Source organism: Escherichia sp. MAL-1 (assembly GCF_052948035.1).
On record NZ_CM129609.1, the window covers coordinates 3,955,040 to 4,185,725 of the forward strand.

Consider the following 230,686-nt stretch of genomic DNA (forward strand, 5'->3'; position numbering starts at 1 on the left):
AAATTCATGCACGGTGATAAGTACACCCAGTGCAACGATGAACGAAGCCAAATCCCAGAGAAAACTCAGCATATTACCTTCCGTTAAAGCGTCCTGAATACCAGTAACAACAAGCAAGCAAAGACCGGTACCGCAGCCGTCAGGCTATCAATACGATCTAAAATACCACCGTGTCCTGGAATTAAATGACCGCTGTCCTTAATTCCTGCTTCACGCTTAAACATACTCTCGGTCAGATCGCCGAGCACTGAGGCTAACGCTGCGACAATAGAGCAAATGAGTAAGGTGACGGGAGCGACGTCGAGATTCGCCCACATGCCATAACCCCATGAGATTACCGCTGCAGTAGCGAGTCCACCGATAAAGCCTTGCCAGGTTTTACCCGGAGAAACCTTCGGTGCCAGCTTATGTTTACCAAACAATTTGCCAAACATATATGCGCCGGAGTCAGCGCCCCATACCAGGATCATGACATAGAGCAGCCATATTGCGCCACTGTAATGATTCTCGTCATAGTGCCAGGCCCGTAACGCCAGCATGCCCCAGAAGAAGGGAACAATGGTTAGCACGCCAAAAATAAGGCGCAATGTTTTAGAGTTACGCCAGATTGCTGCGGAACCTGGGTAAAACAGCACCAGCAATAGCGCGACAATCCACCAACCCAGCGAAGCCCAAAGTGAGATTTCAACCAGCGGTTGATGAATATTTCGGTGATATTCCGGCAACAGAAAAAGCATCAGCGCCAACAATAACCCGCATAACACCGCCAACCATACTCGCTGCGAACGAGTGGTAAAACCGCTAAGCTGTCCCCATTCCCACGCTGCCAGCATGCAGACCACCAGCGTTACAATGGCGAACCCCACCGGCGGCAACAGAAACAACGCCGCGATGACGACGGGTATTAACACAAAAGCAGATATCAGGCGATACTTCAGCAAAAGCGACCCCCATCAGGCTGTTTCATCACCGGGCTCGGTGCCGCCGAAACGACGCTCTCGATTAGCAAAGGCATTTAACGCCCCTTCAAAGTCTTGTTCATCGAAATCGGGCCAGAGAACATCTGTAAAGTAAAGTTCGGCATAGGCAATTTGCCAAAGCAAAAAGTTACTAATGCGATGCTCCCCCCCAGTCCTAATTACTAAATCTACAGGGGCCAGTTCATGCATACAGACATGCTGGTTTAGCATCTCTTCATCTATCTGATCTGGTTGCAGGTTTCCTTGCTGCACCTTTTCAGCCAGTTGCCTGACTCCCTGGACTATATCCCAACGTCCACCGTAGTTCGCCGCAATATTCAGCGTCAGACCGGTATTCCCGGCTGTTAGCGCTTCAGATTTACGAATACGTTCTTGCAAACGCGAGTTAAAGCGACTGGTATCGCCAATAATACGCAGACGCACGTTATGTCGGTGCAGACTTTTTACTTCGCTATCGAGCGCCCACACAAACAGTTCCATTAACGCACTGACTTCCTGCGCTGGTCGGTTCCAGTTTTCACTACTAAAGGCATACAGCGTTAACGCCTCAATACCGTTGTTGGCCGCAAAAGAGACAGCCCGGCGGACGGATTTTGCCCCGGCTTTATGCCCAAAGGCACGAATCTTCCCTTGCTTTTTTGCCCAGCGACCATTGCCGTCCATAATGATCGCAACATGACGGCAGCCATGCGCTGGCAATTTTTCGCTAAGTGGTTGAGTAGCAGACAACATCACGCGTTTTTTATTCCCTGACAGGGTTTACGGTACTCAGGAATACTGAAGCCTATACAAAAAAAAGCCGTGTAAAACCACGGCATACCTGACCTTATAAAGCCAACTACTTACGATCAGATGGCGCAGACTATATCACTGAAGCCCTACGCTAACAAATAGCGCGACTCTCTGTAGCCGGATTATCCTCAGCTTGCGAGACGCATCACCTCTTTTCTGGCGACTTCACGCGCGTTCGCATCAACAGATAACACATCGTCCACACATTGTGGTTCGCGCATATCCATTTTTTCCAGTACGGATAAATTCAACGCAGCGATATCCGTAAAGCGGATTTGTTGCGCAAGAAAAGCAGCAACGGTGATTTCGTTTGCGGCATTCAATGCTGTCGTCGCTGCCTGGCCTTGTTCGAACGCCTCCATCGCCAGTTTCAGGCATGGATAACGATCATAATCCGGTGCGGCAAATGTCAACGCACTTAGTTTGCAAAAATCGAGCGGCTTCACGCCAGAGTTCACGCGATTCGGCCATGCCATGGTGTGGGCAATTGGCGTACGCATATCCGGTTCCCCCAGCTGCGCCAGAACACTGCCGTCCTGATAGCGCACCATTGAGTGAATCACTGACTGCGGGTGAATCAGCACTTCCATCTGGCTGGCGCTGGCGTTAAACAGCCAACGCGCTTCAATGTATTCCAGACCTTTGTTCATCATGGTAGCCGAATCGACAGAAATTTTACGCCCCATCGACCAGTTCGGATGACGGCAGGCTTGATCCGGCGTCATTGTTGCCAAATCGCGCAATGGCGTCTCACGGAAAGGGCCACCAGACCCGGTAAGTAAAATGGACACCACGCCATTTTGCTCAAGGTCAGCGTATCCCAGATTATGCTGGATAGGTTGCGGTAAACTCTGAAAAATGGCGTTATGTTCGCTATCGACCGGTAACAATTGCGCTTTGCTCTGCTTTACGGCGTCCATAAACAGACGTCCGCAGGTAACCAGTGATTCTTTATTGGCCAGCAAAATGGTTTTACCCGCGCGGATCGCAGCAAGCGTAGGTAACAGCCCAGCAGCGCCAACAATGGCTGCCATCACCTGATCAACATCCTCAAGCGCTGCCATATCGCAAGCGGCTTGTTGCCCACTTAAGACTTCGGTGCGGCTACCCTGTTGCTGTAGCATCGTTTTAAGAAGTTTCGCACTCGCTTCATCGTCCATTACGGCATAGCGGGGAGAGAATTCCAGGCACTGTTCTACCATGCGAGTGACATTTTTGCCTGCCACCAGCGCAACTACGCGGAAGTGTTCGGGATTATGGCGCACCACGTCCAGCGTGCTGCAACCAATCGAGCCGGTCGAGCCCAGAATGGTGAGTTGCTTCATGAAACATCCAGAGTTGAGACAGAATAAAAAGCAAAACGCCGCCAGCCGATCCGCAAGGATCTACTGAGCGGCGTTTTTGTCGTTCAAGAAATCAGAACTGCATCAGTTCTGCTTCTTTGTCTGCCAGCGCCGCTTCAATTTTCTTGATTGCAGCATCAGTCAGTTTCTGTACATCGTCCTGAGAACGGCGATCGTCGTCTTCGCTGATCTCTTTATCTTTCAACAGTGCTTTCACTTTGTCGTTCGCGTCACGACGCACGTTACGTACTGCAACACGCGCTTGTTCTGCTTCACCACGAACGATTTTGGTCAGATCTTTACGACGTTCTTCCGTCAGCGGCGGCAGCGGAACACGGATGTCGCTACCCGCAGAGTTCGGGTTCAGGCCGAGATCGGACGCCATAATCGCTTTTTCAACGGCCGGAGACATTGAACGATCAAACACGTTGATTTTCAGAGTACGGGAATCTTCTACCGTTACGCTTGCCAGCTGACGCAGCGGCGTCGGCGTGCCGTAATATTCCACGACAATGCCATCCAGCAGGCTGGGAGAAGCACGACCCGTGCGTATTTTGCTGATTTGGGTTTTGAACGCTTCTACGCATTTGTCCATGCGTACTTCAGCATCTTTTCTGATATCGCTAATCACGTTACGAATCCTTGAAAACTTGTCTCAGTCAGACCAGACAGTCACACACAGTGGAAGTGTGCTAAGTATAGCCCTGATTAAACATATTACGGGTAATCGTCTGGATTATTAGGCTATTTTATTTGCCATTTTGGCCCCGAGCAGTGCTCGCCATCCTCACGTACTTTTGTACGCTCCGGTTGCTGCGCGCTGGCCGTGACCAAACTGCCTGCAACAATAACGCCTTATAACCAGACTTACGCCCCCGCGATACTTACGCGGAATCTTACCCTTATTTATCCATCACGGGAATTATTCCGTGATTAAAGTCCCTTCTTTTTCACCCATTACCACACGGCGCAGCGCACCCGGTTTGTTCATGTTGAAAACACGAATCGGTAATTTATGGTCACGAGCCAGCGTGAAGGCCGCCAGGTCCATGACTTTCAGCTCTTTTTCCAGCACTTCGCTGTAAGTCAGTTGCTCGTACATGGTTGCGGTTGGATCTTTCGCCGGATCAGCGGTAAACACGCCGTCAACTTTGGTTGCTTTCAGCACCACATCGGCTTCAATTTCGATACCACGCAGGCAAGCTGCTGAGTCGGTGGTAAAGAACGGGTTACCTGTACCGGAGGAGAGGATCACCACACGGTTGTTGCGCAACAGGCTGATAGCTTCTGCCCAGCTGTAACTGTCGCACACGCCATTCAATGGAATAGCGGACATCAGACGAGCGTTCACATAGGCGCGGTGCAGTGCATCACGCATTGCCAGGCCGTTCATTACGGTCGCCAGCATCCCCATGTGGTCGCCCACAACGCGGTTCATACCCGCTTTCGCCAGACCAGCGCCACGGAACAGGTTACCCCCACCAATCACCACACCAACCTGAATACCCAGTTCAACCAGTTCTTTGATTTCCTGAGCCATACGATCCAGTATGCTTGCATCAATACCGAAGCCTTCAGTGCCCTGCAGAGCTTCGCCACTCAACTTAAGCAGAATGCGTTTATAGACGGGTTTTGCATTGGTAGCCATGTTTCTTTCCTGAGACTGTCAACGATTGAAATGAATTAATACTAGCGACATTGTACGTCGCTTTTCAGCGCAGCCCCACAAGGGTTAGCTGAATTTACAAGATGGGCACAAAAAGAAGCCGCCCTCAGGCGGCTCCTTTTTGATAATTAAGACTGCTTGGACATCGCAGCAACTTCTGCTGCAAAGTCAGTCTCAACTTTCTCGATGCCTTCACCCACTTCGAAGCGGATGAAGCCAGTCACTTCAGCGTTATGCTCTTTCAGCAGCTGACCAACAGTTTTGCTTGGTTCCATAACGAACGGCTGACCGGTCAGAGAAACTTCGCCGGTGAATTTCTTCATGCGGCCTTCAACCATTTTCTCTGCGATTTCTTTCGGCTTACCAGACTGCATCGCGATATCCAGCTGTACCTGGTATTCTTTTTCTACCACTTCAGCGGATACGTCTTCTGGTTTGATGAATTCTGGCTTGCTTGCAGCAACGTGCATAGCGATGTGTTTAACCAGCTCTTCGTCAGCGCCTTTAGCAGCAACCAGAACGCCGATACGCGCACCGTGCTGATAAGAACCCAGAACGTCGCCTTCCAGCGCAGCAACGCGGCGAATGTTGATGTTTTCACCAATTTTCGCTACCAGCGCAACACGTTCTTCTTCGAACTGTGCTTTCAGAACTTCAACGTCAGTGATTTTGCCAGCAACAGCTGCGTCCAGAACTTTGTCTGCGAACGCCTGGAAACCAGCGTCTTTTGCAACGAAGTCAGTCTGGCAGTTAACTTCCAGAATGATGCCGTAGTTGCCGTCGATTTTGGTTTTGATCACGCCGTCAGCAGCAACGTTGCCTGCTTTTTTCGCTGCTTTAATAGCACCGGACTTACGCATGTTTTCGATTGCCAGCTCGATGTCGCCGTTAGCTTCAGTCAGTGCTTTTTTGCAATCCATCATGCCTGCGCCAGTACGCTCACGCAGCTCTTTTACCAGGGATGCGGTAATTTCAGCCATTCTAAAATCCTCGGAGATGTGATCTGCCCGGCATTAAACCGCACAGATATAAAAGTGAAAAAGGGGGCCATATGCAGGCCCCCTAACCAAACGTGTACTACCTGGTCTATAAGGGCTCTCCCCCTTCATATTTCGCGCCGCAGATGCGTCATCTTCGCTCGCTCATCCCGGTCACTTACTGATGTAAGCTCCCGGGAATTCTCGAGCTTGCCGCCTTTCTGCAACTCGAACTATTTTGGGAGAGTTATCAAGCCTTATTACTCAGCTTCTACGAAGCTTTCTTCCGCCTGGGAAGCCAGATCCTGAGAACGGCCTTCACGTACGGTTGCAGCAACAGCGCCCAGGTACAGGGTCACAGCACGGATTGCGTCGTCGTTACCCGGGATAACGAAGTCAACACCGTCCGGATCAGAGTTGGTATCAACGATAGCAAATACTGGAATACCCAGGTTGTTTGCTTCTTTGATAGCAATGTGTTCGTGGTCAGCATCGATTACAAACAGAGCGTCCGGCAGACCGCCCATGTCTTTGATACCGCCCAGGCTGTTTTCCAGTTTCTCCAGCTCACGAGTGCGCATCAGCGCTTCTTTCTTGGTCAGCTTGTCGAAAGTACCGTCCTGAGACTGAGTTTCCAGGTCTTTCAGACGTTTGATGGACTGACGAACGGTTTTCCAGTTAGTCAGCATACCGCCCAGCCAGCGATGGTTCACGAAGAACTGGTCGCAGCTCAGAGCAGCGTCTTTCACCGCTTCGCTTGCAGCGCGTTTAGTACCAACGAAAAGGATTTTACCTTTGCGAGAAGCAATCTTGTTCAGTTCAGCCAGAGCTTCGTTGAACATCGGTACAGTTTTCTCAAGGTTGATGATGTGAACTTTGTTACGCGCACCGAAGATGAACGGCTTCATTTTCGGGTTCCAGTAACGGGTCTGGTGACCGAAGTGAACACCAGCCTTGAGCATGTCGCGCATGGAAACAGTTGCCATGATTAAAACCTCTATATAAAAGTTGGGGTTATGCCTCCACGTATCCCATATTACCGACCCCAAAGGGCACCCCGGAATATGTGCCGATACGTGTGTGTTGTTACACAAAGTGAGATTGTCGCTTCCGTCCAGTCTGTGTATACGAAATGGATCGGAAGTCCGGCGCGCTTTATACCACAAATACGTCGTGGACACCAATAATTGTTGGCGCTGTGTACAGCATCAGACGTCGAATTTTCTATTATAGAAAACCTTCAGTGGCACGTTTGGCGAAATTCAGAATGATTCTCAATTTGCCCGGGTGTGATACCATTGACGGCACTTACATATATATTGTCGGTATCACCGACGCTGATGGACAGAATTAATGGCTATCTCAATCAAGACCCCAGAAGATATCGAAAAAATGCGCGTCGCTGGCCGACTGGCTGCCGAAGTGCTGGAGATGATCGAACCGTATGTTAAACCGGGCGTCAGCACCGGCGAGCTGGATCGCATCTGTAATGATTACATTGTTAATGAACAACACGCGGTTTCTGCCTGCCTCGGCTATCACGGCTATCCGAAATCCGTTTGCATCTCTATTAATGAAGTGGTGTGCCACGGTATCCCGGACGATGCTAAGCTGCTGAAAGATGGCGATATCGTTAACATTGATGTCACCGTAATCAAAGATGGTTTCCACGGCGATACCTCGAAAATGTTTATCGTCGGTAAGCCGACCATCATGGGCGAACGTCTGTGCCGCATCACGCAAGAAAGCCTGTACCTGGCGCTACGCATGGTAAAACCAGGCATTAATCTGCGCGAAATCGGTGCGGCGATTCAGAAATTTGTCGAAGCAGAAGGCTTCTCCGTCGTTCGTGAATATTGCGGACACGGTATTGGTCGCGGCTTCCATGAAGAACCGCAGGTGCTGCACTATGACTCCCGTGAAACCAACGTCGTACTGAAACCTGGGATGACGTTCACCATCGAGCCAATGGTCAACGCGGGTAAAAAAGAGATCCGCACCATGAAAGATGGCTGGACGGTAAAAACCAAAGATCGCAGCTTGTCTGCACAATATGAGCATACTATTGTGGTGACTGATAACGGCTGCGAAATTCTGACGCTACGCAAGGATGACACCATCCCGGCGATAATCTCGCACGACGAATAAGATGAAGCCGGCGAATGCCGGCTTTTTTAATGCGATAATTTAATCTTATGGGTGGCGCACAATGAATACCCTTCCAGAACAGTACGCAAACACCGCTCTCCCCACCCTGCCCGGTCAACCGCAAAATCCATGCGTCTGGCCCCGTGATGAATTAACCGTCGGTGGGATAAAAGCCCATATCGATACTTTCCAGCGTTGGCTGGGTGATGCCTTTGACAATGGGATCTCTGCAGAACAGTTGATTGAGGCGCGCACCGAGTTTATCGACCAGCTCCTGCAACGATTATGGATTGAAGCGGGATTCAGCCAGATTGCCGACCTGGCATTGGTCGCCGTCGGTGGCTACGGTCGTGGCGAGCTGCATCCACTTTCAGACGTCGATTTACTGATTTTAAGCCGTAAAAAGCTCCCGGACGATCAGGCGCAAAAAGTGGGCGAGCTGTTAACGCTGCTCTGGGATGTAAAGCTGGAAGTCGGTCATAGCGTGCGCACGCTTGAAGAGTGCATGCTGGAAGGGTTATCGGATTTAACCGTCGCCACCAATTTAATCGAATCCCGCTTATTAATTGGCGATGTTGCGCTGTTCCTCGAACTGCAAAAACATATTTTCAGCGAAGGATTCTGGCCTTCCGACAAGTTCTACGCGGCGAAAGTTGAAGAACAGAACCAGCGCCATCAGCGTTACCATGGCACCAGCTACAACCTTGAACCAGACATCAAAAGCAGCCCTGGCGGCTTGCGCGATATCCACACTCTGCAATGGGTGGCCCGCCGTCATTTTGGCGCAACATCGCTGGATGAAATGGTCGGGTTTGGCTTCTTAACCTCAGCGGAGCGGGCGGAATTAAACGAATGTCTGCATATATTGTGGCGTATTCGCTTTGCCCTGCATCTGGTCGTCAGCCGTTACGATAATCGCCTGTTATTCGATCGCCAGCTTAGCGTCGCCCAGCGTCTGAATTACAGTGGTGAAGGTAACGAACCGGTCGAGCGGATGATGAAGGATTACTTCCGCGTTACACGCCGCGTCAGTGAACTCAACCAGATGCTGCTGCAACTGTTCGATGAAGCCATCCTCGCCCTTCCCGCCGACGAAAAACCACGTCCAATCGACGATGAGTTTCAGCTACGCGGTACGCTAATCGACCTGCGTGATGAAACACTATTTATGCGCCAGCCGGAAGCCATCTTGCGTATGTTCTACACCATGGTGCACAACAGTGCGATCACCGGCATTTACTCCACCACGCTGCGCCAGTTACGCCATGCCCGTCGCCATCTGCAACAACCGCTGTGTAATATTCCGGAAGCACGAAAACTGTTTTTGAGCATTCTGCGTCACCCCGGAGCGGTGCGGCGCGGGCTATTGCCAATGCATCGCCATAGCGTGCTCGGCGCGTATATGCCGCAATGGTCGCATATCGTCGGGCAGATGCAGTTTGATCTGTTCCACGCCTACACGGTGGATGAACATACTATCCGCGTGATGCTGAAACTGGAGAGTTTTGCCAGTGAAGAAACGCGCCAGCGCCATCCGTTGTGTGTGGACGTCTGGCCGCGCCTGCCGTCAACTGAGCTGATTTTCATCGCCGCGCTGTTTCACGATATCGCCAAAGGACGCGGCGGCGACCACTCCATTCTCGGTGCTCAGGATGTAGTGCATTTTGCCGAACTCCACGGGCTGAACTCACGCGAAACACAGCTGGTCGCCTGGCTGGTTCGCCAGCACTTGCTGATGTCGGTGACAGCTCAGCGTCGCGATATTCAGGACCCGGAAGTCATCAAGCAGTTTGCCGAAGAAGTGCAAACAGAAAACCGACTTCGTTATCTGGTATGCCTGACGGTGGCTGACATTTGCGCCACCAACGAAACGCTGTGGAATAGCTGGAAGCAAAGTCTGTTGCGCGAACTCTATTTTGCCACCGAAAAACAGCTACGACGCGGAATGCAAAACACGCCAGATATGCGCGAACGGGTTCGCCATCACCAACTCCAGGCACTGGCACTACTGCGCATGGATAACATCGACGAAGAGGCGCTGTACCAAATTTGGTCACGCTGTCGTGCTAACTATTTTGTCCGCCATAGCCCAAATCAACTGGCCTGGCATGCCCGCCATTTATTACAGCATGATTTAAGCAAACCGCTGGTATTGCTTAGCCCGCAGGCTACGCGTGGAGGCACCGAGATTTTTATCTGGAGCCCGGACCGCCCCTATCTGTTTGCCGCCGTCTGTGCCGAATTAGACCGCCGCAATTTAAGTGTTCACGACGCACAAATTTTCACCACTCGCGACGGTATGGCGATGGATACCTTTATCGTGCTGGAACCCGATGGCAGCCCACTTTCCGCAGATCGCCATGAAGTTATTCGATTTGGTCTGGAGCAGGTACTGACACAAAGTAGCTGGCAGCCACCGCAGCCACGTCGCCAACCTGCCAAATTGCGCCATTTTACTGTTGAAACCGAAGTGACGTTTTTGCCAACCCATACCGACCGCAAATCATTCCTTGAGCTTATCGCGCTCGACCAGCCAGGACTGCTGGCGAGAGTCGGGAAAATTTTTGCCGATCTGGGAATTTCGCTTCATGGCGCCCGAATTACAACCATTGGCGAACGAGTAGAAGATTTATTCATAATTGCCACCGCTGACCGGCGTGCGCTTAATAACGAGTTGCAGCAGGAAGTACATCAGCGGTTGACAGAGGCCCTCAATCCAAACGATAAAGGGTAATGTGTTTATTTATATGGAAAGAGTTTAACAATGCAGCAGTTACAGAACATTATTGAGACCGCTTTTGAACGCCGTGCCGAGATCACGCCAGCCAATGCAGACACCGTTACCCGCGAAGCGGTAAATCAGGTGATCGCCCTGCTGGATTCCGGCGCACTGCGTGTGGCGGAAAAAATTGACGGTCAGTGGGTGACGCATCAGTGGTTGAAAAAAGCGGTGCTGCTCTCTTTCCGTATTAATGATAATCAGGTGATCGAAGGGGCAGAAAGCCGCTACTTCGACAAAGTGCCGATGAAATTCGCCGACTACGACGAAGCACGTTTCCAGAAAGAAGGCTTCCGCGTTGTACCACCAGCGGCGGTACGTCAGGGTGCGTTTATTGCCCGTAACACCGTGCTGATGCCGTCTTACGTCAACATCGGCGCATATGTTGATGAAGGCACGATGGTTGATACCTGGGCCACTGTCGGTTCCTGTGCACAAATTGGTAAAAACGTCCATCTGTCTGGCGGTGTAGGCATCGGCGGCGTGCTGGAGCCGCTGCAGGCTAACCCGACCATTATTGAAGATAACTGCTTCATCGGCGCGCGTTCAGAAGTTGTTGAGGGCGTGATTGTCGAAGAAGGTTCCGTTATTTCCATGGGCGTATACATCGGTCAGAGCACCCGTATTTACGACCGTGAAACCGGCGAAATCCACTATGGTCGCGTACCGGCTGGTTCTGTAGTGGTATCCGGCAACCTGCCGTCAAAAGATGGCAAATACAGCCTCTACTGTGCGGTTATCGTTAAGAAAGTTGACGCGAAAACTCGCGGCAAAGTCGGCATTAACGAACTGCTACGTACCATCGACTAAAAGTATGCACACGGGCAGCACGACGCTGCCCGATTTTTTTTGCAGGGATGAGCGATGATTTCACGCCGCCGATTGTTGCAGGCTACTGCCGCGACGATAGCCACGAGCTCAGGTTTCGGTTATATGCATTACTGGGAGCCAGGCTGGTTTGAATTAATCCGTCACCGCCTCGCCTTTTTTAAAGACAACGCAGCACCATTCAAAATTCTTTTTCTGGCCGATCTCCATTACTCTCGTTTTGTTCCTTTAAGCCTGATTTCTGACGCGATTGCTCTTGGCATAGAACAAAAGCCCGATTTGATATTGCTGGGCGGCGATTACGTATTATTTGATATGCCGCTGAATTTTTCGGCGTTTAGTGATGTCCTCTCCCCCCTTGCCGAATGTGCGCCGACGTTTGCCTGCTTCGGCAACCACGATCGCCCTGTTGGTACAGAAAAAAATCACTTAATTGGCGAGACGTTGAAATCAGTGGGCATCACGGTGTTGTTTAACCAGGCTACGGTGATCGCCACGCCGAACAGGCAATTCGAACTGGTAGGCACCGGTGACTTATGGGCCGGACAATGCAAACCACCTCCCGCCAGCGAAGCAAATCTGCCAAGACTGATGCTGGCACATAATCCCGACAGCAAAGAAGTCATGCGTGATGAACCCTGGGATCTGATGCTGTGCGGCCATACTCACGGCGGGCAACTGCGCGTACCGTTGGTTGGTGAACCTTTTGCCCCTGTCGAAGATAAACGTTACGTCGCCGGATTAAATGCCTTTGGCGAACGACACATCTACACAACCCGTGGCGTGGGCAGTTTGTATGGTTTGCGTCTGAACTGCCGCCCGGAAGTAACGATGCTGGAACTGGTGTAGAACGTGAATTTTATCACCACAATAAAGCAGGTAATTTTTTGATTTTTACGCCATGATAGAAGTCTGGAAGAAAAAGGCTTTCTGCGATCACAGTCGAGCCGGGCGGGCCAGGCCAAATGCTAAAATAAGCACAATTTACTGACTCATTTTGAGGTAACGCTATGTACGACAATCTGAAAAGTCTGGGTATTACCAATCCTGAAGAAATTGATCGTTACAGCCTCCGGCAGGAAGCCAACAACGATATTCTGAAAATCTATTTCCAGAAAGACAAAGGCGAGTTTTTCGCCAAGAGCGTTAAGTTTAAATATCCGCGTCAGCGTAAAACGGTCGTCGCTGATGGTGTGGGTCAGGGTTATAAAGAAGTCCAGGAAATCAGCCCGAATCTACGGTATATCATTGATGAGCTTGATCAAATCTGCCAGCGTGACCGCAGCGAAGTTGATCTTAAGCGTAAGATCCTCGACGACTTACGTCACCTGGAGTCAGTCGTAACCAATAAGATCAGCGAGATTGAAGCCGATCTGGAAAAACTAACGCGTAAATAATCCCGAATTGACGGTTAACTCGGGCATTCCCCTCTCCCCTTCGGGCTGAGGGGAATGAGCCAGCGCCGCCTCAACCTTAACGCATAACCTACCGCTCTTCATCCAGTTGTAACGCCACATACAGCAGCAACCTGTCATCAAAATTGCCCAAATCAAGCCCGGTCAGTTCCGATATACGATTAAGCCGATACTCCAGGGTATTACGATGAATAAACAACGCCTTTGACGTTGCCAGCGGTTGCACATTGTGACGAAACCACGCCGCCAGCGTTCGTCGCAGCAAGCCGTTATTGTCCATCGCTTTCAGCCGCGCCAGCGGTCGCGCCAGTTCGTTGGCCTGCCAGTCGCCACGCAAACTGTCGAGTAACACAGGTAACATCAGATCCTGATAAAAATAGCAGCGACTTTCTGGCATCCGCTGTTTACCCACCACCATCGTCGTTTTCGCCGTACGATAGGATCGGGCAATACTGCCAGGACCGGTAAAATAGTTGCCCAGTGAAACGCGAAAACGCAGCTGGCCGTACTCTTTCATGCGGGTAATCAGTTGTTCAACTCGCTTACGATGATCTTCTGCATCCCAGCGCCCAAAAGAGTTCAACGCCGGTTTCAACACCACCATTTCGGTCAGCGAGACAATTGCCACCAGATTATTACGCTCGGGCGTAGTCAGCGCGTTTTGCAGTTGTTGTAACTCCGCCATTGCGCTGTCCACACCAAGCTGACCGCTGTCGACCTCAACAATAGCCACTACTCGCGGTTGATTGAGATCGATCCCCAGCCGTTGCGCCCATTCAGTAAGTGCGGGAGTATTCTCCTCTGCCTGAATCAGGTTCATCACCAGTTCTTCCCGCAAACGGCTATCCTGCGCCAACAAGTGCATCAACCGCGACTGTTCCAGCATCATTTCAGCCGTCATGCAGACCAGTTCGCCATATTTACGCAGATTCTCAGGTTCACCTGTCAGGCCAATTACGCCGACAATTTCACCTTCCAGCCGTAACGGTAGATTAATCCCCTGCCGCACACCGTGCAGATGACGTGCTACCGCGTCATCGATATCGACGACTCGTCCCTGTGAAAGTACCAGCAATGCACCTTCGTGCAATTCACCAATACGCTCACGATCGCCGCTGCCGATAATTCGCCCACGGGCATCCATTACGTTGATATTGGTATCGATGATGCGCATGGTACGTGCCACGATATCCTGCGCCATTTTGGTATCAAGATGCCAGCCAGCCATAAGTCCTCCGTTATGCACGGCTTAGCATAAGGAAGTACGTAACGTACGGCATTGTGCAAATGCCTAAAGGATGATGAAGATGTATGGAGTTGTGGTGAAGTTCACAGATTGTAAGGAGAACCCCTTCCCGTTTTCAGGAAGGGGTTGAGGGAGATTACTGCATTAACAGGTAGATGGTGCTGTCGCCGCGCTGAATGTTCAGTGCCAGCACAGACGGTTTGCTGTCGAGAACTTTACGCAGTTCAGCGATGTTTTTCACTGCCTGCTGGTTCGCGCCAATAATCACATCACCTTTCTTCAGGCCGATCTGCGCAGCCGGAGTGCCCGTTTTCACGTTGTTCACTACCACGCCCTGATCTTTGCCTTTGTTGCTCATCTCAGCACCTTCAATGCCGTTGAAGATGGAGCTGGAATCAACCTGATTCTGGCTGCTCTGCTGCAGTTCCAGATTCACGTTGACCTGCTTACCGTCGCGCAGCAAGCCCAGGGTCAGTTTGCTGCCCACCGGCATAGTCCCCACCTGAGCACGCAGTGCGGCAAAGCTGCTGATTGGCTTACCGTTCAGTGAGGTGATCACATCACCCGCTTTAATGCCCGCTTTTGCAGCGGAGGAATTAGGCAGAACCTGGCTTACGAAAGCACCGCGCTGGGCGTCAACTTTCATCGCTTTCGCCAGTTCGGAATTCAGCTCAGTCCCCATAATACCCAGCTCACCGCGTTTCACCTGGCCGTATTCCACCATCTGCGAGGTCAGGTTTTTCACCATGTTACTCGGGATAGCAAAACCGATACCGATGTTGCCGCCGTCCGGTGCGAGGATCGCGGTGTTGATACCGATCAGTTCGCCGTTCAGGTTAACCAGCGCACCACCGGAGTTACCACGGTTGATCGCTGCATCGGTCTGGATGAAGTTTTCGTAGTTTTCAGCATTCAGGCCGCTACGCCCCAGCGCAGAGACAATCCCGGAAGTTACCGTCTCGCCCAGACCAAACGGGTTACCAATCGCTACGGTGTAATCACCCACGCGCAGTGCATCAGAATCCGCCATCTTAATTGCGGTCAGGTTTTTCGGATTCTGGATTTGGATCAGCGCGATATCAGAGCGCGGATCTTTGCCAACCATCTTCGCGTCGAACTTACGACCATCGCTCAGCTGGACTTTAATCACCGTCGCGTTATCAACAACGTGGTTGTTGGTGACGACATAGCCTTTATCGGCATCAATGATGACGCCGGAACCCAGCGCCATGAATTTTTGTTGCTGGCCGCCGCCATTACCGCCCTGGCCCCCCTGGCAGAACGGAGAGCTCTGGAACGGAGAACCTTCCTGGCAGAACGGAGAATCATCACCGAAGAACTGCTGGAAATTACGCGGCATACGCGGCGTATTAACGGTTGTGCTACCTTCTACGTTAATGCTGACCACTGAAGGCATCACCTTTTCGAGCATCGGTGCAAGGCTTGGCATCTGCTGGGCTGTCGTTGCTGAAGAAGTCTCAGCCGCCGTTGCAGAGAGCGGAGATAACGCCAAACCTAAACTCAGAGCCAGTGCACTCAGTGCTAATGTGGTTTTTTTCATGTATTTCAGTCTCGATTAACAGATAACGCAAAATTGCTGTGTTCTTCAGATTCGTTTTATAGCGCGAAGTTCCGAACTAAAGTTTCTGCAAAAGGTAAAAATTTATTGTTCGTCTTTACAAAAGCCTGGTTATTGTTCTACGGCCATCAGACGTCGGTATTCATCCCACGCATAGAGGTCGGTCATACCGCTGATATAATCCTGCAGCAGGCGGCAACGGTAATAATATTCCCATAGCGGAAACTCAGGAGAATCTGACGGTAATTTACTGACAGCCTCAACATAGGCCAGCCGATGGCGCGTCGAGAGTTTGTGGAATAAGCGCGATTCAATAGGGAAACGTTTCACCCGTTCTTTTTCTACCAGTTCAGTAAAGTCGGATAACGACAGGCTTAATAAAGGACGATAAATCTCTAATAATCCGCTAATGACCCGATAGCCCTGCAATTCAAGCTGCTCGACATCTGGATGGCTAAACACATGTTTTACAGCGACATTTTTATATAGTTTAAGAAGATCGCTGCATTCGCTGGCATCTTCCAATAATGCATGATTAAACGTTCCGGCGAAAATCGCAGGCAGATTATCAATAAATCGTTGTGCCGCGTAGGGTACCAGTTTATTTAGGGTGTTTACCCGTAAATACATAAAAAACTGATCTTCCGTACTGCGGCTTAAACTATTTGAGCGTGATTTTTCCCAGGCATTTTCAACCACCAGCGAAAAGAGCGAACCTTTCTCATGCTGGCCCCACGCTTCGTGCAAATGATGATAAAGCTGCTCAACGGTAAATATTCTTTTCTCTACCGCATCTTCAAGGTCTGCCACACAATAGGAGATGTCGTCGGCAGCTTCCATAATCCACGTTAATGGAAAACGACTGTAAAGCGCCAAATTAAGTTCTTTACGCAACCGGGCAATATAGGCTTCTTCAGAAAGATAATAACCCGGCTTTTTCATTAAATAGTGATGTGTCTCAGGCGTTTCGCCACGCCACCACGCCGGACGGGTATATTTTAAAATACCGCCAACCTGTGCCCAGGTGAGATTCATCCGCATCAATGTATGCACCAGGCGAATGCCTTGTGCATTCCCCTCAAAATGACATAAGTCCTGACGAATCTTGCGCCGCAGCTCGTTAAGCGGTTCTTCCCCGTCCCGTAAACGTAGTGCCGCCACGCTGCAGCGATCGTCAGTCAGAGGCTGGCTTTCGGCATCTTCCGGGTGCAAACGTTGGCGAAACCAGTCATTTATCGCCGCTTCGCCAAAATGACCAAACGGCGGATTGCCGATATCGTGCATCAGGCATGACATCTCAACAATGCTTTCAAAGGGGCCGGTCAGTTCATCCAGGCCGTATGCTTCCAGTAATTTAAGCTCTTTCAGACGGCTTAAAATTTCTTTGGCGATGTAGCGCCCCACCTGCTGGACTTCCATCGAGTGGGTAAGACGCGTGCGCACGGCGGCATTGCGCTCCAGTGGAAAAACCTGGGTCTTTTGTTGCAGACGACGAATTGCCGGAGAGTTGATGATACGCCCGCGATCGCTCTCGAAGATCCGCAGGATCTCATGTTCGGTTTTAACGCCCTGCGGTGAACGGTAACGACGATGCCAGTTTATTTTTTTTCGGAAATCAATCTGTGCCATGTCCTCTCCCGCGTGAGAAATACGCTTCCCCGTAAGCGCATGGTAAACTATGCCTTCAAATCGGGCTTATCGCGAGTAAATCTATGAAAATCGGCATCATTGGTGCAATGGAAGAAGAAGTTACGCTGCTGCGTGACAAAATCGAAAACCGTCAAACTATCAGTCTCGGCGGTTGCGAAATCTATACCGGCCAACTGAATGGAACCGAGGTTGCGCTTCTGAAATCGGGCATCGGTAAAGTCGCTGCGGCGCTGGGTGCCACTTTGCTGTTGGAACACTGCAAGCCAGATGTGATTATTAACACCGGTTCTGCCGGTGGCCTGGCACCAACGTTGAAAGTGGGCGATATCGTTGTCTCGGACGAAGCACGTTATCACGACGCGGATGTCACGGCATTTGGTTATGAATACGGTCAGTTACCAGGCTGTCCGGCAGGCTTTAAAGCTGACGATAAACTGATCGCTGCCGCTGAGGCCTGCATTGCCGAACTGAATCTTAACGCTGTACGTGGCCTGATTGTTAGCGGCGACGCTTTCATCAACGGTTCTGTTGGTCTGGCGAAAATCCGCCACAACTTCCCACAGGCCATTGCTGTAGAGATGGAAGCGACGGCAATCGCCCATGTCTGCCACAATTTCAACGTCCCGTTTGTTGTCGTACGCGCCATCTCCGACGTGGCCGATCAACAGTCTCATCTTAGCTTCGATGAGTTCCTGGCTGTTGCCGCTAAACAGTCCAGCCTGATGGTTGAGTCACTGGTGCAGAAACTTGCACATGGCTAAGTCACTGTTCAGGGCGCTGGTCGCCCTGTCTTTTCTTGCGCCACTGTGGCTCAACGCCGCGCCGCGCGTCATCACGCTTTCTCCCGCCAACACTGAACTTGCCTTTGCTGCCGGGATCACGCCGGTTGGGGTCAGCAGCTATTCCGACTATCCTCCACAAGCGCAAAAGATTGAGCAGGTTTCCACCTGGCAGGGGATGAATCTGGAACGCATTGTCGCGCTGAAGCCCGATCTGGTGATTGCCTGGCGTGGAGGTAATGCCGAGCGGCAGGTTGACCAGCTGGCTTCGCTGGGAATAAAAGTGATGTGGGTCGATGCGACAAGCATTGAACAAATTGCCAATGCGTTACGTCAACTGGCCCCCTGGAGTCCGCAACCAGACAAGGCCGAACAAGCCGCGCAATCCCTGCTGGATCAGTACGCGCAATTGAAAGCGCAATATGCTGATAAACCTAAAAAACGTGTTTTTCTGCAATTCGGCATTAATCCGCCATTTACCAGTGGAAAAGAGTCGATTCAGAACCAGGTACTCGAAGTTTGTGGCGGAGAAAACATCTTTAAAGACAGCCGGGTTCCCTGGCCGCAAGTTAGCCGCGAACAGGTGTTAGCACGCTCGCCACAGGCGATTGTCATTACAGGCGGACCGGACCAAATTCCTAAAATCAAACAATACTGGGGTGAACAGCTCAAAATTCCCGTTATTCCTCTCACGAGTGACTGGTTTGAACGTGCAAGCCCACGTATTATCCTCGCAGCACAACAGCTCTGTAATGCGCTTTCACAGGTAGATTAGTGCCTAACCTTTTCAGGTGCTCAGTGGGGATTGAACAATGCTCGTCTATTGGCTGGATATAGTCGGCACAGCGGTATTTGCCATCTCCGGCGTTTTGTTAGCCGGAAAATTGCGTATGGACCCTTTTGGTGTTCTGGTACTGGGCGTGGTAACCGCAGTAGGCGGCGGGACAATTCGCGACATGGCGCTGGATCACGGCCCGGTATTTTGGGTGAAAGATCCCACCGATCTGGTCGTTGCAATGGTCACCAGCATGCTGACCATCGTGCTGGTGCGCCAGCCAAGACGCTTACCAAAATGGATGTTGCCGGTGCTGGACGCCGTTGGTCTGGCGGTGTTTGTCGGCATTGGCGTGAATAAAGCCTTTAATGCGGAAGCCGGTCCGTTAATCGCGGTTTGTATGGGCGTCATTACTGGCGTTGGCGGCGGGATCATTCGTGATGTTCTGGCCCGCGAAATCCCCATGATTTTACGTACAGAAATCTACGCAACCGCCTGTATTATCGGCGGTATTGTCCACGCTACGGCTTATTACACATTTTCCGTACCACTGGAAACAGCCAGTATGATGGGCATGGTCGTGACGCTATTGATTCGGCTGGCGGCTATTCGTTGGCATCTTAAGCTACCGACGTTTGCGCTGGATGAGAATGGGCGTTGAAGAGAGAAGATGTGCCGGATAGTTTATCCGGCACATGAACAACAGATTAGATACTAAAGGAAGAACCGCAACCGCAGGTGCTTTTCGCGTTCGGGTTGGTCACGATGAAACGAGAACCTTCCAGACCTTCGGTATAATCAACGGAACCGCCGACCAGATATTGCAGGCTCATCGGATCAACCACCAGGCCAACGCCCTGTTTTTCGATGGTCATATCGCCTTCGTTCACCTGATCATCAAAGGTGAAACCATACTGGAAGCCGCTGCAACCGCCACCGGTGATATACACGCGTAATTTCAGATTCGGGTTATCTTCGTCAGCGATCAGGCTTTTAACTTTGTTGGCTGCTGCGTCGGTAAACTCCAGCGGCAGTGCTACGTCATCACTCATATTTTGCTCCAAACGACATCGGCAATTGGGCAAATTCTAACCCAATAATAATCGCCATTATCTAATACCCTGGTATTTCGTTCAAGTATTCTCGCTGGCTGATGCGGCCTTGCTTCGCGCCAGTTGCTCAGCTTCCTGTTTTGCCAGCGTGCGCGCAAGAATCGCCGAGTATAGCGGTTTCCCGCCGGTAAATTGCGCTAATAGTGTTGCGCCAAGACCGGTAATAATCATTGGCAAAATGAGCTGGTAGTTATCGGTCATCTCCAGAACCAGAATGATCCCCGTTAACGGCGCGCGAATAGATGCCGCCAGTAATGCCCCCATTCCGGCAATAGCAAACGTCCCCGCCTCAAGGTGATATTGCGGAAACAGCTCAACGGCAACCATTCCGAAAGCGGTTCCCAGCACAGTACCCAGCGCCAGCATCGGGGCAAAAATACCGCCCGGCGCGCCGGAAGAGAAGCAGAGTAAGGTGGTAATGACCCGCGCGACGAAGATAAACACCAGCATTCCCATGCTGAAATTCCCCGCGGTAGCGATAGGAATCAGGTTAAAACCGCCGCCCGACGTTGCTGGTGCCACAAACCCCAGCAATCCACACAGACCGCCAATCGCACCGCCCATTAGCACCCATTTGGTAATATTGCCGCCGTGCACACGGTGCAGCAAATCCTGCATCCCCAGCACCCATTTATTAAAAATAGGGCCGAAAATGCCAAAAATAATACCGAGGATCAGATAAAGCCACAGCGTATTAAGCGGCGCATCAGAAAGTTTACCGACGTCAATCAACGCAACTTCATGATTAAAAATCCGGTACATAATGGTCGACATAATGACACCAATAAATACCGCTTTAATCGAAATTAACGTATAGCGAAACTGCGGACGCATCTCTTCGATAATAAACAAAATACCCGCCAGCGGCGCGTTAAAGGCCGCAGCCAGCCCCGCAGCAGCACCGGTTGCCAGCAGCGTATGGCGAGCTTCGTCACCTTTCAGGCGGAAAATATCAAGCACCATACGGCCAATGTTACCGCCGATCTGCACGGTTGGCCCTTCGCGCCCCAACACCATGCCTCCGCCGAGTGTCCCCAGCCCGCCAAAGAACTTCACCGGCAATACACGCCACCAGCGAACGGGACGTTGATCTTCCAGCGCCCCTTCAATTTCCGGGATCCCCGAACCACCTGCTTCCGGCGCGTATTTGCGCACCAAAAAGTAGCCAAACATCGCCAGCACCGCCGAACAGAGAAAAGCGACGGTTAACAGAAGCGGATAATTATCAGCAGTATGTACCAGCGCCCCCATACGTTGGTTCTGCAACCAGGCGACACCTTTGTCAAAAGCAACCGCTGCCAGCCCAACAAGCGTGCCGACGACTGCCGCCATAAACAAAATGGCTAACGGGGTTTTATCGCGCTCAAGAAGTTGGCGAATCAGTTGTCTGCGTCGCAGGCGCGCGGCCTGCGGTGTTTCTAAAGAGGGAGTATCAGTTTTCATCCAATGATCACTTATTGGTCATACAAATAAGATGACGGCATTTTACTCGCACGTTCCATGAAAATCCTTTGCAAAGCGTAATGTTTCAAATGCACAAAACTTTTATACTCTAAGAAATCAGGATTGCACCAGTACAAGCAGCCTGATGTTTGACGAGTATTTAACTTGTTATGAATAACATAGAATAGCAGCCATTCACTTTTTCTACGAATCAGGAACCCTCCATGAGTAAGTCTGAAAATCTTTACAGCGCAGCGCGCGAGCTGATCCCTGGCGGTGTGAACTCCCCTGTTCGCGCCTTTACTGGCGTGGGCGGCACTCCACTGTTTATCGAAAAAGCGGACGGCGCTTATCTGTACGATGTTGATGGCAAAGCCTATATCGATTATGTCGGTTCCTGGGGGCCGATGGTGCTGGGCCATAACCATCCGGCAATCCGCAATGCCGTGATTGAAGCCGCCGAGCGTGGTTTAAGCTTTGGTGCACCAACCGAAATGGAAGTGAAAATGGCGCAACTGGTGACCGAACTGGTCCCGACCATGGATATGGTGCGCATGGTGAACTCCGGCACTGAAGCGACCATGAGCGCCATCCGCCTGGCCCGTGGTTTTACCGGTCGCGACAAAATTATTAAATTTGAAGGGTGTTACCATGGTCACGCTGACTGCCTGCTGGTGAAAGCCGGTTCTGGCGCACTCACGTTAGGCCAGCCAAACTCGCCGGGCGTTCCGGCAGATTTCGCCAAACATACCTTAACCTGTACTTATAATGATCTGGCTTCTGTACGCGCCGCATTTGAGCAATACCCGCAAGAGATTGCCTGTATTATCGTCGAGCCGGTGGCAGGCAATATGAACTGTGTTCCGCCGCTGCCAGAGTTCCTGCCAGGTCTGCGCGCGCTGTGCGACGAATTTGGCGCGTTGCTGATCATCGATGAAGTGATGACCGGTTTCCGCGTAGCGCTAGCTGGCGCACAGGATTATTACGGCGTAGTGCCAGATTTAACCTGCCTCGGCAAAATCATCGGCGGTGGAATGCCGGTAGGCGCATTCGGTGGTCGTCGTGATGTAATGGATGCGCTGGCCCCGACGGGTCCGGTCTATCAGGCGGGTACGCTTTCCGGTAACCCGATTGCGATGGCAGCGGGTTTCGCCTGTCTGAATGAAGTCGCGCAGCCGGGCGTTCACGAAACGCTGGATGAGCTGACAACACGTCTGGCAGAAGGTCTGCTGGAAGCGGCAGAAGAAGCCGGAATTCCGCTGGTCGTTAACCACGTTGGCGGCATGTTCGGTATTTTCTTTACCGACGCCGAGTCCGTGACGTGCTATCAGGATGTGATGGCCTGTGACGTGGAACGCTTTAAGCGTTTCTTCCATATGATGCTGGACGAAGGTGTTTACCTGGCACCGTCAGCGTTTGAAGCGGGCTTTATGTCCGTGGCGCACAGCATGGAAGATATCAATAACACCATCGATGCTGCACGTCGGGTGTTTGCGAAGTTGTGATCCAGCATGGTTTGTCGGATGCGGCGTGAACGCCTTATCCGACCTACGATTCGGGGCCGTTTGTAGGCCCGATAAGACGCGCCAGCGTCGCATCGGGCATCCGTTGTCGCGTAAACGCTTTATCCGTCCAGGCGTACAGGGCCGTTATATGGAAAAATTAACGGCTCTGCTTTCTCAGCAAATAGATAAAATATGGCGCGCCGATAAAGGTCGACAGCAGCCCCGCCGGGATCTGGAACGGAAACAGCACCATCCGCCCACACCAGTCAGCGAACACCAGCAGTAAACCACCCACCAGCGCCGAAATTACGATGTGTGGCATCGTCCGTCGAAAACCCATCATCCGCGCAATATGCGGTGCCATTAAACCAACAAAACTCAACGGTCCAATAGTCATCGTCGCGGTCGCCGTCAGGCAAGCCGCTAACAGCAGCAGCGCAATTCGCGTCGGCGTCAGCGCCATTCCTACGGCTCGGGCGGTATCACCACCCAGCGGTAAAATGGTCAGCCAGCGGCGGCACAGCGGGGTAATCGCCAGCAAAATCACCATCACAATTCCGGTGCGCCAGACCTGCGCATCGGTCGCGTTGTAGGTCGAACCGGAAATCCAGGTCAGCACTTGCGCCATTCGCGGGTCACCACTTGCCTGCAACATCATCAAAAGCATGGTGAACGCGGTGCTTAACGCCATCCCCGCCAGTAACATACGGTGTGGGGAAAATCCACCGCGGCCGGCGGCGATCATAATGATCAACAGCGTCACCGCCGCGCCGAGACTGCCTGCAGGTAACAGCCAGCCAAAGGCATTACCCGGCACCAGAAACAGCATCAACACCACGCCAAACGCCGCGCCGGAGCTAATCCCCAGCACTTCCGGGCTTGCCATCGGGTTTCCGGTCAGTCGCTGAATAATACAGCCCGCCACCGCCAGCATGACGCCCGCAAACAGCGCCGCCATAATTCGCGGCCAGCGCCAGGGCATTAAATCCTCGAGCAACGCCCCGCTCGCCCACGTCCAGCCGTGCGCATCACGACCAAACGACAGCGCCACCACCACAGCCATCAACAGCAGCACGCCGCCCGCGAGGGCAAACGCCAGCACATGTTGGCGTTCAGCCGCGACACGATCGTTGACCTTCATATCCGGCGCGCTAATGCTGCGTAAACGCGGCAACAGCCACAGTAGCAGCGGCGCACCGATCAACGCAGTGACCGAACCGGTGGAAACTTCCATCCACACGCGAGTCAGCCAGAGGATGATTTGATCAGAAAGCCACAGAATTAACGCACCAATCAGCGACGCCAGCATCAACCGTGGCAACAAACGCCGCGCCCCCAGCATTTTTGCCAGCAGTGGCGCGAACAACCCGATAAAGCCGATAATCCCCACTGCGTTCACCAGCAGCGCACTGATGACTATCGCCAGCGACAGCGCCGCCAGACGCGCGAGCGACAAGGCCAGCCCGAGATTGCGCGCCACGCCATCATCAAGCCCCATCAGGGTTAACGGACGAAGTAGCAGTAACGTCAGCATCACGCCGCCCAGCAACTGCGGCCATAAACGCTCAACACCGCCCCAGTCGGTTTGCGTCAGCGTTCCAGTGCTCCACAGAAACATGCTTTGCAACTGGTCATGATGGAAGATAACCAGTAACTGATTGATTGCCCCACAATAAAGGCTCACTACCAGCCCCGCGAGAATCAGCGTAACCGGCGAAAGCCGTTTCCCCCACGCGACGCCAAAGACAATTAAGCCAACAACGCAAGCCCCTGCCAGCGCAGCAAACTGGCTCGCCATAGCACCGGGGATCACCCAGAGCGTGGTGACGGTAATCCCCAGTTGCGCGCCTGTAGCAACGCCCAACGTCGTCGGTTCCGCCAGCGGGTTACGCAGCACTTGCTGAAACAGCACGCCCACCAGCCCCAGGCCCGCGCCCACCAGTAGAGAAATCGCCAGACGTGGTAACAAGCTGTAGTGAAAAATCATCTGCTCGATGACGTTAATATCCGGCGACCAGGCGGCCTGCGCCCACTGGCTACGCGGCAGCGCCTGCGAGAAGTTCATCCAGGTCAGCGCCGTAGCGGCAATCACCAGCAACGCCAGCAATAACGCCGGAAAAAGCGCAATTCGTTTACTCACGCTTTACCTCCGATGGCGTTATCCAGAACGCGCACAAAGTGCATTGCCGAGAGCGTCGCACCATAAAACCAGACTGCGGGTACGCGCTGAAAGCGTCCGGCGCGGACAAACGGCATGGCCTGCCACAGCGGGGTTGCCATTAGCGCGTCCATGTCTTTGCTGTTGTCGTGATCAAAACAGAGCACATCAACATCTTTATACGCCGCCAGACGATCGATGCTGACGGCGGTACTGCCCCAGAAGTTGGTTTCCCCTTGCCAGGCATTTGGGATGCCGTACTCATCAAGAATTTCCTGAAACAAGCTGTTTGGACCGAAAACCAGCATATGGCGCGGATCGATAAGCGTCGTCAGCAATAACGGGCGTTCACCACGCTTCACAAAGCGGGGTTTCATGCTGCGGATAAAGTCTTCATAGTGCGCTAAATGCGTTTCTGCTGCGCTTTGCAGGTTAAGTAAATCTGCCATTTCCGTCAGTGACTTACGCGCCATCGCCAGCGGCTGTTTGCCATCGCTGAAGTTAAATCCACGCCCCGGCGCAATACGAGCCAGCATTTCTGGTGAAGGGCCATATCCTGCCGACCAGACCATAAACGATGGTTTCATTTCGGTCAGCAGTTCAAGGTTAGGTTCTGTGCGCAAACCGACGTCGATCACTGAGTCCGGCAATGGTGGTTCGCTGACCCACAGGCGATAGTTGATGGTATCCGCCACGCCGTAAGGCACGATGCCGAGCGCCAGCAGTAATTCCACCGGCAACCACTCCAGCGCCACAATACGATTGGGATCAATAGCCGCCGCGTGGGCGGTATTCATCTGCCATAACAACGGAGAAAGCGCCATCGCCGTTAACAGTCGACGGCGCGAAATAAGAGGTAAGCCGCTCATCAATAAACAAAACTCACAGGTGCAGCACCCGCCGGATGCGGCAAAATACCCATCGGGATGCCATAAATCATTTCGAGGGTTTCGCCGCGCATAATTTCCGCAGGCGTTCCCTGAGCAATCATTTCACCGCCGCGCAGGGCGACCAGATAATCACAGTAGCGTGCCGCCATATTGATATCGTGCAACACGGCAATGACCGTCAGGCCACGCTCCTGACTTAAACGGTGCACCAGCGACAGCACATCAACCTGGTGGGCGATATCCAGCGCCGAGGTCGGTTCGTCGAGCAACAGACAACGGCTATCCTGCGCCACCAGCATGGCGATCCACGCCCGCTGACGTTCGCCGCCAGAGAGACTATCGACCAGCCGATGCGCCAGCGGTTTTAAGCCAACCAGCGAGATAGCTTCCTCGACTTTTTCGCGATCTGCCGCCCCAAAGCGCCCCAGCGCGCCATGCCACGGGTAACGACCAATCGCCACCAGTTCACGCACGGTCATCCCTTCTGCCGGAGGAAGCTGCTGCGGCAAATAAGCCACTTTGCGGGCAAACGCTTTGCTGCTCCAGCTTTCCAGCGGTTGGGCATCAAGAAGAATCTCCCCTTCCGACGGCGGCTGATGACGGCCAAGCATTTTGAGCAGAGTGGATTTACCAGAACCGTTGTGACCAATCAGACCGGTCACTTTCCCGGCAGGAAAGGTTAACGACAGCGGATGCAAAAGCGTGCGCCCGGGCACACGAAAGGAGATATTACGCAGTGCAAAAGTGGTATCGGAATGATTCGTGTATTCCTGCATAACAGCCAACTTGTGAAATGGGCACGGAAATCCGTGCCCCAAAAGAGAAATTAGAAACGGAAGGTTGCGGTTGCAACGACCTGACGTTCTGCGCCCCAGAAGCAGCCATAAGTGTTAAAGCAGCTGGCGACGTATTCACGATCGAACAGGTTGTTAACATGCAGCGCCACGTTGGAGCCAGCCATGCCGACTCGCGCCAAATCATAACGTACTAACGCATCCACGACCGTATAACTTCCCACTTTAAAGGAGTTAGCCGGATCACCATAACTGGAGCCAGTATAACGACCACCGGTGCCCAGCGTCAGACCTGAAAGCGGACCGTCAAAGAAGGTGTAGTCAGCCCACAACGAAGCCATGTGTTTTGGCACCTGTGCAGGCGTATTGCCTTTATAGGTAGTATCGGTGGTGTATTCCGCATCGGTGTAAGTATAAGAACCGACTACGTTAACACTCGCCGACAGCGCCGCTTTCGCTTCGATTTCTACGCCACGAGCGCGGATCTCGCCACCTTCAACCGAGAAGAAGGAACCCTCAGGGTCCGCCATCAGGTTGTTTGTTTTAGTGAGATTATACACGGCACCAGTAACTACAATCGGACGATCTTCCGGTACATATTTCACGCCGACTTCATACTGCTTACCTTTAGACGGTGCGAAAATATTACCATCCTTCCCAACTTGCGAAGAAGGTTCAAACGATTCGCTATAGCTGAAGTAAGGTGTTACACCATTATCAAACAGGTAGTTAACACCACCACGCCAGGTAAACTGTTTGTCATCACGTTTATCGGTCGTCCCGGCAACGCGGTTAAGAGATTCTTGATCTGCCCAGTCATAACGACCGCCCAGGGTGACCAGCACTTTATCCCACTGCGCCTGATCCTGAACATAAACGCCCGTTTGTTTCTGCTTATTCAGAATGCGGTAAGGGCCGGAGTTTGCCGGATCTTTGGCATTGAAGTCGAAATCGGTATTCACCGGATTGTACAGATTGAGCAGTGGCACAGAGTCGTCGTAACCAAACCAGGCGTTGATGTCATTACGCATACGCATAAAGTCGACACCGGTCAGCAGGGTGTGGTCGATATCGCCAGTGGCAAACTTGCTCTGCAACTGGGTATCAACGGAGAAGTTTTGCAGCTTCTCATCATCAACGACGTATTTACGTGCCAGATAATGGCCTTTATCCGCTGGCGCTAATGCCGCACACTGTTTGCTGTAAGCATTCGCCGGATCGGAGCAGACGCCGTAACCATAAACGCTGTTTTGCGAGGTTTTGTTTTCAGCAAAGCGCAGGTTCTGACGCACAGTAAAGGTGTCGTTAAATTCGTGATCGAAGCTGTAGCCGACCATCTTCTCATTACGAGAATAGGTGTTGTTCTTCGCCCCTTCATTAAAGTCTGTCGGCAGACGCTTACCGTTCGGCAGCGGCTCAACGGTTCCCTCTTTCGGCAACCAGCCGTAATAACCGGTTTCCGGCTCGTTCTGGAAGTAAGAAAGGAAGGTGAAATTGGTTTTATCATCCGGACGCCAGGTGAACGCCGGTGCAATAGCATAACGCTGCTCTTCTGACCCTTTCTGCTGGGCATTGGCAGAACGCGCAAGACCGGTCAGGCGATAAGAGTAAACGCCGTCATCATCCAGCGCATCGCTAAAGTCAAAACCAGTCTGGAACAGGCTGTCAGTACCGGCTTTAAACTGAACTTCTTTGAGCGGTTCGGTGGTCGGACGCTTGCTGACCATATTCAACAGACCGCCAGGACTGCTTTTACCGTAAAGCACGGAAACCGGGCCACGCATAATTTCAGCGCGTTCCAGCATATACGGATCAATGACCGCATCGTTATAGAAGTTGCCCTGCAACTTCAGGCCATTCAGATAGTTATTCTGGCTTTGGCCTTCTGCCGCAAAACCGCGAATGATCAGGTGGTCATAGGTGTTGGATGCGCCACGCGTACCAACAGAGACACCCGGCGTGTAGCTAAGCGCTTCTTTTACCGACTTCGGCTGATGCAGCGCCATCTCTTCGGCGGTCACAACAGAAATAGACTGTGGCACTTTTTGAATCGGCGTATCGGTTTTAGTGCCGGTAGCTGACTGTCGCGCCGCAATAGTTGCAGCAGGCCCCCATGCGCTTTCTTGCGGCGCAGGTGCAGCGGTAACGGTGATAGTGTCTTCTTTCGGTTCAACCGCTGCCTGTGCATAAACAGACATGCCGCTAACCGCTGTGGCTACTACAACTGCGATTTTACGCAGTGAGTGTTTTGGCTGAGCAGTTTTGGAACGCGCCATTGGTATATCTCTGATGTAAAGTGAATGATAACGTAAACGAGAATGATTATTATAAAGATAAGATAATATTCGAAACGCTGGCGGGTTCGCAAGCGGTACGCAATCTGAGCGTTCCTGAAGGGTTAATAAACAACCAGATGAAAAGAAAGGGTTAATACTTTGGGTGGGATGTTATTTTACCGGATGGCAACTCGCCATCCGGTATTTCACGCTTAGACGTTAATTACTACCAAACATATCTTTAATCCAACCGGCTACACCGTCGCTGTCTTTCTGCTCTTGCTGAGCAGGTTGCTGTTGCGGCTGTTGCTGCGGCTGAGAAGACTGATCAAACGGATTGCTTGACGGCTGCTGCTGCATCTCACTCTGCTGGCACAGCGATTGCGGATCGCTGGTCCAGACCGGCAAGACACGCATGCCACCGCTGCAAACAAAGTTGCCGTCGTAGTCCACGCCCATATCTGCAATATCTTCTGGCGGAACAAGATTCAGCGGTGTTGGCGTCTGGTTAGCCAGATAACGCTGATAAATCGACATTGCCCCGCTGGCTCCATACAGTTTGGTCGGCTGGTTGTTATCACGGCCTACCCAGGTGATGGTCACCGTGCTGCCGTCAATGCCCGCAAACCAGGTATCTACGTTATTGTTAGTAGTCCCTGTTTTCCCTGCCAGATGCAGGTTCGGGTATTTCGCCCCAAGCTGACGACCCGTACCGCGTTGTACAACCTGCTGCATGGTCCATAGTGTCAGATACGCCGCCTGCGCCGGAACAGCGCGTTCCGCCTGCGGGAAGCTCTGATACAGCACTTTGCCATCTTCCGCGATTACCGAACGCAGCGCAGAAAGCGGTGCACGGTTACCACCGCTGGCGATGGTCTGGAATGCCTGCGCCACTTCGATTGGCGTTAAGTTCAACGCCCCCAGCAGCATCGCCGGAACCGGATGCAGCTGATCTTTCGGCACGCCCAGTTTGATCCAGGTCTCCGTAACCGCAGGCAGCCCCAGTGCCATCCCCAGATTTACCGTCGGCACGTTCATCGAACGGGTCAACGCATCCACCAGCATCACTCTGCCACTTTCGCTATAACGACGATCATCGTTCTGCGGTGACCAGACCTGGCCATTCGGCTGACGCAGCGCGATTGGCGCATCCGCAATCCACGTGTTCAGGCGATAGATTTTCGGCTGGCTTAAGGCAGTCAGATAAGTCGCTGGTTTTGCAAGGGAACCAATCGAACGACGCGCCTGCATCGCACGGTTGTAGCCCGCAAACTGCGGCTCAGAACCTCCGACCATCGCACGAACTTCACCACTAAAGCGGTCGACGACCACAATCGCGGTTTCCAGATCGCTCAGCTTACGCTGTTTCTTCAGTGCCGGAATGCCTTCCACGGCGGCTTTTTCTGCCGCGTCCTGGGCCACCGAGTCAAAGGTAGTGAAGATCTTCACGCCGGACAGATCTTTTACCTTATCGCCTAATTTCGCCTGCAACTCCTGACGCACCAGTTGCATAAAGGCTGGCTGTGGAGAGATTACCCCACCGCGCGGCTGTACGCCCAGAGGACGCGCGCTGAGCATTTCATACAGTTCACCATCGATAATCTGCTGTTGTTGTAGCAAACGCAGCACCAGATTACGTCGCTCCAGCGCCAGTTTCGGGTTACGCCACGGGTTGTAGATGGACGCCCCTTTCACCATGCCAACTAACAGCGCCTGCTGGTCAAGGCTCAACTCTTCTACCGGGCGACCAAAGTAGTACAGGCTCGCCAGCGGGAAGCCACGAATTTCGTTGTCGCCGCTCTGACCGAGATACACCTCATTCATATACAGCTCAAGAATGCGATCTTTGCTGTAACGCGCATCCATGATCAACGCCATATAGGCTTCGTTCGCTTTACGCCAGTAAGAGCGCTCGCTGGAGAGGAACAGGTTTTTCACCAGCTGTTGCGTCAGCGTACTCGCACCCTGCACCGTGCGACCTGCGGTCAGGTTTGCCAGCACCGCACGTCCGATGGAGTAGAGGCTGATGCCGTCATGCTCGTAAAAATGACGGTCTTCTGTCGCCAGCAAAGTATCCACCAGCAAATCAGGGAAACCACTGCGCGGCACAAACAGACGTTGTTCACCGTTTGGCGAGGAGATCATGGTGATCAGGCGCGGATCAAGACGGAAGAAGCCGAACTGACGGTTGTTCTCCATATTGACGATGGTCGCCAGATGATCGCCATCAAAGGTCAAACGCGCACGCACCTGCCCTTCTTTGCTGTCCGGGAAATCAAACGGACGGCGGATCATCTCAATGCTGTTAGCCTGCACGGTAAATTCGCCAGGACGGGTCATTTTCGACACCTGACGATACTGGGTCGCCTCCAGCAGCTTCACCATCTCGTTCTTGCTGATGGTCATGTCTGGCTCAAGATTGACCATTCGGCCATAAACTGCCGCAGGCAGTTGCCAGACCTTGCCATCAATACGGCTACGAATTTTTTGATCGAGATAAACGCCGTAAATGGCGATCAGCACGGCAAAAACGATAGCCAGTTTTAGCAGTAGCCATAGCCAGCCGCGTTTGCCACGAGGCTTACGCCCTTTGCCTTTGCCCTTACCTTTGCGCGGCATCGGTTCTTCATCCTCATAGTCATCATAATCGTCGTAATCATCGTCATCTTCGTAACGACGACGGCTTACCTTTTGTTTGACCGGACGCGTCGGTTTCCCTTTGCGTCCAATTGGCTCGCGGTCATTCCCGGCCATGCTTTTTCTCCGCAATATTCAGGCGCAAAAGCCCGATTTTCTGTTCTTCTGTTACAAGACAGAAGAAGATATCTCTCAAAATTTGTGCTCGATCGGTCCCCTCTCCCTTGAGGGAGAGGGTTAGGGTGAGGGTGAACGTGCGCGCTGATGCCCTCACCCCGGCCCTCTCCCACAGGGAGAGGGAGAAAACCAACCTTACGAATACTTTTTCGTCCGTCGCGTCGGTGCAGTGTTTGCCGGGTCGTCCGGCCAGACATGTTTGGGATAACGCCCTTTCATCTCTTTTTGCACCTCACGGTACGCTCCTTTCCAGAAGGCGCTCAAATCTCGTGTGATTTGTAATGGCCTTTGGGCAGGGGAAAGCAACTCCAGCACCAGCGGCACGCGCCCCTGGGCGATCGTCGGATTGGTGGCCTCACCAAACATCTCCTGCATTCTCACCGCCAGCGCGGGCGGGTTATCTTCATGATAACGAATGGCGATCCGGCTTCCCGTCGGCACAGTGTAATGCGCAGGCAATTCACTATCCAGACGTTGCTGCATTCCCCAATCAAGTAATCCGCGTAGTGCCTGATAAATGTCGAGTGATTTCAGGCCGCGTAGTGAATGCACGCCGGTCATATGTGGCAGCAGCCACGTTTCCAGCGTCGCCAACAAACTTTCATTATCAACCGCAGGCCAGTCATATTCCGGCAACCACTTTGCGGCGCATAACAAACGCAAGCGTAGCTGTTCCGCTTCCGCCGTCCAGTTGAGCACGCTTAAACCTTTATCACGGATGCCATTAAGCATCGCCTGATGCAACTCGTCTTCTGACGGTTTCGCCAACGGCTGCACTTTCACCGTCAACTGACCGATTTGCAGCCGACGCCAGGCTTTCAGCGTACCTTGCGCGTCATCCCATTCCACGGTGTCAGATTGCTGCACCAGCTGCGGACAGCGTCGCACTAATTCATCAATATCGACCGGTAGCGCCAGTAAAATCCGCGCATCCGGCGAGGCGCTGCCCTGCAATAATAACGGTGCGATCAACCATTCGTGGCGGCTTAGCGCGTCGTCGGCATCGAGCATCGCTCCCATGCCGTTTGCCAGTTGATAGCGTCCATCTTGCCCACGGCGGCGAGCAATGCGATCGGCAAACGCCCCGGCAAGTAGCGGCGCGATAAGCGAACTGTCTGCCTCACCGCCGCGTACGTTTAAGCGTTTTAACAGTTGCTGACTACGTTGCTGCCAGGCTGGTTGATTGCGCGAAAACGCCACGCCCAGGTCACTATTGCCCATCCGTGGCGGCTCTTCGAGAATGGCGGCAATTTTTGCCGCGGTAGCAGCTTCGTCGTCGTTCTTCGCGCTAACCAGCATTGCCGCTAAACGCGGATCGTTACCCAGCGCTGCCATTTTTTGCCCTTGCGCACTAAGCCGTTCACCGTCCAGCGCCCCCAGCATCCGTAACAGGCGTTTCGCGGCCAGTAGATTCACCGTTGGCGGTTGATCCAGCCAGCTCATCTGCGTCGGATCGCTGCATCCCCATTGCAGTAATTCCATCAGCAAACCGGAAAGATCGCTTTGTAATATTTCCGGTTCACTTTGCGCCGCGGCGCGTTCTGCTTGTTCCTTGGCGATTAAATGCAGGCAGATACCCGGCTCCAGACGCCCGGCGCGCCCGGCACGCTGCGTCATGGATGCCTGGCTAACGCGTTGAGTAATCAGCCGCGTAAGCCCCGTGCGCGGATCAAAGCGCGCCACACGCTCCTGGGCACAATCCACCACCAGACGAATACCTTCGATGGTTAAACTGGTTTCAGCAATATTGGTCGCCAGCACCACTTTGCGCATCCCTTGCGGTGCCGGGAGGATCGCTTTTCGCTGATCGTTCAGCGACAACGCGCCATACAGCGGGCAGAGCAACACATCACTGCCGATGCGCGAAGCCAGTTGTTCCTGCACACGCTGAATTTCTCCGACGCCAGTTAAAAATAACAGTAATGATCCACTTTCCTGACGCAGCATTTCGGCGGTGGCAACCGCGACGGCTTCGTCAAAACGCTGATGCGCGGGCAGCGGTAAATAACGGCGTTCAACCGGAAACGAGCGCCCTTCTGAGATGACGACGGGCGCTTCTGGCAGCATTTGCTGCAAGCGGTCGTTGTCCAGCGTAGCCGACATAATCAGCAGTTTAAGGTCATCACGCAGACCTTGTTGCACATCGAGTAACAGCGCCAACGCCAAATCCGCCTGCAAGCTGCGCTCATGAAATTCATCAAGGATCACCAGTCCAACACCGCTCAGTTCCGGGTCACGCTGGATCATCCGCGTCAGCACGCCTTCGGTAACTACTTCCAGGCGGGTATTCGGCCCGACGCAGTTTTGCGCACGCATCCGGTAGCCAACGGTATCGCCTGGCTTTTCGTTAAGCAGCTCCGCCAGCCGTTGCGCGACGTTACGCGCCGCCAGACGACGCGGCTCCAGCAGGATAATTTTTCCGTTAATGCCGGGATGCGCCAGCAATTGCAGCGGCAGCCAGGTTGATTTCCCGGCCCCGGTCGGCGCACTTAATAATACCTGCGGCGCACAATCGAGAGCGGTAAGTAATTCAGGTAAGACGGCAGCAACGGGCAACGACGACACAAAACGCTCCAGAGGGTTAACATTCTTCGCGCCACATTGTAGCATCGCGGTAATTCATAACCGAGTGCCTCACATGTCTGAACCGCAACGTCTGTTCTTTGCTATCGACTTACCTGCAGAAATCCGCGAACAGATTATCCACTGGCGCGCCACACACTTCCCACCTGAGGCGGGACGTCCGGTCGCCGCCGATAATTTGCATCTGACTCTGGCATTTTTAGGCGACGTGAGCGCCGAGAAAGAGAAGGCGCTTTCTCTTTTAGCCGGACGGATTCGTCAATCTGGTTTCACACTCACGCTTGATGACGCCGGACAATGGCTGCGTTCGCGTGTGGTGTGGTTAGGGATGCGTCAGCCTCCACGCGGCTTAATCCAGCTGGCGAATATGCTCCGTTCACAGGCTGCCCGCAGCGGTTGTTTTCAAAGCAATCGTCCGTTTCATCCACATATTACCTTATTGCGCGACGCCAGCGAGGCGGTGACAATCCCGCCGCCAGGTTTTAACTGGTCATATGCGGTGACGGAGTTCACCCTTTACGCCTCCTCGTTTGCCCGTGGACGCACACGCTACACGCCGCTAAAACGCTGGGCGCTAACGCAATAACAAGGATTGTCGCAATGGAATTTTCTCCCCCTCTACAGCGCGCGACGCTAATTCAGCGTTACAAACGTTTTTTAGCCGATGTGATCACACCCGATGGTCGCGAATTAACGCTACACTGCCCGAATACGGGTGCGATGACCGGTTGTGCAACGCCTGGCGATACCGTCTGGTATTCGACTTCAGACAACACCAAACGGAAATACCCACACACCTGGGAATTAACTCAAAGCCAGAGCGGCGCATTTATTTGCGTCAACACGCTTTGGGCTAACAGGTTGACGAAAGAGGCTATCCTTAATGAATCAATTTCAGAACTGTCAGGCTATAGCTCGCTGAAAAGCGAAGTAAAATACGGCGCAGAACGCAGCCGTATTGACTTTATGTTGCAGGCGGATTCGCGTCCAGACTGCTATATTGAAGTGAAATCGGTTACGTTAGCGGAGAACGAACAGGGATATTTTCCCGATGCGGTCACTGAACGAGGTCAGAAACACCTTCGGGAGTTGATGAGCGTAGCGGCTGAAGGCCAGCGTGCGGTTATCTTTTTCGCCGTGCTGCATTCAGCCATTACACGGTTTTCACCCGCGCGCCACATCGATGAGAAATACGCGCAACTATTGTCAGAAGCTCAACAGAGGGGGGTAGAAATTCTGGCTTACAAAGCGGAAATTTCTGCTGAAGGCATGGCTCTTAAAAAATCACTGCCGGTTACATTGTAGTAAAGTAAGTAACTGGTTAATTTACATTCTGGTCGCGTGCGCAAATACGCTTTTCCTCACACAGTTGTCAAGTGTTACGTTTAGATAATTGCTATCCGGAAAAGCATCTGCTATTTATAGCGGCCTCATTTTTCCCCCGAACATGGGGATCGATAGTGCGTGTTAAGGAGAAGCAACATGCAAGAAGGGCAAAACCGTAAAACATCGTCCCTGAGTATTCTCGCCATCGCTGGGGTGGAACCATATCAGGAGAAGCCGGGCGAAGAGTATATGAATGAAGCCCAGCTGGCGCACTTCCGTCGTATTCTGGAAGCATGGCGTAATCAACTCAGGGATGAAGTCGATCGCACCGTTACACATATGCAGGATGAAGCAGCCAACTTCCCGGACCCGGTAGACCGTGCAGCCCAGGAAGAAGAGTTCAGCCTCGAACTGCGTAACCGCGATCGCGAGCGTAAGCTGATCAAAAAGATCGAGAAGACGCTGAAAAAAGTGGAAGACGAAGATTTCGGCTACTGCGAATCCTGCGGTGTTGAAATTGGTATTCGCCGTCTGGAAGCGCGCCCGACAGCCGATCTGTGCATCGACTGCAAAACGCTGGCTGAAATTCGCGAAAAACAGATGGCTGGCTAATTACAGCCGTTCCATCACGTTTACCACAGGCGGGAAATGCTCCCGCCTTATTTTTTGTTCAAAGAGATGACAGACACACACTATATTGGCCGCTTCGCCCCCTCTCCTTCCGGCGAGCTTCATTTTGGTTCTCTGATTGCTGCGCTTGGCAGCTATTTGCAGGCTCGCGCCCGGCAAGGTCGCTGGCTGGTACGTATAGAAGATATCGACCCGCCTCGTGAAGTTCCCGGTGCCGCAGAAACTATCCTGCGCCAGCTGGAACATTACGGTCTGCACTGGGACGGCGATGTTCTCTGGCAATCGCAACGTCACGACGCCTATCGTGAAGCACTCGCCTGGTTACATGAGCAAGGGCTAAGTTATTACTGCACCTGCACGCGTGCGCGTATTCAAAGCATTGGCGGTATTTACGACGGTCATTGCCGGGTGTTGCATCATGGACCAGACAACGCCGCAGTGCGTATCCGCCAGCAGCATCCGGTCACGCAATTTACTGACCAGCTGCGCGGCATTATTCACGCCGACGAAAAACTGGCACGGGAAGATTTTATTATTCATCGCCGTGATGGTTTGTTTGCCTATAACCTGGCGGTGGTGGTGGATGATCACTTCCAGGGCGTGAGCGAAATTGTCCGCGGGGCAGATTTGATCGAACCGACAGTGCGGCAAATCTCGCTGTACCAGCTTTTTGGCTGGAAAGTGCCAGATTACATTCATCTGCCGCTGGCGCTTAATCCACAAGGCGCTAAACTTTCCAAGCAGAATCATGCGCCTGCGTTGCCGAAAAGCGATCCACGCCCGGTACTAATCGCGGCACTTCAATTTCTGGGTCAGCAGGCAGAAGCACACTGGCAGGATTTCAGCGTCGAGCAAATCCTCCAGTCAGCCGTCAAAAACTGGCGGCTTACCGCCGTGCCTGAGTCAGCAATTGTAAATTCAACATTCTCAAATGCGTCATGCTGAGCTATGATTAGCCGCTATTTTTTTGTCCTGAATGATGTTTGACACTACCGAGGTGTACTATTTTTACCCGAGTCGCTAATTTTTGCCGCAAGGTGCTAAGCCGCGAGGAAAGCGAGGCTGAACAGGCAGTCGCCCGTCCACAGGTGACGGTGATCCCGCGTGAGCAGCATGCTATTTCCCGCAAAGATATCAGTGAAAATGCCCTGAAGGTAATGTACAGGCTCAATAAAGCGGGATACGAAGCCTGGCTGGTTGGCGGCGGCGTGCGCGACCTGTTACTTGGCAAAAAGCCGAAAGACTTTGACGTAACCACTAACGCCACGCCTGAGCAGGTGCGCAAACTGTTCCGTAACTGCCGCCTTGTGGGTCGCCGTTTCCGTCTGGCTCATGTGATGTTTGGCCCGGAGATTATCGAAGTTGCGACCTTCCGTGGACACCACGAAGGTAACATCAGCGACCGCACGACCTCCCAACGCGGGCAAAACGGCATGTTGCTGCGCGACAACATTTTCGGCTCCATCGAAGAAGACGCCCAGCGCCGCGATTTCACTATCAACAGCCTGTATTACAGCGTAGCGGATTTTACCGTCCGTGATTACGTTGGCGGCATGAAGGATCTGAAGGACGGCGTTATCCGTCTGATTGGTAACCCGGAAACGCGCTACCGTGAAGATCCGGTACGTATGCTGCGCGCGGTACGTTTTGCCGCCAAATTGGGTATGCGCATCAGCCCGGAAACCGCAGAACCGATCCCTCGCCTCGCTACCCTGCTGAACGATATCCCACCGGCACGCCTGTTTGAAGAATCGCTTAAACTGCTACAAGCGGGCTACGGTTACGAAACCTATAAGCTGTTGTGTGAATATCATCTGTTCCAGCCGCTGTTCCCGACCATTACCCGCTACTTCACGGAAAATGGCGACAGCCCGATGGAGCGGATCATTGAACAGGTGCTGAAGAATACCGATACGCGTATCCATAACGATATGCGCGTGAACCCGGCGTTCCTGTTTGCCGCCATGTTCTGGTACCCACTGCTGGAGACGGCACAGAAGATCGCCCAGGAAAGCGGCCTGACCTATCACGACGCTTTCGCGCTGGCGATGAACGACGTGCTGGACGAAGCCTGCCGTTCACTGGCAATCCCGAAACGTCTGACGACGTTAACCCGCGATATCTGGCAGTTGCAGTTGCGTATGTCCCGTCGTCAGGGTAAACGCGCATGGAAACTGCTGGAGCATCCTAAGTTCCGTGCGGCTTATGACCTGTTGGCCTTGCGAGCTGAAGTTGAACGTAACGCTGAACTGCAGCGTCTGGTGAAATGGTGGGGTGAGTTCCAGGTTTCCGCGCCACCAGACCAAAAAGGGATGCTCAACGAGCTGGATGAAGAACCGTCACCGCGTCGTCGTACTCGTCGTCCACGCAAACGCGCACCACGTCGTGAGGGTACCGCATGACAGTGGCGTATATTGCCATAGGCAGCAATCTGGCCTCTCCGCTGGAGCAGGTCAATGCTGCCCTGAAAGCATTAGGCGATATCCCTGAAAGCCACATTCTTACCGTTTCTTCGTTTTACCGCACCCCACCGCTGGGGCCGCAAGATCAACCCGATTACTTAAACGCAGCCGTGGCGCTGGAAACCTCTCTTGCACCTGAAGAGCTACTCAATCACACACAGCGTATTGAATTGCAGCAAGGTCGCGTCCGCAAAGCTGAACGCTGGGGACCACGCACGCTGGATCTCGACATCATGCTGTTTGGTAATGAAGTGATAAATACTGAACGCCTGACCGTTCCGCACTACGATATGAAGAATCGTGGATTTATGCTGTGGCCGCTGTTTGAGATCGCGCCGGAGTTGGTGTTTCCTGATGGGGAGATGTTGCAAAATAGACTTACTATCCTGAATACTTCACAACCTGTAATCTGGTAATTTCAATTATTTATATTTGCAAGTCAGGTCAAAAGGTTATTGATGATAGAAGGTATACCGCCCTCTTTAAAATAAAATTATTTCTTATAATAATCATAATTTTGAATTTCCTCACTTTAAATATTCTAAAATCATTTTTTAAATTATCTAACTTGACACCCATAATCATAAATAAAACAAATAAATTCACTGATATTCACTAAAAAATAGACTATACACAAAAAAATCCATAAACCAAATAAATATATTCAGCCAAGTGATATTTATCAAATACTTACATAATAACCACATATTCAGTAATATACGCCAGCTATATTAACTAATAACTTTTTTGTAAGGACACATGTAATGAAAAAAACATTACTCGCCGCCGCACTGGTGATGGTTTCTGGTTCCGCTTTGGCTGTAGATGGTGGTCATATTGATTTTAACGGTCTGGTTCAGTCTGGTACTTGTAAAGTCGGCGTGGTAGACGCGGGTATGCACGGCATTACTACCGATGGCGTAGTAACACTGGATACCGCAAATGTTACTGATAACTTTGCGGAAGTTAACGCGACTGCAGTTGGTTTGTTGCCAAAAGAATTTATGATTTCTGTAAATTGTGAACCTGGTAAGACAGAAGCCTCTTTAACTATGGGTTCCGCAAGCTACGCAAACACTAGTGGTACTTTGAATAACAATATGAACATCACTGTAAATGGCATTCAGCCAGCAGAGAATGTGAATATTGCAGTTCATAACATGACCAACAAATCTGGCGCAGCTGAGATTAAACAGGTACACATGAACAACTCTGCAGAAAAACATCTGCTGACTTTGGATGCTAATGGCGACGGTCAATATGTGTTTAATGCCTCCTATGTAAAAGCACCGAACAGCCAGGATGTGACTTCTGGTCACGTTACCACTAACGCACTGTACACCATTACTTATAACTAATGGTGCAATAAGCATAAGGTTTGCCTGCGGGCAAACCTTATTTTTCCGTTTTCACATAATTACACAATAGCATGGAGTGCTTATGTTTCCCATTATAAAAAAAACCGTCAGCGCGTTATTTATTAGTACGTTGTTAACCAGTGCACCTGCATTCGCCGATATCATAATTTCCGGCACTCGTATCATATATAATGCAGATAAAAAAGATGTTAACGTCCGTCTGGAAAACAAAGGCAATCGGCCCTTGCTAATTCAAAACTGGTTGGATACAGGTGATGACAATGCGGATCCCAGCCAGATCAAAGTTCCGTTTACTTCTACGCCGCCTGTATCTCGCATTGAATCTAAACGTGGGCAAACGGTAAAGGTGATGTTTACTGGAACAACACAACTTCCTGCGGACCGGGAAAGTGTTTTCTGGTTTAACGTGCTGGAAGTCCCGCCCAAGCCGAAAGATGCCGAATCAGACAAAAACTTATTACAACTGGCTTTCCGTACCCGTATCAAACTTTTTTATCGCCCAAGTGGATTAAAAGGTGAACCCGCTGAAGCACCAGCCAAACTGACGTGGAAGTTAAATAATGCGCAGCTTCAGGTAAACAACCCAACCCCTTACTACGTTTCATTCAATGACGTCGCAATTGAAAGCGGCGGTAAGAGCTACAAAGTCGACTCCAGCATGGTTGCGCCTTTTGGTCAGGTTAGTTTTGCCGTGACAGATATAGCGAGCAGTGTGTCTTCAGGAAAAGTTATTTACAAAGCCATTAATGATTATGGTGGCAATATTGATGGCTCTACATCGCTTTAATCACTAAACGGATTAACTTTAAATCGCCAGGAACGCAACCTTGTATACGTTAACTCATCAGAAAAGCCGTCTACCAAAAACAACACTTCTGGCTGCATGTTGTGCTTTTTTTTATAGCAGTAACGGCGCGGCAACAGAAAGCGTGGAATATGACAGTTCCTTTTTGATGGGTACTGGGGCATCGAGCATCGATGTCAAACGTTATTCACAGGGTAACCCAACGCCTCCTGGCGTTTATAACGTCCGTGTGTTTATCAACCAACAATCCGTTGCCAGTTTAGAACTTCCTTTTGTTGATATAGGGGAAAACAGCGCCGCGGCCTGTATAACACTTAAGAATCTGGCACAACTGCATATTAAGCAGCCAGAATACCCAATTACACTGCTTGCCAGAGAAGGCGAAGAAGGCGATTGCCTGGACATCAAAAAATCGATCGAGCAAGCGGAAGTCAGCTATGACGGCAGTGAGCAGCATTTGGAAATCTCGGTTCCGCAGGCTTACGTCTATAAAACATATGGCGGTTATGTTGACCCCTCACTTTGGGAGTCGGGTATTAATGCCGCCATGCTTTCTTACTCATTAAACGCCTACCACTCCGACTCTAAAAATGGCAACCGGGACAGTATATACGGAGCCTTCAATACCGGTCTGAATTTAGGAGCCTGGCACCTGCGTGCGCGCGGCAACTATAACTGGTCACAAGATAACGGTAACAGTTTTGACTTTCAGGATCGTTACTTACAGCGTGACATCCCGGCAATACGCTCACAAGTGATCGTGGGTGATGCCTATACCACCGGTGAAACCTTCGACTCAGTCAATGTACGTGGTATGCGTCTTTATAGTGATAGCCGTATGCTACCATCCGCACTGGCCAGCTATGCGCCAATCATTCGTGGCGTAGCAAATTCTAACGCCAAAGTGACAGTGACCCAGAACGGTTACAAAATCTATGAGTCCACCGTTCCACCGGGTGAATTCGTGATTGACGATCTCAGTCCTTCAGGGTTTGGTAGCGAATTGGTCATTACTATTGAAGAAGCAGATGGTTCTAAACGCTCATTTACCCAACCTTTCTCTTCTGTCGTGCAGTTGCAGCGCCCTGGCGTTGGCCGTTGGGATATTAGTGCCGGACAAATTATCGATGACAGCTTGCGTCATGAACCCAATATGGCACAGGCCTCTTTTTACTACGGTTTCAATAATTTATTCACCGGTTATACCGGAGTCCAAATTACAGATAACGACTATATGTCTGGCCTTTTGGGGCTAGGGATCAATACCAGTATTGGTGCCTTTGCGGTAGATATTACACATGCCCGTACCGAAATTCCTGACGATAAAACATATCAGGGGCAAAGTTATCGTATAACCTGGAACAAATTAATCGAAGCTACAAGCACCTCATTTAACCTTGCTGCCTATCGTTATTCCACTGAGGATTACCTTGGTCTGCATGATGCGTTAGCCCTCATTGACGACGCCAATCATCTGTCAGTCAACGACGACAAAGACACGATCCGTACCTATTCACGCATGAAAAACCAATTTACCGTTAGTGTAAATCAGCCGTTGAGTTTTGCTTATGAGGATTACGGTTCACTCTTTTTATCTGGCAGCTGGACAAACTACTGGGCTGGTAACAATAACCGAACTGAATACAATGTTGGTTACAGTAAAAGTGTCTCCTGGGGGAATTTCAGCGTCAACTTGCAACGTAGCTGGAATGAGGACGGCAATAAAGATGATGCGATGTATTTGAACGTTAGCGTTCCGCTGGAAAATATTTTCGGCGGTAAACGTAAATCCTCAGGGTTCCGTAACCTAAGCACTCAATTCAATACTGATTTCAACGGTTCGCATCAATTAAACGTCAGTAGTTCGGGTAACAGCGAAGATAATCTCATCGGTTACAGTGTGAATACGGGTTATAACCTTGATAAAGAATCTGAAAATGTCGCTTCCGTTGGTGGATATCTTAGCTATGACTCCACATGGGGAGGTTTTTCCGCTTCTGCTTCTGCTAGCACCGATAACAGACAACAATACTCTGTCTCTACCGATGGTGGTTTTGTACTTCACAGTGGCGGCCTGACCTTTACCAATAACAGTTTCGGTAGCAATGACACTTTAGTCGTCATTAAAGCACCCGGAGCGAAGGGGGCACGAGTCAATAACGGTACTGATGAAATCGATCGCTGGGGTTATGCCGTTTCCTCATCCTTAAGTCCATACCGTGAAAACCGGGTGGGATTAAATATTGAAACATTGGAAAACGATGTCGAACTGAAAAGTACTAGTGCCACCACTGTACCTCGTAGTGGTTCCATTATTCTTGCCAGTTTTGAAACTGACCAGGGGCGTTCTGCAGTTCTGAATATCAGCACCAGTAACGGTAAACCTATTCCTTTTGCCGCTGAAGTTTATCAGGATGAAATTATGATCGGCAGTATGGGTCAGGGTGGTCAGGCATTTGTACGCGGTATTAATGACAGCGGAGAGTTAATTATCCGCTGGTTCGAAGACAGTCGAACAATAAATTGCAAATTGCATTATCAACTTCCTGCACAGCCAGAAACACTTGGAAGTACAAACACCTTATTATTAAACAACCTTACCTGTAAGTTGGTTAACCACTAAAATGGAACATTCTATGAAAAGGATCATAATAATATCTACGCTAGTTGGCCTTGGGTTACCCACAACTGGCTCAGCGACAAATATTAATGTCGATTTTACCGCACAATTGCTGGCGACTACTTGTACAATAACGATTAAAGAAGATGGAGGCCCCGCGGTTAATAATACGGGCGGTGATGATTATAGTATGACTATCCCAACGGTTGGGCTGGATAAAATTGCCAATGCTCATGCTGATGCTCAAGCCAATTTTCAATTGGTGGCCAAAGATTGTAGTGAGGGTTATTCGAAAATTATCACTAAACTTTCTGGAGCAACCATTTCCGGTAACTTGATTAAAAACGAAGCGACGGACACTCCTGTAGCAACCAATATTGGTATGGGCATCAAGCGCCGGGATGCAGCTGATGCTTCGTTTATTACGCCTAATAATAGTGCAAGTGTTGAGTGGACTACGGAAGATAAAACTAATGGAATGAAGTTAACCGTTGCCCTGCGCGAAACTACAGCAGGGACAGGAAATATCGGTAATTTCCGTGCGAAAGCCACCTTTAACTTCACCTACGAATGACAGGAACAGCGACCATGAAATTAAAAGCAATAGCAATACTGATTGTTACTGGTGGAATGATTAGCCATAGTGCCCTGTCAGGAACAACGTCTGCAACCTTAACGGTAGACAGCATTGTCACAATGGGTACTTGTACTGCTCAATTACTGGACTCCAATGATAAAGAAATCTCACAAGTTGCGATTGGTGACGTTTATATTTCTGAACTAAGAAATGAAACCAATAAAAAAGCCTTTAAAATCCGTTTTAGTGGTTGTGCCGGACTTCCGCAAAAAAAAGCACTGGTAAAATTAACTCCCAGAGGAATAGGTTGCGGTGGTTATAATGCTAACTCAGCCGGTTTTGCAAATGCAAAGAATGGTGCGGGCGCAGCAGGAAGAGTTGCAGTTGAAGTATGGACTACCAAAAATGCAGAAATTGAAGCTGGCAGTGAAATTTTTAATTGTTTTAGCCCCGCAGATAAAACGGTTAACCTTTCTTCCGTCACTGCGACGCAACATTTCGATTATGATTTAAGTGCTAAGATGGTTGTTGCTGAAGGCAGACAGTTGAGTGATGTCACACCGGGTGAGTTTCTTTCTCCAGCTACCTTTACAATCTCTTATCAGTAACAACAGATAAGGAAATTATAATGCTTTTCCAGGAACATAATTTCGCACTTTTTTTCGGGCTGGTAACAGCCCTCTGCTCTCCTGTTAGCCTGGCTAATAAAGATGTAGATCTTACTGCGAACATTGTGTCAAGCACATGTCAGATCGAAATAAATAATAATGGTGTAGTTGATCTCGGCACCGTGACACTGGACTATTTTTCTAACAATATAACCCCAGATACGGATTACGCTGGCGGTAAGAATTTTACTGTCAACGTCGTTTCTTGTGATAATTTGCAAACCACACAATCGCAGATTAAATTCGATTTTCAACCACAAACTGGATCTCTTGCCCAAGCAAATCAACAAGTTTTCAGTAACCAATACGAGTTACAATCTATCGGAGCTAAAAATGTTGGGGTTGTTATTTTTTCAGCACAGCCCCATGCACAAAAATTTAACGTTCGGGGGACGGACGGAGCATCAAAAGCCATTTATGCCTTACCCTCTAATCAAGTGGTTCCGTCAACGTGGACATTCTATGCCCGAATGCAAAAAGTCAATAACGCTCTTGCACCTGTTGCTGGCATTGTGAGAAGTCAGGTTATAGTTAACGTTTATTACGAATAATAAGGATTACTATGCAAGGGAAAGTCAAAAAAATTTTGCTTCATATATACAGTGCAGTGCTATTATTTTTGGCATCGTCATGGTATGTTTTTGCTGGCACGGGTTCTGAATGCTATATAGAAAGCAGTTCGGCCGGGAGTTATACCATTTTCATTAATACCCCTCCCTATAGTGTAGCGACACAGCAGGTCACTACTCCTTACGAAATATCTGATGCAGCCACAGATGTACCAATTGTACTTCGGGGTGATGGAATTGCATGTAAAGCCATACCAAATGGCGATGAGAGTATACATTTTCTTAATACCGCTGATGCCAATCTAATATCAACATATACTTCAGCACGAGGTTCTACATTATTAAAAACCACCGTTCCGGGTATTGCTTATACTGTTGAATTAATTTGTGATACCTGTCCTGAAGTAGTCGACTTACGCATTCCACCAGCTGGCGACGATAACTTCACCCCCAACTCCGATATCTGGTGGGTGTGGGGCGAAACAGATGAAAAATGGAAGTTACGTTTTCGCTTTTTCTATACTCCGGAGTTTAAACCTAAAAATGGTGTTACCAGTGGAACGTTATTACCGGGAAAAATTGCTTCCTGGTATATTGGTATCAACACCCAACCATGGATCAACTTTTACGTTGATGCAGATACATTTAAATTTACCGTGGATCAACCTACATGTAGTACCATTGCTCTGGATTCAACCAGCCAAAATATCAGCGGTAATAAAATAAACTTGGGAGACTATTATGTTTCCCAGGTTAAGCAGGAAATCACCCAAGTAGTTCCATTTACTATTCGGGGCGATTACTGTTACGCAAGCAAAATTACAGTGAAGTTGAAAGCCACAACTGAGGCACCAAATAAAAAATTAATTGGAAAATCATCCGGCTCAGCAACCGGTGTTGGTGTAAAAGTCTACTCAACTGCGAACAACAGTGAGGTTCAGCTAAACGCAGACAACAGCAACGAGATTATATTTAACTACGCTAACTGGTCAAACAACCTTCTTTATTTTCCGTTTACGGCGCAACTGGTTAAAGATGGAAGTAATGGCACAATTAGCCCTGGGGATTTTACCGGTAATGCGACATTCTCTTTTTCCTATGAATAAGTAAGTCTCACCCCAACTCAACGCACCAGATTCAAACTCTGGTGCGAAACTTTCTTCACACTAAAAACCATTGCCCCCCTGATTTCGACTGTTAGAATGCAATCAGATCTGACTTTAGCTATCAGGATACGTTATGAAACCAACCGCCATCTCCTTACTGCAGAAGTACAAACAGGAAAAAAAACGTTTCGCGACCATCACCGCTTATGACTATAGCTTCGCCAAACTCTTTGCTGATGAAGGACTTAACGTCATGCTGGTAGGCGATTCGCTGGGCATGACGGTTCAGGGACACGACTCCACCCTGCCAGTTACCGTTGCCGATATCGCCTACCACACTGCCGCCGTACGTCGCGGCGCACCAAACTGCCTGCTGTTGGCTGACCTGCCGTTTATGGCGTATGCCACACCGGAACAAGCCTTTGAAAACGCCGCAACGGTTATGCGTGCCGGTGCCAACATGGTCAAAATTGAAGGCGGTGAGTGGCTGGTAGAAACCGTACAAATGCTGACCGAACGTGCCGTTCCTGTATGTGGTCACTTAGGTTTAACCCCACAGTCAGTGAATATTTTCGGTGGCTACAAAGTACAGGGGCGCGGCGATGAAGCGGGTGATCAACTGCTCAGCGATGCATTAGCCTTAGAAGCCGCTGGGGCACAGTTGCTGGTGCTGGAATGCGTGCCGGTTGAACTGGCAAAACGTATTACCGAAGCACTGGCGATCCCGGTTATTGGCATTGGAGCAGGCAACGTCACTGACGGGCAGATCCTCGTGATGCACGACGCCTTTGGTATTACCGGCGGTCACATTCCTAAATTCGCTAAAAATTTCCTCGCCGAAACGGGCGACATCCGCGCGGCTGTGCGGCAGTATATGGCTGAAGTGGAGTCCGGCGTTTATCCGGGCGAAGAACACAGTTTCCATTAAGGAGTCACGTTGTGTTAATTATCGAAACCCTGCCGCTGCTGCGTCAGCAAATTCGCCGCCTGCGTATGGAAGGCAAGCGCGTGGCGCTGGTGCCTACCATGGGTAACCTGCACGATGGCCATATGAAGCTGGTCGACGAAGCCAAAGCCCGCGCCGATGTGGTCGTCGTCAGTATTTTCGTTAACCCGATGCAGTTCGACCGCCCGGAAGATCTGGCTCGTTATCCACGCACCTTGCAGGAGGACTGCGAAAAGCTAAACAAACGTAAAGTGGATTTAGTTTTCGCCCCTTCGGTAAAAGAGATCTACCCGAACGGTACTGAAACCCACACTTACGTTGACGTTCCTGGCCTTTCGACCATGCTGGAAGGTGCCAGCCGTCCGGGACATTTTCGCGGCGTTTCGACTATTGTCAGCAAGCTGTTCAACCTGGTCCAGCCGGACATCGCCTGCTTCGGTGAAAAAGATTTTCAGCAACTGGCGCTGATCCGCAAAATGGTTGCTGATATGGGCTTTGATATTGAGATTGTCGGTGTGCCAATTATGCGCGCCAAAGACGGTCTGGCGCTGAGTTCCCGTAACGGTTATCTGACGGCGGAACAACGCAAAATTGCGCCCGGTCTGTACAAAGTTTTAAGTTCGATTGCCGACAAATTGCAGGTTGGCGAACGGGATCTCGATGAAATTATTACTATTGCCGGGCAAGAACTGAATGAAAAAGGCTTCCGCGCCGATGATATTCAGATTCGCGATGCCGACACGTTGCTGGAAGTTTCTGAAACCAGCAAACGGGCAGTAATTCTGGTAGCCGCCTGGCTTGGCGATGCTCGCCTGATCGACAACAAAATGGTCGAGCTGGCGTAATACTTAACTGGCGCTACGGCTGATGGCGCCAGTTATTAATTTACCCCACGTCATCTGTCATAACACAGGTAACTTAAATAAGGTTAATTACCTTATCAATCTCAGCAAGAGGTAAATTTGCCATCTCTGCAACGTCTTCCCGAGACATTCCTTTACTCAGAAGACGCTGGGCGAATTCCTGACTTACTTCCTGTCTTCCCTGCTGAATCCCCTTCTCAATCCCTTTCTCTTCAAACCACTGCGCCAGCGTCATCATAGACTCCCCTCCCGTTTCCCTGTCTCTCAACACACCGTAAAACAAATCCGCTTGTTCAGTATGACCGCGTTGCAGCATATAGTTTTGCATGGCAACTAACTGACTTCCGCTAGTGTACCCTTCGTCGATCAGCGTGACCAGTTGCTCAAGCAATAACATTAAGTCGCGCTGGCGAATATGTTTTTGCAGTAGTTCGAGAATCGCAATCCGCCGATGTTGCATGATTTCGTCATCCGGTGTGATGGTGATATCCACCAGCGGGAAAGGACTGTTATAGACGCGTCGCGCCAGCTCCGGCGAGTAAAACATATCAAACCAGCACATTGATAGCGGATAAGGTGTGGCCTCGCCCTGATAAAACAGTATCGGCACCACCAGCGGCAGCTTATCGTGGTCAGCCTCCAGATGCCGGTGCATGGCGGCTATAGAATAACGCATCATGCGAAAGGCCATTTTCTTATCCGGCTTGCTTTGGTGTTCAATCACAACATGCAGATAACCGGGATTGCCCTGCATTTGCACGGAATAGAGCACGTCCGTGCTGTGTCCTTTCAGGCTCTCTTCAATGAAACTCCCCGACTCTAAATGAAGCGTGTTGAGGTCACAAAGTTCGCGTAATTCCACTGGCAAATGTATCTCCAGAAAGTCGCGAGCCGTCTCCGCATGCATTAAAAATTGTTTAAATACCGCGTCATGCGGTGTGGTACTCGGTGCATCCATCTTCCCTGTCTTCCGTGTGGCTTTGCGTGAAGGCAGTATCCAGTCAAGGCGCGCTATCGTCAGCCACCTCTTTATTGTTTACCGAGCAGCGTTCAGAGAAATATCAATTCGTTACAGGCGATACATGGCACGCTTCGGCGCGGTACGCAAACTGCTGACGCAAATGCCGTCAGATGAGTAGACACTAAACAAAAATCGGGCAATACTGCGTGAGAATTTCCTCAAAGCAGGCATCGCCTGCTTCGTTAACGACAGGGTAGAAAGGTAGAAGTTATGATTCGCACGATGCTGCAGGGCAAACTCCACCGCGTGAAAGTGACTCATGCGGACCTGCACTATGAAGGTTCTTGCGCCATTGACCAGGATTTTCTTGACGCAGCCGGTATTCTCGAAAACGAAGCCATTGATATCTGGAATGTCACCAACGGCAAGCGTTTCTCCACTTATGCCATCGCGGCAGAACGCGGTTCGAGAATTATTTCTGTTAACGGTGCGGCGGCCCACTGCGCCAGTGTCGGCGATATTGTCATCATCGCCAGCTTCGTTACCATGCCAGATGAAGAAGCTCGCACCTGGCGACCCAACGTCGCCTATTTTGAAGGCGACAATGAAATGAAACGTACCGCGAAAGCGATTCCGGTACAGGTTGCTTGATTGTTATCCCTGCGGCTGGTTACTCACCAGCCGCGACATCGTCTCCAGCGAATCCGTTCTTAAGATATAAAGTCGTTTTAGTAACAACGGATTATCCCCCGGTTTTACTTTGCCTTTCATGGTTGTCACCGCCAGGTGAAATCCGGCATCGTTTGCTGCCTTCACGGCGTTGTCATTAAATCCGCCAAACGGATACGAAAGATACCAGACATGCGGATTAAATTGCGCCAGAGCGCGGCGTGAACGTGCAAAATCAAACAGAATATTGTGCTCACTACGGCTCAGTAATATGGGTCGGCGATAACCATCTACCCGATGCAAAAAATGGGTATGTGACTGGAAATCAAATACATCGCGAATTTCGTTAAGCTCAGAAACGCTCATAAATTGCAGCGATTTTGGGTTCCACTTCTGCGGGTGACGTTTGATGCGTGAGGTAACAATAAACGCCGTCGCCTTCATGCCATATTGTTTCAACACAGGATACGCATAGCGGCTCACCGACTTGAGGCCATCATCAAAGGTAATCACCACCGCTCGCGCAGGGAGATTGATCTTATTCTTCACGTAGCCTTCCAGCTGCACCATGCTCAGTGTCGCGTATCCCCTGTCACGCAGCCAGGCCATCTGGTTATTGAAAGCGCGTACCGATGTGGTCGTCGAAGTATGGCGAAAACGGGTGTTTTCTTCGTCGCGCAGAATATGGTGATAGGTTAGCACCGACAGGCCATTATCGGGTTGGGCATCCAGTGCGCTGATATAGGCCAGTCGATCGCCAATACGGATCTGATACCAGGTTTGATTTAACCTGTCTTTCAGTTTATGCAAAATCGGGTAGCGCAAATTGTCCGCCAGTACCCCAAATGGCGCACTTCCCGCACTCGGCGCGTTATAGACCGGCGTATCTTTCCAGGTAACTAAGTTCTGATTACTCAGCGGCTTGTTGAGGTCGCCCAAACCGTCTTCAACTTTTTGTCGCCCCTGAACCGGCTCGAGATGACCTTTATCGATAAAACCTTTGCCAAAGCCAAAATTAAATGCGTAATAACTTGCGGCAGTGGGCTCCACGGCAATGATTTGTCCGGCCCGAATATTCCCCACGGTCACCATCTTGTCACCAATTTGCGCCCAGACCGCAGCATTTTCGATGGTTTGCATATAACGGGCAGGTAACGCGGCACTGACACTTGCGGTAAACAGCATCAGCAGGAGAATAACAGCTTGTTTGTACATGAAAAAATAACCGAGGGTGAAACAACGCTTTTATTGTAGCAAAAGCGCCATCAGAATCGCGGGTTAATACTCATACAAATTATGTTTGAGGACGAAAGGCGGATTTTTTTGTTGTTGGTGCCAAAGACTACTCACCTCCGGCGCACCCAGTTCGACAATACGCTCGCGAAACTCTGAACTGGTCATGGTTTCACGGCAAGCCATCATCTGTTCAATTAACGGTAACGTGACACCAGAAATCACTTCGCAACGGGAGTGTTTGTGGCTTAATAATGAAGCCACGCGATACGGTGGCGCTCCGGCTATATCGGTTAAGAAGATGACACCCTCACCAGAGTCCGCTTCATGCAGAGCATCGCACATCATGCGGCTGAGCATATTAGAGCTTAATCCGCGCCAGAAATTCACGGCCCGGCACTGAAGAAGTGCCCCATGTTTTTTCTCCAGCGCATCCAGCATCTCTTGCGCCCGGTCATCGTGACAGGTAATTACCCAACCTAACATCGCCTTCCTCCTTAGCCGAAAATCAGTCTACCCTGACCATTGTTGATAAAGGGTGATAGCCGTCAAAACTCCTCTCCCCCAAATCCAGAGGAGAGGAAATAGACTTAGCTACGCAAACCACGTCCACGTTGGATCAGCGACCAACAGATCAAATAAAACGCCACAATAAAGACCACCAGTACGCCAAAGGTAGTGACCAGCGGAACATCATTGATACCGAGGAAGCCGTAGCGGAAACCACTGATCATATAAACGATTGGGTTCAGGTGCGACAGCCCTTGCCAGAACGGCGGCAACAAAGTCAGTGAGTAAAAGACCCCGCCCAAATACGTGAGTGGCGTTAACACAAAGGTTGGCACCAGGCTGATGTCATCGAACGTTTTGGCAAACACACCGTTCAGCAAACCCGCAAGGGAGAACAACACCGCCGTGAGCACCAGCGTTAAGGCAACGAATACCCACGAATGCACCTGAAATGGCACAAAAAACAGTGAAATTGCCGTCACCAGAATGCCAACAAACAGACCACGCGCCACGCCACCGCCGACATATCCGGCAATAATGACGTGAGTCGGAACCGGCGCTACCAGCAGCTCTTCAATATTACGCTGGAACTTGGCACCAAAAAATGATGACGCAACGTTGGCGTAGGCATTGGTGATCACCGACATCATGATCAGCCCCGGTACGATGAACTGCATGTAGCTGAAGCCATGCATATCGCCAATACGCGAACCAATCAGGTTACCGAAGATAATAAAGTAAAGGGTCATGGTGATGACTGGCGGCACTAGCGTCTGCACCCAGATACGCATAAAGCGATGGATCTCTTTCGCCCAGATGCTTTTTAGCGCCACCCAGTAAAGATGCATCATGCGCGATCTCCTTGTTTTTCATTAACCAGTGAAACAAACAGCTCTTCCAGACGGTTAGCTTTGTTACGCATACTTAATACCTGAATGCCCTGCTCACTTAACTGCGTAAATACGCTGTTGATCCCCTGCTCACGCAGCACTTCAACTTCCAGCGTCGCGGTATCAACCAGTCGATACTGATAGCCATCGAGCTTCGGTAACGGACTTTTCGGTGCGAGATCGAGAATAAAGGTTTCCGATTTCAGCTTCGCCAGCAGCGCCTTCATCGAGGTATTTTCCACCAGCTCACCGTGTTGAATAATGCCGATATTGCGGCACAGCATTTCTGCTTCTTCCAGGTAGTGTGTGGTGAGAATGATGGTGGTGCCTTTGTCGTTTAAATCCTTCAAAAAGCCCCACATTGAGCGGCGAAGCTCAATATCCACGCCTGCGGTCGGTTCGTCGAGAATCAGTAGTTTAGGCTCATGCATTAACGCACGGGCAATCATTAAACGGCGCTTCATCCCGCCAGATAACATACGCGCACGTTCGTTGCGTTTTCCCCATAAATCGAGCTGCTTAAGATACTTTTCGCTGCGGATGTACGCTTCTTTGCGCTCCACACCGTAGTACCCTGCCTGATTAACCACAATTTGCTGCACGGTTTCAAACGGGTTGAAGTTAAATTCCTGCGGCACCAGTCCCAACTGACGTTTAGCGTTCACGACATCCTTCTCGAGATCGTAACCAAATACGCTGACCCGCCCGGAGGTTTTATTTACCAGAGAGCTGATAATACCGATAGTGGTCGATTTCCCGGCCCCGTTCGGCCCGAGAAGCGCATAAAAATCACCCGCTTCGACCTGCAAATCTATTCCACGAAGCGCCTGAACGCCGCCTGGATAGGTTTTTTTAAGCTGTTGAAGTTCCAGTGCAATGGTCATAAATTTTTACTTACCTTACGTTCTTACACTTTATCTGTGGTTTAAATCGTCCCGGAGTTGCCCTATATTAGCCAAACGTAATTATTTGGTTACAGGTCGTTAACCTCCATGAAAGACATAGATACACTCATCAGCAACAATGCACTATGGTCAAAAATGCTGGTGGAAGAGGATCCCGGGTTTTTTGAGAAACTGGCACAAGCGCAAAAACCGCGCTTTCTATGGATTGGATGTTCCGACAGTCGCGTTCCTGCAGAACGTTTAACCGGTCTTGAGCCGGGCGAACTCTTTGTTCACCGTAATGTTGCTAACCTGGTCATTCACACCGACCTGAACTGCCTTTCCGTGGTTCAGTATGCAGTGGATGTACTCGAAGTTGAACACATTATTATCTGTGGCCACTACGGTTGCGGCGGCGTACAAGCCGCCGTTGAAAACCCGGAACTGGGGCTTATCAACAACTGGCTGCTGCATATCCGCGATATCTGGTTCAAACATAGCTCATTGCTCGGCGAAATGCCGCAAGAGCGCCGTCTGGATACCTTGTGTGAACTGAACGTCATGGAACAGGTTTATAACCTGGGCCACTCCACCATTATGCAATCAGCGTGGAAACGCGGGCAGAAAGTTACCATTCACGGCTGGGCCTATGGCATTCACGACGGCTTGCTGCGTGATCTGGATGTCACAGCGACTAACCGCGAAACCCTTGAGCAACGTTACCGTCACGGGATTTCCAACCTCAAGCTGAAACACGCCAACCACAAATAAAAATGCCATGCCGGATGCAACACATCCGGCAACTTCACACTTACTCGTCCAGCAGAATCACTTTGCCGATATACGGCAGATGACGGTAACGCTGTGCGTAATCAATGCCGTAACCCACCACAAACTCATCCGGGATCGAGAAACCAATAAATTCTACCGGGACGTTCACTTCACGACGGGACGGTTTATCCAGCAGCGTACAAATCGCCAGCGACTTCGGTTCGCGCAGGCTTAAGATCTCACGCACTTTCGACAGTGTATTCCCCGAGTCGATGATATCTTCAACAATCAGCACGTCCTTGCCACGGATATCTTCATCCAGATCTTTGAGGATTTTCACATCACGGGTGGTGGACATGCCGCTACCGTAGCTGGAGGCGGTCATAAAGTCGACTTCATGAGATACCTGAACTTCACGGCACAGGTCCGCCATAAACATAAATGAGCCACGCAGCAGACCAACCAGCACCATATCGCTGCCGCTGTCTTTGTAACGCTCAGTAATCTGACGACCCAGTTCGGCGATACGCGCTTTAATCTCCGCTTCGGGGATCATTACTTCTACAGTATGTTTCATATCTCTAACCATATGATTTAAAAACAAATCACTTCGCACGGGCAGGTTTTGGCACCGCAACAAAGCGCAAGACACGCAGTATACCAGTAAAACTATTCATTCGCGGAATCTGTTAATAAAGCTCGAATTGTGATGACGATCACACATGTTAAAACCTATAATTAATTGCTACTAAAATATTAATGAATTGAAATGGTGTCTCTTTATGGCAATTAACAATACAGGCTCGCGACGATTACTCGTCACGCTAACAGCCCTTTTTGCAGCGCTTTGCGGGCTGTATCTACTCATTGGCGGAGGCTGGCTGGTCGCGATTGGCGGCTCCTGGTACTACCCTATCGCTGGCCTTGTGATGCTCGGCGTCGCCTGGATGCTGTGGCGCAGTAAACGTGCCGCGCTTTGGCTATACGCCGCCCTGCTGCTCGGCACCATGATTTGGGGCGTCTGGGAAGTTGGTTTCGACTTCTGGGCGCTGACTCCGCGCAGCGATATTCTGGTCTTCTTCGGCATCTGGCTGATCCTGCCGTTTGTCTGGCGTCGCCTGGTCATTCCTGCCAGCGGCGCAGTTGCCGCACTGGTGGTGGCACTGCTGATTAGCGGTAGTATCCTGACCTGGGCCGGATTTAACGATCCGCAGGAAATCAACGGCACCTTAAGCGCCGATGCCACACCTGCGGAAGCTATCTCACCCGTTGCCGATCAGGACTGGCCTGCCTATGGTCGCAATCAGGAAGGTCAACGCTTTTCACCTCTGAAACAAATTAACGCCGATAACGTCCATAATCTGAAAGAAGCCTGGGTGTTCCGTACTGGCGATGTGAAGCAGCCGAACGATCCGGGCGAAATCACCAATGAAGTGACGCCGATTAAAGTGGGCGACACCCTTTACCTGTGTACCGCTCACCAGCGCCTGTTTGCGCTCGATGCCGCCAGCGGCAAAGAGAAATGGCATTACGATCCTGAGCTGAAAACTAACGAGTCTTTCCAGCACGTAACCTGCCGTGGCGTCTCTTATCATGAAGCCAAAGCAGAAACGGCTTCGCCGGAAGTGATGGCGGATTGCCCGCGTCGTATCATTCTTCCGGTCAATGATGGTCGACTGATTGCGATTAACGCTGAAAACGGCAAACTGTGCGAAACCTTCGCCAATAAAGGCGTGCTCAATCTGCAAAGCAATATGCCAGACACCAAACCGGGTCTGTATGAACCGACTTCGCCACCGATTATCACCGATAAAACCATCGTGATGGCAGGTTCAGTTACCGATAACTTCTCAACCCGCGAAACGTCTGGCGTGATCCGTGGTTTTGATGTCAACACCGGGGAGCTGCTGTGGGCTTTTGATCCCGGCGCGAAAGATCCGAACGCAATCCCGTCTGACGAACACACCTTTACCTTTAACTCGCCAAACTCGTGGGCACCAGCGGCCTATGACGCGAAGCTGGATCTGGTGTATCTGCCGATGGGCGTGACCACGCCGGATATCTGGGGCGGTAACCGCACACCGGAACAGGAACGTTATGCCAGCTCGATTCTGGCGCTGAATGCCACTACCGGGAAACTGGCGTGGAGCTACCAGACCGTTCACCACGACCTGTGGGATATGGATCTTCCGGCACAGCCGACGCTGGCGGACATCACCGTTAATGGTCAGAAAGTGCCAGTTATTTACGCTCCGGCGAAAACCGGCAACATTTTTGTGCTCGATCGTCGTAATGGCGAACTGGTGGTTCCGGCACCGGAAAAACCGGTTCCCCAAGGTGCTGCCAAAGGCGATTACGTTACCCCTACTCAACCATTCTCGGAACTGAGCTTCCGTCCGACGAAAGATTTGAGCGGTGCGGATATGTGGGGAGCCACCATGTTTGACCAACTGGTGTGCCGCGTGATGTTCCACCAGATGCGCTATGAAGGCATTTTCACCCCGCCATCTGAACAGGGTACGCTGGTCTTCCCGGGTAACCTGGGGATGTTCGAATGGGGCGGGATTTCCGTTGATCCAAATCGTGAAGTGGCGATTGCCAACCCAATGGCACTGCCGTTTGTTTCGAAACTGATCCCGCGTGGTCCTGGCAACCCGATGGAGCAGCCGAAAGATGCCAAAGGCACGGGTACGGAATCCGGCATTCAGCCACAGTACGGTGTACCGTATGGTGTCACGCTCAACCCGTTCCTCTCACCATTTGGTCTGCCATGTAAACAGCCAGCATGGGGTTATATCTCGGCGCTGGATCTGAAAACTAATGAAGTGGTGTGGAAGAAACGTATTGGTACGCCGCAGGACAGTATGCCGTTCCCGATGCCGGTTCCGGTGCCGTTCAATATGGGTATGCCGATGCTGGGCGGGCCAATCTCCACGACGGGTAACGTGCTGTTTATCGCCGCTACGGCAGATAACTACCTGCGCGCTTACAACATGAGCAACGGTGAAAAACTGTGGCAGGGTCGTTTACCAGCGGGTGGTCAGGCTACGCCAATGACCTATGAAGTGAATGGTAAGCAGTATGTGGTGATCTCCGCAGGCGGTCACGGTTCATTTGGTACGAAGATGGGCGACTATATTGTGGCTTATGCGCTGCCGGATGATGTGAAGTAAGACTTGCTCAGATTGCTGACAACGTGCGCGTTGTTCATGCCGGATGCGGCGTGAACGCCTTATCCAGCCTACAAAATTGTGCAAAATCAATGGATTGCACAGCTAGCGTAGGCCTGATAAGCGTAGCGCATCAGGCAGATTTGCGTTTGTCATCAGTTTAATGCCCGGAGAGATCCGGGCATATTTCCGAATACGGTCTTTTTATACCGTAAACCCTAACATCATCCCCGTATCTTCATGCTCCAGCAGATGGCAGTGCGCCATATAAGCATGTTCTTTCGGTGCATCGTGATTAAACTTCACCAGCACTTCGCTGACATTACCTTCTACCTTAACGGTATCTTTCCAGCCCGCGCGATGAGCCGCTGGCAGTTTGCCATTTTCTGACAAGATACGGAACTGCGTGCCGTGGATATGGAACGGATGCAGCATCATGTCGCCCACGCCAGAGATAACCCAACGTTCGTATTGCCCTTTCGCCGCCGCAAACATCGGCTTGTTCATATCAAACGCCTGACCGTTGATTTTGTTGGCATGGTGGAAATCGAACTTCCCGCCGTGGTTCATATGATTCATATTGCCGTGCCCCATATGGCCCATCATCTGGCTGTGATCCATCCCGGCCATCGCCTGATCGCCATATTTCTCCATTAGCATCTGCATCCCCATCATATCGAGCATCGGGTCCATAGAGAGTTGCAGCTTGCGTACCGTCAGCCCTTCCAGCGAAGGTAACGCAGGCAGGCTACTTAATGTGTCTGGCAAAGCACCGGAGGCACTAATAGCAATCGGCTGAATCCGCATTACCGGATGAAGCTTATCAAACGGCGCAATCGCCATCCCCATCTGGCTGACCGGCAGCGTCACCAGGTCAAAGGGTTTGTTATCGTTAACCTCCACCAGCACTTCAAAACGCTCGCCCATCAGCACCGGCAGTTCGCTCACCTTCACTGGTTCAGGTAGCAGACCACCGTCGCTGGCAATCACATACAGCGGGCGATTGTCGCTGGTGGCGAAATTGAGCGAACGGGCATTACAGCCATTGAGCAAACGCAGGCGCAGCCAACCACGCGGGGCAGCGTGTTGCGGGTAGATTGCACCGTTGGTCAGCAACGTATCGCCAAACCAGCCCACGGCGGCGGTCATCACATCCAGTTGATAATCAATCTGCCCGTCGGCGCTAAATTTCTTATCCTGAACGATCACCGGAACATCATCGATACCCCACTGTTTTGGCAGCATTAATTTCAGGATCTCGTCATCTTCAATCACCACCAGCCCAGCCAGCCCCATCGCCACCTGTCGCCCGGTTTTGCCGTGCTGATGCGGATGGAACCAGCAGGTAGCGGCAGGTTGATCAACGTTCAACGTCACCGAGCGCTTGCCACCTGGCGGAATAATTCCCTGCGGGCCGCCGTCGACTTCACCCGGTACTTCCAGCCCGTGCCAGTGCAACGTTGTCTCTTCCGTCAGTTGGTTGTAGATATCAACCGTTACCGCTTTGCCGCGCTGTAATTTCACCGCCGGCCCCAGCAGATTGCCGTTATAGCCCCAGGTAGTTGCAGTTTTCCCGCCAAAGGTGGACTGGCCTGCGCCAATAGTTAACTGAATGCGATTACGGGCATCGGTCGTGAGCAAATCAGGGATCGGTAACGTTGGGCGTTCTGCCGCAAATACTGCGCGGCTCCACAGCGGCAAAGCCGAAGCCACACCCAGCGCGACGGAATATTTTAAGAAATCACGACGTTGCATAGTTATTTCCTTATTCTTAAGCAGGCGAAACAAAATCAAACGTTGAGCATAGTCCTTCCCCTTACGGGAAGGTCAAGCCGCAGACACAATTTAATCGACAATAATGGTCGTCGCCTCGCTCGCAGTGTGCTAACGTTTATCTTCTTTAAGCCCCTGGTAGAAGCAATGAAGACGTTTTTCAGAACAGTGTTATTCGGCAGCCTGATGGCCGTCTGCGCAAACAGTTACGCGCTCAGCGAGTCTGAAGCCGAAGATATGGCCGATTTAACGGCAGTTTTTGTCTTTCTGAAGAACGATTGTGGTTACCAGAACTTACCTAACGGGCAAATTCGTCGCGCACTGGTCTTTTTCGCTCAGCAAAACCAGTGGGACCTCAGTAATTACGACACCTTCGACATGAAAGCCCTCGGTGAAGACAGCTACCGCGATCTCAGCGGCATTGGCATTCCCGTCGCTAAAAAATGCAAAGCCCTGGCCCGCGATTCCTTAAGCCTGCTTGCCTACGTCAAATAATCCCTGATACCTTTTTGTAGAAATATTGACCGTGCATCCGCGGTCAATGTTAGCTATTATGTTGCGCCCTTTTTTTACGGGTGTTAACAAAGGAGGTATCAACCCATGGCCGAAAAAAAACAGTGGCATGAAACGCTACACGACCAGTTTGGGCAGTACTTTGCGGTAGATAACGTTCTGTATCATGAAAAGACCGATCACCAGGATCTGATCATTTTTGAGAACGCTGCATTTGGTCGCGTAATGGCGCTGGATGGCGTAGTACAAACCACCGAGCGCGACGAGTTTATCTATCATGAGATGATGACCCATGTTCCGCTACTGGCCCATGGTCACGCGAAACATGTGCTGATTATCGGCGGCGGCGACGGTGCCATGCTGCGTGAAGTAACCCGACATAAAAACGTTGAGTCAATCACGATGGTGGAAATCGATGCGGGTGTCGTATCGTTCTGCCGTCAGTATCTACCCAACCATAACGCCGGTAGCTACGACGATCCGCGCTTTAAGCTGGTGATCGACGATGGCGTCAATTTCGTTAATCAAACCAGCCAGACCTTTGATGTCATTATCTCCGACTGCACCGATCCTATCGGTCCCGGCGAAAGCCTTTTCACTTCGGCATTTTATGAAGGCTGCAAACGTTGCCTGAATCCTGGCGGTATCTTCGTCGCACAAAACGGCGTCTGCTTTTTACAGCAGGAAGAAGCCATCGACAGCCATCGCAAACTCAGCCATTACTTCAGCGACGTTGGCTTTTATCAGGCGGCGATCCCGACCTATTACGGCGGTATCATGACTTTTGCATGGGCGACAGATAACGACGCCTTACGCCATCTCTCAACCGAAATTATTCAGGCGCGTTTTCTCGCCTCTGGCCTGAAATGCCGTTATTACAATCCGGCAATCCATACGGCAGCTTTTGCCTTACCTCAGTATCTGCAAGACGCACTGGCTTCACAGCCGTCCTAAGGAGAAGATAAGAAATTGAAAAAACTGAAACTGCATGGCTTTAATAATCTGACCAAAAGTCTGAGTTTTTGTATTTACGATATCTGCTACGCCAAAACTGCCGAAGAGCGCGACGGTTATATTGCTTATATCGATGAACTCTATAATGCCAACCGTCTGACCGAAATCCTGTCAGAAACCTGTTCCATTATCGGGGCTAATATTCTTAACATCGCCCGCCAGGATTACGAACCACAGGGTGCCAGCGTCACTATTCTGGTGAGTGAAGAACCGGTTGACCCGAAACTCATCGACAAAACAGAACACCCCGGCCCACTGCCAGAAACGGTCGTTGCCCATCTTGATAAAAGTCATATTTGCGTACATACCTACCCGGAAAGTCATCCTGAAGGCGGTTTATGTACCTTCCGCGCCGATATTGAAGTCTCTACCTGCGGCGTGATTTCTCCGCTGAAGGCGCTGAATTACCTGATCCACCAGCTTGAGTCCGATATCGTAACCATTGATTATCGCGTGCGCGGTTTTACCCGCGACATTAACGGTATGAAGCACTTTATCGACCATGAGATTAATTCGATTCAGAACTTTATGTCTGACGATATGAAGGCGCTGTATGACATGGTGGATGTGAACGTCTATCAGGAAAATATCTTCCATACCAAGATGTTGCTTAAAGAGTTCGACCTTAAGCACTACATGTTCCACACCAAACCGGAAGACTTAACCGACAGCGAGCGCCAGGAAATTACCGCTGCGCTGTGGAAAGAAATGCGCGAGATTTATTACGGGCGCAATATGCCAGCTGTTTAACGGCTCTGGCGGAGCTCCCAGGCTCCGCCAGATTTATTTACTTCTGCTGCACGAAATTGCGGTAAGCCGCCACGACCTGCAGAAAATCCTCAACGCCGCATAGCGACAGGCTTTCTTCGTCGTAGTAGTTCATCCCCTCTTCCATTTCATCGCCAGCGAATTCCAGTTGATTGGCGCGAACCATCACCTCTTCACCGTCCATCCACAGGGTGTATTCATGCCCTGCCCGTTGCCAGGACCGTTCGCTACCTTTCAGTGCGTGCGCTGCTTGTTCCACTTCATCAAGCAAGGCCAGGTTTTCTTTCACCTCTTCATTAAACCAGTGCCCGACCACTTCATGCCCCATGGACATACGCACCTTTACCACTCCGGTAATATCGCGCAGAAATTCGTAATCCATAGTGTGTTCCTCTGCTCCCGGCAATGCACCGAAATCGCATTGCGCCATTGATGTAATTATCGCAGCCTTACCGGAGAAAAACAGCGGAACGGCGATGGTTTAGAAATAAAAAAATGCCCGGGAATCTCATTCACCGGGCATTGTGTCGTTTATGCGCAGCGCGTGCGCTGACTTTTTAAACCGCAGTCTGGAAAATCACCCCATCGGCTTTCTCGGTGTACTGAGAAAGCTGGTTGAAGTTCAGATAACGGTAAGTATCAACGGCTGTTTTATCTACCTGCGCCACGTAGGTCTGGTACTCTTCCGGCGTCGGCAGTTTGCCAATCAGCGCCGCAACAGCCGCCAGTTCCGCAGAAGCCAGGAAGACATTCGCGCCAGTACCCAGACGGTTCGGGAAGTTACGGGTAGAGGTGGAAACCACCGTTGCACCGTCCGCCACACGCGCCTGGTTACCCATACACAGGGAACAGCCAGGGATCTCGATACGCGCACCACTCTTACCGAAGACGCTGTAGTAGCCTTCTTCGGTCAACTGTGCGGCGTCCATACGGGTTGGCGGTGCCACCCACAGGCGGGTCGGCAACTGACCTTTATGCGCATCCAGCAGTTTACCCGCAGCACGGAAGTGACCGATGTTGGTCATGCAGGAACCGATAAACACTTCGTCGATCTTCTCACCCTGTACCGCAGACAGCGGACGCGCGTCATCCGGGTCGTTCGGAGCACACAGGATTGGCTCTTTAATATCCGCCAGATCGATGTCGATCACTGCCGCGTATTCCGCATCTGCATCGGCTTCCAGCAGCTCAGGATTCGCCAGCCATTTTTCCATGCCCTGAATACGGCGTTCCAGGGTACGACGATCGCCGTAACCTTCCGCGATCATCCACTTCAGCAGGACGATGTTGGAGTTCAGGTATTCGATGATCGGTTCTTTGTTCAGCTTGATAGTACAACCAGCGGCAGAACGCTCGGCGGACGCATCGGTCAGCTCAAAGGCCTGCTCAACTTTCAGATCCGGCAGACCTTCGATTTCCAGGATGCGGCCAGAGAAGATGTTTTTCTTGCCTTTCTTCTCAACGGTCAGCAGACCTTGTTTGATCGCATACAGCGGGATCGCGTGTACCAGATCGCGCAGGGTGATGCCCGGCTGCATTTTGCCTTTGAAGCGCACCAGAACGGATTCCGGCATATCCAGCGGCATTACGCCAGTTGCGGCAGCAAACGCCACCAGACCAGAACCCGCCGGGAAAGAGATACCGATCGGGAAACGGGTATGGGAGTCACCACCGGTACCGACGGTATCCGGCAGCAGCATACGGTTCAGCCAGGAGTGAATGACGCCGTCACCCGGACGCAGCGACACACCGCCACGGTTCATAATGAAGTCCGGCAGCGTGTGGTGCGTGTTCACGTCAACTGGCTTCGGATACGCCGCGGTGTGGCAGAAAGACTGCATCACCAGGTCAGCCGAGAAGCCCAGGCACGCCAGGTCTTTCAGTTCATCACGGGTCATCGGGCCGGTGGTGTCCTGAGAGCCTACAGAAGTCATTTTCGGTTCGCAGTACGCGCCCGGACGAATGCCTTTCACGCCACAGGCACGGCCTACCATTTTTTGCGCCAGCGAGAAGCCGCGATCGCTCTCAGCGACATCTTTCGCCTGACGGAACACATCACTGTGCGGCAGACCAAGTGCTTCACGCGCTTTGGTGGTCAGGCCACGCCCAATAATCAGCGGAATACGGCCGCCAGCACGCACTTCATCAATCAGCACGTCGGTTTTCAGTTCGAAGGTCGCCAGCAGTTCGCCGGTTTCGTGGTTACGCACTTCACCTTTGTACGGGTAAACGTCAATTACGTCGCCCATGTTCAGGTTAGAGACGTCGACTTCGATTGGCAGTGCACCTGCGTCTTCCATTGTGTTAAAGAAGATTGGTGCAATTTTACCGCCGAGGCACAAACCACCGCCGCGTTTGTTCGGCACATGTGGAATATCATCACCCATAAACCACAGTACGGAGTTCGTGGCGGATTTACGCGATGAACCCGTACCCACAACGTCACCGACGTACGCCAGCGGGAAACCTTTCTGTTGCAGAGCTTCGATTTGCTTGATCGGACCAACAACACCTGGCTGGTCTGGCTCGATGCCTTCACGGGCGTTTTTCAGCATCGCCAGCGCGTGCAGTGGGATATCCGGGCGTGACCACGCATCCGGTGCCGGAGAGAGGTCATCGGTGTTGGTTTCGCCAGTGACTTTGAAGACGGTAACGGTCAGTTTTTCAGCCAGCGCCGGGCGATTCAGGAACCATTCGGCATCCGCCCAGGACTGCATTACCTGCTTCGCATATTCGTTGCCTGCTTTCGCTTTCTCTTCTACGTCATAGAAGTTATCGAACATCAGCAGTGTGTGAGAAAGTGCTTTGGCAGCGATCGGTGCCAGTTTGGCATCATCCAGCGCGTCGATCAGCGGATGAATGTTGTAACCACCCTGCATGGTGCCCAGCAGTTCGATGGCTTTTTCCGGAGTCAGCAGAGGGGATTTGGCTTCGCCTTTAGCGATAGCAGCCAGGAAGCCTGCTTTGACATAGGCGGCTTCATCGACGCCTGGGGGAACACGGTTGGTTAACAGATCTAACAGGAATTCTTCTTCGCCCGCGGGCGGGTTTTTCAGCAGCTCTACAAGTGCGGCCATTTGGTTTGCATCCAGGGGTTTGGGCGCAATCCCCTCAGCGGCACGCTCAGCTACGTGCTTACGGTATTCTTCTAGCACGACGGTTCTCCTCGCTCTCATTGTCATAGTGCGGCAGGCGATTCTCTTCACGCTCCTGTGAGACAGCAGTTTGTAGGGTAAATGCCCAGTACCGCAACGGGCAGAATAGCAGGATTTTGACGAGGTGTTAATCTGTTTACAAAAAAGCAACATAAAAAAGTGGCTGAATCGTTAAGGATGGTCTAGAGATTGTTTCCCTCCGTAAAAACTTCGTTAATTCGCATGGTGATAATCACCTTTCTCAACGAATCCCAAGATTAGTCAAAATTTAAACTACCGCCTCTTTATACTCGGATTCACAGCACCTGCGGGTGGCAGTTCGCCGACCATTGCGATTTCCTTGAGATCCGAATTATGAAAATGACTTTGCCGTTTAAACCCCATGTGCTGGCGCTAATTTGCAGTGCCGGGCTTTGTGCCGCCTCTACCGGGCTATATATAAAAAGCCGCACAGTGGAAGCGCCTGTGGAACCGCAATCGACACAACTGGCTGTGTCTGACGCTGCCGCGGTTACGTTTCCTGCAACGGTTTCCGCACCTCCCGTAACACCCGCCGTCGTCAAATCCGCATTCAGCACTGCACAAATAGATCAATGGGTCGCGCCCGTCGCGCTGTATCCCGACGCCCTACTTTCGCAGGTGCTGATGGCATCAACCTATCCGACAAACGTTGCTCAAGCAGTGCAATGGTCGCACGATAATCCACTTAAACAAGGCGATGCTGCTATTCAGGCGGTATCTGACCAGCCGTGGGACGCCAGCGTTAAATCACTGGTGGCCTTTCCACAATTGATGGCATTGATGGGCGAAAACCCGCAATGGGTGCAAAACCTGGGCGATGCTTTTCTGGCCCAGCCGCAGGACGTGATGGACTCGGTACAGCGATTGCGGCAACTGGCGCAACAAACCGGCTCGCTGAAGTCATCAACCGAACAGAAAGTTATTACCACAACGAAGAAAGCTGTACCGGTAAAACAGACAGTCACGGCACCCGTCATACCATCCAATACAGTTTTAACTGCCAACCCCGTCATTACAGAGCCGGCAACAACCGTCATTTCCATTGAGCCCGCCAATCCTGATGTGGTCTATATTCCCAACTACAACCCAACCGTGGTTTACGGGAACTGGGCCAATACTGCGTATCCGCCGGTTTATCTGCCACCACCAGCCGGAGAACCGTTTGTTGACAGCTTTGTACGCGGATTCGGCTATAGCATGGGCGTTGCTACCACGTACGCACTATTCAGCAGCATCGACTGGGACGACGACGATCATGACCATCATCATCATGACGATGATGATTATCATCACCACGATGGCGGTCATCGTGACGGTAATGGCTGGCAACACAACGGCGACAACATCAATATCGACGTCAACAATTTCAACCGTATCACCGGTGAGCATCTTACTGATAAGAATATGGCATGGCGGCACAATCCAAACTACCGTAATGGTGTGCCCTATCATGATCAGGATATGGCAAAGCGGTTTCATCAAACCGATGTCAACGGCGGAATGAGCGCCACGCAATTACCTGCCCCAACGCGCGACAGCCAGCGTCAGGCGGCAGCAAATCAGTTTCAGCAACGAACACACGCCGCACCAGTCATTACACGAGATACCCAACGTCAGGCAGCGGCACAGCGGTTTAATGAAGCTGAACACTATGGGAGCTATGACGACTTCCACGACTTCAGCCGTCGCCAACCACTGACCCAGCAACAAAAGGACGCCGCTCGTCAGCGTTATCAGTCCGCCTCGCCTGAGCAGCGCCAGGCAGTTCGCGAGAGAATGCAGACTAACCCGAAGATCCAGCAGCGAAGAGAGGCAGCGCGTGAGCGCATTCAGTCCGCCTCGCCTGAGCAGCGCCAGGCGGTTCGCGAGAAAATGCAGACTAACCCGCAGAACCAGCAGCGAAGAGACGCAGCGCGTGAGCGTATTCAGTCCGCATCACCAGAGCAGCGCCAGGTGTTTAAGGAAAAAGTACAGCAGCGCCCACTGAATCAACAGCAACGTGATAACGCCCGCCAGCGTGTTCAATCGGCATCACCTGAACAACGTCAGGTTTTTCGGGAGAAAGTTCAGGAGAGCCGCCCACAACGTCTAAACGACAGTAACCATACTGTCAGGCTGAATAACGAGCAACGGTCAGCAGTACGCGAACGTCTCTCTGAACGTGGAGCAAGAAGACTGGAAAGGTAAATTGCAGACGTAAAAAAAGCGGCGTGGTTAGCCGCTTTTTTAATTGCCGGATGTTCCGGCAAACGAAAAATTACTTCTTCTTCGCTTTCGGGTTCGGCAGGTCGGTAATGCTACCTTCGAACACTTCTGCCGCCAGGCCCACAGACTCGTGCAGAGTCGGGTGCGCGTGGATGGTCAGTGCGATGTCTTCAGCATCACAACCCATTTCGATTGCCAGGCCGATTTCACCCAGCAGCTCGCCGCCGTTAGTACCGACAATCGCACCACCGATCACACGGTGAGATTCTTTGTCGAAAATCAGCTTGGTCATACCGTCTGCGCAGTCGGAAGCGATAGCACGACCAGAAGCAGCCCACGGGAAGGTGGCGGTTTCATAGCTGATGCCTTTCTCTTTCGCTTCTTTCTCAGTCAGACCCACCCATGCAACTTCTGGTTCGGTATAGGCGATGGACGGGATAACTTTCGGATCGAAGTAGTGTTTCTTACCGGCGATAACTTCAGCGGCAACGTGACCTTCGTGAACACCTTTGTGTGCCAGCATCGGTTGACCGACGATATCGCCGATAGCAAAGATGTGCGGTACGTTGGTACGCAGCTGTTTGTCAACGCGGATGAAACCACGGTCGTCAACTTCCACGCCTGCTTTGCCTGCGTCGAGGTTTTTACCGTTCGGCACACGACCAATCGCTACCAGCACGGCGTCGTAACGCTGCGGTTCAGCGGGTGCTTTTTTGCCTTCCATCGTCACATAAATGCCGTCTTCTTTCGCTTCAACGGCGGTAACTTTGGTTTCCAGCATCAGGTTGAATTTCTTGCTGATACGCTTGGTGAAGACTTTAACGATGTCTTTGTCAGCTGCCGGGATAACCTGGTCGAACATTTCAACCACGTCAATCTGTGAACCCAGCGCGTGGTAAACGGTGCCCATTTCCAGACCGATGATACCGCCACCCATTACCAGCAGGCGTTCTGGTACTTCTTTCAGTTCCAGCGCGTCAGTGGAGTCCCAGATACGCGGATCTTCATGCGGAATAAACGGCAGTTGGATCGGGCGAGAACCCGCTGCAATGATCGCGTTGTCGAAGTTGATCACGGTTTTGCCGTTCTCACCTTCAACTTCCAGGGTGTTAGCCCCGGTGAATTTACCCAGACCGTTGACCACTTTGACTTTGCGGCCTTTCGCCATACCAGCCAGACCACCGGTCAGCTGATTGATCACTTTCTCTTTCCAGGTACGAATCTTGTCGATATCGGTTTTCGGTTCGCCGAAGACGATACCGTGTTCAGCCAGCGCTTTGGCTTCTTCGATAACTTTTGCTACGTGCAGCAGTGCTTTAGAAGGGATACAGCCGACGTTCAGGCAAACACCGCCAAGGGTGTTGTAACGTTCTACGATTACGGTTTCCAGACCTAAATCAGCGCAACGGAAGGCAGCGGAGTAACCTGCGGGGCCTGCCCCAAGTACCACGACCTGAGTTTTGATTTCAGTACTCATCATGACCTCTATATATTTATCTCCGGCGGTCATACCCGTCGTCTTTCAGGCCGCAGCGGCGTTAGCTTCACGCCCTCACCCCAGTCACTTACTTATGTAAGCTCCTGGGGATTCTGGCGCTTGCTACCTTGCTGCACCCAGAAATCCATAGGGTATGTGAAGTAATACCCTAACCACCACCGGGTCGTTCTATCCGTCGGTATTTTACAAAATTGTTAACAATTTTTAAACAACAAACGGCAACCGATTTGTCTATTCGCTAATAACCTCAATACATTCATGAGATTACCAGAAAAAAGCCGGCCGTTGGGCCGGCTCTTTTACTTACATCACCAGACGGCGAATGTCAGACAGCGTGTTGTTAATGATGGTAATGAAACGGGCACCATCAGCACCGTCGATCACGCGGTGGTCGAAGGAGAGAGAAATCGGCAGCATCAGACGCGGCACGAACTCTTTACCATTCCACACCGGCTCCATCGCGGACTTGGAAACGCCGAGGATAGCCACTTCCGGCGCGTTCACAATCGGCGCGAAGTGGGTAGTACCCAGGCCGCCGATGCTGGAGATGGTGAAGCAACCGCCCTGCATTTCGCCCGCAGTCAGCTTACCGTCACGCGCTTTCTTAGAAATAGTCATCAGCTCGCGAGACAGCTCGATGATGCCTTTCTTGTTGACGTCTTTGAATACCGGAACAACCAGACCGTTCGGGGTATCCACCGCCACACCGATGTTGATGTATTTCTTCAGGGTCAGACGCTGACCGTCTTCCGACAGCGAACTATTGAAGCGAGGCATCTGCTCAAGAGCTGCAGCAACGGCTTTCATGATGAAGACAACCGGGGTGATCTTCACATCCAGCTTACGTTTCGCCGCTTCTTCGTTCTGCTGTTTACGGAACGCTTCCAACTCGGTGATATCGGTTTTGTCGAAGTGAGTAACATGCGGGATCATTACCCAGTTACGGCTCAGGTTCGCACCAGAGATTTTCTGGATGCGGCCCAGTTCCACTTCTTCGATTTCACCAAACTTGCTGAAGTCCACCTTCGGCCACGGCAGCATGCCAGGGATACCACCGCCAGTCGCTGCCGGAGCTGCTTCTGCACGTTTGATAGCTTCTTTCACGTAAGCCTGAACGTCTTCGCGCAGGATACGACCTTTACGGCCAGTGCCCTTCACTTTCGCAAGGTTAACACCAAACTCGCGTGCCAGACGGCGGATCAGCGGAGTCGCGTGAACATAAGCGTCGTTTTCAGCAAATTCAGATTTGCCTTCCGCTTTCGCAGCTGGTGCTGCTGCCGGGGCTTCAGCTTTTGCTGCCGGTGCCGGCGCTGCCGCTTCCTGTTTCGCAGGAGCTGCCGCAGGCGCTGCGCCTTCAACTTCGAAGATCATAATCAGCGAGCCAGTTTTCACTTTATCGCCAACGTTGACTTTCAGTTCCTTCACGACGCCTGCAAACGGCGCCGGAACTTCCATAGAAGCTTTGTCGCCTTCTACGGTGATCAGTGACTGTTCAGCGGCAACTTTGTCGCCCACTTTCACCATCACTTCAGTCACTTCAACTTCGTCACCGCCGATATCCGGAACGTTAACTTCTTTCACGCCAGCCGCTGGTGCAGGGGCCGCTGCCGGAGCTGCTTCCTGTTTAGCGGCCGGAGCTGCCGCGCCTGCTTCACCCGCGACTTCGAAGACCATAATCAGCGAGCCGGTAGACACTTTGTCACCCACGTTCACTTTGATCTCTTTCACGGTGCCAGCAAACGGAGCCGGAACTTCCATAGAAGCCTTGTCGCCTTCTACGGTGATCAGCGACTGTTCAGCTTCAACTTTATCGCCAACTTTCACCAGGATTTCGGTCACTTCAACTTCGTCGCTGCCGATATCCGGAACGTTAACGTCTTTTGCCGCCGCAGCCGCTGGTGCTGCTGCCGGAGCTGCTTCTTTCTTCTCTTCTGCCTGAGCAGGTGCAGCGTCTGCTGCACCGTCGGCGGAATCGAAAATCATAATCAGTGCGCCGGTCTGGGTTTTATCGCCAACAGAGACTTTGATCTCTTTAACGATACCCGCCTGCGGAGACGGAACTTCCATAGAGGCTTTGTCGCCTTCTACGGTGATCAGCGACTGTTCGGCTTCAACTTTGTCGCCCACTTTGACCAGGATCTCGGTGATTTCAACTTCATCAGCCCCGATGTCCGGTACTTTGATTTCGATAGCCATTATTCTTTTACCTCTTACGCCAGACGCGGGTTAACTTTATCTGCATCGATGTTGAATTTGGCGATTGCGTCAGCAACCACTTTCTTATCGATTTCGCCACGTTTAGCCAGTTCGCCCAGCGCCGCAACCACGACATAAGAAGCATCAACTTCGAAGTGGTGACGCAGGTTCTCACGGCTGTCGGAACGACCGAAGCCATCAGTACCCAGTACGCGGTAGTCGTCAGCCGGTACGTAAGTACGGACCTGCTCAGCGAACAGTTTCATATAGTCGGTAGATGCCACTGCCGGAGCGTCGTTCATCACCTGAGCGATATACGGAACGCGCGGAGTTTCCAGCGGGTGCAGCATGTTCCAGCGTTCACAATCCTGACCATCACGCGCCAGCTCGGTGAAGGAGGTCACGCTATAAACGTCAGAACCTACGCCGTAATCTTTCGCCAGGATCTCAGCTGCTTCACGGACGTGACGCAGGATAGAACCGGAGCCGAGCAGCTGAACTTTACCTTTGCTACCTTCAATAGTTTCGAGTTTGTAGATACCTTTACGGATACCTTCCTCAGCACCTTCCGGCATTGCCGGCATGTGGTAGTTTTCGTTCAGCGTAGTGATGTAGTAGTAAACGTTCTCTTGTTTTTCACCGTACATACGCTCCAGACCGTCATGCATGATGACAGCAACTTCGTAAGCGTAAGCCGGGTCGTAAGAGATACAGTTCGGGATAGTCAGCGACTGAATGTGGCTGTGACCATCTTCGTGCTGCAGACCTTCGCCGTTCAGGGTGGTACGACCGGAAGTACCGCCGATCAGGAAGCCACGCGCTTGCTGGTCGCCAGCCGCCCAGCACAGATCGCCAATACGCTGGAAGCCGAACATCGAGTAATAGATGTAGAACGGGATCATCGGCAGATTGTTGGTGCTGTAAGAGGTCGCCGCTGCCAGCCAGGAACAACCTGCGCCCAGCTCGTTGATCCCTTCCTGCAGAATCTGACCTTTCTCGTCTTCTTTATAGTAAGCAACCTGCTCGCGGTCCTGCGGGGTGTACTGCTGACCGTTCGGGCTGTAAATACCAATCTGACGGAACAGACCTTCCATACCGAAAGTACGCGCTTCGTCGGCGATGATCGGTACCAGACGATCTTTGATCGACTTGTTCTTCAGCATCACGTTCAGAGCACGAACGAAAGCGATAGTGGTAGAGATCTCTTTGCTCTGCTCTTCCAACAGCGCGCCGAAGTCTTGCAGGCTCGGCAGCTCAAGCTTCTCGGTGAAGTTCGGCTGACGGCTTGGCAGATAACCGTGCAGTTTCTGACGCTGAGCGTGCAGATAGGTATGCTCTTCAGAACCTTCCGGGAAGGTGATGTACGGCAGTTTTTCGATATCTGCATCAGACACCGGCACATTGAAACGGTCGCGGATGTGACGCACGCCGTCCATGTTCATTTTCTTAACCTGGTGCGCGATGTTTTTACCTTCAGCCGCGTCGCCCATGCCGTAACCTTTAATGGTATGAGCAAGGATTACTGTCGCTTTGCCTTTGGTTTCCTGCGCTTTCTTGAATGCAGCGTAGATTTTCTTCGGATCGTGACCACCACGGTTCAGTGCCCAGATCTGCTCGTCAGTCCAGTCTGCAACCAGTGCTGCGGTTTCAGGATATTTACCGAAGAAGTGTTCACGAACGTACGCACCATCTTTCGATTTGAAGGTCTGGTAGTCGCCGTCAACGGTTTCGTTCATCAGCTGGATCAGTTTACCGCTGGTATCTTTACGCAGCAGTTCATCCCAACGGCTACCCCACATCACTTTGATCACGTTCCAGCCAGCACCTTCGAAGATGCCTTCCAGTTCGTTGATGATCTTGCCGTTACCGGTGACCGGGCCGTCAAGACGCTGCAGGTTACAGTTGATAACGAAGACCAGGTTATCCAGTTTTTCACGGGTAGCGATGGTGATCGCACCTTTGGATTCCGGTTCGTCCATTTCACCGTCGCCGAGGAACGCGTAAACGGTCTGTTTAGAGGTATCTTTCAGGCCACGGTGTTCCAGATATTTCAGGAATTTAGCCTGGTAAATAGCACCAATCGGACCCAGACCCATAGATACGGTCGGGAACTGCCAGAATTCCGGCATCAGTTTCGGGTGCGGATAGGAAGAGAGGCCATTGCCGTGAACTTCCTGACGGAAGTTATCCAGCTGCTCCTGAGTCAGACGACCTTCCAGGAAAGCACGAGCGTACACGCCCGGGGAGATGTGGCCCTGGAAGTAAACCAGGTCGCCGCCATCCTGCTCGTTGCGTGCACGGAAGAAGTGGTTAAAGCACACATCATAAATGGTTGCGGAAGACTGGAAGGACGCCATGTGGCCGCCCAGTTCGAGATCTTTTTTCGACGCACGCAGCACCGTCATGATGGCGTTCCAGCGGATAGCTGAACGAATACGGCGTTCCAGTTCCAGATTACCCGGATACTCCGGTTGTTCTTCAACGGGGATGGTGTTGATGTAGTTGCTGATACCGGTGCCTGCGGCTACGTTGACACCGCCTTTGCGGGCTTCAGCAAGCAGTTGGTCGATCAGATACTGAGCACGCTCAACACCTTCTTCACGGATGACCGATTCGATCGCCTGGAGCCAGTCGCGAGTTTCGATCGGATCCACGTCATTTGGGAAACGTTCTGACATGGGTTATTCCTTATCTATCTAATAACGTTGAGTTTTCTGGAACCTGTCCCATTGAACTCTCGCCGGAAAGCTCAATAAGACAGGTTCTACGTTTAGTTGCCGCGCTTTTATATGCGCTTGATTTACAACATCTTCTGGATAATTTTTACCAGAAAAATCACTAATTCTTTCGTTGCTCCAGACGACGCAGAGAACGCTCACGGCGGCTCTCTTCACGACTTCTGTCGAGCAAAATTTCTTCGATAAAAGCCAGATGGCGATGCGATGCTTCGCGCGCTTCTTCCGGCTTACCGGCCATAATCGCTTCAAATATGCGGGTGCGGTGACTACTCACCAGCGGCAGCATCTCGCGACGCGAATAGAGCAATTCGAAGTTCTGGCGGACATTCTGGGCCAACATCGGCTCCATACACCTTAGCAGATGAAGCAGAACCACATTGTGGGCCGCTTCAGTGACAGCAATCTGATACTGGAGTACGGCGTTTGATTCCGCGTCCAGATCGCCAGACTGCTGCGCCAGTTCTATGGCGTGATGGAGTTCACGGATGCGTTCCTTGTCTTCATCGGTACTACGCAGCGCGGCGTAATAAGCGGCGATACCTTCCAGGGCGTGTCGTGTTTCGAGCAAGTCATACTGTGACTCAGGATGGTCGGAGAGCAGCTCCACCAGCGGATCGCTGAAGCTTTGCCATAAGCTGCTCTGGACAAAAGTGCCGCCACCCTGGCGACGAAGCAACAAGCCCTTCGCTTCGAGACGTTGAATCGCCTCACGCAAGGAGGGACGGGAGACGTCAAACTGTTTTGCCAGTTCGCGTTCCGGTGGGAGTTTTTCGCCCGGGCGGAGAGTGCCTTCGAGGATCAAAAACTCCAGTTGCTGCTCAATCACATCGGAGAGTTTTGGTTGGCGGATTTTGCTGTAGGCCATGAGTTCCTGTCTTAAGCCACTTGCCGAAGTCAATTGGTCTTACCAATTTCATGTCTGTGACGCTAAAGTAACAAAGTATTCACCTTATGTCCATACAGGTTTTGATTGAAATCATGAAACTGTGCATATTTTAACAACTTGACATATATAACGTTTCAAAGTTGTAACTATGCACAAATGTAGACTTTACGTAGGAAAGGAGTTTTTTAACGATTATTAAACTATAAAAATCCGAATTGAACCGATTCACTTACCAATTTTGTGATTTTTAATTCAATTAAAACGAATTTAAATTCATTCTACATATTGAGAGGGGTTGAGGCTGAGCTTTACAAACGGTTTCTTTTTAAGCAACTCATCTTCAACCATGCATAAAGCGGGTGCATTCGCTGCCGCATACCATTATTCTTGATCTGACGGAAGTCTTTTTGTAACAATTCAAACTTCTTTGATGTAAACAAATTAATACAACAAACGGAATTGCAAACTTACACACGCATCACTGCGTAGATCAAAAAAACAACCACCGCACGAGGTTTCATGATGGAAGGTCAACAGCACGGCGAGCAGCTAAAGCGCGGCCTTAAAAACCGCCATATTCAGCTTATCGCGCTGGGTGGCGCGATAGGGACCGGGTTATTCCTGGGTAGCGCCTCCGTAATACAGTCCGCAGGGCCAGGGATTATCCTGGGTTACGCCATTGCTGGTTTTATCGCCTTTCTGATCATGCGTCAGCTGGGTGAAATGGTGGTCGAAGAACCTGTCGCAGGCTCCTTTAGCCACTTTGCTTATAAATACTGGGGCAGTTTTGCCGGTTTCGCCTCTGGCTGGAACTACTGGGTACTGTACGTTTTAGTTGCCATGGCAGAGCTGACTGCCGTGGGTAAATACATTCAGTTCTGGTATCTGGAAATCCCAACCTGGGTTTCTGCCGCCGTATTCTTTGTGGTGATTAACGCCATCAACCTGACCAACGTTAAAGTGTTTGGCGAGATGGAGTTCTGGTTTGCCATTATCAAAGTTATTGCGGTAGTAGCGATGATCATCTTCGGCGGCTGGCTGCTGTTCAGTGGCAACGGCGGCCCGCAGGCGAGCGTTAGCAACCTGTGGGATCAGGGTGGTTTCCTGCCGCACGGCTTCACCGGACTGGTGATGATGATGGCGATTATCATGTTCTCGTTCGGTGGTCTGGAACTGGTGGGGATCACCGCAGCAGAAGCTGATAACCCGGAGCAAAGTATACCGAAAGCAACTAACCAGGTTATCTACCGCATCCTGATTTTCTATATTGGTTCGTTAGCCGTTCTGCTCTCACTGATGCCGTGGACCCGCGTTACCGCCGATACCAGTCCGTTTGTGCTGATCTTCCACGAGTTAGGCGATACCTTTGTGGCGAATGCGCTGAACATCGTGGTACTGACTGCGGCGCTCTCCGTGTACAACAGCTGCGTATATTGCAACAGCCGTATGCTGTTTGGTCTGGCACAACAGGGTAATGCGCCAAAAGCGCTGGCGTCTGTCGATAAACGTGGTGTACCAGTAAATACCATTCTGGTGTCTGCACTGGTAACGGCGTTGTGCGTACTGATTAACTACCTTGCCCCAGAGTCCGCTTTCGGACTGTTAATGGCGCTGGTGGTATCTGCACTGGTAATCAACTGGGCGATGATTAGCCTGGCGCATATGAAATTCCGTCGCGCCAAGCAGGAACAAGGCGTGGTAACTCGCTTCCCTGCTCTGCTTTATCCGCTGGGTAACTGGATCTGCCTGCTGTTTATGGCGGCGGTACTGGTGATTATGCTGATGACCCCAGGAATGGCGATTTCGGTATACCTGATCCCGGTATGGCTGATCGTGTTAGGTATCGGCTATCTGTTTAAAGAGAAAACCGCCAAAGCCGTAAAAGCGCATTAATCTCTCTACGCCCTCACCCGTACAGGGTGAGGGCAATAATCTTTACACCAACGCCCCGTAAATCGTCAGTAGTGCAATCACCACCACGACCACGAACGAGGTTTTCTTCGCCATTGAAACCGCTGCCTTCGGCGTCTCCACCTTATCGACATGCGGTTCACGCGCCAGAGAGAACTGCGCCAGACGCGTTAACACCTGATACTGCGAAGTATGGAAATCACCCAGCGAAGCAAACCAGGCCGGTAACGCTTTCTCACCATGACCGATCAAGGCATATACCACACCCGCAAGACGAACCGGCACCCAATCCAGTACATGAAGCACGGCATCAATGCCGGACTGTAAACGATGATGCGGCGTCTGATATCGCGCCAGCCAGTATTGCCATGCACGCAAAAACGCATACCCCATCAGCGTAACGGGTCCCCAGGTTCCCCCCACAATCAGCCAGAACAGCGGTGCAAGATAAAAACGAAAGTTAATCCACAGCAATGCATTTTGCAGCTCACGCAAATACTCACGTTCGTCGCAGCCTGCCGGGACGCCGTGAATCATGGTGAGTTCGCCAACCATCGTGGCACGGGCATGGCTATCATTACGTGAAGCAGCTGTCAGATAAGCATGATAATGAAGACGAACTTTACCTGCGCCAATACACAGCAAACCAATCAGCAGCCACACCAGTAGCGTGGGAACGTTGAACAATACTCCCTGCAATGCGCGTAACAGTAAAAAAGTCACGCCCATCGCAATAATGGTCATGCCTAACGTGCGCCCGAGAGAAAAATGTTTCACCCGCCGAAAGAACGCTTCAAGACGATGATCAAGCTGCCAGTGCTCGCCCAACTTAAACAGGCGTTCGAAAATTAACACCAGTAAGGTTGTAAATAGCGTCATGTTGTCTCCTTGCTGACCAGCACACGAAACCGTGCCCAATCAAATGCAGGACCGGGATCGGTTTTCCGATCCGGCGCAATATCACAATGGCCCGTCATGTTTTTAGCGATATCCGGATAGCAATCAATCAGTGCCCGCGTAACCGCCGCAAGCTGTTGATACTGCGCATCGGTATACGCCAGCGTATCGGTGCCTTCAAGCTCAATCCCAATAGAAAAATCATTGCAGCGTTCGCGCCCCTGATACTGAGAGACTCCCGCATGCCATGCACGTTTATCGAAAGGAACATACTGGACTATTTCACCATCACGGCGAATCAAACAGTGAGCGGAGACGCGCAAATGGGCGATCTCAGCAAAGAAAGGATGTGCCTGCGGATCAATAGTTCCAGTGAATAATGCGTCGATCCACGGACCGCCAAACTCGCCTGGCGGCAGGCTAATATTGTGCACCACCAGCAGGGTGGGTGTTTCGTCATCCGGGCGGCAATCGTAATGTGGTGAGGGAACGCGGCGCGCGCCAACCAGCCACCCCTGTTCTAACAACATGCAGGATCTCCTTATATGTGGTGCTAATACCCGGTTCAGAGTAGCATGTTTCTACCTTATGATTCGTTAGCTATCTGGAGTTTTAACATGCCGCCTCGCCGCTATAACCCTGACACCCGACGTGACGAGCTGCTGGAACGCATTAATCTCGATATCCCCGGCGCGGTGGCCCAGGCGCTGCGGGAAGATTTAGGCGGAACAGTCGATGCCAACAATGATATTACGGCAAAACTTTTACCGGAAAATTCTCGCTCTCATGCCACGGTGATCACCCGCGAGAATGGCGTCTTTTGCGGCAAACGCTGGGTTGAAGAGGTGTTTATTCAACTGGCAGGCGACGATGTCACCATAATCTGGCATGTGGATGACGGCGATGTCATCAATGCCAATCAATCCTTGTTCGAACTTGAAGGCCCATCCCGCGTGCTGTTAACGGGCGAACGCACTGCGCTTAATTTTGTGCAAACCCTTTCAGGAGTTGCCAGTAAGGTACGCCACTATGTCGAATTGCTGGAAGGCACCAACACGCAGTTGTTGGATACGCGCAAAACCTTACCCGGCCTGCGTTCAGCTCTGAAATACGCGGTACTTTGCGGCGGCGGAGCGAATCACCGTCTGGGGCTTTCTGATGCCTTCCTGATCAAAGAAAACCATATTATTGCCTCCGGCTCAGTGCGCCAGGCGGTCGAAAAAGCGTCCTGGCTGCACCCGGATGCGCCAGTAGAAGTCGAAGTAGAGAATCTGGAAGAACTTGATGAAGCCCTGAAAGCAGGAGCCGATATCATCATGCTGGATAACTTCGAAACAGAACAGATGCGCGAAGCCGTCAAACGCACCAACGGCAAGGCGCTACTGGAAGTGTCTGGCAACGTCACTGACAAAACACTGCGTGAATTTGCCGAAACGGGCGTGGACTTTATCTCCGTCGGTGCGCTAACTAAACACGTACAAGCACTCGACCTTTCAATGCGTTTTCGCTAATAGTTGACAGATTTATCCGCTCCATCGCGGGCGGATAATCTCCCCTTCCCCAACTTTCTTCGTAACGCCTCGCAAATTTCTTGTCTTTCGCTGCAACGAAATAAAAAACCTCGGAATCTGCTTTCCCGTTTCGTTTTTTGCCCCTCGCCTGTGCTGATGGCGTTTGCCAAAGTAGCGCCAACCAAATCAAGGAGCGAAACAGATGGACAAGCAACGCGGTTTTACACTTATCGAACTGATGGTGGTTATTGGCATCATTGCCATTTTAAGCGCCATTGGTATTCCCGCTTATCAAAACTACCTGCGCAAAGCCGCACTCACCGACATGCTACAAACCTTTGTGCCTTACCGTACCGCCGTAGAGTTGTGCGCGCTGGAACATGGTGGATTAGATACCTGCGACGGTGGCAGCAATGGCATTCCCTCGCCTACCACCACCCGCTATGTTTCAGCCATGAGTGTGGCAAAGGGCGTGGTGTCGCTGACCGGGCAAGAAAGTCTCAATGGGCTAAGCGTCGTCATGACACCGGGTTGGGATAACGCAAACGGCGTCACCGGCTGGACGCGCAACTGCAATATTCAAAGTGACAGCGCATTGCAGCAAGCCTGCGAAGATGTCTTCCGCTTTGATGACGCCAACTAAGGAGCGGCAATGAATATTCCACAGCTCACTGCCCTGTGTCTGCGTTATCATGGAGTCTTGCTGGATGCCAGCGAAGAGGTGGTTCATGTTGCGGTAGTCGATGCACCTTCGCATGAGCTACTGGACGCATTGCATTTCGCTACCACCAAACGTATTGAGATCACCTGCTGGACGCGCCAACAAATGGAAGGTCACGCCAGTCGCACACAACAGACATTGCCCGTAGCTGTTCAGGAGAAGCATCAGCCCAAAGCAGAGTTGCTAACTCGAACGTTACAATCTGCGCTGGAACAACGCGCGTCTGATATTCATATCGAACCAGCGGACAATGCCTACCGCATCCGCTTGCGTATCGACGGCGTATTGCATCCTTTACCGGATGTTTCACCGGATGCCGGAGTCGCATTAACCGCCAGATTAAAAGTGCTGGGAAACCTGGATATTGCGGAACATCGCCTGCCGCAGGACGGGCAATTCACTGTCGAACTGGCAGGAAACGCCGTCTCATTTCGTATTGCGACCTTACCATGTCGGGGTGGTGAAAAGGTGGTATTAAGGTTGTTACAGCAGGTGGGTCAGGCACTGGATGTCAACACGCTTGGAATGCAGCCGTTACAACTGGCGGACTTTGCTCATGCCTTGCAACAACCACAGGGACTGGTGCTGGTAACTGGCCCTACCGGCAGCGGCAAAACGGTCACGCTTTATAGTGCCCTGCAAAAGCTGAATACCGCTGACATTAATATTTGTAGCGTCGAAGATCCAGTTGAGATCCCCATAGCCGGACTAAACCAGACGCAAATCCATCCGCGTGCCGGACTCACCTTTCAGGGCGTTTTGCGTGCGTTATTGCGCCAGGATCCTGACGTCATCATGATCGGAGAGATCCGCGATGGCGAAACAGCAGAGATCGCTATTAAAGCGGCGCAAACTGGTCACCTGGTGTTGTCTACCCTACACACTAATTCCACCTGCGAAACGCTGGTACGTTTACAGCAAATGGGGGTCGCCCGCTGGATGCTATCATCGGCGCTTACGCTGGTAATAGCCCAGCGTCTGGTACGCAAACTTTGCCCACATTGTCGCCGGCAGCAAGGGGAGCCCATCCACATTCCAGACAATGTATGGCCATCGCCGCTGCCCCACTGGCAGGCACCCGGTTGTGTACATTGCTACCACGGTTTTTATGGTCGTACGGCCTTATTTGAAGTTCTGCCCATAACGCCGGTCATTCGTCAGCTTATTTCCGCTAATACCGACGTTGAATCGCTGGAAACGCACGCACGACAGGCGGGTATGCGTACGCTTTTTGAAAACGGCTGCCTGGCCGTAGAGCAAGGCTTAACCACCTTTGAAGAGTTAATCCGCGTACTGGGGATGCCGCATGGCGAGTAAGCAACTCTGGCGCTGGCATGGCATAACCGGCGACGGCAATGCGCAAGATGGGATGCTATGGGCAGAGAGCCGTACTTTACTGCTTATGGCACTACAGCAACAGATGGTTACCCCACTAAGCCTGAAGCGAATCGCCATCAATTCTGCGCAGTGGCGAGGAGATAAAAGCGCGGAAGTCATTCATCAACTGGCGACGCTACTCAAAGCAGGGTTAACGCTTTCTGAAGGGCTGGCTCTGCTGGCGGAACAGCATCCCAGTAAGCAATGGCAAGCGTTGCTGCAATCGCTGGCGCACGATCTCGAACAGGGCATTGCTTTTTCCAATGCCTTATTACCCTGGTCAGAGGTATTTCCGCCGCTCTATCAGGCGATGATCCGCACGGGTGAACTGACCGGTAAGCTGGATGAATGCTGCTTTGAACTGGCGCGTCAGCAAAAAGCCCAGCGTCAGTTGACCGACAAAGTGAAATCAGCGTTACGTTATCCCATCATCATTTTAGCGATGGCAATCATGGTGGTTGTGGCAATGCTGCATTTTGTTCTGCCGGAGTTTGCCGCTATCTATAAGACCTTCAACACCCCACTACCGGTACTAACGCAGGGGATCATGACGCTGGCAGACTTTAGTGGCGAATGGAGCTGGCTGCTGGTGTTGTTCGGCTTGCTGCTGGCGATAGCCAATAAGTTGCTGATGCGCCGACCGACCTGGCTTATAGTGCGGCAGAAATTGCTGTTACGCATCCCGATTATGGGTTCACTGATGCGGGGACAAAAACTCACGCAGATCTTTACGATTCTGGCGCTGACACAAAGTGCAGGCATTACTTTTTTACAGGGCGTAGAGAGCGTCAGAGAAACAATGCGCTGCCCGTACTGGGTGCAACTTCTGACACAAATCCAGCACGATATCAGTAACGGTCAACCCATCTGGCTGGCGCTAAAAAATACCGGTGAGTTTAGCCCGCTCTGTTTGCAATTAGTGAGAACAGGAGAGGCATCCGGCTCTCTGGATCTCATGTTAGACAACCTCGCCCATCATCATCGGGAAAACACAATGGCGCTGGCGGATAACCTCGCAGCCTTACTGGAACCGGCGTTGCTGATCATAACGGGAGGAATTATTGGTACGCTGGTGGTGGCAATGTATCTGCCAATTTTCCATTTAGGCGATGCGATGAGTGGGATGGGATAACGCTGGCGTGTTGCTCCACGCCAGCGTTGGGAGATTACAGGTTGTTGAAGATGCGGTTTTCTTGTTCCTGCACACGAATAAACGTGGTGCGCTTGGTCAGCTCTTTCAGGCGTGAAGCCCCAACGTATGTACAAGCTGAACGCAGGCCGCCCAAAATATCTCGCGCGGTATTTTCAACCGGGCCTCGCAGCGGCAGCTTAACGGTTTTACCTTCTGCTGCGCGATATTCCGCAACGCCGCCAACGTGACGTTTCATCGCAGACTCGGAGCTCATGCCGTAGAACAGCATAAATTTCTCGCCGTTCTCCTCAACGATGCGACCGCCGCTCTCTTCGTGGCCCGCCAGCATGCCGCCAAGCATGACGAAATCGGCACCGCCGCCAAAGGCTTTCGCCACATCGCCCGGCGTGGTGCAGCCACCATCGCTGACGATCATTCCGCCCAGACCGTGCGCAGCATCGGCACATTCGATTACCGCAGAAAGTTGCGGATAACCGACGCCTGTTTTGACGCGAGTTGTACAAACAGAACCTGGGCCAATGCCAACTTTAACGATATCGGCACCTGAGAGGATAAGCTCCTCACACATTTCACCAGTCACTACGTTACCAGCACAAATGGTTTTGGTCGGCCACGCTTCACGCGCTTTCGCAACGAACTGCACGAAGTGTTCGGAATAACCATTCGCCACGTCAATACAAACGAAGTTTAATGCCGGGTTCAGGTCGAGAATCTGTTTAGTTTTTTCGAAATCCGCATCAGACGTACCGGTAGAAACCATCACATGTTTCAGCACATCAGCGGAAGAATTGTTGATAAACGCTTGCCACTCTTCGACAGAATAGTGTTTATGCACAGCAGTCAAAATATCAAAAGAAGCCAGCGCAGAGGCCATAGAAAATGTGCCTACGGTGTCCATATTTGCGGCGATAATCGGCACGCCGGACCAGCTCTGACCTGAATGTTTGAAGGTGAATTGACGTTCCAGTTCAACATCGGAACGGCTTTTAAGAGTGGAGCGTTTAGGGCGGATGAGAACGTCTTTAAAACCTAACTTCAGATCTTCTTCAATACGCATGTGCGGATTCCTGGGGTTAATGGCTATAAGGGTAAGAGCGCAACTCCAGTGACGCTATCATACGCACTAATCAATGCGGCGCAAGACTGCGAAATTGTCTTTTTTTACGCTACAATCCCATAAATTTACCTGGTAAATAGTGAGCGAACGTTTCATCAATTTCGCTTTCGTGCACTCATTTTTAACGTTTTGATAATCATGATGAATTCCCGGGAATATAAATTATGAGGTATATAGTTGCCTTAACGGGAGGCATTGGCAGTGGCAAGAGTACCGTTGCCAATGCGTTTGCTGATCTCGGAATTAACGTCATTGATGCCGATATTATTGCGCGTCAGGTGGTTGAACCAGGTGCACCTGCGCTACATGCCATTGCTGATCACTTTGGCGCTAACATGATTGCTGCTGATGGAACATTGCAGCGCCGGGCCTTGCGCGAGCGGATCTTCGCCAACCCGGAAGAGAAAAACTGGCTTAACGCCCTGCTGCATCCGCTGATTCAGCAAGAGACGCAACACCAGATCCAGCAAGCTACTTCCCCCTATGTACTGTGGGTTGTGCCATTGCTGGTAGAAAACTCACTGTATAAAAAAGCGAATCGAGTGCTGGTGGTGGATGTCAGCCCAGAAACGCAACTTAAGCGCACCATGCAGCGCGATGATGTAACTCGCGAGCATGTCGAACAAATCCTTGCTGCTCAGGCAACGCGCGAAGCCCGCCTTGCCGTGGCAGATGACGTCATTGATAATAACGGCGCACCGGATGCTATCGCATCGGATGTTGCCCGCCTGCACGCACACTATTTGCAGCTTGCGTCGCAGTTTGTCTCACAGGAAAAACCGTAATGCAGACCCAGGTCCTTTTTGAACATCCACTAAATGAAAAAATGCGTACATGGCTGCGCATTGAGTTTTTGATTCAGCAACTCACCGTTAATTTACCCATCGTTGACCACGCTGGCGCGCTGCATTTCTTCCGTAATGTCAGTGAATTACTGGATGTTTTCGAGCGCGGCGAAGTCCGCACTGAGCTGTTGAAAGAACTTGACCGGCAGCAACGTAAACTCCAGACCTGGATTGGCGTGCCTGGCGTGGACCAGAGCCGTATTGAAGCATTAATTCAGCAGTTAAAAGCGGCGGGGAGCGTATTAATTTCCGCGCCGCGTATCGGGCAATTTCTGCGTGAAGATCGTTTGATTGCTCTGGTGCGTCAGCGACTGAGCATCCCAGGCGGCTGTTGCAGCTTTGATTTACCTACATTGCACATTTGGCTGCATCTACCCCAGGCGCAGCGCGACAGCCAGGTAGAAACCTGGATTGCCAGCCTGAACCCGCTCACCCAGGCACTTACCATGGTGCTGGATTTAATTCGCCAGTCGGCCCCCTTCCGTAAACAAACCAGCCTGAATGGTTTTTATCAGGATAACGGTGGCGATGCCGACTTGCTGCGCCTGAATCTGTCGCTCGATTCACAGCTTTATCCGCAAATTTCCGGACATAAGAGCCGTTTTGCCATTCGTTTTATGCCGCTGGACACTGAAAACGGACAGGTACCGGAACGTCTGGATTTCGAACTGGCCTGTTGCTAAGGAGTAAAAATGTCAGAAACTATTACGGTGAATTGCCCAACCTGCGGGAAAACGGTGGTGTGGGGTGAAATCAGCCCGTTTCGGCCATTTTGCTCCAAACGTTGTCAGCTGATCGACCTCGGAGAATGGGCTGCTGAAGAAAAACGAATCCCCAGCAGTGGCGATCTTTCCGAAAGCGATGACTGGAGCGAAGAACCAAAGCAGTGACATTTGTCTGATGCCGCACGTAGGCCTGATAAGACGCGGACAGCGTCGCATCAGGCATCTTGTGCAAATGTCGGATGCGGCGTGAACGCCTTATCCGACCTACAAAAACAAATTTATCAATGAGTTAGAAATCCCTTTAGGCCTGATAAGACGCGCCAGCGTCGCATCAGGCATCGTGTGCGAATGTCGGATGCGGCGAAAACGCCTTATCTGACCTACAGACGTTTAAGCTTCGCAATTACCGGTTCATTGGCTGGCGGAAAATCATCGGCATTAAGACCGACCAGCGACATCCACTCACCGGGTTGCCCTTCTTTACCCCACGGCTCCCCTTCCCAGCGTTCGACCAGCCAAAACCACAGTGTTATATGCCTGTCCGGGAATTCATATTCCAGTTTTTCAAATAGCGAAAAATGTTGGGGGGTAATCCCGACTTCTTCCTGAAGTTCACGCACCACCGCCTGTTCCGGCGTTTCACCCATTTCAATTTTACCGCCGGGAAACTCCAGTTTATTCGCCATGTGCGCATCTGCTGCGCGACGCGTTATAAAGATTTCATTGTTCTCGTTGCGAATAATACCTACCGCAATTTGCAGCTTTTTCATTGTCTTAAACCTATAAAAAAGGCGCAGAATCCTGCGCCTTTTACTTTAACAGTTAGCTTTTATTGCAGGCGGCCATGGCACTGCTTGTATTTTTTACCAGAACCGCACGGGCAAGGATCGTTACGTCCTACTTTGCGCTCTCCGGTTTGCGCCGCCAGTGCAGCTGCGGCTGCAGAGTCGTCATCCTGATGGCTAAGCTGCTGCATTTGCGCTAAACGCTCGGCTTCCATACGACGCTGTTGTTCCAGCTCCTCAACCTCTTCAGGCATACGTACCTGAACTTTGCTCAGCGTACTGATAACTTCATATTTCAACGACTCCAGCATCGCTGCAAACATGGAGAACGATTCACGTTTGTATTCCTGCTTCGGATCTTTCTGTGCGTAGCCACGCAGGTGGATACCCTGACGCAGATAGTCCATCGCTGCCAGGTGCTCTTTCCACAGGGAGTCAAGCGTTTGCAGCATGACGCCTTTCTCGAAGTGACGCATCATCTCAGCACCAACCACTTCTTCTTTACGCTGATACACTTCGATGGACTGCGCCAGAATGCGCTCACGCAGCGTCTCTTCATGCAGTTCTGGTTCTTTATCCAGCCACTCGGCAATTGGCAAATCGAGGTCGAAATCGTTCTTCAGACGTTCCTGCAGCCCCGGAATATCCCACATTTCTTCCAGCGACTGTGGTGGAATGTAGGCATCAATGGTCGCTTTGAACACATCTTCACGAATGCTGTTAATGGTTTCGCTCACATCGCTGACATCCAACAGTTCGTTACGCTGGGAGTAAATGGCGCGACGCTGATCGTTAGCCACGTCATCATATTCCAGCAGTTGCTTACGAATGTCGAAGTTACGGCTTTCAACTTTACGCTGGGCGTTGGCAATCGCTTTAGTCACCCACGGGTGTTCAATGGCTTCGCCTGGCTTCATACCCAGTTTACGCATCATGCCGGATACTCGGTCGGAAGCAAAAATACGCATCAGCGCATCTTCCATCGACAGGTAGAAACGGGAAGAACCAGCATCCCCCTGACGACCAGAACGACCGCGCAACTGGTTATCGATACGACGGGATTCGTGACGCTCGGTACCGATGATATGCAGGCCACCTGCTTCCAGTACCGCATCGTGACGTACCTGCCAGTCGGCTTTAATTTTTTCAATTTGCTCTGCGGTCGGATTTTCCAGCGCGGCAACTTCTGCCTGCCAGCTACCACCGAGCACAATATCTGTACCACGACCCGCCATATTGGTCGCGATAGTCACCGCAGCCGGATAACCTGCCTGAGCAACAATCGCCGCTTCGTTGGCGTGGAATTTGGCGTTCAGGACGTTGTGCTTAATACCGGCTTTGGTCAGTTCGTTTGACACCAGCTCCGATTTTTCGATGGAGATAGTACCCACCAGCACCGGCTGGCCTTTTGCAGTACGTTCTTTGATATCTTCAATGATCGCCTGAATTTTTTCCGCTTCAGTCATGTAGACCAGGTCCGGCAGATCTTTACGAATCATTGGACGGTTGGTCGGAACAACGACGGTATCCAGCTTGTAGATTGAGCTAAATTCGAAAGCTTCGGTATCAGCAGTACCGGTCATCCCCGCCAGTTTTTCATACAGACGGAAGTAGTTCTGGAAGGTGATCGAAGCCAGCGTTTGGTTTTCGTTCTGGATCTGCACACCTTCTTTCGCTTCCACAGCCTGGTGCAGACCATCGGACCAGCGACGGCCCTGCATGGTACGACCGGTGTGTTCGTCAACGATGATAACTTCACCATCTTTAACGATGTAGTCGACGTCACGGGTAAACAGCGCATGAGCGCGCAGCGCCGCCGTTACGTGGTGCATCAGCATGATGTTGGCCGGAGAGTACAGAGACTCCCCTTCATCCATGATGCCCTCTTTCACCAGCAGTTCTTCAATCAGCACCAGACCACGTTCGGTCAGGTTCACCTGGCGAGATTTTTCGTCCACCGAGAAGTGGCCTTCGCCCTGGAAGGTTTCGGAGTCTTCTTTTTCCTGACGGATCAGGTGCGGAATAATTTTATTCACGCGTTTATACATTTCCGAGCTGTCTTCTGCCGGGCCGGAAATGATCAGCGGTGTACGCGCTTCATCGATCAGGATGGAGTCCACTTCGTCCACCAGCGCATAGTGCAGTTTACGCTGTACACGTTCTTCAGGGCTGAACGCCATGTTGTCGCGCAGGTAGTCAAAGCCGTATTCGTTGTTCGTACCGTAAGTGATGTCAGCTGCGTAAGCTTCGCGCTTTGCCGGTGCTGGCATGCCCGGCAGGTTGATACCGACAGTCAGGCCAAGGAATTCAAACAGCGGACGGTTGTTTTCGGCGTCACGTTGCGCCAGGTAGTCGTTGACGGTAACTACGTGCACGCCTTTACCGGTTAGTGCGTTCAGGTAAGCAGGCAGCGTTGCGGTCAGGGTTTTTCCTTCACCGGTACGCATTTCGGCGATGCAGCGTTCGTTAAGAACCATACCGCCGAGTAACTGAACGTCGAAGTGACGCATACCAAAGACGCGCTTACTTGCCTCACGTACCACGGCGAAAGCTTCCGGGATCAGATTTTCCAGCACTTCGCCTTTTTCCAGACGTGCACGAAACTCTGCGGTTTTCCCTTTCAGTTCTTCGTCGGAGAGTTTTTCCATCTCCGGTTCCATGGCATTGATGATGTTGACCACTTTGCGCATCCGGCGCAGGGTGCGATCGTTACGACTACCGAAAACTTTAGTTAACAATTTGATTAGCATAATAAAATCTCAAACGCCCCGCGTTGCGGAGTTAATAAAATGAAGTAAAGGTTTATTGTTGTTAGGTGAGGCGTTGAGGGCCAGCACGGATGCCTTGCGCCTGGCTTATCCAGACGGGCGTGCTGAATTTTGCTTGTGGGGTAAAATGCGCATAATCAATGCGATAACCCTTTTCAGACGGCGTGCCTTCCTGGGTCAGCAGCGCGCTGAGCGTATCCAGTAATGCAAGATGTTGCGCCTGAAGAGGCAAAGATTCTTCAGCAACGGGCAGTGTTTGCGGTGCCATTGCGAAAGAAAGATGACGGATTACCGTGCGAATGGCATGTTGATGCCAGTAATCAACGGAATAGTTCGAATTCGGGCGGCGTGTGTTCGCTTCCAGCAAGGCCAATTGACCAAAGTTAACTTTGGCTGAAGGCTCGTGGTTGCGGGTTGTCGCTTTTGCGGGCGCGTTTGGTTCGGCGGCGTTGCTGAGCGCAGGCAAACCTAAACTCGCCGCAACCATCCCTAATAAGAGATGCGGCCAGAAGTAGCGTTTACCAAACTGTCGCCAGCGCGTCAGTATTCCACTCACGTTATTGCCATCCCGATCGTATTCAAACGTATTTAGCGCACAAATCTTATCATTAAAGCCTGCAGTCCACAGCACGAATGAAGATAAGTTGTGCGGAAAAGTGCTTAAGAAAACAGCGTTCGCACCGTTTTTTATAGCTCTTATAAAATTCAAAAAAAAACGACTGGTTCACCTGGCCGGAGAGAGTGCCAGATTTGCCAGTCGAATTTTATACGACAGTATAAATGTCGTTATGCCAGTACAGCTGAAGGCGCTTTGAAGGCCAACGGCAGTTCTGCGTCGTCCTGGAAGGTCACATATTCCCAGGCTTCCTGTTTCGCCAGGACAGCCTGCAGCAGTTTGTTATTCAGTGCATGACCGGATTTATAAGCGGTAAATGCACCAATAATATTGTGACCACACATGAACAAGTCACCGATCGCATCGAGCATTTTGTGACGCACAAATTCGTCTTCAAAACGCAGGCCGTCTTCGTTCAGTACGCGATAATCGTCAACAACGATGGCACAATCGAAGCTGCCGCCCAGGCACAAACCACGGGACTGCAGATATTCGATATCACGCATGAAACCGAACGTACGCGCACGGCTGATCTGGCGCATAAACGCATCAGCGGAGAAGTTCATCGCATAGCGCTGGTTGCTGGAATCAATAGCCGGATGGTTAAAATCGATGGTGAAATCCAGCGAAAAACCATTGTACGGCTTAAATTCAGCCCACTTATCGCCATCTTCGACACGAACAGTCTCTTTGATGCGAACAAATTTTTTGGCGCAGTTCAACTCGTCGATACCGGCGTCAAGCAGCAGGTATACAAACGGAGCGGCGCTGCCGTCCATGATCGGGATTTCCGGCGCGTTAACTTCGATAACAATGTTATCGATGCCCAGGCCCGCGAGAGCAGCATTGAGGTGCTCTACGGTTGAAATCCGTACATCATGCTCGTTGACCAGACACGTACAGAGCATGGTATCACGCACAGATTTGGCATCGGCCGGGAAATCTACCGGTGGATTCAAGTCGGTGCGACGATAGATGACCCCGGTGTTGGCCGGCGCAGGGCGTAACGTCAGGGTGACTTTCTTGCCGGTATGTAAACCGACACCCGTCGCCTGAACGATACGTTTAAGTGTCCTTTGTTTGATCATCGTATTATCTCGCCAAATTACCTATCCAACCGAAGTGTACTATACATTCGGCGGGCCAGTTTAGCACAAAGAGCCTCGAAACCCAAATTCCAGTCAATTCTTAATCAGCTTGCTTACGCAGGAATGCTGGGATATCCAGATAATCCGGCTCTTTCGCAGTTTGCGGCGCATTGTCATTCACGACTTTAGCAACTGGCTTCTGCTCCTGGGTCAGCGGAGCCATCCCATGCTGCTGGTAGCGATCCATCACTGGCTGCTGAACCTGCTTATTGGTCACCAGAGTGATTTCAGGACGTTTGTCCATGCCGATACCTGTCGCAACAACAGTTACGCGCAGCTCGTCATTCATATCCGGGTCAAGAGAAGTACCGATAACCACAGTCGCGTTGTCGGAAGCAAATGCACGGATGGTGTTACCTACCGTTTCGAACTCATCCAGACGCAGGTCGAAGCCCGCTGTGATGTTAACCAGCACGCCGCGTGCGCCAGACAGGTCGATATCTTCCAGCAGCGGAGAAGAAATAGCCATTTCAGCAGCTTCTTCCGCACGGTCTTCACCGCTCGCCACGCCAGAACCCATCATTGCGTAGCCCATTTCAGACATTACGGTGCGTACGTCTGCAAAGTCCACGTTCATCAAACCCGGACGAGTAATCAGTTCGGCGATGCCCTGAACAGCGCCTTTCAGTACATCGTTCGCTGCGCCAAACGCATCCAGCAGGGAGATACCGCGGCCCAGAACTTTCAGCAGTTTGTCGTTCGGGATAGTGATCAGAGAGTCCACATGCTTGGACAGTTCAGTGATCCCCTGCTCCGCGAATGCCATACGCTTCTTGCCTTCAAAGTTGAAAGGCTTAGTGACGACAGCAACGGTCAGGATACCCAAATCTTTTGCCACTTCAGCGACGACTGGTGCTGCACCTGTACCGGTACCACCACCCATACCCGCAGCAATAAAGACCATGTCTGCACCTTCCAGCGCCGCACGCAGTGCATCGCGATCCTCATCAGCCGCATTGCGGCCAACTTCTGGATTAGCGCCAGCGCCCAGTCCTTTGGTGATACCGCTACCGATTTGAATCGTCTGTCCAACCGCTGTTTTACGCAGCGCTTGTGCATCGGTATTTACCGCGAAGAATTCAACACCTTCAATACGCTCGCGCACCATGTGTTCAACAGCATTACCGCCGCCGCCGCCGACGCCGATGACTTTAATCACCGCGTCATTGGTAAGTTCCATTGGTTCAAACATAGTTTCTCTCCGATTTGTGCCTGTCGCCTGAGGCCGTAATCATCGTCGGCCTCATAAAAATTAAAACTCTTTTCGCAGCCAACTATTGAGTCGCTTGATCCACGAGCCAACTGATGCTGTAACACGTTTTTCTACTTCAGCTTCACCGTTAAGATGTGACTCTTTCCCATAGTGAAGCAATCCCACCGCCGTCGAATAATACGGCTCCTGAGCATAATCCGTTAAACCGATAATGTTCAGCGGCGCGCCGATACGCACTTGCGTATGAAACACGCGCTGAGCACAGGCTGCAAGACCTTCGATCTGCGCTGCGCCACCGGTTAATACAATGCCTGCCGCCAGGTGATGTTTAACCCCTTGTTGGCGAAGCTTTTCCTGCAACTGCAATATCTCTTCGTTGACCAGGTTGAGCAGCTCGGTATAGCGCGGCTCGATCACCTCTGCCAGGGTCTGACGTTGCAGACTCCGCGGCGGACGACCACCTACGCTCGGCACTTCCACGCTCTCATCTTTTCCAACGATGGAACCCAGCGCACAACCGTGGCGAACTTTAATCGCTTCGGCGTCGCTTGGCGGCGTGCCAAAGGCGTAAGCGATATCACTGGTCACGACATTGCCAGCATAAGGAATTACCTTAGTGTGGCGCAATGCCCCACCGGTATAAACGGCGATATCCATTGTACCACCACCGATATCGACGACGCAGACACCCAGTTCACGTTCATCTTCCGTCAATACCGAATAACTTGATGCCAGTCCGGCAAATATCAGTTGGTCAACTTTCAGCCCACAACGTTCAACCGCTTTGACGATGTTTTTCGCCATATCGTTGTGACATGTGATCAGGTGCACTTTTGCCTGCATCCGCACGCCCGAAAGTCCTACCGGATTCTTGATCCCTTCCTGATAGTCAATCGCATACTCTTGCGGGATCACATGCAGCACACGATGCTCATCGCGCACACGCACCGATTTCGCGGTATGGACGACGTTTTCCACATCTTCTTGCGTCACTTCTTCTTCAGAAATAGGCACCATACCAATTTCATTCTGGCAGCTGATGTGCTTACCAGAAAGCGCCAGATATACCGAAGAGATCTGACAATCTGCCATCAATTCTGCCTGGTCAATGGCGCGTTGTACGCACTTGACCACGGATTCGAGGTCGTTCACCCCGCCTTTATCCATACCACGCGACGGGCAGCTGCCCACGCCAATGATATTGACCATACCGTCGGGCAGAACTTCCCCTACTAAAGCGGCAACCTTCGCGGTACCAATCTCCAGTCCTACTACCAGTTTTCTGTCCGTCGCCTTGATCATTGTTGTTCTGCCTGTGCCTGATTTTGTTGCTGAGTAGATTCCTCTGGCGGCAAGGGCGCCCAGCCTACTGCCGCTCCAGAGTCATAACGCAAATCAACGTAGCTAATCCGTTTGCCATCGGTTTGCGCCTGCTGCTGTAAAACCGGATAAAGTTCTACAAAGCGAGCCAAACGTTTCATCGTATCGCCCCGGCCAAGATTGAGCTTAATATCGTTATTCAGCGTCAACTGCCAGGAACGCCGCGCGGTCATCGCCGCTTCCTTCAGAGTAAATCTGTCCTTTGCCAGCATCTGCCCCATTTCGCGATAGCCCTGCAACACTTCATTGGCGCTGCCTTCCGGGCCATACAGCATTGGAAGCACCTGCTTGCTGGTGCGTTCTGGCGGCACGCTGAAGGTATTTCCTTCCGCGTCTACCATATGTTGATCATTCCACCGCGCAATCGGCACATATTCAACCAGATGAATCTTCAATTCATCAGGCCACTGCTTTCTGACGCTCACCTGCTTAATCCACGGCAGGCGTTGTTCTATTTGCGTCTGGATGATGTTGACATCCTGGGTCATAAAGGTACCCGGCTCACCCAATGCCAGGATCGACTGCCGGATATCGTCATTACGTGTGTAATGGCGTTCACCGGTCAACACCAGCTTTGAGAGCGGCAGGCGTTGCGCATCTTCCATCCAGCCCAACACGACCCAGCCGCTCACCAACACTGTCGTTAAAACGGTCAGCAGGAAAAGGATCCCCGCCAGACGCGTTCCATTATTGCGGCGAGAAGAAACCTCTTCTTCGCTGTTTCGCGTGTTCAGAGCAGCCTGCGACATATTAGTCCGCCAGTTCCAGAATTCGTACTACCAACTGCGAGAAGCTCATACCTGCCTGACGTGCCGCCATCGGAACCAGGCTGTGGCTGGTCATACCCGGTGAGGTATTGGCTTCCAGCAGATAAAACTGTCCATCGCTGTCCAGCATAACGTCAATACGTCCCCATCCTTTGCAACCTAACGTCGTCCATGCTTTCAGCACTAATGCCTGCAAATTGGCCTCATGTGACGCTTCCAGACCTGCGGGGCAGAAATACTGTGTCTCATCAGAGAGATACTTCGCCTCATAATCATAGAAGGTTCCGGACGGTTGAATACGTATTGACGGTAAAATTTCTTCACCGAGTATCGCAACCGTGAACTCCGGCCCACTTAGCCATTTTTCAATCAATACTTCTTCATCGTGCTGAAATGCCAATCTTAATGCATCTTGTAGAGCATTTTCTGCTACTACTTTTGACATTCCCACACTGGAACCTTCGCGGCTCGGCTTAACGATAACCGGCAAACCCAGAGCAGAAATTTCTGCTAACTGCTTATCGCTCAGGCCTTTTTCAAACTCTGCGCGGGTTAACGCTACCCACGGCGCGACCGGTAAACCGGCACCTTGCCATAGAAGTTTGCTGCGTAGTTTATCCATTGAAAGCGCAGATGCCATCACTCCGCTTCCGGTATAAGGCAAGCCCATCAGCTCGAGCATCCCCTGCAGCGTACCATCTTCACCGCCGCGACCGTGTAGCGCGATAAACACTTTCTGAAAGCCCATCGACTTCAGTTGCGTCACGTCGACTTCTTTCGGGTCGACAGGATACGCGTCAATACCGCCTTCACGCAGTCCGGCTAACACCGCTGCGCCAGAATTCAGAGAAACTTCCCGCTCAGCGGAGGTCCCACCCAACAGGACCGCGATTTTATCAGTCATGTTGTTCTTCCTCCGGAGTTTGCGGCTTCAGTTTGATTTCAGCTAAAGAACGAGCAATTTTTCCAATATTACCAGCCCCCTGAACGAGAATCAGGTCGTTACCGGTTAATACCGGTGCCAGCATCTCGGCTACCCGCGCCGGATCCGGCACCAGAATGGGATCAATTTTCCCACGTCCACGAATTGTGCGACACAGCGAACGGCTGTCCGCTCCCGGAATTGGCGCTTCGCCAGCCGGATACACTTCCAGCATCAACAGGGTATCAACCTGCGTCAGCACATTGGCGAAATCATCATACAGGTCGCGCGTACGGGTAAAACGGTGCGGCTGAAACAGCATTACCAGGTTTTTATCCGGCCAGCCTGCGCGCGCCGCTTTAATGGTGGCGTCCACTTCCGTCGGGTGGTGGCCGTAGTCATCGACCAGCATTGCCGTACCGCTTTTACCATTCACTGGCTCCAGCGGGAATTCACCGAGGAAATCAAAACGGCGACCAGTCCCCTGGAAGCTTTCAAGCGCCCGCAAAATAGCCTCGTCGTCAATGCCCTCTTCCGTAGCAACCGCAACCGCAGCTGCGGCGTTCAGCGCGTTATGACGACCTGGCGCATTCAGGGTGACGCGCATCGGCTCTTTGTCCTGGCGCAGCAGCGTAAAGTGCCCCTGCGGGCCAATCTGCTGATAATCTTCTACACGCACGTCGGCATCTTCGCTGAAGCCGTAAGTCGTGGTCTGACGCCCCACTCGCGGTAACAATTCGCGGATCACCGGATCATCAACACACATCACCGCACGACCGTAAAACGGCAGGTTGTGCAGAAAATTAATAAAAGTCTGTTTTAAATTCTCAAAGTCGCCCTGGTAGGTATCCATGTGGTCGGCTTCGATATTGGTGACAATCGCCACCATCGGTTGCAGATGCAGGAACGATGCATCACTCTCATCTGCTTCGGCAATCAGGTACCGACCATGCCCCAAACGCGCATGAACCCCCGCCGCTTTTACCAGCCCGCCGTTAACGAAGGTTGGGTCGAGCCCCGCTTCTGCGTAGATGCTGGAAACCATCGCGGTGGTTGTCGTTTTGCCGTGCGTTCCGGCAATGGCGATGCCATGACGAAAACGCATTAACTCAGCCAGCATTTCGGCACGACGGATCACCGGAATACGCGCTTCATGAGCGGCGACAATTTCCGGGTTATCGGCAGAAATCGCGCTGGAAACAACGACCACGCTGGCATCACGTACGTTTTCCGGGCGATGGTTGAAATAAATCGTCGCACCCAGATTCATTAACTGCTGCGTGACCGGATTTGGCGCTAAATCGGAACCACTGATCTGATAACCTTCATTGGCCAGAACTTCGGCAATACCGCCCATACCGGCACCACCAATGCCGACAAAATGTATGTGCCGAACGCGACGCATTTCGGGCACGATGGAACGCAGTTTTGCCAATTGTTGTGTATTCATTCTTTACGCCATTAACTTCTTAAATTCATACGATGCAAAAGGCATCGCTACAATTACGCCCGGGCAACCCGGCTCACTTCATTTGCCACTCGCTCGGTGGCATCCGGAATGGATGCAGCGCGGGCGCGTTCTGCCATGGTTAATAAGGTTTCTCGCGACCACCCGGCCAGGGTGTTGGCGACAGCATCCACGCTAAGCTGTGGCTGCTCGATAATTTTGGCTGCGCCCGCTTTTTCCAGCGGTAGCGCATTCCAGTATTGCTGGCGGTCTTTATGTTGAAACGGCACAAACAACGCCGGTAGTCCTGCCGCGGCGATTTCACTCACCGTTAACGCACCGGAGCGGCAAACGACGACATCCGCCCACGCATACGCCGCCGCCATATCATCAATAAATTCCGTCACTTTATGCTGCGGTTGCCCCGCTTCGGCATACGCCTGTTCAACGGATTGTTGCGAACCTTTGCCGCTCTGATGCCAGATAGTGACTGAATCACCCAGTTTCGCAGCAACCTGCGGCATTGTCTGGTTAAGAATGCGTGCGCCCTGAGAACCACCCACTACCAGCACACGAACCGGACCTTCACGTCCAGCCAAACGTTGCTGCGGCAACGGCAGCGCCAACACATCGGTACGCACCGGGTTACCCACTACTTCCGCATTAGGGAAAGCACCTGGAAACGCCTGCATCACTTTGGTGGCAATCTTCGCCAGCCATTTATTGGTTAAGCCCGCAATACCGTTTTGTTCATGAAGTACAACCGGAATGCCTAACGACCACGCGGCCAGACCACCTGGACCTGACACGTAGCCTCCCATACCGAGCACCACGTCAGGTTTGTACGCTTTCATAATCGCCCGCGCCTGACGCCAGGCGTTGAAGATACGCAGCGGGGCAGCTATCAGTGCTTTTATACCTTTTCCACGCAGACCAGAGATACGAATGAAATCAATTTCGATGCCATGTTTTGGCACTAAGTCCGCTTCCATACGGTCGGCAGTCCCCAGCCAGCGAACTTGCCAACCCTGAGCCATTAGATGGTGCGCAACCGCCAGTCCCGGGAATACATGTCCACCGGTTCCGCCTGCCATCACCATTAATCGCTTTCCTTGACCACTCATCGTGAACCTCGTACAAACGCCTGCGCTTTCTCCAGACGCGTTTCATAATCAATACGCAACAGCATCATGATGGCTGTCGACATAATCAGTAAGCTCGAACCACCGTAACTGATCAGCGGCAATGTCAGACCTTTGGTCGGTAACATCCCCGCCGCCGCGCCTACGTTAACCAGCGCCTGGAAGCTAAACCAGATGCCAATAGAACAGGCGAGAAAACCGGAAAAACGGTGGTCAATTTCTAATGCTTTACGGCCAATCGACATCGCGCGAAAAGCGACGAAGAATACCATTAAAAGTGCCAGCACCACACCGACATACCCCAGTTCTTCGCCGATAATGGCGAAAATAAAGTCAGTGTGCGCTTCCGGCAGATACTCCAGTTTTTGTACCGAGTTACCTAAACCTTGCCCCCAAAGTTCGCCGCGACCAAACGCCATCAGCGATTGCGTTAACTGATAGCCGCTGCCAAAGGGATCTTCCCACGGGTTCCAGAATGCGGTAACACGGCGGATACGGTACGGTTCGGCGAGTATCAGCAACACAACCGCTGAAATGCCCATACCGATAATGGCAATGAACTGCCACAATTTCGCTCCCGCCAGGAACAACATCGCCAGCGTAGTCACAAACAACACCACCACCGTACCAAGGTCTGGCTGTGCCAGCAGTAACACTGCCAACACCAGAATCACGCCCATCGGTTTCAGGAAGCCGCGCAGGTTATTACGTACTTCGTCGCCTTTACGCACCAGATAGTTGGCGATATAGCAAAACAGCGACAGTTTTGTCAGCTCCGCAGGCTGGATACGCAGCAAACCGAGATCGATCCAACGCGATGCCCCTTTAACCGAGCTACCCACTACCAGGACGATCATCAGCAGGATGATAGATCCGAGCAGCATCGTGGCACTGTAGCGTTGCCAGAACTCCATCGGCAGACGCAGCGTAATGATCGCCAGAATAAACGCCAAAATCAGATAGACACCATCACGCTTCGCGAAGAAGAACGGATCGTTGGTTAAGCGTTGCCCTATGGGCATTGACGCCGAGGTCACCATGATAAAGCCAATCGCCGCGAGGCCGAAGGTCAGCCACAGTAAGGTGCGATCGTACATGATCAGGCTGTCGGTATCTTTTTCCCGCGAGCCCATCACCCAGCCCTTTAGCGCCGTGGAGATCCAGACCAGGATACTGAATCCTGGCAGGCGCGGCATTTTCAGGCGAGGGAGAGATAAACGCATCAACCTAACTCCTTCGCCAGACGGGCAAACTCATTGCCTCGTTGTTCAAAGTTCTTGAACTGATCAAGGCTGGCACAGGCTGGGGAGAGCAGAACCATATCGCCCGGCTGAACACGCGGAGCCAGCAAGCGCATCGCCTGTTCCATAGTTTCGGTTTGTTCTGCCACTTCCGGGCGTAGCGCCGCCAGCTGCGCGCCGTCACGACCGAAACAATACAGACGTACGTTATCGCCATTCAGGTAACGCGCCAGTGGGCTAAAGTCCGCCGATTTACCATCGCCACCCAGCAACAAATGCAGTGTGCCGTCTACGTGCAGGCCATTCAGCGCCGCTTCCGTACTGCCGACGTTGGTCGCTTTCGAATCGTTAATCCAACGTACGCCGTTATGCTCCAGCACAACTTCAAAGCGATGCGGCAGACCAGTGAATGTGGTTAACGCTTTCAGGCTGCTGGCACGCGGTAACCCTGCAGCATCTGCCAGCGCCAGCGCCGCCAGCGCATTGGTGTAGTTATGCTGCCCGGAAAGTTTCATCTCTTTCACATTCAGCACTTTCTCGCCTTTAACCCGCAGCCAGGTTTCGCCCTGCTGATGATTCAGGTGATAGTCACCCATGTTGACGCCAAAGCTGACGCAGCGTTCATCCGCACCGCGAATCGGCATTGTTAAGGCATCATCAGCATTAACCACGCAAACTTTCGCGTTTTCGTAAATGCGCAGTTTTGCTGCACGATACTGTTGTAAACCAAACGGATAGCGATCCATATGATCTTCAGTCACGTTCAGAATGGTCGCTGCTACCGCCTGTAAGCTGGAGGTGGTTTCCAGCTGGAAGCTCGACAGTTCCAGCACGTACAGTTCACACTCATCATCCAGTAGCATCAACGCAGGCAGGCCAATATTGCCACCCACACCAACGTTAACCCCCGCCGCTTTCGCCATTTCACCCACTAGCGTGGTGACCGTGCTTTTGCCGTTAGAACCGGTAATCGCCACAATCGGTGCTTGTGCTTCGCGACAGAACAGCTCGATATCGCCAACGATTTCGATTCCGGCATCAGCGGCAGCGCTTAAGGATGGATGCGCCAGTGCAATACCGGGACTGGCGACAATCAGATCTGCCGCCATCAGCCATTCATCATTCAGACTGCCCGTGTGGCGTTCTACGGCTTCGGGTAATTTATCCAGGCCAGGCGGTGTCATACGCGTATCCATAACGCGCGGCGTCACACCGCGAGCGAGGAAAAAGTCCACGCAGGAAAGCCCGGTGAGGCCCAGGCCGATAATGACGACATTTTTACCCTGATAATCAGCCATGATTAACGTACCTTCAGCGTTGCCAGACCAATCAGAACCAGCATCAGCGAAATAATCCAGAAACGCACAATGACGCGCGGTTCCGGCCAGCCTTTCAGTTCATAGTGGTGATGAATCGGTGCCATGCGGAAAATACGTTGTCCGCGCAGTTTAAAGGAGCCGACCTGCAGGATGACAGAAAGCGTTTCTACCACGAACACGCCCCCCATAATCACCAGCAGGAATTCCTGACGTAGCAGTACGGCGATAATGCCTAACGCACCACCTAACGCCAGCGAACCTACATCGCCCATAAAGACCTGCGCCGGATAGGTGTTAAACCACAGGAAGCCCAGTCCTGCCCCGACTATCGCGGTACAGACAATAACCAGTTCCCCGGCGTGTCGCAGATACGGTATATGCAAGTAGCTGGCAAAGTTCATATTGCCGGTCGCCCACGCCACCAGCGCAAAACCACCGGCGACAAATACGGTCGGCATAATTGCCAGGCCGTCGAGACCATCGGTCAGGTTTACCGCGTTGCCAGTACCCACAATGACGAAGTAAGCCAGCAGAATGTAGAACAGCCCCAGCTGCGGCATCACATCTTTAAAGAATGGGACCACCAGCTGCGTTGCGGGCGTGTCTTTGCCGGCAAGGTACAGGGCGAAGGCGACACCCAGCGCAATGACCGACATCCAGAAATACTTCCAACGAGCGATCAACCCTTTGGTGTCTTTACGCACCACTTTGCGATAATCATCAACAAAGCCAATAACACCGTAACCTACCAGCACCACCAACACGCACCAGACGTACGGATTGGACGGGTAAGCCCACAGCAGTACGGAGATCACAATCGCCGTCAGGATCATAATCCCGCCCATGGTCGGCGTACCGCGCTTGCTGAAGTGTGATTCAGGACCGTCGTTACGCACCACCTGACCAAAGGAAAGTTTTTGCAAATGAGCAATCATACGCGGGCCCATCCACAATGAGATGAACAGCGCGGTCAGCAGGCTGACGATGGCGCGAAACGTCAGATAGGAAAAGACGTTAAAGCCGGAATAATATTTGACCAAATGTTCGGCCAGCCAAACTAACATGTCCCATTCTCCTGTAAAGCGCGTACTACCTCTTCCATGGCGGCACTACGTGAACCCTTAACTAAAATCGTAATTACCTGTTGCTCAGCAATCAGTGATTTAAGACGCGTAATTAACGCAGTTTTATCAGCAAAATGTTCGCCAACGCCGCTGGCGGTGCTGATAGCATGGCTTTGTTTACCCACGCTTAACACGCGGTCAATACCAGCAGCTTTTGCCGCCTCGCCCACCTGTACATGGCAGGCTTCGCTTTCAGCGCCCAGTTCCGCCATATCGCCCACCACCAGCACGCGGTAGCCCGGCATTTCAGCCAGTACCTGGACTGCTGCAGTCATTGAACCGACATTGGCGTTGTAGGAGTCGTCGAGCAGCAACTGGTTTTCTGCCAGTTGGATGGGGAACAGACGGCCTGGAACAGCTTTCAGATTTGCCAGCCCCGCTTTGATAGCATCAAGCGTTGCGCCCACGGACATGGAGAGCGCAGCGGCTGCCAGCGCATTCGCAATATTGTGACGCCCCGGCAACGGCAGCAGAACATCGACGCTACCGGTTGGGGTTTGTAGGGTAAATTCCGTACCGTGCGAGGTCACATGGATATTGGTGGCGGTGAAATCGCTGTTGGCGGCATTGGGTGAGAAACGCCACACTTTGCGTGAGCCAATTACGCTCTGCCAGTTCAGCCAGTCGTTGTTGTCGGCGTTCATAATGGCGATACCGTTTTCCGGCAGGCCGCTAAAGATTTCACCTTTCGCTTTCGCGACACCCGCAAGCGAGCCAAAACCTTCCAGATGCGCCGCTGCCAGGTTGTTGACCAGCGCAGCTTCCGGGCGAGTCAGACTCACAGTCCAGGCTATTTCGCCCTGATGGTTCGCGCCAAGTTCAATAACTGCGTAATCGTATTCCGGCGTTAAGCGCAACAGCGTCATCGGTACACCGATGTCGTTGTTGAGATTGCCTGCCGTATAAAGCGTGTTGCCGCACTGGCTTAAAATCGCCGCCGTCATCTCTTTAACGGAGGTTTTGCCGGAGGACCCCGTCAGAGCAACCACGCGCGCCGGAACTTGCTGGCGAACCCATGCAGCCAGTTCACCAAACGCCAGACGCGTATCCTTGACGATTAACTGCGGCAGGTCGATGTCCAGCGGACGGCTAACCAGTAGTGCGCCTGCGCCGCCAGCTTTCGCCTGGTCGGCAAAATCGTGGGCATCAAAACGTTCGCCTTTCAGGGCAACAAACAGGCAGCCCGGCGTCAGTTTTCGGGTATCAGTGGTTACAGCATCAAGGGTGATATCTGCACCTTGCAGTTCACCGTTGAGAATGTCGGTAAGTTGGCTAAGGGTTACGCTAATCATGCAATCACCCCCAGCAGACGCGCCACCGTGACGCGATCGGAGTAGTCCAGACGCTGATTGCCAACAATCTGGTAATCTTCATGGCCTTTGCCCGCGACCAGTACCACATCATTCTCTTTAGCCTGCATAACGGCGCAAGTCACCGCTTCAGCACGGCCTTCCATCACTTTGGCATGTCCGGCATCTAACATTCCCGCCAGAATATCGTTGATGATGGCACGCGGTTCTTCGGTACGCGGGTTATCGTCCGTCACCACCGCCACGTCAGCAAACTCTTCGGCAATTGCGCCCATCAGTGGACGCTTACCTTTATCGCGATCGCCACCACAGCCAAAGATACACCACAGCTTGCCCGCACAGTGCAGACGCGCCGCCTGTAAGGCTTTTTCCAGTGCATCCGGCGTATGCGCGTAATCCACCACCACCGTCGGTTTGCCTGGCGCAGTGAACACTTCCATACGTCCGCAAACCGGTTGCAGACGCGCGGCGGTTTTCAGCAGATCAGCCAGTGGATAGCCGAGTGCCAACAGTGTCGCCAGCGCGAGCAGCAGGTTGCTGACGTTAAAAGCGCCCATCAGATGGCTTTCAATTTCGCCATCGCCCCAACTTGAGCTAAAGCGAATCGTCGCACCGCTGTCGTGATAGTTCACTTCGGTCGCTTTCAACCAGCGTCCGTGACAGTTCGGATTGATATGATCTTCCATTGATACCGCAACCGCGTCCGGCAGTTTTGCCAGCCAGCGGCGGCCCACTTCATCGTCGGCGTTAATAATCGCCTGACCGCAATGATGTTCAGAATAAAGCAGCCATTTCGCAGCTTCGTAGTGTTCCATATCACCATGATAATCAAGGTGATCGCGGCTTAAGTTGGTAAAGACCGACGCCGCAAATTTCAATGCCGCCACACGGTGCTGTACCAGCCCGTGGGAGGAAACTTCCATTGCGCAAAAAGTCGCGCCCTGATCCACCAGCCCCGCCAGCTCATGCTGAACATCGACTGCCGAACCGGTAGTATTTTCTGTCGGGATCACTTTCCCCAGCAGACCGTTACCAACGGTGCCCATTACCGCGCTGGTTTCGCCAAGCAGTTGGCTCCACTGCGCCAGCAGCTGGGTCGTCGTGGTTTTGCCGTTGGTGCCCGTTACGCCTACGAGACGTAAATTGTCAGAGGGTTCATGGTAAAAGCGGCCCGCCAGTGCAGATAAACGCTCATTGAGCTGGCTGAGATAGATGACCGGTACGCCGTGCATTTCACGGATTTCACCGTCGGTCGCCTCATCTTTCGCCTCTGCAATAATGGCAGCCACACCTTGCGCTATCGCCTGCGGGATATATCGACGCCCGTCCGCCTGATGACCTACTACAGCTACAAAGAGATCGCCCGCCGCAGCCACACGGCTGTCGAGTGTCATCTCTCGCAGTGCTCGCGAAGGTGCGTCTGGCACCCACGGAGCAAGAAGGTCGCGCAAATTACGATCTGCCACCTGTCCCCTCGCCTTGATTAATCACAAATTCATTTTTATCGCCCGTTGTCAGCGCATCCGGCTCGATGTTCATGGTACGCAATACGCCGCCCATGATGGCACCAAAGACCGGCGCGGAAACGGCGCCGCCGTAGTATTTACCCGCCTGCGGATCGTTGATAACAACAACCAGCGCGAAGCGCGGCTGACTCGCAGGCGCAACGCCTGCGGTATAAGCAATATATTTATTGATGTAGCGACCGTCCGGCCCGACCTTTTTCGCGGTACCGGTTTTAATGGCGATACGATAGCCTTTAATCGCCGCCTTCACGCCGCCGCCGCCCGGTAGCGCCACGCTTTCCATCATATGCACCACAGTGCGGACAATGGATTCCGGGAAGACACGTTCACCGGGAACCGGGGGGTCAACTTTGGTAATCGACAGTGGGCGATAAATGCCGTAGCTGCCGATAGTTGCGTAGACTCGCGCTAACTGTAACGGTGTTACCATTAGCCCGTAGCCGAAAGAGAAGGTGGCCCTCTCTATGTCAGACCACCGTTGTTTTTGAGGATATAAGCCACTGCGTTCTCCGACCAACCCCAAATTGGTCGCTTTTCCCAGTCCAAAACGTGAGTAAGTATCTACTAACGCTGAGGACGGCATCGCTAACGCCAGCTTGGAAACACCGACGTTACTCGACTTCTGTAATACCCCGGTCAGGGTTAATTCGCTGTAGCGTGCCACGTCTTTGATTTCGTGGCCGTTAATTCGATAAGGAACGGTATTGAGTACCGAGTTTTCTCGCACCACGCCACGTTGCAACGCGGTCATCACCACCATCGGTTTAACCGTTGAGCCCGGTTCAAACACGTCGGTGATGGTACGGTTACGCATCGCCTCTTTCGGCGTGCCGCTCAGATTATTTGGGTTGTATGACGGGCTGTTAGCCATCGCCAGCACTTCACCGGTGTTGACATCCACCAGCACGGCGCTACCGGACTCAGCCTTGTTAAAGGCCACCGCGTTGTTCAGTTCGCGATAAACCAGCGCCTGCAGGCGTTCATCAATACTCAGCGCCAAGTTGTGCGCTGCCTGGCTGTCAGTAGAAGAAATATCTTCAATTACGCGACCATAGCGGTCTTTACGCACAATGCGCTCACCCGGCTGCCCGGTAAGCCATTTATCGAAACTCTTCTCAACGCCCTCAATCCCTTGACTATCGACGTTAGTAAAGCCGATGAGGTGAGCAGTCACTTCGCCGGACGGATAGTAACGGCGAGACTCTTCACGCAGATGAATCCCCGGCAGTTTCAGTTTTTTGATGTAGTCCGCCATGTCAGGGTTCACCTGACGCGCCAGATAAATAAAGCGCCCTTTCGGGTTGGCGTTAATGCGGGCTGAAAGCTGATCCAGCGGAATATTGAGCGCGTTAGCCAGCGCCTTCCAGCGGTCACCGACGCTGATACCGCCAGCGTCATGCACTTCTTTCGGGTCAGCCCAAATCGCTTTTACCGGCACGCTCACCGCTAACGGGCGACCAGAACGGTCAGTAATCATGCCGCGGGAGGTGGAAACTTGCTGAACGCGAAGAGAACGCATGTCGCCCTCTTTCACCAGCATATCCGGGGAGATAACTTGTAACCACGCTACGCGTCCGAGCAGAAAAGCCAGCGCCAGGAGAATACAGCCGCATAACAACGCAAAACGCCAACTGATAAAGTTGGCATGTTCTTCCTGACGTTTTGGTTTCTGCGTTTTCGCCGCTGCTTTCATGCGTCGCGTTTATCCTTATTTTTGCACTACGATATTTTCTTGTGACGGATCAACATGCTGCATTTGCAGCTTTTTCGTGGCGATCCTTTCCACCCGGCTATGGTCGCCGAGCGCATTCTCTTCAAGGATCAGGTTGCGCCATTCAATGTCTAAAGCATCTCGCTCCAGCACCAGTTGTTCGCGCTGAGCGGTCAGTAAACGGGTATGGTGCGCCGTGGTTACCACAGTCACCGCCGTCAAAATAATGCAAATGAACAGGCAGAGTGGCAGCTTCCCAAATCGCAAAAGATCGTCACCGATAACACCAGGCAATGCATGGCGCTCGTGGCTTCCCATCGATCCTTTAACTTTGCTTAGAGCTTCTGTCACTCTGCTGATCATGCGTTCGTCCTCTCTGCAATACGCAGAACTGAACTACGGGCACGAGGGTTCTCAGCCACCTCTTCTTCGCCCGGCATTAACTTGCCTAGTGCTCGCAGCTGACGGCCACCCAGTTTTTTGAGCTGCTCTTCAGTCATCGGTAACCCTGCCGGAACTTGCGGACCGCGGCTGTTTTCACGCATAAAACGTTTCACAATACGGTCTTCCAGCGAGTGGAAGCTGATGATCGAAAGCCGCCCACCCGGGGCCAGCACGTTGAGCGAGCTTTTTAGCGCCTGCTCTATCTCCTCCAGTTCACTGTTTACCCAAATGCGCACCGCCTGGAAGGTACGGGTCGCGGGATGTTTAAACTTATCTTTCACCGGCGTTGCAGCAGCCACGACTTCCGCCAGTTCTTTGGTGCGGGTCATCGGCTGTTCGCGGTTACGCTCGACAATGGCGCGGGCAATGCGTTTGGCAAAACGCTCTTCACCATAGGTTTTCAATACCCAGGCGATATCGGCTTCTTCTGCGGTTTGTAGCCATTCAGCGGCTGACTGCCCACGGGTTGGGTCCATACGCATGTCCAGCGGACCATCGCGCATAAAGGAAAAGCCACGTTCAGCATCATCAAGTTGCGGTGAAGAGACGCCAAGATCGAGGAGAATGCCGTCGATCTTGCCGATAAGATCGCGCTCGGCAACGTATTCGCCCAGCGCGGAGAAAGGTCCGTGGATGATGGAGAAGCGCGGATCATCAATAGTCTTCGCAACGGCGATAGCCTGCGGGTCGCGATCGATCGCCAGCAAACGCCCCTCTTCGCCAAGCTGCGAGAGGATCAGACGTGAGTGACCACCGCGACCAAAAGTCCCATCAATGTAGATGCCATCAGGACGGATATTGAGGCCATTAACGGCTTCATCCAGCAGCACCGTAGTATGTTTATAGTTTTCCATCATTTTATAGAGACAAGTCCTGCAGTCGCTCCGATAAGTCTCCGGTAGCCAACTGCTCTGCGTCGATATCTTCCTTGACCTGTTGATGCCAGGTTGTTTCATCCCACAGCTCAAACTTGTTGAACTGTCCAACCAGCATCACTTCTTTTGTCAGCCCGGCATGTTGCCGCAGTACTGGCGCGATTAACAATCGACCTGCGCCATCCATCTGACATTCGCTGGCATGACCTAACAGTAGGCGCTGCACACGGCGCTCAACCGGGTTCATGCTCGACAGACGCGATAATTTTTGCTCGATAATTTCCCATTCAGGCAGGGGGTAAAGCAGCAGGCACGGGTGATAAATGTCAATGGTGCAAACCATTTGACCGGCAGCGTTCTCAAGCAGCTGTTCCCGATAACGGGTAGGCACTGATAAGCGCCCTTTGCTGTCGAGATTGACTAACGTTGCTCCCCGGAACATGCCAGCCTCACCCCTTATTCCCACTTTGCCCCACAATTTCCCACTGAAAGGAGTTTACGGAGCTGAGGAAAAGCTTGTCAAGCCAGTCACAAGGCATACCGAGGTAAAAAACCCGATGTTTACGGCTAATATCAGCGTTGTTTATTTTACGTCCAACGTGCGAAGCAAATTAACGTTATGAATAGCTGTAAGAAAAAATCCCTCATCGTCATCACTGTTTTAAAATGACTCACTATTTTCCACAGCAAATATAAAGTGTCAGTTTGCGACGCGAGCGGCATTTTAGGACATATCTTCCCCGGTTAACAGTCCTTGTTACGTCTGTGTGGCGCTTGATGCCAGCGGGTTTGCGCAAAAGCAAAGAAAAGTGTTTGTTAAATCGGCAATTCATCGCCGCATGTAACAAAATAATGCAAAAACGCGCTGTCGATATCACTTAATTATTGTGAATTTCAGCTGGTGAGTTAATTAACGGGCGGGTTTAAAAGCATTTATCAATAATAGTCAGGAATAGTCTTATTTACTTTAAGCATATTGATGTCCAGTCCCGTACTCTACGCGCCAGAGGGAAATTCACCTGGCGCGTATTTTTGTTCGCGGCTTAGCTACGGCTGAGCACGCCGCGGCGATAGAGATTACGTTTAATGCGCGTTAAACCAGGTTTTGGCTTACGCGGTTCGTCCAGGCTTGCCAGGACAATCTCCAGCACACGCTCTGCGACATCGCGGTGACGTTGAGCCACTGCCAGCACCGGACACTGTAAGAAGTCGAGCAGTTCGTTATCGCCAAAGGTGGCAATTGCCAGGTCAGAAGGCAGTTTGCCGTCGCGACGCAGCGTGACATCCATCACTCCTTGCAACAACGCAAACGACGTTGTGAACAGCGCCTGCGGCATCGGATGCGTTTCCAGCCATTTTTCGAATAACTGGGCAGCCGCCTCCCGCTCATAGCTGTTGGCATACAGGAAATGCACTTCGCGCGGATCATCTTTCCAGGCAGTACGGAAACCTTGTTCACGCAGGAAGCTGACAGAAAGCTCCGGTAGCGCACCAAGATAAAGCACCGTCTCGGCGGGAAACTTACGTAACTCTTCCGCCAGCATTTCGGCATCATCCTGATCGGCACCAACCACGCTGGTGAAGTGTTCACGATCGAGGGCGCGGTCCAGCGCGACAATCGGGAACGGGTCGTTAGCCCAGCGTTGATAAAAAGGATGCTCAGGAGGCAACGACGTCGAAACAATAATGGCATCAACCTGACGCTGTAAAAGGTGCTCAATGCACCGCATTTCGTTGTCTGGCTGATCTTCTGAGCAGGCAATCAGCAGTTGATAACCCCGTTGCCGCGCCTGGCGTTCAAGATAGTTAGCGATGCGGGTATAGCTGGTGTTCTCCAGATCGGGGATCACAAGACCAATAGAACGTGTGCGTCCAGCACGAAGCCCAGCTGCCACGGCGTTCGGGTGGTAATTGTGCTCACGCACCACAGCCATGACTTTTTCAACGGTTTTGTCGCTCACACGGTATTGCTTCGCTTTGCCGTTAATAACATAGCTTGCAGTGGTCCGCGACACTCCCGCCAGCCGAGCGATTTCATCCAGTTTCACAATTGCCCCTTGCGTAAAATGTAAAAACCATAGCCATTGTACTGGTATGGGTTAAATTCATTAACATCTAAGCGCAGAAAATTAACTGCGGCAACTGCTTTTATTCCAGGTTCCCACTGATTTCGCAAAAAAAGCCCAACGTGACATGTTGGGCTGTAAATTGCGCATTGAGATCATTCTCAACGCATTATTTTATCGCCGCGCGAAAGTCCGACCACACCAGAGCGAGCAACCTCCACAATTTTCGCCACATCGCGAATCGATGCTAAAAATGCATCAAGCTTACCGCTGGTGCCTGCTAATTGAACGGTATAAAGCGAGGGTGTGACATCGATAATTTGCCCACGGAATATTTCCGTATTACGTTTCACTTCGTCACGCCCGTAACCGCTGGCCTGAATTTTCACCAGCATGATTTCCCGCTCAACATGCGCGCCCTGCCCCAACTCACTCACGCGCAAGACATCGACCAGCTTGTGTAATTGCTTTTCGATCTGCTCAAGTACTTTTTCATCGCCCACGGTCTGGATGGTCATACGCGATAATGTCGGATCGTCGGTTGGCGCAACGGTCAGGCTTTCAATGTTGTAGCCACGCTGGGAAAAAAGGCCAATCACGCGGGATAACGCGCCTGATTCATTTTCGAGTAAGACTGATAATATCCGGCGCATAATCAGGTTCTCTCCGTTTTGCTTAACCACATTTCATCCATTCCGCCCCCGCGAATCTGCATCGGGTAGACGTGCTCGCTGCCATCGACGGTAACATCAACAAACACCAGGCGATTATTGCGCACCTGTTCCAGCGCCTCGCTAAGTTTGCTTTCCAGCTCATGCGGATGAGAAATCTGGATCCCGACATGCCCATAGGCTTCCGCCAGACGGACGAAATCGGGTAGCGATTGCATATAAGATTGTGAATGACGGCCGGAATAGATCATGTCCTGCCACTGCTTCACCATCCCCAGATAGCGGTTATTGAGATTCACCACCAGTACGGGCAACTCGTATTGCAACGCGGTAGACAGTTCCTGGATGTTCATCTGAATACTGCCGTCGCCAGTGACGCAAACCACGGTTTCTTCTGGCAACGCCATTTTGACGCCCAGTGCCGCAGGTAAACCAAAACCCATCGTGCCGAGGCCACCGGAATTGATCCAGCGACGCGGTTTGTCGAATGGATAATAAAGTGCAGCAAACATCTGGTGCTGCCCGACATCGGACGTCACGTAAGCGTCTCCCTTCGTCAACCGCCAAAGAGTCTCGATCACCGCCTGCGGTTTAATCTTTTCACTGTGAGTGTCATATTTCAGGCACTGACGAGCGCGCCACTGTTCAATTTGCTGCCACCAGTCGCGGATCTCATCCAGTGGTTGATGGGCGGATTCTTGCGACAAGAGTTCAAGCATTTGTTCGAGGACCTGGCGAGCATCCCCCACAATCGGGATATCCGCAGTCACGGTTTTAGAAATGGAAGTAGGATCAATATCGATATGCAGAACAGTGGCATTTGGGCAGTACTTTGCCAGATTGTTCGTCGTTCGGTCATCAAATCGTACCCCGACGGCGAAAATCACATCCGCGTTATGCATCGTCATATTGGCTTCGTAGGTACCGTGCATTCCCAGCATGCCCAGTGCCTGACGATGCGTTGCCGGAAACGCCCCCAGCCCCATCAATGAGCAAACAACGGGCAGATTCAACGCCTCCACCGTTTCTTTCAACTGCTGATGGCAGCCCGCCGTGATTGCCCCACCGCCTACGTAGACAACCGGTTTTTTTGCCGCTACCAGCGTTTGCAGAGCACGCTTAATTTGCCCTTTATGTCCGGTAGTAGTGGGATTGTAAGAACGCATACTGACCGACTCCGGCCAGACATAGGGTAATTTGTTCGCCGGATTAAGAATATCTTTCGGTAAATCAACGACTACTGGTCCTGGGCGACCACTTGCCGCCAGCCAGAAAGCCTTTTTCAGCACCTGCGGAATGTCTTCCGTTTGCTTAACCAGAAAACTGTGTTTAACCACCGGTCGCGAAATCCCCACCATGTCGCACTCCTGAAAGGCATCGTAACCTATCAACGAGGTCGCTACCTGCCCGGAAAGGACAACTAATGGAATGGAATCCATATAAGCGGTGGCGATGCCAGTAATCGCATTGGTCGCCCCTGGACCCGACGTTACCAGCACGACGCCGACTTCCCCGGTCGCGCGCGCCAGGCCATCGGCCATATGCACCGCCGCCTGCTCATGACGAACTAATACATGATCAATACCACCCACGGTATGCAATGCATCATAAATATCAAGGACTGCGCCTCCGGGATAACCGAATACTTGTTTAACGCCCTGATCGATAAGCGATCGGACGACCATCTCGGCTCCAGACAACATCTCCATGGCCTGCCTCACTGTTTGACGGAAAAAATGTGTAAAACACATTAACCGTCCGATCTTGCTTAAGCAATTGGCAGCCAGAGACATAAACACGGGGTAATAAGAATAAACAGGAGGAAAGGTGAAAAGAAACGATAAAATCCTCCATTACAGAGGATTAAATTGATAATAAATCGGCTGAATCCCACAACTTACAGCAATTTCTCTATTTTTTTAATTAATCCTAAAATAGAGAGCCCACACATTCAGAATAAAATTCTACATTCAATAAAAAATGCAGAATAAACCAGACATTCATGTCTGACCTATTCTGCAATCAGTTAGCGTTTGCAAATTGAGACTAATTGCTCTTCCATCCACTGATGGCCTTTATCGCGCCCGGCAGCTTCATGCCAGGAGAGATAACAGGTTCTGCTGTTTTGTTTTAACGGCAGCGGTAATACCTGTAATTCTAAGGATTCAGCGAACTCTTCAGCCAGCCAACGCGGCGCAATAGCGACCAAATGCGTTTGCGACACCACGCTAAGTACGCTCATCATTGCCATGCCCTGATACGCGATACTGGCTTGCTTATCTACCGTGTCATACCAAGGTTGACTAAATGACGCGAAACGATCGAGCGAAACCGCCGCATGTTGTTCGTTATAAACATCATGTTTCAGTAACGGGCCCTTAATTGTTGGATGATTTTTGCTGGCTACCAGCACCATTTCATCTTTAAATAATGGTACGCTGGTAAACTCAGGACGATGGAAGTCTTCATAACTAATCACAAACTCCGTTTCCTGATAACGCAGCTGATGTTCAGTGTTCTGATTTAATGAAGACTTGAACATAACATGTATATTTGGCGCAATCTGCTCAATGTGATTATAAATCTGCGAGGTCAGAATGCTGTCTAACGGGCTGCAAACACAAAGATGAAATACACGTTCACTGCTCGCGGGTTCAAAACCTGAACCAGGCAATTCATTTTGTACTAGTTGCAATGCCTGACGAACTGAACCAAAAAGTTGAAATGCGCGAGCAGTCGGTTGAATACCACGGCCATAACGAACAAAAAGCTCGTCATTAAACATCACCTTCAGGCGTGCAACAGCGTTACTGACCGCAGGTTGCGACATTCCCAGAACATGAGCGGCACGAGTAATGTTTTGCTCCTGCATCACGGCATCGAAAACGGTTAATAAGTTGAGATCGACCATGCGTAGCTGTGGCTTGCTTAACTCCGCCGTCTCTGGATGATCTGTTTGTACCTCTGGCATACTTAACTCCACTGTCACACTTAACTCCCTTTCCCTTATTGGAATGCAGAGAAATAATCCTCGAGAATATGATTTATCATGCATATAAAATAAGAAAAAGGAAAATGAGTAAAATTAGGAAAACATAAAGATACGGGTTCTGATAAAAACAGAATCCATTGCCGTGGAATGAGTCATTTACCACAGCATAATAATCCATAATGTTTTTGTTGCGAAAACAATCTAATCATAACTACCGCGAATACTCAATCATCTACAAAATGGATTAAATGTGCTTATTTAATAATTAATTTATATATTTAATGCATTAATTCTTAACATTAATTGATCAATAATATTCACCAAATCAATATCAAAAAAAAATCGCAAAACATATAATTCAATACAAATCATCAGGATAGGTTTTGCAACGCGTGCATTTTGTCCCCTTTTTCCTCGTTGATTAGATGCAAAAATTTATGCTGAAATATGTCAACCGATGAAAAGCGTCGGTAGTTAAGCAGAAATTAATATCGCTTACTTTAACCACCGCAGCACAATTAGCTAATTTTACGGATGCAGAACTCACGCTGGCGGGACGTTTTTATTGCGTCAGGGTTGACATCCGTTTTTGTATCCAGTAACTCTAAAAGCATATCGCATTCATCTGGAGCTGATTTAATGACTCACATCGTTCGCTTTATCGGTCTACTACTACTAAACGCATCTTCTTTGCGCGGTAGACGAGTGAGCGGCATCCAGCATTAAGCCAGCACGCAGTCAAACAAAAAACCCGCGCCATTGCGCGGGTTTTTTTATGCCCGAAGCGAGGCGCTCTAAAAGAGACAAGGACCCAAACCATGAGCCAGCAAGTCATTATTTTCGATACCACATTGCGCGACGGTGAACAGGCGTTACAGGCAAGCTTGAGTGTGAAAGAAAAACTGCAAATTGCGCTGGCCCTTGAGCGTATGGGTGTTGACGTGATGGAAGTCGGGTTCCCCGTTTCTTCGCCGGGTGATTTTGAATCAGTGCAAACCATCGCTCGCCAGGTTAAAAACAGCCGCGTATGCGCGTTAGCTCGCTGCGTGGAAAAAGATATCGACGTGGCGGCCGAATCCCTGAAAGTCGCCGAAGCCTTCCGTATTCATACCTTTATTGCCACTTCGCCAATGCACATCGCCACCAAGCTGCGCAGCACGCTGGACGAGGTGATCGAACGCGCTATCTATATGGTGAAACGCGCCCGTAATTACACCGATGATGTTGAATTTTCTTGCGAAGATGCCGGGCGTACACCCATTGCCGATCTGGCGCGAGTGGTCGAAGCGGCGATTAATGCCGGTGCCACCACCATCAACATTCCGGACACCGTGGGCTACACCATGCCGTTTGAGTTCGCCGGAATCATCAGCGGCCTGTATGAACGCGTGCCTAACATCGACAAAGCCATTATCTCCGTACATACCCACGACGATTTGGGCCTGGCGGTCGGAAACTCACTGGCGGCGGTACATGCCGGTGCACGCCAGGTGGAAGGCGCAATGAACGGGATCGGCGAGCGTGCCGGAAACTGTTCCCTGGAAGAAGTCATCATGGCGATCAAAGTTCGTAAGGATATTCTCAACGTCCACACCGCCATTAATCACCAGGAGATATGGCGCACCAGCCAGTTAGTTAGCCAGATTTGTAATATGCCGATCCCGGCAAACAAAGCCATTGTTGGCAGCGGCGCATTCGCACACTCCTCCGGTATCCACCAGGATGGCGTGCTGAAAAACCGCGAAAACTACGAAATCATGACACCAGAATCTATTGGTCTGAACCAAATCCAGCTGAATCTGACCTCTCGTTCGGGGCGTGCGGCGGTGAAACATCGCATGGATGAGATGGGGTATAAAGAAAGTGAATATAATTTAGACAATTTGTACGACGCTTTCCTGAAGCTGGCGGACAAAAAAGGTCAGGTGTTTGATTACGATCTGGAGGCGCTGGCCTTCATCGGTAAGCAGCAAGAAGAGCCGGAGCATTTCCGTCTGGATTACTTCAGCGTGCAGTCTGGCTCTAACGATATCGCCACCGCCGCCGTCAAACTGGCCTGCGGCGAAGAAGTCAAAGCAGAAGCCGCCAACGGTAACGGTCCGGTCGATGCCGTCTATCAGGCGATAAACCGCATCACTGACTATAACGTCGAACTGGTGAAATACAGCCTGACTGCTAAAGGTCACGGTAAAGATGCTCTGGGTCAGGTGGATATTGTCGCTAACTACAACGGTCGCCGCTTCCACGGCGTCGGCCTGGCCACCGATATTGTCGAGTCCTCCGCCAAAGCCATGGTGCACGTACTGAACAATATCTGGCGCGCCGCAGAAGTCGAAAAAGAGTTGCAACGCAAAGCTCAACACAACGAAAACAACAAGGAAACCGTGTGATGTCGAAGAATTACCATATTGCCGTATTGCCGGGGGACGGTATTGGTCCGGAAGTGATGACCCAGGCGCTGAAAGTGCTGGATGCCGTGCGCAACCGCTTTGCGATGCGCATCACCACCAGCCATTACGATGTAGGCGGCGCAGCCATTGATAACCACGGGCAGCCGCTGCCGCCTGCGACGGTTGAAGGTTGTGAGCAAGCCGATGCCGTGCTGTTTGGCTCGGTAGGCGGTCCGAAATGGGAACATTTACCACCAGACCAGCAACCAGAACGCGGCGCGCTGCTGCCTCTGCGTAAGCACTTCAAATTATTCAGCAACCTGCGCCCGGCAAAACTGTATCAGGGGCTGGAAGCATTCTGTCCGCTGCGTGCAGACATTGCCGCAAACGGCTTCGACATCCTGTGTGTGCGCGAACTGACCGGCGGCATCTATTTCGGTCAGCCAAAAGGCCGCGAAGGTAGCGGACAATATGAAAAAGCCTTTGATACCGAGGTGTATCACCGTTTTGAGATCGAACGTATCGCCCGCATCGCGTTTGAATCTGCTCGCAAGCGTCGCCACAAAGTGACGTCGATCGATAAAGCCAACGTGCTGCAATCCTCTATTTTATGGCGGGAGATCGTTAACGAGATCGCCACGGAATACCCGGATGTCGAACTGGCGCATATGTACATCGACAACGCCACCATGCAGCTGATTAAAGATCCATCACAGTTTGACGTTCTGCTGTGCTCCAACCTGTTTGGCGACATTCTGTCTGACGAGTGCGCAATGATCACTGGCTCGATGGGGATGTTGCCTTCCGCCAGCCTGAACGAGCAAGGTTTTGGTCTGTATGAACCGGCAGGCGGCTCAGCACCAGATATCGCAGGCAAAAACATCGCCAACCCGATTGCGCAAATTCTGTCGCTGGCACTGCTGCTGCGCTACAGCCTGGATGCCGATGATGCGGCTTGCGCCATTGAACGCGCCATTAACCGCGCATTAGAAGAAGGCATTCGCACCGGGGATTTAGCCCGTGGCGCTGCCGCCGTTAGTACCGATGAAATGGGCGATATCATTGCCCGCTATGTGGCAGAAGGGGTGTAATCATGGCTAAAACGTTATACGAAAAATTGTTCGACGCTCACGTTGTGTACGAAGCCGAAAACGAAACCCCACTGTTATATATCGACCGCCACCTGGTGCATGAAGTGACCTCACCGCAGGCGTTCGATGGTCTGCGCGCCCACGGTCGCCCGGTACGTCAGCCGGGCAAAACCTTCGCTACCATGGATCACAACGTCTCTACCCAGACCAAAGACATTAATGCCTGCGGTGAAATGGCGCGTATCCAGATGCAGGAACTGATCAAAAACTGCAAAGAATTTGGCGTCGAACTGTATGACCTGAATCACCCGTATCAGGGGATCGTCCACGTAATGGGGCCGGAACAGGGCGTCACCTTGCCGGGGATGACCATTGTCTGCGGCGACTCGCATACCGCCACCCACGGCGCGTTTGGCGCACTGGCCTTTGGTATCGGCACTTCCGAAGTTGAACACGTACTGGCAACGCAAACCCTGAAACAGGGCCGCGCAAAAACCATGAAAATTGAAGTCCAGGGCAAAGCCGCGCCGGGCATTACCGCAAAAGATATCGTGCTGGCAATTATCGGTAAAACCGGTAGCGCAGGCGGCACCGGGCATGTGGTGGAGTTTTGCGGCGAAGCAATCCGTGATTTAAGCATGGAAGGTCGTATGACCCTGTGCAATATGGCAATCGAAATGGGCGCAAAAGCCGGTCTGGTTGCACCGGACGAAACCACCTTTAACTATGTCAAAGGCCGTCTGCATGCGCCGAAAGGCAAAGATTTCGACGACGCCATTGCCTACTGGAAAACCCTGCAAACCGACGAAGGCGCAACTTTCGATACCGTTGTCACTCTGCAAGCAGAAGAAATTTCACCGCAGGTCACCTGGGGCACCAATCCCGGCCAGGTGATTTCCGTGAACGACAATATTCCCGATCCGGCTTCGTTTGCCGATCCGGTTGAACGTGCGTCGGCAGAAAAAGCGCTGGCCTATATGGGGCTGAAACCGGGTATTCCGCTGACCGAAGTGGCTATCGACAAAGTGTTTATCGGTTCCTGTACCAACTCGCGCATTGAAGATTTACGCGCGGCAGCGGAGATCGCCAAAGGGCGAAAAGTCGCGCCAGGCGTGCAGGCACTGGTGGTTCCCGGCTCTGGCCCGGTAAAAGCCCAGGCGGAAGCGGAAGGTCTGGATAAAATCTTTATTGAAGCCGGTTTTGAATGGCGCTTACCTGGCTGCTCAATGTGTCTGGCGATGAACAACGACCGGCTGAATCCGGGCGAACGTTGTGCCTCCACCAGCAACCGTAACTTTGAAGGCCGCCAGGGGCGCGGCGGGCGCACGCATCTGGTCAGCCCGGCAATGGCTGCCGCCGCGGCTGTGACCGGCCATTTCGCCGACATTCGCAACATTAAATAAGGAGCACACCATGGCAGAGAAATTTATCAAACACACAGGCCTGGTGGTTCCGCTGGATGCCGCCAATGTCGATACCGATGCAATCATCCCGAAACAGTTTTTGCAGAAAGTGACCCGTACTGGTTTTGGCGCGCATCTGTTTAACGACTGGCGATTTCTGGATGAAAAAGGCCAACAGCCAAACCCGGACTTCGTGCTGAACTTCCCGCAGTATCAGGGCGCTTCCATTTTGCTGGCACGAGAAAACTTCGGCTGTGGCTCCTCGCGTGAGCACGCGCCCTGGGCATTGACCGACTACGGTTTTAAAGTGGTGATTGCGCCGAGTTTTGCTGACATCTTCTACGGCAATAGCTTTAACAACCAGCTGCTGCCGGTGAAATTAAGCGATGCAGAAGTGGACGAACTGTTTGCGCTGGTGAAAGCCAATCCGGGGATCCATTTCGACGTGGATCTGGAAGCGCAAGAGGTGAAAGCGGGAGAGAAAACCTATCGCTTTACCATAGATGCCTTCCGCCGCCACTGCATGATGAACGGTCTGGACAGTATTGGGCTTACCTTGCAGCACGACGACGCCATTGCCGCTTATGAAGCAAAACAACCTGCGTTTATGAATTAATCCCCTTGCCCGGTCAAATGACCGGGCTTTCCGCTATCGTCCACGTCATCAAATGTCTTTAACCTTTGCGGTTAAAAATAATGCGACAACAGAAATAACCGCAATTATCCAGTAGACAGCAAAGTGCCCCCAACTTTGTGCAATTGCTCCCTGAATAACGCCAGCCAGAATTACCCCGGTAGAAATACTGTTAGTAAATAAGGTGGTAGCTGCCCCCGCTCTTCCAGGCATTAAATCCTGAAACCATAGCATCCCAATACCCGCAACAATGCCGATAAATACAGCGTTAAAAAGTTGCAGCGTCATCAACGCCAGACGGCTATGAAATAAAATCAATCCGGTGTAAAACAGTACTCCTGCCGCCACTGCTATGACCATCATTCGCCGCTTACCATAACGTTTGACATAGTAGCCAGCCAGAATCATTGCTGGTATTTCCAGTCCAGCTGCCGTCCCCATCAGGAAACCCGCCAGTTTGTCTGGCAATCCTAACTCGCTACTGATCCACAACGGCATATCAATAATGTACATGGTGTTGCAGGTCCACATTAACGTCGAGGCGACAAATAACATCCGTACGTTACTATCCTGCCAGCCACCTTGCATTGATAAAGCATTTTCCGACGGCAGTTCTACCCGCGCCACAGACGGAAGCATAAATGCAATCAATACCAGACTGAGTGTGAATATCCCGGCGGCAATCGAAAACATCACCGTAAAGCCGTAATTCAACGCCAGCATAAAGGCCAACGGTGGACCGATAACCCATGCCAGAGAAAGCTGCGCACGCATCACCGAGCTAAACATCACCACTTCTCGCGCCGAGTTATCCGCATATTCCCGCGCCAGAGCAAATAACTGTGGCATTGCCGTATTGGCCAGAGATGCCAGAAGCACACCACAGGTGATAAGCGTCAGATAATGACGATTAAATGCAAACAATAGCGCATTGCCGATAGCCATCAAACAGCAAAATATAATCAGTTTTCGCCGATCGCCCTGACTGTCAGAACGTTTTGCCAACCAGAGGCTTACGCCGATCCCAGCAATAGCATTCACCGTATAAAAGAGTCCGATCCAGAAAGGTTGCGCGCCAACCTCACGACTCAGAAATAAGCTCAATGTAGGAGCCTGTAGCGCCCCGGCCACCCCCATCATAAAAGCGACCAGCATAAATGCCGCGTAAACACCGTTCATACGGCGAGCCATCGTCATTATCCAGATCATACGTTCCCTTTTTAGCGCGGCGAGAATAAAAAAAACCAGCAGGTATAATCTGCTGGCGGGTGATTTTACACCAATACTCAGTCACACATGATGCAGGCAAGTCAACTTTCAGAATTGCGGTCATCCCACTGCATCAGTCCTTCAAGCATGGTTAATCGTTGTGGGACGCTTAACCAACGCAACCAGCACAACTTCGCTGTCGCGGTAAAATAGTGCTGATAAAACTGACGCATGGGGCACCTCCTTGCTTCATCGTTAGGAATTATTGACTTAATATAGGGAAAATAAAATTGCTGTCTTTTGCGCAGGAGTTCCCCTTTTATGCCATCTGCTCGTCTGCAACAACAGTTCATCCGCCTGTGGCAATGCTGCGAGGGTAAATCGCAGGACACAACGCTCAACGAACTGGCAGCGTTATTGAGCTGCTCGCGTCGTCATATGCGTACCCTGCTCAACACCATGCAGGATCGCGGCTGGCTGACGTGGGAAGCGGAAGTCGGGCGCGGTAAACGCTCGCGTCTGACATTCCTCTATACCGGGCTGGCGCTTCAGCAACAGCGGGCGGAAGACCTGCTGGAGCAGGATCGTATCGACCAACTAGTACAGTTGGTTGGCGACAAAGCGACTGTGCGGCAAATGCTGGTTTCTCATCTGGGCCGCAGCTTCCGCCAGGGGCGGCACATCCTGCGCGTGCTCTACTATCGTCCGTTGCGTAATCTGCTACCTGGCAGCGCATTGCGCCGTTCCGAAACCCATATTGCCCGGCAAATCTTCAGTTCGCTAACGCGCATAAATGAGGAAAATGGGGAACTGGAAGCAGACATCGCCCACCACTGGCAGCAAATATCACCGCTTCACTGGCGTTTCTTTTTGCGTCCAGGAGTCCATTTTCATCATGGTCGTGAACTGGAAATGGACGACGTGATCGCCTCTTTAAAACGAATCAATACGCTGCCGCTCTATTCGCATATTGCTGACATTGTGTCGCCGACGCCCTGGACGCTGGATATCCATCTCACGCAACCGGACCGCTGGTTACCGTTATTGCTGGGGCAAGTTCCGGCGATGATCCTGCCGCGCGAATGGGAAACCCTCAGTAACTTTGCCAGCCATCCCATCGGCACCGGTCCGTATGCGGTGATCCGCAACAGCACCAATCAACTGAAAATTCAGGCATTCGATGACTTCTTCGGTTACCGGGCATTAATCGACGAAGTTAACGTCTGGGTTCTGCCGGAAATTGCCGACGAGCCAGCCGGAGGTCTGATGCTAAAAGGTCCACAGGGCGAGGAAAAAGAGATTGAAAGCCGCCTGGAGGAAGGTTGCTACTATTTACTATTCGACAGCCGCACCCATCGCGGGGCGAATCAGCAAGTCAGGGACTGGGTAAGCTATGTGCTTTCTCCAACTAATCTGGTCTATTTCGCTGAGGAACAGTACCAGCAACTGTGGTTCCCGGCTTATGGACTGCTCCCCCGTTGGCACCATGCCCGCACCATAAAGAGCGAAAAACCGGCTGGTCTGGAAAGCCTCACCCTAACCTTTTATCAGGATCACAGTGAGCATCGGGTGATTGCCGGGATCATGCAGCAGATTCTGGCAAGTCACCAGGTCACGCTGGAAATCAAAGAGATCGACTACGATCAGTGGCATACAGGAGAGATCGAAAGTGATATCTGGCTAAACAGCGCCAACTTTACCCTGCCGCTGGACTTCTCTGTTTTCGCACATTTATGCGAAGTGCCACTGCTACAACATTGCATTCCCATTGACTGGCAAGCCGACGCTGCTCGCTGGCGCAATGGCGAGATGAATCTGGCGAACTGGTGCCAGCAACTGGTCGCCAGCAAAGCGATGGTGCCATTATTGCACCACTGGCTGATCATTCAGGGGCAACGCAGTATGCGCGGCCTGCGCATGAACACCCTCGGCTGGTTCGATTTTAAATCAGCGTGGTTTGCGCCACCGGATCCATGATTGCTGGTTGATAACAAAATCACTACACTAACGCCGTTCTCAACGGGGTGCCACGCAAACGCGTGCGCTGAGAAAATACCCGTCGAACCTGATCCGGATAACGCCGGCGAAGGGATTTGAGGCTCCTTCTCAAGTCCTTTGCCACTCTTTTTTGAGGTGCAAAGTGTTAAAAAAATGTCTGCCCCTGCTGTTGCTGTGCACAGCGCCCGTTTTCGCTAAACCCGTTCTGACTGTTTATACCTACGATTCCTTCGCCGCCGACTGGGGGCCTGGTCCGGTGGTTAAAAAAGCCTTTGAAGCCGACTGTAATTGCGAACTGAAACTGGTGGCGCTGGAAGATGGCGTTTCGCTTCTCAACCGTCTACGGATGGAAGGCAAAAACAGCAAAGCCGATGTAGTTCTGGGGCTGGATAACAACCTGTTAGACGCCGCCAGTAAAACCGGACTGTTTGCCAAAAGCGGCGTGGCAGCGGATGCCATTAACGTTCCCGGCGGCTGGAATAATGACACTTTCGTACCGCTTGATTACGGCTACTTCGCCTTCGTCTACGACAAGAACAAACTGAAAAACCCGCCCCAAAGCCTGAAAGAGCTGGTTGAGAGCGATCAAAACTGGCGAGTGATTTATCAGGATCCGCGCACCAGTACGCCGGGGCTGGGTCTGCTGTTGTGGATGCAAAAAGTCTATGGCGATGACACCCCGCAGGCCTGGCAGAAACTGGCGAAGAAAACTGTCACCGTCACCAAAGGCTGGAGCGAAGCCTACGGCCTGTTTTTAAAAGGTGAAAGCGATCTGGTACTGAGTTACACCACCTCTCCGGCTTATCACATTCTCGAAGAGAAAAAAGATAACTACGCCGCCGCGAACTTTAGCGAAGGTCACTATCTGCAGGTGGAAGTCGCCGCCCGCACCGCTGCCAGCAAGCAGCCGGAGCTGGCGCAAAAATTTCTCCAGTTTATGGTTTCTCCGGCTTTCCAGAATGCGATCCCAACCGGCAACTGGATGTATCCGGTGGCAAATGTCACGCTGCCTGCCGGGTTTGAACAATTGACCAAACCAGCAACCACGCTGGAGTTCACGCCAGCCGAAGTGGCGGCACAACGTCAGGCATGGATTAGCGAATGGCAACGCGCCGTCAGCCGTTAATTCCCGGCTGGTTAATTCCAGGTGTAAGCGCCGCCACGCTGGTGGTAGCGGTTGCGCTCGCGGCGTTTCTCGCCCTGTGGTGGAACGCGCCGCAGGGTAACTGGGTGGCAATCTGGCAGGACAGCTACCTGTGGCATGTGGTGCGCTTCTCCTTCTGGCAGGCGTTTCTCTCGGCGCTGCTCTCTGTCGTACCCGCGATATTCCTCGCCCGCGCACTCTATCGCAGGCGCTTTCCGGGTCGGCTGGCGCTGTTGCGTCTGTGCGCAATGACCTTGATCCTCCCGGTGCTGGTTGCTGTTTTCGGCATTCTTAGCGTCTATGGTCGTCAGGGCTGGCTGGCATCGCTCTGCCAATCGCTCGGTCTGGAGTGGACCTTTTCGCCCTACGGCCTGCAAGGTATTTTGCTGGCGCACGTATTTTTTAATCTACCGATGGCGAGCCGCTTATTACTCCAGGCACTGGAAAACATTCCCGGCGAGCAACGTCAGCTTGCCGCCCAGCTTGGGATGCGCGGCTGGCATTTTTTCCGCTTCATCGAATGGCCGTGGCTACGGCGACAAATCCCGCCGGTTGCCGCGCTTATCTTTATGCTCTGTTTCGCCAGCTTCGCCACCGTGCTGTCGCTGGGCGGCGGTCCGCAGGCAACCACTATCGAGCTGGCAATCTATCAGGCGCTGAGTTACGACTACGATCCTGCCCGCGCGGCGATGCTGGCGCTGATCCAGATGGTGTGTTGCCTCGGGTTGGTGCTGCTGAGTCAGCGATTGAGTAAGGCCATTGCGCCAGGCACCACGCTGCTGCAAGGCTGGCGCGACCCGGACGATCGTCTGCATAGCCGCATTTGCGACACGGTGTTAATTGTGCTGGCGCTGCTGCTGTTGCTGCCACCGTTGCTGGCGGTGATCGTCGATGGGCTAAATCGCCAGTTGCCGGAAGTGCTGGCACAACCGGTGCTGTGGCAGGCGCTGTGGACCTCGTTGCGTATTGCGCTGGCGGCAGGTGTATTGTGCGTAGTGCTGACCATGATGCTGCTATGGAGCAGTCGCGAACTTCGGGCGCGGCAGAAAATGCTGGCGGGTCAGGCGCTGGAGATGAGCGGCATGTTGATTCTCGCCATGCCGGGGATTGTGCTGGCTACCGGCTTCTTTTTACTGCTCAACAACACCATTGGCCTGCCGCAATCTGCTGACGGCATTGTGATTTTCACCAATGCGTTAATGGCGATCCCTTATGCGCTGAAAGTACTGGAAAACCCGATGCGCGATATCACCGCCCGCTACAGTATGTTGTGTCAGTCGCTGGGCATTGAAGGCTGGTCGCGCTTAAAAGTGGTCGAGCTGCGCGCCCTGAAACGTCCACTGGCGCAGGCGCTGGCTTTTGCCTGCGTGCTGTCGATTGGTGATTTTGGCGTAGTGGCGTTGTTCGGTAACGATGATTTCCGTACCCTGCCGTTTTATCTCTACCAGCAAATTGGCTCCTATCGCAGCCAGGACGGTGCGGTCACCGCGTTAATTCTGCTACTACTCTGTTTTCTGCTGTTTACCGTGATTGAAAAACTACCGGGGCGAAATGTTAAAACTGACTGATATCACCTGGCTTTATCACCATTTGCCGATGCGTTTTAGCTTAACGGTAGAACGCGGCGAGCAGGTGGCAATCCTCGGGCCAAGCGGCGCGGGTAAAAGTACCCTGCTGAATTTGATCGCCGGTTTTCTGACGCCAGCCAGCGGTTCGCTGACTATCGACGGCGTTGATCACACCACGACGCCGCCGTCACGCCGTCCGGTGTCGATGCTGTTTCAGGAAAACAACCTGTTCAGTCACCTGACGGTCGCGCAGAACATCGGGCTGGGGCTAAATCCGGGATTGAAACTGAACGCGGCACAGCAGGAGAAAATGCACGCTATCGCCCGCCAGATGGGGATTGATAATTTAATGGCGCGGTTACCTGGCGAGCTTTCCGGCGGTCAGCGACAGCGAGTGGCGTTAGCACGTTGTCTGGTACGCGAACAGCCGATTTTATTGCTCGATGAACCGTTCTCTGCGCTCGATCCGGCACTACGCCAGGAGATGTTGACGCTGGTGAGCACGAGCTGCCAGCAGCAAAAAATGACGTTATTGATGGTGTCACACAGTGTGGAAGATGCCGCGCGGATCGCCACGCGCTCGGTGGTGGTCGCCGACGGGCGCATCGCCTGGCAGGGTAAGACCAATGAGTTGTTGAGCGGTAAGGCGAGTGCTTCAGCACTATTGGGGATTACGGGTTAGTATGCACTGTCAGATGCGGCGTGAACGCCTTATCCGACCTACGGACAGTGCGTTTTGTAGGCCTGATAAGACGCGGTCAGCGTCGCATCAGGCAACCCGCACAAGACAATCCCCTAAACCCCAACCACTTTACGCAAAATATCGATATACACCGGCATCAACGGGTGGCGAATTAACACCACCAGCGCCACCACGCCGATGGCAGAAATCAACGGCGTCAGCCACAACAAACGGCCGCGCGACAAATAATGACTTAAACGATCGGTTGCTTTACCGCTGCGCCATAACCGCCAGCACAGCCAGCCACCAACCCACAAAAATACCGCCGTCGCCAGCAGCAACCATTTAAACTCGCCGCTCTGCATTCCGGCTGGAATATCGATCGCCGCGCCCGCCAGAATCCCAGGCAGGAAGTAAAACGGTGGCCACAGCAGGCAGCCGATAATATTCGGCGTAATGAATTTTGCCACCGGCAGATCCAGCATTCCCGCCACCATTGGCACCAGCGGACGCGTCGGGCCAACAAAGCGACCGACCAGAATGGTGAACATGCTGTGTTGATGCAACGCATGTTCAGTTTTATCGAGTAATGCTTTGTTTTTCTTCAGAAATGACCAGCGATGCAACGGCTTTTTAAAACGCCAGCCCAGCCAGAAGGAGATCCAGTCGCCCAGCAGACAACCGACAATCCCTGCCAGCCAGGCGTGCCAGAAACTTAACTCGCCGCTGCCAATCAGCGCTCCCAGCCCCGCCATCAGCACCGTACCGGGTAGAATCAAACCGACCAGCGCCAGCGACTCCAGAAAGGCCACCAACACCACCGCCATCAATGAATACACGGTAGATTGGGTAATAAAGTGTTCCAGCAATGCTTGCATAATGTGCCTGTCAAATGGACGAAGCAGGGATTCTGCAAACCCTATGCTACTCCGTCAAGCCGTCAATTGTCTGATTCGTTACCAATTATGACAACTTGACGGCTACATCATTCACTTTTTCTTCACAACCGGCACGGAACTCGCTCGGGCTGGCCCCGGTGCATTTTTTAAATACCCGCGAGAAATAGAGTTGATCGTCAAAACCAACATTGCGACCGACGGTGGCGATAGGCATCCGGGTGGTGCTCAAAAGCAGCTTCGCCTGGCTGATACGTTGGTCCTCGCGCCAGCTTAAGACGCTAATCCCTAACTGCTGGCGGAAAAGATGTGACAGACGCGACGGCGACAAGCAAACATGCTGTGCGACGCTGGCGATATCAAAATTGCTGTCTGCCAGGTGATCGCTGATGTACTGACAAGCCTCGCGTACCCGATTATCCATCGGTGGATGGAGCGACTCGTTAATCGCTTCCATGCGCCGCAGTAACAATTGCTCAAGCAGATTTATCGCCAGCAGCTCCGAATAGCGCCCTTCCCCTTGCCCGGCGTTAATGATTTGCCCAAACAGGTCGCTGAAATGCGGCTGGTGCGCTTCATCCGGGCGAAAGAACCCCGTATTGGCAAATATTGACGGCCAGTTAAGCCATTCATGCCAGTAGGCGCGCGGACGAAAGTAAACCCACTGGTGATACCATTCGCGAGCCTCCGGATGACGACCGTAGTGATGAATCTCTCCTGGCGGGAACAGCAAAATATCACCCGGTCGGCAAACAAATTCTCGTCCCTGATTTTTCACCACCCCCTGACCGCGAATGGTGAGATTGAGAATATAACCTTTCATTCCCAGCGGTCGGTCGATAAAAAAATCGAGATAACCGTTGGCCTCAATCGGCGTTAAACCCGCCACCAGATGGGCATTAAACGAGTATCCCGGCAGCAGGGGATCATTTTGCGCTTCAGCCATACTTTTCATACTCCCGCCATTCAGAGAAGAAACCAATTGTCCATATTGCATCAGACATTGCCGTCACTGCGTCTTTTACTGGCTCTTCTCGCTAACCAAACCGGTAACCCCGCTTATTAAAAGCATTCTGTAACAAAGCGGGACCAAAGCCATGACAAAAACGCGTAACAAAAGTGTCTATAATCACGGCAGAAAAGTCCACATTGATTATTTGCACGGCGTCACACTTTGCTATGCCATAGCATTTTTATCCATAAGATTAGCGGATCCTACCTGACGCTTTTTATCGCAACTCTCTACTGTTTCTCCATACCCGTTTTTTTGGATGGAGTGAAACGATGGCGATTGCAATTGGCCTCGATTTTGGCAGTGATTCTGTGCGAGCTTTGGCGGTGGACTGCGCCAGCGGTGAAGAGATCGCCACCAGCGTAGAGTGGTATCCCCGTTGGCAAAAAGGGCAATTTTGTGATGCCCCGAATAACCAGTTCCGTCATCATCCGCGTGACTACATTGAGTCAATGGAAGCGGCACTGAAAACCGTGCTTGCAGAGCTTAGCGTCGAACAGCGCGCAGCTGTGGTCGGGATTGGCGTTGACAGTACCGGCTCGACGCCCGCACCGATTGATGCCGACGGTAACGTGCTGGCGCTGCGCCCGGAGTTTGCCGAAAACCCGAACGCGATGTTCGTATTGTGGAAAGACCACACTGCGGTTGAAGAAGCGGAAGAGATTACCCGTTTGTGCCACGCGCCGGGCAATGTTGACTACTCCCGCTATATTGGCGGTATTTATTCCAGCGAATGGTTCTGGGCAAAAATCCTGCATGTGACTCGCCAGGACAGCGCCGTGGCGCAATCTGCCGCATCGTGGATTGAGCTGTGCGACTGGGTGCCAGCTCTGCTTTCCGGTACCACCCGCCCGCAGGATATTCGTCGCGGACGTTGCAGCGCCGGGCATAAATCTCTGTGGCACGAAAGCTGGGGCGGCTTGCCGCCAGCCAGTTTCTTTGATGAGCTGGACCCGATCCTCAATCGCCATTTGCCTTCCCCGCTGTTCACTGACACCTGGACTGCCGATATTCCGGTGGGCACCTTATGCCCGGAATGGGCGCAGCGTCTCGGCCTGCCTGAAAGCGTGGTGATTTCCGGCGGCGCGTTTGACTGCCATATGGGCGCAGTTGGCGCAGGCGCACAGCCTAACGCACTGGTAAAAGTTATCGGTACTTCCACCTGCGACATTCTGATTGCCGACAAACAGAGCGTTGGCGAGCGGGCAGTTAAAGGTATTTGCGGTCAGGTTGATGGCAGCGTGGTGCCTGGATTTATCGGTCTGGAAGCAGGCCAATCGGCGTTTGGTGATATCTACGCCTGGTTCGGTCGCGTACTCAGCTGGCCGCTGGAACAGCTTGCCGCCCAGCATCCGGAACTGAAAGCGCAAATCAACGCCAGCCAGAAACAACTGCTTCCGGCGCTGACCGAAGCATGGGCCAAAAATCCGTCTCTGGATCACCTGCCGGTGGTGCTCGACTGGTTTAACGGTCGTCGCTCGCCAAACGCTAACCAACGCCTGAAAGGGGTGATTACCGATCTTAACCTCGCTACCGACGCTCCGCTGCTGTTCGGCGGTTTGATTGCTGCCACCGCCTTTGGCGCACGCGCAATCATGGAGTGCTTTACCGATCAGGGGATCGCCGTCAATAACGTGATGGCGCTGGGCGGCATCGCGCGGAAAAACCAGGTCATTATGCAGGCCTGCTGCGACGTGCTGAATCGCCCGCTGCAAATTGTTGCCTCTGACCAGTGCTGTGCGCTCGGTGCGGCGATTTTTGCTGCCGTCGCCGCGAAAGTGCACGCAGACATCCCATCAGCCCAGCAAAAAATGGCCAGTGCGGTAGAGAAAACCCTGCAACCGCGCAGCGAACAGGCACAACGCTTTGAACAGCTTTATCGCCGCTATCAGCAATGGGCGATGAGCGCCGAACAACACTATCTTCCAACTTCCGCCCCGGCACAGGCTGCCCAGGCCGTTGCGACTCTATAAGGACACGATAATGACGATTTTTGATAATTATGAAGTGTGGTTTGTCATTGGCAGCCAGCATCTGTATGGCCCGGAAACCCTGCGTCAGGTCACCCAACATGCCGAGCACGTTGTTAATGCGCTGAATACGGAAGCGAAACTGCCCTGCAAACTGGTGTTGAAACCGCTGGGCACCACGCCGGATGAAATCACCGCTATTTGCCGCGACGCGAATTACGACGATCGTTGCGCTGGTCTGGTGGTGTGGCTGCACACCTTCTCCCCGGCCAAAATGTGGATCAACGGCCTGACCATGCTCAACAAACCGTTGCTGCAATTCCACACCCAGTTCAACGCGGCGCTGCCGTGGGACAGTATCGATATGGACTTTATGAACCTGAACCAGACTGCACATGGCGGTCGTGAGTTCGGCTTCATTGGCGCGCGTATGCGTCAGCAACATGCCGTCGTTACCGGTCACTGGCAGGATAAACAAGCCCATGAGCGTATCGGCTCCTGGATGCGTCAGGCGGTTTCTAAACAGGATACCCGTCATCTGAAAGTCTGCCGTTTTGGCGATAACATGCGTGAAGTGGCGGTCACCGATGGTGATAAAGTTGCCGCACAGATCAAGTTCGGTTTCTCCGTCAATACCTGGGCGGTTGGCGATCTGGTGCAGGTGGTGAACTCCATCAGCGACGGCGATGTTAACGCGCTGGTCGATGAGTACGAAAGCTGCTACACCATGACGCCTGCAACACAAATCCACGGCGAAAAACGACAGAACGTGCTGGAAGCGGCGCGTATTGAGCTGGGGATGAAGCGTTTCCTGGAACAAGGTGGCTTCCACGCGTTCACCACCACCTTTGAAGATTTGCACGGTCTGAAACAGCTTCCAGGTCTGGCCGTACAGCGTCTGATGCAGCAGGGTTACGGCTTTGCGGGCGAAGGCGACTGGAAAACCGCCGCCCTGCTTCGCATCATGAAGGTGATGTCAACCGGTCTGCAGGGCGGCACCTCCTTTATGGAGGACTACACCTATCACTTCGAGAAAGGTAATGACCTGGTGCTCGGCTCCCATATGCTGGAAGTCTGCCCGTCGATTGCCGTAGAAGAGAAACCGATCCTCGACGTTCAGCATCTCGGTATTGGTGGTAAGGACGATCCTGCCCGACTGATCTTCAATACCCAAACCGGTCCAGCGATTGTCGCCAGCCTGATTGATCTCGGCGATCGTTACCGTCTGCTGGTTAACTGTATCGACACGGTGAAAACACCGCACTCCCTGCCGAAACTGCCGGTGGCGAATGCGCTGTGGAAAGCGCAACCGGATCTGCCAACTGCTTCCGAAGCGTGGATCCTCGCTGGTGGCGCGCACCATACCGTCTTCAGCCATGCGCTGAACCTCAACGATATGCGCCAGTTCGCCGAGATGCACGACATTGAAATCACGGTGATTGATAACGACACCCGCCTGCCAGCGTTTAAAGACGCACTGCGCTGGAACGAAGTGTATTACGGATTTCGTCGCTAAGTAGCCGCATCAGGTATGTAACGCCTGATGCGATGCTGGCGCGTCTTATCAGGCCTACACGTTGCGATTTTGTAGGCCGGATAAGCAAACCGCATCCGGCATTCAACGCCTGATGCGACGCTGGCGCGTCTTATCAGGCCTACGCGTTCCGATTTTGTAGGCCGGATAAGCAAAGCGCATCCGGCATTCAACGCCTGATGCGACGCTGGCGCGTCTTATCAGGCCTACACGCTGCGATTTTGTAGGCCGGATAAGCAAAGCGCATCCGGCACGAAGGAGTCAACATGTTAGAAGATCTCAAACGCCAGGTATTAGAAGCCAACCTGGCGCTGCCAAAACACAACCTGGTCACGCTCACATGGGGCAACGTCAGCGCCGTTGATCGCGAGCGCGGCGTCTTTGTGATCAAACCTTCCGGCGTCGATTACAGCGTCATGACCGCTGACGATATGGTCGTGGTTAGCATCGAAACCGGTGAAGTGGTTGAAGGTACGAAAAAGCCCTCCTCCGACACGCCAACTCACCGGCTGCTCTATCAGGCATTCCCCTCCATTGGCGGCATTGTGCATACGCACTCGCGCCACGCCACCATCTGGGCGCAGGCGGGTCAGTCGATTCCAGCAACCGGCACCACCCACGCCGACTATTTCTACGGCACCATTCCCTGCACCCGCAAAATGACCGACGCAGAAATCAACGGCGAATATGAGTGGGAAACCGGTAACGTCATCGTAGAAACCTTTGAAAAACAGGGTATCGATGCAGCGCAAATGCCCGGCGTTCTGGTCCATTCCCACGGCCCGTTTGCATGGGGCAAAAATGCCGAAGATGCGGTGCATAACGCCATCGTGCTGGAAGAGGTCGCTTATATGGGGATATTCTGCCGTCAGTTAGCGCCGCAGTTACCGGATATGCAGCAAACGCTGCTGGATAAACACTATCTGCGTAAGCATGGCGCGAAGGCATATTACGGGCAGTAATGACTGTATAAAACCACAGCCAATCAAACGAAACCAGGCTATACTCAAGCCTGGTTTTTTGATGGATTTTCAGCGTGGCGCAGGCAGGTTTTATCTTAACCCGACACTGGCGGGACACCCCGCAAGGGACAGAAGTCTCCTTCTGGCTGGCGACGGACAACGGGCCGTTGCAGGTTACGCTTGCACCGCAAGAGTCCGTGGCGTTTATTCCCGCCGATCAGGTTCCCCGCGCTCAGCATATTTTGCAGGGTGAACAAGGCTTTCGCCTGACACCGCTGGCGTTAAAGGATTTTCACCGCCAGCCGGTGTATGGCCTTTACTGTCGCGCCCATCGCCAATTGATGAATTACGAAAAGCGCCTGCGTGAAGGTGGCGTTACCGTCTACGAGGCCGATGTGCGTCCGCCAGAACGCTATCTGATGGAGCGGTTTATCACCTCACCGGTGTGGGTCGAGGGTGATATGCACAATGGCACTATCGTTAATGCCCGTCTGAAACCGCATCCCGACTATCGTCCGCCGCTCAAGTGGGTTTCTATAGATATTGAAACCACCCGCCACGGTGAGCTGTACTGCATCGGCCTGGAAGGCTGCGGGCAGCGCATCGTTTATATGCTGGGGCCGGAGAATGGCGACGCCTCCTCGCTTGATTTCGAACTGGAATACGTCGCCAGCCGCCCGCAGTTGCTGGAAAAACTCAACGCCTGGTTTGCCAACTACGATCCTGATGTGATCATCGGTTGGAACGTGGTGCAGTTCGATCTGCGAATGCTGCAAAAACATGCCGAGCGTTACCGTCTTCCGCTGCGTCTTGGGCGCGATAATAGCGAGCTGGAGTGGCGCGAGCACGGCTTTAAAAACGGCGTCTTTTTTGCCCAGGCTAAAGGTCGGCTAATTATCGACGGTATCGAGGCGCTGAAATCCGCGTTCTGGAATTTCTCTTCATTCTCGCTGGAAACTGTCGCTCAGGAGCTATTAGGCGAAGGAAAATCTATCGATAACCCGTGGGATCGAATGGACGAAATTGACCGCCGTTTCGCCGAAGATAAACCTGCGCTGGCAACTTATAACCTGAAAGATTGCGAGCTGGTGACGCAGATCTTCCACAAAACTGAAATCATGCCATTTTTACTCGAACGGGCAACGGTGAACGGCCTGCCGGTGGACCGACACGGCGGTTCGGTGGCGGCATTTGGTCATCTCTATTTTCCGCGAATGCATCGCGCTGGTTATGTCGCGCCTAATCTCGGCGAAGTGCCGCCGCACGCCAGCCCTGGCGGCTACGTGATGGATTCACGGCCAGGGCTTTATGATTCAGTGCTGGTGCTGGACTATAAAAGCCTGTACCCGTCGATCATCCGCACCTTTCTGATTGATCCCGTCGGGCTGGTGGAAGGCATGGCGCAGCCTGATCCAGAGCACAGTACCGAAGGTTTTCTCGATGCCTGGTTCTCGCGAGAAAAACATTGCCTGCCGGAGATTGTGACTAACATCTGGCACGGGCGCGATGAAGCCAAACGCCAGGGTAACAAACCGCTGTCGCAGGCGCTGAAAATCATCATGAATGCCTTTTATGGCGTGCTCGGCACCACCGCCTGCCGCTTCTTCGATCCGCGGCTGGCATCGTCGATCACCATGCGTGGTCATCAGATCATGCGGCAAACCAAAGCGTTGATTGAAGCACAGGGCTACGACGTTATCTACGGCGATACCGACTCAACGTTTGTCTGGCTGAAAGGCGCACATTCGGAAGAAGAAGCGGCGAAAATCGGTCGTGCACTGGTGCAGCACGTTAACGCCTGGTGGGCGGAAACGCTGCAAAAACAACGGCTGACCAGCGCATTAGAACTGGAGTATGAAACCCATTTCTGCCGTTTTCTGATGCCAACCATTCGCGGAGCCGATACCGGCAGTAAAAAGCGTTATGCCGGACTGATTCAGGAGGGCGACAAGCAGCGGATGGTGTTTAAAGGGCTGGAAACCGTGCGCACCGACTGGACGCCGCTGGCCCAGCAGTTTCAGCAGGAGCTATACCTGCGCATCTTCCGCAACGAGCCATATCAGGAATATGTACGCGAAACCATCGACAAACTGATGGCGGGTGAACTGGATGCGCGACTGGTTTACCGTAAACGCCTTCGCCGTCCGCTGAGCGAGTATCAGCGTAATGTGCCGCCTCATGTACGCGCCGCTCGCCTTGCCGATGAAGAAAACCAAAAGCGTGGTCGCCCCTTGCAATATCAGAATCGCGGCACCATTAAGTACGTATGGACCACCAACGGCCCGGAGCCGCTGGACTACCAACGTTCACCACTGGATTACGAACACTATCTGACCCGCCAGCTACAACCCGTGGCGGAGGGAATACTCCCTTTTATTGAGGATAATTTTGCTACACTTATGACCGGGCAACTTGGGCTATTTTGAGCAAAAAAAAGAGTTCGCCAGATACCATTTTGATGCGTGACGAATGCTTTGCCATCCAGTACCATAGCGCCCTTTCCATTCCTGGACCTGAATAACACCACTACCTCATAAGCACGGTAGCGGGTGGTTATTGCCTGCAATTAAAGATATAGAGCCGAACACATATGCCTTTTACACTTGGTCAACGCTGGATCAGCGATACAGAAAGCGAATTGGGACTTGGAACCGTTGTCGCGGTGGATGCGCGAACTGTCACTTTACTTTTCCCATCTACTGGTGAAAACCGTCTGTACGCACGCAGTGATTCCCCCGTGACCCGCGTGATGTTCAACCCTGGTGATACCATTACCAGCCATGACGGCTGGCAGATGCAAGTCGAAGAAGTAAAAGAAGAAAATGGCTTGCTGACCTATATCGGTACTCGCCTGGATACTGAAGAGTCCGGCGTAGCCCTGCGTGAAGTTTTCCTTGATAGCAAACTGGTGTTCAGCAAACCGCAGGACCGTCTGTTTGCCGGGCAGATTGACCGTATGGACCGCTTTGCGCTGCGTTATCGCGCGCGTAAATATTCCAGCGAACAGTTCCGTATGCCGTACAGCGGCCTGCGCGGTCAGCGTACCAGCCTGATCCCGCATCAGCTCAACATCGCTCATGATGTTGGTCGCCGCCACGCGCCGCGCGTCCTGCTGGCTGACGAAGTGGGTTTAGGGAAAACCATTGAAGCCGGGATGATCCTGCATCAGCAACTGCTCTCTGGCGCTGCTGAACGTGTGCTAATTATCGTCCCGGAAACCTTACAGCATCAGTGGCTGGTAGAAATGCTGCGCCGTTTCAACCTGCGCTTTGCGCTATTTGATGATGAGCGTTATGCCGAAGCTCAGCACGATGCTTACAACCCGTTTGACACCGAACAGCTGGTGATTTGCTCGCTGGATTTTGCCCGTCGTAGCAAACAGCGCCTGGAACATCTCTGTGAAGCCGAATGGGACCTGCTGGTGGTCGATGAAGCGCATCACCTGGTGTGGAGCGAAGATGCGCCAAGCCGTGAATATCAGGCCATTGAACAACTGGCAGAGCACGTGCCGGGCGTTCTGCTGCTGACCGCGACCCCGGAACAGCTGGGGATGGAAAGCCACTTCGCCCGTCTGCGTCTGCTGGACCCGAACCGTTTCCACGATTTTGCGCAGTTCGTTGAAGAGCAGAAAAATTATCGTCCGGTTGCGGACGCCGTTGCCATGCTGCTGGCAGGTAACAAACTGAGCAATGACGAACTGAACATGCTCGGCGAGATGATCGGCGAGCAGGATATCGAGCCGCTGTTGCAGGCAGCAAACAGCGACAGCGAAGATGCCCAGAGCGCCCGTCAGGAGCTGGTTTCGATGCTGATGGATCGCCACGGCACCAGCCGCGTGCTGTTCCGTAACACGCGTAACGGTGTGAAAGGATTCCCGAAACGCGAGCTGCACACCATTAAGCTGCCGCTACCGACGCAGTATCAGACGGCTATTAAAGTCTCCGGCATTATGGGCGCACGTAAAAGTGCGGAAGATCGTGCTCGCGATATGCTCTACCCGGAGCGTATTTATCAGGAATTTGAAGGTGATAACGCCACCTGGTGGAACTTCGATCCGCGCGTTGAGTGGCTGATGGGCTACCTGACCAGCCATCGCTCTCAGAAAGTGCTGGTGATCTGCGCCAAAGCTGCCACTGCGCTGCAACTGGAGCAGGTACTGCGCGAACGTGAAGGTATTCGCGCTGCGGTGTTCCACGAAGGTATGTCGATTATCGAACGTGACCGCGCTGCCGCCTGGTTTGCCGAAGAAGACACCGGCGCACAGGTACTGCTGTGCTCAGAAATCGGTTCTGAAGGACGTAACTTCCAGTTCGCCAGCCACATGGTGATGTTTGACCTGCCATTCAACCCGGATCTACTGGAGCAGCGTATTGGTCGTCTGGATCGTATCGGCCAGGCGCACGATATTCAGATCCATGTGCCTTATCTGGAGAAAACCGCTCAGTCGGTGCTGGTGCGCTGGTATCACGAAGGTCTGGATGCATTTGAGCACACCTGCCCGACCGGACGCACTATTTACGATAGCGTATACAACGATCTGATTAACTATCTGGCTTCACCGGATCAAACCGAAGGCTTTGACGATCTGATCAAAAACTGCCGCGAGCAACATGAAGCGCTGAAAGCACAGCTGGAACAGGGTCGTGACCGCCTGCTGGAAATCCACTCCAACGGTGGCGAAAAAGCCCAGGCACTGGCAGAAAGCATTGAAGAGCAGGATGACGATACCAACCTGATCGCCTTCGCCATGAACCTGTTCGATATTATCGGTATCAATCAGGACGATCGCGGCGACAACATGATCGTGCTGACGCCGTCCGATCATATGCTGGTGCCGGACTTCCCTGGCCTGTCGGAAGATGGCATCACCATCACCTTTGATCGTGAAGTGGCGCTGGCGCGTGAAGATGCACAGTTTATTACCTGGGAGCATCCGCTGATCCGCAACGGTCTGGATCTGATCCTTTCTGGCGATACCGGTAGCAGCACGATTTCACTGTTAAAAAACAAAGCGTTGCCGGTAGGTACGCTGTTGGTGGAACTGATTTATGTGGTTGAAGCCCAGGCTCCGAAGCAGTTGCAGCTCAACCGCTTCCTGCCACCGACGCCGGTACGTATGCTGCTGGATAAAAACGGCAACAACCTGGCGGCGCAGGTAGAGTTTGAAACCTTTAACCGCCAGCTTAACGCGGTTAACCGTCACACCGGCAGCAAACTGGTTAACGCCGTGCAGCAGGATGTTCACGCTATCCTTCAACTGGGTGAAGCGCAGATCGAGAAATCTGCCCGTGCATTGATTGATGCAGCGCGTAACGAAGCCGACGAAAAACTGTCTGCCGAGCTGTCTCGTCTGGAAGCTCTGCGTGCAGTGAACCCGAACATTCGTGACGACGAACTGACCGCCATTGAGAGCAACCGTCAGCAGGTAATGGAAAGCCTGGATCAGGCAGGTTGGCGTCTGGATGCCCTGCGTTTGATCGTTGTAACGCATCAGTAACGGAGCCGAAAATGGGGATGGAAAACTACAATCCACCGCAGGAACCCTGGTTGGTTATCCTGTATCAGGATGACCATATTATGGTGGTCAACAAGCCGAGCGGTTTGTTGTCAGTGCCGGGTCGTCTGGAAGAGCACAAAGACAGCGTGATGACGCGCATTCAGCGTGATTATCCGCAGGCAGAATCGGTGCATCGTCTGGATATGGCTACCAGCGGCGTGATTGTAGTGGCGCTGACCAAAGCCGCGGAGCGGGAGTTAAAACGCCAGTTCCGCGAGCGCGAGCCGAAAAAGCAGTATGTGGCCCGCGTCTGGGGGCATCCATCCCCCGCAGAAGGTCTGGTGGATCTGCCGCTGATTTGCGACTGGCCAAACCGCCCGAAACAGAAAGTCTGTTACGAAACGGGTAAACCTGCGCAGACGGAATATGAAGTGGTGGAGTATGCGGCGGATAACACGGCAAGAGTGGTGTTAAAACCGATTACCGGGCGTTCGCATCAATTGCGTGTGCATATGCTGGCGCTGGGTCATCCGATTCTCGGCGATCGTTTTTATGCATCACCAGAAGCGAGAGCGATGGCACCGCGTTTGTTGCTACATGCAGAGATGTTGACGATTACCCATCCGGCGTATGGCAATAGTATGACGTTTAAAGCGCCAGCGGATTTTTAATCGTCACGCTGGCGCAGTTCGGTAGGCGGATAAGGCGTTCACGCCGCATCCGGCAATTGTGCGCCGATTGCCTGATGCGACGCGGGCCGCGTCTTATCAGGCCTACAGTTTAAAACTTATTTAAACCCTTTCTGCTGCTTTATCAGCTCATATGCCTGCTGAATTTCCTGCGCTTTCTGCTTCGCCATCTCCATCATCTCAGGCGGCAAACCTTTCGCCACCAGCTTATCGGGATGGTGTTCACTCATCAGCTTACGGTAGGCACGTTTGATGGTGGTCGCATCATCCGTCGGCTTCACGCCCAGCACATTACAGGCATCTTCCAGCGTTGGGCCACGCTGCGCTTGCTGCCAGTTACCACCGCCAGTTTGCTGCTGATAACCGCCGCCAAACTGTGCACCGCCCTGCATCATGCGCAAAAACTGGTCAAACTGAGCGCGGGAGATCCCTAATTCTTCTGCAATGACATACAGCACCGCCCGTTCATTCGGGTGCAGTGAACCATCAGCAAACGCCGCCTGAATCTGGATCTCCAGAAACATACGAATTAAGTCAAAACGACCAAAGCAGACACTGCGAAACTGGCGCATCTTTTCGCGCAGCGGGTAATTGTCTGATTTTCCCACCCGGAACGCATTTTGCGCCGCAGTACGGGAAGCGCCATGAAGATTCATTCGGTCCATCAACTGGCTGGCGATATGAATATCAGCCTCCGTGACGCGACCTTTGGATTTGGTTAAATGCCCCATCACTTCAAAAGTGGTGGCAAAAAACAGCGCCTGACGCTCACGCTGGTTGGCGAACCACGCCATTTTACGGCTACGGGCTTTATCAAACATATGGCCAATTAACAGGCCTAACACTACGCCCCAAAAGCCGCCGCCCATCAGTAAGGCCACGGCCACGCCAATGATTTTTCCCCAATACTGCATATATTCCCCAAATCGACACACGGATATCAGGGCTATCTCCCACAATATAAAGGTGCTTTTACCGTTTTCCGGCTGCGGTCAATTGTGGGACATCGCCTATAATTTGCATTATCATACCTGTCATTCAATGCCGTGCCTAACACCACTGACGCTATTCGGACAGGATTAACACTAGCGTAGAGATGACGAGTACGTTAGTCTCTGACCGTTTGTCACGCGCAACGTTACCGATGATGGAACAATAAAATCAACGTATGAAAAAACGTATCCCCACTCTCCTGGCCACCATGATTGCCACCGCCCTTTATAGTCAACAGGGACTGGCAGCCGACCTCGCCTCACAGTGCATGTTGGGCGTGCCAAGCTATGACCGTCCTCTGGTACAGGGCGATACCAATGACTTACCCGTGACTATCAATGCTGACCACGCGAAAGGGGACTACCCGGATGACGCCGTGTTTACTGGCAGCGTGGATATCATGCAGGGTAACAGCCGTCTGCAGGCCGACGAAGTGCAGCTCCATCAAAAAGAGGTACCAGGACAACCGGAGCCGGTACGTACCGTTGATGCGCTCGGTAATGTCCATTACGACGATAACCAGGTGATCCTCAAAGGGCCGAAAGGCTGGGCGAATCTGAACACCAAAGATACCAACGTCTGGGAAGGTGATTACCAGATGGTGGGTCGCCAGGGTCGCGGTAAAGCGGACCTGATGAAACAACGTGGCGAAAACCGCTATACCATTCTGGATAACGGTAGCTTTACCTCCTGTCTGCCGGGTTCTGACACCTGGAGCGTGGTAGGTAGCGAAATTATTCATGACCGCGAAGAACAAGTTGCGGAGATCTGGAACGCCCGCTTTAAGGTGGGTCCGGTACCGATCTTTTATAGCCCCTATTTGCAGTTGCCGGTGGGTGACAAACGTCGCTCTGGTTTCTTGATCCCGAACGCCAAGTACACCACCACCAACTACTTTGAGTTCTACCTGCCATATTACTGGAACATCGCGCCAAATATGGATGCCACCATCACGCCGCATTATATGCATCGTCGTGGCAACATCATGTGGGAGAACGAATTCCGCTACCTCTCCCAGGCGGGCGCTGGCTTGATGGAACTGGACTATCTGCCTTCAGATAAAGTCTATGAAGATGAACACCCGAACGATGACAGTTCACGTCGTTGGTTATTCTACTGGAACCACTCCGGGGTCATGGATCAGGTGTGGCGTTTCAACGTCGACTACACCAAGGTCAGCGATCCTAGCTACTTCAATGATTTCGATAACAAGTACGGTTCCAGTACTGACGGCTACGCAACGCAAAAATTCAGCGTTGGCTATGCGGTGCAAAACTTCAATGCCACCGTTTCAACCAAGCAGTTCCAGGTTTTCAGCGAACAGAACACCAGTAGCTACTCGGCAGAGCCGCAGTTAGACGTTAATTACTACCAGAATGATGTTGGTCCGTTTGATACGCGTATTTACGGCCAGGCAGTGCACTTTGTTAACACCAGAGACGACATGCCTGAAGCAACCCGTGTTCACCTGGAACCGACCATCAATTTGCCGCTCTCTAATAACTGGGGCAGCATCAATACCGAAGCGAAGTTGCTGGCAACCCATTATCAGCAAACCAATCTTGACTGGTATAACTCCAGAAACACGACCAAGCTGGACGAATCCGTTAACCGCGTAATGCCGCAATTCAAAGTTGACGGCAAAATGGTCTTTGAACGCGATATGGAAATGCTGGCTCCGGGTTATACCCAAACGCTGGAACCGCGCGCGCAGTATTTGTACGTGCCGTATCGCGATCAGAGCGACATCTATAACTACGACTCGTCTCTGCTGCAATCTGACTACTCTGGCCTGTTCCGGGACCGGACTTACGGCGGTCTTGACCGTATTGCCTCCGCTAACCAGGTGACGACCGGTGTCACATCTCGCATATATGATGATGCTGCCGTTGAACGTTTTAATATTTCCGTTGGTCAAATCTACTATTTCACGGAGTCTCGCACTGGCGATGACAACATAACATGGGAGAATGACGACAAAACGGGTTCACTGGTGTGGGCAGGCGATACTTACTGGCGTATCTCCGAGCGTTGGGGATTACGTGGCGGGATTCAGTACGATACACGTCTGGATAACGTAGCGACCAGTAACTCCAGCATTGAATACCGTCGGGATGAAGACCGTCTGGTACAGCTGAATTACCGTTACGCCAGCCCGGAATATATTCAGGCTACGCTGCCTAAGTACTATTCCACTGCTGAGCAATATAAGAATGGTATTTCGCAGGTAGGTGCTGTCGCCAGCTGGCCAATTGCCGATCGTTGGTCCATTGTTGGGGCCTACTACTACGACACCAATGCTAACAAGCAAGCCGACTCTATGTTAGGTGTGCAATACAGCTCCTGCTGCTATGCAATTCGCGTCGGTTACGAGCGGAAGCTGAACGGTTGGGATAACGATAAACAACATGCGGTATATGACAACGCAATCGGCTTTAACATCGAACTTCGCGGCCTGAGCTCCAACTACGGTCTGGGTACGCAAGAGATGCTGCGTTCGAACATTCTGCCGTATCAAAACACTTTGTGATTTGTTGATTTACCACGTAATCCGCAGTGCGGTTAATTGAAATGGAAAAAGTATGAAGAACTGGAAAACGCTGCTTCTCGGTATCGCCATGATCGCGAATACCAGTTTCGCTGCCCCCCAGGTAGTCGATAAAGTCGCAGCCGTCGTCAATAACGGCGTCGTGCTGGAAAGCGACGTTGATGGATTAATGCAGTCGGTAAAACTGAACGCTGCTCAGGCAAGGCAGCAACTTCCTGATGACGCGACGCTGCGCCACCAAATCATGGAACGTTTGATCATGGATCAAATCATCCTGCAGATGGGGCAGAAAATGGGAGTGAAAATCTCCGATGAGCAGCTGGATCAGGCGATTGCTAACATCGCGAAACAGAACAACATGACGCTGGATCAGATGCGCAGCCGTCTGGCTTACGATGGACTGAACTACAACACCTATCGTAACCAGATCCGCAAAGAGATGATTATCTCTGAAGTGCGTAACAACGAGGTGCGTCGTCGCATCACCATCCTGCCGCAGGAAGTCGAATCCCTGGCGCAGCAGGTGGGTAACCAAAACGACGCCAGCACTGAGCTGAACCTGAGCCACATCCTGATCCCGCTGCCGGAAAACCCGACCTCTGATCAGGTGAACGAAGCGGAAAGCCAGGCGCGCGCCATTGTCGATCAGGCGCGTAACGGCGCTGATTTCGGTAAGCTGGCGATTGCTCATTCTGCCGACCAGCAGGCGCTGAACGGCGGCCAGATGGGCTGGGGCCGTATTCAGGAGTTGCCCGGGATCTTCGCCCAGGCATTAAGCACCGCGAAGAAAGGCGACATTGTTGGCCCGATTCGTTCCGGCGTTGGCTTCCATATTCTGAAAGTTAACGACCTGCGCGGCGAAAGCAAAAATATCTCGGTGACCGAAGTTCATGCTCGCCATATTCTGCTGAAACCGTCGCCGATCATGACTGACGAACAGGCCCGTGTGAAACTGGAACAGATTGCTGCTGATATCAAGAGTGGTAAAACGACTTTTGCTGCCGCAGCGAAAGAGTTCTCTCAGGATCCAGGCTCTGCTAACCAGGGCGGCGATCTCGGCTGGGCTACACCAGATATTTTCGATCCGGCCTTCCGTGACGCCCTGACTCGCCTGAACAAAGGTCAAATGAGTGCACCGGTTCACTCTTCATTCGGCTGGCATTTAATCGAACTGCTGGATACCCGTAATGTCGATAAAACCGACGCTGCGCAGAAAGATCGTGCATACCGCATGCTGATGAACCGTAAGTTCTCGGAAGAAGCAGCAAGCTGGATGCAGGAACAACGTGCCAGCGCCTACGTTAAAATCCTGAGCAACTAATGGTTAAAACCCAACGTGTTGTGATCACTCCCGGCGAGCCCGCCGGGATTGGCCCGGACTTAGTTGTCCAGCTTGCACAGCGTGAGTGGCCGGTCGAACTGGTTGTTTGTGCCGATGCCACTCTCCTTACCGACCGGGCAGCGATGCTCGGTTTGCCGCTCACCCTCCGCCCTTATTCCCCCAACTCCCCTGCACAACCGCAAACTACGGGCACATTAACGCTACTTCCTGTCGCGCTACGTGAATCTGTCACTGCGGGGCAGTTAGCGATTGAAAATGGACATTACGTGGTGGAGACGCTGGCGCGAGCGTGTGATGGCTGTCTGAACGGTGAATTTGCTGCGCTGATCACAGGCCCCGTGCATAAAGGCGTCATTAACGACGCAGGCATTCCGTTTACCGGTCATACCGAGTTTTTCGAAGAGCGTTCGCAGGCGAAAAAAGTGGTGATGATGCTGGCGACCGAAGAACTTCGCGTGGCGCTGGCAACGACGCATTTACCGCTGCGCGATATCGCAGATGCTATCACCCCTGCACTTTTGCACGAAGTGATTGCTATTTTGCATCACGATTTGCGTACAAAATTTGGTATTGCCGAACCGCGCATTCTGGTCTGCGGGCTGAATCCGCACGCGGGCGAAGGCGGTCATATGGGTACGGAAGAGATAGACACCATTATTCCGGTGCTCGACGAGCTGCGGGCGCAGGGGATGAAACTCAACGGGCCGCTGCCTGCCGATACCCTGTTTCAGCCGAAATATCTCGATAACGCCGACGCCGTGCTGGCGATGTACCACGATCAGGGTCTTCCCGTGCTAAAATACCAGGGCTTCGGGCGCGGTGTGAACATTACGCTGGGCCTGCCCTTTATTCGCACATCAGTGGACCACGGCACCGCGCTTGAACTGGCGGGACGTGGCGAAGCCGATGTCGGCAGTTTTATTACGGCGCTTAATCTCGCCATCAAAATGATTGTTAACACCCAATGAATAATCGAGTCCACCAGGGCCACTTAGCCCGTAAACGCTTCGGGCAAAACTTTCTCAACGATCAGTTCGTGATCGACAGCATTGTTTCTGCCATTAACCCGCAAAAGGGCCAGGCAATGGTCGAAATCGGCCCCGGTCTGGCGGCATTGACCGAGCCGGTCGGCGAACGTCTGGACCAGCTGACGGTCATCGAACTTGACCGCGATCTGGCGGCACGTCTGCAAACGCATCCATTCTTAGGCCCGAAACTGACGATTTATCAGCAGGATGCGATGACCTTTAACTTTGGCGAACTGGCCGAGAAAATGGGTCAGCCGCTGCGTGTTTTCGGCAACCTGCCTTATAACATCTCCACGCCGTTGATGTTCCATCTGTTTAGCTATACTGATGCCATTGCCGACATGCACTTTATGTTGCAAAAAGAGGTGGTGAATCGTCTGGTTGCAGGACCGAACAGCAAAGCGTATGGTCGATTAAGCGTCATGGCGCAATACTATTGCAACGTGATCCCAGTGCTGGAAGTACCGCCGTCAGCCTTTACACCACCACCCAAAGTGGATTCCGCCGTCGTGCGCCTGGTTCCTCATGCAACGATGCCTCACCCGGTTAAAGATGTTCGTGTGTTGAGCCGCATCACCACCGAAGCCTTTAACCAGCGTCGTAAAACCATCCGTAACAGCCTCGGCAACCTGTTTAGCGTCGAGGTGTTAACGGGAATGGGGATCGACCCGGCGATGCGAGCGGAAAATATCTCTGTCGCGCAATATTGCCAGATGGCGAACTATCTGGCGGAGAACGCGCCTTTGCAGGAGAGTTAACGATGATCAATTCGCCCCGAGTGTGTATTCAGGTTCAAAGCGTCTACATTGAGGCACAATCTTCACCTGATAATGAACGTTACGTTTTTGCTTATACCGTAACCATACGCAATCTGGGGCGAGCGCCAGTGCAGTTGTTGGGGCGTTACTGGCTGATCACCAATGGCAATGGCCGTGAAACCGAAGTCCAGGGCGAAGGAGTGGTTGGCGTCCAGCCACTTATCGCGCCTGGCGAAGAGTACCAGTACACCAGCGGTGCAATCATTGAAACCCCGCTGGGCACCATGCAGGGTCACTACGAAATGATCGATGAAAATGGCGTCCCTTTCAGCATCGACATTCCCGTATTCCGACTCGCCGTTCCCACACTCATTCATTAAAAGAATATGGCGACATACCTTATTGGCGACGTTCATGGTTGTTACGATGAACTGATCGCATTGCTGCATAAAGTAGAATTTACCCCTGGGAAAGATACCCTCTGGCTAACGGGCGATCTGGTCGCGCGCGGCCCGGGTTCGCTGGATGTTCTGCGCTATGTGAAATCCTTAGGCGACAGCGTACGTCTGGTGCTGGGCAATCACGATCTGCATCTGCTGGCGGTATTTGCCGGGATCAGCCGCAATAAACCGAAAGATCGCCTGACACCGCTGCTGGAAGCGCCGGATGCCGACGAGCTGCTTAACTGGCTGCGTCGCCAGCCTTTGCTGCAAATCGACGAAGAGAAAAAGTTGGTGATGGCCCACGCAGGGATCACGCCGCAGTGGGATCTACAGACCGCCAAAGAGTGCGCGCGCGATGTAGAAGCGGTGCTATCGAGTGACTCCTATCCCTTCTTTCTCGACGCTATGTACGGCGATATGCCAAATAACTGGTCACCGGAATTGCGGGGGCTGGGAAGACTGCGTTTTATCACCAACGCTTTTACCCGTATGCGTTTTTGCTTCCCGAACGGTCAACTGGATATGTACAGCAAAGAATCGCCGGAAGAGGCCCCTGCCCCACTGAAACCGTGGTTTGCGATTCCTGGCCCTGTCGCTGAAGAATACAGCATCGCCTTTGGTCACTGGGCATCGCTGGAGGGCAAAGGTACGCCGGAAGGTATATACGCGCTGGATACCGGCTGCTGCTGGGGTGGTACATTAACCTGCCTGCGCTGGGAAGATAAACAGTATTTTGTCCAGCCGTCGAACCGGCATAAGGATTTGGGCGAAGCGGCGGCGTCTTAAACACAGCCTGATATAGGAAGGCCGGATAAGACGCGACCGGCGTCGCATCCGGCGCTAGCCGTAAATTCTATACAAAATTACCGCCGCTCCAGAATCTCAAAGCAATAGCTGTGAGAGTTCTGCGCATCAGCATCGTGGAATTCGCTGAATACCGATTCCCAGTCATCCGGCTCGTAATCCGGGAAATGGGTGTCGCCTTCCACTTCTGCGTCGATATGCGTCAGATACAGTTTTTGCGCTTTTGGCAAGAACTGTTCATAAACGCGACCGCCGCCAATCACCATGATTTCTGGTACGTCACCACACGCCGCGATGGCTTCATCCACCGACTTCACCCACGTTACGCGATCGTCCGTACCCGGTTGACTGCTGAGGATAATATTTTTGCGTCCTGGCAACGGACGACCGATTGATTCCCAGGTATGGCGGCCCATAATCACGGGTTTATTTAAGGTGTTGCGTTTAAACCAGGCGAGATCGGCAGGCAGGTTCCACGGCATGGCGTTTTCCATGCCGATAACGCGATCTACCGCTAACGCCGCAATCAGACTGATCATTGAGATTTCCCGATAAAAAAAATTGTCGCCACTATACGTAAAGCGTAAACCGTCGTCGACTGGTGCGAGGATGATGTTGAGGAAAATTTTATATTCTGCTGGCGAGTCCACGCTCTCTCCCTGGACTCGCCGCATTACAATGAAACAAAAACAAACAGTTAGCTGTAAAGTGTGATTTACGTCACTCTTTATTAGGATGAGGGTTTCGTTTCCGGTTCATCCGCCATGTTGCCGGTATGTTTACCTTCTTCGGTTCCCTGCCAGCCATGTCGTTGAATTAATGACAGATGTTCGCGGTCCTCGGTAATGATCTCACTTAACATCGCGCTGGTGCGTTTATAGACCGCCGCGCGGGCTTTGGTGTCGTTCTCAACCATTGCCATCTCTTCCACCATCTGAATATTAAAGCGGCGGAACACATCGGCACGTTCTCGCGCTTCATACGGCCCCAGACCTAAACTTTCCAGTGCCAGACGCCCGGTTTTCAGCGCACCTTCGAAGGTTTCACGCTCCGGCTTTTCAACGCCTGCCTGACGCAAACGAATGTAGTGGTCGACATCGCGGGCGCGGGCAATAATCTGCAAATGCGGGAAATGTTCTTTCACCATCTCTGTCAGTTGCAGGTTGGTTTGCGGATCGTCGATGGCGTTAATCAGCACTTCCGCTTTCGCCGCTCCGGCAGATTCCAGTAAATCCATCCGCGTGGCATCGCCATAAAACACTTTCATACCAAATTTACGCAAGGTTTCGATATGGTCCGGATCGTGATCGAGTACCACCATTTTCACCCCGCTGGAGAGCAGTAAACGTCCGGTAATCTGCCCAAAACGACCGAATCCGGCGATAATCACGCGCGGCTGTTCTTCGTCGATCTCATCGGCTTCACGCGCTTCCTCAGTAGAAGATTGCTCAAGGCGATTGAGGATCACCAGCAGAATCGGCGTTGCTGCCATCGACAGCGCCACCGCCAGGGTCAGCGATTTCGCCCACTCCGGCTCCAGCACATTCGCCATCTGCGCCGCGCCAAATACCACAAAGGCAAACTCACTGCCCTGCCCTAACAACACCGCAAACCAACGACGCTGTTTATTTGGCACTTGCAACGGTCGGGCAATCAGCCACAGCATGGCGATTTTGATGATGAGGAAACCGAGCAGCAAAATGACAATGCGCAATGGGTTTTCAAGCAGCGTGCCAAAGTCTATCGACATGCCAACACCGATGAAAAACAGCCCCAACAGCAAACCTTTAAATGGTTCGATATCGCTCTCCAGCGCATGACGGTATTCCGAGCTTGCCAGCAGTACGCCCGCCAGAAACGCGCCCATCGCCATCGACAAGCCGACCTCTTCCAGCAGCAAACCAAAGCCAAACACGAGGAATAACGCCACGGCACTAAACACTTCCCGCAAGCCAGAGCGGGCTACAAAACGCAGCGCCGGACGCGTGACATAGCGCCCCAGCAATACCACCAGCACCAGCGCACCCGCCACTTTTAACGCCGAGAGAGCAAATGCGCCCATCGTCGTCGAGGCACTGCTCGTTGCCAGTAGCGGAATCATCGCCACCAGCGGGATCGCCGCGATATCCTGGAACAGCAGCACCGCAAAGGCACTGCGACCCATTTGCGTCACCATCAGATTGCGTTCATTCATCGCCTGCATGGCAATCGCCGTAGAGGAGAGCGCCAGCGTCATGCCGATCAATTCCGCGACCTGCCAGCGCAGCCCAAGTAACATGCAGAACAGCCCCAGCAGGCCGCCGCAAATCACCATCTGCAATGCGCCACAGCCGAACACTGCCGCACGCAGCTTCCACAGCCTTTGTGGATCGAGTTCGAGGCCGATAATAAACAGCATCAGCACCACCCCAATCTCGGCAAAGTGCAGAATAGATTCGGCATCGGTCACCAGTCGCAGCCCCCACGGGCCAATAATGCAGCCGGCGATCAGGTAGCCAAGTACCGATCCCAGACCAAGACGTACCGCAATGGGTACAATCAGCGCTGCCGAACCGAGATAAATCAGCGCCTGAATCAGCGTATGGCTATCCATGATGGGCCTCCTGCCATTCCAGCAGACGTTGCTTATAGTGACGCGCCTGCCCTTCGAGGGTTTCGTCGTCACAAATAAAGGTGCAGTGCATGGCAAACGGTGGCAGCCAGTTCAGCCCGCAGTAGATTGCCGTCGCCTGTAGCGGCTGCGACAGCACATCAAAGCCCGGATGCGCACCAATTTCAAAATGGCTTTCCCCGCCGCCGGTCGTCACCGCCCACAGCAAATGTTTGCCATGCAGCGCCTTGCCGCCGTGACCGTAAGCCCAGCCGTGCGACAAAACTTTATCGATCCAAAGTTTAAGAAGCGGAGGAATGCTGTACCACTGCATCGGATGCTGCCAGACGATCAGATCGGCGCGAGACAGCGCCTCCTGCTCGGCGGCAATATCGATATTGAAGTCAGGATAGAGTTGATAAAGAGAGCGAATTTCGACGCCTTCCAGCGTCCTTGCCTGTTCAAGCATCCGTTTATTCGCATGGGAATGATGCGGATACGGATGCGCATAAATTATAAGAATCATAGGTAGCCCGCGTGATTACGCCTTTGTTTTCCCACAAAGTGTAGTCATATATTCACGCGGCTTATAGTCAATAATATTGATTCAGAAAAGAGAGAAATCTGAACAATTTACCCCATTCTCTGCCCGCGGATCGTCATATTGCTGGTCTGCGCCAGTGACATCCCTCGAGTCTCCGGGGCAAACGCTACGGAAATCAACAAGCCAAACAGCGAGATACCCGCCCCCATTAGCATCGTGTTACTGATACCGTAATTATTGATAAAGATCGGTAGTGCCCAGGTCGAAACAATGGTGCCAATACGACTTAAGGACATAATCACGCCCACGGCAGAGGCGCGGATATCTGTCGGGAAGAGTTCATTAGGATAGAGCCACTGCAAATTACCCGGCCCGCCAGAGAAAAAGGCATACACCGCAAAGGCCATCACTACCAGCCAGATCCCCATATCCGGGATTAGCCCCAAAACCGCCAGCGCCAGCGTCATCATGGCAAAGCTGCCAATCAACAATGGACGCCGTCCGGCAGTGTTTAACCACAGCATCGGCGGAATACAGCCGAGCATAAAGAACAGGCTAATCACCACATTCCCTAGTGCCGCGTTTTTGCCAACCCCCAATCCCAACAAACCAACGATTTGCGGGCCAAAGGTGTAAATGGCGAACATTGGGATCACCTGGCAGGTCCAGATGGCGGCAACAAACAGAACAAAAGGAAAATGGCGGCGATTAAACAGATCGCGAAAACGGGTTTGCTGCGGCTGCTCTTCATCGAAAGCCACCGGTTCGCCAAACAGTTTGATCATCATCTCTTCGCACTCTTTTACTCGCCCTTTGCGTAATAACCAGCGGGGAGATTCAGGCAGTTCGAATCGACCAATCAAAATCAACAAACAGGGGATCGCCGCGCTACCCAGCATCCAGCGCCAGCCGCCTTCCACATCATAAAGCCAGTAGCCGACCAGATCGGCACAGGTCGCGCCGACATACCACATCGCGGCAATAAAGCTGATGGAAAACGCCCGCTGACGGGTACTGGAGAACTCGGTGATCATTGAGGTGGCGATGGGATAATCTGCACCGATGACAATGCCGATAAGTACCCGCATCACCAACAGTTCGACGGGGGATGAAACAAACATCGTCGCCACCGATATCACGCCGATGGCGATGATATCAATGAGGAACATTTTGCGCCGTCCGACTTTATCGGAAATATAACCAAACAGCGATGTGCCAACGAACAGCCCGGCGAGCGTTCCCGCGCCCAGCAAGCCAATCCAGTCAGCGTCCAGTTTCAGCGCCGGCGTCAGTTGCTCCAGCGCCACGCCAATCATTACCAGTACATAACCATCCAGAAACGGACCACCGCTTCCCCACAGCAAAATGCGGCGGTGAATAGAGGAGAATTTGAGATCGTCAAAGTTTCTGGACGGTTGCATGGTTATTCCTGTTTTTTGCAATGAGAGTCAGTGCGGCGTTACGTATCAAACCAACATCAGCCGTAACGGAACTCCACACCAAAGGTGCCGCGCGGGTATTCCCACTGTTCCAGCGCCGACCCCAGCCCCAGAATGCGACAGGTGCCGCACTCCAGACATCCGGCGTAATCGAAGCGCACACTGCCGTCATCCTGCTTCTTGTACAGACCTGCGGGGCACGCTTTCACCAGCAGCTCCAGCGCCTGTTTATCAGCATCGGCCTTCACAACAATGTGCGGATGCTCTTCATCGACATTGAATTTATTGACGCCCAGTTTGACGTCCACATTGACGGGAGAAGTCATAAAACGGTCACTCCTTTCATGCCATCCTTGATTAGATTGATGAAGCCCACTTTCTTGCCGTGGCGGAGGATTTTCTTGCGCATCAGTTCCGGCGCGCTGCCATCAATGGTGAACAGGTCACGCGCCACACCCACCGCCAGCTCCGGGTAGCCGCTAAACATGCGTGGGTTATCAAGGAACGCCGGTAGTTTCTGGTACATACGCATATCGCGCAGCGGACCACTCTCAAGATGCTGACGATATTCCGCCAGTTTTTGCTTACTGAAATCGTCGCTTTTCATCGCTGAAAGCACGGTTTTTGCTGCGGCTTCCCCGGCGGCAATCGCCAGATCCATACCGCGAATGGTAAAACCGAGGTTCATACACATTCCGGCGGCATCACCGGCAATCAATACGCCGTCACCAACCAACTCCGGCAGCATGTTGATGCCTGCTTCCGGCACTACGTGAGCGGAATATTCCACCAGCTTGCCGCCCGCGATCAGCGGTGCAACGGCCGGATGCTGTTTGAAATCTTCCAGCATTTGCGGCACCGATTTTTTCGCGTCATGCAGATGATGCAAACCACAAACCAGCCCCAGCGACAGGGTGTTTTCATTGGTATAAAGGAAGCCGCCGCCCATCAGGCCATCGGTGGGTGATCCCGCAAACAGGCAAGCCGCCCCCTGATTACCCTGCAACTGAAAACGGTCTTCAATAACCGACTTCGGTAACTCGATCAGTTCCTTCACGCCAACCGCCACATCCGTCGGTTTGACGCGTTTTGCCATCCCCAATTTTTCGGCAAGGATGGAGTTCACCCCATCAGCAAGGATCACCGTTTTCGCTTCAATCACATCGCCATCGGCTTCTACACCGACGACTTTGCCATCGCGCTGTACGAGGTTATCGACGCGGATCCCGGTAATTAACTGCGCGCCCGCTTCTTCGGCCTGCTCCATCAGCCAGGCATCAAATTTACTGCGCAAAACGGAGTAAGAACGCTGGGATGGCGAGGTTTCGTCACCATTGCAGTAGTCCATAGTCATCGCTGACTTTTCCGTCATAAACGCGAGTTTTTCATGGGTGATCAGGCGTTCTACGGGGGCGGAGTCGGCGAAACCAGGAATAATGTGTTCCAGACTGTGGGCATAGAGACGCCCGCCGGTGACGTTCTTGGCACCTGCGGAATTGCCACGCTCGATAACTAACACTTGCGCACCTTCGCGGGCGAGCACCAGTGCGGCAACCGAACCGGCAAGCCCTGCACCGACGATGATGGCGTCAAAGATATCTTCGGACATAAGAGCTCCCTGTCAGCGGCAGGGCCAAAATGCAGCCCTGCCAGAGTGGATCAACGCGCTAAAGCTGCGGTCAGCGCCGGAAGGATCTTCACGGCGTCGCCAACAATGCCGTAATCCGCGTACTGGAAGATCGGCGCATTTTTATCTTTATTGATGGCGAAAATGGTTTGCGACGCGTTAGCGCCAACCATGTGCTGGATCTGCCCGGAGATCCCCACCGCCAAGTACAGTTCAGGTTTCAGCATCAGGTTGGAGATACCGACATAGCGTTCGTGCTCCATCCATTTTTCGTTTTCCGCCACCGGACGAGAACAGGCCAACTCCGCACCTATCGCCTTGCAAAGCTGTTCTGCCAGCGCAATGTTCTCTTTGCTGCCAATACCGCGACCGACGCTGACCACCAGACGGGCTTTGTCGAGATCGACGCTGTTGCTCTGGCGCGCCTGGGTTGCCGTGCGGGTAATCGCCACAGCCGGAGCCTGCCACTCCACGGTGTGCGTTTCGCCAGTGCGTGACGCGTCTGGCTGAGCCGCATCGAACGTGCCGCTGCTGATGGTCAGTACCGCATACGGCGTGGCAATGCGTTCTTCGCCAATCGCCAGACCACCGTAAACCATGTGTTTCACTGTCGCTTTACCGTCCTGTACGCTGACGGTGCTGGCATCGTTAGACACCGCCGCTTTAAGGCGATAACCCAGTTTTGCCGCCAGTAATTTGCCGCGACGGGTGTTTGGCAGCAGCACCAGGCCGTCTGCGCCGTGCTGGCGAATAGTGTCAGCCATGACACCGGCGTAATCTTCGATCATCCGATCGTCCGGTTTGCCGTTTAATTTCCAGACATGATTAGCGCCGAGCTGGATTGCCTGTGCGCCGTCGGCATCATTGAGGACAAAGGTGTTGATTTGATTAGCTAAAGCCTGCGCACCGTTCATCAGTTCCGGCAGACGAGAAGGGGTATCGCTGAATACCCAGACTTGAGAAAACGTGTTCATAGCATCCCCTGTAATTAAATGACTTTGCGAAGATTTTCAGCAAATGCGGCGATCTGTTCTTCGCCGTCGCCTTCAATCACGATGCGCTGACGTTCGCGCTGTTTCGGCGCGGCAACCTGTTGTTCTGACCAGGCTGCCTCTGCGTTAAAACCAATATCCGCCGCCGACCATACCTGGACGGGCTTTTTCGCCGCGCCGAGAATGGCTTTCATCGAAGGAATTTGTGGGGAATTGATATCAGTGGAAACAGCAACAACCGCAGGCAGCGGAATGCTTAAGGTTTCGGTTTCATCTTCCAGTTCGCGCTCAACGGTGAGGGTATCTGCAGTCAGGGAGATAATTTTGCTGACGCCGTTAACTGCCGGAATATTGAGGATTTCGCCCACCAGCAGACCAACCTGCTGGGCATAAAGGTCGGAAGAACCATCGCCACAGAGGATCAAATCAAAGCCTGCTTTCTGGGCGGCTGCAGCCAGTGCGCTCGCCGTTTGTTGCGGCAGTGCCTGCTCGAACTGGTCATCAATTACCACAATCAGTTCATCCGGGCCGCGCGATAACACATCTTTACGCCCTTTGGCGTTGGTCAGGGCTTTACCGCCCACACTTAAGGCTGTCACCTGCGCCTCTGCTGCCTGTTGCTTTAGCTGGCAAGCCGCTTCAATAGCGTTGAGATCGTATTGGCTTATTTTGGCATCGGCTTTGCTGAAGTCTAATGAACCATCAGCATTATTGACCGCAATATCCTGTTCATCAGGCACGCACTTATAGCAAGTAATAATCTTCATTGCATCTCCAGAAATCATGAAGGAAACGTCGTTCATATCGGTGGTGTTAATTACAGATATCACGCCCTTTAATTTGGAAATAAAACTTTAATCACCAATATTGAAAATGTCACACGCAGATAAATCCAACTTTCAATATTGTTAAGTTCCTCACCAATATTGAAAACACGGCGTAGCAAAAAGAAATTTTCAATATTGTTTTATGGATCACCAATATTGAAAGTCAGATGTTATTTTTTTACTCACAATAGAGCATAACAAACTGATTATTAATCAAAATTAACGAAAAAACGCCCTCTATTCACCCGAAACAAAAATGTGATACCAATCACAGAATACAGCTTATTGAATACCCATTATGAGTTAGCCATTAACGCGTCCACGAGGTTAATAATAATTATATTAAATGTTAACAAAAATAAAACAAACGGGAACGCAAAATAAATATTCGTTTTCACAGTGGAATTAACTCATGAAGAATGAAAAGAGAAAAACGGGAATAGAACCGAAGGTTTTCTTTCCGCCGTTAATAATCGTCGGCATACTTTGTTGGCTTACAGTCAGAGATCTGGATGCAGCGAATGTCGTTATTAATGCTGTATTCAGTTACGTCACCAATGTATGGGGATGGGCATTTGAATGGTATATGGTGGTGATGCTTTTCGGTTGGTTCTGGCTGGTGTTTGGCCCGTATGCCAAAAAGCGTTTAGGTAACGAACCGCCAGAATTTAGCACCGCCAGTTGGATCTTTATGATGTTCGCCTCCTGTACGTCTGCTGCCGTACTGTTCTGGGGATCGATTGAGATCTACTACTACATCTCCACCCCGCCGTTTGGCTTAGAACCGAACTCGACAGGGGCGAAAGAGTTGGGGCTGGCTTACAGCTTGTTCCACTGGGGACCTCTGCCGTGGGCCACTTACAGCTTCCTTTCAGTCGCCTTCGCTTACTTCTTCTTTGTCCGCAAAATGGAAGTGATTCGCCCCAGCTCGACACTGGTGCCGCTGGTAGGTGAAAAACACGCCAAAGGGTTGTTCGGCACTATCGTCGACAACTTCTATCTCGTCGCCTTGATCTTCGCGATGGGTACCAGTCTGGGCCTTGCCACGCCGCTGGTGACCGAGTGTATGCAATGGTTGTTTGGCATTCCGCATACCCTGCAACTGGACGCTATCATCATTACCTGCTGGATTATCCTCAACGCCATTTGCGTCGCTTGCGGTCTGCAAAAAGGGGTACGTATCGCCAGTGACGTGCGTAGTTACCTGAGCTTCCTGATGCTGGGTTGGGTGTTCATTGTCAGCGGTGCCAGCTTCATCATGAACTACTTCACCGATTCGGTGGGGATGTTGCTGATGTATCTGCCGCGCATGTTGTTCTATACCGATCCCATCGCTAAAGGCGGCTTCCCGCAGGGCTGGACCGTGTTCTACTGGGCATGGTGGGTGATTTACGCCATCCAGATGAGTATCTTCCTCGCCCGCATCTCCCGTGGTCGTACTGTGCGTGAACTGTGCTTCGGCATGGTGCTGGGGCTGACAGCGTCAACCTGGATCCTGTGGACCGTGCTCGGTAGTAACACTCTGCTGTTGATGGATAAAAACATCATCAACATTCCAAATCTGATCGAACAGTACGGTGTGGCGCGCGCCATCATCGAAACCTGGGCCGCTCTGCCACTCAGCACCGCCACCATGTGGGGCTTCTTCATCCTCTGCTTTATTGCCACCGTTACGCTGGTTAACGCCTGCTCTTATACCCTGGCGATGTCCACTTGCCGCGAAGTACGCGATGGTGAAGAACCACCGCTGCTGGTGCGTATCGGTTGGTCAATTCTGGTTGGCATTATCGGTATTGTTCTGCTGGCGCTCGGCGGCCTGAAACCGATTCAAACCGCCATTATCGCCGGAGGATGCCCGCTGTTCTTCGTCAACATTATGGTGACGCTCTCCTTTATTAAAGACGCGAAACAGAACTGGAAAGATTAATTAACCCCCAAAATATCAAGAGGTTGAAAGATGGATTTTAATTTAAATGATGAGCAGGAACTGTTTGTCGCCGGTATCCGCGAACTGATGGCCAGCGAAAACTGGGAGGCCTATTTTGCCGAGTGCGACCGTGACAGCGTCTACCCGGAACGTTTTGTCAAAGCACTGGCGGATATGGGTATCGACAGTCTGCTGATCCCTGAAGAGCACGGTGGTCTGGACGCGGGGTTTGTTACTCTCGCCGCCGTGTGGATGGAGCTGGGACGTCTGGGGGCACCAACCTATGTGCTGTACCAGTTGCCGGGCGGGTTCAACACCTTCCTGCGCGAAGGCACACAAGAGCAGATCGACAAAATTATGGCTTTCCGCGGCACCGGTAAGCAGATGTGGAACTCAGCGATTACCGAACCGGGCGCGGGCTCCGACGTGGGTAGCCTGAAAACGACTTATACCCGTAGAAATGGTAAGATTTATCTTAATGGTAGTAAGTGTTTTATTACCAGCAGCGCCTACACCCCGTACATCGTGGTGATGGCGCGCGACGGGGCTTCTCCGGACAAACCTGTCTACACCGAATGGTTTGTTGATATGAGCAAACCGGGCATCAAAGTGACCAAACTTGAAAAGCTCGGTCTGCGTATGGATAGCTGCTGTGAAATCACCTTTGACGACGTGGAACTGGACGAGAAAGACATGTTCGGTCGGGAAGGTAACGGCTTTAACCGCGTCAAAGAAGAGTTCGACCATGAACGTTTCCTGGTAGCCCTCACCAACTACGGTACGGCGATGTGCGCCTTTGAAGATGCGGCGCGCTACGCCAATCAGCGCGTGCAGTTTGGCGAGGCTATTGGTCGTTTCCAGTTGATTCAGGAAAAATTCGCCCACATGGCGATCAAATTAAACTCCATGAAAAACATGCTGTATGAAGCAGCGTGGAAAGCAGACAACGGCACCATCACCTCTGGCGATGCAGCGATGTGCAAATACTTCTGCGCCAATGCGGCATTTGAAGTTGTGGATAGCGCAATGCAGGTGCTGGGCGGTGTCGGGATTGCGGGCAACCACCGCATCAGCCGCTTCTGGCGTGATCTGCGTGTAGACCGCGTCTCCGGGGGATCTGACGAAATGCAGATCCTGACGCTGGGTCGTGCGGTGCTGAAGCAATACCGCTAAGTCCGTGCGCTGCCTGATGCGACGCTGATGCGTCTTATCAGGCCTACGGGAGCACGAATGTAGGCCGGATAAAGCGTTTACGCCGCATCCGGCAGTCATGCGCTACATAAATTTTTCAGGAGCAAATAATGGATCATCTACCCATGCCGAAATTCGGGCCGTTGGCCGGATTGCGCGTTGTCTTCTCCGGTATCGAAATCGCCGGACCGTTTGCCGGGCAAATGTTCGCAGAATGGGGCGCGGAAGTTATCTGGATCGAGAACGTCGCCTGGGCCGACACCATTCGCGTTCAACCGAACTACCCGCAACTCTCCCGTCGCAATTTGCACGCGCTGTCGTTAAATATTTTCAAAGATGAAGGCCGCGAAGCGTTTCTGAAATTAATGGAAACCACCGATATCTTCATCGAAGCCAGTAAAGGTCCGGCCTTTGCCCGTCGTGGCATTACCGATGAAGTACTGTGGCAGCACAACCCGAAACTGGTTATCGCTCACCTGTCCGGTTTTGGTCAGTACGGCACCGAGGAGTACACCAATCTTCCGGCCTATAACACTATCGCCCAGGCCTTTAGTGGTTACCTGATTCAGAACGGTGATGTTGACCAGCCAATGCCTGCCTTCCCGTATACCGCCGATTACTTTTCTGGCCTGACCGCCACCACGGCGGCGCTGGCAGCACTGCATAAAGTGCGTGAAACCGGTAAAGGCGAAAGTATCGACATCGCCATGTATGAAGTGATGCTGCGTATGGGCCAGTACTTCATGATGGATTACTTCAACGGCGGCGAAATGTGCCCGCGCATGAGCAAAGGTAAAGATCCCTACTACGCCGGTTGCGGTCTGTATAAATGTGCCGACGGCTACATCGTGATGGAACTGGTGGGCATTACCCAAATTGAAGAGTGCTTTAAAGATATTGGCCTCGCACATCTGCTTGGCACGCCAGAAATCCCGGAAGGCACTCAGCTTATCCACCGTATCGAATGCCCTTACGGCCCACTGGTTGAAGAGAAACTCGATGCCTGGCTGGCGACACATACCATCGCGGAAGTAAAAGAACGCTTTGCTGAACTGAATATCGCCTGCGCCAAAGTGCTGACCGTACCGGAACTGGAAAGCAATCCACAGTATGTGGCTCGCGAATCAATCACTCAGTGGCAAACGATGGATGGTCGCACCTGCAAAGGGCCGAACATCATGCCGAAATTCAAAAATAACCCCGGACAAATCTGGCGCGGAATGCCCTCACATGGCATGGACACGGCTGCCATTTTGAAAAATATCGGCTACAGCGAAAACGACATTCAGGAGTTGGTCAGCAAAGGTCTGGCCAAAGTTGAGGACTAAACGCGTGGCGTCAGTCGGCTTGCCTGACTAGCGCCCGCCCAATAACAAACGAACAAAAATGGATAGAGGTGCAATGGATATCATTGGCGGACAACATCTACGTCAAATGTGGGACGATCTTGCGGACGTTTACGGTCATAAAACGGCGCTGATTTGTGAATCCAGCGGCGGAGTCGTTAACCGGTATAGTTATCTTGAGTTAAATCAGGAGATTAACCGCACGGCAAACCTGTTTTATACGCTGGGGATTCGCAAAGGCGACAAGGTTGCACTACATCTCGACAACTGCCCGGAATTTATCTTTTGCTGGTTCGGGCTGGCAAAAATTGGCGCGATTATGGTGCCGATTAACGCCCGCCTGTTGTGCGAGGAAAGCGCGTGGATCCTGCAAAATAGCCAGGCGTGCCTGCTGGTGACCAGTGCGCAATTCTATCCTATGTATCAACAGATTCAGCAGGAAGATGCCACTCAATTGCGGCACATTTGCCTGACAGATGTGGCACTTCCCGCTGATGATGGCGTGAGTTCGTTTACTCAACTGAAAAATCAACAACCTGCCACCTTGTGCTATGCACCGCCGCTATCGACTGACGATACGGCGGAAATTCTCTTCACCTCCGGCACCACCTCCCGACCGAAAGGTGTGGTGATTACCCATTACAACCTGCGCTTCGCTGGATATTACTCCGCCTGGCAGTGTGCACTGCGTGACGATGACGTCTACCTGACGGTAATGCCTGCGTTTCATATCGATTGCCAGTGTACTGCGGCGATGGCGGCGTTTTCTGCCGGGGCCACCTTTGTGCTGGTCGAGAAATACAGCGCCCGCGCCTTCTGGGGACAGGTACAGAAGTACCGCGCCACCGTTACCGAATGTATTCCGATGATGATCCGTACGTTGATGGTACAGCCGCCTTCAGCGAACGATCAGCAACACCGCCTGCGGGAAGTGATGTTTTATCTCAACTTGTCGGAGCAGGAAAAAGATGCGTTTTGTGAACGCTTCGGCGTTCGCTTGCTGACGTCTTATGGGATGACGGAAACCATTGTGGGCATTATCGGCGATCGTCCTGGCGATAAACGACGCTGGCCGTCGATTGGTCGGGTGGGGTTTTGCTACGAAGCGGAGATCCGCGACGATCACAATCGCCCGCTCCCGGCTGGTGAGATCGGTGAAATCTGCATTAAAGGCATACCTGGGAAAACCATCTTCAAAGAGTACTTTCTCAACCCACAAGCCACTGCGAAAGTGCTGGAAGCCGATGGCTGGCTGCATACCGGCGATACCGGATACCGCGACGAAGAGGGCTTTTTTTATTTCGTCGATCGCCGCTGCAATATGATTAAACGTGGCGGCGAGAATGTCTCCTGCGTGGAGCTGGAAAATATTATCGCCGCGCACCCGAAAATTCAGGACATCGTGGTTGTGGGTATTAAAGATTCGATTCGCGATGAAGCCATCAAAGCATTTGTGGTGCTGAATGAAGGTGAAACATTGAGCGAAGAGGAATTTTTCCGCTTCTGCGAACAAAATATGGCGAAATTTAAAGTGCCCTCTTATCTGGAGATCAGAAAAGATCTGCCACGTAATTGCTCGGGGAAAATAATTAGAAAGAATCTGAAATAAATGAAACAGCAGGGAACTACCCTGCCAGCTAATAATCACACTCTAAAACAATATGCATTTTTTGCAGGGATGTTGTCGTCCCTGAAAAAGCAAAAATGGAGAAAAGGAATGAGTGAATCATTACATCTGACCCGCAATGGATCAATTCTGGAAATTACCCTTGATCGTCCAAAAGCGAATGCTATTGATGCAAAAACCAGCTTTGAAATGGGCGAAGTATTTCTAAATTTCCGTGACGATCCGCAATTACGTGTCGCCATTATTACCGGTGCCGGAGAGAAGTTCTTTTCCGCGGGCTGGGATTTAAAAGCGGCAGCAGAAGGCGAAGCACCGGATGCTGACTTTGGTCCGGGTGGTTTTGCGGGATTAACCGAAATTTTCAATCTCGACAAACCGGTTATCGCAGCTGTGAACGGCTATGCCTTTGGCGGCGGCTTTGAACTGGCGCTGGCGGCAGATTTTATTGTTTGTGCCGATAACGCCAGCTTCGCCCTGCCGGAAGCCAAACTGGGTATCGTTCCTGACAGCGGCGGCGTGCTGCGTCTGCCGAAGATCCTGCCGCCTGCCATCGTCAATGAAATGGTGATGACCGGCAGACGAATGGGCGCAGAAGAGGCGCTGCGTTGGGGGATAGTCAACCGCGTGGTTAGCCAGGCGGAACTGATGGATAACGCCCGCGAACTGGCGCAGCAGCTGGTTAACAGCGCTCCGCTGGCGATTGCGGCGCTGAAAGAGATCTACCGCACCACCAGCGAAATGCCGGTAGAAGAAGCGTATCGCTATATTCGCAGCGGCGTGTTGAAACACTATCCATCGGTTCTGCATTCGGAAGATGCCATAGAAGGGCCGCTGGCGTTTGCCGAGAAGCGCGATCCGGTGTGGAAAGGACGTTAACAACCGTGAGCTATTACGCCTTTGAGGGGTTAATTCCGATAGTTCACCCGACGGCGTTTGTCCATCCCAGTGCAGTATTGATTGGCGATGTGATTGTGGGAGCCGGTGTCTACATCGGCCCACTCGCCTCACTGCGTGGTGACTACGGGCGGTTGATCGTGCAAGCGGGAGCCAATATTCAGGATGGCTGCATTATGCATGGCTACTGCGACACTGACACCATCGTTGGGGAAAACGGCCATATCGGGCACGGAGCGATCCTGCATGGTTGTGTGATTGGTCGCGATGCATTGGTCGGGATGAACAGCGTGATTATGGATGGCGCGGTCATTGGCGAAGAGAGCATTGTTGCCGCCATGAGCTTTGTCAAAGCAGGCTTTAGCGGCGAGAAACGCCAGTTGTTGATAGGTACTCCAGCCCGCGCTGTACGCAGTGTTAGTGACGACGAGTTACACTGGAAACGGTTGAATACCAAAGAGTATCAGGATCTTGTCGGGCGCTGTCATGCATCGTTACATGAAACGCAGCCGTTGAGGCAAATGGAGGAAAATCGCCCCCGTTTGCAGGGGACGACGGATGTGACGCCGAAACGGTGATCTTGCCGGATGCGGCGTAAACGCCTTATCCAACTCTGCTGGAGAGCAACCGTAGGCCGGATAAGATGCGCCAGCATCGCATCCGGCGATAGCTGTCGGATGCGGCATAAACGCCTTATCCAACCCGGCTGGAGAGCAACCGTAAGCCGGATAAGATGCGCCAGCATCGCATCCGGCGACCAGGTCGCACGGTATCATCGAAATGACATTAACGACGCATACTCTTTGACAACATCATCTGCCACTTCTGCTCGCGGTTAAGTTCCGTGAGCGGAACGGCAGGAATACGCGGTGTCTTTCTTACGCCGACTAATTTTTCCCGACTGTTATTGCGCAGGCGCGCGTAAATTTGCTCATCGATATCGACCACTTTAACCAGTCGCTGACACTGGCATCCCCGCCCTTCCAGCTTATTAGGGATCATCTTAACTTCGCAGCTTATTTCTGTGACTTCCGACAGAATATAAGTCAGGGTATTAACCGCCTTGCTGTGTTCAATATCGAAATGAATAGAGATCTCTCTTGCTATCACCCACCGATTTTCAGCCATCATCCATTCGGCGATTAACAAGTAGAGTGGTTTTTCAACATATCCTTCACACATACGAACTCCAGTTTCACAAATTAAAAGTCTGGCTATGACTCGTTTTGAAGCAATTAAACAAGGCCATATTAAAATTGTGGATATATCGATAGTATGCAACTTCACCGTCGATAAGTGTGAGCTAAATCCTGCTTATGTCATCAAAAATATCGATTCCCCAAAAGATTTACTTAATGGGCAAAAAAAAACGGTCCTCATCAGAGAACCGTATTAGTTATTCGATCAAATTAGCGGATGAAAAATATCTGCCATGACACGCTATTATTTGATCTGTGCGTGCATTTCCTGCACCGAAATTACTTTTTCAGTCGCATCGGCATTCAGCGCCATCGCGGTGGCAAAGCCGCCGTTCAGGGTGGTGTCGTAATGCACTTTATATTGCAGCGCACTGCGACGAATCACGCGGGAGTCTTCAATCGCACGACGGCCTGAGGTGGTGTTGATGATGTAGGTATATTCGCCATTCTTGATACGGTCCTGAATGTGCGGACGGCCTTCATGCACCTTGTTTACCAGACGCGGGTTGATACCTGCTTCGCCCAGCACAATCGCCGTGCCGTGGGTCGCATCCAGCTCGAAGCCCTGTTTCAGCAGTTTTGCCGCCAGGTCCACCACGCGTTCTTTATCGCCTTCGCGCACGGAAAGCAGCGCACGACCGTGTTTCTTCATGGTGGAGTTGCTGCCCAGCTGCGCTTTGGCAAACGCTTCAGCGAAGGTGCGGCCCACGCCCATGACTTCCCCGGTAGAGCGCATTTCTGGCCCTAACAGCGGGTCAACGCCCGGGAATTTATTGAACGGCAGCACCACTTCTTTCACCGAGTAGTACGGCGGGATAACTTCTTTGGTTACGCCCTGCTCAGCCAGCGATTTGCCAGCCATCACGCGCGCCGCCACTTTTGCCAGCGGTACGCCGGTGGCTTTGGAGACGAACGGAACGGTACGCGCCGCACGCGGGTTAACTTCAATCAGGTAGACTTCGTTGTTTTTCACCGCAAACTGCACGTTCATCAGGCCGCGCACCTGCAATTCGAAGGCCAGTTTCTGCACCTGCTGGCGCATCACATCCTGAATTTCCTGACTTAAAGTGTAGGCTGGCAGCGAACATGCGGAGTCACCGGAGTGCACGCCCGCCTGCTCAATATGCTCCATGATGCCGCCAATCAGCACCATTTCGCCGTCGCAGATGGCGTCCACATCCACTTCTACCGCGTCATCGAGGAAGTGGTCCAGCAACACTGGCGCATCGTTAGACACGCTGACCGCCGTCTGGAAGTAGCGACGCAGGTCTGCTTCGTCATAGACGATTTCCATCGCCCGACCGCCGAGAACGTAAGACGGACGTACCACCAGCGGGTAGCCAATCTCTTTCGCCTTCTCTACCGCCATTTCGATAGCGGTAACGGTGGCGTTCGCCGGTTGCTTCAGTTTCAGGCGGTCAACCGCGTGCTGGAAGCGTTCACGGTCTTCCGCACGGTCGATAGCATCCGGGCTGGTGCCGATAACCGGTACGCCAGCGGCTTCCAGTGCACGCGCCAGTTTCAGCGGGGTCTGACCGCCGTACTGAACGATAACGCCTTTCGGCTTCTCAATACGCACGATTTCCAGCACATCTTCCAGGGTTACCGGCTCGAAGTAGAGGCGGTCGGAAGTGTCGTAGTCGGTGGAGACGGTTTCCGGGTTACAGTTAACCATAATGGTTTCGTAACCGTCTTCGCGCAGCGCCAGCGAGGCGTGTACACAGCAGTAGTCGAATTCGATACCCTGACCGATACGGTTCGGGCCGCCGCCGAGAACCATGATTTTTTCACGGTCGGTAGACGGATTCGCTTCGCACTCTTCTTCATAAGTGGAGTACATGTAAGCGGTGTCGGTGGCGAACTCTGCCGCACAGGTATCCACGCGCTTATAAACCGGGTGCAGGTCATACTGGTCGCGCAGCTTGCGGATTTCCGCTTCGCGCACGCCCGCCAGTTTTGCCAGACGCGCATCGGCAAAGCCTTTGCGTTTCAGCTGGCGCAGGAATTCAGCGTTCAGGCCAGTGATGCCCACTTCCGCTACTTTCTCTTCCAGACGCACCAGTTCTTCAATCTGTACCAGGAACCAGCGGTCAATATTGGTCAGGTTGAAGACGCCGTCCACAGACAGGCCCGCACGGAACGCATCGGCGATGTACCAGATACGATCTGCGCCTGCGTCTTTCAGTTCGCGACGGATTTTGGTTAACGCTTCCGGGTCATCCAGGCTCACTTTCGGGTCGAATCCAGTCGCACCGACTTCCAGGCCGCGCAGCGCTTTTTGCAGGGATTCCTGCTGCGTGCGACCAATCGCCATCACTTCGCCAACCGATTTCATCTGAGTGGTCAGACGGTCGTTAGCACCGGCGAATTTTTCGAAGTTGAAGCGAGGAATTTTAGTAACCACATAGTCGATGGACGGCTCGAAGGAGGCCGGAGTACGTCCGCCAGTGATGTCGTTCATCAGTTCGTCGAGGGTGTAACCCACCGCCAGTTTCGCCGCCACTTTAGCAATCGGGAAACCGGTCGCTTTCGACGCCAGCGCCGAAGAACGGGACACGCGTGGGTTCATTTCGATAACAATCAGACGACCGTTTTTCGGGTTCACCGCAAACTGAACGTTGGAACCACCGGTTTCAACGCCGATTTCACGCAGCACCGCCATCGAGGCGTTACGCATGATTTGATATTCTTTGTCGGTCAGCGTTTGGGCTGGCGCGACAGTGATGGAGTCACCGGTGTGGATGCCCATCGCATCGAAGTTTTCGATAGAGCAGACGATGATGCAGTTGTCGTTTTTATCACGCACCACTTCCATCTCGTACTCTTTCCAGCCGATCAGCGACTCATCAATCAGCAACTCTTTGGTCGGAGAGAGATCCAGACCGCGGGCGCAAATTTCTTCAAACTCTTCACGGTTATAAGCGATACCGCCGCCGCTACCGCCCATGGTAAAGGATGGGCGAATAATGCACGGGAAGCCCACGTCAGCGGCAACCGCCAGCGCTTCTTCCATCGTGTGTGCGATACCGGAACGCGCGGTTTCCAGACCAATTTTCTTCATCGCTACGTCGAAACGACGGCGGTCTTCTGCTTTATCAATCGCATCGGCAGTGGCACCAATCATGGTGACACCGAACTCTTCCAACACGCCCTGACGTTCCAGCTCCAGCGCGCAGTTCAGCGCCGTCTGACCGCCCATCGTTGGCAGCACCGCGTCCGGGCGCTCTTTTTCAATAATCTTGCGTACAACTTCCCAGTGAATCGGCTCGATGTAGGTTGCATCAGCCATTTCCGGGTCGGTCATGATGGTCGCCGGGTTGGAGTTCACCAGAATGACGCGGTAACCCTCTTCACGCAGGGCTTTACACGCTTGCGCGCCAGAGTAGTCAAACTCACACGCCTGACCGATAACAATCGGGCCCGCACCCAGAATCAGGATACTTTTTATATCTGTACGTTTTGGCATGGCTCTTTTACTCCTGATTACTTAGCGGTTTTACGGTACTGCTCAATTAACTCGATAAAGTGGTCGAACAACGGCGCGGCGTCGTGTGGACCAGGGCTGGCTTCAGGGTGCCCCTGGAAGCTGAATGCCGGTTTATCGGTGCGATGAATGCCCTGTAACGTACCGTCGAACAGGGATTTATGCGTGACACGCAGGTTTGCAGGTAATATTGCTTCGTCCACCGCAAAACCGTGGTTCTGGGCGGTGATCATTACCACGTTTTTCTCCACATCTTTAACCGGATGGTTGCCGCCGTGGTGACCAAATTTCATTTTGACAGTCTTCGCACCGCTCGCCAGCGCCAGCAGCTGATGACCGAGACAGATGCCGAATACCGGAATATCGGTTTCGAGGAATTTCTGGATGGCGGTAATGGCGTAATCGCACGGGGCCGGGTCGCCAGGACCGTTGGAGAGGAAGATGCCGTCTGGATTCATTTTCAGCACATCTTCCGCAGAAGTTTGCGCCGGAACGATGGTCAGGCGACAGCCTCTATCCACCAGCATCCGCAGGATGTTGCGCTTGGCACCAAAATCATAAGCCACGACGTGGAACGGCAGCTCGTCTTCTTTTTTCGCTTCTGGCAGGCCACCGGTCAACGTCCAGCTCCCTTGTGTCCAGCTATAGGCTTCTGCGGTGGTCACTTCTTTTGCCAGATCCATGCCATTCAGACCTGGGAACGCGCGGGCTTTTTCTAACGCCAGCGCCGCATCCGGGTTATCGCCCGCGATAATGCAGCCATTCTGTGCGCCTTTCTCGCGCAGTAAACGCGTCAGCTTACGGGTATCGATATCGGCAATCGCCACGATGTTATGGCGTTTCAGGTAAGAAGAGAGGTCTTCGGTATTACGGAAGTTGCTGGCAATCAGCGGCAGGTCGCGAATCACCAGACCTTGTGCATGTACCTGAGAAGATTCTTCATCGGCGTCATTGGTGCCGACATTGCCAATATGGGGATAAGTAAGAGTAACGATTTGACGAGAATAGGAAGGATCAGTGAGGATTTCTTGATAACCGGTCATTGAAGTATTGAAAACGACTTCCCCAACCGCCGAACCTGTTGCCCCTATGGCCCGACCGTGAAACTGGGTTCCGTCTTCCAGAACCAATAGCGCTGACTTAATCAAAACACCCTCCAGAGAATATTCACTCACTTTATTTGCATATTAATTCACAATGATGACGTAAATCAATGCAAATCTGCTTACCGACGAATTTCTGGCAAACGGCGGCATTCTGGAGATATGGGCGCTAAAAGTCAACTTAATGGCGGGATTTTTTATATTATTTTGTGGCTCATGCATGTTTTACAGGCATTAAGCGACAAAAAGATCATCTAACCTGTTCTGGAAAACGCTTGTGCAGCAAGAAGATTGCATGAAATAAAAACGAGCAGAAAAAAGTGGACCAAATGGTCAAAATTTACATTAAAACAACAAAAACAGAAGACAAAACATGTAATTTTTGGCACTTATAGACAATTTAAAAACATAATACCAAAAATAAAAGGGCCAAAAATTAAAGCCCTTTATAATCAATAAATTAAATGTGTTATTTTTGCACCATAACAAATATTTTGTGGTTACAAATTATTGAGATTAAGTACATCTCGCATATCAAAAAGACCGCTTTCCTTACCACTCAACCACAAAGCCGATCTTACCGCGCCGTTAGCAAATGTCATACGGCTGGACGCCTTATGGGTGATCTCCAGACGCTCGCCAATATCGGCAAACATCGCGGTATGTTCACCAACGATGTCACCTGCACGCACGGTGGCAAAACCAATGGTGCCAGGCACACGTTCACCGGTGTGGCCTTCACGACTGTAGACCGCGCAATCTTTCAGATCTTTATCAAGGGCGTGGGCGATCGCCTCTCCCATTGCCAGTGCGGTGCCTGACGGCGCATCAACTTTATGTCTATGATGTGCTTCAATAATTTCGATATCGGTGTAGTCACCCATCACTTTGGCTGCTTTCTCCAGCAGCTTAAGCATGACGTTAACGCCAACGCTAAAATTGGCAGCAAAGACAATCGCAATATCGGCAGCGGCGTCACGAATTGCTTGTTTACCGGCTTCGTCAAACCCCGTAGTGCCGATCACCATCCCTTTGCCATGCTGGCGACAAAAAGCGAGATGGTTCAGCGTACCTTCCGGACGGGTAAAATCGATAAACACATCAAAATCATCTTTTACCGCATCGAGGCTGCTTTGCACGGTAACGCCTGTTTTCCCGGCTCCGGCCAGCTCACCGGCGTCGCTGCCCAGTAAAGAAGATCCTTCACGCTCCAGCGCAGCGCCCAACTGCACGCCCTCTAATGCCAGCGCCGCCTGAATCAACTGGCGGCCCATACGCCCCCCGGCTCCCGCGATGGCAACGCGGATGTTTGCATCATGCATAGCTATTCTCTTTTGTTAATTTGCATAGACCGTTTTCAGAGTAACCAGCGCATCGCTACGCCGCCAGCCAAAAACGCTGATAATTAGAAATTAATGATAAACAGGGAGGGATATCAGTGAAAGGCATGAGTCGATGAATGACTGCATGCCGATAACATGTGACAGGTTACGGCACCAGAGCCAGCACCTCAGCTACCCACTGCTGGAAGCCTTTTACATTCAGATCCAATGCCACCTGTACATTGGCTGGTTTGCCCAAGCAACCGTCGATATCAACCACCGTCGTGCCTGAGGTAAATTCGCCTTGAGTTTCTACCGCGACAAAACACGGCTTGAGGGTGAATAAGTCCGGGCGCACCAGCCAGGCGATGGCGCAGAGATCGTGCATTCGCAGACCGCTTTGCATACTGCCGCTACGGTAGTGGCTAAACAGGGCGTGGAGCATTTTTCCGGTGCGATTCAACTCCGGCAAAGTAGCGAGATAGTCAGGGGTTAATATTGCCTGATTGGTGACATCCAGACCGCACATGACAATTTCGATTCCGCTACGGAAGACACAGGCAGCCGCTTCTGGATCGGCAGCGATATTAAACTCGGCGTTTGGTGTGCAGTTGCCGCGACCGGCAGAACCACCCATGATCACCAGACGGCGAATATGCGGTTTGCATTCCGGGCATTGTGAAAGTAACAGCGCAATATTGGTTAACGGGCCGATGGCTACCAGAGTAACAGGCTCTGGTGCACGCATCAGGGCATCCCGAATCGCCAGAAACGCCGGTATCCCGAGTGGCTTTCGGTTGTGCTCAACAAAGTCGTAGCCAGCCATTCCCGATTCGCCGTGCACAGATGCCGCATCACGCGGTGCGCGTACCAGCGGCACAGCGGCTCCCTGGGCGAGCGGAATCTCCGCATTCCAGAAATGCAGCAGTTGCAGGGCATTGCGGGTGGTTTTCTCTACCGAAACATTACCCGCGACAGTGGTCATCAGTTGCAGGTCGAGTTCGGGGGCAAAAATCGCGGCGGCAATGGCGACGGCATCGTCAATGCCGGGGTCAGTATCGAGGAAGATAGGTAAACGCATGTTTTCTCCATAAAAAATGCCGGTAACAAGACCGGCATTTTCGCATAACTTAGGCTGCTAATGACTTAATCGACTTCACGAATATCGACACGCAGCTCTTTCGGCACTTCGAAAACAATGTTTTCTTCACGTCCTTCCAGCGGAATGGCTTCACCACCGCCCAGCTGTTGCAAACGTGCCACCACATTCTGCACCAGAATATCCGGAGCCGATGCGCCCGCAGTCACGCCGACGCATTTAACCTCTTTCACCCACTCTTCCTGGATATCTTTCGCATCATCAATCAAAAACGCGCTTTTGCCCATACGCTGGGCCAGCTCCGCCAGACGGTTGGAGTTAGAGGAGTTTTTCGAACCGACCACCAGCACAACTTCCGCCTGTTCGGCCAGGGCACGTACCGCTTCCTGTCGGTTAGTCGTGGCGTAGCAGATGTCATCTTTGCGCGGACCGACAATTTTCGGGAAGCGTTTACGCAGCGCGTCGATCACATCAGACGTGTCATCCACCGACAGCGTGGTCTGGGTCATAAAGGAGAGTTTCTCTTCGTTTTTGACCGTCAGTTTCCACACATCGTCTGGTGATTCAACCAGATACATTCCCCCTTCCGGGTTGCTGTACTGACCCATCGTGCCTTCCACTTCCGGGTGCCCGGCGTGACCGATGAGAATAGATTCTTCGCCACGGCGACTAGCGCGGGCGACTTCCATATGCACTTTGGTCACCAGCGGGCAGGTGGCGTCGAATACCGTCAAATCACGGCTTTTCGCTTCGTTACGTACCGCCTGAGAAACACCGTGTGCGGAGAAAATCAGGATTGCGCCGTCCGGCACTTCGCTAATCTGCTCAATAAAGATAGCCCCACGCTCGCGCAGGCTATCGACCACGTAGCGGTTATGCACCACTTCGTGACGGACATATATCGGTGCGCCGTAAATGGCCAGCGCGTTTTCAACAATGCTGATAGCGCGGTCTACCCCGGCACAAAAACCACGCGGGTTGGCCAACAGGATCTGCATGTTACGCCTCCAGTGCCGGATCGATTTCCAGCACTTCAATATCAAAATGAACGGTCTGCCCGGCCAGCGGATGGTTGAAATCAACGGTAATGGAGTCGCCGTTAATTTCGCGGATCACGCCAGGCATCTCACTGCCATCCATTGCGGTAAAAAGCATGATTGCGCCAATTTCTGGCTCGCCTGCATCCATAAACTCACGGCGGGAGAAGTACTGAATCAGGTCCGGTGACGGCACGCCAAACGCCGCATCTGGCTCCAGCGAGAAGGTGGTTTTATCGCCCACTTTCAGCCCCAGCAGGTGTTGCTCCAGCCCTTCAGAAAGAGAAGCATCGCCCAGGCGGAACAGCGCCGGTTTACCGTTGTTGCGGGTAGACTCGGCGGTGGTGCCATCGTCGAGTTTTAGCGTGAAGTGCACCAGGACGGCGCTATTGCTCTGTACAGATTCAGACATGCAGGTTTGCTCTTATATTTGAGGATTTTTGCCGGATGCGGCGTAAACGCCTTATCCGGCCTACGATTTCGCAGCAATCTGTAGGCCGGATAAGATGCGTCAGCATCGCATCCGGCAGGGTTTATTATTGTTTTTTCGCTTTAGAAGGTAAAAACCCTTCCAGCACGATCAACGCCGCACCGACACAAATGGCAGTATCGGCAAGGTTGAAGGTGGCGAAGTGCCAGTCGCCGACGTAGAAGTCGATCATATCGACAACGAAGCCGTGCCACAGGCGGTCGAACAGGTTGCCCAGCGCGCCGCCAATAATCAGCGCATAAGCGATATTGTTTAGCTTCTGCGTGGCCTTCGAGCGATACATCATCACTGCCAGGATCACGCTAATACCAATCGCAATACCGGCAAAGAACCAACGCTGCCAGCCGCCGCTATCGGCAAGGAAACTAAACGCCGCGCCATAGTTACGCGCATAATGCAGATTAAGCGACGGGAACAGCGGGACCGTATCCCCCAGAGCAAAGTTCTGGAGGATCAGGTATTTGCTGCCCAGATCGATAATCAGCACGACTACCACCAGCCACAGCCAGCGTAGCCCTGTTGAACAGATCGATTGACTCATCAGGCAAACTTACGTTTTTCACCGTCACCGGCGACGTTGCTGACACAGCGGCCGCAGATTTCTGCGTGTTCCGCCACCTTGCCGACATCCCGGGTGTAGTGCCAGCAGCGTGGGCACTTCTCACCTTCGGCTTTACTCAACGCGACTTTCAGCCCTTTGAGTACTTCGCTCTGCTGAGCATCAGCAGGTGCGTCGTTATAGTCTGCAACGGTAGCGCCGGAGGTCAACAGGACAAATCGTAATTCATCGCCCAGCGCGGTCAGTTTCGCCGCCAGTTCCGGTTCTGCATACAAGGTTACTGCCGCTTCCAGCGAGCCACCCACTTTCTTGTCGGCACGCGCTTGCTCAATGACTTTGTTCACTTCGCCACGCACTTTCAACAGCTCGTCCCAGAACGCATCGTTCATTGCTTCACTGTCTGCCAGACCAAACAGGCCTTCGTACCACTCACCGGTGAAGACGTATTTTTCACGTTCGCCCGGCAGGTAGCCCCACACTTCATCAGCGGTGAAGGAGAGGATTGGTGCCATCCAGCGAACCAGCGCTTCTGCGATGTGATACAGCGCAGTCTGGCAGCTACGACGCGCCACGCTGTCCGCTTTGGCGGTGTACTGACGGTCTTTGATGATGTCGAGGTAGAAGGAACCCATCTCAACGGAGCAGAAGCGCATCAGACGCTGTACCACTTCGTGGAAATCGTATGCTTCGTACGCCTTGAGGATGTCTTCCTGTGCCGCTTTCGCACAACCTACGGCCCAGCGATCCAGTACCACCATCTCTTCCGGTTTCACCATATCTTTTGCTGGATCAAAACCGTTCAGGTTTGCCAGCAGGAAGCGCGCGGTGTTACGGATACGACGATAGCTGTCGGCAGCACGTTTCAGGATCTCGTCAGAAACGGCCATTTCACCGGTGTAGTCGGTTGATGCCACCCACAGACGCAGAATATCCGCGCCCAGTTTGTTCATCACATCCTGCGGCGAAACGGTGTTGCCGATGGATTTAGACATCTTGCGGCCCTGACCATCCACGGTAAAGCCGTGGGTCAGTACCTGACGATACGGCGCTTTGCCTTTCATCGCGGTGGAGATCATTAGGGAAGACATGAACCAACCACGGTGCTGGTCAGAACCTTCCAGATACATGTCCGCTGCGTGACCGGCAAATTCCGGACGCACGTCAACAACAGAAGAGTGGGTAGATCCGGAGTCAAACCATACGTCGAGAGTATCCGGCACTTTCACATACTGGTCAGCTTCGTCGCCGAGGATCTCTTTCGCATCGAGATCCCACCACGCCTGGATGCCGTTAACTTCAACGCGTTTTGCCACTTCTTCCATCAGTTCGAGGGTACGCGGATGCAGCTCTTCCGTGTCTTTGTGCACGAACAGTGACATCGGTACGCCCCAGGTGCGCTGACGGGAGATACACCAGTCAGGACGGTTAGCAACCATCGACTCGATACGCGCCTGGCCCCAGTCCGGGATCCACTGCACGCCTTTGATCTCTTTCAGTGACTGCGCACGCAGACCTTTCTGATCCATGCTGACGAACCACTGCGGCGTCGCGCGGAAGATGATCGGCGTTTTGTGACGCCAGCAGCACGGATAGCTGTGCTGCATTTTCTCAACGTGCAGCAGCGCGCCTTTTTCCTGCAGCAGCGCAACGACGATGTCGTTCGCTTTGAAGACGTTCACGCCATCCAGCGTCGGATAAGTGCCCGGCAGATAAGTGCCGTCCGGGCCAACCGGGTTAGCGGTTTCCAGGCCGTATTTCTGACCGATCACATAGTCGTCCGGGCCGTGGCCAGGCGCGGTGTGAACGGCACCGGTACCGGCATCCAGGGTAACGTGATCGCCGAGGATTGCCGGAACGTCGAAGCCCATAAACGGATGGGTAAAGCGCAGCAACTCAAGCTCCGCACCTTTTACCGTGCCGAGAATGGTGTAATCGGTCACGCCGATACGCTGCATTACGCTTTCAACCAGATCTTTCGCCAGAATCACGGCCTGACCGTCGATCTGCACCAGCGCATAGTCGAAATCAGGTGCAATAGAGATTGCGCGGTTCGCAGGCAGAGTCCACGGCGTAGTGGTCCAGATCACCAGCGAGATTGGGCCGTTAACGTTGCTTACGGCAAATTTTGCTTTCAGTGCATCCTGATCGACCGCCTGAAAAGCAACGTCGATGGACGGAGAAGTTTTGTCGTAATACTCAACTTCCGCTTCCGCCAGCGCAGAACGGCAGTCAACGCACCAGTGTACCGGCTTCGCGCCTTTGTGCAGGTGACCGTTGCCGATGATTTTGCCCAGCGCGCGGATGATGTTGGCTTCAGTTTTGAAGTCCATGGTCAGGTACGGGTGCGACCAGTCGCCCAGCACGCCCAGACGGATAAAGTCTTTGCGTTGACCGTCAACCTGGGTCGCCGCGTATTCGCGGCACTTGGCGCGGAACTCGGCGGCGGTGAATTTCTCACCCGGCTTACCGTATTCTTGCTCGACTTTCAGCTCGATCGGCAGACCGTGGCAGTCCCAGCCAGGCACATACGGCGAGTCATAACCGGAAAGCCCTTTGGACTTCACGATAATGTCTTTCAGAATCTTGTTAACCGAGTGACCAATATGAATGCTGCCATTCGCATAAGGAGGGCCATCATGCAGAATGAAGGTTTTTTTGCCTTTTTTAGCCGCACGGATGATGCCGTACAGATCATCATCAGTCCAACGCGCCAGCATTCCCGGTTCGCGCTTGGCGAGATCGCCACGCATCGGGAACCCTGTTTCCGGCAAATTCAGGGTTGATTTATAGTCACTCATCAGATTCTCGGTTCCGTGTTTCGGTTTGATTACATAACAGGCTTAAGCCGGTTTTGTTAGCCCAAAAAATTCGCGGGCGGTTAATTCATCACGCGCAATCTGCGCTTTCAGTTCGTCCAGCGACGCAAATCGCTGCTCATTGCGTATTTTTTTACGCAGCACTACTTGTATATGGCGACCGTAAAGGTCCATTGCAACATCTAACAAATGCACTTCCAGCTGCTGGCGAATACCGGCAACCGTTGGGCGTGTTCCGATGTTTGCCACGCCGGGTAACGGCTTTTCACCGAGGCCCAGCACTTCTACCGCATAAACCCCTTTCACCGGGGAAACCTGACGGCGTAGCGGTACATTCGCCGTCGGGAAACCTATAGTGCGCCCTAATTCATCACCGTGGACTACACGCCCGGAGATGGCAAACGGGTGCCCCAGTAAACTTTCTGCCAGAGCCAGATTGTCATCCGCCAGCGCCTGACGCACAGCGGTGCTGCTGATACGCACGCCACCTTCGCAAAAAGTTTGCGTACTGGTGATATCGAAGCCGTATTCCATGCCAGCTTTCTGTAATAACAAGAAATCGCCTTCACGACCAGCGCCAAAGCGGAAATCATCACCTACGGCAAGAAATTTTACGCGCAAAAGCTTCACCAGAAGATCGCTGATGAAATTTTGCGCGGTTAACGCCGCGAAACGCCTGTCGAAACGCACGCACAGCACGTAATCAACGCCACACTCTGCAAGGTAACGCAGTTTTTCCCGCAGCCGGGTCAGCCGTGCCGGGGCTTTATCGGTAGCAAACAGTTCCAGTGGTTGAGGTTCAAAAAGCATCACCATCACCGGTAAGTTGCGCTTGCGCCCTTCTTCCTGCAAGCCCTGTAACAGCGCGCGATGACCGCGATGCACGCCGTCGAAATTACCAATAGTCAGCACACACCCTTCTTGCGGGGCCTGGCTGAGATTATGTATGCCGCGTATCAGCTTCATGTCTGGCTCAAAACAGTGAAAATCGTCCGAGTATACCTTGTACAGCGGTCAAGGTTAACCGGCGATTGAGTACCGAAATCAGAAAGAAGTGGCTTTTCATTGCCATGGCGCAAATCACGGGAAGAAACTGACCGCCTGCTGCAATTTTTATCGCGGAAAAGCTGTATTCACACCCCGCAAGCTGGTAGAATCCTGCGCCATCACTACGTAACGAGTGCCGGCACATTAACGGCGCTTATTTGCACAAATCCATTGACAAAAGAAGGCTAAAAGGGCATATTCCTCGGCCTTTGAATTGTCCATATAGAACACATTTGGGAGTTGGACCTTGGCTAATATCAAATCAGCTAAGAAGCGCGCCATTCAGTCTGAAAAGGCTCGTAAGCACAACGCAAGCCGTCGCTCTATGATGCGTACTTTCATCAAGAAAGTATACGCAGCTATCGAAGCTGGCGACAAAGCTGCTGCACAGAAAGCATTTAACGAAATGCAACCGATCGTGGACCGTCAGGCTGCTAAAGGTCTGATCCACAAAAACAAAGCTGCACGTCATAAGGCTAACCTGACTGCACAGATCAACAAACTGGCTTAATCGCCAATTTGCTGAAGCTTTGTGAAAAAGCCCGCGCAAGCGGGTTTTTTTATGCCTGCTGCTTTTGTGATGCGTGAGAGAACACACTGCCGGTTGCCAGATAGTCAAAAGTTGCAGGTTCTTGCAGACATGCCGTTGTACTATCTGAACTCTTCGTGGCTTAAGAATCGTAGAACCATCGGCTGATACATTCTGAACAAGAATATCTACTCAATCTCCAGACCCCCTACAAAGAATGTGGATATTGTGATACACATTGAGGTATTAAACTTAAGACCACTCTATTTTTGAATTAAATTCCTATATACTTTAACCATTCATAAATATCTCCTCATTAGACCTTGTAAATTATTAACAGCAATCAACACAGGTTAAATACCTATTTATATTGTACTTCTTAAAATTAATGAGCGATTTTTGATAGTAGTCACATTCACTCATAAATTAAATTAATAAAAATTCATCAACTTCAAGGACTGATAATGACAGATGGTATCTCAACTTCGCCACATTGTCTTTATAAATCAAATATAGTAGATGATGTAATAATAAATAAAACAAGACAAAATGAGTTAGTAAAAGTGTTTTGCGAGTATAAAACAGAGTTCTTAATTTTGTTTGATGACTTTTTCAGAAGCCAGGATTTTCCTAAACCATCTCCAGTCCTCCATCATTTTTTTCAATATACTCATCTGAGAGATGCACATTTTTATAGATGTAAACTCATAGAACATACAGTTCAATTTTATTTTTTAAACACAAAGGCATCACATTACTTAGATTGGATGTTTTTGATGACAGAACAAGCGAATGTCTTTCTGAAGAGATTAAGATATATCAAGAATGCTATGAAAAATTCGTTAAGTTCTTAAAGGCAAACTTCAACCCGGAAATATACCCACAGCTATATACTCCTGAAATATTTTATGAGGCCTGCAGAAATCTCCAGTCATTTTATGCTCATCAGGAGACGTCACAAAACGCTAAATATAGTGCAATAGACAAGAAAAAAAGTCATCTTAACCAGGAAATCAAAAAGCTAATTAAAAAAAATATTTTCCCTGAGCTATATAATGAACAATGCAATAAAATCCCCTCCTCATCGAAAGATGATAACCAGAAAATAACATGGCAGAATTTTAAAACTAGCAATTCGGCATATTCAAAACTATGTGGAAAATTATCTTTATTTAAAAGCGTGCCCAGTCGGTTAATAGAAAAATCAGCTTACTGCTCAACTGAAAATATGGCCACTAATAAATTTGATGTCGTCTTTTCTTACTGCGGAGATAATATAAAGGAATTTATACTTTTATTACCCTATAATAAATCACTGGAGATGTATGAACTTAACGATCAAAAGATCCAGTATTTGACTGCCCCTAATATCAATATACATAAAATGTCGCTATCAAATATAACAATAGAAAAGAGCAACCTTTCATATGGGTATTATTTTAGTTGTGTATTATCCAATATATCATGTTTTGAAAGCGACTTATCAAACACCATCTTTTCAAATGGAGAAATTAATAATCTCTTCATTAAAAAAAGCAACATATTTGGAGCATCATTCACTAATACCAGAATAAAAAATTTGCTCTGTGAAGATATTATGCCTGGTCGATGGACCACTCAACTTGTCAATAAGCACTTAGGTTACAGATACACAGGAGTATTCAAAACCCTGGCAAGTATTGATGACAAACCGTCCCGTTTCGAAATTTTGATACCATTGGTACAAACTTTAGTTCGCGACAATGTAAAGCTAAATAATGATGTGTATAAAGAACTGAAAAAGTTTATGCACGATTACGACAAAACATCCCCGGAAATGAGAAAATACCTTCAGAGCATCAACGAGTCTATGTTCCTTATGAAAAACATAGCTCATCAAAATTAAAAAATCTCAAAAAAGAAGTAATTTCAGAATGAAATTAACTGTGATGATTATTAATTCACTACAGAGGAATAAAAAATAATCTGAAGCATACTCTGAAACATCCTACTCTCTCACTCTAATAATGGCACCTTGCTCTTCTTATAAAGAAGGGAATAATTAAGAATATTAAACTTTCATCAACTTCACATCAAGAAATTAAAAAATTTAAACATTAATCTAAATAATAACAACCTGATCACATAATCGGGTACGATTTTATCCGATAACTATAATGCTATAACTCTGGGAAATGGTTGGAATACACCGCTGGGTGCCATCTCTTTTTACGCTGCCCGATCGAGTAGTAAGTTAAATAATGATACCAGACACGAAGGTACGAGCTATCAGGTCGCCTATAATAAATATCTAGTACAAACAGCCACTCGATTTAGCGTGGCCGCCTGGCGTTATGCTTCGCAGGATTACAGGACATTCAGCGACCATCTTTACGAAAATGATAAACACTATCATCAGAGTGATTATAATGATTTTTATGATATTGGCAGAAAAAATAGCCTTTCTGCCAATATTATGCAACCTTTATCCAATAATCTGGGAAATGTATCATTAAGTGCGCTTTGGCGGAATTACTGGGGGCGAAGTGGAAATGCTAAAGATTACCAATTCAGTTACTCCAATAACTGGCAACACATTAGTTATACTTTCTCTGCCAGCCAATCTTATGATGAAAATAATAAAGAAGAGGAGCGTTTTAATCTGTTTATCTCCATTCCTTTCTACTGGGGGGATGATATTGCCAAAACACGTCACCAAATTAACTTATCGAATTCGACCTCATTTTCCAAAGATGGCTATTCCTCCAACAATACTGGAATTACTGGCATAGCCGGTGAACATGATCAGTTAAATTATGGTATATATGTTAATCAGCAACAACAAAATAATGATACCTCGCTTGGTACGAATTTAAGCTGGAGAACTCCCATCGCCATAATAGATGGCAGCTATAGTCATTCTAAAAACGCCTGGCAAAGTGGTGGAAGTATTAGTAGTGGATTAGTTGTCTGGTCCGGTGGTATTAATATCACTAACCAGTTATCCGATACATTTGCAATTCTGGATGCGCCTGGATTAGAAGGCGCGCATATTAATGGACAAAAATACAACCGAACAAACAGCAAAGGCTAGGTTGTTTACGACCCGATTATACCTCATCGTGAAAACCATCTGGTACTTGATATAGCAAACAGTGAAAGTGAAACAGAATTGCAGGGCAATCGTCAAATTATTGCGCCTTACCGTGGAGCAGTTTCTTATGTGCAGTTTACAACTGACCAACGTAAGCCCTGGTATATACAGGCACTGCGTCCCGATGGTTCGCCATTAACCTTTGGCTATGACGTACTGGATCTCCAGGAAAACAATATTGGAGTCGTTGGCCAGGGTAGTCGCCTTTTTATTCGCGTAGATGAAATTCCAACTGGCATAAAAGTTGCTCTCAATGATGAACAGAATTTATTCTGTACTATTACTTTTCAACACGTTATCGATGAAAACAAAACATATATATGCCAGTAAAAGGAGTTTACTATGAAGTGGCTTTTATTAATCACCTTGAGTCTATATTCTTTTATTGTGCAAAGTGCTCCCTGTGCATTGACCAATGTCGGGGAACAACGTGGAACATATATACTCAAGCCACTGAGTATGAAAGGTAATCTCACCGCCGAAAAAATTGAAAACACCGGAAATATCATTGAGTGTGCAGACTTACAAGAGACGACCAACGCCATTAAAGTTCATTTTTTAACACAGAACGCTTTAAGGTTTAAGGTTTAAAGTCGGAAGTCGTCATTATATTATTAATTTCCCCTTTGAATCTGACGGTAAAAAAATAGCGCTTCCAGGGAAGTCATCTTATAATTTAGAAGAAATGCTATCTGCGATAAATTTCACCATTCCATACTCTATCGCATCTGTATCAGATAGTTCCAACACCGCAGATATTTTTCCAGGAACTCCTTTTCCTTTGTTGTTCGAAATTGAAGTGAGTTCATGTACAGGGAATAATACTAATTGTAATAGCGCCCGCTTTAATTTTAATTTAAATACTATTTTACAGGTAAATTTAATGACCTGTGGTTTTGAAGATCAATCCATCGACACTGGACGATTTGTACTGTCTCGTATCAATAATGAAAATTATCAGTTTCATCATATAAGATTTGACTGCATCCAGGGCGAGCAAGGTGAATTAGTTTTTGAACCCAGTGATGTTGAATATTACTTTGAACCAGTGACGATACAGGAGTCAGGAACCAGCATATTAAAAAATGAGTTAGAAAACAGTGAGGACGGTGCGGGTCAAGTAGGCTTTCAACTCTCCAATGATGGTACGAATGAAATCCAGTATGGTAAAAGCAATTACTACTCTTTTCAGCATCCCCATGAAGGAAGTAATCAGATTCCTCTGTTTATTCGCCCGCGTACATATGGAAACAATGTCTCAAGCGGGCAAATAATGAGCCGAGTCAAAATCGTGGTAATGTACAACTAATCTATCTCCCCCACCTTAACTTTGGGGGAGCTGCCGATTAACGTGCTGCTGGACTAAAAAGCGCAGAATAATCCGTATTGCAGATTCGCTGTACCGCCGGGTGCTGAATCATCCGCTCAGCAAAAATAGCATGATACTCTTCCATCACATTCTCGACGCGACCAATTTCTACGACAGTTTTATCGGCATAAAAGTCATATGCATAAAGCGTTGGGGCAACGAAGATTGCATTGTGCATCGCACCAAAAGCTTTCATCAACGCGGCATCATCAAACTCGCCGAGGATTTCTACGTTTAATCCCTGGGAGTTAAACCAGTTAAGCAATTTACGCCCTAACATTGAACGTCGTCCAGGAATCAAAAGCCGCCGGTCTTCCAGACAAGCCGGGAACGGTTTTTCCGGTGGTGGATTTGTACACCAGAAGCTCACGCCACATTCGCCAATTCTCACGGAGAACAGGCCTTCCTGCTGCGTAGAATCTATCGGACAGTCGGAAATGATCATATCCAGTTTATGCTGGCTTAATTGCTCCAGCAGCATTTCGTGGGTGGATTCGAAGCAGCGAAGATGAATCGGTTCGCCTTCTACTACTGCAGCATTCAGCACGCTACTGACCAGGCGTTTGGAAAGTGCATCAGCCACGCCAACGTCAAACAATAAATTGGATTCTTTGCGATAGTTCACGATATCCAGCATTTCCTGGCTTAAGGTGAACATTTTATCGGCATAGCGATAGACCAGCTCTCCCAGCTCGCTGGGTTCGAGACCACGTCCCTTGCGCTTAAATAATTTGCCTTGCAGGCGCTCTTCCAGCGCCCGAATCTGTCCGGTAATGGTTTGTGGTGTTAAATAAAGCGCCTCCGCTGCGCCAACCACAGAACCTTCTTTATAAACATGCCAGAAGTAATACAAGTGGTTGTAATTGATATGAGACATGCTCATTTCTCTCCCTGATAACAATGAAAAGGGAGCCGTTTATGGCTCCCCGGTAAACCGTCCTGTCACACTGATGGACGCAAACGAACGCGTAACCAGCTGTATCCAATTACCGCCGAAGAGATAGAACCGACCAGGATACCGAGTTTCGCCCAGTTAATCAGTTCTGGATCTACGCTACCAAAGGCCAGGCTGGCAATAAAGATAGACATAGTAAAACCGATACCGCACAGGATCCCCACCGCCATAATTTGCTGATAAGTCGTTCCCTCAGGCAGATGCGCCAGTTTCAAACGCAGCGCCAACCAGCAGAACAGACTAATCCCCAGCGGTTTGCCAATCAGCAAGCCAGCGATGATCCCCAATGGCAGAATGGAGGTCAAGCCATCCAGCGTGACACCTTGCAGTGAAACGCCAGCATTAGCAAATGCAAACAGCGGTAAAATCAGATACGCCACCCACGGGTGCAACACATGCTCCAGTCGCTTCGCTGGAGAACGCCCATGCTTCTCTTTCAAAGGAATAAAGAAGCCGACAATTACCCCCGCCAGGGTTGCGTGAACCCCCGATTTCAACACCGCAGTCCACAACACTACGCCAACCAGAATATAGACGCCCGTGCGGCGTACACCACACAGATTCAATACCGCGAGTACCGCAATTGCTACAGCCGCGACGCCAAGAGAGGCCATCGATAAGTCATTAGTGTAGAACAATGCGATGATAATGATGGCCCCAAGATCGTCGATAATAGCCAGAGCCATCAAAAAGATCTTCAGTGCTAACGGAACACGACTTCCCAACAGCGCCAGCACACCAAGTGCAAAGGCAATGTCAGTAGCCGCCGGGATCGCCCACCCTTCGCGGGTAATCGGATCGGCATAGTTAAAGGCCAGATAGAGTAATGCCGGCACAATCATCCCACCAATAGCGGCGATAACTGGAAATGCGGCCTGGCGTAAGCTGGCTAGCGATCCTTGCATCAGTTCACGTTTAACTTCCAGACCGACTAACAGGAAAAATACCGCCATCAGCGCGTCATTTATCCATAACAGCATGTTTTTGTTGATTTCGAGTGAACCAACCCGGAGCTGAACCGGCGTCTCCAGAAAGTCGTGATACCATCCACTGGTTGCGCCGCTGTTGGCCATCATCATCGCCAGGATAGCGGCAATGATAAGAATAATGCCTCCCGAGGCATCACTGCTAAAGAATCGATGCAGATGTTTCACTTTTTATTTCTCTTTCAGGTGAATAGATCGTTTTTACTATTTTACCCCTCACGAATCATCGTTAAAATCAGATTATAGTGTAGGAATAACTCGTTTTTTACGAGCAATTAAAGGATTTGCGCCATCAGCGGTGAGATGAGTTTTTGACGGCTGTAAGCGCTAACGGGTGACCCTAAGCCCTGATAATCATAGCTTAAGGTGAGGATTTCTGAGGGATTAATTAGGAAAAGTAATAATTAATTTCTTGTCAGTCGGCGTTATTTGTTAGGACAATATTTCAAAAATAATCCAGCTTGTCGTCAATAATTGCGATAAAGAGATAAATTAAAGTTAAATAATTAAATCATTAAAAAATTACGCCACAAAAATGCGAGGCGTCTTCAGGATTAGAATCGATAAAACAGAATGGGTTAAAGAGAGCGATATAATAGCGGCGGGTGCTTGAGGCTATCTGTCTCAGGCATTAGCTGAACGGCAGATAGAGAAAAGCCCCGAGTGATATTTTACTATCAACCCGAGGCCCCCTATATGCTGAACACATGTAGAGTGCCTCTTACTGACCGTAAGGTCAAGGAGAAGAGAGCAATGAAGCAGCATAAGGCGATGATTGTCGCCCTGATCGTCATCTGTATCACCGCCGTAGTGGCGGTGCTGGTAACGAGAAAAGACCTCTGTGAGGTTCACATCCGAACTGGCCAGACGGAGGTTGCTGTTTTCACGGCTTACGAATCCGAGTAAGAGCAACGGCGGGGAGTGATCCCATAAGCGCTAACTTAAGGGTTGTGGTATTACGCCTGATATGATTTAACGTGCCGATGAATTACTCTCACGATAACTGGTCAGCAATTCTGGCCCATATTGGTAAGCCCGAAGAACTGGATACTTCGGCACGTAATGCCGGGGCTCTAACCCGCCGCCGCGAAATTCGTGATGCTGCAACTCTGCTACGTCTGGGGCTGGCTTACGGCCCCGGGGGGATGTCATTACGTGAAGTCACTGCATGGGCTCAGCTCCATGACGTTGCAACATTATCTGACGTGGCTCTCCTGAAGCGGCTGCGGAATGCCGCCGACTGGTTTGGCATACTTGCCGCACAAACACTTGCTGTACGCGCCGCAGTTACGGGTTGTACAAGCGGAAAGAGATTGCGTCTTGTCGATGGAACAGCAATCAGTGCGCCCGGGGGCGGCAGCGCTGAATGGCGACTACATATGGGATATGATCCTCATACCTGTCAGTTCACTGATTTTGAGCTAACCGACAGCAGAGACGCTGAACGGCTGGACCGATTTGCGCAAACGGCAGACGAGATACGCATTGCTGAGCGGGGATTCGGTTCGCGTCCCGAATGTATCCGCTCACTTGCTTTTGGAGAAGCTGATTATATCGTCCGGGTTCACTGGCGAGGATTGCGCTGGTTAACTGCAGAAGGAATGCGCTTTGACATGATGGGTTTTCTGCGCGGGCTGGATTGCGGTAAGAACGGTGAAACCACTGTAATGATAGGCAATTCAGGTAATAAAAAAGCCGGAGCTCCCTTTCCGGCACGTCTCATTGCCGTATCACTTCCTCCCGAAAAAGCATTAATCAGTAAAACCCGACTGCTCAGCGAGAATCGTCGAAAAGGACGAGTAGTTCAGGCGGAAACGCTGGAAGCAGCGGGCCATGTGCTATTGCTAACATCATTACCGGAAGATGAATATTCAGCAGAGCAAGTGGCTGATTGTTACCGTCTGCGATGGCAAATTGAACTGGCTTTTAAGCGGCTCAAAAGTTTGCTGCACCTGGATGCTTTGCGTGCAAAGGAACCTGAACTCGCGAAAGCGTGGATATTTGCTAATCTACTCGCCGCATTTTTAATTGACGACATAATCCAGCCATCGCTGGATTTCCCCCCCAGAAGTGCCGGATCCGAAAAGAAGAACTAACTCGTTGTGGAGAATAACAAAAATGGTCATCTGGAGCTTACAGGTGGCCATTCGTGGGACAGTATCCCTGACAGCCTACAAAACGCAATTGAAGAACGCGAGGCATCGTCTTAACGAGGCACCGAGGCGTCGCATTCTTCAGATGGTTCAACCCTTAAGTTAGCGCTTATGGGAGTGATCCCCGCCACTTTTCAGGTGCTCGCATATCTTCAACGCACCCTAATTTTACCCAAGCCTGCCCACGGGCAGGCTTTTGGGGAGGTTAGCGGGTCAGGTCGTCAAAAAACTTCTTCACACCATCAAAGAAGCTCTTTGAGCGCGGGCTGTTGTGCTCACCGGTTGGGCCACCGAAGCTTTCTTGCAGCTCTTGCAGCAGCTGTTTCTGCTTCTCGTTCAGGCCTACCGGTGTTTCGACGACAACGCGGCACAGTAAATCACCCTGTGCGCCACCGCGGACAGACTTGACGCCTTTACCGCGCATACGGAACAGCTTACCAGTCTGGGTTTCGCCAGGCACTTTCAGTTTGACGCGACCATCAAGGGTCGGTACTTCGATTTCGCCACCCAGCGCCGCCATAGCGAAGTTGATCGGGACTTCGCAATACAGGTTGTTGCCTTCACGCTCGAAAATCGGGTGCTGTTTAACCTGAACCTGAACGTACAGATCGCCTGCCGGTGCGCCATGCTCGCCCGCTTCACCTTCGCCCGCAAGACGGATGCGGTCTCCAGTGTCCACCCCTGCCGGGATTTTAACGGACAGCGTTTTGCTGCGCTCAACACGACCATGACCATGACATTTGTTGCACGGATCTTTGATCAGCGTACCGCGGCCCTGACAGTGTGGACAGGTCTGCTGCACGGCAAAGAAACCCTGACGCATCTGCACCTGACCAGAACCATGACAGGTCGGACAGGTCTGCGGCTGTGTACCTGGTTTTGCACCGCTACCGTGGCAAACGTCACACTCTTCCAGAGTCGGAATGCGGATCTCTTTGGTCACGCCACGTACAGCTTCTTCGAGGGTGAGCTCCATGTTATAGCGTAAATCAGCACCGCGCGCCGCACGTTGACGACCACGTCCGCCGCCAAAAATATCGCCGAAAACGTCACCAAAAATATCGCTGAAGTCTGCGCCGCCGCCAAAACCGCCGCCGCCCATACCGCCTTGCTCAAACGCAGCATGACCATACTGATCATATGCCGCACGTTTTTGCGAGTCGGTCAGAACTTCATAAGCTTCCTTGATCTCTTTAAATTTCGCCTCGGCCTCTTTGTCACCCTGGTTACGGTCCGGGTGGTATTTCATGGCCAGGCGTTTGTAGGCCTTTTTGATTTCACGCTCTTCCGCTGTTTTGGAAACGCCTAAAATCTCGTAATAATCTTGCTTAGCCATCTTTTTTAAATTGCCCCTAGATGAATGCACGGGCGGAGAGGAAATTCCCCTTCGCCCGTGTCAGTATAATTACCCGTTTATAGGGCGATTATTTTTTGTCTTTGACTTCTTCAAATTCAGCGTCGACAACATCGTCATCTTTCGCGTTGTTTGCAGAAGCATCAGCACCGGCAGTCTGCTGCTGGGCATGTTGCTGCTGGGCGATTTCCATCAGTTTCTGGGAAACCTGTGCCAGCTCCTGCATTTTCGCTTCGATAGCGGCTTTGTCTTCACCTTTCAGAGCAGTTTCCAGTGCAGTCAGTGCAGACTCGATAGCAGTTTTGTCGTCAGCCGGCAGTTTGTCGCCTGCTTCTTCAACCTGCTTACGGGTGCTGTGCAGCAGATGGTCGCCCTGGTTGCGAGTCTGTACCAGCTCTTCAAACTTACGGTCAGCTTCGGCGTTAGCTTCTGCGTCGCGTACCATTTTCTGGATTTCATCTTCGTTCAGACCAGAAGACGCCTTGATGGTGATCTTCTGCTCTTTACCGCTGTTTTTATCTTTCGCGGAAACGTGCAGGATACCGTCAGCATCGATATCGAAGGTAACTTCGATCTGCGGCATGCCGCGCGGTGCCGGGTTGATACCATCCAGGTTGAACTGACCCAGAGATTTGTTATCAGCCGCACGTTTACGTTCACCCTGCAGCACATGGATGGTTACCGCAGACTGGTTGTCTTCAGCGGTAGAGAACACCTGGCTGTGCTTGGTCGGGATAGTGGTGTTTTTCGCGATCAGCGTCGTCATCACACCGCCCATGGTTTCGATACCCAGAGACAGCGGGGTAACGTCCAGCAGCAGTACGTCTTTCACGTCACCAGTCAGAACACCACCCTGAACAGCAGCACCGATTGCTACAGCTTCGTCCGGGTTAACGTCTTTACGCGGCTCTTTACCAAAGAACTCAGCAACTTTCTTCTGAACCATTGGCATACGAGTCTGACCACCAACGAGGATAACGTCGTCGATATCAGATACGGACAGGCCAGCGTCCTGCAGTGCAACTTTCAGCGGCTCAATGGAACGGTTTACCAGATCTTCAACCAGGCTTTCCAGTTTCGCACGAGTCACTTTGATGTTCATGTGTTTCGGACCGGTCGCATCTGCAGTGATGTACGGCAGGTTAACGTCGGTCTGCTGAGCGGAAGACAGTTCGATTTTCGCTTTTTCTGCCGCTTCTTTCAGGCGCTGCATTGCCAGCGGATCGTTGCGCAGGTCAATGCCCTGATCTTTCTTGAATTCTTCAACCAGGTAGTTGATCAGACGGCTGTCGAAGTCTTCACCACCCAGGTGGGTATCACCGTTGGTAGCCAGAACTTCGAAGGTTTTTTCGCCGTCAACTTCGTCGATTTCGATAATAGAAATATCGAAAGTACCACCACCCAGGTCATAAACCGCGATAGTACGGTTGCCAGTACCTTTGTCCAGACCGTAAGCCAGCGCAGCTGCGGTCGGTTCGTTGATGATACGTTTTACTTCCAGACCAGCGATACGGCCTGCGTCTTTGGTTGCCTGACGCTGAGCATCGTTAAAGTATGCCGGTACGGTGATAACAGCTTCAGTTACCGGTTCACCCAAGTAATCTTCAGCGGTTTTCTTCATTTTTTTCAGCACTTCAGCAGAAATCTGCGGCGGTGCCATTTTCTGGCCTTTAACTTCGACCCATGCGTCGCCGTTATCAGCAGCAATAATTTTGAACGGCATGATGGAAACATCACGCTGTACTTCTTCGTCCTGGAAGCGGCGGCCAATCAGGCGTTTAATCGCAAACAGGGTGTTTTGCGGGTTTGTCACTGCCTGACGTTTAGCCGGCTGACCAACCAGAGTTTCACCATCCTGGGTATAGGCAATGATAGAAGGCGTGGTGCGATCGCCTTCGGCGTTCTCCAGCACGCGAGGAGTGGTGCCATCCATAATCGCTACACAAGAGTTGGTAGTACCCAGGTCGATACCAATTATTTTACCCATCTAAACGTCTCCACTATATATTCGGTCATCATGTGGTTGTGAGTCTGTAATAGGGGCGAAACGTCTGGTTTCAACTGCCCAATTTCATTTTTTTGCAGACTCACTCACTGCGGTTGACTACTAAATGGGGTCGTAACCCACGTCATCAAGGGGGAGATGCAAAAATTTTTTGTGCTTTTGCGCAGAAATTTCGCGATATGGCAGGACAAGACGTAAAATTGACAGCAATTTTATTCATATAAAGAATGAATCGCAGCCAAGGCATTCATCAAAAAATTGTAATAAAAAGAAAAGATTACGTACCTGAATCTTCTCTTTATCAGCAGTAAACTAGTGGGTATTCATCCCTCTACCTCTTCCCACTAAGAGAATCCTTATGAAATCCGTTTTTACGATTTCCGCCAGCCTGGCGATTAGCCTGATGCTGTGCTGCACGGCGCAGGCAAACGACCATAAACTCCTCGGCGTCATTGCAATGCCGCGTAACGAAACCAACGATCTGGCGCTGAAACTTCCTGTTTGTCGCATTGTGAAACGCATACAACTCTCTGCCGACCATGGCGATTTACAGTTAAGCGGTGCATCGGTTTATTTCAAAGCCGCCCGTAGCGCCAGTCAGAGTCTGAATATTCCTTCAGAAATAAAAGAAGGGCAAACCACTGACTGGATCAACATTAACAGTGATAACGACAATAAACGCTGCGTCTCAAAAATCACCTTTTCCGGTCATACGGTGAACTCATCGGATATGGCCACGCTGAAAATTATCGGCGACGACTAACGCCAGAATATAGAAACCACAAAAAATGAATGTTAATTACCTGAATGATTCAGATCTGGATTTTCTTCAGCATTGTAGTGAGGAACAGTTGGCAAATTTCGCCCGATTGCTCACCCATAATGAAAAAGGCAAAACTCGCCTCTCCAGCGTACTGATGCGCAACGAACTGTTTAAATCGATGGAAGGGCATCCCGAGCAACATCGCCGCAACTGGCAGCTGATTGCTGGAGAATTACAGCATTTTGGTGGCGATAGTATCGCCAACAAACTGCGCGGACACGGTAAATTGTATCGGGCCATTTTGCTCGATGTTTCAAAACGATTGAAGCTGAAAGCCGACAAAGAGATGTCTACGTTTGAGATTGAGCAACAGTTACTGGAACAATTTCTGCGTAACACCTGGAAGAATATGGACGAGGAACATAAGCAGGAGTTTCTGCACGCGGTCGATGCCAGGGTGAATGAGCTGGAAGAGCTGCTGCCGCTGCTGATGAAAGACAAATTATTGGCAAAAGGCGTGTCGCATTTGCTTTCCAGCCAACTGACCCGCATTTTACGCACCCACGCAGCAATGAGCGTGCTTGGGCATGGTTTGCTGCGCGGCGCGGGTCTGGGAGGCCCTGTGGGCGCAGCATTAAATGGGGTTAAAGCGGTCAGCGGCAGTGCCTATCGCGTGACAATTCCAGCCGTACTGCAAATCGCCTGCCTGCGCCGGATGGTTAGCGCCACTCAGGTCTGACACCGTAAACCGGGGAAAATTTTCATTTTCCCCTCAAAAGATCGTAGACACTGCCCCACTGGCTGATTATTATGCCGCGCCCTGAAAACACTACAGTTATTCAGGGAAATTATTTCACCATTCATTCGATGATGATTTTTGAGGAATTATGGGCAACACTAAGTTGGCTAATCCGGCACCGCTGGGCCTGATGGGCTTCGGCATGACCACCATTCTGCTTAACCTGCACAACGTGGGTTATTTCGCTCTGGACGGTATTATTCTTGCCATGGGCATTTTCTACGGCGGCATCGCGCAAATTTTTGCCGGTCTGCTGGAGTACAAAAAAGGCAACACTTTCGGTTTAACCGCATTCACCTCTTACGGTTCTTTCTGGCTGACGCTGGTTGCGATTCTGCTGATGCCGAAACTGGGTCTGACCGATGCGCCAAATGCACAGTTCCTTGGTGTCTACCTGGGTCTGTGGGGCGTATTTACGCTGTTTATGTTCTTCGGCACGCTGAAAGGCGCACGCGTTCTGCAATTCGTTTTCTTTAGCCTGACCGTGCTGTTTGCCCTGCTGGCGATCGGTAACATTGCCGGTAACGCCGCAATCATCCACTTTGCCGGCTGGATTGGTCTGATCTGCGGTGCCAGCGCAATCTATCTGGCGATGGGTGAAGTACTGAACGAGCAGTTTGGTCGCACCGTTCTGCCGATTGGTGAATCCCACTAATTGTTTTGAGATCCCCCCGCTCGGGGGGATTTTTTTATTCGCTAACGTCGCGTCTTGCACTCTTCGGTCTGAATGCAGCAACCACTTCTGGTGCCGTTTCAACGTATGGCCCTTCCAGCAACTGAATGCAGTACGGTACGCTGGCAAAAATACCGTGTACCACAACGTTACCCGCAGCGTCCTTCACACCTTCCAGCGTCTCTTTAATAGACTTCGGCTGACCGGGTAAGTTAAGGATCAGCGCCTGTTTGCGAATCACACCAACCTGACGCGAAAGGATCGCAGTTGGTACAAAATGCAGGCTTATCTGGCGCATCTGTTCACCAAAGCCAGGCATCTCGCGGTCCGCTACTGCCAGCGTCGCATCGGGCGTTACGTCACGACGCGCCGGGCCAGTTCCGCCCGTGGTGAGCACCAGATGGCAACTCATTTCATCCACTAGCTCACACAACGTTTGCTCGATGATCGCCTGCTCATCGGGGATTAAGCGGGTTTCCAGTTCAAACGGCGTGGTTAGCGCCGATGTCAGCCATTCTTCCAGCGCAGGGATGCCTTTATCCTGATAAACGCCGCTGGATGCGCGATCAGAGATGGAAACTAAGCCAATACGTAAAGTATTCATCAAGATTTTTCCGTTTAAACAGTCTCGTTAAACAGAATGATACACTGCGAAGGGAGTGACAGACAGGCTTCAGAAGAGGTAGCGTGACCGACTTCCCGGTCACGCTAAGAATGATTACAGCAGATCGCCGATCATTTTTTCCAGTTTTTCCTGGTCAATAGCAAACTTACGGATACCTTCCGCCAGCTTATCTACTGCCATTGGATCCTGGTTGTGCTGCCACAGGAACTCGGACTCAGTGATACGCGCCGGACGCGCTTTCACTTCGCCGGTGTAAGACAGTTTACGTTCGATAGCCCCTTCGCTCTCAGCCAGCTCTTTCAGCAGTGTAGGTGCGATGGTAAGACGGTCGCAGCCTGCCAGTTCCAGAATTTCGCCGATGTTACGGAAGCTTGCGCCCATAACCACGGTTTCATAACCGTGCTCTTTGTAGTACTGGTAGATTTCAGATACAGAAACCACGCCCGGATCTTCTGCCGGAGCGTACTCTTTCTTATCAGTATTCGCTTTGTACCAGTCAAGAATACGGCCAACAAATGGCGAGATCAGGAACACGCCTGCTTCCGCACAAGCACGAGCCTGAGCGAAGGAGAACAGCAGGGTCAGGTTACAGTTGATGCCTTCTTTTTCCAGCTGTTCTGCAGCACGGATACCCTGCCAGGTAGAAGCCAGTTTGATCAGAATACGATCGTTGCTAATACCAGCATCGTTGTAGAGTTTGATCAGGCGTTTTGCTTTCGCAATTGACGCTTCGGTGTCATAGGAAAGACGCGCATCAACTTCAGTTGAGATACGGCCCGGAACCAGTTTCAGGATTTCCAGACCAATATTTACTGCCAGTTTGTCGGTCGCGTCCACGATCTGCTGCGCGCGATCGTTGCTCTGCTGTTTCGCCCAGGCGACAGCATCATCAATCAACTTACGGTATTCCGGAATCTGCGCTGCGTTAAGAATGAGAGAAGGGTTGGTTGTGGCATCCTGCGGTTGATACAGCTTCATTGCCGCGATGTCCCCAGTGTCGGCCACTACGGTGGTGTACTGACGAAGGGAGGTCAATTTGTCCGTCATGATAGTATTTCTCTTTAAACAGCTTGTTAGGGGGATGTAACCGGTCTGCCCTGATGATATCACGACGCAACGTCAGCGCAACCGCCGACAAGACGGTTATCGCCAGGCGAGACTGTTTCGGATTTCTGACACTGCGTTGATATCGCCCGCCATTTTTATACAAAACCTCATGTATGCTACGCAGAAGTTATCAAGTACCTCGTAGCGTATATACTTCTTAAACAATTGGTAACGTTTACACAGGAAAGTCATCGCGACCGGCAATAAGAGGGATATGCATGCCAGATTTTTTCTCCTTTATTAACAGCGTCCTTTGGGGATCGGTAATGATTTACCTGCTCTTCGGCGCAGGTTGTTGGTTCACTTTTCGCACCGGATTTGTGCAGTTTCGCTACATCCGCCAGTTTGGCAAAAGTCTTAAAAATAGCATTCATCCACAGCCAGGCGGTTTAACCTCATTTCAGTCATTGTGTACCAGTCTTGCGGCGCGCGTGGGTAGCGGCAACCTGGCCGGCGTTGCGCTGGCAATTACCGCCGGTGGACCTGGAGCCGTCTTTTGGATGTGGGTTGCCGCGTTTATCGGCATGGCGACCTCGTTTGCCGAATGTTCCCTTGCACAACTTTATAAAGAACGTGACGTCAATGGGCAGTTTCGTGGCGGACCGGCATGGTATATGGCGCGCGGGCTGGGGATGCGCTGGATGGGCGTTCTGTTCGCCGTCTTTTTGCTCATCGCCTACGGCATAATTTTCAGCGGAGTTCAGGCAAACGCAGTTGCCCGAGCCCTGAGTTTTTCTTTTGATTTTCCCCCGCTGGTGACAGGCATTATTCTCGCTGTCTTTGCTCTGCTGGCAATCACTCGCGGTCTTCATGGCGTCGCCCGGCTCATGCAGGGTTTTGTCCCGTTGATGGCGATAATCTGGGTGCTGACCAGCATGGTGATTTGCGTAATAAATATCGGGCAACTTCCCCACGTCATTTGGTCTATTTTTGAGAGTGCTTTTGGCTGGCAGGAAGCGGCAGGCGGCGCGGCGGGATATACCTTAAGCCAGGCGATTACTAACGGTTTTCAGCGCAGTATGTTTTCCAATGAGGCGGGAATGGGTTCGACGCCAAACGCGGCTGCGGCAGCGGCGTCCTGGCCTCCGCATCCGGCAGCGCAAGGAATTGTCCAGATGATTGGCATTTTTATCGACACCCTGGTCATCTGTACGGCAAGCGCCATGCTGATATTACTGGCGGGTAACGGCACAACCTACATGCCGCTGGAAGGTATTCAGCTTATCCAGAAGGCGATGCGGGTGCTAATGGGTTCCTGGGGTGCTGAGTTTGTTACCCTCGTGGTTATTCTGTTTGCCTTCAGCTCCATCGTTGCCAACTACATTTATGCCGAAAACAATCTCTTCTTTTTACGCCTGAACAACCCTAAAGCGATCTGGTGTTTGCGGATCTGCACCTTCGCAACGGTCATCGGCGGCACCTTGCTAAGTCTTCCGCTGATGTGGCAACTGGCAGATATCATAATGGCCTGCATGGCTATTACCAATTTGACCGCCATTTTACTGCTCTCGCCTGTGGTTCATACCATTGCCAGTGATTATCTACGCCAGCGTAAACTCGGCGTGCGCCCGGTGTTTGATCCGTTGCGTCATCCGGATATCGGCCGCCAGCTTTCTCCGGACGCGTGGGATGATGTTTCGCAGGAGTAATCACAACTATCGATCAACTCATTCTCTTTTTTTGCTAAAGTCGGCATAAATTTCCTGCAAGGACTGGATATGCTGATTCTTATTTCACCTGCGAAAACGCTTGATTACCAAAGCCCGTTGACCACCACGCGCTATACGCTGCCGGAGCTGTTAGACAATTCCCAGCAGTTGATCCATGAAGCGCGGAAACTGACGCCTCCGCAGATTAGCACGCTGATGCGCATCAGCGACAAACTGGCGGGTATCAACGCCGCTCGCTTTCATGACTGGCAGCCAGATTTCACGCCGGAGAATGCCCGCCAGGCGATTCTGGCGTTTAAAGGTGATGTCTACACCGGCTTGCAGGCCGAAACTTTCAGCGAAGACAATTTCGATTTTGCCCAACAGCATTTGCGAATGCTTTCCGGCTTGTATGGCGTACTGCGCCCGCTCGATTTAATGCAGCCTTATCGTCTGGAAATGGGGATCCGTCTTGAGAATGCCCGAGGGAAAGATCTGTATCAATTCTGGGGAGATATCATCACCAACAAGCTGAACGAGGCGCTCGCAGCACAAGGCGATAATGTGGTGATTAATCTGGCGTCAGATGAGTATTTTAAATCGGTGAAGCCGAAGAAATTGAATGCCGAGATTATCAAGCCGGTGTTCCTCGATGAGAAGAACGGCAAATTTAAGATCATCAGCTTCTACGCTAAGAAAGCACGCGGTCTGATGAGTCGTTTTATTATTGAAAATCGGCTGACCAAACCAGAGCAACTGACTGGTTTTAATAGCGAAGGTTACTTCTTTGATGAAGCTTCCTCCAGCAATGGAGAACTGGTGTTTAAACGCTACGAGCAGCGTTAAGTTTGCAGTCAATGCCGGATGCGGCGTGAACGCCTTATCCGGCCTACAAAAGCATGCAGATTCAATATATTGCAGAATTCACGTAGGCCTGATAAGACGCGCCAGCGTCGCATCAGGCGCTGAATGCCGGATTGTTACCCGGCATTTGTCATTTAGCGGTGATGTTTGCCTGGACCATGACCGCCGTGATGATCATGATGAGCTTTCTTATGGTGACGCGGCGGTGGCGGCGGTCCGTGTGGGTGCCAGCGATTGCCTCGCCATTCATAATGTTGTTTCCACCAGCCGTGGTCGCGCCAGTGACCTCCATCCCAGTAATAGCCACGATTATCACGATCGCCTATCTGTAATTTTACTGACGGGACTAACGTAATTTCCGCAGCCTGTGCTGCCATGGGAGCGACCAGAACCAGGGAAAGTGCGAGTACGATAGATTGCATCTTTTTCACAGGTTACTCCTTTTATCATTGCCCGTTATGGGTCGATATCCGGAGATTACGCGATGAGAACGGCGGTTGTTATTCTCCGCAATCCTAATCTCTAAGTTACCGCATTTATTGAGAATTTCTCCTTTTTCCCTGTCGTTTTTCTCCATAATTTCTTCATAAAAAAGCCGGGCTGCATAAAAGCAAACCCGGCCTGATTGAGATAATGAATAGATTTTACTGATGATTCATCATCAATTTACGCAACGCAGCAAAATCGGCGGGCAGATTATGTGAAAGCAAGGGTAAATCAGCACGTTCTGCCAGCTCTTTTGGCAGATCCAACGTTTCACCGAGAATCGCTTCCACGCTCTCTTTAAATTTCGCCGGATGCGCGGTGCCGAGGAACAAGCCATATTCGCCTGGATTCAACTGGTCACGCAGCGCACGATACGCTACGGCAGCGTGCGGCTCCGAAGTGTAGCCCAGTTCTTTTAACTCACGCATTGTCTGTTGCGTGGTTTCATCATCCACGGCTGCATAACCCAGCTCTTTCAGTTGCCAGATTTTGCGGCGGAACAACTCTTCCACACGCGGCCAGTTGTTCGGCTGACTCACGTCCATCGCGTTGGATAACGTCGCCTGAGTCGCTTTGGGTGACCACTGACCGTCGTGCAGGAAACGTGGCACGGTATCGTTCACGTTGGTCGCAGCAATAAAACGTTTCACCGGCAGACCGAGTGACTTCGCCAGCAGACCCGCCGTCAAATCGCCGAAGTTTCCGCTTGGCACCGAGACAACCAGCTGGTTGCGCGCTTCCTGCGGCAGCTGCGCAACTGCTTCAAAGTAGTAGCAAATCTGCGCCAGCAAACGGCTGATGTTAATCGAGTTAGCTGAGTTTAACCCCAGCGCCACTTTCAGCTCTTCATCATCAAACGCCTGCTTCACCAGCGCCTGACAGGCATCGAAATCGCCGTCGATGGCAACAGTTTCGATATTGCCGCCCAATGTACAGAACAGTTTTTCTTGCAGTGGACTGATTTTGCCTCGTGGATAGAGGATAACCACTTTCACATTCGGTAAACCGTAGAAAGCATGAGCCACTGCCGCTCCGGTATCACCGGAGGTCGCGGTCAGAATGGTCACTGGCTTATCGCCCGCAATATGGGTCAGCATTTGTGCCATAAAGCGACCGCCGAAATCTTTAAATGCCAGCGTTGGCCCGTGGAACAATTCCAGACAACCGACATCGCTTTCAACATTGGCGACCGGAGCCGGGAAGGCAAACGCCGCGCGCACGCGCTCTTCCAGGATTTCCTGCGGGATTTCATCACCAATAAACGCCGAGAGGATCTTCGCACTGCGGGTGACAAAATCCAGCTTCAGCATCTCATCAATTTCAGTCAGGCTGAATTCCGGCAGGTCGTGCGGAAAAAACAGCCCCTGATTTTTGCCCAACCCCTGGGTTACGGCTTGCGCAAAGCTGACCTGCTCATTGTGATCTTTCAGATTGTAGAGTTTCATTTAGTTTTCCAGTACTCGTGCGCCCGCCGTATCCAGCCGGCAAATATGAACAAAACCTTCCTGATTTTGCAGGTAGTTCTTACCCAACCAGTCGGCAACGCGCTGGGCGGTATCCGGCTTGTCACACAGAGCGAACAAGGTCGGGCCGGAGCCGGAGATACCGCTCGCTACCGCGCCGATTTCCGCAACCGCCTGCCGCGCCTGCCGGAAGCCAGGCAGTAACCGTTCACGGTAGGGTTCAGCGATAACATCTTTCATCAGCTTCGCGGCAAGCTCAGGCTGACGGGAATAGCAGGCGTGAATGAAGCCAGCCAGATGTCGCCCGTGCGCAATGCAATCCTGGCGGCGATACTGCGCCGGTAAAATAGCCCTGGCTTCTGCCGTCGAGACTTTAATCCCCGGATACGCCAGCACCCACAGCCACTCATCAAACCCTGGCACTTGCTGGCTGATGATGTCGTTTTCTTCGATCATCAACTGCATACCACCAAGAAAACACGGTGCCACGTTGTCGTAATGAATGCTGCCGGAGATTCGTCCTTCCAGCTCGCCCATCAAAGCCAGCAAACGAGTGTCATTAAGCGGCTTGCCACAGTGTTCATTCATCGCCATCAGCGCCGCGACCACCGAACAGGCGCTGGAGCCTAAGCCCGAACCGATTGGCATATTCTTTTCCAGAGTCATCGCCACTGGAATTTGCTTGCCAAGCTCCTGGCAAAAACGCTCCCAGCACTGATAAACGATATTTTCCCGTGGTTCTGACGGCAGCTTATCGGCAAAGCGTCCGAGGTTGTTGAGACTGAATGTCTCTGCCGCCTCAACCGTGACTACATCTCCGAGCAATGCACCATCAACGGGTGTCACCGCCGCCCCGAGCACATCAAACCCGACGCTCATATTGGCACTGGAAGCCGGGGCATAAACCTTAACCATTTTAGACTCCTAACTTCCATGAGAGGGTGCGTAGCAGATCGGCAAAGACACCGGCAGCTGTAACGTCATTACCCGCACCGTATCCGCGCAGGACCAGCGGCAGTGGCTGATAATAGTGGCTATAGAAGGCCAATGCGTTTTCGCCGTTTTTCACTTTGAACAGCGGATCGTTGCCATCCACTTCAGCAATCTTCACGCGGCAGACGCCATCTTCATCAATATTGCCAACATAGCGCAAAACTTTTCCTTCATCACGGGCCTTCGCCACGCGCGCGGCAAAGAGATCGTCGAGCTGTGACAGATTCGCCATAAAAGTCGCAACATCGCCTTCCGCGTTAAACTCTGCGGGCAGCACAGATTCGATTTCGATATCCGCCAGTTCCAGTGATCGTCCTGTTTCACGGGCGAGAATCAACAGCTTGCGCGCCACATCCATACCAGAAAGATCATCTCGCGGGTCCGGTTCGGTATAGCCCATTTCTCTTGCCAGCGTGGTGGCCTCGGAGAAGCTCATCCCTTCGTCTAACTTACCGAAGATGAAAGAAAGCGAACCAGAAAGAATGCCAGAGAATTTCATCAATTCATCACCCGCGTTGAGCAGGTTTTGCAAGTTCTCAATGACCGGCAACCCCGCACCGACGTTGGTGTCATAAAGGAATTTACGCCGTGATTTTTCCGCCGCGTAACGCAGCTGATGGTAGTAATCCATCGACGAGGTGTTGGCCTTTTTGTTCGGGGTCACCACATGGAAACCTTCGCGCAGGAAGTCGGCATATTGATCCGCCACTGCCTGGCTGGAGGTGCAGTCAACAATGACCGGGTTTAGCAGATGATATTCTTTCACGAGGCGAATTAAGCGCCCGAGATTAAACGGCTCTTTGGCTTGCGCCAGTTCTTCCTGCCAGTTTTCCAGGTTTAGGCCATGCACATTGGTAAGCAGAGCCTTCGAGTTGGCAACGCCGCAGACACGTAAGTCGATATGTTTATTCTTCAGCCAGCTTTGTTGACGCTTCAGTTGCTCCAGCAGCGCACCGCCAACGCCACCGACGCCAATCACAAATACTTCGATAACCTGATCGGTATTGAACAGCATCTGATGAGTAACGCGCACGCCAGTGGTCGCATCATCGTTATTTACCACGACAGAGATTGAGCGTTCAGAAGATCCCTGAGCAATGGCGACAATGTTGATATTGGCGCGGGCCAGCGCGGCAAAGAATTTCGCCGAGATCCCACGCAAGGTGCGCATACCATCACCTACCACCGAGATAATGGCCAGCCGTTCCGTCACCGCCAGCGGCTCCAGTAAGCCTTCTTTCAGTTCCAGGTAGAACTCTTCCTGCATTGCCCGTTCAGCTCGCACACAGTCGCTTTGCGGAACGCAGAAACTGATACTGTATTCGGAAGATGATTGCGTAATCAGCACCACGGAAATACGGGCGCGTGACATCGCTGCAAACACGCGCGCCGCCATGCCGACCATTCCTTTCATCCCCGGGCCGGAAACGCTGAACATTGCCATGTTATTCAGATTGGAAATGCCCTTGACCGGTAATTCGTCTTCATCACGGCTGGCACCAATGAGCGTACCTGGTGCTTGAGGATTTCCGGTATTTTTAATCAGGCAAGGGATCTGGAACTGGGCGATGGGGGTAATGGTGCGGGGGTGAAGAACTTTAGCGCCGAAGTAGGAAAGCTCCATCGCTTCCTGGTAGGACATCGACTTCAACAACCTCGCATCGGGCACCTGACGCGGGTCGCAGGTATAGACCCCGTCAACGTCCGTCCAAATCTCGCAACAATCGGCGCGTAAACAGGCAGCCAGCACCGCCGCGGAGTAGTCGGAACCGTTGCGTCCAAGCACCACCAGTTCGCCTTTTTCATTACCGGCGGTGAAACCTGCCATCAGCACCATGTGATCAGCCGGAATACGACTTGCCGCAATACGGCGGGTGGACTCAGCAATATCGACGGTAGATTCGAGGTAATGCCCCACTGCCAGCAGTTTTTCGACCGGATCGATAACGGTAACGTTGTGACCACGCGCTTCTAACACGCCGGCCATAATGGCGATCGACATTTTCTCGCCACGGCAAATCAGCGCAGCGTTGATGCTATCCGGGCACTGCCCCAACAAACTAATGCCATGCAGGACATGTTTTATTTGGGCAAATTCCTGGTCGACGAAAGTTTTCAGTTGCGCCAGCGGGAATCCCGGCTGGGCGGCGGTGAGTCCTGTCAGAAGTTCGGCAAAAATACGTTCGGCATCGCTGATATTGGGTAAAGCATCCTGGCCGCTAATGGTTTTTTCAATCATCGCCACCAGGTGGTTGGTGATTTTGGCGGGGGCAGAGAGGACGGTGGCCACCTGCCCCTGCCTGGCATTGCTTTCCAGAATATCGGCAACCCGCAGAAAACGTTCTGCATTTGCCACTGATGTACCGCCGAACTTCAACACTCGCATGGTTGTTACCTCGTTACCTTTGGTCGAAAAAAAAAGCCCGCACTGTCAGGTGCGGGCTTTTTTCTGTGTTTCCTGTACGCGTCAGCCCGCACCGTTACCTGTGGTAATGGTGATGGTGGTGGTAATGGTGGTGCTAATGCGTTTCATGGATGTTGTGTACTCTGTAATTTTTATCTGTCTGTGCGCTATGCCTATATTGGTTAAAGTATTTAGTGACCTAAGTCAATAAAATTTTAATTTACTCACGGCAGGTAACCAGTTCAGAAGCTGCTGTCAGAGACTCTTTTTTTAATCCACACAGAGACATATTGCCCATTGCAGTCAGAATGAAAAGCTGAAAAATACTTACTAAGGCGTTTTTTATTTGGTGATATTTTTTTCAATATCATGCAGCAAACGGTGCAACATTGCCGTGTCTCGCTGCTCTAAAAGCCCCAGACGTTGTTGTAACCAGTCGACCAGTTTTGTGTCATCTGCCACTGCCAGAGTCGTCAGCAATGCCATGACTCGTTCGCGTAAAGCTTGCAGTTGATGTTGGTCTGCCGTTGTGTCACTTTTCGTCGGTTGTTGTATTAATGTTGCTAATTGATAGCAATAGACCATCACTGCCTGCCCCAGATTGAGCGAAGGATAATCCGCCACCATCGGCACACCAGTAAGAACGTCAGCCAACGCTAACTCTTCGTTAGTCAGCCCGGAATCTTCGCGACCAAACACCAGCGCGGCATGGCTCATCCATGAAGATTTTTCCTCTAACAGCGGCACCAGTTCTACTGGCGTTGCGTAGTAATGATATTTCGCCCGACTGCGCGCAGTGGTGGCGACAGTGAAATCGACATCGTGTAACGATTCAACCAGTGTCGGGAAAACTTTAATATTATCAATAATATCACCAGATCCATGTGCGACCCAGCGAGTGGCTGGCTCCAGATGTGCCTGACTATCGACAATCCGCAGTTCGCTAAACCCCATCGTTTTCATTGCCCGCGCCGCTGCCCCAATATTTTCTGCTCTGGCGGGTGCGACCAAAATAATCGTTATACGCATATTGCCACTCTTCTTGACCAAATGACCGCGAACAGGGTGATCACTGTCAACTTATTACGCGGTGCGAATTTACAAATCCTTAACGTAAGTCGCAGAAAAAGCCCTTTACTTAGCTTAAAAAAGGCTAAACTATTTCCTGACTGTACTAACGGTTGAATTGTTAAAAAATGCTACATATCCTTCTGTTTACTTAGGATAATTTTATAAAAAATAAATCTCGACAATTGGATTCACCACGTTTATTAGTTGTATGATGCAACTAGTTGGATTATTAAAATAATGTGACGAAAGCTAGCATTTAGATACGATGATTTCATCAAACTGTTAACGTGCTACAATTGAACTTGATATATGTCAACGAAGCGTAGTTTTATTGGGTGTCCGGCCCCTCTTAGCCTGTTATGTTGCTGTTAAAATGGTTAGGATGACAGCCGTTTTTGACACTGTCGGGTCCTGAGGGAAAGTACCCACGACCAAGCTAATGATGTTGTTGACGTTGATGGAAAGTGCATCAAGAACGCAATTACGTACTTTAGTCATGTTACGCCGATCATGTTAATTTGCAGCATGCATCAGGCAGGTCAGGGACTTTTGTACTTCCTGTTTCGATTTAGTTGGCAATTTAGGTAGCAAACATGCAGACCCCGCACATTCTTATCGTTGAAGACGAGTTGGTAACACGCAACACGTTGAAAAGTATTTTCGAAGCGGAAGGCTATGATGTTTTCGAAGCGACAGATGGCGCGGAAATGCATCAGATCCTCTCTGAATATGACATCAACCTGGTGATCATGGATATCAATCTGCCGGGTAAGAACGGTCTTCTGTTAGCGCGTGAACTGCGCGAGCAGGCGAATGTTGCGTTGATGTTCCTGACTGGCCGTGACAACGAAGTCGATAAAATTCTCGGCCTCGAAATCGGTGCAGATGACTACATCACCAAACCGTTCAACCCGCGTGAACTGACTATTCGTGCACGCAACCTGCTGTCCCGTACCATGAATCTGGGTACTGTCAGCGAAGAACGTCGTAGCGTTGAAAGCTACAAGTTCAATGGTTGGGAACTGGACATCAACAGCCGTTCGTTGATCGGCCCTGATGGCGAGCAGTACAAGCTGCCGCGCAGCGAGTTCCGCGCCATGCTTCACTTCTGTGAAAACCCAGGCAAAATTCAGTCCCGTGCTGAACTGCTGAAGAAAATGACCGGCCGTGAGCTGAAACCACACGACCGTACTGTAGACGTGACGATCCGCCGTATTCGTAAACATTTCGAATCTACGCCGGATACGCCGGAAATCATCGCCACCATCCACGGTGAAGGTTATCGCTTCTGCGGTGATCTGGAAGATTAATCGGCGTTACCACCGTCAAAAAAAATGGCGCTTTTTAGCGCCGTTTTTTTTTCAACCTTATTTCCAGATACGTAATTCATCGTCCGTTGTAACTTCTTTATTGGCTTTCATTTTCGGCAGTGAAAACGCATACCAGTCGATATTACGGGTCACAAACATCATTCCGGCCAGTGCCACCACCAGCACACTGGTTCCCAACAACAGCGCGCTATCGGCAGAGTTGAGTAGTCCCCACATCACACCATCCAGCAACAACAGCGCGAGGGTAAACAACATGCTGTTGCGCCAGCCTTTCAATACCGCCTGCAAATAAATACCGTTCATTAACGCCCCAATCAGACTGGCGATTATCCATGCCCCGGTAAAACCGGTATGTTCAGAAAGCGCCAGCAAGAGCAAATAAAACATCACTAATGAAAGCCCCACCAGTAAATATTGCATTGGGTGTAAACGTTGCGCGGTGAGCGTTTCAAAAACAAAGAACGCCATAAAAGTCAGCGCAATCAGCAGAATAGCGTACTTAGTCGCCCGGTCAGTTAATTGGTATTGATCGGCTGGCGTCGTCACTGCGACGCTAAACGCGGGGAAGTTTTCCCAGCCGGTATCATTGCCTGAAGCAAAACGCTCACCGAGATTATTAGCAAACCAGCTGCTTTGCCATTGCGCCTGAAAACCTGACTCGCTAACTTCCCGTTTGGCTGGTAGAAAATCACCTAAAAAACTGGGATGCGGCCAGTTGCTGGTTAAGGTCATTTCGCTATTACGCCCGGCAGGCACCACAGAAAGATCGCCGGTACCGCTTAAATTCAGTGCCATATTCAGCTGCAGGTTCTGCTTCCGCCAGTCCCCTTCGGGTAAAGGGATATGCACGCCCTGCCCGCCTTGCTCTAACCCGGTGCCGGGTTCAATGGTCAGCGCCGTTCCGTTAACTTCAGGCGCTTTCACCACACCAATACCACGCGCATCCCCGACGCTAATCACAATAAATGGCTTGCCAAAGGTGATATTTGGCGCGTCGAGTTCGCTAAGACGCGAAACATCGAAATCGGCTTTTAGCGTTAAATCACTGTGCCAGACCTGACCGGTATAAATCCCTATCTTGCGTTCTTCCACGTTCTGATTGCCATCAACCATCAATGACTCAGATAACCAAAAATGGATAAAACTTCGTTTCCGCTCCACGGTTTTATCCTCTTCCTGTACCGTATAAAGCTCGGTCACAGGAATAGCGATAAGCGGCCCAACGAGTTTTTGCGGCCCGCTGGTACTTTGGCGAATCGCATCTTCCACATCGCTACGGTAATCGGCACGTTCGACAATCACCTGCCGAATCAGCATTATCGGAATCAACAACAGCAATACGGCACCAAACAGGGTGGTCATTTTCCAGAACAGGGGGGATTTCAACATAGTCTTCTCCTTTGCAATGGCAGCAGGATACGAAGGCTATGTGGGAAGAATTTGAAGCTATGTGAAGTGACGGTGAAGTCGAAGCGAGGCCAGCACGCCACCTTCCTGCACGTTGCGCAGCGTGACTTCGCCGTTAAACAAACGGGCGACCTCACTGACGAACGCCAACCCCAGACCGCTGCTTTTTTGCCCATTTGCACGCGGCAAAGAGTAAAAGCGTTCAAAAATACGTGACAGCGCGTAGTCAGGAATACCACTACCGGTATCCAGCACCTTAAGGGCGACGTGTTCCTGATCCACTTCGGCGCTTAGCGTTATGCGACCGCTCTCGGGGGTAAAATCGATGGCGTTATCCAGTAAATTCCCCAGCGCCTGCTCCAGTAACGCCGGTTCAGCAGCAACATTAACCTCAGTGGGCATAACATGTAGAGTGATGTTTTTTTCTGCCAACTGCACGGTGCGCGCTTCGCTGACGCGGCGAAATAATGCCGCCACATCAACAACAGTCAGAACGACTTCCTGACGATTCTCCAGTCTTGCCTGGCGTAGTAACGTTTCTACCAATGCCTGCATACGCGCATTTTGCGTCAGAATGTTGTCGGTAAAACGAGCCACCACTTCCGGTGGCGGACCTTCGCGTAAAATTTCCGCCGCGCTACGAATCGCCGCCAGTGGGCTTTTTAGCTCATGGGTTAACGCATAAACATACTGCTCAATATAGTTTTTCCCTTCCAGCTTCACGCGCATACTTTCCAGCGCCTGCGCAAGCTTACGCAACTCGCTACTGCCGAGTTCAGGAAGAGGAACGGGCTTATTGTCAGTGACGGAATCGGCATAGCGAGTGAGCCGGGCAATGGAGCGGTTGATCCACCAAACCATGCCTGCGCCAATCACCAGTGCAATCCCCAGCAAAATGGCGCTGGCCCATAAAATTCGCCGCTCGCTACGCTTAATGACCGGAGCCATCGCCGCGTTCGGTTTGCCTACGCTCAAAACGCCAATAAGCCGCGAGCCGTCCATAATCGGCGCGGCAACATACATCACCGAACTTTCGGGATCGGCAGGATTTTGCAACGTGCTGCGCGCACCATACTGACCACGCAACGTTAGCCAGACGTCATTCCAGCGCGAATAATCCTGCCCAACGGCTTTATTTGCCGAATCGAACAATACTTTACCCTGCGAATCGGTCATATAGACATGATATTCATTGCGCACTTTGTTAATGCCACCGATATTGGCGCGAAACGGGCGATGTTGTAGCTGATTAAACGCCTGCGCCAGTTGCCCATGCGTTGGGTCCCCAGAGAGCAAATCGGGACGCGCCAGCTCCGCCAGCAACGTTGCGGTATCGATTAACGTCCCCTCCGTTGCTCTTCGCACGCCCGGTTTAACTTCTTTGACAAAAATAGCCAGTACGAACCAGGCCGCCACCGCCACCAGTAAAAAATAGCCCAGCAGCAACCGCATGCCGATACGCATTACAGGCCCCTCAGGCTATATCCCATGCCGCGATGAGTATTAATCGGTGAAAGATCGGGGTTGATGGCGCGCAGCTTGGCACGCAACGTTTTAATGTGGGTATCAACGGTGCGATCGTAGGTGTCCTGCGCATCTTCCCACACGCTATCCATTAGTTGCTGGCGGGACCAGACGCGGCCTGGCGACTTGAGTAACGTCTTCAGCAATAAAAACTCATACCGCGTCAGCGTTAATGGCGTGTCAAACCAGCTGATCTGCGCCGCGGGTTCATTCAATTCAAAATGACCAATACGGATGACGGGAGACGGCGACGAGAACTTCTTCACCCGACGCAGTAAGGTGCGCACCCTGGCGCACACTTCGCGGGGTGAAAACGGTTTAGCCACATAGTCGTCAGCGCCAATTTCCAGCCCAAGCAGGCGATCGACCTCTTCACTTCGGGCCGTCAGGAACAGTACAGGTAACGCCGGATGGAGCGCCAGTAACTGGCGGCATAATTCAAAGCCGCTGATATCAGGCAAACCAACATCGAGAATCATGACGTCGGGAGCCTGCTGGCGAGCTTTATCCAGCACCGGCAAGCCTCGCTCAAAGACCTCGACGGCAAAACCTTCCTGCTGCAACATGTAGACCAGCGTGTCGGCTATCCCTTGCTCATCTTCCACTAACCAGACCGTTTCCCGTTGCATAAATCGCCTCTGTTATTGCCGCCACGGCATGACAGGAACCGCGCTAATCGCGTTTTTCGGCGAACCTTCTACAACTTTGTCGGAGTAAGCCAGATAAGCGAGCGCGTTGCGTTTGGCGTCATAAAAGCGCACGACCTGTAACGACTTAAAGACCAGGGACGTGCGTTTTTTGAATACTACCTCGCCCTGAGCTTTGCCGTTTTTAATACGATCCGACAGTTCAATCGGCCCGACTTGCTGACAAGAAATAGCCGCATCGGAGGTATCTTCCGCCAGACCCAATCCCCCTTTAATACCACCTGTTTTCGCCCGGCTCACATAACAGGTGACATTTTTCACATCGGGATCGTCAAAGGCTTCCACAACAATTTTGTGATCCGGGCCGATCATTTTAAATACGGTGTCGACCGAACCAATCTCTTCTGCATGAGCCAATGGCCCCAGCATTATCAGGCTTAAAGACAGGATCAAATGCTTGTATTTCATATTGTTACCATTTTTATCTATTACACGAGCAATTAGTTCGTCACGGTAAATAACATATTGATTAAGAACAAAATCTCAATACTTTTATTTCCGTCAAGACCTAAAACATACTCTACTAAGAAAAAAACACTGAATGCTAAAACAGCAAAAAATGCTATTATCCAATTACCTGATGTCAGGTGCTCGTTGTTGAAAGGATGAGGATATTTTATGGATCAGGCCGGCATTATTCGCGACCTTTTAATCTGGCTGGAAGGTCATCTGGATCAGCCCCTGTCGCTCGACAATGTAGCGGCGAAAGCAGGTTATTCCAAGTGGCACTTACAGAGAATGTTTAAAGATGTCACTGGCCATGCTATTGGCGCGTATATTCGTGCTCGTCGTTTGTCGAAATCGGCGGTCGCACTACGCCTGACTGCGCGTCCGATTCTGGACATCGCGCTGCAATACCGCTTCGACTCTCAACAGACATTTACCCGCGCATTCAAGAAGCAGTTTGCCCAGACTCCTGCACTTTACCGCCGTTCTCCTGAATGGAGCGCCTTTGGTATTCGCCCGCCGCTGCGTCTGGGTGAATTCACTATGCCAGAGCATAAATTTGTCACCCTGGAAGATACGCCGCTGATTGGTGTTACCCAGAGCTACTCCTGTTCGCTGGAGCAAATCTCTGATTTCCGCCATGAAATGCGTTATCAGTTCTGGCACGATTTTCTCGGCAACGCGCCGACCATTCCGCCAGTGCTCTACGGCCTGAATGAAACGCGTCCGAGTCAGGATAAAGACGACGAACAAGAGGTATTCTATACCACCGCGTTAGCCCAGGATCAGGCAGATGGCTATGTACTGACGGGGCATCCGGTGATGCTGCAGGGCGGCGAATATGTGATGTTTACCTATGAAGGTCTGGGAACCGGCGTGCAGGAGTTTATCCTGACGGTATACGGAACGTGCATGCCAATGCTCAACCTGACGCGCCGTAAAGGTCAGGATATTGAGCGATACTACCCGGCAGAAGACGCCAAAGCGGGAGATCGCCCAATTAATCTGCGCTGTGAACTGCTGATTCCTATCCGCCGTTAACGCTGCAGCTCATCTAATGCAGGGGCGTCCAGATGCGAGATGTCCCCTGCGGTTTCAACGACCCAGCCAGACGCCAGCCACAGGCTTTCCTGATAATCCACGCGCGAAATAGAACAGTTACGCAGACGTAAGCGGCGCTCTGCCCATGCTGGTAATCCGAGAATCGTACTCACCAGGCATCCCAGTGCAATACCATGACTCACCAGCAGCGGTCGGCTTCCCTGCGGTAAGTCCCGGCAAGATTCCAGTGCCGCATTGACGCGATCGCTGAGCTCCTGCATTGACTCGCCTTCAGGAATACGCCCGTCAACGGTGCCATTGACCAGCTGCCGACGCCAGTTCTCTTCTTCTTCGGTCAGAGAATCGATATGTCTTTTTTCCAGCACACCCATGTTTAATTCACGCAGGCGAGAATCAAAGATGATGTCACAGCCGCAGGCCTGGGCGATGATTTCCGCCGTACGCCGGGTGCGTCCTAAATCGCTACTGATAATATGCGTAATGCCAAGCTCTTTGGCACGGGTTGCCACCTGCATCGCCTGTTGCTCACCTTTGGCGGTCAGCGGGCTGTCAGACTGGCCCTGAATACGTCGCTCGGCGTTCCACTGCGTTTCACCGTGGCGGACTAGGTATACCTGTAACATGCTTTTTTTCCGTATACTGCTGTAACGTTAATTTTCTGAGTAATGCTGATTATGCACCAAGTTGTCTGTGCGACCACCAATCCCGCTAAAATTCAGGCCATTCTGCAGGCATTTCACGAGATCTTCGGCGAAGGATCCTGCCATATTGCATCCGTTGCCGTCGAGAGCGGTGTACCGGAACAACCCTTTGGCAGTGAGGAAACGCGCGCTGGCGCACGAAATCGGGTAGCAAATGCCCGCCGTTTACTTCCAGAGGCTGATTTTTGGGTGGCGATTGAAGCTGGCATCGATGGTGACAGCACTTTCAGTTGGGTGGTGATTGAAAACGCCAGCCAGCGCGGCGAGGCGCGTTCGGCTACTTTGCCGTTGCCTGCGGTGATTCTGGAAAAAGTGCGTGAAGGCGAGGCGCTTGGTCCCGTGATGTCGCGTTATACCGGTATTGATGAGATTGGTCGTAAGGAAGGGGCGATCGGCGTGTTTACCGCCGGGAAACTCACTCGCGCCAGCGTCTATCACCAGGCGGTGATCCTGGCGCTGAGTCCGTTTCACAATGCCGTATATCAGGCATTGTAGGACGGATAAGGCGTTCACGCCGCATCCGGCATTCGGTGCACGATGCCTGATGCGACGCTGCCGCGTCTTATCAGGCCTACAAAATCAATCGCTTTTCAGCAACACCTCTTCCAGCCACTGGCGCAGCTCAACGGGCGCGGCTTTCAGGCTGTTAGATCCACGCGTAATCGTCGCGATGCCCGCGCCGAGTTCATTTTTTAACTCACGCTGGCTCATTTCGCCGCGCAACAGCTCTTCGACAATACGCACGCGAGTCCCCAACGCTTCGCGCTCATCTGGCGTCAGCATCAGGTTTAACAACGGTAAATGGAGATCGTTTTGGTAGGCATTCTTAAGCAGGTCGACAAAACGTAACCACTCCTGGTGACGCTGTTCTGCCATCGCTGCTGAATAGGGTGATTGTTGGGCCATAATATGTCGCCATTGTTAGCGGGGGAAGCAAAATGCCTCCCCCGGTTGTACTCGCTAAAGAGTACGATAGCATATCATAAACGGGCGGATCAGTAACGACGTCCCCATTCCGTGGCGCTCATCAACGTCGGTTTATCCCCCATGAAATAGCGGTAGTAAGCGTCATAAGCCAGCACGTTCTTTACATAACCACGCGTCTCGGAGAACGGAATACTCTCGACAAATGCCACTGCGTCGATACGCCCGGCGCTGTTGCCAAGCCAGGTTCGCACCCGCCCTGGTCCGGCGTTATAAGCTGCTGAGGAGAAAATACGGTTATTGCCAAACTGCTGATAAACATATTGCAGATAACTGGTGCCAATGTTGATATTCGTTTCCGGATCCAGCAATTGCCCAGGGCTGCTATAACCAGGAATAGAGAACATCTTCACCGTATGGGTCGCTGTACCAGGCATAATCTGCATCAGGCCGCTGGCCCCTACCGGTGATTTCACTTTTGGATTCCAGGCGCTCTCCTGACGGGCAATCGCCATCGCATAGCTTTGCGGGATCTCCTTCCCACTGGTGTAACGTTTGAAAAGATCGTTGTAAGCCAGCGGGAATCGCTCTTCCAGATGATCCCACAGCTTCCCGGCGATCGTTGCCTGAACGCTAAGATCCCACCATTGGTTGTTGAAAGCATACCGCGCCAGTTGAGCCTGCTCTGTTTTTGACTTGCTCTTCACCAGATTGGCCCACTCGCTACGCGCGGTGTTATCGAGATTCCAGTACATCAACTCGCGCACGCGCGCCATCTCCGACCCCTGAGTCAGGGCGCTGTCAACATTCTGCGGCGCTTTATCAATCTTCAGCTCATACTCTTCGCCGATGCGTTGTGCAGCAACCATCGGGTAGAAACCACGCTGTTGCATGAGTTGATGCAAAATCTCTTTTGCTTCAGCTTCACGTCCGCGTTCCAGCAGTAAATCCGCCTGCCAGTAACGCCATTCATCTTTCTCTTTCGCCTCCATCGGCAAACGCGCCAGCCAGGTATTCAGGCCGCGACGATCGCCGGTGCCAAGCGCCATTCGTACACGGCGTTCAATAAGCGAAGTAGATTGCGAGCGCATAATGGCGTCATCGCGCCATTTCGCCTGCTCGTCGGTGACATCGTTGCCCATCAAACGCCAGGCGACGATATCGCGCAGCTCCTGAATCTGATCTTCATTAAGCTGCTGCGCCTGGGCAAGCGATGGGATCATCAGCCGTGCATTTTCAGCATCCTGCCGCGCCACACTGGCAAACGCCACCGCCGCCATTTGACGGGTAAAATCGGTCGCTCCGGTTGTACGCGCGAAGGTCAGTACCGTATTAGGGTTGTTCGCCAGTGAAATGATTGCCGAGGCGATAGTCTGGTAATCGGCAGGCATCTGCCCTGCCAGCACTGTTACCAGGCCAGTGTTACCCGCTTTCATCGCCAGACGGATACGCTCTAAATACGCCAGCGGATCTTGTTTACCTGACGCACGCCAGACACTAAATAACTTGTCACAGGCGTTAGGCTGGCTCTTGCCGGTTAGCCACAGCTCTTTCGCCCCTTGCCAGGCTTCTTCACTCTGCCCGGTGTTCCATTTTGCATAGTAGTAATTACATTGCGCTTCGGTAGTTCCGGGCTTTTCCGGGCTAAAGGCTAACAAGCCACGCCAGTCTTCACGCCGCGCCAGTTCATTGACGAAACGAGATTGCAGCGTGCGAGCGGGAGGAAGCGTGGGGTTAGCGCGAACAAAGTTAGTGACCGTCACCGCCGGTTGATTCATCAGGTCATCGGTGATCTGACGGTATTCCAGGTAGGGATAAAGTGGATAATCTTTCAGTCCAGGCATCATTTGTTCGACCACATCCATTTGTCGATTATCCCAGGCCTGCTTGATTTGCGCGTAACGGCTACGCTGCTCATCCAGTGAGTCGGCTCGCGCCACGCTGCTGACCGTCAGCAGACAGACACCGGCAGCCAACAGCCGCCAGGTAACTTGTTTGGCTTTTTCCACAAGCGCATCCTCTAAGTGTAAATACATCAATGCAGCGTCATGCCGCGTAATAGATTTATGCTAACCAGTCATTGCCGTTTACGCCACGTTACGGACACTTTTTTACTTTTACTGCGAAGGTGATCGACCAACTGGGATTAGGCGGGGAAAAAGGCTACACTTCGCCTTTGAAAACTCATCATCACGATAAACATAGAGGCGAAGTCCAACGTGGCTCAATTCGTTTATACCATGCATCGTGTCGGCAAAGTTGTTCCGCCGAAACGTCATATTTTGAAAAACATCTCTCTGAGTTTCTTCCCTGGGGCAAAAATTGGTGTCCTGGGTCTGAACGGCGCGGGTAAGTCTACCCTGCTGCGCATTATGGCGGGCATTGATAAAGACATCGAAGGTGAAGCGCGTCCGCAGCCAGACATCAAGATTGGTTACCTGCCGCAGGAACCGCAGCTGAACCCGGAACACACCGTGCGTGAGTCCATTGAAGAAGCGGTTTCTGAAGTGGTTAACGCCCTGAAACGCCTGGATGAAGTGTATGCGCTGTACGCCGATCCGGATGCCGATTTTGACAAGCTGGCCGCTGAACAAGGCCGTCTGGAAGAGATCATTCAGGCTCACGACGGTCATAACCTGAACGTACAGCTGGAGCGTGCGGCGGATGCGCTACGTCTGCCGGACTGGGACGCGAAAATCGCTAACCTCTCCGGTGGTGAGCGTCGTCGCGTAGCGTTGTGCCGCCTGCTGCTGGAAAAACCAGACATGCTGCTGCTCGACGAACCGACCAACCACCTGGATGCCGAATCCGTGGCCTGGCTGGAACGCTTCCTGCACGACTTCGAGGGCACCGTGGTGGCGATTACCCACGACCGTTACTTCCTCGATAACGTTGCAGGCTGGATCCTCGAACTTGACCGCGGTGAAGGTATTCCGTGGGAAGGCAACTACTCCTCCTGGCTGGAGCAGAAAGATCAGCGCCTGGCGCAGGAAGCTTCACAAGAAGCGGCGCGTCGTAAGTCGATCGAGAAAGAGCTGGAGTGGGTACGTCAGGGAACTAAAGGCCGCCAGTCGAAAGGTAAAGCACGTCTGGCACGCTTTGAAGAGCTGAACAGCACCGAATATCAGAAACGTAACGAAACCAACGAACTGTTTATTCCACCTGGACCGCGTCTGGGCGATAAAGTGCTGGAAGTCAGCAACCTGCGTAAATCCTACGGTGATCGCCTGCTGATTGATGACCTGAGCTTCTCGATCCCGAAAGGGGCAATCGTCGGGATCATCGGTCCGAACGGCGCGGGTAAATCGACCCTGTTCCGTATGATCTCTGGTCAGGAACAGCCGGACAGCGGCACCATCACTTTAGGTGAAACGGTGAAACTGGCATCGGTTGATCAGTTCCGTGACTCAATGGATAACAGCAAAACCGTTTGGGAAGAAGTTTCCGGCGGGCTGGATATTATGAAGATCGGCAACACCGAGATGCCAAGCCGCGCCTACGTTGGCCGCTTTAACTTTAAAGGGGTTGATCAGGGTAAACGCGTTGGTGAACTTTCCGGTGGTGAGCGCGGTCGTCTGCATCTGGCGAAGCTGCTGCAGGTTGGCGGCAACATGCTGCTGCTCGACGAACCAACCAACGACCTGGATATCGAAACCCTGCGCGCGCTGGAAAACGCCCTGCTGGAGTTCCCGGGCTGTGCGATGGTTATCTCGCACGACCGTTGGTTCCTCGACCGTATCGCCACGCACATCCTGGACTACCAGGATGAAGGTAAAGTTGAGTTCTTCGAAGGTAACTTTACTGAGTACGAAGAGTACAAGAAACGCACGCTGGGCGCAGACGCACTGGAGCCGAAGCGTATCAAGTACAAGCGTATTGCGAAGTAATGCGTAAAATGCCGGATGCGGCGTGAACGCCTTATCCGGCCTACAAACCAAGAAATTTCAATACGTTGTGAATCTCCAGGCCTGATAAGACGCGGTAAGCGTCGCATCAGGCATTGAGCACCGAATGCCGGATACGGCGTGAACGCCTTTTCCGGCCTACAACAGCCTTAGTATCCGCAATTTCGTAGCGGGTCACCCGTGCAGGTTTTTTCAAACCTTGTTTAATCTCGACAGCCTCTTCCAGAGAGGTTTTCAACTCATCAAAAAACTTATTTTATACCTCGCCTTTGAGCCGTTTCATCGCGGTTATCTCTGCTCCCCCATCATCTCCCGCACCAGCTCCACGCAGCGCAGGAAACGGCTGTCATAATCGTCCTCTTCAACCCGCACGAATTCGATATTGTTCTCTTCCAGCATCTCCACCAGCAAGTTCTGGAACTCTTTGCGATCCACCGAACTGCCGAGGCTGCGTAAACCATCCGCCACCCACGGCGTGTTGTTCTCCAGCAGGATCACCAGATCGAAACGGTATTCATCAATCAACGCCTGTACGAACGGATGCTCACGCCCTTCGTACTTTTTGCAGAACGCCTGGGTAGTGACAAAATCAGTGTCAATAAACGCCACTTTATTGGCATATTTCACTGCAAAATCAATGTATTGTGCGTGGCCCAGCGCGATTTTATCGTAATCGGAATACTGCAATGCGATCTCATCACCGCCGAGGTGTGAAAAGACATAATCGCGACCATATTCCCACGCACTGGTGGTATTGAAGATATTGGCAAGTTTGTTTACCAGGGTGGATTTACCGCTCGACTCGCCACCAAGGATCGCCACGGTACGTACAAAGAACGGCTTCACTTCCGTAGGAATATATTCCCAGTAGCGGAACGGGTTTTCGCGGATCTGCGCACCGCTGATACTCATAAAGGTACGTTTCGGATCGACCAGCACCGTATCGATCCCCAGATGTTCCATATACTGTGGCGCATCGGCTTCTTCCGAGGTGTAGATCAGGTCCGGCTGAATCCCCTTTTCAGCCATAAACTTTTTGATGCCGTTGCTCCACACATCCCAGCCGTGCGGATACGGCTCCATGCCCTCTTCGTTGAAAGCATGAATGCGAATATTTTTCTGATATTTAAAAGTTTGTAATAACCAGCGCAGACGATCCGGCACCGTGGGCTGCTGCGACATGGCGCTGTCTTCAAACAACGCGCGGTCGCGGGTATCGTCAAAACCCATAATGATATGCAGCTCGTCAACCTGGCTACAGGCGCGCTGGATAAGGTAGATATGTCCGGTATGCAGCGGGTAGAACTTACCGAATACGACACCAATGGTTTTCTTCTGTCGGGGAAATTCAAGCCCCAAAAAACGGTGCAACGCCTCCAGCTTTTGCGCGCTGGGGCTTTTAATTTTGGCATTCAGTAACTGGCTTAAATACCCTTTGGTCATACCGCTGGCATCAGCTACCTGCTGTAGCGTGCAGCCCTGTTGCTTGATGGCAGTTTTCAGGTAATCAAATGACGACATATCTCCCTCCGTATCTCTCATTATAAGTCGTCGAACACGCTAAGCGCGTCGGAGAGTTTTTTAACGCCAAAAATCTGCATCCCTTCCGGCGCTTTTTTCGGTACGTTAGCCGCCGGAACAATCGCCCGGCGAAAACCGTGTTTCGCCGCTTCTGAAATTCGTTCCTGACCGCTGGGCACCGGGCGGATCTCCCCTGCCAGCCCGACTTCACCAAACACCACCAGATCCTGTGGCAGCGGTCTGTCACGCAGGCTGGAAACCATCGCCAGCAGTAAAGCTAAATCGGCACTGGTTTCGGTTACCTTCACGCCGCCGACCACGTTCACAAATACATCCTGATCGGCCATTTGCAGACCACCGTGACGGTGCAAGACAGCCAGCAGGATTGCCAGACGGTTTTGTTCCAGCCCCACTGCCACGCGGCGCGGATTCGCCATCATCGAGTGATCGACCAGCGCCTGAATCTCCACCAGCAACGGACGCGTTCCTTCCCACACCACCATCACGGAGCTGCCGGAGGTCACTTCATCTCCGCGACTTAAGAAAATTGCCGAAGGGTTGCTGACTTCACGCAGCCCCTGTTCGGTCATCGCGAAGACGCCCAGCTCATTCACCGCGCCGAAGCGGTTTTTATGGCTGCGCAAGGTGCGAAAACGGGAGTCGGCATCACCATCCAGAAGCACCGAACAGTCGATACAGTGTTCCAGCACTTTAGGGCCAGCCAGCGAGCCATCTTTGGTTACGTGCCCAACCATGACAATCGCCACACTGCGCGTTTTGGCGAAGCGCGTCAGATAAGCCGCCGTTTCACGCACCTGCGCCACGCTGCCAGGCGATGACTGTACATCCGCCATATGCATCACCTGGATCGAGTCAATTACCATCAGCTTCGGTTGCTCTTCTTCGGCAATCAGGCAGATCTGCTCGATGCTGGTTTCCGACAACATATTGAGATTGTCAGTCGGCAGGCCAAGGCGATGAGCGCGCATTGCCACCTGTTGCAGCGACTCTTCGCCGGTGACATACAGCGTTTTCATCTGCTGGGCCAGTTTGCACAGCGTTTGCAGCAACAGCGTGGATTTCCCCGCACCAGGGTTACCGCCAATCAGAATGGCACTTCCTGGCACCACGCCGCCGCCTAGTACGCGGTCGAACTCTTTAAATCCGGTGGAAAAACGCGGCAGCTCTTCAAGGCTGATATCGGAGAGTTTCTGGACTTTTGCCACCCCGGCGCTACCGGCATAGCCGCTGAGACGCTCGTTACGCGCCACCGTTGGCGACGCAGCAAGACGCACCTCGGTGATGGTGTTCCAGGCATGACAGGCACTGCACTGCCCCTGCCAGCGCGGATAATCGGCCCCGCATTCATTACAAACAAAGGCGCGTTTTGGAGCTTTTGCCACGGTGTACCTCGTTAATGCTGTGCCGCCCGCAGGATGGCGGGCGAGCAATTACTTCTGATTCAGGCTGCCTGAGAGGATGCAGAATACCCCCATCAGGTCAGCGTGACGGATGGTGACTTCCGCCTTTTCATTCACTTTTGGCTTGGCATGGTAGGCAATCCCCAGCCCTGCCGCTTTGATCATCGGCAGGTCATTGGCTCCATCGCCAATCGCCACGGTCTGCGCCAGCGGGATTTCATACTCCTGCGCGAGGCGAGTCAGAGTTTTCGCTTTGTACTGCGCGTCTACGATGTCGCCGATCACATTGCCGGTAAATTTACCGTCCATGATCTCCAGTTCATTGGCTACCACGGCGGTCAGGCGCAACTTGTCGCGCAGATATTCAGCAAAGAAAGTAAAGCCGCCGGAGGCAATCGCCACTTTCCAGCCCAGCGTTTCCAGCTTGAGCACCAGTTGCGTTAAGCCTGGCATCAGCGGCAGATTTTCACGCACCTGTTGCAGAATATTGGCGTCAGCGCCTTTCAGCGTCGCCACGCGGCTGCGCAGGCTGGCGGTAAAATCGAGTTCGCCGCGCATCGCCCGTTCGGTTACTTCCGCCACCATCTCGCCCGTTCCGGCCAGTTTGGCAATTTCATCAATACATTCAATCTGGATGGCGGTGGAATCCATGTCCATCACCAGCAAACCCGGCGTGCGCAGGTGCGGGATTTTCCCCAGCGGGGCGACATCCAGTTGCGCTTCATGGGCCAGGCGCGTAGCCCGTGCGGTGAGTGAACCTGCCAGACGAATCACCTGATAATCTTCCACGCACCAGGCGGCAACAATCACCATCGCCGCACCCAGTTTGCTCTGGTATTGGGTCAGACGCTGTTTATCCAGCCCACGACCATACAGCAGCCAGCCGCTACGACCTGCGTGGTAATCCAGTGGCATCACTTCATCACCACTTAATGAAAGAGGCAGACCAGGCCATAAAGAGACATCTTCAGGCAGGTCGCACCAGGTAATATTAGGCATTAAGGCTCCTGTAAAATCGTTCGAAGCAGGGAAAATAACGCATGAGGCTACCTTGTATCCATTGCTTCTGGCAACATTAAGTCTCAAATTTTCAAAGGGTGGAAGATGGCTCGCACAAAACTGAAATTCCGGCTGCATCGGGCAGTGATTGTCCTGTTCTGTCTTGCCTTGTTAGTGGCACTGATGCAGGGGGCGTCATGGTTTAGTCAAAACCACCAGCGACAGCGTAATCCACAGCTGGAAGAACTGGCCCGCACCCTGGCGCGTCAGGTGACGCTGAACGTTGCACCGCTGATGCGTACCGACTCACCAGATGAAAAACGCATTCAGGCGATCCTCGATCAGTTAACGGATGAAAGCCGCATCCTCGACGCGGGTGTGTATGACGAACAAGGCGATCTTATCGCCCGTTCAGGCGAAAGCGTCGAAGTGCGCGACCGGCTGGCGCTCGACGGTAAAAAAGCAGGCGGCTATTTTAACCAGCAGATTGTCGAGCCAATTGCGGGTAAAAACGGACCGCTCGGCTATCTGCGCCTGACACTCGACACCCATACGCTCGCCACCGAAGCCCAACAGGTGGATAACACCACTAACATTTTACGCCTGATGTTGCTGCTCTCACTGGCAATCGGCGTAGTGCTGACCCGCACGCTGCTACAGGGTAAACGCACCCGCTGGCAGCAATCGCCCTTCCTGTTAACCGCCAGCAAACCGGTGCCGGAAGAGGAAGAAAGCGAGAAAAAAGAGTGACCCATTACTACAAGAAAGGAAATCGTTATGTCCACATTACGCCTGCTCATCTCTGACTCTTACGACCCGTGGTTTAACCTGGCGGTGGAAGAGTGTATTTTTCGCCAAATGCCCGCCACGCAGCGCGTTCTGTTTCTCTGGCGCAATGCCGACACGGTAGTGATTGGTCGCGCGCAGAACCCGTGGAAAGAGTGTAATACCCGGCGGATGGAAGAAGATAACGTCCGCCTGGCGCGGCGCAGTAGCGGTGGCGGCGCGGTGTTCCACGATCTCGGCAATACCTGCTTTACCTTTATGGCTGGCAAGCCGGAGTACGATAAAACCATCTCTACGTCGATTGTGCTCAATGCGCTGAACGCGCTCGGCGTCAGCGCCGAAGCGTCCGGACGTAACGATCTGGTGGTGAAAACAGTCGAAGGCGACCGCAAAGTCTCAGGCTCGGCCTATCGCGAAACCAAAGATCGTGGCTTCCACCACGGCACTTTGCTGCTCAATGCAGACCTTAGCCGCCTGGCAAACTATCTCAATCCGGATAAAAAGAAACTGGCGGCGAAAGGCATTACCTCAGTGCGTTCCCGCGTGACCAACCTCACCGAGCTGCTGCCGGGGATCACCCATGAGCAGGTTTGCGAGGCCATAACCAAGGCCTTTTTCGCCCATTATGGCGAGCGTGTAGAAGCGGAAATCATCTCCCCGGACAAAACGCCAGACTTGCCAAACTTCGCCGAAACCTTTGCCCGTCAGAGTAGCTGGGAATGGAACTTCGGTCAGGCTCCGGCATTCTCGCATCTGCTGGATGAACGCTTTAGCTGGGGCGGCGTGGAACTGCATTTCGACGTTGAAAAAGGCCATATCACCCGCGCCCAGGTGTTTACCGACAGCCTCAACCCCGCGCCGCTGGAAGCCCTCGCCGGGCGACTGCAAGGCTGCCTGTACCGCGCGGATATGCTGCAACAAGAGTGCGAAGCGCTGTTGGTTGACTTCCCGGACCAGGAAAAAGAGCTACGGGAGTTGTCGACGTGGATAGCGGGGGCGGTAAGGTAACTCGCTGATTAAAATACCAAAGGAAGGGAATATGATCGATCTGGAAAACCAGGAGCGGGAGATTATCAATTTAATGTTAAGCCAGCGTATTTCCTGGCTAGCCGCCGTGCGTATCAGGCATAAATTATCGCTTGCTGAAGTAAGTAAAATGTTAGGTATCTCGATTAATTCTCTAAAATAGATCGAAAAGACGGAACGGTTTAGCTCAAACATCAAAAGCAAAATGGCAGAAATTTATGGTTGTCCACCAGAGTTGCTGATATGCCCTTCCTGGATGACGGCTGAACATAAATGAATAGATTCGTGAATAGATACTTGAATAGATTTTATTTTCTATCCATATGAAAAATAATAGTAAATCTATAAATCAGTTGCTATTGATGAATAGATACTAAAAAGCCGGAGCAGTCTCCCACTCCGGCTTCACACGACAATCGCCTTTCAGCGAAACACAATTACTCTTTATCGCCCAGCAGAACGGATTCCAGTGCGATTTTGATCATGTCGTTGAAGGTGGTCTGACGCTCAGCGGCAGTGGTCTGCTCGTGAGTGCGGATGTGGTCAGACACGGTACAGATGGTCAGGGCTTTCGCGCCAAATTCTGCAGCGACGCCGTAGATACCAGCCGCTTCCATTTCCACGCCGAGGATGCCGTATTTTTCCATCACGTCGAACATTTCGCCGTCCGGAGAGTAGAACAGGTCAGCGGAGAACAGGTTACCAACGCGAGCATCAATGCCCAGTGCTTTAGCCGCGTCTACCGCGTTACGCACCATGTCAAAGTCAGCGATAGCGGCAAAGTCATGATCTTTAAAACGGATGCGGTTAACTTTGGAATCGGTGCAGGCACCCATACCGATAACGACGTCGCGCAGTTTTACGTGCGGCAGAACTGCGCCACAGGAACCCACGCGGATAATTTTCTTCACGCCGAAATCGGTGATCAGTTCTTTGGTGTAGATGGAGCAGGACGGGATACCCATACCGTGACCCATTACGGAAATTTTGCGGCCTTTGTAAGTACCGGTGAAGCCCAGCATACCGCGAACGTTGTTCACTTCACGGGCATCTTCAAGGAAAGTTTCAGCAATATACTTCGCACGCAGCGGGTCGCCTGGCATCAAAACTACGTCAGCGAAATCGCCCATTTCTGCATTAATGTGTGGGGTAGCCATTGTTTTATCCTTATCAACATGTTTTCACCCTCTCCCTGAGGGAGAGGGCCGGGGTGAGGGCATCAAGCCGCACCCATTATCAGAACATGGCTTTGCCATATTCCATATCAGAAGTACCAAAATATTTTGCCAGAGTCTGGCCGATATCCGCGAAGGTTTCACGGTGACCCAGTGAGCCCGGTTTTACTTTCGGGCCGTAAACCAGTACCGGAATGTGTTCACGCGTGTGGTCAGTACCGGTCCAGGTCGGATCACAACCGTGGTCAGCAGTGAGGATCAGGATGTCGTCATCGCGCAGCAGAGACATCAGCTCCGGCAGACGGCGGTCGAACAGCTCCAGACCCGCAGCATAACCGGCGACGTCGCGACGGTGGCCCCAGGAAGAGTCGAAGTCAACGAAGTTGGTGAAGACGATGGTGTTATCACCCGCTTCTTTCATCTCTTTGATGGTGGCGTCAAACAGCGCGTCCAGGCCAGTTGCTTTCACTTTCTTGGTGATACCGCAGTTGGCGTAGATGTCTGCAATTTTACCGACAGAAACCACCTGACCGTGTTTTTCATCAACCAGTTTCTGCAGCACGGTCGGTGCTGGCGGCTCAACAGCCAGGTCGTGACGGTTACCGGTACGCTGGAAGTTACCTGCTTTGTCACCGATAAACGGACGAGCGATAACACGACCGATGTTGTAGCCGCCGTTGGTCAGCTCTTCACGGGCGATTTCGCACAGTTCGTAGAGTTTATCCAGGCCAAAGGTTTCTTCGTGGCAGGCAATCTGGAACACAGAGTCAGCGGAGGTATAGAAAATCGGCTTGCCGGTTTTCATGTGCTCTTCGCCCAGCTGATCCAGAATGACCGTACCGGAAGAGTGGCAGTTACCGAGGTAACCCGGCAGATTAGCGCGTTCAACCAGTTTATCCAGCAGCTCTTGCGGGAAGCTGTTTTCGTGATCGGAGAAATATCCCCACTCAAACAGAACCGGGACACCGGCGATTTCCCAGTGACCAGACGGGGTATCTTTACCGGATGACATTTCGTGCGCCCATGCGTACGCGCCGATAACTTCAGCGTTGCCGTCCATTCCCGCCGGAATGAAACCGGTAGAACCTTCGTGTGCTTTCGCCAGCCCCAGACGGGTCAGATTTGGCAGATTGAGCGGACCTTTACGACCGTTATCAGCTTCGCCTTTGGCACAAGCTTCTGCGATATGACCCAGGGTGTCAGCCCCGACGTCACCAAAGCGTTCTGCATCTTCTGTAGCGCCGATGCCGAATGAGTCCAGCACCATAATAAATGCACGTTTCATATGTTCTCCGTACTCAGTGCTTCAAATTTAAATGATCAGATCAGTATACCGTTATTCGCTGATACGGCGATAGACAGTTGGTGTGCTTTCCGGTGCTTTATCGGCAAGTTTAATTGCCGCTTTCACCGCTTTCGCCGCTTCCTGCCAGCTGTTTTCGTCTTTCGCGTGGATAACCGCCAGCGGACGCTGACCGTCTACCTGGTCGCCCAGACGTGCCATATCAGTAAAGCCGACGCTGTAATCGATGGTGTCAGATGCCTGACGGCGTCCGCCGCCCATTGCAACCACTGCCATCCCCAGCGCGCGGGTATCCATTTCACTGACAAAACCTTCGGTATCAGCATAGACTGCTTTCGTCAGCATCGCTGTCGGCAGATACTTCGCGTAGTTCTCAACGAAGTCGGTTGGGCCTTTTTGTGCCGCTACCATACGACCAAAGACTTCTGCCGCTTTACCGTTGTCCAGCACCGCCTGCAATTTCGCGCGCGCTTCGGCGTCATCTTTCGCCAGTTTGCCGGAGATCAGCATCTCCACGCACAGCGCCATCGTGACATCAAACAGACGCGGGTTACGATATTCACCCGTCAGGAACTGCACCGCTTCACGAACTTCAACCGCGTTACCTGCACTGGAGGCCAGTACCTGATTCATATCGGTGAGCAGCGCGGTGGTGCGCACGCCAGCGCCGTTAGCCACGCCAACAATCGCTTCGGCAAGGGCTTCAGAGAGTTCGTAGGTCGGCATAAACGCGCCGCTACCCACTTTCACGTCCATCACCAGCGCGTCCAGACCTTCCGCCAGTTTCTTCGCCAGGATCGAGGCAGTGATCAGCGGGATGGAGTCCACGGTTGCGGTAATATCACGGGTCGCGTAGAAACGTTTATCCGCCGGAGCCAGTGAGCTGGTCTGACCGATAATCGCCACGCCGACGTCTTTAATAATTTCGCGGAAACGGTTGTCATCCGGGAAAATGTCGAAGCCAGGGATGGATTCCAGTTTGTCGAGCGTACCGCCAGTATGACCGAGGCCGCGACCGGAGATCATCGGAATATAGCCGCCGCAGGCTGCGACCATCGGCCCCAACATCAGCGAAGTCACATCGCCGACGCCGCCGGTGGAGTGTTTATCAACAATCGGGCCATTCAGATGCAGGCTTTTCCAGTCGAGAACGGTTCCTGAATCTCGCATCGCCATGGTCAGCGAGACACGCTCAGGCATTGTCATATCGTGGAAGAAAATGGTCATCGCGAGGGCGGCAATCTGCCCTTCGGAGATAGTGTTGTCGCGAATGCCGTTGATAAAGAAACGAATTTCTTCATCGCTCAGCGCATGACCATCACGTTTTTTACGAATAATTTCTTGTGCGAGAAACAAGGTAACCTCCCGAGGAAAAGAGTATGAGGCGGCTTTTGCCGGATGCGTCTACGCCTTATCCGGCCTACGGGTAGATACGTCTCGTAGGCCTGATAAGCGCAGCGCATCAGGCGTAAAGCATCTTACTTAGTAGCTGCTGGCGCTCTTACCGTCACCGTGGCCCAGCGCTTTCAGCAGGCTTGCCAGCAGGCTGGAAGCACCAAAGCGGTAGTGACGCGCATCAGCCCAGTCAGCACCGAAAAGTTCATCTGCGATGGCGAGATATTTCTGCGCATCTTCCGCAGTACGCACGCCGCCCGCCGGTTTGAAACCAACGGTTTTTTCTACGCCCATATCACGGATCACTTCCATCATGATGCGCGCGCTTTCCGGCGTCGCGTTCACAGCCACTTTACCGGTAGAGGTTTTGATGAAGTCCGCACCCGCTTTGATGGAGATTTCAGACGCTTTACGGATCAGCGCTTCGTCTTTCAGTTCGCCGGTTTCGATGATCACTTTCAGCAGTACATTCGCTGCCGCGCAAGCCTCTTTACAGGCTTTCACAAGGTCAAAACCAACCTGCTCGTTGCCCGCCATCAGCGCGCGGTACGGGAACACCACGTCAACTTCATCGGCACCGTAGGCGATTGCCGCACGGGTTTCTGCCAGCGCGATTTCGATGTCGTCGTTACCATGTGGGAAGTTGGTTACCGTAGCGATACGGATTTCCGGGGTGCCCTGCTCTTTCAGTGTTTTGCGAGCAATCGGGATAAAGCGAGGATAGATACAGATAGCGGCGGTATTGCCGACCGGGGTTTTGGCCTGATGACACAGAGCAATTACTTTCTCGTCGGTGTCGTCGTCATTCAGGGTGGTCAGGTCCATCAATTTCAGTGCACGCAGGCTGCTTGCTTTCAGATCAGTCATTTCATTCTCCTGGCTTGTCGCCAATAAAATTCACCTTGCGAGTTTGTTAGTATTCTAACATCTACTCCGCAACACACTTCGATATACATCACAATTAAGGAAATCTACTTACAAGTTTGCATCACTGTAATGCGATCTGGTTCAAATAATTCACTTTCAAATGAATGCGTCAGTGGTAGCAAACGCATCAGGATCAAAGTGAACATCACGAAACTTCTTACAATGGCGCATCACCTTCGGCATAAAAGGAAAAGAAGATGCCCACTTCTGATGAAAATGCACTGCAACAACGTTGCCAGCAAATTGTCACCAGCCCAGTGCTTAGCCCGGAGCAGAAGCGCCATTTTCTGGCACTTGAAGCAGAAAACAATCTGCCTTATCCGCAGCTGCCTGCCGAAGCCCGCCGTGCGCTGGATGAGGGTGTAATCTGCGATATGTTTGAAGGTCATGCGCCGTACAAACCGCGCTATGTCTTACCCGATTACGCCCGTTTTCTGGCGAACGGTTCCGAATGGCTGGAGCTGGAAGGCGCGAAAGATCTTGATGACGCACTCTCTCTGCTGACCATTCTTTACCACCACGTACCGTCGGTCACATCGATGCCGGTCTACCTGGGGCAACTGGATGCGTTGTTGCAACCGTATGTTAGAATTCTAACACAAGACGAGATCGATATTCGAATAAAACGTTTCTGGCGTTACCTCGACAGAACCCTGCCAGACGCCTTTATGCACGCCAATATCGGCCCGTCTGATTCGCCCATTACCCGTGCAATCTTACGTGCAGACGCAGAGTTGAAGCAGGTTTCACCGAACCTGACCTTTATCTACGATCCTGAAATCACCCCTGATGACCTACTGCTGGAAGTGGCGAAGAACATCTGTGAATGTAGCAAACCGCACATCGCCAACGGTCCGGTGCATGATAAAATTTTCACAAAAGGGGGCTACGGGATTGTGAGCTGTTACAACTCACTGCCGCTGGCGGGTGGTGGCAGCACGCTGGTACGCCTTAACCTGAAAGCCATTGCCGAGCGCAGCGAATCGCTGGATGACTTCTTTACGCGCACTCTACCGCACTACTGCCAGCAGCAGATCGCCATCATCGATGCGCGGTGTGAATTCCTCTATCAACAATCACACTTCTTTGAGAATAGCTTCCTGGTGAAAGAAGGGCTGATTAACCCTGAACGTTTTGTGCCAATGTTTGGCATGTATGGGCTGGCGGAAGCGGTTAACTTGCTGTGTGAGAAAGAAGGGATTGCCGCGCGCTACGGTAAAGAAGCCGCCGCAAATGAAGTGGGTTATCGCATCAGCGCGCAACTGGCGGAGTTTGTCGCCAATACCCCCGTGAAATATGGCTGGCAAAAACGCGCCATGTTACACGCACAGTCGGGGATCAGTTCCGATATCGGCACCACGCCGGGCGCGCGTTTACCCTATGGCGATGAGCCAGATCCGATCACCCATCTGCAAACTGTCGCCCCGCATCATGCTTATTATTATTCCGGCATCAGCGACATTCTGACGCTCGACGAAACCATCAAACGTAATCCGCAGGCGCTGGTACAGCTTTGCCTCGGTGCCTTTAAAGCCGGAATGCGTGAATTTACCGCCAATGTCAGCGGTAACGATCTGGTTCGCGTTACCGGTTATATGGTGCGTTTGTCGGATTTAGAAAAATATCGCGCCGAAGGTTCACGCACCAACACCACCTGGCTAGGCGAAGAAGCCGCACGCAACACTCGTATTCTGGAACGCCAGCCGCGCGTGATAAGCCATGAACAGCAGATGCGCTTTAGTCAGTAAGATTATCCCCTTCTCCTGCGTTGACGGGCCAGGCAGTCGTCTGGCTCTGTTTTTGCAGGGCTGCAATCTGCGCTGCAAAAACTGTCACAATCCGTGGACGATGGGGCGCTGTAATCATTGCGGAGAGTGCGTGCCACAGTGTCCGCATCAGGCGTTGCAGATTGTTGACGGCAAAGTGGTGTGGAACGCTGCGGTCTGCGAGCAGTGTGATACCTGCCTGAAGAGGTGTCCGCAACATGCCACGCCGATGGCGCAATCCATGAGCGTGGACGAAGTGCTTAGCCATGTCCGCAAAGCGGTGCTGTTTATTGAAGGGATAACGGTAAGCGGCGGCGAAGCCACGACCCAACTGCCGTTTGTAGTGGCGCTGTTTACTGCTATCAAAAACGATCCGCAACTGCGCCATCTCACCTGTCTGGTGGACAGTAACGGCATGTTGAGCGAAACCGGCTGGGAAAAATTACTCCCGGTGTGTGACGGCGCAATGCTCGATCTCAAAGCATGGGGTAGCGAATGTCATCAACAATTAACCGGACGCGATAATCAGCAGATTAAGCGCAGCATCTGTTTGCTGGCAGAGCGCGGCAAGCTGGCGGAACTGCGTTTGCTGGTAATCCCTGGCCAGGTGGATTATTTGCAACACATCGAAGAACTGGCGGCGTTTATCAAGAGACTTGGCGATGTTCCGGTACGCCTGAACGCGTTTCATGCCCACGGCGTGTATGGCGAGGCGCAAAGCTGGGCGAGCGCCACGCCGGAAGACGTTGAGCCGTTGGCTGATGCATTAAAGGTGCGCGGGGTGGGCCGGTTGATATTTCCGGCGCTGTATTTGTGACATGCCGGATGCGGCCTACGGTTCGGCACAGACTTGTAGGCATGATAAGACGCGTCCAGCGTCGCATCAGGCATTGTGCGCCAACTGCCGGATGCGGCGTGAACGCCTTATCCGGCCTACGGTTCGGCACAAACCTGTAGGCCTGATAAGACGCGACAAGCGTCGCATCAGGCATTATGCGCCGACTGCCGGATGCGGCGTGAACGCCTTATCCGGCCTACGGTTCGGCACAGACTTGTAGGCATGATAAGACGCGACAAGCGTCGCATCAGGCATTGTGCGCCAACTGCCGGATGCGGCGTAAACGCCTTATCCGGCCTACGGTTCGGCACAGACTTGTAGGCATGATAAGACGCGTCAAGCGTCGCATCAGGCATTGTGCGCCAACTGCCGGATGCGGCGTGAACGCCTTATCCGGCCTACGGTTCGGCACAAACCTGTAGGCATGATAAGACGCGACAAGCGTCGCATCAGGCATTATGCGCCGACTGCCGGATGCTGCCTACGAAGGGTAAACTACCCACTAACGCTAAACAACGCATACGTATTATTAAGCAACACTTCGGCAATCTCATCTTCTGGTTCCGGGCGCAACTCGCAAAGCACGTCAAACACCCGCACAGCCTGTTCCGGTCGGTTAGGCTGCCCCTGAAAGCCGTTGAGCGGCATATCCGGCGCGTCGGTTTCCAGCAACAACGATGCCAGCGGTAATTTTGCGATGACATCGCGGGTTTTACTGGCGCGTGGATAGGTGATAGTACCGCCTACGCCGATTTTGTAGCCCAGCTGTACAAACCGCTCGGCCTGTTGCAGGCTGCCGGAAAAACCGTGAACCACGCCAGTGCACGGTAAATCGTGACGTTTAAGATGCATCGCCAGTTTGTCGTGTGTACGCCGGGAATGAAGGATCACCGGCAGATCGTAGCGTTTCGCCAGTTTCAGTTGTTCGTCGAGTAACCACTGCTGCCTCTCAAATTGCGGATCGTCGCCGAAGAGATCCAGACCGATCTCCCCCACCGCCACCACCTTCGCCGGACGCCTTTCCAGCGCCTGCTGTAGCTGATCAAGAGACACATCGCTATGTTTTTCCAACATCCCCGGATGCAACCCCAATGCGGCATACAGCGGTTGATATTTTTCCGCTAACGCCTGCACGCGGGCAAAATTTTCCGCCTCTGTCGCCGGAACAATGATCTTGCCTACGCCCGCTTGTGCCGCGCGTTGCAGGCTGGCCTCTTCATCGCCACTAAACGGCGGGAAATCAAAATGGCAGTGGGTATCGATAAAACGGCAAATCAAGCCAGATCCTCATTGTTAAATGTCGGGTCGTTCGCCTGCGGAGCATCGCTCACTTCGGCAACCAGCGTATCGTTGGCGACTGGCGCAGGCGGAATAACGATCGATTCCGGCGTCACCACTGGCACCAGATGGCGGGTAAGCGGCGCTTTTTCAGTTAATAGCTTGCCAACCGTGGCGAGGAAATAACGACCGCATAAACGCCCAAGTTTATAGTCTTCACGCAGCGCCGGAATCCGACTGCCAAGCGCGATACTATGTAATGGTTTCGGTGGATAAATTTCGAATATCCGCAGCTTGCCCGGTGGTTTCTCAATAAATTGCTGAATGTCACGATAGCTGGTTTCATGATGCTGCACCAGATTGACCAGCGGCTGCAGGCTACTGTCACCCAGCCAGCGTTCCATGCGTTTGAACCACTGCGGCGTGTAGTACATTTGTGACGGCACAGTGCGGATGACGACCAACGTTTTAGCGCCCTGCCTTGCCGCCTCTTTAACCGGAATCGCATCACTGATCCCGCCATCCAGGTAGTTAATGCCTTCCAGCGACACTCCGCTACGATAAAAGCCAGGTATCGCACTGGAGGCGCGAATCACATCCAGCCAGTTTTGTTTGGTTGGTAAAAAGTAATTAGGCGCGTAGTCATCCTGACGACAGGCGCACATATAAAACGATTTGCCGCTGTCAAACAACCGCGCGGCGGTATCCATTTGCAACGGCATCTGGCTTGCGGTGGCCTCCACCAGCCAGTCGAGATCGATAAGATTTCCTCCACGGACAAAGCGCAATGGATCGAAAAATTCGCGTTTTGTGGTATAGCGCATGATGACTTTGCGCGCGTAACCGGGCTGATTGCAGATAAACGCCGAGAGGTTCTGCGCCCCGGCAGATGTGCCGAGATAAAGATCGAAAGGATTAAACTGCGCGCGCATAAACTCATCCAGCACGCCAGCCGTGAAAATTCCACGCTGTCCGCCGCCTTCGCACACCAGAGCTATTCGTCCAGGCTGGAACGGCCTTAGCGACAACGGCGCAATATTACCAAGCGTTACAGGTATTCGCTGCCCCACCTCTGCCTTCCTGTTTTTGTTGTGAAAGAATGACAAAGTAACGCAATTTATTATTCGCTAAAACCGCAAAAGCCAGTCCGCTGGACTGGCTTTGGATAAAATTTTCTTAATGGTCTGAAATCTAGGGTCGTTTTCGGCCCATGAACAAACTCACCAGGAACAGAATAATCCCGACGACAAAGACAATTTTAGCTGCGCCTGCAGCGGTACCGGCCAGACCACCAAACCCAAGTGCGGCGGCGATTAACGCGATAACCAGAAATATGATGCCCCAACGAAACATAAGCGTCTCCTTTACCATAGTTAATGTCACCGCTTGATATGAGCGTGAAAATCACTCAATGCGATATTTTTAGTGTGGTGCACATCGCGCCTCCCGACAAAGTTCGGGAGGACGAATTACGACGAATTACTTAGTTTTCAGATCATTTTTAACGCTTTTCACACCATCTACCGCTTTGGCGATACTTTCAGCACGGTCGCTCTGTGCCTGGGAATCGACGGTACCGGAGAGCTGAACCACGCCGTCGGTGGTTTCAACTTTCACATGACGGGAAGGGACGATATCGTCCGCCAGCAGTTTGGCTTTGATTTCACTGGTGGTGGCGGTGTCACCCGCGTAGCCCTTCACAGAGCCTTCTTTAGCGTCGCGAACGTGCAGTTTGTCGCTGACAGAGGTCACCCCTTCAACGCCTTTCGCCACTTTCACTGCCTCTTCGGCCTGAGCCTGGCTTTCAACGAAACCGCTCAGGGTCACGACTTTTTGATCGGTTTTGACAGAGATATCGGTGCTCTTGATGTTGTCATGATCCACCAGCGCCGCCTTCACTTTCGCGGTGATGGCGCTGTCATCCATGAAATTACCGACTTTATTCATAGAGCTATCGACTTTTTGCCCTGCGCTTTCATTGGTAGTCTGTGCGTTGTTTTCCGCGTAGGCAGAGCCGGTCGCGACGGCAGAGGTCAACATTACAGCCAGCAGAGTTTTCGAAATCTTCAGTCTTGTCATAGTCATCGATTTATTCCTGTATGTTTGCTCGTAATTTGAGCCTGGCAACACGAGGTTGCATTGCTGAATAGGGAGAGACTTCACCCTCTACAGAAGTCAATGGTCGCCATCACAAAAGCGATGGGTGATGAATAACGACCATTACAGCCTCTGAATCAGTTATTAATATCGGTAGAATGACAATCGACGGCTTTAGATACTGATATCTACGCATTGAACGGTATTTAACGCCGTCAGAAATGTCATTACTTTGTTAAATATAGATCACAATTTTGAAACCGCTCGGGATATCAGCGAAAACATAAGCAAAAGTGAATGTTTTAAGAACATTCCGTAAGCGGCTAATAAGGAAGGGAAATTGACAGGGCGCAGCGGCTACCGCGCCCTGGAGGCAAGAATTAATGCTCGCGGGTCTGGTGGAACTGAACGTCCGGATAACGTTCCTGCGCCAGGCGCAGGTTGACCATGCTGGTAGCGATGTAAGCGAGGTTATCGCCGCCATCAAGCGCCAGTTGGCTTTCGTTCTTACGCTTGAACTCTTCGAATTTCTTCGCGTCCGCACATTCTACCCAGCGGGCAGTGGCAACGTTGACTGATTCATATACTGCTTCAACGTTGTATTCGCTCTTCAGGCGCGATACCACCACATCAAACTGCAGCACACCAACAGCACCAACGATCAAATCGTTGTTGGAGATCGGACGGAACACCTGCACCGCGCCCTCTTCGGAAAGCTGTACCAGCCCTTTGAGCAGCTGTTTTTGCTTCAGCGGATCTTTCAGGCGGATACGACGGAACAGTTCTGGTGCGAAGTTCGGAATACCGGTGAACTTCATCATCTCACCCTGGGTAAAGGTGTCGCCGATCTGAATAGTGCCGTGGTTGTGCAGGCCGAGGATATCGCCCGGATACGCTTCTTCAACGTGCGAACGGTCGCCCGCCATAAAGGTCAGCGCGTCGGAGATAACCACATCTTTCGCAGTACGCACCTGGCGCAGCTTCATGCCTTTTTCATATTTACCGGATACTACGCGCATAAACGCCACGCGGTCGCGGTGTTTCGGGTCCATGTTGGCCTGAATTTTAAATACGAAGCCGGTAAATTTGTCTTCGCTCGCCTCTACGGTACGGGTATCAGTCTGACGCGGCATCGGCGCAGGGGCCCACTCCACCAGGCCATCCAGCATATGATCAACGCCGAAGTTACCCAGCGCAGTACCGAAGAATACCGGAGTGATTTCGCCCGCAAGGAACAATTCTTTGTCGAACTCGTTAGACGCGCCTTTCACCAGTTCCAGTTCGTCACGTAGCTGCTGTGCCAGATCTTCACCAACCGCAGCGTCGAGATCCGGGTTATTCAGCCCTTTAACAATACGGACTTCCTGAATCGTGTGGCCTTTACCGCTCTGATAGAGATAGGTTTCGTCTTTATAAAGGTGGTAAACGCCTTTAAACAGCTTGCCGCAGCCAATCGGCCAGGTGATCGGTGCGCAGCCGATTTTCAGCTCGTTCTCAACTTCATCGAGCAGTTCCATCGGGTCGCGGATATCACGATCAAGTTTGTTCATAAAGGTGAGGATCGGCGTGTCGCGCAGACGGGTAACTTCCATCAGCTTACGGGTACGATCTTCAACACCTTTTGCAGCGTCGATAACCATCAGGCAGCAGTCCACCGCTGTCAGGGTACGATAGGTATCTTCCGAGAAGTCTTCGTGCCCCGGGGTGTCTAGCAGGTTAACCAGGCAATCGTGATACGGAAACTGCATCACAGACGTAGTAATGGAGATCCCACGCTGCTTTTCCATCTCCATCCAGTCCGACTTAGCGTGCTGGTTGGAACCACGGCCTTTTACTGTACCAGCGGTCTGAATGGCCTGTCCGAACAGCAGCACCTTCTCGGTGATGGTAGTTTTACCGGCGTCCGGGTGAGAAATAATGGCAAAAGTGCGGCGCTTCGCCACCTCTTGCAAATAAGGAGACAACGTCATAATTCTTTCTTCTTGAGTAAGCGGCATCGCGCCGCGCTTGTTGAAAACGAAAAATTGCGGCTATTTTACCCATCAACGGGGGGGAGGCAATCAGTGTTTACACAGGAGCTGCTCCAGTTCGTGCAACGAAGAAACGGTCCAGGTGGGCGCGATGCCTTCTGGTTGCTCGCGATGGTGCGCATTCAGCCAGCAGGTCGCAAGCCCGGCGTTGATGCCACCGAGAATATCGGACTCGGCAGTGTCGCCAACCATCAGCACGCGTGAACGGTCAGGATTGCCCGCCTGTTCCAGCGCATAATCGAAAATTTTCTTATTCGGTTTAGCAACGCCAACTTCTTCGGAAATCACCAGCAAATCGAAGTAATCACGCAGGCCCGTCCGTTCCAGACGCACTTGCTGCAAGGCGCTAAAACCGTTGGTGATGATGCCGATTTTAGCGTTGCCACGAATGGCGTTAAGCAGAGAAACCGCGCCCGGCAGCGGCGTGCAGATTTCCGCCATCGCATTAATAAAGGCATCGTTAAGCAAGCCTGCTTCAACTTTCAGCCGTTCGGCCCAGCTCTCAAAACGCCCGTGCTGAAGCTGTAATGAAGTGATCGCGCCGTTTTGATAATCCACCCACAGTGGCTTGTTAACGGCCTGATAGTCCTGAAAATCTTCAGCGGTAAAGGTGACGCTGTAATCAAGAAACATCCGCTGCAGGCCGGTGAATGAGTCAAAGGTAAACAGCGTTTCATCGGCATCAAAGAAAATCCAGTCCCACTTCATTATTCCACCTTGTCTTACATACTGATTGGCAACGCCATGATGATGGCGTCTTCGCGACCGTCCGTGGTGGGGTAGTAATTGCGGCGAATCGTCGCCTCGTTAAAGCCTAAACTTTCGTACAGGGCAATGGCGGCAGCGTTTGAAGCACGGACTTCCAGCCATAGCGTCGCCACGCCGCGTTTTTCCAGTTCGTCGATCAGATGTTCCAGC

The 230,686-nt window shown here is 51.9% G+C and carries 203 protein-coding genes, 5 pseudogenes, 1 riboswitch and 1 other annotated feature (2 of these 210 cut by a window edge); of the genes and pseudogenes, 87 read left to right on the plus strand and 121 right to left on the minus strand.

Annotated features, from left to right (window positions below):
- The 8 genes from rseP to rpsB form a co-directional block, all read right to left on the minus strand.
- On the minus strand, positions 1–72 hold the start of the coding sequence (gene rseP / locus ACU8XX_RS19825; protein WP_001295561.1) for a sigma E protease regulator RseP. It extends 1,281 nt beyond the left edge of the window; only the first 72 of its 1,353 coding nucleotides appear in the window; the start codon lies at positions 70–72; its stop codon lies off the left edge, out of view.
- 11 nt (positions 73–83) lie between these two features.
- A complete protein-coding gene (gene cdsA, locus ACU8XX_RS19830; RefSeq protein ID WP_000922446.1) occupies positions 84–941 on the minus strand; it encodes a phosphatidate cytidylyltransferase in 858 nt (285 codons plus the stop codon).
- A 12-nt stretch (positions 942–953) separates the two neighbouring features.
- A complete protein-coding gene (ispU, locus tag ACU8XX_RS19835) occupies positions 954–1,712 on the minus strand; it encodes a (2E,6E)-farnesyl-diphosphate-specific ditrans,polycis-undecaprenyl-diphosphate synthase (protein ID WP_001295562.1) in 759 nt (252 codons plus the stop codon).
- Positions 1,713–1,900: 188 nt separating this feature from the next.
- On the minus strand, positions 1,901–3,097 hold the full coding sequence (ispC, locus tag ACU8XX_RS19840) for a 1-deoxy-D-xylulose-5-phosphate reductoisomerase (RefSeq protein WP_000811923.1): 1,197 nt from the start codon (positions 3,095–3,097) through the stop codon (positions 1,901–1,903).
- 91 nt (positions 3,098–3,188) lie between these two features.
- Complete coding sequence (gene frr, locus ACU8XX_RS19845; RefSeq protein ID WP_000622418.1) at positions 3,189–3,746, minus strand: ribosome recycling factor; 558 nt, start codon at positions 3,744–3,746, stop codon at positions 3,189–3,191.
- Between the two features lie 291 nt (positions 3,747–4,037).
- Complete coding sequence (gene pyrH / locus ACU8XX_RS19850; RefSeq protein ID WP_240765271.1) at positions 4,038–4,763, minus strand: UMP kinase; 726 nt, start codon at positions 4,761–4,763, stop codon at positions 4,038–4,040.
- A gap of 146 nt (positions 4,764–4,909) precedes the next feature.
- Complete coding sequence (tsf, locus tag ACU8XX_RS19855; RefSeq protein WP_000818114.1) at positions 4,910–5,761, minus strand: translation elongation factor Ts; 852 nt, start codon at positions 5,759–5,761, stop codon at positions 4,910–4,912.
- A gap of 257 nt (positions 5,762–6,018) precedes the next feature.
- On the minus strand, positions 6,019–6,744 hold the full coding sequence (gene rpsB, locus ACU8XX_RS19860) for a 30S ribosomal protein S2 (protein WP_000246882.1): 726 nt from the start codon (positions 6,742–6,744) through the stop codon (positions 6,019–6,021).
- A 367-nt stretch (positions 6,745–7,111) separates the two neighbouring features.
- On the opposite strand from rpsB, the gene map reads away from it, so the two are divergent.
- From map to ACU8XX_RS19885, 5 genes are all read left to right on the plus strand, one after another.
- Positions 7,112–7,906 carry a type I methionyl aminopeptidase gene (gene map, locus ACU8XX_RS19865; protein WP_001018194.1) on the plus strand — a complete coding sequence of 265 codons (795 nt, stop codon included), beginning with the start codon at positions 7,112–7,114 and terminating at the stop codon, positions 7,904–7,906.
- A 61-nt stretch (positions 7,907–7,967) separates the two neighbouring features.
- The gene (glnD, locus tag ACU8XX_RS19870; protein ID WP_001723096.1) at positions 7,968–10,640 is read left to right on the plus strand and encodes a bifunctional uridylyltransferase/uridylyl-removing protein GlnD; all 2,673 of its coding nucleotides are present in this window, start codon (positions 7,968–7,970) and stop codon (positions 10,638–10,640) included.
- Positions 10,641–10,670: 30 nt separating this feature from the next.
- Positions 10,671–11,495 carry a 2,3,4,5-tetrahydropyridine-2,6-dicarboxylate N-succinyltransferase gene (dapD, locus tag ACU8XX_RS19875; protein WP_001186650.1) on the plus strand — a complete coding sequence of 275 codons (825 nt, stop codon included), beginning with the start codon at positions 10,671–10,673 and terminating at the stop codon, positions 11,493–11,495.
- A 54-nt stretch (positions 11,496–11,549) separates the two neighbouring features.
- Positions 11,550–12,362, plus strand: coding sequence for a phosphodiesterase YaeI (gene yaeI, locus ACU8XX_RS19880; protein WP_000625639.1), 813 nt, complete (start codon positions 11,550–11,552; stop codon positions 12,360–12,362).
- A 161-nt stretch (positions 12,363–12,523) separates the two neighbouring features.
- The gene (locus ACU8XX_RS19885; protein ID WP_000272188.1) at positions 12,524–12,910 is read left to right on the plus strand and encodes a DUF3461 family protein; all 387 of its coding nucleotides are present in this window, start codon (positions 12,524–12,526) and stop codon (positions 12,908–12,910) included.
- Between the two features lie 88 nt (positions 12,911–12,998).
- Here the strand turns inward: ACU8XX_RS19885 and cdaR are convergent, their stop codons facing one another.
- The 3 genes from cdaR to dgt form a co-directional block, all read right to left on the minus strand.
- Positions 12,999–14,156, minus strand: coding sequence for a DNA-binding transcriptional regulator CdaR (gene cdaR, locus ACU8XX_RS19890; RefSeq protein ID WP_000929439.1), 1,158 nt, complete (start codon positions 14,154–14,156; stop codon positions 12,999–13,001).
- Positions 14,157–14,310: 154 nt separating this feature from the next.
- Positions 14,311–15,735, minus strand: a complete 1,425-nt coding sequence (degP, locus tag ACU8XX_RS19895; RefSeq protein ID WP_000753946.1) for a serine endoprotease DegP — start codon at positions 15,733–15,735, stop codon at positions 14,311–14,313.
- 129 nt (positions 15,736–15,864) lie between these two features.
- On the minus strand, positions 15,865–17,382 hold the full coding sequence (dgt, locus tag ACU8XX_RS19900) for a dGTPase (RefSeq protein ID WP_000057067.1): 1,518 nt from the start codon (positions 17,380–17,382) through the stop codon (positions 15,865–15,867).
- A gap of 83 nt (positions 17,383–17,465) precedes the next feature.
- On the opposite strand from dgt, the gene mtnN reads away from it, so the two are divergent.
- From mtnN to ACU8XX_RS19915, 3 genes are read left to right on the plus strand one after another with little or no spacing between them, the layout of a single operon-like run.
- Positions 17,466–18,164, plus strand: coding sequence for a 5'-methylthioadenosine/S-adenosylhomocysteine nucleosidase (gene mtnN / locus ACU8XX_RS19905; RefSeq protein ID WP_000689844.1), 699 nt, complete (start codon positions 17,466–17,468; stop codon positions 18,162–18,164).
- Positions 18,157–18,957: a vitamin B12 ABC transporter substrate-binding protein BtuF gene (btuF, locus tag ACU8XX_RS19910; RefSeq protein ID WP_001129927.1), complete on the plus strand. Its 801-nt coding sequence runs from the start codon at positions 18,157–18,159 to the stop codon at positions 18,955–18,957. The genes mtnN and btuF overlap by 8 nt, the downstream gene beginning before the upstream one ends.
- 37 nt (positions 18,958–18,994) lie before the next feature.
- A complete protein-coding gene (locus ACU8XX_RS19915) occupies positions 18,995–19,618 on the plus strand; it encodes a TRIC cation channel family protein (protein ID WP_000964221.1) in 624 nt (207 codons plus the stop codon).
- A 46-nt stretch (positions 19,619–19,664) separates the two neighbouring features.
- Here ACU8XX_RS19915 and erpA read toward each other — a convergent pair whose 3' ends face one another.
- The 4 genes from erpA to yadX are packed head-to-tail and all read right to left on the minus strand — an operon-like array spanning position 19,665 to position 21,571.
- A complete protein-coding gene (gene erpA, locus ACU8XX_RS19920) occupies positions 19,665–20,009 on the minus strand; it encodes an iron-sulfur cluster insertion protein ErpA (RefSeq protein ID WP_001295564.1) in 345 nt (114 codons plus the stop codon).
- Entirely contained in the window at positions 20,002–20,067 is a 66-nt protein-coding gene (gene yadW / locus ACU8XX_RS19925) for a small protein YadW (RefSeq protein ID WP_120795373.1), read from the minus strand. Before yadW ends, erpA begins: the two co-directional genes overlap by 8 nt.
- 23 nt (positions 20,068–20,090) lie before the next feature.
- Positions 20,091–21,512 carry a H(+)/Cl(-) exchange transporter ClcA gene (gene clcA, locus ACU8XX_RS19930; RefSeq protein ID WP_000845394.1) on the minus strand — a complete coding sequence of 474 codons (1,422 nt, stop codon included), beginning with the start codon at positions 21,510–21,512 and terminating at the stop codon, positions 20,091–20,093.
- Positions 21,513–21,523: 11 nt separating this feature from the next.
- Entirely contained in the window at positions 21,524–21,571 is a 48-nt protein-coding gene (gene yadX, locus ACU8XX_RS19935) for a protein YadX (protein WP_211180485.1), read from the minus strand.
- 165 nt (positions 21,572–21,736) lie between these two features.
- Between yadX and hemL the strand changes: the two genes are divergently transcribed.
- Complete coding sequence (gene hemL, locus ACU8XX_RS19940) at positions 21,737–23,017, plus strand: glutamate-1-semialdehyde 2,1-aminomutase (protein WP_000045305.1); 1,281 nt, start codon at positions 21,737–21,739, stop codon at positions 23,015–23,017.
- A gap of 157 nt (positions 23,018–23,174) precedes the next feature.
- On the opposite strand, the gene fhuB is transcribed toward hemL, so the two are convergent.
- The 6 genes from fhuB to hrpB form a co-directional block, all read right to left on the minus strand.
- Positions 23,175–25,157: a Fe(3+)-hydroxamate ABC transporter permease FhuB gene (gene fhuB / locus ACU8XX_RS19945; protein ID WP_016241845.1), complete on the minus strand. Its 1,983-nt coding sequence runs from the start codon at positions 25,155–25,157 to the stop codon at positions 23,175–23,177.
- Positions 25,154–26,044, minus strand: a complete 891-nt coding sequence (fhuD, locus tag ACU8XX_RS19950) for a Fe(3+)-hydroxamate ABC transporter substrate-binding protein FhuD (protein ID WP_000015990.1) — start codon at positions 26,042–26,044, stop codon at positions 25,154–25,156. The genes fhuB and fhuD overlap by 4 nt, the downstream gene beginning before the upstream one ends.
- Positions 26,044–26,841 carry a Fe3+-hydroxamate ABC transporter ATP-binding protein FhuC gene (fhuC, locus tag ACU8XX_RS19955; protein WP_001158931.1) on the minus strand — a complete coding sequence of 266 codons (798 nt, stop codon included), beginning with the start codon at positions 26,839–26,841 and terminating at the stop codon, positions 26,044–26,046. The genes fhuD and fhuC overlap by 1 nt, the downstream gene beginning before the upstream one ends.
- 50 nt (positions 26,842–26,891) lie before the next feature.
- Positions 26,892–29,135 (minus strand): ferrichrome porin FhuA, encoded by a 2,244-nt coding sequence (gene fhuA / locus ACU8XX_RS19960; RefSeq protein ID WP_000124421.1) that lies wholly within the window; start codon positions 29,133–29,135, stop codon positions 26,892–26,894.
- A gap of 219 nt (positions 29,136–29,354) precedes the next feature.
- Complete coding sequence (gene mrcB, locus ACU8XX_RS19965; protein WP_000918149.1) at positions 29,355–31,889, minus strand: bifunctional glycosyl transferase/transpeptidase; 2,535 nt, start codon at positions 31,887–31,889, stop codon at positions 29,355–29,357.
- Between the two features lie 195 nt (positions 31,890–32,084).
- Complete coding sequence (hrpB, locus tag ACU8XX_RS19970; protein ID WP_001300640.1) at positions 32,085–34,514, minus strand: ATP-dependent helicase HrpB; 2,430 nt, start codon at positions 34,512–34,514, stop codon at positions 32,085–32,087.
- A gap of 73 nt (positions 34,515–34,587) precedes the next feature.
- Between hrpB and thpR the strand changes: the two genes are divergently transcribed.
- The 15 genes from thpR to panC all read left to right on the plus strand — a co-directional run bounded on the left by thpR (position 34,588) and on the right by panC (position 48,465).
- Positions 34,588–35,118, plus strand: a complete 531-nt coding sequence (gene thpR, locus ACU8XX_RS19975) for an RNA 2',3'-cyclic phosphodiesterase (RefSeq protein ID WP_001294693.1) — start codon at positions 34,588–34,590, stop codon at positions 35,116–35,118.
- 14 nt (positions 35,119–35,132) lie between these two features.
- Positions 35,133–35,837 carry a DNA/RNA nuclease SfsA gene (gene sfsA / locus ACU8XX_RS19980; RefSeq protein ID WP_000396036.1) on the plus strand — a complete coding sequence of 235 codons (705 nt, stop codon included), beginning with the start codon at positions 35,133–35,135 and terminating at the stop codon, positions 35,835–35,837.
- 177 nt (positions 35,838–36,014) lie between these two features.
- On the plus strand, positions 36,015–36,470 hold the full coding sequence (dksA, locus tag ACU8XX_RS19985) for an RNA polymerase-binding protein DksA (protein WP_001155227.1): 456 nt from the start codon (positions 36,015–36,017) through the stop codon (positions 36,468–36,470).
- Positions 36,471–36,536: 66 nt separating this feature from the next.
- On the plus strand, positions 36,537–37,433 hold the full coding sequence (gene gluQRS / locus ACU8XX_RS19990; protein ID WP_000132643.1) for a tRNA glutamyl-Q(34) synthetase GluQRS: 897 nt from the start codon (positions 36,537–36,539) through the stop codon (positions 37,431–37,433).
- 59 nt (positions 37,434–37,492) lie between these two features.
- The gene (gene pcnB, locus ACU8XX_RS19995; RefSeq protein WP_012304915.1) at positions 37,493–38,890 is read left to right on the plus strand and encodes a polynucleotide adenylyltransferase PcnB; all 1,398 of its coding nucleotides are present in this window, start codon (positions 37,493–37,495) and stop codon (positions 38,888–38,890) included.
- Complete coding sequence (gene folK / locus ACU8XX_RS20000; RefSeq protein ID WP_000215137.1) at positions 38,887–39,366, plus strand: 2-amino-4-hydroxy-6-hydroxymethyldihydropteridine diphosphokinase; 480 nt, start codon at positions 38,887–38,889, stop codon at positions 39,364–39,366. The genes pcnB and folK overlap by 4 nt, the downstream gene beginning before the upstream one ends.
- A gap of 348 nt (positions 39,367–39,714) precedes the next feature.
- Positions 39,715–40,308 carry a fimbrial protein gene (locus ACU8XX_RS20005; RefSeq protein ID WP_000751935.1) on the plus strand — a complete coding sequence of 198 codons (594 nt, stop codon included), beginning with the start codon at positions 39,715–39,717 and terminating at the stop codon, positions 40,306–40,308.
- Between the two features lie 82 nt (positions 40,309–40,390).
- Entirely contained in the window at positions 40,391–41,116 is a 726-nt protein-coding gene (locus ACU8XX_RS20010; RefSeq protein ID WP_000483959.1) for a fimbrial chaperone, read from the plus strand.
- A gap of 40 nt (positions 41,117–41,156) precedes the next feature.
- Entirely contained in the window at positions 41,157–43,757 is a 2,601-nt protein-coding gene (locus tag ACU8XX_RS20015; RefSeq protein ID WP_000288453.1) for an outer membrane usher protein, read from the plus strand.
- Positions 43,758–43,770: 13 nt separating this feature from the next.
- Positions 43,771–44,328, plus strand: a complete 558-nt coding sequence (locus tag ACU8XX_RS20020; RefSeq protein WP_000821233.1) for a fimbrial protein — start codon at positions 43,771–43,773, stop codon at positions 44,326–44,328.
- Positions 44,329–44,342: 14 nt separating this feature from the next.
- On the plus strand, positions 44,343–44,939 hold the full coding sequence (locus tag ACU8XX_RS20025) for a fimbrial protein (RefSeq protein WP_016241844.1): 597 nt from the start codon (positions 44,343–44,345) through the stop codon (positions 44,937–44,939).
- A 20-nt stretch (positions 44,940–44,959) separates the two neighbouring features.
- The gene (locus ACU8XX_RS20030) at positions 44,960–45,550 is read left to right on the plus strand and encodes a fimbrial-like protein (RefSeq protein WP_000898741.1); all 591 of its coding nucleotides are present in this window, start codon (positions 44,960–44,962) and stop codon (positions 45,548–45,550) included.
- A gap of 11 nt (positions 45,551–45,561) precedes the next feature.
- Positions 45,562–46,674 (plus strand): fimbrial protein, encoded by a 1,113-nt coding sequence (locus ACU8XX_RS20035; protein WP_001161724.1) that lies wholly within the window; start codon positions 45,562–45,564, stop codon positions 46,672–46,674.
- Between the two features lie 133 nt (positions 46,675–46,807).
- Positions 46,808–47,602, plus strand: a complete 795-nt coding sequence (gene panB, locus ACU8XX_RS20040; RefSeq protein ID WP_240765276.1) for a 3-methyl-2-oxobutanoate hydroxymethyltransferase — start codon at positions 46,808–46,810, stop codon at positions 47,600–47,602.
- Between the two features lie 11 nt (positions 47,603–47,613).
- On the plus strand, positions 47,614–48,465 hold the full coding sequence (gene panC / locus ACU8XX_RS20045; RefSeq protein WP_000905386.1) for a pantoate--beta-alanine ligase: 852 nt from the start codon (positions 47,614–47,616) through the stop codon (positions 48,463–48,465).
- A 73-nt stretch (positions 48,466–48,538) separates the two neighbouring features.
- On the opposite strand, the gene rpnC is transcribed toward panC, so the two are convergent.
- A complete protein-coding gene (gene rpnC, locus ACU8XX_RS20050) occupies positions 48,539–49,441 on the minus strand; it encodes a recombination-promoting nuclease RpnC (protein WP_000339954.1) in 903 nt (300 codons plus the stop codon).
- A gap of 273 nt (positions 49,442–49,714) precedes the next feature.
- On the opposite strand from rpnC, the gene panD reads away from it, so the two are divergent.
- A complete protein-coding gene (gene panD, locus ACU8XX_RS20055) occupies positions 49,715–50,095 on the plus strand; it encodes an aspartate 1-decarboxylase (protein ID WP_000621515.1) in 381 nt (126 codons plus the stop codon).
- 3 nt (positions 50,096–50,098) lie between these two features.
- Here the strand turns inward: panD and ACU8XX_RS20060 are convergent, their stop codons facing one another.
- The 4 genes from ACU8XX_RS20060 to ACU8XX_RS20075 form a co-directional block, all read right to left on the minus strand.
- The gene (locus ACU8XX_RS20060) at positions 50,099–51,328 is read right to left on the minus strand and encodes a polysaccharide deacetylase family protein (RefSeq protein ID WP_000277917.1); all 1,230 of its coding nucleotides are present in this window, start codon (positions 51,326–51,328) and stop codon (positions 50,099–50,101) included.
- A gap of 63 nt (positions 51,329–51,391) precedes the next feature.
- Positions 51,392–51,832, minus strand: a complete 441-nt coding sequence (locus tag ACU8XX_RS20065) for a PTS sugar transporter subunit IIA (protein ID WP_000902004.1) — start codon at positions 51,830–51,832, stop codon at positions 51,392–51,394.
- A gap of 104 nt (positions 51,833–51,936) precedes the next feature.
- The gene (locus ACU8XX_RS20070) at positions 51,937–52,707 is read right to left on the minus strand and encodes an ABC transporter permease (protein ID WP_000972203.1); all 771 of its coding nucleotides are present in this window, start codon (positions 52,705–52,707) and stop codon (positions 51,937–51,939) included.
- Positions 52,704–53,630, minus strand: coding sequence for an ABC transporter ATP-binding protein (locus ACU8XX_RS20075; RefSeq protein WP_000150637.1), 927 nt, complete (start codon positions 53,628–53,630; stop codon positions 52,704–52,706). Before ACU8XX_RS20075 ends, ACU8XX_RS20070 begins: the two co-directional genes overlap by 4 nt.
- Before the next feature lie 108 nt (positions 53,631–53,738).
- Between ACU8XX_RS20075 and can the strand changes: the two genes are divergently transcribed.
- Positions 53,739–54,401 carry a carbonate dehydratase gene (gene can, locus ACU8XX_RS20080; RefSeq protein WP_000651599.1) on the plus strand — a complete coding sequence of 221 codons (663 nt, stop codon included), beginning with the start codon at positions 53,739–53,741 and terminating at the stop codon, positions 54,399–54,401.
- 40 nt (positions 54,402–54,441) lie between these two features.
- On the opposite strand, the gene hpt is transcribed toward can, so the two are convergent.
- Complete coding sequence (hpt, locus tag ACU8XX_RS20085) at positions 54,442–54,978, minus strand: hypoxanthine phosphoribosyltransferase (protein WP_000683335.1); 537 nt, start codon at positions 54,976–54,978, stop codon at positions 54,442–54,444.
- A gap of 205 nt (positions 54,979–55,183) precedes the next feature.
- Here hpt and gcd point away from each other — a divergent pair, with 205 nt between their 5' ends.
- Complete coding sequence (gene gcd, locus ACU8XX_RS20090) at positions 55,184–57,574, plus strand: quinoprotein glucose dehydrogenase (protein ID WP_112033937.1); 2,391 nt, start codon at positions 55,184–55,186, stop codon at positions 57,572–57,574.
- Positions 57,575–57,775: 201 nt separating this feature from the next.
- Here gcd and cueO read toward each other — a convergent pair whose 3' ends face one another.
- Complete coding sequence (gene cueO, locus ACU8XX_RS20095) at positions 57,776–59,326, minus strand: multicopper oxidase CueO (protein WP_240765278.1); 1,551 nt, start codon at positions 59,324–59,326, stop codon at positions 57,776–57,778.
- A gap of 165 nt (positions 59,327–59,491) precedes the next feature.
- Between cueO and ACU8XX_RS20100 the strand changes: the two genes are divergently transcribed.
- The 3 genes from ACU8XX_RS20100 to speD all read left to right on the plus strand — a co-directional run bounded on the left by ACU8XX_RS20100 (position 59,492) and on the right by speD (position 61,621).
- Complete coding sequence (locus ACU8XX_RS20100; RefSeq protein WP_001295568.1) at positions 59,492–59,839, plus strand: YacC family pilotin-like protein; 348 nt, start codon at positions 59,492–59,494, stop codon at positions 59,837–59,839.
- 105 nt (positions 59,840–59,944) lie between these two features.
- Positions 59,945–60,811, plus strand: a complete 867-nt coding sequence (gene speE / locus ACU8XX_RS20105; protein WP_000818411.1) for a polyamine aminopropyltransferase — start codon at positions 59,945–59,947, stop codon at positions 60,809–60,811.
- Between the two features lie 15 nt (positions 60,812–60,826).
- Positions 60,827–61,621 carry an adenosylmethionine decarboxylase gene (speD, locus tag ACU8XX_RS20110; protein WP_000734287.1) on the plus strand — a complete coding sequence of 265 codons (795 nt, stop codon included), beginning with the start codon at positions 60,827–60,829 and terminating at the stop codon, positions 61,619–61,621.
- A 37-nt stretch (positions 61,622–61,658) separates the two neighbouring features.
- Here the strand turns inward: speD and yacL are convergent, their stop codons facing one another.
- Both yacL and acnB read right to left on the minus strand, forming a co-directional pair.
- Positions 61,659–62,021 carry a protein YacL gene (yacL, locus tag ACU8XX_RS20115; RefSeq protein WP_000384306.1) on the minus strand — a complete coding sequence of 121 codons (363 nt, stop codon included), beginning with the start codon at positions 62,019–62,021 and terminating at the stop codon, positions 61,659–61,661.
- A gap of 175 nt (positions 62,022–62,196) precedes the next feature.
- Positions 62,197–64,794: a bifunctional aconitate hydratase 2/2-methylisocitrate dehydratase gene (acnB, locus tag ACU8XX_RS20120; RefSeq protein WP_001307570.1), complete on the minus strand. Its 2,598-nt coding sequence runs from the start codon at positions 64,792–64,794 to the stop codon at positions 62,197–62,199.
- Between the two features lie 354 nt (positions 64,795–65,148).
- Between acnB and ACU8XX_RS20125 the strand changes: the two genes are divergently transcribed.
- Complete coding sequence (locus tag ACU8XX_RS20125) at positions 65,149–67,002, plus strand: DUF3300 domain-containing protein (protein ID WP_000784460.1); 1,854 nt, start codon at positions 65,149–65,151, stop codon at positions 67,000–67,002.
- A gap of 70 nt (positions 67,003–67,072) precedes the next feature.
- On the opposite strand, the gene lpdA is transcribed toward ACU8XX_RS20125, so the two are convergent.
- The 4 genes from lpdA to pdhR form a co-directional block, all read right to left on the minus strand.
- Positions 67,073–68,497: a dihydrolipoyl dehydrogenase gene (gene lpdA / locus ACU8XX_RS20130; protein WP_000102485.1), complete on the minus strand. Its 1,425-nt coding sequence runs from the start codon at positions 68,495–68,497 to the stop codon at positions 67,073–67,075.
- A gap of 324 nt (positions 68,498–68,821) precedes the next feature.
- A complete protein-coding gene (aceF, locus tag ACU8XX_RS20135) occupies positions 68,822–70,714 on the minus strand; it encodes a pyruvate dehydrogenase complex dihydrolipoyllysine-residue acetyltransferase (protein ID WP_000963518.1) in 1,893 nt (630 codons plus the stop codon).
- A gap of 14 nt (positions 70,715–70,728) precedes the next feature.
- Entirely contained in the window at positions 70,729–73,392 is a 2,664-nt protein-coding gene (gene aceE, locus ACU8XX_RS20140) for a pyruvate dehydrogenase (acetyl-transferring), homodimeric type (RefSeq protein ID WP_000003820.1), read from the minus strand.
- A gap of 160 nt (positions 73,393–73,552) precedes the next feature.
- The gene (gene pdhR, locus ACU8XX_RS20145; RefSeq protein ID WP_000331776.1) at positions 73,553–74,317 is read right to left on the minus strand and encodes a pyruvate dehydrogenase complex transcriptional repressor PdhR; all 765 of its coding nucleotides are present in this window, start codon (positions 74,315–74,317) and stop codon (positions 73,553–73,555) included.
- A 540-nt stretch (positions 74,318–74,857) separates the two neighbouring features.
- On the opposite strand from pdhR, the gene aroP reads away from it, so the two are divergent.
- The gene (aroP, locus tag ACU8XX_RS20150) at positions 74,858–76,231 is read left to right on the plus strand and encodes an aromatic amino acid transporter AroP (RefSeq protein ID WP_023157668.1); all 1,374 of its coding nucleotides are present in this window, start codon (positions 74,858–74,860) and stop codon (positions 76,229–76,231) included.
- A 42-nt stretch (positions 76,232–76,273) separates the two neighbouring features.
- Here aroP and ampE read toward each other — a convergent pair whose 3' ends face one another.
- On the minus strand, positions 76,274–77,128 hold the full coding sequence (gene ampE / locus ACU8XX_RS20155; RefSeq protein ID WP_000172014.1) for a beta-lactamase regulator AmpE: 855 nt from the start codon (positions 77,126–77,128) through the stop codon (positions 76,274–76,276).
- On the minus strand, positions 77,125–77,676 hold the full coding sequence (ampD, locus tag ACU8XX_RS20160) for a 1,6-anhydro-N-acetylmuramyl-L-alanine amidase AmpD (protein WP_000923721.1): 552 nt from the start codon (positions 77,674–77,676) through the stop codon (positions 77,125–77,127). Before ampD ends, ampE begins: the two co-directional genes overlap by 4 nt.
- An 87-nt stretch (positions 77,677–77,763) precedes the next feature.
- Here ampD and nadC point away from each other — a divergent pair, with 87 nt between their 5' ends.
- The 4 genes from nadC (at position 77,764) to hofC (ending at position 81,887) form a co-directional block, all read left to right on the plus strand.
- Positions 77,764–78,657 (plus strand): carboxylating nicotinate-nucleotide diphosphorylase, encoded by an 894-nt coding sequence (gene nadC, locus ACU8XX_RS20165; protein WP_001135174.1) that lies wholly within the window; start codon positions 77,764–77,766, stop codon positions 78,655–78,657.
- Between the two features lie 202 nt (positions 78,658–78,859).
- Entirely contained in the window at positions 78,860–79,300 is a 441-nt protein-coding gene (gene ppdD, locus ACU8XX_RS20170; protein ID WP_000360904.1) for a prepilin peptidase-dependent pilin, read from the plus strand.
- Between the two features lie 9 nt (positions 79,301–79,309).
- Positions 79,310–80,695, plus strand: a complete 1,386-nt coding sequence (gene gspE, locus ACU8XX_RS20175) for a type II secretion system protein GspE (protein WP_001025145.1) — start codon at positions 79,310–79,312, stop codon at positions 80,693–80,695.
- Positions 80,685–81,887 (plus strand): protein transport protein HofC, encoded by a 1,203-nt coding sequence (gene hofC / locus ACU8XX_RS20180; RefSeq protein ID WP_240765280.1) that lies wholly within the window; start codon positions 80,685–80,687, stop codon positions 81,885–81,887. The genes gspE and hofC overlap by 11 nt, the downstream gene beginning before the upstream one ends.
- A gap of 34 nt (positions 81,888–81,921) precedes the next feature.
- On the opposite strand, the gene guaC is transcribed toward hofC, so the two are convergent.
- Together guaC and ACU8XX_RS20190 are read right to left on the minus strand one after the other, a co-directional pair.
- Positions 81,922–82,965 (minus strand): GMP reductase, encoded by a 1,044-nt coding sequence (gene guaC, locus ACU8XX_RS20185; protein ID WP_001217338.1) that lies wholly within the window; start codon positions 82,963–82,965, stop codon positions 81,922–81,924.
- Positions 82,966–83,120: 155 nt separating this feature from the next.
- Entirely contained in the window at positions 83,121–83,165 is a 45-nt protein-coding gene (locus tag ACU8XX_RS20190; RefSeq protein ID WP_120795372.1) for a protein YacM, read from the minus strand.
- A 24-nt stretch (positions 83,166–83,189) separates the two neighbouring features.
- Between ACU8XX_RS20190 and coaE the strand changes: the two genes are divergently transcribed.
- The 3 genes from coaE to yacG are packed head-to-tail and all read left to right on the plus strand — an operon-like array spanning position 83,190 to position 84,760.
- Complete coding sequence (coaE, locus tag ACU8XX_RS20195; RefSeq protein ID WP_001269520.1) at positions 83,190–83,810, plus strand: dephospho-CoA kinase; 621 nt, start codon at positions 83,190–83,192, stop codon at positions 83,808–83,810.
- Positions 83,810–84,553, plus strand: a complete 744-nt coding sequence (zapD, locus tag ACU8XX_RS20200) for a cell division protein ZapD (protein ID WP_001194734.1) — start codon at positions 83,810–83,812, stop codon at positions 84,551–84,553. Before coaE ends, zapD begins: the two co-directional genes overlap by 1 nt.
- 9 nt (positions 84,554–84,562) lie before the next feature.
- The gene (gene yacG, locus ACU8XX_RS20205; RefSeq protein ID WP_000005042.1) at positions 84,563–84,760 is read left to right on the plus strand and encodes a DNA gyrase inhibitor YacG; all 198 of its coding nucleotides are present in this window, start codon (positions 84,563–84,565) and stop codon (positions 84,758–84,760) included.
- Between the two features lie 215 nt (positions 84,761–84,975).
- On the opposite strand, the gene mutT is transcribed toward yacG, so the two are convergent.
- The 23 genes from mutT to ilvI form a co-directional block, all read right to left on the minus strand.
- On the minus strand, positions 84,976–85,365 hold the full coding sequence (gene mutT / locus ACU8XX_RS20210; protein WP_000736007.1) for an 8-oxo-dGTP diphosphatase MutT: 390 nt from the start codon (positions 85,363–85,365) through the stop codon (positions 84,976–84,978).
- Positions 85,366–85,424: 59 nt separating this feature from the next.
- The gene (gene secA / locus ACU8XX_RS20215; protein ID WP_000905789.1) at positions 85,425–88,130 is read right to left on the minus strand and encodes a preprotein translocase subunit SecA; all 2,706 of its coding nucleotides are present in this window, start codon (positions 88,128–88,130) and stop codon (positions 85,425–85,427) included.
- A 61-nt stretch (positions 88,131–88,191) separates the two neighbouring features.
- Positions 88,192–88,704 carry a secA translation cis-regulator SecM gene (gene secM, locus ACU8XX_RS20220; protein ID WP_000014321.1) on the minus strand — a complete coding sequence of 171 codons (513 nt, stop codon included), beginning with the start codon at positions 88,702–88,704 and terminating at the stop codon, positions 88,192–88,194.
- 230 nt (positions 88,705–88,934) lie between these two features.
- Positions 88,935–89,852, minus strand: a complete 918-nt coding sequence (lpxC, locus tag ACU8XX_RS20225) for a UDP-3-O-acyl-N-acetylglucosamine deacetylase (protein ID WP_000595482.1) — start codon at positions 89,850–89,852, stop codon at positions 88,935–88,937.
- 100 nt (positions 89,853–89,952) lie between these two features.
- On the minus strand, positions 89,953–91,104 hold the full coding sequence (ftsZ, locus tag ACU8XX_RS20230; RefSeq protein ID WP_000462776.1) for a cell division protein FtsZ: 1,152 nt from the start codon (positions 91,102–91,104) through the stop codon (positions 89,953–89,955).
- 60 nt (positions 91,105–91,164) lie between these two features.
- A complete protein-coding gene (ftsA, locus tag ACU8XX_RS20235; RefSeq protein ID WP_016241831.1) occupies positions 91,165–92,427 on the minus strand; it encodes a cell division protein FtsA in 1,263 nt (420 codons plus the stop codon).
- Entirely contained in the window at positions 92,424–93,254 is an 831-nt protein-coding gene (ftsQ, locus tag ACU8XX_RS20240) for a cell division protein FtsQ (RefSeq protein ID WP_000075748.1), read from the minus strand. Before ftsQ ends, ftsA begins: the two co-directional genes overlap by 4 nt.
- Before the next feature lies 1 nt (position 93,255).
- Complete coding sequence (ddlB, locus tag ACU8XX_RS20245; protein WP_060618105.1) at positions 93,256–94,176, minus strand: D-alanine--D-alanine ligase; 921 nt, start codon at positions 94,174–94,176, stop codon at positions 93,256–93,258.
- Positions 94,169–95,644, minus strand: a complete 1,476-nt coding sequence (gene murC / locus ACU8XX_RS20250) for a UDP-N-acetylmuramate--L-alanine ligase (RefSeq protein WP_001096049.1) — start codon at positions 95,642–95,644, stop codon at positions 94,169–94,171. Before murC ends, ddlB begins: the two co-directional genes overlap by 8 nt.
- Positions 95,645–95,697: 53 nt before the next feature.
- A complete protein-coding gene (gene murG, locus ACU8XX_RS20255) occupies positions 95,698–96,765 on the minus strand; it encodes an undecaprenyldiphospho-muramoylpentapeptide beta-N-acetylglucosaminyltransferase (RefSeq protein ID WP_000016560.1) in 1,068 nt (355 codons plus the stop codon).
- Positions 96,762–98,006, minus strand: coding sequence for a cell division protein FtsW (ftsW, locus tag ACU8XX_RS20260; RefSeq protein ID WP_001295532.1), 1,245 nt, complete (start codon positions 98,004–98,006; stop codon positions 96,762–96,764). Before ftsW ends, murG begins: the two co-directional genes overlap by 4 nt.
- Positions 98,006–99,322, minus strand: coding sequence for a UDP-N-acetylmuramoyl-L-alanine--D-glutamate ligase (murD, locus tag ACU8XX_RS20265; protein WP_000796481.1), 1,317 nt, complete (start codon positions 99,320–99,322; stop codon positions 98,006–98,008). Before murD ends, ftsW begins: the two co-directional genes overlap by 1 nt.
- Before the next feature lie 2 nt (positions 99,323–99,324).
- Positions 99,325–100,407, minus strand: a complete 1,083-nt coding sequence (gene mraY / locus ACU8XX_RS20270) for a phospho-N-acetylmuramoyl-pentapeptide-transferase (protein WP_000964131.1) — start codon at positions 100,405–100,407, stop codon at positions 99,325–99,327.
- Positions 100,401–101,759, minus strand: a complete 1,359-nt coding sequence (murF, locus tag ACU8XX_RS20275; RefSeq protein WP_000626688.1) for a UDP-N-acetylmuramoyl-tripeptide--D-alanyl-D-alanine ligase — start codon at positions 101,757–101,759, stop codon at positions 100,401–100,403. The genes mraY and murF overlap by 7 nt, the downstream gene beginning before the upstream one ends.
- A complete protein-coding gene (gene murE, locus ACU8XX_RS20280) occupies positions 101,756–103,243 on the minus strand; it encodes a UDP-N-acetylmuramoyl-L-alanyl-D-glutamate--2,6-diaminopimelate ligase (protein WP_016241830.1) in 1,488 nt (495 codons plus the stop codon). Before murE ends, murF begins: the two co-directional genes overlap by 4 nt.
- Positions 103,230–104,996 (minus strand): peptidoglycan glycosyltransferase FtsI, encoded by a 1,767-nt coding sequence (ftsI, locus tag ACU8XX_RS20285; protein ID WP_000642204.1) that lies wholly within the window; start codon positions 104,994–104,996, stop codon positions 103,230–103,232. Before ftsI ends, murE begins: the two co-directional genes overlap by 14 nt.
- Before the next feature lie 15 nt (positions 104,997–105,011).
- Positions 105,012–105,377 carry a cell division protein FtsL gene (gene ftsL, locus ACU8XX_RS20290; protein WP_032169709.1) on the minus strand — a complete coding sequence of 122 codons (366 nt, stop codon included), beginning with the start codon at positions 105,375–105,377 and terminating at the stop codon, positions 105,012–105,014.
- Positions 105,374–106,315: a 16S rRNA (cytosine(1402)-N(4))-methyltransferase RsmH gene (rsmH, locus tag ACU8XX_RS20295; protein ID WP_000970479.1), complete on the minus strand. Its 942-nt coding sequence runs from the start codon at positions 106,313–106,315 to the stop codon at positions 105,374–105,376. The genes ftsL and rsmH overlap by 4 nt, the downstream gene beginning before the upstream one ends.
- A gap of 1 nt (position 106,316) precedes the next feature.
- Entirely contained in the window at positions 106,317–106,775 is a 459-nt protein-coding gene (mraZ, locus tag ACU8XX_RS20300) for a division/cell wall cluster transcriptional repressor MraZ (RefSeq protein ID WP_001295533.1), read from the minus strand.
- A gap of 601 nt (positions 106,776–107,376) precedes the next feature.
- A complete protein-coding gene (cra, locus tag ACU8XX_RS20305) occupies positions 107,377–108,381 on the minus strand; it encodes a catabolite repressor/activator (RefSeq protein WP_000762401.1) in 1,005 nt (334 codons plus the stop codon).
- Between the two features lie 81 nt (positions 108,382–108,462).
- Positions 108,463–108,549 (minus strand): fruR/shl operon leader peptide, encoded by an 87-nt coding sequence (locus ACU8XX_RS20310; protein ID WP_001303787.1) that lies wholly within the window; start codon positions 108,547–108,549, stop codon positions 108,463–108,465.
- 11 nt (positions 108,550–108,560) lie between these two features.
- Positions 108,561–109,052 (minus strand): acetolactate synthase small subunit, encoded by a 492-nt coding sequence (gene ilvN / locus ACU8XX_RS20315; RefSeq protein ID WP_001300383.1) that lies wholly within the window; start codon positions 109,050–109,052, stop codon positions 108,561–108,563.
- Between the two features lie 2 nt (positions 109,053–109,054).
- Positions 109,055–110,779 (minus strand): acetolactate synthase 3 large subunit, encoded by a 1,725-nt coding sequence (gene ilvI / locus ACU8XX_RS20320; RefSeq protein WP_001295534.1) that lies wholly within the window; start codon positions 110,777–110,779, stop codon positions 109,055–109,057.
- 118 nt (positions 110,780–110,897) lie between these two features.
- Here ilvI and ACU8XX_RS20325 point away from each other — a divergent pair, with 118 nt between their 5' ends.
- Complete coding sequence (locus ACU8XX_RS20325; protein ID WP_120795371.1) at positions 110,898–110,942, plus strand: protein YabR; 45 nt, start codon at positions 110,898–110,900, stop codon at positions 110,940–110,942.
- Positions 110,943–111,096: 154 nt separating this feature from the next.
- Here the strand turns inward: ACU8XX_RS20325 and leuO are convergent, their stop codons facing one another.
- A complete protein-coding gene (gene leuO / locus ACU8XX_RS20330) occupies positions 111,097–112,041 on the minus strand; it encodes a transcriptional regulator LeuO (protein ID WP_001115472.1) in 945 nt (314 codons plus the stop codon).
- A gap of 660 nt (positions 112,042–112,701) precedes the next feature.
- On the opposite strand from leuO, the gene leuL reads away from it, so the two are divergent.
- From leuL to leuD, 5 genes are all read left to right on the plus strand, one after another.
- Positions 112,702–112,788 (plus strand): leu operon leader peptide, encoded by an 87-nt coding sequence (gene leuL / locus ACU8XX_RS20335; RefSeq protein WP_001300467.1) that lies wholly within the window; start codon positions 112,702–112,704, stop codon positions 112,786–112,788.
- A 92-nt stretch (positions 112,789–112,880) separates the two neighbouring features.
- Complete coding sequence (gene leuA, locus ACU8XX_RS20340; RefSeq protein ID WP_000082846.1) at positions 112,881–114,452, plus strand: 2-isopropylmalate synthase; 1,572 nt, start codon at positions 112,881–112,883, stop codon at positions 114,450–114,452.
- Entirely contained in the window at positions 114,452–115,543 is a 1,092-nt protein-coding gene (gene leuB, locus ACU8XX_RS20345; protein WP_000042353.1) for a 3-isopropylmalate dehydrogenase, read from the plus strand. The genes leuA and leuB overlap by 1 nt, the downstream gene beginning before the upstream one ends.
- 2 nt (positions 115,544–115,545) lie before the next feature.
- Positions 115,546–116,946, plus strand: coding sequence for a 3-isopropylmalate dehydratase large subunit (leuC, locus tag ACU8XX_RS20350; RefSeq protein ID WP_001140641.1), 1,401 nt, complete (start codon positions 115,546–115,548; stop codon positions 116,944–116,946).
- 10 nt (positions 116,947–116,956) lie between these two features.
- Positions 116,957–117,562: a 3-isopropylmalate dehydratase small subunit gene (gene leuD / locus ACU8XX_RS20355; protein ID WP_000818228.1), complete on the plus strand. Its 606-nt coding sequence runs from the start codon at positions 116,957–116,959 to the stop codon at positions 117,560–117,562.
- Positions 117,563–117,610: 48 nt separating this feature from the next.
- On the opposite strand, the gene setA is transcribed toward leuD, so the two are convergent.
- Positions 117,611–118,789 carry a sugar efflux transporter SetA gene (setA, locus tag ACU8XX_RS20360; protein WP_000637848.1) on the minus strand — a complete coding sequence of 393 codons (1,179 nt, stop codon included), beginning with the start codon at positions 118,787–118,789 and terminating at the stop codon, positions 117,611–117,613.
- Between the two features lie 101 nt (positions 118,790–118,890).
- Complete coding sequence (gene sgrT / locus ACU8XX_RS20365) at positions 118,891–119,022, minus strand: glucose uptake inhibitor SgrT (RefSeq protein ID WP_001248770.1); 132 nt, start codon at positions 119,020–119,022, stop codon at positions 118,891–118,893.
- 88 nt (positions 119,023–119,110) lie between these two features.
- Between sgrT and sgrR the strand changes: the two genes are divergently transcribed.
- The 4 genes from sgrR (at position 119,111) to thiQ (ending at position 124,181) form a co-directional block, all read left to right on the plus strand.
- Positions 119,111–120,766, plus strand: coding sequence for a DNA-binding transcriptional regulator SgrR (sgrR, locus tag ACU8XX_RS20370; RefSeq protein ID WP_001338236.1), 1,656 nt, complete (start codon positions 119,111–119,113; stop codon positions 120,764–120,766).
- Between the two features lie 33 nt (positions 120,767–120,799).
- Positions 120,800–120,899: riboswitch (TPP riboswitch) on the plus strand.
- Positions 120,900–120,929: 30 nt separating this feature from the next.
- The gene (gene thiB, locus ACU8XX_RS20375; RefSeq protein WP_240765282.1) at positions 120,930–121,913 is read left to right on the plus strand and encodes a thiamine ABC transporter substrate binding subunit; all 984 of its coding nucleotides are present in this window, start codon (positions 120,930–120,932) and stop codon (positions 121,911–121,913) included.
- Positions 121,889–123,499, plus strand: coding sequence for a thiamine/thiamine pyrophosphate ABC transporter permease ThiP (gene thiP / locus ACU8XX_RS20380; RefSeq protein WP_000235688.1), 1,611 nt, complete (start codon positions 121,889–121,891; stop codon positions 123,497–123,499). The genes thiB and thiP overlap by 25 nt, the downstream gene beginning before the upstream one ends.
- Positions 123,483–124,181: a thiamine ABC transporter ATP-binding protein ThiQ gene (gene thiQ, locus ACU8XX_RS20385; RefSeq protein ID WP_000916291.1), complete on the plus strand. Its 699-nt coding sequence runs from the start codon at positions 123,483–123,485 to the stop codon at positions 124,179–124,181. Before thiP ends, thiQ begins: the two co-directional genes overlap by 17 nt.
- Before the next feature lie 113 nt (positions 124,182–124,294).
- On the opposite strand, the gene ACU8XX_RS20390 is transcribed toward thiQ, so the two are convergent.
- Positions 124,295–125,059, minus strand: coding sequence for a DedA family protein (locus ACU8XX_RS20390; RefSeq protein ID WP_001148403.1), 765 nt, complete (start codon positions 125,057–125,059; stop codon positions 124,295–124,297).
- Positions 125,060–125,144: 85 nt separating this feature from the next.
- Complete coding sequence (araC, locus tag ACU8XX_RS20395; RefSeq protein ID WP_001300811.1) at positions 125,145–126,023, minus strand: arabinose operon transcriptional regulator AraC; 879 nt, start codon at positions 126,021–126,023, stop codon at positions 125,145–125,147.
- 338 nt (positions 126,024–126,361) lie between these two features.
- Here araC and araB point away from each other — a divergent pair, with 338 nt between their 5' ends.
- The 6 genes from araB (at position 126,362) to rluA (ending at position 136,723) form a co-directional block, all read left to right on the plus strand.
- A complete protein-coding gene (araB, locus tag ACU8XX_RS20400) occupies positions 126,362–128,062 on the plus strand; it encodes a ribulokinase (protein WP_000951777.1) in 1,701 nt (566 codons plus the stop codon).
- Between the two features lie 10 nt (positions 128,063–128,072).
- A complete protein-coding gene (gene araA, locus ACU8XX_RS20405; protein ID WP_000151734.1) occupies positions 128,073–129,575 on the plus strand; it encodes an L-arabinose isomerase in 1,503 nt (500 codons plus the stop codon).
- Positions 129,576–129,859: 284 nt separating this feature from the next.
- The gene (gene araD, locus ACU8XX_RS20410; RefSeq protein WP_000888666.1) at positions 129,860–130,555 is read left to right on the plus strand and encodes an L-ribulose-5-phosphate 4-epimerase; all 696 of its coding nucleotides are present in this window, start codon (positions 129,860–129,862) and stop codon (positions 130,553–130,555) included.
- 74 nt (positions 130,556–130,629) lie between these two features.
- Positions 130,630–132,981 carry a DNA polymerase II gene (gene polB, locus ACU8XX_RS20415; RefSeq protein WP_000035670.1) on the plus strand — a complete coding sequence of 784 codons (2,352 nt, stop codon included), beginning with the start codon at positions 130,630–130,632 and terminating at the stop codon, positions 132,979–132,981.
- Between the two features lie 164 nt (positions 132,982–133,145).
- On the plus strand, positions 133,146–136,052 hold the full coding sequence (gene rapA, locus ACU8XX_RS20420; RefSeq protein WP_001117011.1) for an RNA polymerase-associated protein RapA: 2,907 nt from the start codon (positions 133,146–133,148) through the stop codon (positions 136,050–136,052).
- An 11-nt stretch (positions 136,053–136,063) separates the two neighbouring features.
- Entirely contained in the window at positions 136,064–136,723 is a 660-nt protein-coding gene (gene rluA / locus ACU8XX_RS20425; RefSeq protein WP_000525176.1) for a bifunctional tRNA pseudouridine(32) synthase/23S rRNA pseudouridine(746) synthase RluA, read from the plus strand.
- Positions 136,724–136,839: 116 nt separating this feature from the next.
- Here rluA and djlA read toward each other — a convergent pair whose 3' ends face one another.
- Positions 136,840–137,655: a co-chaperone DjlA gene (gene djlA, locus ACU8XX_RS20430; RefSeq protein WP_001200579.1), complete on the minus strand. Its 816-nt coding sequence runs from the start codon at positions 137,653–137,655 to the stop codon at positions 136,840–136,842.
- Positions 137,656–137,909: 254 nt separating this feature from the next.
- On the opposite strand from djlA, the gene lptD reads away from it, so the two are divergent.
- Genes lptD through apaH form a run of 6 tightly spaced genes read left to right on the plus strand, consistent with a single transcriptional unit; the run spans position 137,910 to position 144,639 of the window.
- Positions 137,910–140,264 carry an LPS assembly protein LptD gene (lptD, locus tag ACU8XX_RS20435; RefSeq protein ID WP_240765283.1) on the plus strand — a complete coding sequence of 785 codons (2,355 nt, stop codon included), beginning with the start codon at positions 137,910–137,912 and terminating at the stop codon, positions 140,262–140,264.
- Between the two features lie 52 nt (positions 140,265–140,316).
- Positions 140,317–141,603, plus strand: coding sequence for a peptidylprolyl isomerase SurA (gene surA / locus ACU8XX_RS20440; protein WP_000800457.1), 1,287 nt, complete (start codon positions 140,317–140,319; stop codon positions 141,601–141,603).
- Entirely contained in the window at positions 141,603–142,592 is a 990-nt protein-coding gene (pdxA, locus tag ACU8XX_RS20445; protein ID WP_000241259.1) for a 4-hydroxythreonine-4-phosphate dehydrogenase PdxA, read from the plus strand. The genes surA and pdxA overlap by 1 nt, the downstream gene beginning before the upstream one ends.
- Positions 142,589–143,410, plus strand: a complete 822-nt coding sequence (gene rsmA / locus ACU8XX_RS20450; protein ID WP_001065381.1) for a 16S rRNA (adenine(1518)-N(6)/adenine(1519)-N(6))-dimethyltransferase RsmA — start codon at positions 142,589–142,591, stop codon at positions 143,408–143,410. Before pdxA ends, rsmA begins: the two co-directional genes overlap by 4 nt.
- Positions 143,411–143,412: 2 nt before the next feature.
- The gene (gene apaG, locus ACU8XX_RS20455; protein ID WP_000610901.1) at positions 143,413–143,790 is read left to right on the plus strand and encodes a Co2+/Mg2+ efflux protein ApaG; all 378 of its coding nucleotides are present in this window, start codon (positions 143,413–143,415) and stop codon (positions 143,788–143,790) included.
- 6 nt (positions 143,791–143,796) lie between these two features.
- Positions 143,797–144,639 carry a bis(5'-nucleosyl)-tetraphosphatase (symmetrical) ApaH gene (apaH, locus tag ACU8XX_RS20460; RefSeq protein ID WP_000257192.1) on the plus strand — a complete coding sequence of 281 codons (843 nt, stop codon included), beginning with the start codon at positions 143,797–143,799 and terminating at the stop codon, positions 144,637–144,639.
- A 77-nt stretch (positions 144,640–144,716) separates the two neighbouring features.
- Here apaH and folA read toward each other — a convergent pair whose 3' ends face one another.
- From folA to ACU8XX_RS20500, 8 genes are all read right to left on the minus strand, one after another.
- Positions 144,717–145,196 (minus strand): type 3 dihydrofolate reductase, encoded by a 480-nt coding sequence (folA, locus tag ACU8XX_RS20465; RefSeq protein WP_000624375.1) that lies wholly within the window; start codon positions 145,194–145,196, stop codon positions 144,717–144,719.
- 191 nt (positions 145,197–145,387) lie between these two features.
- Positions 145,388–147,250: a glutathione-regulated potassium-efflux system protein KefC gene (kefC, locus tag ACU8XX_RS20470; protein ID WP_000377098.1), complete on the minus strand. Its 1,863-nt coding sequence runs from the start codon at positions 147,248–147,250 to the stop codon at positions 145,388–145,390.
- A complete protein-coding gene (kefF, locus tag ACU8XX_RS20475; protein WP_000600735.1) occupies positions 147,243–147,773 on the minus strand; it encodes a glutathione-regulated potassium-efflux system oxidoreductase KefF in 531 nt (176 codons plus the stop codon). The genes kefC and kefF overlap by 8 nt, the downstream gene beginning before the upstream one ends.
- A gap of 107 nt (positions 147,774–147,880) precedes the next feature.
- Positions 147,881–149,212 carry an MFS transporter gene (locus tag ACU8XX_RS20480; protein WP_001183198.1) on the minus strand — a complete coding sequence of 444 codons (1,332 nt, stop codon included), beginning with the start codon at positions 149,210–149,212 and terminating at the stop codon, positions 147,881–147,883.
- Positions 149,213–149,268: 56 nt separating this feature from the next.
- Positions 149,269–149,556 carry a ferredoxin-like protein FixX gene (gene fixX / locus ACU8XX_RS20485; protein WP_000203741.1) on the minus strand — a complete coding sequence of 96 codons (288 nt, stop codon included), beginning with the start codon at positions 149,554–149,556 and terminating at the stop codon, positions 149,269–149,271.
- The gene (locus ACU8XX_RS20490; protein ID WP_001287715.1) at positions 149,553–150,839 is read right to left on the minus strand and encodes an FAD-dependent oxidoreductase; all 1,287 of its coding nucleotides are present in this window, start codon (positions 150,837–150,839) and stop codon (positions 149,553–149,555) included. Before ACU8XX_RS20490 ends, fixX begins: the two co-directional genes overlap by 4 nt.
- Before the next feature lie 50 nt (positions 150,840–150,889).
- Positions 150,890–151,831: an electron transfer flavoprotein subunit alpha/FixB family protein gene (locus ACU8XX_RS20495; protein WP_001091499.1), complete on the minus strand. Its 942-nt coding sequence runs from the start codon at positions 151,829–151,831 to the stop codon at positions 150,890–150,892.
- Between the two features lie 14 nt (positions 151,832–151,845).
- A complete protein-coding gene (locus ACU8XX_RS20500; protein WP_000692204.1) occupies positions 151,846–152,616 on the minus strand; it encodes an electron transfer flavoprotein FixA in 771 nt (256 codons plus the stop codon).
- 472 nt (positions 152,617–153,088) lie between these two features.
- On the opposite strand from ACU8XX_RS20500, the gene caiT reads away from it, so the two are divergent.
- The 6 genes from caiT to caiE all read left to right on the plus strand — a co-directional run bounded on the left by caiT (position 153,089) and on the right by caiE (position 160,239).
- Positions 153,089–154,603 (plus strand): L-carnitine/gamma-butyrobetaine antiporter, encoded by a 1,515-nt coding sequence (gene caiT / locus ACU8XX_RS20505; RefSeq protein ID WP_000787109.1) that lies wholly within the window; start codon positions 153,089–153,091, stop codon positions 154,601–154,603.
- A 30-nt stretch (positions 154,604–154,633) separates the two neighbouring features.
- Complete coding sequence (caiA, locus tag ACU8XX_RS20510; protein WP_000347117.1) at positions 154,634–155,776, plus strand: crotonobetainyl-CoA dehydrogenase; 1,143 nt, start codon at positions 154,634–154,636, stop codon at positions 155,774–155,776.
- A gap of 128 nt (positions 155,777–155,904) precedes the next feature.
- On the plus strand, positions 155,905–157,122 hold the full coding sequence (gene caiB / locus ACU8XX_RS20515) for an L-carnitine CoA-transferase (protein WP_000349936.1): 1,218 nt from the start codon (positions 155,905–155,907) through the stop codon (positions 157,120–157,122).
- A gap of 73 nt (positions 157,123–157,195) precedes the next feature.
- Entirely contained in the window at positions 157,196–158,749 is a 1,554-nt protein-coding gene (gene caiC, locus ACU8XX_RS20520; RefSeq protein WP_001338228.1) for a crotonobetaine/carnitine-CoA ligase, read from the plus strand.
- Between the two features lie 108 nt (positions 158,750–158,857).
- Positions 158,858–159,643 (plus strand): crotonobetainyl-CoA hydratase, encoded by a 786-nt coding sequence (gene caiD / locus ACU8XX_RS20525; RefSeq protein WP_001295419.1) that lies wholly within the window; start codon positions 158,858–158,860, stop codon positions 159,641–159,643.
- 5 nt (positions 159,644–159,648) lie between these two features.
- Positions 159,649–160,239 carry a carnitine operon protein CaiE gene (gene caiE / locus ACU8XX_RS20530; RefSeq protein WP_012304918.1) on the plus strand — a complete coding sequence of 197 codons (591 nt, stop codon included), beginning with the start codon at positions 159,649–159,651 and terminating at the stop codon, positions 160,237–160,239.
- A 208-nt stretch (positions 160,240–160,447) separates the two neighbouring features.
- Here the strand turns inward: caiE and caiF are convergent, their stop codons facing one another.
- The 11 genes from caiF to ACU8XX_RS20585 form a co-directional block, all read right to left on the minus strand.
- Positions 160,448–160,843 (minus strand): carnitine metabolism transcriptional regulator CaiF, encoded by a 396-nt coding sequence (gene caiF, locus ACU8XX_RS20535; RefSeq protein WP_000333125.1) that lies wholly within the window; start codon positions 160,841–160,843, stop codon positions 160,448–160,450.
- Between the two features lie 261 nt (positions 160,844–161,104).
- Positions 161,105–164,326 (minus strand): carbamoyl-phosphate synthase large subunit, encoded by a 3,222-nt coding sequence (carB, locus tag ACU8XX_RS20540; RefSeq protein ID WP_001126349.1) that lies wholly within the window; start codon positions 164,324–164,326, stop codon positions 161,105–161,107.
- Positions 164,327–164,343: 17 nt separating this feature from the next.
- Positions 164,344–165,492 carry a glutamine-hydrolyzing carbamoyl-phosphate synthase small subunit gene (carA, locus tag ACU8XX_RS20545; protein WP_001351917.1) on the minus strand — a complete coding sequence of 383 codons (1,149 nt, stop codon included), beginning with the start codon at positions 165,490–165,492 and terminating at the stop codon, positions 164,344–164,346.
- Between the two features lie 455 nt (positions 165,493–165,947).
- A complete protein-coding gene (gene dapB, locus ACU8XX_RS20550; RefSeq protein ID WP_205962637.1) occupies positions 165,948–166,769 on the minus strand; it encodes a 4-hydroxy-tetrahydrodipicolinate reductase in 822 nt (273 codons plus the stop codon).
- A 166-nt stretch (positions 166,770–166,935) separates the two neighbouring features.
- Positions 166,936–167,850: a ribonucleoside hydrolase RihC gene (rihC, locus tag ACU8XX_RS20555; protein ID WP_001239125.1), complete on the minus strand. Its 915-nt coding sequence runs from the start codon at positions 167,848–167,850 to the stop codon at positions 166,936–166,938.
- Positions 167,851–167,915: 65 nt separating this feature from the next.
- A complete protein-coding gene (gene ispH / locus ACU8XX_RS20560) occupies positions 167,916–168,866 on the minus strand; it encodes a 4-hydroxy-3-methylbut-2-enyl diphosphate reductase (protein WP_001166405.1) in 951 nt (316 codons plus the stop codon).
- 1 nt (position 168,867) lies between these two features.
- On the minus strand, positions 168,868–169,317 hold the full coding sequence (gene fkpB / locus ACU8XX_RS20565; RefSeq protein WP_000004655.1) for an FKBP-type peptidyl-prolyl cis-trans isomerase: 450 nt from the start codon (positions 169,315–169,317) through the stop codon (positions 168,868–168,870).
- A 124-nt stretch (positions 169,318–169,441) separates the two neighbouring features.
- Positions 169,442–169,936 carry a signal peptidase II gene (gene lspA / locus ACU8XX_RS20570; RefSeq protein WP_000083369.1) on the minus strand — a complete coding sequence of 165 codons (495 nt, stop codon included), beginning with the start codon at positions 169,934–169,936 and terminating at the stop codon, positions 169,442–169,444.
- The gene (gene ileS / locus ACU8XX_RS20575; protein ID WP_001286874.1) at positions 169,936–172,752 is read right to left on the minus strand and encodes an isoleucine--tRNA ligase; all 2,817 of its coding nucleotides are present in this window, start codon (positions 172,750–172,752) and stop codon (positions 169,936–169,938) included. The genes lspA and ileS overlap by 1 nt, the downstream gene beginning before the upstream one ends.
- A 42-nt stretch (positions 172,753–172,794) precedes the next feature.
- Entirely contained in the window at positions 172,795–173,736 is a 942-nt protein-coding gene (gene ribF / locus ACU8XX_RS20580) for a bifunctional riboflavin kinase/FAD synthetase (protein ID WP_000767337.1), read from the minus strand.
- A 7-nt stretch (positions 173,737–173,743) separates the two neighbouring features.
- The gene (locus ACU8XX_RS20585; protein ID WP_001300728.1) at positions 173,744–173,962 is read right to left on the minus strand and encodes a DUF2575 family protein; all 219 of its coding nucleotides are present in this window, start codon (positions 173,960–173,962) and stop codon (positions 173,744–173,746) included.
- 102 nt (positions 173,963–174,064) lie between these two features.
- Between ACU8XX_RS20585 and rpsT the strand changes: the two genes are divergently transcribed.
- From rpsT to ACU8XX_RS20605, 4 genes and pseudogenes are all read left to right on the plus strand, one after another.
- Complete coding sequence (gene rpsT, locus ACU8XX_RS20590; RefSeq protein WP_001274021.1) at positions 174,065–174,328, plus strand: 30S ribosomal protein S20; 264 nt, start codon at positions 174,065–174,067, stop codon at positions 174,326–174,328.
- A gap of 482 nt (positions 174,329–174,810) precedes the next feature.
- Positions 174,811–176,231: pseudogene (gene espX1, locus ACU8XX_RS20595) on the plus strand (type III secretion system effector EspX1).
- Between the two features lie 246 nt (positions 176,232–176,477).
- A pseudogene (locus tag ACU8XX_RS20600) lies at positions 176,478–177,809 on the plus strand (fimbria/pilus outer membrane usher protein); the annotation flags it as partial.
- Positions 177,810–177,821: 12 nt separating this feature from the next.
- Positions 177,822–178,788: pseudogene (locus ACU8XX_RS20605) on the plus strand (fimbrial family protein).
- A gap of 37 nt (positions 178,789–178,825) precedes the next feature.
- On the opposite strand, the gene nhaR reads toward ACU8XX_RS20605, so the two are convergent.
- Together nhaR and nhaA are read right to left on the minus strand one after the other, a co-directional pair.
- Positions 178,826–179,725, minus strand: coding sequence for a transcriptional activator NhaR (gene nhaR, locus ACU8XX_RS20610; RefSeq protein WP_001360397.1), 900 nt, complete (start codon positions 179,723–179,725; stop codon positions 178,826–178,828).
- Between the two features lie 65 nt (positions 179,726–179,790).
- The gene (gene nhaA, locus ACU8XX_RS20615; protein WP_000681368.1) at positions 179,791–180,957 is read right to left on the minus strand and encodes a Na+/H+ antiporter NhaA; all 1,167 of its coding nucleotides are present in this window, start codon (positions 180,955–180,957) and stop codon (positions 179,791–179,793) included.
- Positions 180,958–181,542: 585 nt separating this feature from the next.
- Here nhaA and mokC point away from each other — a divergent pair.
- Both mokC and ACU8XX_RS20625 read left to right on the plus strand, forming a co-directional pair.
- Positions 181,543–181,695: a type I toxin-antitoxin system toxin MokC gene (gene mokC, locus ACU8XX_RS20620; protein WP_000809172.1), complete on the plus strand. Its 153-nt coding sequence runs from the start codon at positions 181,543–181,545 to the stop codon at positions 181,693–181,695.
- Between the two features lie 77 nt (positions 181,696–181,772).
- Entirely contained in the window at positions 181,773–182,885 is a 1,113-nt protein-coding gene (locus ACU8XX_RS20625; RefSeq protein ID WP_016232034.1) for an IS4-like element IS421 family transposase, read from the plus strand.
- 262 nt (positions 182,886–183,147) lie between these two features.
- Here the strand turns inward: ACU8XX_RS20625 and dnaJ are convergent, their stop codons facing one another.
- Complete coding sequence (gene dnaJ, locus ACU8XX_RS20630) at positions 183,148–184,278, minus strand: molecular chaperone DnaJ (protein ID WP_001118464.1); 1,131 nt, start codon at positions 184,276–184,278, stop codon at positions 183,148–183,150.
- Positions 184,279–184,366: 88 nt separating this feature from the next.
- On the minus strand, positions 184,367–186,283 hold the full coding sequence (dnaK, locus tag ACU8XX_RS20635; RefSeq protein ID WP_000516135.1) for a molecular chaperone DnaK: 1,917 nt from the start codon (positions 186,281–186,283) through the stop codon (positions 184,367–184,369).
- Positions 186,284–186,659: 376 nt separating this feature from the next.
- Between dnaK and ACU8XX_RS20640 the strand changes: the two genes are divergently transcribed.
- The 3 genes from ACU8XX_RS20640 to satP all read left to right on the plus strand — a co-directional run bounded on the left by ACU8XX_RS20640 (position 186,660) and on the right by satP (position 188,518).
- Positions 186,660–187,064, plus strand: coding sequence for a DUF2541 family protein (locus ACU8XX_RS20640; RefSeq protein WP_000843568.1), 405 nt, complete (start codon positions 186,660–186,662; stop codon positions 187,062–187,064).
- 25 nt (positions 187,065–187,089) lie between these two features.
- Positions 187,090–187,803, plus strand: coding sequence for an acidic protein MsyB (gene msyB, locus ACU8XX_RS20645; RefSeq protein WP_001102383.1), 714 nt, complete (start codon positions 187,090–187,092; stop codon positions 187,801–187,803).
- A gap of 148 nt (positions 187,804–187,951) precedes the next feature.
- Positions 187,952–188,518: an acetate uptake transporter gene (satP, locus tag ACU8XX_RS20650; protein WP_000528538.1), complete on the plus strand. Its 567-nt coding sequence runs from the start codon at positions 187,952–187,954 to the stop codon at positions 188,516–188,518.
- Positions 188,519–188,552: 34 nt separating this feature from the next.
- Here satP and mog read toward each other — a convergent pair whose 3' ends face one another.
- Positions 188,553–189,140 carry a molybdopterin adenylyltransferase gene (gene mog, locus ACU8XX_RS20655; protein ID WP_001094682.1) on the minus strand — a complete coding sequence of 196 codons (588 nt, stop codon included), beginning with the start codon at positions 189,138–189,140 and terminating at the stop codon, positions 188,553–188,555.
- Between the two features lie 114 nt (positions 189,141–189,254).
- Entirely contained in the window at positions 189,255–190,208 is a 954-nt protein-coding gene (gene tal, locus ACU8XX_RS20660) for a transaldolase (protein ID WP_000130189.1), read from the minus strand.
- 278 nt (positions 190,209–190,486) lie between these two features.
- Here tal and ACU8XX_RS20665 point away from each other — a divergent pair, with 278 nt between their 5' ends.
- On the plus strand, positions 190,487–191,917 hold the full coding sequence (locus ACU8XX_RS20665) for an alanine/glycine:cation symporter family protein (RefSeq protein ID WP_016232447.1): 1,431 nt from the start codon (positions 190,487–190,489) through the stop codon (positions 191,915–191,917).
- Positions 191,918–191,986: 69 nt separating this feature from the next.
- Complete coding sequence (gene yaaA / locus ACU8XX_RS20670) at positions 191,987–192,763, plus strand: peroxide stress protein YaaA (RefSeq protein ID WP_000906210.1); 777 nt, start codon at positions 191,987–191,989, stop codon at positions 192,761–192,763.
- Between the two features lie 152 nt (positions 192,764–192,915).
- On the opposite strand, the gene ACU8XX_RS20675 is transcribed toward yaaA, so the two are convergent.
- The 7 genes from ACU8XX_RS20675 to yjjY form a co-directional block, all read right to left on the minus strand.
- Positions 192,916–193,212, minus strand: coding sequence for a DUF2502 domain-containing protein (locus ACU8XX_RS20675; protein ID WP_000738721.1), 297 nt, complete (start codon positions 193,210–193,212; stop codon positions 192,916–192,918).
- 213 nt (positions 193,213–193,425) lie between these two features.
- The gene (thrC, locus tag ACU8XX_RS20680) at positions 193,426–194,712 is read right to left on the minus strand and encodes a threonine synthase (RefSeq protein ID WP_000781063.1); all 1,287 of its coding nucleotides are present in this window, start codon (positions 194,710–194,712) and stop codon (positions 193,426–193,428) included.
- The gene (gene thrB, locus ACU8XX_RS20685) at positions 194,713–195,645 is read right to left on the minus strand and encodes a homoserine kinase (protein ID WP_000241660.1); all 933 of its coding nucleotides are present in this window, start codon (positions 195,643–195,645) and stop codon (positions 194,713–194,715) included. It lies immediately after the preceding gene.
- Between the two features lies 1 nt (position 195,646).
- Positions 195,647–198,109 (minus strand): bifunctional aspartate kinase/homoserine dehydrogenase I, encoded by a 2,463-nt coding sequence (thrA, locus tag ACU8XX_RS20690; protein ID WP_001264726.1) that lies wholly within the window; start codon positions 198,107–198,109, stop codon positions 195,647–195,649.
- A 26-nt stretch (positions 198,110–198,135) separates the two neighbouring features.
- Positions 198,136–198,255, minus strand: a sequence feature (Thr leader region).
- The gene (gene thrL / locus ACU8XX_RS20695; RefSeq protein WP_001386572.1) at positions 198,191–198,256 is read right to left on the minus strand and encodes a thr operon leader peptide; all 66 of its coding nucleotides are present in this window, start codon (positions 198,254–198,256) and stop codon (positions 198,191–198,193) included. It overlaps the preceding feature by 65 nt.
- A gap of 213 nt (positions 198,257–198,469) precedes the next feature.
- The gene (locus ACU8XX_RS20700) at positions 198,470–199,156 is read right to left on the minus strand and encodes a tRNA/rRNA methyltransferase (protein WP_001223182.1); all 687 of its coding nucleotides are present in this window, start codon (positions 199,154–199,156) and stop codon (positions 198,470–198,472) included.
- Positions 199,157–199,555: 399 nt separating this feature from the next.
- Positions 199,556–199,696, minus strand: coding sequence for a YjjY family protein (yjjY, locus tag ACU8XX_RS20705; protein WP_001303782.1), 141 nt, complete (start codon positions 199,694–199,696; stop codon positions 199,556–199,558).
- A 95-nt stretch (positions 199,697–199,791) separates the two neighbouring features.
- On the opposite strand from yjjY, the gene arcA reads away from it, so the two are divergent.
- Entirely contained in the window at positions 199,792–200,508 is a 717-nt protein-coding gene (arcA, locus tag ACU8XX_RS20710; protein WP_001194358.1) for a two-component system response regulator ArcA, read from the plus strand.
- A gap of 57 nt (positions 200,509–200,565) precedes the next feature.
- Here the strand turns inward: arcA and creD are convergent, their stop codons facing one another.
- From creD to creA, 4 genes are read right to left on the minus strand one after another with little or no spacing between them, the layout of a single operon-like run.
- Entirely contained in the window at positions 200,566–201,918 is a 1,353-nt protein-coding gene (creD, locus tag ACU8XX_RS20715) for a cell envelope integrity protein CreD (RefSeq protein ID WP_032174510.1), read from the minus strand.
- Positions 201,919–201,975: 57 nt separating this feature from the next.
- Positions 201,976–203,400, minus strand: a complete 1,425-nt coding sequence (creC, locus tag ACU8XX_RS20720) for a two-component system sensor histidine kinase CreC (protein ID WP_001219615.1) — start codon at positions 203,398–203,400, stop codon at positions 201,976–201,978.
- On the minus strand, positions 203,400–204,089 hold the full coding sequence (gene creB, locus ACU8XX_RS20725) for a two-component system response regulator CreB (protein WP_001188664.1): 690 nt from the start codon (positions 204,087–204,089) through the stop codon (positions 203,400–203,402). Before creB ends, creC begins: the two co-directional genes overlap by 1 nt.
- A gap of 12 nt (positions 204,090–204,101) precedes the next feature.
- Positions 204,102–204,575: a protein CreA gene (gene creA / locus ACU8XX_RS20730; protein ID WP_000875487.1), complete on the minus strand. Its 474-nt coding sequence runs from the start codon at positions 204,573–204,575 to the stop codon at positions 204,102–204,104.
- A gap of 210 nt (positions 204,576–204,785) precedes the next feature.
- On the opposite strand from creA, the gene robA reads away from it, so the two are divergent.
- A complete protein-coding gene (gene robA / locus ACU8XX_RS20735) occupies positions 204,786–205,655 on the plus strand; it encodes an MDR efflux pump AcrAB transcriptional activator RobA (RefSeq protein ID WP_000371666.1) in 870 nt (289 codons plus the stop codon).
- Here robA and gpmB read toward each other — a convergent pair.
- The gene (gpmB, locus tag ACU8XX_RS20740; RefSeq protein ID WP_000942344.1) at positions 205,652–206,299 is read right to left on the minus strand and encodes a 2,3-diphosphoglycerate-dependent phosphoglycerate mutase GpmB; all 648 of its coding nucleotides are present in this window, start codon (positions 206,297–206,299) and stop codon (positions 205,652–205,654) included. The two genes, robA and gpmB, sit on opposite strands and share 4 nt — an antisense overlap.
- Before the next feature lie 51 nt (positions 206,300–206,350).
- On the opposite strand from gpmB, the gene yjjX reads away from it, so the two are divergent.
- Complete coding sequence (yjjX, locus tag ACU8XX_RS20745) at positions 206,351–206,872, plus strand: inosine/xanthosine triphosphatase (RefSeq protein WP_001341279.1); 522 nt, start codon at positions 206,351–206,353, stop codon at positions 206,870–206,872.
- Positions 206,873–206,956: 84 nt separating this feature from the next.
- On the opposite strand, the gene trpR is transcribed toward yjjX, so the two are convergent.
- Together trpR and sltY are read right to left on the minus strand one after the other, a co-directional pair.
- Complete coding sequence (trpR, locus tag ACU8XX_RS20750; RefSeq protein WP_000068679.1) at positions 206,957–207,283, minus strand: trp operon repressor; 327 nt, start codon at positions 207,281–207,283, stop codon at positions 206,957–206,959.
- 89 nt (positions 207,284–207,372) lie between these two features.
- Positions 207,373–209,310 (minus strand): murein transglycosylase, encoded by a 1,938-nt coding sequence (gene sltY, locus ACU8XX_RS20755; protein ID WP_000409456.1) that lies wholly within the window; start codon positions 209,308–209,310, stop codon positions 207,373–207,375.
- Between the two features lie 210 nt (positions 209,311–209,520).
- Between sltY and ettA the strand changes: the two genes are divergently transcribed.
- Complete coding sequence (gene ettA, locus ACU8XX_RS20760) at positions 209,521–211,188, plus strand: energy-dependent translational throttle protein EttA (RefSeq protein ID WP_000046749.1); 1,668 nt, start codon at positions 209,521–209,523, stop codon at positions 211,186–211,188.
- 160 nt (positions 211,189–211,348) lie between these two features.
- Here the strand turns inward: ettA and nadS are convergent.
- From nadS to serB, 4 genes and pseudogenes are all read right to left on the minus strand, one after another.
- A pseudogene (gene nadS / locus ACU8XX_RS20765) lies at positions 211,349–211,456 on the minus strand (NadS family protein); the annotation flags it as partial.
- 38 nt (positions 211,457–211,494) lie between these two features.
- Positions 211,495–212,727, minus strand: a complete 1,233-nt coding sequence (gene nadR / locus ACU8XX_RS20770; RefSeq protein ID WP_000093810.1) for a multifunctional transcriptional regulator/nicotinamide-nucleotide adenylyltransferase/ribosylnicotinamide kinase NadR — start codon at positions 212,725–212,727, stop codon at positions 211,495–211,497.
- 20 nt (positions 212,728–212,747) lie between these two features.
- Positions 212,748–214,130 (minus strand): DNA repair protein RadA, encoded by a 1,383-nt coding sequence (gene radA, locus ACU8XX_RS20775; RefSeq protein ID WP_125060021.1) that lies wholly within the window; start codon positions 214,128–214,130, stop codon positions 212,748–212,750.
- A 48-nt stretch (positions 214,131–214,178) separates the two neighbouring features.
- Entirely contained in the window at positions 214,179–215,147 is a 969-nt protein-coding gene (gene serB / locus ACU8XX_RS20780; protein ID WP_001132955.1) for a phosphoserine phosphatase, read from the minus strand.
- A gap of 105 nt (positions 215,148–215,252) precedes the next feature.
- Between serB and ACU8XX_RS20785 the strand changes: the two genes are divergently transcribed.
- The 3 genes and pseudogenes from ACU8XX_RS20785 (at position 215,253) to ACU8XX_RS20795 (ending at position 217,236) form a co-directional block, all read left to right on the plus strand.
- Positions 215,253–215,897 carry a YtjB family periplasmic protein gene (locus ACU8XX_RS20785; protein WP_000124615.1) on the plus strand — a complete coding sequence of 215 codons (645 nt, stop codon included), beginning with the start codon at positions 215,253–215,255 and terminating at the stop codon, positions 215,895–215,897.
- Between the two features lie 27 nt (positions 215,898–215,924).
- Complete coding sequence (gene lplA, locus ACU8XX_RS20790; RefSeq protein ID WP_000105889.1) at positions 215,925–216,941, plus strand: lipoate--protein ligase LplA; 1,017 nt, start codon at positions 215,925–215,927, stop codon at positions 216,939–216,941.
- Positions 216,942–216,972: 31 nt separating this feature from the next.
- Positions 216,973–217,236 (plus strand): annotated as a pseudogene (locus ACU8XX_RS20795) (helix-turn-helix domain-containing protein).
- A gap of 160 nt (positions 217,237–217,396) precedes the next feature.
- Here the strand turns inward: ACU8XX_RS20795 and deoD are convergent.
- From deoD to deoC, 4 genes are all read right to left on the minus strand, one after another.
- Positions 217,397–218,116 carry a purine-nucleoside phosphorylase gene (gene deoD, locus ACU8XX_RS20800; protein WP_000224877.1) on the minus strand — a complete coding sequence of 240 codons (720 nt, stop codon included), beginning with the start codon at positions 218,114–218,116 and terminating at the stop codon, positions 217,397–217,399.
- A gap of 79 nt (positions 218,117–218,195) precedes the next feature.
- Positions 218,196–219,419, minus strand: coding sequence for a phosphopentomutase (gene deoB, locus ACU8XX_RS20805; protein WP_000816471.1), 1,224 nt, complete (start codon positions 219,417–219,419; stop codon positions 218,196–218,198).
- 51 nt (positions 219,420–219,470) lie between these two features.
- Positions 219,471–220,793: a thymidine phosphorylase gene (gene deoA / locus ACU8XX_RS20810; RefSeq protein ID WP_000477811.1), complete on the minus strand. Its 1,323-nt coding sequence runs from the start codon at positions 220,791–220,793 to the stop codon at positions 219,471–219,473.
- Between the two features lie 126 nt (positions 220,794–220,919).
- The gene (gene deoC, locus ACU8XX_RS20815; RefSeq protein WP_001295412.1) at positions 220,920–221,699 is read right to left on the minus strand and encodes a deoxyribose-phosphate aldolase; all 780 of its coding nucleotides are present in this window, start codon (positions 221,697–221,699) and stop codon (positions 220,920–220,922) included.
- 257 nt (positions 221,700–221,956) lie between these two features.
- On the opposite strand from deoC, the gene ACU8XX_RS20820 reads away from it, so the two are divergent.
- Both ACU8XX_RS20820 and ACU8XX_RS20825 read left to right on the plus strand, forming a co-directional pair.
- The gene (locus ACU8XX_RS20820; protein WP_001143194.1) at positions 221,957–223,507 is read left to right on the plus strand and encodes a YjjI family glycine radical enzyme; all 1,551 of its coding nucleotides are present in this window, start codon (positions 221,957–221,959) and stop codon (positions 223,505–223,507) included.
- Complete coding sequence (locus ACU8XX_RS20825; RefSeq protein ID WP_240765284.1) at positions 223,479–224,342, plus strand: YjjW family glycine radical enzyme activase; 864 nt, start codon at positions 223,479–223,481, stop codon at positions 224,340–224,342. The genes ACU8XX_RS20820 and ACU8XX_RS20825 overlap by 29 nt, the downstream gene beginning before the upstream one ends.
- 516 nt (positions 224,343–224,858) lie before the next feature.
- Here the strand turns inward: ACU8XX_RS20825 and ACU8XX_RS20830 are convergent.
- From ACU8XX_RS20830 to rimI, 7 genes are all read right to left on the minus strand, one after another.
- Positions 224,859–225,641: a metal-dependent hydrolase gene (locus ACU8XX_RS20830; RefSeq protein ID WP_000563058.1), complete on the minus strand. Its 783-nt coding sequence runs from the start codon at positions 225,639–225,641 to the stop codon at positions 224,859–224,861.
- Entirely contained in the window at positions 225,638–226,711 is a 1,074-nt protein-coding gene (locus ACU8XX_RS20835; RefSeq protein WP_001299799.1) for a patatin-like phospholipase family protein, read from the minus strand. Before ACU8XX_RS20835 ends, ACU8XX_RS20830 begins: the two co-directional genes overlap by 4 nt.
- Before the next feature lie 121 nt (positions 226,712–226,832).
- A complete protein-coding gene (locus ACU8XX_RS20840; RefSeq protein WP_000490275.1) occupies positions 226,833–226,994 on the minus strand; it encodes a DUF1328 domain-containing protein in 162 nt (53 codons plus the stop codon).
- 126 nt (positions 226,995–227,120) lie between these two features.
- Positions 227,121–227,726: a molecular chaperone OsmY gene (gene osmY / locus ACU8XX_RS20845; protein WP_001295748.1), complete on the minus strand. Its 606-nt coding sequence runs from the start codon at positions 227,724–227,726 to the stop codon at positions 227,121–227,123.
- A gap of 392 nt (positions 227,727–228,118) precedes the next feature.
- Entirely contained in the window at positions 228,119–229,708 is a 1,590-nt protein-coding gene (gene prfC / locus ACU8XX_RS20850) for a peptide chain release factor 3 (RefSeq protein ID WP_000175943.1), read from the minus strand.
- A 90-nt stretch (positions 229,709–229,798) separates the two neighbouring features.
- Complete coding sequence (gene yjjG, locus ACU8XX_RS20855; RefSeq protein ID WP_000870700.1) at positions 229,799–230,476, minus strand: pyrimidine 5'-nucleotidase; 678 nt, start codon at positions 230,474–230,476, stop codon at positions 229,799–229,801.
- Positions 230,477–230,490: 14 nt separating this feature from the next.
- On the minus strand, positions 230,491–230,686 hold the 3' end of the coding sequence (gene rimI, locus ACU8XX_RS20860; protein ID WP_001092461.1) for a ribosomal protein S18-alanine N-acetyltransferase. The gene runs 251 nt beyond the window's last position; only the last 196 of its 447 coding nucleotides appear in the window; its start codon lies beyond the right edge, outside the window — the gene reads right to left on this strand; the stop codon is at positions 230,491–230,493.

Bases quoted from the DNA above. Each gene is read 5' to 3' on its own strand.
- mrcB (WP_000918149.1), bottom strand. From the start codon at position 31,889: ATGGCCGGGAATGACCGCGAGCCAATTGGACGCAAAGGGAAACCGACG.
- ftsA (WP_016241831.1), bottom strand. From the start codon at position 92,427: ATGATCAAGGCGACGGACAGAAAACTGGTAGTAGGACTGGAGATTGGT.
- thrC (WP_000781063.1), bottom strand. From the start codon at position 194,712: ATGAAACTCTACAATCTGAAAGATCACAATGAGCAGGTCAGCTTTGCG.
- sfsA (WP_000396036.1), top strand. From the start codon at position 35,133: ATGGAATTTTCTCCCCCTCTACAGCGCGCGACGCTAATTCAGCGTTAC.
- sgrR (WP_001338236.1), top strand. From the start codon at position 119,111: ATGCCATCTGCTCGTCTGCAACAACAGTTCATCCGCCTGTGGCAATGC.
- ACU8XX_RS20700 (WP_001223182.1), bottom strand. From the start codon at position 199,156: ATGCGTATAACGATTATTTTGGTCGCACCCGCCAGAGCAGAAAATATT.
- kefC (WP_000377098.1), bottom strand. From the start codon at position 147,250: ATGGATAGCCATACGCTGATTCAGGCGCTGATTTATCTCGGTTCGGCA.
- leuL (WP_001300467.1), top strand. From the start codon at position 112,702: ATGACTCACATCGTTCGCTTTATCGGTCTACTACTACTAAACGCATCT.
- btuF (WP_001129927.1), top strand. From the start codon at position 18,157: ATGGCTAAGTCACTGTTCAGGGCGCTGGTCGCCCTGTCTTTTCTTGCG.
- hofC (WP_240765280.1), top strand. From the start codon at position 80,685: ATGGCGAGTAAGCAACTCTGGCGCTGGCATGGCATAACCGGCGACGGC.
- caiB (WP_000349936.1), top strand. From the start codon at position 155,905: ATGGATCATCTACCCATGCCGAAATTCGGGCCGTTGGCCGGATTGCGC.
- ddlB (WP_060618105.1), bottom strand. From the start codon at position 94,176: ATGACTGATAAAATCGCGGTCCTGTTGGGTGGGACCTCCGCTGAGCGG.
- ilvI (WP_001295534.1), bottom strand. From the start codon at position 110,779: ATGGAGATGTTGTCTGGAGCCGAGATGGTCGTCCGATCGCTTATCGAT.
- secA (WP_000905789.1), bottom strand. From the start codon at position 88,130: ATGCTAATCAAATTGTTAACTAAAGTTTTCGGTAGTCGTAACGATCGC.
- tal (WP_000130189.1), bottom strand. From the start codon at position 190,208: ATGACGGACAAATTGACCTCCCTTCGTCAGTACACCACCGTAGTGGCC.
- apaG (WP_000610901.1), top strand. From the start codon at position 143,413: ATGATCAATTCGCCCCGAGTGTGTATTCAGGTTCAAAGCGTCTACATT.
- aroP (WP_023157668.1), top strand. From the start codon at position 74,858: ATGATGGAAGGTCAACAGCACGGCGAGCAGCTAAAGCGCGGCCTTAAA.
- ACU8XX_RS20075 (WP_000150637.1), bottom strand. From the start codon at position 53,630: ATGACCATTGCACTGGAACTTCAACAGCTTAAAAAAACCTATCCAGGC.
- nadR (WP_000093810.1), bottom strand. From the start codon at position 212,727: ATGTCGTCATTTGATTACCTGAAAACTGCCATCAAGCAACAGGGCTGC.
- apaH (WP_000257192.1), top strand. From the start codon at position 143,797: ATGGCGACATACCTTATTGGCGACGTTCATGGTTGTTACGATGAACTG.
- ACU8XX_RS20025 (WP_016241844.1), top strand. From the start codon at position 44,343: ATGAAATTAAAAGCAATAGCAATACTGATTGTTACTGGTGGAATGATT.
- creD (WP_032174510.1), bottom strand. From the start codon at position 201,918: ATGTTGAAATCCCCCCTGTTCTGGAAAATGACCACCCTGTTTGGTGCC.
- thpR (WP_001294693.1), top strand. From the start codon at position 34,588: ATGTCTGAACCGCAACGTCTGTTCTTTGCTATCGACTTACCTGCAGAA.
- yacL (WP_000384306.1), bottom strand. From the start codon at position 62,021: ATGGATTACGAATTTCTGCGCGATATTACCGGAGTGGTAAAGGTGCGT.
- ACU8XX_RS20035 (WP_001161724.1), top strand. From the start codon at position 45,562: ATGCAAGGGAAAGTCAAAAAAATTTTGCTTCATATATACAGTGCAGTG.
- leuA (WP_000082846.1), top strand. From the start codon at position 112,881: ATGAGCCAGCAAGTCATTATTTTCGATACCACATTGCGCGACGGTGAA.
- rsmH (WP_000970479.1), bottom strand. From the start codon at position 106,315: ATGATGGAAAACTATAAACATACTACGGTGCTGCTGGATGAAGCCGTT.
- ftsZ (WP_000462776.1), bottom strand. From the start codon at position 91,104: ATGTTTGAACCAATGGAACTTACCAATGACGCGGTGATTAAAGTCATC.
- thrB (WP_000241660.1), bottom strand. From the start codon at position 195,645: ATGGTTAAGGTTTATGCCCCGGCTTCCAGTGCCAATATGAGCGTCGGG.
- araB (WP_000951777.1), top strand. From the start codon at position 126,362: ATGGCGATTGCAATTGGCCTCGATTTTGGCAGTGATTCTGTGCGAGCT.
- caiC (WP_001338228.1), top strand. From the start codon at position 157,196: ATGGATATCATTGGCGGACAACATCTACGTCAAATGTGGGACGATCTT.
- coaE (WP_001269520.1), top strand. From the start codon at position 83,190: ATGAGGTATATAGTTGCCTTAACGGGAGGCATTGGCAGTGGCAAGAGT.
- guaC (WP_001217338.1), bottom strand. From the start codon at position 82,965: ATGCGTATTGAAGAAGATCTGAAGTTAGGTTTTAAAGACGTTCTCATC.
- ftsL (WP_032169709.1), bottom strand. From the start codon at position 105,377: ATGATCAGCAGAGTGACAGAAGCTCTAAGCAAAGTTAAAGGATCGATG.
- ACU8XX_RS19885 (WP_000272188.1), top strand. From the start codon at position 12,524: ATGTACGACAATCTGAAAAGTCTGGGTATTACCAATCCTGAAGAAATT.
- yjjY (WP_001303782.1), bottom strand. From the start codon at position 199,696: ATGACTAAAGTACGTAATTGCGTTCTTGATGCACTTTCCATCAACGTC.
- degP (WP_000753946.1), bottom strand. From the start codon at position 15,735: ATGAAAAAAACCACATTAGCACTGAGTGCACTGGCTCTGAGTTTAGGT.
- ACU8XX_RS20785 (WP_000124615.1), top strand. From the start codon at position 215,253: ATGGCTCGCACAAAACTGAAATTCCGGCTGCATCGGGCAGTGATTGTC.
- creB (WP_001188664.1), bottom strand. From the start codon at position 204,089: ATGCAACGGGAAACGGTCTGGTTAGTGGAAGATGAGCAAGGGATAGCC.
- kefF (WP_000600735.1), bottom strand. From the start codon at position 147,773: ATGATTCTTATAATTTATGCGCATCCGTATCCGCATCATTCCCATGCG.
- zapD (WP_001194734.1), top strand. From the start codon at position 83,810: ATGCAGACCCAGGTCCTTTTTGAACATCCACTAAATGAAAAAATGCGT.
- murG (WP_000016560.1), bottom strand. From the start codon at position 96,765: ATGAGTGGTCAAGGAAAGCGATTAATGGTGATGGCAGGCGGAACCGGT.
- ftsQ (WP_000075748.1), bottom strand. From the start codon at position 93,254: ATGTCGCAGGCTGCTCTGAACACGCGAAACAGCGAAGAAGAGGTTTCT.
- speE (WP_000818411.1), top strand. From the start codon at position 59,945: ATGGCCGAAAAAAAACAGTGGCATGAAACGCTACACGACCAGTTTGGG.
- lptD (WP_240765283.1), top strand. From the start codon at position 137,910: ATGAAAAAACGTATCCCCACTCTCCTGGCCACCATGATTGCCACCGCC.
- ampE (WP_000172014.1), bottom strand. From the start codon at position 77,128: ATGACGCTATTTACAACCTTACTGGTGTTAATTTTCGAACGCCTGTTT.
- rsmA (WP_001065381.1), top strand. From the start codon at position 142,589: ATGAATAATCGAGTCCACCAGGGCCACTTAGCCCGTAAACGCTTCGGG.
- caiT (WP_000787109.1), top strand. From the start codon at position 153,089: ATGAAGAATGAAAAGAGAAAAACGGGAATAGAACCGAAGGTTTTCTTT.
- erpA (WP_001295564.1), bottom strand. From the start codon at position 20,009: ATGAGTGATGACGTAGCACTGCCGCTGGAGTTTACCGACGCAGCAGCC.
- ACU8XX_RS20060 (WP_000277917.1), bottom strand. From the start codon at position 51,328: ATGTACAAACAAGCTGTTATTCTCCTGCTGATGCTGTTTACCGCAAGT.
- deoD (WP_000224877.1), bottom strand. From the start codon at position 218,116: ATGGCTACCCCACACATTAATGCAGAAATGGGCGATTTCGCTGACGTA.
- surA (WP_000800457.1), top strand. From the start codon at position 140,317: ATGAAGAACTGGAAAACGCTGCTTCTCGGTATCGCCATGATCGCGAAT.
- lplA (WP_000105889.1), top strand. From the start codon at position 215,925: ATGTCCACATTACGCCTGCTCATCTCTGACTCTTACGACCCGTGGTTT.
- leuD (WP_000818228.1), top strand. From the start codon at position 116,957: ATGGCAGAGAAATTTATCAAACACACAGGCCTGGTGGTTCCGCTGGAT.
- mtnN (WP_000689844.1), top strand. From the start codon at position 17,466: ATGAAAATCGGCATCATTGGTGCAATGGAAGAAGAAGTTACGCTGCTG.
- ACU8XX_RS20125 (WP_000784460.1), top strand. From the start codon at position 65,149: ATGAAAATGACTTTGCCGTTTAAACCCCATGTGCTGGCGCTAATTTGC.
- aceF (WP_000963518.1), bottom strand. From the start codon at position 70,714: ATGGCTATCGAAATCAAAGTACCGGACATCGGGGCTGATGAAGTTGAA.
- gspE (WP_001025145.1), top strand. From the start codon at position 79,310: ATGAATATTCCACAGCTCACTGCCCTGTGTCTGCGTTATCATGGAGTC.
- thrA (WP_001264726.1), bottom strand. From the start codon at position 198,109: ATGCGAGTGTTGAAGTTCGGCGGTACATCAGTGGCAAATGCAGAACGT.
- mraY (WP_000964131.1), bottom strand. From the start codon at position 100,407: ATGTTAGTTTGGCTGGCCGAACATTTGGTCAAATATTATTCCGGCTTT.
- clcA (WP_000845394.1), bottom strand. From the start codon at position 21,512: ATGAAAACTGATACTCCCTCTTTAGAAACACCGCAGGCCGCGCGCCTG.
- ACU8XX_RS20665 (WP_016232447.1), top strand. From the start codon at position 190,487: ATGCCAGATTTTTTCTCCTTTATTAACAGCGTCCTTTGGGGATCGGTA.
- serB (WP_001132955.1), bottom strand. From the start codon at position 215,147: ATGCCTAATATTACCTGGTGCGACCTGCCTGAAGATGTCTCTTTATGG.
- lspA (WP_000083369.1), bottom strand. From the start codon at position 169,936: ATGAGTCAATCGATCTGTTCAACAGGGCTACGCTGGCTGTGGCTGGTG.
- yaaA (WP_000906210.1), top strand. From the start codon at position 191,987: ATGCTGATTCTTATTTCACCTGCGAAAACGCTTGATTACCAAAGCCCG.
- fhuD (WP_000015990.1), bottom strand. From the start codon at position 26,044: ATGAGCGGCTTACCTCTTATTTCGCGCCGTCGACTGTTAACGGCGATG.
- map (WP_001018194.1), top strand. From the start codon at position 7,112: ATGGCTATCTCAATCAAGACCCCAGAAGATATCGAAAAAATGCGCGTC.
- creC (WP_001219615.1), bottom strand. From the start codon at position 203,400: ATGCGTATCGGCATGCGGTTGCTGCTGGGCTATTTTTTACTGGTGGCG.
- yjjG (WP_000870700.1), bottom strand. From the start codon at position 230,476: ATGAAGTGGGACTGGATTTTCTTTGATGCCGATGAAACGCTGTTTACC.
- folK (WP_000215137.1), top strand. From the start codon at position 38,887: ATGACAGTGGCGTATATTGCCATAGGCAGCAATCTGGCCTCTCCGCTG.
- fkpB (WP_000004655.1), bottom strand. From the start codon at position 169,317: ATGTCTGAATCTGTACAGAGCAATAGCGCCGTCCTGGTGCACTTCACG.
- ACU8XX_RS20100 (WP_001295568.1), top strand. From the start codon at position 59,492: ATGAAGACGTTTTTCAGAACAGTGTTATTCGGCAGCCTGATGGCCGTC.
- ACU8XX_RS20065 (WP_000902004.1), bottom strand. From the start codon at position 51,832: ATGTTAGGTTGGGTAATTACCTGTCACGATGACCGGGCGCAAGAGATG.
- hemL (WP_000045305.1), top strand. From the start codon at position 21,737: ATGAGTAAGTCTGAAAATCTTTACAGCGCAGCGCGCGAGCTGATCCCT.
- dnaK (WP_000516135.1), bottom strand. From the start codon at position 186,283: ATGGGTAAAATAATTGGTATCGACCTGGGTACTACCAACTCTTGTGTA.
- deoB (WP_000816471.1), bottom strand. From the start codon at position 219,419: ATGAAACGTGCATTTATTATGGTGCTGGACTCATTCGGCATCGGCGCT.
- pdhR (WP_000331776.1), bottom strand. From the start codon at position 74,317: ATGGCCTACAGCAAAATCCGCCAACCAAAACTCTCCGATGTGATTGAG.
- ACU8XX_RS20495 (WP_001091499.1), bottom strand. From the start codon at position 151,831: ATGAACACGTTTTCTCAAGTCTGGGTATTCAGCGATACCCCTTCTCGT.
- lpdA (WP_000102485.1), bottom strand. From the start codon at position 68,497: ATGAGTACTGAAATCAAAACTCAGGTCGTGGTACTTGGGGCAGGCCCC.
- osmY (WP_001295748.1), bottom strand. From the start codon at position 227,726: ATGACTATGACAAGACTGAAGATTTCGAAAACTCTGCTGGCTGTAATG.
- ACU8XX_RS20625 (WP_016232034.1), top strand. From the start codon at position 181,773: ATGAATTACTCTCACGATAACTGGTCAGCAATTCTGGCCCATATTGGT.
- ACU8XX_RS20480 (WP_001183198.1), bottom strand. From the start codon at position 149,212: ATGCAACCGTCCAGAAACTTTGACGATCTCAAATTCTCCTCTATTCAC.
- rapA (WP_001117011.1), top strand. From the start codon at position 133,146: ATGCCTTTTACACTTGGTCAACGCTGGATCAGCGATACAGAAAGCGAA.
- ACU8XX_RS20005 (WP_000751935.1), top strand. From the start codon at position 39,715: ATGAAAAAAACATTACTCGCCGCCGCACTGGTGATGGTTTCTGGTTCC.
- mraZ (WP_001295533.1), bottom strand. From the start codon at position 106,775: ATGTTCCGGGGAGCAACGTTAGTCAATCTCGACAGCAAAGGGCGCTTA.
- rluA (WP_000525176.1), top strand. From the start codon at position 136,064: ATGGGGATGGAAAACTACAATCCACCGCAGGAACCCTGGTTGGTTATC.
- ispC (WP_000811923.1), bottom strand. From the start codon at position 3,097: ATGAAGCAACTCACCATTCTGGGCTCGACCGGCTCGATTGGTTGCAGC.
- ispU (WP_001295562.1), bottom strand. From the start codon at position 1,712: ATGTTGTCTGCTACTCAACCACTTAGCGAAAAATTGCCAGCGCATGGC.
- caiD (WP_001295419.1), top strand. From the start codon at position 158,858: ATGAGTGAATCATTACATCTGACCCGCAATGGATCAATTCTGGAAATT.
- mutT (WP_000736007.1), bottom strand. From the start codon at position 85,365: ATGAAAAAGCTGCAAATTGCGGTAGGTATTATTCGCAACGAGAACAAT.
- ilvN (WP_001300383.1), bottom strand. From the start codon at position 109,052: ATGCGCCGGATATTATCAGTCTTACTCGAAAATGAATCAGGCGCGTTA.
- ACU8XX_RS20490 (WP_001287715.1), bottom strand. From the start codon at position 150,839: ATGTCCGAAGATATCTTTGACGCCATCATCGTCGGTGCAGGGCTTGCC.
- arcA (WP_001194358.1), top strand. From the start codon at position 199,792: ATGCAGACCCCGCACATTCTTATCGTTGAAGACGAGTTGGTAACACGC.
- ispH (WP_001166405.1), bottom strand. From the start codon at position 168,866: ATGCAGATCCTGTTGGCCAACCCGCGTGGTTTTTGTGCCGGGGTAGAC.
- msyB (WP_001102383.1), top strand. From the start codon at position 187,090: ATGAATGTTAATTACCTGAATGATTCAGATCTGGATTTTCTTCAGCAT.
- glnD (WP_001723096.1), top strand. From the start codon at position 7,968: ATGAATACCCTTCCAGAACAGTACGCAAACACCGCTCTCCCCACCCTG.
- leuB (WP_000042353.1), top strand. From the start codon at position 114,452: ATGTCGAAGAATTACCATATTGCCGTATTGCCGGGGGACGGTATTGGT.
- ACU8XX_RS20825 (WP_240765284.1), top strand. From the start codon at position 223,479: ATGAACAGCAGATGCGCTTTAGTCAGTAAGATTATCCCCTTCTCCTGC.
- ACU8XX_RS20390 (WP_001148403.1), bottom strand. From the start codon at position 125,059: ATGCAAGCATTGCTGGAACACTTTATTACCCAATCTACCGTGTATTCA.
- ACU8XX_RS20500 (WP_000692204.1), bottom strand. From the start codon at position 152,616: ATGAAGATTATTACTTGCTATAAGTGCGTGCCTGATGAACAGGATATT.
- rihC (WP_001239125.1), bottom strand. From the start codon at position 167,850: ATGCGTTTACCTATCTTCCTCGATACTGACCCCGGCATTGACGATGCC.
- ACU8XX_RS20010 (WP_000483959.1), top strand. From the start codon at position 40,391: ATGTTTCCCATTATAAAAAAAACCGTCAGCGCGTTATTTATTAGTACG.
- dapB (WP_205962637.1), bottom strand. From the start codon at position 166,769: ATGCATGATGCAAACATCCGCGTTGCCATCGCGGGAGCCGGGGGGCGT.
- djlA (WP_001200579.1), bottom strand. From the start codon at position 137,655: ATGCAGTATTGGGGAAAAATCATTGGCGTGGCCGTGGCCTTACTGATG.
- creA (WP_000875487.1), bottom strand. From the start codon at position 204,575: ATGAAATACAAGCATTTGATCCTGTCTTTAAGCCTGATAATGCTGGGG.
- folA (WP_000624375.1), bottom strand. From the start codon at position 145,196: ATGATCAGTCTGATTGCGGCGTTAGCGGTAGATCGCGTTATCGGCATG.
- setA (WP_000637848.1), bottom strand. From the start codon at position 118,789: ATGATCTGGATAATGACGATGGCTCGCCGTATGAACGGTGTTTACGCG.
- ACU8XX_RS20820 (WP_001143194.1), top strand. From the start codon at position 221,957: ATGCCCACTTCTGATGAAAATGCACTGCAACAACGTTGCCAGCAAATT.
- ACU8XX_RS20310 (WP_001303787.1), bottom strand. From the start codon at position 108,549: ATGCGCAATTTACAGCCCAACATGTCACGTTGGGCTTTTTTTGCGAAA.
- ACU8XX_RS20585 (WP_001300728.1), bottom strand. From the start codon at position 173,962: ATGTGCCGGCACTCGTTACGTAGTGATGGCGCAGGATTCTACCAGCTT.
- pdxA (WP_000241259.1), top strand. From the start codon at position 141,603: ATGGTTAAAACCCAACGTGTTGTGATCACTCCCGGCGAGCCCGCCGGG.
- trpR (WP_000068679.1), bottom strand. From the start codon at position 207,283: ATGGCCCAACAATCACCCTATTCAGCAGCGATGGCAGAACAGCGTCAC.
- murC (WP_001096049.1), bottom strand. From the start codon at position 95,644: ATGAATACACAACAATTGGCAAAACTGCGTTCCATCGTGCCCGAAATG.
- fhuC (WP_001158931.1), bottom strand. From the start codon at position 26,841: ATGCAGGAATACACGAATCATTCCGATACCACTTTTGCACTGCGTAAT.
- araC (WP_001300811.1), bottom strand. From the start codon at position 126,023: ATGGCTGAAGCGCAAAATGATCCCCTGCTGCCGGGATACTCGTTTAAT.
- mog (WP_001094682.1), bottom strand. From the start codon at position 189,140: ATGAATACTTTACGTATTGGCTTAGTTTCCATCTCTGATCGCGCATCC.
- cueO (WP_240765278.1), bottom strand. From the start codon at position 59,326: ATGCAACGTCGTGATTTCTTAAAATATTCCGTCGCGCTGGGTGTGGCT.
- rpnC (WP_000339954.1), bottom strand. From the start codon at position 49,441: ATGGATGCACCGAGTACCACACCGCATGACGCGGTATTTAAACAATTT.
- cdaR (WP_000929439.1), bottom strand. From the start codon at position 14,156: ATGGCTGGCTGGCATCTTGATACCAAAATGGCGCAGGATATCGTGGCA.
- leuC (WP_001140641.1), top strand. From the start codon at position 115,546: ATGGCTAAAACGTTATACGAAAAATTGTTCGACGCTCACGTTGTGTAC.
- gcd (WP_112033937.1), top strand. From the start codon at position 55,184: ATGGCAATTAACAATACAGGCTCGCGACGATTACTCGTCACGCTAACA.
- caiA (WP_000347117.1), top strand. From the start codon at position 154,634: ATGGATTTTAATTTAAATGATGAGCAGGAACTGTTTGTCGCCGGTATC.
- yaeI (WP_000625639.1), top strand. From the start codon at position 11,550: ATGATTTCACGCCGCCGATTGTTGCAGGCTACTGCCGCGACGATAGCC.
- ACU8XX_RS20020 (WP_000821233.1), top strand. From the start codon at position 43,771: ATGAAAAGGATCATAATAATATCTACGCTAGTTGGCCTTGGGTTACCC.
- nhaR (WP_001360397.1), bottom strand. From the start codon at position 179,725: ATGTCTCATATCAATTACAACCACTTGTATTACTTCTGGCATGTTTAT.
- robA (WP_000371666.1), top strand. From the start codon at position 204,786: ATGGATCAGGCCGGCATTATTCGCGACCTTTTAATCTGGCTGGAAGGT.
- dnaJ (WP_001118464.1), bottom strand. From the start codon at position 184,278: ATGGCTAAGCAAGATTATTACGAGATTTTAGGCGTTTCCAAAACAGCG.
- panD (WP_000621515.1), top strand. From the start codon at position 49,715: ATGATTCGCACGATGCTGCAGGGCAAACTCCACCGCGTGAAAGTGACT.
- tsf (WP_000818114.1), bottom strand. From the start codon at position 5,761: ATGGCTGAAATTACCGCATCCCTGGTAAAAGAGCTGCGTGAGCGTACT.
- fhuA (WP_000124421.1), bottom strand. From the start codon at position 29,135: ATGGCGCGTTCCAAAACTGCTCAGCCAAAACACTCACTGCGTAAAATC.
- can (WP_000651599.1), top strand. From the start codon at position 53,739: ATGAAAGACATAGATACACTCATCAGCAACAATGCACTATGGTCAAAA.
- ftsW (WP_001295532.1), bottom strand. From the start codon at position 98,006: ATGCGTTTATCTCTCCCTCGCCTGAAAATGCCGCGCCTGCCAGGATTC.
- deoC (WP_001295412.1), bottom strand. From the start codon at position 221,699: ATGACTGATCTGAAAGCAAGCAGCCTGCGTGCACTGAAATTGATGGAC.
- yacG (WP_000005042.1), top strand. From the start codon at position 84,563: ATGTCAGAAACTATTACGGTGAATTGCCCAACCTGCGGGAAAACGGTG.
- dgt (WP_000057067.1), bottom strand. From the start codon at position 17,382: ATGGCACAGATTGATTTCCGAAAAAAAATAAACTGGCATCGTCGTTAC.
- sgrT (WP_001248770.1), bottom strand. From the start codon at position 119,022: ATGCGTCAGTTTTATCAGCACTATTTTACCGCGACAGCGAAGTTGTGC.
- rpsB (WP_000246882.1), bottom strand. From the start codon at position 6,744: ATGGCAACTGTTTCCATGCGCGACATGCTCAAGGCTGGTGTTCACTTC.
- yjjX (WP_001341279.1), top strand. From the start codon at position 206,351: ATGCACCAAGTTGTCTGTGCGACCACCAATCCCGCTAAAATTCAGGCC.
- panB (WP_240765276.1), top strand. From the start codon at position 46,808: ATGAAACCAACCGCCATCTCCTTACTGCAGAAGTACAAACAGGAAAAA.
- hpt (WP_000683335.1), bottom strand. From the start codon at position 54,978: ATGAAACATACTGTAGAAGTAATGATCCCCGAAGCGGAGATTAAAGCG.
- leuO (WP_001115472.1), bottom strand. From the start codon at position 112,041: ATGCCAGAGGTACAAACAGATCATCCAGAGACGGCGGAGTTAAGCAAG.
- ACU8XX_RS20030 (WP_000898741.1), top strand. From the start codon at position 44,960: ATGCTTTTCCAGGAACATAATTTCGCACTTTTTTTCGGGCTGGTAACA.
- ileS (WP_001286874.1), bottom strand. From the start codon at position 172,752: ATGAGTGACTATAAATCAACCCTGAATTTGCCGGAAACAGGGTTCCCG.
- ACU8XX_RS20840 (WP_000490275.1), bottom strand. From the start codon at position 226,994: ATGTTTCGTTGGGGCATCATATTTCTGGTTATCGCGTTAATCGCCGCC.
- ACU8XX_RS19915 (WP_000964221.1), top strand. From the start codon at position 18,995: ATGCTCGTCTATTGGCTGGATATAGTCGGCACAGCGGTATTTGCCATC.
- caiF (WP_000333125.1), bottom strand. From the start codon at position 160,843: ATGTGTGAAGGATATGTTGAAAAACCACTCTACTTGTTAATCGCCGAA.
- mokC (WP_000809172.1), top strand. From the start codon at position 181,543: ATGAAGCAGCATAAGGCGATGATTGTCGCCCTGATCGTCATCTGTATC.
- satP (WP_000528538.1), top strand. From the start codon at position 187,952: ATGGGCAACACTAAGTTGGCTAATCCGGCACCGCTGGGCCTGATGGGC.
- ACU8XX_RS20070 (WP_000972203.1), bottom strand. From the start codon at position 52,707: ATGATGCATCTTTACTGGGTGGCGCTAAAAAGCATCTGGGCGAAAGAG.
- ftsI (WP_000642204.1), bottom strand. From the start codon at position 104,996: ATGAAAGCAGCGGCGAAAACGCAGAAACCAAAACGTCAGGAAGAACAT.
- carB (WP_001126349.1), bottom strand. From the start codon at position 164,326: ATGCCAAAACGTACAGATATAAAAAGTATCCTGATTCTGGGTGCGGGC.
- aceE (WP_000003820.1), bottom strand. From the start codon at position 73,392: ATGTCAGAACGTTTCCCAAATGACGTGGATCCGATCGAAACTCGCGAC.
- murD (WP_000796481.1), bottom strand. From the start codon at position 99,322: ATGGCTGATTATCAGGGTAAAAATGTCGTCATTATCGGCCTGGGCCTC.
- dapD (WP_001186650.1), top strand. From the start codon at position 10,671: ATGCAGCAGTTACAGAACATTATTGAGACCGCTTTTGAACGCCGTGCC.
- lpxC (WP_000595482.1), bottom strand. From the start codon at position 89,852: ATGATCAAACAAAGGACACTTAAACGTATCGTTCAGGCGACGGGTGTC.
- ppdD (WP_000360904.1), top strand. From the start codon at position 78,860: ATGGACAAGCAACGCGGTTTTACACTTATCGAACTGATGGTGGTTATT.
- araA (WP_000151734.1), top strand. From the start codon at position 128,073: ATGACGATTTTTGATAATTATGAAGTGTGGTTTGTCATTGGCAGCCAG.
- gpmB (WP_000942344.1), bottom strand. From the start codon at position 206,299: ATGTTACAGGTATACCTAGTCCGCCACGGTGAAACGCAGTGGAACGCC.
- pyrH (WP_240765271.1), bottom strand. From the start codon at position 4,763: ATGGCTACCAATGCAAAACCCGTCTATAAACGCATTCTGCTTAAGTTG.
- dksA (WP_001155227.1), top strand. From the start codon at position 36,015: ATGCAAGAAGGGCAAAACCGTAAAACATCGTCCCTGAGTATTCTCGCC.
- thiP (WP_000235688.1), top strand. From the start codon at position 121,889: ATGGCAACGCGCCGTCAGCCGTTAATTCCCGGCTGGTTAATTCCAGGT.
- ampD (WP_000923721.1), bottom strand. From the start codon at position 77,676: ATGTTGTTAGAACAGGGGTGGCTGGTTGGCGCGCGCCGCGTTCCCTCA.
- ribF (WP_000767337.1), bottom strand. From the start codon at position 173,736: ATGAAGCTGATACGCGGCATACATAATCTCAGCCAGGCCCCGCAAGAA.
- thiQ (WP_000916291.1), top strand. From the start codon at position 123,483: ATGTTAAAACTGACTGATATCACCTGGCTTTATCACCATTTGCCGATG.
- prfC (WP_000175943.1), bottom strand. From the start codon at position 229,708: ATGACGTTGTCTCCTTATTTGCAAGAGGTGGCGAAGCGCCGCACTTTT.
- ACU8XX_RS20640 (WP_000843568.1), top strand. From the start codon at position 186,660: ATGAAATCCGTTTTTACGATTTCCGCCAGCCTGGCGATTAGCCTGATG.
- gluQRS (WP_000132643.1), top strand. From the start codon at position 36,537: ATGACAGACACACACTATATTGGCCGCTTCGCCCCCTCTCCTTCCGGC.
- nadC (WP_001135174.1), top strand. From the start codon at position 77,764: ATGCCGCCTCGCCGCTATAACCCTGACACCCGACGTGACGAGCTGCTG.
- fixX (WP_000203741.1), bottom strand. From the start codon at position 149,556: ATGACTTCTCCCGTCAATGTGGACGTCAAACTGGGCGTCAATAAATTC.
- murF (WP_000626688.1), bottom strand. From the start codon at position 101,759: ATGATTAGCGTAACCCTTAGCCAACTTACCGACATTCTCAACGGTGAA.
- araD (WP_000888666.1), top strand. From the start codon at position 129,860: ATGTTAGAAGATCTCAAACGCCAGGTATTAGAAGCCAACCTGGCGCTG.